The organism is Pseudorhodoferax sp. LjRoot39 (genome assembly GCF_964253035.1).
Classification (GTDB): Bacteria; Pseudomonadota; Gammaproteobacteria; order Burkholderiales; family Burkholderiaceae_C; genus Pseudorhodoferax.
On the sequence record NZ_CAXUQL020000002.1, the window covers coordinates 111,509 to 331,278 of the forward strand.

At 64.7% G+C, this 219,770-nt stretch carries 230 protein-coding genes, 3 pseudogenes and 1 other annotated feature (2 of these 234 running past the window's edge); of the genes and pseudogenes, 116 read left to right on the top strand and 117 right to left on the bottom strand.

Annotated features, from left to right (window positions below; genetic code table 11):
- The 13 genes from ACSQ4M_RS35605 to ACSQ4M_RS35665 form a co-directional block, all read left to right on the top strand.
- Positions 1-222, top strand: the 3' portion of a protein-coding gene (locus ACSQ4M_RS35605) for a hypothetical protein (protein ID WP_436194232.1). 102 nt of this gene lie to the left of the window's left edge; 222 of the gene's 324 nt are visible here — the last part of the coding sequence; the start codon falls outside the window, past its left edge; its stop codon occupies positions 220-222.
- A 1-nt stretch (position 223) separates the two neighbouring features.
- On the top strand, positions 224-1,360 hold the full coding sequence (locus ACSQ4M_RS35610; RefSeq protein ID WP_436194233.1) for a DUF6094 domain-containing protein: 1,137 nt from the start codon (positions 224-226) through the stop codon (positions 1,358-1,360).
- Between the two features lie 2 nt (positions 1,361-1,362).
- Entirely contained in the window at positions 1,363-1,653 is a 291-nt protein-coding gene (locus ACSQ4M_RS35615) for a hypothetical protein (protein WP_436194598.1), read from the top strand.
- 225 nt (positions 1,654-1,878) lie between these two features.
- Positions 1,879-2,613, top strand: coding sequence for a hypothetical protein (locus ACSQ4M_RS35620; protein ID WP_436194234.1), 735 nt, complete (start codon positions 1,879-1,881; stop codon positions 2,611-2,613).
- A 97-nt stretch (positions 2,614-2,710) separates the two neighbouring features.
- Positions 2,711-3,238 (top strand): hypothetical protein, encoded by a 528-nt coding sequence (locus ACSQ4M_RS35625; protein WP_436194235.1) that lies wholly within the window; start codon positions 2,711-2,713, stop codon positions 3,236-3,238.
- 219 nt (positions 3,239-3,457) lie between these two features.
- Positions 3,458-4,519 carry a hypothetical protein gene (locus tag ACSQ4M_RS35630; protein ID WP_436194236.1) on the top strand — a complete coding sequence of 354 codons (1,062 nt, stop codon included), beginning with the start codon at positions 3,458-3,460 and terminating at the stop codon, positions 4,517-4,519.
- 222 nt (positions 4,520-4,741) lie between these two features.
- Complete coding sequence (locus tag ACSQ4M_RS35635; protein WP_436194237.1) at positions 4,742-5,131, top strand: hypothetical protein; 390 nt, start codon at positions 4,742-4,744, stop codon at positions 5,129-5,131.
- The gene (locus ACSQ4M_RS35640; protein ID WP_436194238.1) at positions 5,128-5,388 is read left to right on the top strand and encodes a hypothetical protein; all 261 of its coding nucleotides are present in this window, start codon (positions 5,128-5,130) and stop codon (positions 5,386-5,388) included. The genes ACSQ4M_RS35635 and ACSQ4M_RS35640 overlap by 4 nt, the downstream gene beginning before the upstream one ends.
- A 329-nt stretch (positions 5,389-5,717) precedes the next feature.
- The gene (locus tag ACSQ4M_RS35645; RefSeq protein ID WP_436194239.1) at positions 5,718-6,002 is read left to right on the top strand and encodes a hypothetical protein; all 285 of its coding nucleotides are present in this window, start codon (positions 5,718-5,720) and stop codon (positions 6,000-6,002) included.
- A 327-nt stretch (positions 6,003-6,329) separates the two neighbouring features.
- Positions 6,330-6,722, top strand: a complete 393-nt coding sequence (locus ACSQ4M_RS35650; protein WP_436194240.1) for a hypothetical protein — start codon at positions 6,330-6,332, stop codon at positions 6,720-6,722.
- The gene (locus ACSQ4M_RS35655; RefSeq protein WP_436194241.1) at positions 6,715-6,990 is read left to right on the top strand and encodes a hypothetical protein; all 276 of its coding nucleotides are present in this window, start codon (positions 6,715-6,717) and stop codon (positions 6,988-6,990) included. The genes ACSQ4M_RS35650 and ACSQ4M_RS35655 overlap by 8 nt, the downstream gene beginning before the upstream one ends.
- Positions 6,983-7,603 (top strand): hypothetical protein, encoded by a 621-nt coding sequence (locus tag ACSQ4M_RS35660; RefSeq protein WP_436194242.1) that lies wholly within the window; start codon positions 6,983-6,985, stop codon positions 7,601-7,603. The genes ACSQ4M_RS35655 and ACSQ4M_RS35660 overlap by 8 nt, the downstream gene beginning before the upstream one ends.
- Before the next feature lie 169 nt (positions 7,604-7,772).
- Positions 7,773-10,127, top strand: coding sequence for a DEAD/DEAH box helicase family protein (locus ACSQ4M_RS35665; RefSeq protein WP_436194599.1), 2,355 nt, complete (start codon positions 7,773-7,775; stop codon positions 10,125-10,127).
- Positions 10,128-10,405: 278 nt separating this feature from the next.
- Here the strand turns inward: ACSQ4M_RS35665 and ACSQ4M_RS35670 are convergent, their stop codons facing one another.
- The 7 genes from ACSQ4M_RS35670 to ACSQ4M_RS35700 all read right to left on the bottom strand — a co-directional run bounded on the left by ACSQ4M_RS35670 (position 10,406) and on the right by ACSQ4M_RS35700 (position 17,820).
- On the bottom strand, positions 10,406-11,122 hold the full coding sequence (locus ACSQ4M_RS35670; RefSeq protein ID WP_436194243.1) for a DUF1028 domain-containing protein: 717 nt from the start codon (positions 11,120-11,122) through the stop codon (positions 10,406-10,408).
- A 40-nt stretch (positions 11,123-11,162) separates the two neighbouring features.
- Positions 11,163-12,473: a TRAP transporter large permease gene (locus tag ACSQ4M_RS35675; protein WP_436194244.1), complete on the bottom strand. Its 1,311-nt coding sequence runs from the start codon at positions 12,471-12,473 to the stop codon at positions 11,163-11,165.
- Positions 12,474-12,485: 12 nt separating this feature from the next.
- Complete coding sequence (locus tag ACSQ4M_RS35680) at positions 12,486-13,019, bottom strand: TRAP transporter small permease (RefSeq protein WP_436194245.1); 534 nt, start codon at positions 13,017-13,019, stop codon at positions 12,486-12,488.
- Entirely contained in the window at positions 13,016-14,017 is a 1,002-nt protein-coding gene (locus ACSQ4M_RS35685) for a TRAP transporter substrate-binding protein (protein WP_436194246.1), read from the bottom strand. Before ACSQ4M_RS35685 ends, ACSQ4M_RS35680 begins: the two co-directional genes overlap by 4 nt.
- A gap of 135 nt (positions 14,018-14,152) precedes the next feature.
- Positions 14,153-15,289 carry a M24 family metallopeptidase gene (locus ACSQ4M_RS35690; RefSeq protein WP_436194247.1) on the bottom strand — a complete coding sequence of 379 codons (1,137 nt, stop codon included), beginning with the start codon at positions 15,287-15,289 and terminating at the stop codon, positions 14,153-14,155.
- A 467-nt stretch (positions 15,290-15,756) separates the two neighbouring features.
- Positions 15,757-16,935, bottom strand: a complete 1,179-nt coding sequence (locus ACSQ4M_RS35695; protein ID WP_436190227.1) for an IS91 family transposase — start codon at positions 16,933-16,935, stop codon at positions 15,757-15,759.
- A gap of 9 nt (positions 16,936-16,944) precedes the next feature.
- Positions 16,945-17,820 (bottom strand): tyrosine-type recombinase/integrase, encoded by an 876-nt coding sequence (locus ACSQ4M_RS35700; RefSeq protein WP_436190226.1) that lies wholly within the window; start codon positions 17,818-17,820, stop codon positions 16,945-16,947.
- 203 nt (positions 17,821-18,023) lie between these two features.
- Here ACSQ4M_RS35700 and ACSQ4M_RS35705 point away from each other — a divergent pair, with 203 nt between their 5' ends.
- From ACSQ4M_RS35705 to ACSQ4M_RS35725, 5 genes are all read left to right on the top strand, one after another.
- Positions 18,024-18,938 (top strand): LysR family transcriptional regulator, encoded by a 915-nt coding sequence (locus tag ACSQ4M_RS35705; protein WP_436194248.1) that lies wholly within the window; start codon positions 18,024-18,026, stop codon positions 18,936-18,938.
- A 134-nt stretch (positions 18,939-19,072) separates the two neighbouring features.
- Positions 19,073-19,801, top strand: a complete 729-nt coding sequence (locus ACSQ4M_RS35710) for a DUF1028 domain-containing protein (RefSeq protein WP_436194249.1) — start codon at positions 19,073-19,075, stop codon at positions 19,799-19,801.
- Positions 19,798-20,772 (top strand): Bug family tripartite tricarboxylate transporter substrate binding protein, encoded by a 975-nt coding sequence (locus tag ACSQ4M_RS35715; RefSeq protein ID WP_436194250.1) that lies wholly within the window; start codon positions 19,798-19,800, stop codon positions 20,770-20,772. The genes ACSQ4M_RS35710 and ACSQ4M_RS35715 overlap by 4 nt, the downstream gene beginning before the upstream one ends.
- Before the next feature lie 299 nt (positions 20,773-21,071).
- The gene (locus ACSQ4M_RS35720) at positions 21,072-21,947 is read left to right on the top strand and encodes a tyrosine-type recombinase/integrase (RefSeq protein ID WP_436190226.1); all 876 of its coding nucleotides are present in this window, start codon (positions 21,072-21,074) and stop codon (positions 21,945-21,947) included.
- 9 nt (positions 21,948-21,956) lie between these two features.
- Positions 21,957-23,135 carry an IS91 family transposase gene (locus tag ACSQ4M_RS35725; protein ID WP_436190227.1) on the top strand — a complete coding sequence of 393 codons (1,179 nt, stop codon included), beginning with the start codon at positions 21,957-21,959 and terminating at the stop codon, positions 23,133-23,135.
- Between the two features lie 390 nt (positions 23,136-23,525).
- Here the strand turns inward: ACSQ4M_RS35725 and ligD are convergent, their stop codons facing one another.
- Both ligD and ACSQ4M_RS35735 read right to left on the bottom strand, forming a co-directional pair.
- A complete protein-coding gene (ligD, locus tag ACSQ4M_RS35730) occupies positions 23,526-26,927 on the bottom strand; it encodes a DNA ligase D (protein WP_436194600.1) in 3,402 nt (1,133 codons plus the stop codon).
- Between the two features lie 27 nt (positions 26,928-26,954).
- The gene (locus tag ACSQ4M_RS35735) at positions 26,955-27,260 is read right to left on the bottom strand and encodes a hypothetical protein (protein ID WP_436194251.1); all 306 of its coding nucleotides are present in this window, start codon (positions 27,258-27,260) and stop codon (positions 26,955-26,957) included.
- Between the two features lie 153 nt (positions 27,261-27,413).
- Here ACSQ4M_RS35735 and ACSQ4M_RS35740 point away from each other — a divergent pair, with 153 nt between their 5' ends.
- The 4 genes from ACSQ4M_RS35740 to ACSQ4M_RS35755 all read left to right on the top strand — a co-directional run bounded on the left by ACSQ4M_RS35740 (position 27,414) and on the right by ACSQ4M_RS35755 (position 29,045).
- Positions 27,414-28,328 (top strand): Ku protein, encoded by a 915-nt coding sequence (locus ACSQ4M_RS35740; RefSeq protein WP_436194252.1) that lies wholly within the window; start codon positions 27,414-27,416, stop codon positions 28,326-28,328.
- A 109-nt stretch (positions 28,329-28,437) separates the two neighbouring features.
- Positions 28,438-28,614, top strand: a complete 177-nt coding sequence (locus ACSQ4M_RS35745; protein WP_436194253.1) for a DUF3606 domain-containing protein — start codon at positions 28,438-28,440, stop codon at positions 28,612-28,614.
- Between the two features lie 7 nt (positions 28,615-28,621).
- Positions 28,622-28,837: a hypothetical protein gene (locus tag ACSQ4M_RS35750; RefSeq protein WP_436194254.1), complete on the top strand. Its 216-nt coding sequence runs from the start codon at positions 28,622-28,624 to the stop codon at positions 28,835-28,837.
- A 19-nt stretch (positions 28,838-28,856) separates the two neighbouring features.
- Complete coding sequence (locus ACSQ4M_RS35755) at positions 28,857-29,045, top strand: hypothetical protein (RefSeq protein ID WP_436194255.1); 189 nt, start codon at positions 28,857-28,859, stop codon at positions 29,043-29,045.
- A 23-nt stretch (positions 29,046-29,068) separates the two neighbouring features.
- Here ACSQ4M_RS35755 and ACSQ4M_RS35760 read toward each other — a convergent pair whose 3' ends face one another.
- Positions 29,069-29,872: a tetratricopeptide repeat protein gene (locus ACSQ4M_RS35760; RefSeq protein ID WP_436194256.1), complete on the bottom strand. Its 804-nt coding sequence runs from the start codon at positions 29,870-29,872 to the stop codon at positions 29,069-29,071.
- Between the two features lie 47 nt (positions 29,873-29,919).
- Positions 29,920-30,849 (bottom strand): Ku protein, encoded by a 930-nt coding sequence (locus ACSQ4M_RS35765; protein ID WP_436194257.1) that lies wholly within the window; start codon positions 30,847-30,849, stop codon positions 29,920-29,922.
- A 620-nt stretch (positions 30,850-31,469) separates the two neighbouring features.
- Here ACSQ4M_RS35765 and ACSQ4M_RS35770 point away from each other — a divergent pair.
- From ACSQ4M_RS35770 to ACSQ4M_RS35785, 4 genes are all read left to right on the top strand, one after another.
- Positions 31,470-31,646, top strand: coding sequence for a hypothetical protein (locus tag ACSQ4M_RS35770; protein WP_436194258.1), 177 nt, complete (start codon positions 31,470-31,472; stop codon positions 31,644-31,646).
- A complete protein-coding gene (locus ACSQ4M_RS35775; RefSeq protein ID WP_436194259.1) occupies positions 31,647-31,988 on the top strand; it encodes a hypothetical protein in 342 nt (113 codons plus the stop codon).
- A 67-nt stretch (positions 31,989-32,055) separates the two neighbouring features.
- The gene (locus ACSQ4M_RS35780; RefSeq protein WP_436194260.1) at positions 32,056-33,210 is read left to right on the top strand and encodes a hypothetical protein; all 1,155 of its coding nucleotides are present in this window, start codon (positions 32,056-32,058) and stop codon (positions 33,208-33,210) included.
- Positions 33,207-33,794 (top strand): hypothetical protein, encoded by a 588-nt coding sequence (locus ACSQ4M_RS35785; RefSeq protein ID WP_436194261.1) that lies wholly within the window; start codon positions 33,207-33,209, stop codon positions 33,792-33,794. Before ACSQ4M_RS35780 ends, ACSQ4M_RS35785 begins: the two co-directional genes overlap by 4 nt.
- 150 nt (positions 33,795-33,944) lie before the next feature.
- Here the strand turns inward: ACSQ4M_RS35785 and ACSQ4M_RS35790 are convergent, their stop codons facing one another.
- The 5 genes from ACSQ4M_RS35790 to ACSQ4M_RS35810 all read right to left on the bottom strand — a co-directional run bounded on the left by ACSQ4M_RS35790 (position 33,945) and on the right by ACSQ4M_RS35810 (position 37,212).
- A complete protein-coding gene (locus ACSQ4M_RS35790) occupies positions 33,945-34,892 on the bottom strand; it encodes a succinylglutamate desuccinylase (RefSeq protein ID WP_436194262.1) in 948 nt (315 codons plus the stop codon).
- A 64-nt stretch (positions 34,893-34,956) separates the two neighbouring features.
- Positions 34,957-35,937 carry an arsenic resistance protein gene (locus ACSQ4M_RS35795; RefSeq protein WP_436194263.1) on the bottom strand — a complete coding sequence of 327 codons (981 nt, stop codon included), beginning with the start codon at positions 35,935-35,937 and terminating at the stop codon, positions 34,957-34,959.
- 19 nt (positions 35,938-35,956) lie between these two features.
- Positions 35,957-36,211, bottom strand: coding sequence for a hypothetical protein (locus ACSQ4M_RS35800; protein WP_436194264.1), 255 nt, complete (start codon positions 36,209-36,211; stop codon positions 35,957-35,959).
- 387 nt (positions 36,212-36,598) lie between these two features.
- Positions 36,599-36,829 carry a DMT family transporter gene (locus tag ACSQ4M_RS35805; RefSeq protein WP_436194265.1) on the bottom strand — a complete coding sequence of 77 codons (231 nt, stop codon included), beginning with the start codon at positions 36,827-36,829 and terminating at the stop codon, positions 36,599-36,601.
- A complete protein-coding gene (locus ACSQ4M_RS35810; protein ID WP_436194266.1) occupies positions 36,826-37,212 on the bottom strand; it encodes a winged helix-turn-helix domain-containing protein in 387 nt (128 codons plus the stop codon). Before ACSQ4M_RS35810 ends, ACSQ4M_RS35805 begins: the two co-directional genes overlap by 4 nt.
- Positions 37,213-37,347: 135 nt before the next feature.
- Here ACSQ4M_RS35810 and ACSQ4M_RS35815 point away from each other — a divergent pair, with 135 nt between their 5' ends.
- Entirely contained in the window at positions 37,348-37,755 is a 408-nt protein-coding gene (locus ACSQ4M_RS35815) for a hypothetical protein (RefSeq protein WP_436194267.1), read from the top strand.
- 2 nt (positions 37,756-37,757) lie between these two features.
- Positions 37,758-38,573 (top strand): sulfite exporter TauE/SafE family protein, encoded by an 816-nt coding sequence (locus ACSQ4M_RS35820; protein WP_436194268.1) that lies wholly within the window; start codon positions 37,758-37,760, stop codon positions 38,571-38,573.
- 352 nt (positions 38,574-38,925) lie between these two features.
- Here ACSQ4M_RS35820 and ACSQ4M_RS35825 read toward each other — a convergent pair whose 3' ends face one another.
- On the bottom strand, positions 38,926-41,427 hold the full coding sequence (locus tag ACSQ4M_RS35825) for a heavy metal translocating P-type ATPase (RefSeq protein WP_436194269.1): 2,502 nt from the start codon (positions 41,425-41,427) through the stop codon (positions 38,926-38,928).
- A 137-nt stretch (positions 41,428-41,564) separates the two neighbouring features.
- Between ACSQ4M_RS35825 and cadR (ACSQ4M_RS35830) the strand changes: the two genes are divergently transcribed.
- Positions 41,565-42,017: a Cd(II)/Pb(II)-responsive transcriptional regulator gene (gene cadR / locus ACSQ4M_RS35830; protein WP_436194270.1), complete on the top strand. Its 453-nt coding sequence runs from the start codon at positions 41,565-41,567 to the stop codon at positions 42,015-42,017.
- A 44-nt stretch (positions 42,018-42,061) separates the two neighbouring features.
- Here cadR (ACSQ4M_RS35830) and ACSQ4M_RS35835 read toward each other — a convergent pair whose 3' ends face one another.
- The 13 genes from ACSQ4M_RS35835 to ACSQ4M_RS35895 all read right to left on the bottom strand — a co-directional run bounded on the left by ACSQ4M_RS35835 (position 42,062) and on the right by ACSQ4M_RS35895 (position 55,741).
- Positions 42,062-43,474 (bottom strand): YncE family protein, encoded by a 1,413-nt coding sequence (locus tag ACSQ4M_RS35835; RefSeq protein WP_436194271.1) that lies wholly within the window; start codon positions 43,472-43,474, stop codon positions 42,062-42,064.
- Positions 43,475-43,998: 524 nt separating this feature from the next.
- The gene (locus tag ACSQ4M_RS35840) at positions 43,999-44,340 is read right to left on the bottom strand and encodes a copper-binding protein (RefSeq protein WP_436194272.1); all 342 of its coding nucleotides are present in this window, start codon (positions 44,338-44,340) and stop codon (positions 43,999-44,001) included.
- A 27-nt stretch (positions 44,341-44,367) separates the two neighbouring features.
- On the bottom strand, positions 44,368-47,541 hold the full coding sequence (locus tag ACSQ4M_RS35845; protein ID WP_436194273.1) for an efflux RND transporter permease subunit: 3,174 nt from the start codon (positions 47,539-47,541) through the stop codon (positions 44,368-44,370).
- Entirely contained in the window at positions 47,538-49,049 is a 1,512-nt protein-coding gene (locus ACSQ4M_RS35850; protein WP_436194274.1) for an efflux RND transporter periplasmic adaptor subunit, read from the bottom strand. The genes ACSQ4M_RS35845 and ACSQ4M_RS35850 overlap by 4 nt, the downstream gene beginning before the upstream one ends.
- Complete coding sequence (locus ACSQ4M_RS35855; RefSeq protein ID WP_436194275.1) at positions 49,046-50,278, bottom strand: TolC family protein; 1,233 nt, start codon at positions 50,276-50,278, stop codon at positions 49,046-49,048. The genes ACSQ4M_RS35850 and ACSQ4M_RS35855 overlap by 4 nt, the downstream gene beginning before the upstream one ends.
- A 76-nt stretch (positions 50,279-50,354) precedes the next feature.
- Positions 50,355-50,726 (bottom strand): hypothetical protein, encoded by a 372-nt coding sequence (locus ACSQ4M_RS35860; RefSeq protein ID WP_436194276.1) that lies wholly within the window; start codon positions 50,724-50,726, stop codon positions 50,355-50,357.
- A gap of 82 nt (positions 50,727-50,808) precedes the next feature.
- The gene (locus ACSQ4M_RS35865) at positions 50,809-51,120 is read right to left on the bottom strand and encodes a copper-binding protein (RefSeq protein WP_436194277.1); all 312 of its coding nucleotides are present in this window, start codon (positions 51,118-51,120) and stop codon (positions 50,809-50,811) included.
- Between the two features lie 11 nt (positions 51,121-51,131).
- Positions 51,132-51,590, bottom strand: coding sequence for a DUF411 domain-containing protein (locus ACSQ4M_RS35870; protein ID WP_436194278.1), 459 nt, complete (start codon positions 51,588-51,590; stop codon positions 51,132-51,134).
- Entirely contained in the window at positions 51,587-52,090 is a 504-nt protein-coding gene (locus ACSQ4M_RS35875; protein WP_436194279.1) for a cupredoxin domain-containing protein, read from the bottom strand. The genes ACSQ4M_RS35870 and ACSQ4M_RS35875 overlap by 4 nt, the downstream gene beginning before the upstream one ends.
- Positions 52,091-52,119: 29 nt before the next feature.
- The gene (locus ACSQ4M_RS35880) at positions 52,120-53,490 is read right to left on the bottom strand and encodes a multicopper oxidase family protein (protein WP_436194280.1); all 1,371 of its coding nucleotides are present in this window, start codon (positions 53,488-53,490) and stop codon (positions 52,120-52,122) included.
- Between the two features lie 10 nt (positions 53,491-53,500).
- Positions 53,501-54,898, bottom strand: coding sequence for a TolC family protein (locus tag ACSQ4M_RS35885; RefSeq protein ID WP_436194281.1), 1,398 nt, complete (start codon positions 54,896-54,898; stop codon positions 53,501-53,503).
- Positions 54,895-55,221: a hypothetical protein gene (locus tag ACSQ4M_RS35890; protein ID WP_436194282.1), complete on the bottom strand. Its 327-nt coding sequence runs from the start codon at positions 55,219-55,221 to the stop codon at positions 54,895-54,897. The genes ACSQ4M_RS35885 and ACSQ4M_RS35890 overlap by 4 nt, the downstream gene beginning before the upstream one ends.
- A 97-nt stretch (positions 55,222-55,318) precedes the next feature.
- Positions 55,319-55,741 (bottom strand): hypothetical protein, encoded by a 423-nt coding sequence (locus ACSQ4M_RS35895; protein ID WP_436194283.1) that lies wholly within the window; start codon positions 55,739-55,741, stop codon positions 55,319-55,321.
- A gap of 302 nt (positions 55,742-56,043) precedes the next feature.
- Between ACSQ4M_RS35895 and ACSQ4M_RS35900 the strand changes: the two genes are divergently transcribed.
- The 5 genes from ACSQ4M_RS35900 to ACSQ4M_RS35920 all read left to right on the top strand — a co-directional run bounded on the left by ACSQ4M_RS35900 (position 56,044) and on the right by ACSQ4M_RS35920 (position 61,439).
- Complete coding sequence (locus ACSQ4M_RS35900) at positions 56,044-56,727, top strand: heavy metal response regulator transcription factor (protein WP_436194284.1); 684 nt, start codon at positions 56,044-56,046, stop codon at positions 56,725-56,727.
- A complete protein-coding gene (locus tag ACSQ4M_RS35905) occupies positions 56,724-58,088 on the top strand; it encodes a heavy metal sensor histidine kinase (RefSeq protein ID WP_436194285.1) in 1,365 nt (454 codons plus the stop codon). Before ACSQ4M_RS35900 ends, ACSQ4M_RS35905 begins: the two co-directional genes overlap by 4 nt.
- A gap of 66 nt (positions 58,089-58,154) precedes the next feature.
- Positions 58,155-58,514, top strand: a complete 360-nt coding sequence (locus tag ACSQ4M_RS35910; RefSeq protein WP_436194286.1) for a DUF4148 domain-containing protein — start codon at positions 58,155-58,157, stop codon at positions 58,512-58,514.
- 145 nt (positions 58,515-58,659) lie between these two features.
- The gene (locus tag ACSQ4M_RS35915) at positions 58,660-58,914 is read left to right on the top strand and encodes a heavy-metal-associated domain-containing protein (RefSeq protein WP_436194287.1); all 255 of its coding nucleotides are present in this window, start codon (positions 58,660-58,662) and stop codon (positions 58,912-58,914) included.
- A 185-nt stretch (positions 58,915-59,099) separates the two neighbouring features.
- Positions 59,100-61,439, top strand: coding sequence for a copper-transporting P-type ATPase (locus ACSQ4M_RS35920; protein WP_436194288.1), 2,340 nt, complete (start codon positions 59,100-59,102; stop codon positions 61,437-61,439).
- Between the two features lie 164 nt (positions 61,440-61,603).
- Here the strand turns inward: ACSQ4M_RS35920 and ACSQ4M_RS35925 are convergent, their stop codons facing one another.
- From ACSQ4M_RS35925 to ACSQ4M_RS35980, 12 genes are all read right to left on the bottom strand, one after another.
- Entirely contained in the window at positions 61,604-62,776 is a 1,173-nt protein-coding gene (locus ACSQ4M_RS35925; RefSeq protein WP_436194289.1) for an MFS transporter, read from the bottom strand.
- Positions 62,777-62,790: 14 nt separating this feature from the next.
- Positions 62,791-63,507 (bottom strand): arsenical resistance protein ArsH, encoded by a 717-nt coding sequence (gene arsH, locus ACSQ4M_RS35930; protein ID WP_436194290.1) that lies wholly within the window; start codon positions 63,505-63,507, stop codon positions 62,791-62,793.
- Positions 63,494-63,925 (bottom strand): arsenate reductase (glutaredoxin), encoded by a 432-nt coding sequence (arsC, locus tag ACSQ4M_RS35935; protein WP_436194291.1) that lies wholly within the window; start codon positions 63,923-63,925, stop codon positions 63,494-63,496. The genes arsH (ACSQ4M_RS35930) and arsC (ACSQ4M_RS35935) overlap by 14 nt, the downstream gene beginning before the upstream one ends.
- A 21-nt stretch (positions 63,926-63,946) precedes the next feature.
- A complete protein-coding gene (locus tag ACSQ4M_RS35940; RefSeq protein WP_436194292.1) occupies positions 63,947-65,233 on the bottom strand; it encodes an arsenic transporter in 1,287 nt (428 codons plus the stop codon).
- A 72-nt stretch (positions 65,234-65,305) separates the two neighbouring features.
- Entirely contained in the window at positions 65,306-65,812 is a 507-nt protein-coding gene (locus ACSQ4M_RS35945) for an arsenate reductase ArsC (protein WP_436194293.1), read from the bottom strand.
- 29 nt (positions 65,813-65,841) lie between these two features.
- Positions 65,842-66,312 (bottom strand): ArsI/CadI family heavy metal resistance metalloenzyme, encoded by a 471-nt coding sequence (locus ACSQ4M_RS35950; RefSeq protein ID WP_436194294.1) that lies wholly within the window; start codon positions 66,310-66,312, stop codon positions 65,842-65,844.
- 10 nt (positions 66,313-66,322) lie between these two features.
- Entirely contained in the window at positions 66,323-66,649 is a 327-nt protein-coding gene (locus ACSQ4M_RS35955) for an ArsR/SmtB family transcription factor (RefSeq protein WP_436194295.1), read from the bottom strand.
- Positions 66,650-66,763: 114 nt separating this feature from the next.
- Positions 66,764-67,189, bottom strand: coding sequence for a TetR family transcriptional regulator (locus ACSQ4M_RS35960; protein ID WP_436194296.1), 426 nt, complete (start codon positions 67,187-67,189; stop codon positions 66,764-66,766).
- Positions 67,186-69,054, bottom strand: coding sequence for a hypothetical protein (locus ACSQ4M_RS35965; protein ID WP_436194297.1), 1,869 nt, complete (start codon positions 69,052-69,054; stop codon positions 67,186-67,188). Before ACSQ4M_RS35965 ends, ACSQ4M_RS35960 begins: the two co-directional genes overlap by 4 nt.
- Positions 69,051-70,727, bottom strand: a complete 1,677-nt coding sequence (locus ACSQ4M_RS35970; protein ID WP_436194298.1) for a hypothetical protein — start codon at positions 70,725-70,727, stop codon at positions 69,051-69,053. The genes ACSQ4M_RS35965 and ACSQ4M_RS35970 overlap by 4 nt, the downstream gene beginning before the upstream one ends.
- On the bottom strand, positions 70,720-71,877 hold the full coding sequence (locus ACSQ4M_RS35975; protein ID WP_436194299.1) for a tyrosine-type recombinase/integrase: 1,158 nt from the start codon (positions 71,875-71,877) through the stop codon (positions 70,720-70,722). Before ACSQ4M_RS35975 ends, ACSQ4M_RS35970 begins: the two co-directional genes overlap by 8 nt.
- The gene (locus tag ACSQ4M_RS35980; protein ID WP_436194300.1) at positions 71,877-72,158 is read right to left on the bottom strand and encodes a hypothetical protein; all 282 of its coding nucleotides are present in this window, start codon (positions 72,156-72,158) and stop codon (positions 71,877-71,879) included. Before ACSQ4M_RS35980 ends, ACSQ4M_RS35975 begins: the two co-directional genes overlap by 1 nt.
- Before the next feature lie 61 nt (positions 72,159-72,219).
- Between ACSQ4M_RS35980 and ACSQ4M_RS35985 the strand changes: the two genes are divergently transcribed.
- Positions 72,220-72,702: an SOS response-associated peptidase family protein gene (locus ACSQ4M_RS35985; protein ID WP_436194301.1), complete on the top strand. Its 483-nt coding sequence runs from the start codon at positions 72,220-72,222 to the stop codon at positions 72,700-72,702.
- 30 nt (positions 72,703-72,732) lie between these two features.
- On the opposite strand, the gene ACSQ4M_RS35990 is transcribed toward ACSQ4M_RS35985, so the two are convergent.
- Together ACSQ4M_RS35990 and ACSQ4M_RS35995 are read right to left on the bottom strand one after the other, a co-directional pair.
- Positions 72,733-73,182, bottom strand: a complete 450-nt coding sequence (locus ACSQ4M_RS35990) for an H-NS histone family protein (RefSeq protein WP_436194302.1) — start codon at positions 73,180-73,182, stop codon at positions 72,733-72,735.
- 140 nt (positions 73,183-73,322) lie between these two features.
- Complete coding sequence (locus ACSQ4M_RS35995; protein WP_436194303.1) at positions 73,323-73,670, bottom strand: alpha-ketoglutarate-dependent dioxygenase AlkB; 348 nt, start codon at positions 73,668-73,670, stop codon at positions 73,323-73,325.
- Between the two features lie 339 nt (positions 73,671-74,009).
- On the opposite strand from ACSQ4M_RS35995, the gene imuA reads away from it, so the two are divergent.
- From imuA to ACSQ4M_RS36020, 5 genes and pseudogenes are all read left to right on the top strand, one after another.
- Positions 74,010-74,807, top strand: coding sequence for a translesion DNA synthesis-associated protein ImuA (imuA, locus tag ACSQ4M_RS36000; protein ID WP_436194304.1), 798 nt, complete (start codon positions 74,010-74,012; stop codon positions 74,805-74,807).
- Positions 74,749-76,062: a Y-family DNA polymerase gene (locus ACSQ4M_RS36005; protein ID WP_436194305.1), complete on the top strand. Its 1,314-nt coding sequence runs from the start codon at positions 74,749-74,751 to the stop codon at positions 76,060-76,062. The genes imuA and ACSQ4M_RS36005 overlap by 59 nt, the downstream gene beginning before the upstream one ends.
- A 47-nt stretch (positions 76,063-76,109) precedes the next feature.
- Positions 76,110-78,559 (top strand): annotated as a pseudogene (locus ACSQ4M_RS36010) (error-prone DNA polymerase); the annotation flags it as partial.
- A gap of 46 nt (positions 78,560-78,605) precedes the next feature.
- Positions 78,606-79,831, top strand: a protein-coding gene (locus tag ACSQ4M_RS36015; protein ID WP_157086564.1) for an IS3 family transposase whose coding sequence is annotated in 2 segments (ribosomal slippage) — positions 78,606-78,894 and positions 78,894-79,831 — 1,227 coding nt in all. Because the reading frame shifts where the segments join, the coding sequence is not laid out codon by codon here.
- Positions 78,884-79,000: a sequence feature (AL1L pseudoknot), on the top strand. It overlaps the preceding gene by 117 nt.
- 91 nt (positions 79,832-79,922) lie before the next feature.
- Entirely contained in the window at positions 79,923-80,489 is a 567-nt protein-coding gene (locus ACSQ4M_RS36020) for an OB-fold nucleic acid binding domain-containing protein (protein WP_436194306.1), read from the top strand.
- A 28-nt stretch (positions 80,490-80,517) separates the two neighbouring features.
- Here ACSQ4M_RS36020 and ACSQ4M_RS36025 read toward each other — a convergent pair whose 3' ends face one another.
- From ACSQ4M_RS36025 to ACSQ4M_RS36035, 3 genes are read right to left on the bottom strand one after another with little or no spacing between them, the layout of a single operon-like run.
- The gene (locus ACSQ4M_RS36025) at positions 80,518-81,426 is read right to left on the bottom strand and encodes a hypothetical protein (protein ID WP_436194307.1); all 909 of its coding nucleotides are present in this window, start codon (positions 81,424-81,426) and stop codon (positions 80,518-80,520) included.
- Between the two features lie 12 nt (positions 81,427-81,438).
- Positions 81,439-82,029, bottom strand: coding sequence for a hypothetical protein (locus tag ACSQ4M_RS36030; protein WP_436194308.1), 591 nt, complete (start codon positions 82,027-82,029; stop codon positions 81,439-81,441).
- 25 nt (positions 82,030-82,054) lie between these two features.
- Complete coding sequence (locus tag ACSQ4M_RS36035; protein ID WP_436194309.1) at positions 82,055-82,810, bottom strand: DsbC family protein; 756 nt, start codon at positions 82,808-82,810, stop codon at positions 82,055-82,057.
- Positions 82,811-83,139: 329 nt separating this feature from the next.
- On the opposite strand from ACSQ4M_RS36035, the gene ACSQ4M_RS36040 reads away from it, so the two are divergent.
- Positions 83,140-83,427, top strand: coding sequence for a hypothetical protein (locus ACSQ4M_RS36040; protein ID WP_436194310.1), 288 nt, complete (start codon positions 83,140-83,142; stop codon positions 83,425-83,427).
- 9 nt (positions 83,428-83,436) lie between these two features.
- Here the strand turns inward: ACSQ4M_RS36040 and ACSQ4M_RS36045 are convergent, their stop codons facing one another.
- The 21 genes from ACSQ4M_RS36045 to ACSQ4M_RS36145 form a co-directional block, all read right to left on the bottom strand.
- Complete coding sequence (locus ACSQ4M_RS36045; RefSeq protein ID WP_436194311.1) at positions 83,437-85,080, bottom strand: conjugal transfer protein TraG N-terminal domain-containing protein; 1,644 nt, start codon at positions 85,078-85,080, stop codon at positions 83,437-83,439.
- A 16-nt stretch (positions 85,081-85,096) separates the two neighbouring features.
- Complete coding sequence (locus ACSQ4M_RS36050; RefSeq protein ID WP_436194312.1) at positions 85,097-85,513, bottom strand: hypothetical protein; 417 nt, start codon at positions 85,511-85,513, stop codon at positions 85,097-85,099.
- Complete coding sequence (locus tag ACSQ4M_RS36055) at positions 85,510-86,871, bottom strand: integrating conjugative element protein (RefSeq protein WP_436194313.1); 1,362 nt, start codon at positions 86,869-86,871, stop codon at positions 85,510-85,512. The genes ACSQ4M_RS36050 and ACSQ4M_RS36055 overlap by 4 nt, the downstream gene beginning before the upstream one ends.
- A 38-nt stretch (positions 86,872-86,909) precedes the next feature.
- A complete protein-coding gene (locus tag ACSQ4M_RS36060) occupies positions 86,910-88,337 on the bottom strand; it encodes a TraU family protein (RefSeq protein WP_436194314.1) in 1,428 nt (475 codons plus the stop codon).
- Positions 88,334-88,819 (bottom strand): DUF1525 domain-containing protein, encoded by a 486-nt coding sequence (locus ACSQ4M_RS36065; protein ID WP_436194315.1) that lies wholly within the window; start codon positions 88,817-88,819, stop codon positions 88,334-88,336. The genes ACSQ4M_RS36060 and ACSQ4M_RS36065 overlap by 4 nt, the downstream gene beginning before the upstream one ends.
- A complete protein-coding gene (locus tag ACSQ4M_RS36070) occupies positions 88,812-91,739 on the bottom strand; it encodes a conjugative transfer ATPase (RefSeq protein WP_436194316.1) in 2,928 nt (975 codons plus the stop codon). The genes ACSQ4M_RS36065 and ACSQ4M_RS36070 overlap by 8 nt, the downstream gene beginning before the upstream one ends.
- On the bottom strand, positions 91,736-92,266 hold the full coding sequence (locus ACSQ4M_RS36075; RefSeq protein WP_436194317.1) for a TIGR03751 family conjugal transfer lipoprotein: 531 nt from the start codon (positions 92,264-92,266) through the stop codon (positions 91,736-91,738). The genes ACSQ4M_RS36070 and ACSQ4M_RS36075 overlap by 4 nt, the downstream gene beginning before the upstream one ends.
- Positions 92,253-93,842: a TIGR03752 family integrating conjugative element protein gene (locus ACSQ4M_RS36080; RefSeq protein ID WP_436194318.1), complete on the bottom strand. Its 1,590-nt coding sequence runs from the start codon at positions 93,840-93,842 to the stop codon at positions 92,253-92,255. Before ACSQ4M_RS36080 ends, ACSQ4M_RS36075 begins: the two co-directional genes overlap by 14 nt.
- A gap of 19 nt (positions 93,843-93,861) precedes the next feature.
- A complete protein-coding gene (locus tag ACSQ4M_RS36085) occupies positions 93,862-94,890 on the bottom strand; it encodes a TIGR03749 family integrating conjugative element protein (RefSeq protein WP_436194319.1) in 1,029 nt (342 codons plus the stop codon).
- Positions 94,891-94,899: 9 nt separating this feature from the next.
- Positions 94,900-95,670 carry a PFL_4703 family integrating conjugative element protein gene (locus ACSQ4M_RS36090; RefSeq protein ID WP_436194320.1) on the bottom strand — a complete coding sequence of 257 codons (771 nt, stop codon included), beginning with the start codon at positions 95,668-95,670 and terminating at the stop codon, positions 94,900-94,902.
- Positions 95,667-96,122 carry a TIGR03750 family conjugal transfer protein gene (locus tag ACSQ4M_RS36095; protein WP_436194321.1) on the bottom strand — a complete coding sequence of 152 codons (456 nt, stop codon included), beginning with the start codon at positions 96,120-96,122 and terminating at the stop codon, positions 95,667-95,669. The genes ACSQ4M_RS36090 and ACSQ4M_RS36095 overlap by 4 nt, the downstream gene beginning before the upstream one ends.
- A 7-nt stretch (positions 96,123-96,129) precedes the next feature.
- Complete coding sequence (locus tag ACSQ4M_RS36100; RefSeq protein ID WP_436194322.1) at positions 96,130-96,543, bottom strand: integrating conjugative element membrane protein; 414 nt, start codon at positions 96,541-96,543, stop codon at positions 96,130-96,132.
- A gap of 145 nt (positions 96,544-96,688) precedes the next feature.
- The gene (locus tag ACSQ4M_RS36105; RefSeq protein ID WP_436194323.1) at positions 96,689-96,925 is read right to left on the bottom strand and encodes a DUF3262 family protein; all 237 of its coding nucleotides are present in this window, start codon (positions 96,923-96,925) and stop codon (positions 96,689-96,691) included.
- Between the two features lie 18 nt (positions 96,926-96,943).
- Positions 96,944-97,273: an RAQPRD family integrative conjugative element protein gene (locus ACSQ4M_RS36110; protein WP_436194324.1), complete on the bottom strand. Its 330-nt coding sequence runs from the start codon at positions 97,271-97,273 to the stop codon at positions 96,944-96,946.
- Positions 97,274-97,287: 14 nt separating this feature from the next.
- Positions 97,288-98,061, bottom strand: a complete 774-nt coding sequence (locus tag ACSQ4M_RS36115; RefSeq protein WP_436194325.1) for a TIGR03747 family integrating conjugative element membrane protein — start codon at positions 98,059-98,061, stop codon at positions 97,288-97,290.
- Complete coding sequence (traD, locus tag ACSQ4M_RS36120; RefSeq protein ID WP_436194326.1) at positions 98,058-100,346, bottom strand: type IV conjugative transfer system coupling protein TraD; 2,289 nt, start codon at positions 100,344-100,346, stop codon at positions 98,058-98,060. Before traD ends, ACSQ4M_RS36115 begins: the two co-directional genes overlap by 4 nt.
- The gene (locus tag ACSQ4M_RS36125) at positions 100,343-100,930 is read right to left on the bottom strand and encodes a DUF2859 domain-containing protein (RefSeq protein WP_436194327.1); all 588 of its coding nucleotides are present in this window, start codon (positions 100,928-100,930) and stop codon (positions 100,343-100,345) included. The genes traD and ACSQ4M_RS36125 overlap by 4 nt, the downstream gene beginning before the upstream one ends.
- Positions 100,923-101,672 (bottom strand): transglycosylase SLT domain-containing protein, encoded by a 750-nt coding sequence (locus tag ACSQ4M_RS36130; protein ID WP_436194328.1) that lies wholly within the window; start codon positions 101,670-101,672, stop codon positions 100,923-100,925. Before ACSQ4M_RS36130 ends, ACSQ4M_RS36125 begins: the two co-directional genes overlap by 8 nt.
- A 2-nt stretch (positions 101,673-101,674) precedes the next feature.
- Positions 101,675-102,286, bottom strand: a complete 612-nt coding sequence (locus ACSQ4M_RS36135; protein WP_436194329.1) for a hypothetical protein — start codon at positions 102,284-102,286, stop codon at positions 101,675-101,677.
- A complete protein-coding gene (locus ACSQ4M_RS36140; RefSeq protein ID WP_436194330.1) occupies positions 102,286-103,275 on the bottom strand; it encodes a hypothetical protein in 990 nt (329 codons plus the stop codon). Before ACSQ4M_RS36140 ends, ACSQ4M_RS36135 begins: the two co-directional genes overlap by 1 nt.
- Before the next feature lie 6 nt (positions 103,276-103,281).
- On the bottom strand, positions 103,282-103,809 hold the full coding sequence (locus tag ACSQ4M_RS36145; protein ID WP_436194331.1) for a hypothetical protein: 528 nt from the start codon (positions 103,807-103,809) through the stop codon (positions 103,282-103,284).
- Positions 103,810-104,436: 627 nt separating this feature from the next.
- Here ACSQ4M_RS36145 and ACSQ4M_RS36150 point away from each other — a divergent pair.
- The 26 genes from ACSQ4M_RS36150 (at position 104,437) to ACSQ4M_RS36275 (ending at position 124,674) form a co-directional block, all read left to right on the top strand.
- The gene (locus tag ACSQ4M_RS36150) at positions 104,437-105,024 is read left to right on the top strand and encodes a hypothetical protein (protein ID WP_436194332.1); all 588 of its coding nucleotides are present in this window, start codon (positions 104,437-104,439) and stop codon (positions 105,022-105,024) included.
- Complete coding sequence (mobH, locus tag ACSQ4M_RS36155; RefSeq protein WP_436194333.1) at positions 104,990-107,602, top strand: MobH family relaxase; 2,613 nt, start codon at positions 104,990-104,992, stop codon at positions 107,600-107,602. The genes ACSQ4M_RS36150 and mobH overlap by 35 nt, the downstream gene beginning before the upstream one ends.
- A 277-nt stretch (positions 107,603-107,879) precedes the next feature.
- Positions 107,880-108,791, top strand: a complete 912-nt coding sequence (locus ACSQ4M_RS36160; RefSeq protein ID WP_436194334.1) for a ParA family protein — start codon at positions 107,880-107,882, stop codon at positions 108,789-108,791.
- A 150-nt stretch (positions 108,792-108,941) separates the two neighbouring features.
- Entirely contained in the window at positions 108,942-110,630 is a 1,689-nt protein-coding gene (locus ACSQ4M_RS36165; RefSeq protein ID WP_436194335.1) for a hypothetical protein, read from the top strand.
- A 40-nt stretch (positions 110,631-110,670) separates the two neighbouring features.
- On the top strand, positions 110,671-111,321 hold the full coding sequence (locus tag ACSQ4M_RS36170; RefSeq protein WP_436194336.1) for an STY4526/YPO1902 family pathogenicity island replication protein: 651 nt from the start codon (positions 110,671-110,673) through the stop codon (positions 111,319-111,321).
- A gap of 11 nt (positions 111,322-111,332) precedes the next feature.
- Entirely contained in the window at positions 111,333-111,863 is a 531-nt protein-coding gene (locus ACSQ4M_RS36175; RefSeq protein ID WP_436194337.1) for a hypothetical protein, read from the top strand.
- Between the two features lie 23 nt (positions 111,864-111,886).
- Positions 111,887-113,566, top strand: coding sequence for a hypothetical protein (locus ACSQ4M_RS36180; protein WP_436194338.1), 1,680 nt, complete (start codon positions 111,887-111,889; stop codon positions 113,564-113,566).
- 101 nt (positions 113,567-113,667) lie between these two features.
- The gene (locus tag ACSQ4M_RS36185) at positions 113,668-114,054 is read left to right on the top strand and encodes a hypothetical protein (RefSeq protein ID WP_436194339.1); all 387 of its coding nucleotides are present in this window, start codon (positions 113,668-113,670) and stop codon (positions 114,052-114,054) included.
- 50 nt (positions 114,055-114,104) lie between these two features.
- Positions 114,105-115,301, top strand: coding sequence for a PFL_4669 family integrating conjugative element protein (locus ACSQ4M_RS36190; protein WP_436194340.1), 1,197 nt, complete (start codon positions 114,105-114,107; stop codon positions 115,299-115,301).
- A 69-nt stretch (positions 115,302-115,370) separates the two neighbouring features.
- Positions 115,371-115,880 carry a hypothetical protein gene (locus ACSQ4M_RS36195; protein WP_436194341.1) on the top strand — a complete coding sequence of 170 codons (510 nt, stop codon included), beginning with the start codon at positions 115,371-115,373 and terminating at the stop codon, positions 115,878-115,880.
- A 111-nt stretch (positions 115,881-115,991) separates the two neighbouring features.
- A complete protein-coding gene (locus tag ACSQ4M_RS36200) occupies positions 115,992-116,390 on the top strand; it encodes a single-stranded DNA-binding protein (protein ID WP_436194342.1) in 399 nt (132 codons plus the stop codon).
- Positions 116,391-116,470: 80 nt separating this feature from the next.
- Positions 116,471-116,728, top strand: coding sequence for a hypothetical protein (locus ACSQ4M_RS36205; RefSeq protein ID WP_436194343.1), 258 nt, complete (start codon positions 116,471-116,473; stop codon positions 116,726-116,728).
- 75 nt (positions 116,729-116,803) lie between these two features.
- Positions 116,804-118,768: a DEAD/DEAH box helicase gene (locus tag ACSQ4M_RS36210; RefSeq protein WP_436194344.1), complete on the top strand. Its 1,965-nt coding sequence runs from the start codon at positions 116,804-116,806 to the stop codon at positions 118,766-118,768.
- 362 nt (positions 118,769-119,130) lie between these two features.
- Positions 119,131-119,586, top strand: coding sequence for a hypothetical protein (locus ACSQ4M_RS36215; protein WP_436194345.1), 456 nt, complete (start codon positions 119,131-119,133; stop codon positions 119,584-119,586).
- Between the two features lie 144 nt (positions 119,587-119,730).
- Positions 119,731-120,078, top strand: a complete 348-nt coding sequence (locus ACSQ4M_RS36220; RefSeq protein WP_436194346.1) for a DUF4156 domain-containing protein — start codon at positions 119,731-119,733, stop codon at positions 120,076-120,078.
- A 36-nt stretch (positions 120,079-120,114) separates the two neighbouring features.
- Positions 120,115-120,288 (top strand): hypothetical protein, encoded by a 174-nt coding sequence (locus tag ACSQ4M_RS36225; protein WP_436194347.1) that lies wholly within the window; start codon positions 120,115-120,117, stop codon positions 120,286-120,288.
- 170 nt (positions 120,289-120,458) lie between these two features.
- The gene (locus ACSQ4M_RS36230) at positions 120,459-120,944 is read left to right on the top strand and encodes a hypothetical protein (protein WP_436194348.1); all 486 of its coding nucleotides are present in this window, start codon (positions 120,459-120,461) and stop codon (positions 120,942-120,944) included.
- Between the two features lie 10 nt (positions 120,945-120,954).
- On the top strand, positions 120,955-121,158 hold the full coding sequence (locus ACSQ4M_RS36235; RefSeq protein ID WP_436194349.1) for a hypothetical protein: 204 nt from the start codon (positions 120,955-120,957) through the stop codon (positions 121,156-121,158).
- Positions 121,151-121,501 carry a hypothetical protein gene (locus ACSQ4M_RS36240; RefSeq protein ID WP_436194350.1) on the top strand — a complete coding sequence of 117 codons (351 nt, stop codon included), beginning with the start codon at positions 121,151-121,153 and terminating at the stop codon, positions 121,499-121,501. The genes ACSQ4M_RS36235 and ACSQ4M_RS36240 overlap by 8 nt, the downstream gene beginning before the upstream one ends.
- On the top strand, positions 121,491-121,919 hold the full coding sequence (locus ACSQ4M_RS36245; RefSeq protein ID WP_436194351.1) for a hypothetical protein: 429 nt from the start codon (positions 121,491-121,493) through the stop codon (positions 121,917-121,919). The genes ACSQ4M_RS36240 and ACSQ4M_RS36245 overlap by 11 nt, the downstream gene beginning before the upstream one ends.
- Entirely contained in the window at positions 121,916-122,212 is a 297-nt protein-coding gene (locus ACSQ4M_RS36250) for a hypothetical protein (protein ID WP_436194352.1), read from the top strand. The genes ACSQ4M_RS36245 and ACSQ4M_RS36250 overlap by 4 nt, the downstream gene beginning before the upstream one ends.
- 5 nt (positions 122,213-122,217) lie before the next feature.
- Positions 122,218-122,730 (top strand): hypothetical protein, encoded by a 513-nt coding sequence (locus tag ACSQ4M_RS36255; RefSeq protein ID WP_436194353.1) that lies wholly within the window; start codon positions 122,218-122,220, stop codon positions 122,728-122,730.
- On the top strand, positions 122,727-122,927 hold the full coding sequence (locus tag ACSQ4M_RS36260; RefSeq protein ID WP_436194354.1) for a hypothetical protein: 201 nt from the start codon (positions 122,727-122,729) through the stop codon (positions 122,925-122,927). Before ACSQ4M_RS36255 ends, ACSQ4M_RS36260 begins: the two co-directional genes overlap by 4 nt.
- Entirely contained in the window at positions 122,920-123,297 is a 378-nt protein-coding gene (locus ACSQ4M_RS36265; RefSeq protein WP_436194355.1) for a hypothetical protein, read from the top strand. The genes ACSQ4M_RS36260 and ACSQ4M_RS36265 overlap by 8 nt, the downstream gene beginning before the upstream one ends.
- Positions 123,298-124,059: 762 nt before the next feature.
- Positions 124,060-124,494, top strand: coding sequence for a hypothetical protein (locus ACSQ4M_RS36270; protein ID WP_436194356.1), 435 nt, complete (start codon positions 124,060-124,062; stop codon positions 124,492-124,494).
- A 24-nt stretch (positions 124,495-124,518) separates the two neighbouring features.
- A complete protein-coding gene (locus tag ACSQ4M_RS36275; protein WP_436194357.1) occupies positions 124,519-124,674 on the top strand; it encodes a hypothetical protein in 156 nt (51 codons plus the stop codon).
- Positions 124,675-124,826: 152 nt separating this feature from the next.
- On the opposite strand, the gene ACSQ4M_RS36280 is transcribed toward ACSQ4M_RS36275, so the two are convergent.
- The gene (locus tag ACSQ4M_RS36280; RefSeq protein WP_436194358.1) at positions 124,827-125,417 is read right to left on the bottom strand and encodes a thermonuclease family protein; all 591 of its coding nucleotides are present in this window, start codon (positions 125,415-125,417) and stop codon (positions 124,827-124,829) included.
- Positions 125,418-126,111: 694 nt separating this feature from the next.
- Here ACSQ4M_RS36280 and ACSQ4M_RS36285 point away from each other — a divergent pair.
- Both ACSQ4M_RS36285 and ACSQ4M_RS36290 read left to right on the top strand, forming a co-directional pair.
- Positions 126,112-126,348 (top strand): hypothetical protein, encoded by a 237-nt coding sequence (locus ACSQ4M_RS36285; RefSeq protein ID WP_436194359.1) that lies wholly within the window; start codon positions 126,112-126,114, stop codon positions 126,346-126,348.
- Between the two features lie 23 nt (positions 126,349-126,371).
- Positions 126,372-126,929: a hypothetical protein gene (locus ACSQ4M_RS36290; RefSeq protein ID WP_436194360.1), complete on the top strand. Its 558-nt coding sequence runs from the start codon at positions 126,372-126,374 to the stop codon at positions 126,927-126,929.
- 31 nt (positions 126,930-126,960) lie between these two features.
- On the opposite strand, the gene ACSQ4M_RS36295 is transcribed toward ACSQ4M_RS36290, so the two are convergent.
- The 3 genes from ACSQ4M_RS36295 to ACSQ4M_RS36305 form a co-directional block, all read right to left on the bottom strand.
- Positions 126,961-127,140: a hypothetical protein gene (locus ACSQ4M_RS36295; protein WP_436194361.1), complete on the bottom strand. Its 180-nt coding sequence runs from the start codon at positions 127,138-127,140 to the stop codon at positions 126,961-126,963.
- 2 nt (positions 127,141-127,142) lie between these two features.
- Positions 127,143-127,346, bottom strand: a complete 204-nt coding sequence (locus tag ACSQ4M_RS36300) for a hypothetical protein (RefSeq protein WP_436194362.1) — start codon at positions 127,344-127,346, stop codon at positions 127,143-127,145.
- 446 nt (positions 127,347-127,792) lie between these two features.
- Positions 127,793-128,152, bottom strand: coding sequence for a DUF6283 family protein (locus ACSQ4M_RS36305; RefSeq protein WP_436194363.1), 360 nt, complete (start codon positions 128,150-128,152; stop codon positions 127,793-127,795).
- A 391-nt stretch (positions 128,153-128,543) separates the two neighbouring features.
- Here ACSQ4M_RS36305 and ACSQ4M_RS36310 point away from each other — a divergent pair, with 391 nt between their 5' ends.
- From ACSQ4M_RS36310 to ACSQ4M_RS36320, 3 genes are all read left to right on the top strand, one after another.
- On the top strand, positions 128,544-129,134 hold the full coding sequence (locus tag ACSQ4M_RS36310) for a hypothetical protein (protein WP_436194364.1): 591 nt from the start codon (positions 128,544-128,546) through the stop codon (positions 129,132-129,134).
- Between the two features lie 555 nt (positions 129,135-129,689).
- Complete coding sequence (locus ACSQ4M_RS36315; protein ID WP_436194365.1) at positions 129,690-131,357, top strand: Eco57I restriction-modification methylase domain-containing protein; 1,668 nt, start codon at positions 129,690-129,692, stop codon at positions 131,355-131,357.
- Positions 131,347-132,357: a hypothetical protein gene (locus ACSQ4M_RS36320; RefSeq protein ID WP_436194366.1), complete on the top strand. Its 1,011-nt coding sequence runs from the start codon at positions 131,347-131,349 to the stop codon at positions 132,355-132,357. Before ACSQ4M_RS36315 ends, ACSQ4M_RS36320 begins: the two co-directional genes overlap by 11 nt.
- Before the next feature lie 432 nt (positions 132,358-132,789).
- Here ACSQ4M_RS36320 and ACSQ4M_RS36325 read toward each other — a convergent pair whose 3' ends face one another.
- Positions 132,790-133,356, bottom strand: coding sequence for a hypothetical protein (locus ACSQ4M_RS36325; RefSeq protein ID WP_436194367.1), 567 nt, complete (start codon positions 133,354-133,356; stop codon positions 132,790-132,792).
- Positions 133,349-135,022 (bottom strand): anti-phage dCTP deaminase, encoded by a 1,674-nt coding sequence (locus ACSQ4M_RS36330; RefSeq protein WP_436194368.1) that lies wholly within the window; start codon positions 135,020-135,022, stop codon positions 133,349-133,351. The genes ACSQ4M_RS36325 and ACSQ4M_RS36330 overlap by 8 nt, the downstream gene beginning before the upstream one ends.
- 715 nt (positions 135,023-135,737) lie before the next feature.
- Here ACSQ4M_RS36330 and ACSQ4M_RS36335 point away from each other — a divergent pair.
- The 6 genes from ACSQ4M_RS36335 to ACSQ4M_RS36360 all read left to right on the top strand — a co-directional run bounded on the left by ACSQ4M_RS36335 (position 135,738) and on the right by ACSQ4M_RS36360 (position 142,001).
- Positions 135,738-136,754 carry a hypothetical protein gene (locus tag ACSQ4M_RS36335; protein WP_436194369.1) on the top strand — a complete coding sequence of 339 codons (1,017 nt, stop codon included), beginning with the start codon at positions 135,738-135,740 and terminating at the stop codon, positions 136,752-136,754.
- Positions 136,755-136,957: 203 nt separating this feature from the next.
- Positions 136,958-138,529, top strand: a complete 1,572-nt coding sequence (locus ACSQ4M_RS36340) for a hypothetical protein (RefSeq protein WP_436194370.1) — start codon at positions 136,958-136,960, stop codon at positions 138,527-138,529.
- A complete protein-coding gene (locus ACSQ4M_RS36345; RefSeq protein ID WP_436194371.1) occupies positions 138,426-139,082 on the top strand; it encodes a hypothetical protein in 657 nt (218 codons plus the stop codon). Before ACSQ4M_RS36340 ends, ACSQ4M_RS36345 begins: the two co-directional genes overlap by 104 nt.
- Before the next feature lie 10 nt (positions 139,083-139,092).
- The gene (locus ACSQ4M_RS36350) at positions 139,093-140,094 is read left to right on the top strand and encodes an ATP-binding protein (RefSeq protein ID WP_436194372.1); all 1,002 of its coding nucleotides are present in this window, start codon (positions 139,093-139,095) and stop codon (positions 140,092-140,094) included.
- Positions 140,091-141,479, top strand: a complete 1,389-nt coding sequence (locus tag ACSQ4M_RS36355; RefSeq protein ID WP_436194373.1) for a hypothetical protein — start codon at positions 140,091-140,093, stop codon at positions 141,477-141,479. Before ACSQ4M_RS36350 ends, ACSQ4M_RS36355 begins: the two co-directional genes overlap by 4 nt.
- Before the next feature lie 111 nt (positions 141,480-141,590).
- A complete protein-coding gene (locus ACSQ4M_RS36360; RefSeq protein ID WP_436194374.1) occupies positions 141,591-142,001 on the top strand; it encodes an ArsR/SmtB family transcription factor in 411 nt (136 codons plus the stop codon).
- A 16-nt stretch (positions 142,002-142,017) separates the two neighbouring features.
- Here ACSQ4M_RS36360 and phoB read toward each other — a convergent pair whose 3' ends face one another.
- From phoB to ACSQ4M_RS36395, 7 genes are all read right to left on the bottom strand, one after another.
- On the bottom strand, positions 142,018-142,707 hold the full coding sequence (gene phoB, locus ACSQ4M_RS36365) for a phosphate regulon transcriptional regulator PhoB (protein ID WP_436194375.1): 690 nt from the start codon (positions 142,705-142,707) through the stop codon (positions 142,018-142,020).
- Between the two features lie 13 nt (positions 142,708-142,720).
- Complete coding sequence (gene phoU, locus ACSQ4M_RS36370) at positions 142,721-143,431, bottom strand: phosphate signaling complex protein PhoU (protein WP_436194376.1); 711 nt, start codon at positions 143,429-143,431, stop codon at positions 142,721-142,723.
- Between the two features lie 27 nt (positions 143,432-143,458).
- A complete protein-coding gene (gene pstB / locus ACSQ4M_RS36375) occupies positions 143,459-144,253 on the bottom strand; it encodes a phosphate ABC transporter ATP-binding protein PstB (RefSeq protein ID WP_436194377.1) in 795 nt (264 codons plus the stop codon).
- A 29-nt stretch (positions 144,254-144,282) separates the two neighbouring features.
- Entirely contained in the window at positions 144,283-145,227 is a 945-nt protein-coding gene (pstA, locus tag ACSQ4M_RS36380; protein WP_436194378.1) for a phosphate ABC transporter permease PstA, read from the bottom strand.
- Positions 145,227-146,195, bottom strand: a complete 969-nt coding sequence (gene pstC / locus ACSQ4M_RS36385) for a phosphate ABC transporter permease subunit PstC (RefSeq protein WP_436194379.1) — start codon at positions 146,193-146,195, stop codon at positions 145,227-145,229. The genes pstA and pstC overlap by 1 nt, the downstream gene beginning before the upstream one ends.
- 111 nt (positions 146,196-146,306) lie before the next feature.
- Positions 146,307-147,296, bottom strand: a complete 990-nt coding sequence (locus ACSQ4M_RS36390; RefSeq protein ID WP_436194380.1) for a PstS family phosphate ABC transporter substrate-binding protein — start codon at positions 147,294-147,296, stop codon at positions 146,307-146,309.
- The gene (locus ACSQ4M_RS36395) at positions 147,293-148,186 is read right to left on the bottom strand and encodes a response regulator transcription factor (RefSeq protein WP_436194381.1); all 894 of its coding nucleotides are present in this window, start codon (positions 148,184-148,186) and stop codon (positions 147,293-147,295) included. The genes ACSQ4M_RS36390 and ACSQ4M_RS36395 overlap by 4 nt, the downstream gene beginning before the upstream one ends.
- Positions 148,187-148,396: 210 nt before the next feature.
- Between ACSQ4M_RS36395 and ACSQ4M_RS36400 the strand changes: the two genes are divergently transcribed.
- The 10 genes from ACSQ4M_RS36400 to ACSQ4M_RS36445 all read left to right on the top strand — a co-directional run bounded on the left by ACSQ4M_RS36400 (position 148,397) and on the right by ACSQ4M_RS36445 (position 157,172).
- Positions 148,397-150,622 (top strand): PhoX family protein, encoded by a 2,226-nt coding sequence (locus ACSQ4M_RS36400; protein WP_436194382.1) that lies wholly within the window; start codon positions 148,397-148,399, stop codon positions 150,620-150,622.
- 131 nt (positions 150,623-150,753) lie between these two features.
- Positions 150,754-151,080, top strand: a complete 327-nt coding sequence (locus ACSQ4M_RS36405) for an ArsR/SmtB family transcription factor (protein ID WP_436194383.1) — start codon at positions 150,754-150,756, stop codon at positions 151,078-151,080.
- A gap of 10 nt (positions 151,081-151,090) precedes the next feature.
- The gene (locus ACSQ4M_RS36410) at positions 151,091-151,582 is read left to right on the top strand and encodes an ArsI/CadI family heavy metal resistance metalloenzyme (RefSeq protein ID WP_436194384.1); all 492 of its coding nucleotides are present in this window, start codon (positions 151,091-151,093) and stop codon (positions 151,580-151,582) included.
- A gap of 42 nt (positions 151,583-151,624) precedes the next feature.
- Complete coding sequence (locus tag ACSQ4M_RS36415) at positions 151,625-152,125, top strand: arsenate reductase ArsC (protein ID WP_436194385.1); 501 nt, start codon at positions 151,625-151,627, stop codon at positions 152,123-152,125.
- Position 152,126: 1 nt separating this feature from the next.
- The gene (locus ACSQ4M_RS36420; protein WP_436194386.1) at positions 152,127-152,612 is read left to right on the top strand and encodes an arsenate reductase ArsC; all 486 of its coding nucleotides are present in this window, start codon (positions 152,127-152,129) and stop codon (positions 152,610-152,612) included.
- Positions 152,613-152,689: 77 nt separating this feature from the next.
- Positions 152,690-153,976 carry an arsenic transporter gene (locus tag ACSQ4M_RS36425; protein ID WP_436194387.1) on the top strand — a complete coding sequence of 429 codons (1,287 nt, stop codon included), beginning with the start codon at positions 152,690-152,692 and terminating at the stop codon, positions 153,974-153,976.
- Positions 153,977-154,004: 28 nt separating this feature from the next.
- Complete coding sequence (gene arsC / locus ACSQ4M_RS36430; protein WP_436194388.1) at positions 154,005-154,436, top strand: arsenate reductase (glutaredoxin); 432 nt, start codon at positions 154,005-154,007, stop codon at positions 154,434-154,436.
- On the top strand, positions 154,423-155,139 hold the full coding sequence (arsH, locus tag ACSQ4M_RS36435; protein ID WP_436194290.1) for an arsenical resistance protein ArsH: 717 nt from the start codon (positions 154,423-154,425) through the stop codon (positions 155,137-155,139). Before arsC (ACSQ4M_RS36430) ends, arsH (ACSQ4M_RS36435) begins: the two co-directional genes overlap by 14 nt.
- A gap of 14 nt (positions 155,140-155,153) precedes the next feature.
- Positions 155,154-156,326, top strand: a complete 1,173-nt coding sequence (locus tag ACSQ4M_RS36440) for an MFS transporter (RefSeq protein WP_436194389.1) — start codon at positions 155,154-155,156, stop codon at positions 156,324-156,326.
- Positions 156,327-156,602: 276 nt separating this feature from the next.
- Entirely contained in the window at positions 156,603-157,172 is a 570-nt protein-coding gene (locus ACSQ4M_RS36445; RefSeq protein WP_436194390.1) for a glutaredoxin domain-containing protein, read from the top strand.
- On the opposite strand, the gene ACSQ4M_RS36450 is transcribed toward ACSQ4M_RS36445, so the two are convergent.
- Entirely contained in the window at positions 157,102-158,115 is a 1,014-nt protein-coding gene (locus ACSQ4M_RS36450) for an IS30 family transposase (protein ID WP_436194017.1), read from the bottom strand. The genes ACSQ4M_RS36445 and ACSQ4M_RS36450 overlap by 71 nt on opposite strands.
- On the opposite strand from ACSQ4M_RS36450, the gene ACSQ4M_RS36455 reads away from it, so the two are divergent.
- The 14 genes from ACSQ4M_RS36455 to ACSQ4M_RS36520 all read left to right on the top strand — a co-directional run bounded on the left by ACSQ4M_RS36455 (position 158,059) and on the right by ACSQ4M_RS36520 (position 171,134).
- Positions 158,059-158,487, top strand: coding sequence for a MauE/DoxX family redox-associated membrane protein (locus ACSQ4M_RS36455; protein WP_436194391.1), 429 nt, complete (start codon positions 158,059-158,061; stop codon positions 158,485-158,487). The two genes, ACSQ4M_RS36450 and ACSQ4M_RS36455, sit on opposite strands and share 57 nt — an antisense overlap.
- 195 nt (positions 158,488-158,682) lie before the next feature.
- The gene (locus tag ACSQ4M_RS36460; RefSeq protein WP_436194392.1) at positions 158,683-159,042 is read left to right on the top strand and encodes a hypothetical protein; all 360 of its coding nucleotides are present in this window, start codon (positions 158,683-158,685) and stop codon (positions 159,040-159,042) included.
- Between the two features lie 97 nt (positions 159,043-159,139).
- On the top strand, positions 159,140-159,466 hold the full coding sequence (locus ACSQ4M_RS36465) for a hypothetical protein (protein WP_436194282.1): 327 nt from the start codon (positions 159,140-159,142) through the stop codon (positions 159,464-159,466).
- Positions 159,463-160,860 (top strand): TolC family protein, encoded by a 1,398-nt coding sequence (locus ACSQ4M_RS36470; protein ID WP_436194281.1) that lies wholly within the window; start codon positions 159,463-159,465, stop codon positions 160,858-160,860. Before ACSQ4M_RS36465 ends, ACSQ4M_RS36470 begins: the two co-directional genes overlap by 4 nt.
- 10 nt (positions 160,861-160,870) lie before the next feature.
- Positions 160,871-162,241, top strand: a complete 1,371-nt coding sequence (locus ACSQ4M_RS36475; protein WP_436194280.1) for a multicopper oxidase family protein — start codon at positions 160,871-160,873, stop codon at positions 162,239-162,241.
- A gap of 29 nt (positions 162,242-162,270) precedes the next feature.
- Positions 162,271-162,774: a cupredoxin domain-containing protein gene (locus ACSQ4M_RS36480; RefSeq protein ID WP_436194279.1), complete on the top strand. Its 504-nt coding sequence runs from the start codon at positions 162,271-162,273 to the stop codon at positions 162,772-162,774.
- Positions 162,771-163,229: a DUF411 domain-containing protein gene (locus ACSQ4M_RS36485; protein WP_436194278.1), complete on the top strand. Its 459-nt coding sequence runs from the start codon at positions 162,771-162,773 to the stop codon at positions 163,227-163,229. Before ACSQ4M_RS36480 ends, ACSQ4M_RS36485 begins: the two co-directional genes overlap by 4 nt.
- 11 nt (positions 163,230-163,240) lie before the next feature.
- Positions 163,241-163,552, top strand: coding sequence for a copper-binding protein (locus tag ACSQ4M_RS36490; protein ID WP_436194277.1), 312 nt, complete (start codon positions 163,241-163,243; stop codon positions 163,550-163,552).
- Positions 163,553-163,634: 82 nt separating this feature from the next.
- A complete protein-coding gene (locus ACSQ4M_RS36495) occupies positions 163,635-164,006 on the top strand; it encodes a hypothetical protein (RefSeq protein ID WP_436194276.1) in 372 nt (123 codons plus the stop codon).
- Positions 164,007-164,082: 76 nt separating this feature from the next.
- On the top strand, positions 164,083-165,315 hold the full coding sequence (locus ACSQ4M_RS36500) for a TolC family protein (RefSeq protein WP_436194275.1): 1,233 nt from the start codon (positions 164,083-164,085) through the stop codon (positions 165,313-165,315).
- Positions 165,312-166,823, top strand: coding sequence for an efflux RND transporter periplasmic adaptor subunit (locus ACSQ4M_RS36505; protein ID WP_436194393.1), 1,512 nt, complete (start codon positions 165,312-165,314; stop codon positions 166,821-166,823). Before ACSQ4M_RS36500 ends, ACSQ4M_RS36505 begins: the two co-directional genes overlap by 4 nt.
- A complete protein-coding gene (locus tag ACSQ4M_RS36510; protein WP_436194394.1) occupies positions 166,820-169,993 on the top strand; it encodes an efflux RND transporter permease subunit in 3,174 nt (1,057 codons plus the stop codon). Before ACSQ4M_RS36505 ends, ACSQ4M_RS36510 begins: the two co-directional genes overlap by 4 nt.
- 28 nt (positions 169,994-170,021) lie before the next feature.
- On the top strand, positions 170,022-170,363 hold the full coding sequence (locus tag ACSQ4M_RS36515) for a copper-binding protein (RefSeq protein WP_436194395.1): 342 nt from the start codon (positions 170,022-170,024) through the stop codon (positions 170,361-170,363).
- A 420-nt stretch (positions 170,364-170,783) separates the two neighbouring features.
- Positions 170,784-171,134 (top strand): DUF4148 domain-containing protein, encoded by a 351-nt coding sequence (locus tag ACSQ4M_RS36520; RefSeq protein WP_436194396.1) that lies wholly within the window; start codon positions 170,784-170,786, stop codon positions 171,132-171,134.
- 183 nt (positions 171,135-171,317) lie between these two features.
- Here ACSQ4M_RS36520 and ACSQ4M_RS36525 read toward each other — a convergent pair whose 3' ends face one another.
- On the bottom strand, positions 171,318-172,373 hold the full coding sequence (locus ACSQ4M_RS36525) for a porin (RefSeq protein ID WP_436194397.1): 1,056 nt from the start codon (positions 172,371-172,373) through the stop codon (positions 171,318-171,320).
- A gap of 274 nt (positions 172,374-172,647) precedes the next feature.
- A complete protein-coding gene (locus ACSQ4M_RS36530) occupies positions 172,648-172,857 on the bottom strand; it encodes a hypothetical protein (RefSeq protein ID WP_436194615.1) in 210 nt (69 codons plus the stop codon).
- On the opposite strand from ACSQ4M_RS36530, the gene ACSQ4M_RS36535 reads away from it, so the two are divergent.
- Both ACSQ4M_RS36535 and ACSQ4M_RS36540 read left to right on the top strand, forming a co-directional pair.
- A complete protein-coding gene (locus ACSQ4M_RS36535) occupies positions 172,774-173,037 on the top strand; it encodes a double zinc ribbon domain-containing protein (protein ID WP_436194601.1) in 264 nt (87 codons plus the stop codon). The genes ACSQ4M_RS36530 and ACSQ4M_RS36535 overlap by 84 nt on opposite strands.
- A 35-nt stretch (positions 173,038-173,072) precedes the next feature.
- Positions 173,073-175,559, top strand: a complete 2,487-nt coding sequence (locus tag ACSQ4M_RS36540) for a heavy metal translocating P-type ATPase (RefSeq protein ID WP_436194398.1) — start codon at positions 173,073-173,075, stop codon at positions 175,557-175,559.
- Between the two features lie 28 nt (positions 175,560-175,587).
- Here the strand turns inward: ACSQ4M_RS36540 and ACSQ4M_RS36545 are convergent, their stop codons facing one another.
- The 4 genes from ACSQ4M_RS36545 to ACSQ4M_RS36560 all read right to left on the bottom strand — a co-directional run bounded on the left by ACSQ4M_RS36545 (position 175,588) and on the right by ACSQ4M_RS36560 (position 179,728).
- Positions 175,588-175,980 carry a diacylglycerol kinase gene (locus ACSQ4M_RS36545; protein WP_436194399.1) on the bottom strand — a complete coding sequence of 131 codons (393 nt, stop codon included), beginning with the start codon at positions 175,978-175,980 and terminating at the stop codon, positions 175,588-175,590.
- An 8-nt stretch (positions 175,981-175,988) separates the two neighbouring features.
- Positions 175,989-176,669, bottom strand: a complete 681-nt coding sequence (locus ACSQ4M_RS36550; protein ID WP_436194400.1) for a heavy metal response regulator transcription factor — start codon at positions 176,667-176,669, stop codon at positions 175,989-175,991.
- Positions 176,670-176,726: 57 nt separating this feature from the next.
- The gene (locus ACSQ4M_RS36555; RefSeq protein ID WP_436194401.1) at positions 176,727-178,409 is read right to left on the bottom strand and encodes a phosphoethanolamine transferase; all 1,683 of its coding nucleotides are present in this window, start codon (positions 178,407-178,409) and stop codon (positions 176,727-176,729) included.
- A gap of 263 nt (positions 178,410-178,672) precedes the next feature.
- Complete coding sequence (locus tag ACSQ4M_RS36560; RefSeq protein ID WP_436194402.1) at positions 178,673-179,728, bottom strand: porin; 1,056 nt, start codon at positions 179,726-179,728, stop codon at positions 178,673-178,675.
- Positions 179,729-180,056: 328 nt separating this feature from the next.
- Between ACSQ4M_RS36560 and ACSQ4M_RS36565 the strand changes: the two genes are divergently transcribed.
- Positions 180,057-181,616 carry a hypothetical protein gene (locus ACSQ4M_RS36565; RefSeq protein WP_436194403.1) on the top strand — a complete coding sequence of 520 codons (1,560 nt, stop codon included), beginning with the start codon at positions 180,057-180,059 and terminating at the stop codon, positions 181,614-181,616.
- 49 nt (positions 181,617-181,665) lie between these two features.
- Positions 181,666-182,337, top strand: a complete 672-nt coding sequence (locus ACSQ4M_RS36570) for a winged helix-turn-helix domain-containing protein (RefSeq protein WP_436194404.1) — start codon at positions 181,666-181,668, stop codon at positions 182,335-182,337.
- Positions 182,338-182,426: 89 nt separating this feature from the next.
- Here the strand turns inward: ACSQ4M_RS36570 and ACSQ4M_RS36575 are convergent, their stop codons facing one another.
- The 14 genes from ACSQ4M_RS36575 to ACSQ4M_RS36640 form a co-directional block, all read right to left on the bottom strand.
- On the bottom strand, positions 182,427-182,831 hold the full coding sequence (locus ACSQ4M_RS36575; protein ID WP_436194405.1) for a DUF4148 domain-containing protein: 405 nt from the start codon (positions 182,829-182,831) through the stop codon (positions 182,427-182,429).
- Positions 182,832-182,897: 66 nt separating this feature from the next.
- Complete coding sequence (locus tag ACSQ4M_RS36580) at positions 182,898-184,280, bottom strand: heavy metal sensor histidine kinase (protein WP_436194406.1); 1,383 nt, start codon at positions 184,278-184,280, stop codon at positions 182,898-182,900.
- A complete protein-coding gene (locus ACSQ4M_RS36585; protein ID WP_436194407.1) occupies positions 184,277-184,954 on the bottom strand; it encodes a heavy metal response regulator transcription factor in 678 nt (225 codons plus the stop codon). Before ACSQ4M_RS36585 ends, ACSQ4M_RS36580 begins: the two co-directional genes overlap by 4 nt.
- Positions 184,955-185,231: 277 nt before the next feature.
- Positions 185,232-185,777 (bottom strand): hypothetical protein, encoded by a 546-nt coding sequence (locus ACSQ4M_RS36590; protein WP_436194408.1) that lies wholly within the window; start codon positions 185,775-185,777, stop codon positions 185,232-185,234.
- Positions 185,778-185,859: 82 nt separating this feature from the next.
- Complete coding sequence (locus tag ACSQ4M_RS36595; protein ID WP_436194409.1) at positions 185,860-186,219, bottom strand: DUF4148 domain-containing protein; 360 nt, start codon at positions 186,217-186,219, stop codon at positions 185,860-185,862.
- Between the two features lie 12 nt (positions 186,220-186,231).
- Positions 186,232-186,537: a hypothetical protein gene (locus ACSQ4M_RS36600; protein ID WP_436194410.1), complete on the bottom strand. Its 306-nt coding sequence runs from the start codon at positions 186,535-186,537 to the stop codon at positions 186,232-186,234.
- 304 nt (positions 186,538-186,841) lie between these two features.
- Entirely contained in the window at positions 186,842-187,771 is a 930-nt protein-coding gene (locus ACSQ4M_RS36605; protein WP_436194411.1) for a cation diffusion facilitator family transporter, read from the bottom strand.
- 60 nt (positions 187,772-187,831) lie between these two features.
- A complete protein-coding gene (locus tag ACSQ4M_RS36610) occupies positions 187,832-188,488 on the bottom strand; it encodes a DsbA family protein (protein WP_436194412.1) in 657 nt (218 codons plus the stop codon).
- Positions 188,485-188,901, bottom strand: a complete 417-nt coding sequence (locus ACSQ4M_RS36615) for a disulfide bond formation protein B (protein WP_436194413.1) — start codon at positions 188,899-188,901, stop codon at positions 188,485-188,487. The genes ACSQ4M_RS36610 and ACSQ4M_RS36615 overlap by 4 nt, the downstream gene beginning before the upstream one ends.
- Positions 188,902-188,911: 10 nt before the next feature.
- Entirely contained in the window at positions 188,912-189,331 is a 420-nt protein-coding gene (locus ACSQ4M_RS36620; protein ID WP_436194414.1) for a hypothetical protein, read from the bottom strand.
- Between the two features lie 63 nt (positions 189,332-189,394).
- Complete coding sequence (locus tag ACSQ4M_RS36625) at positions 189,395-192,598, bottom strand: efflux RND transporter permease subunit (RefSeq protein ID WP_436194415.1); 3,204 nt, start codon at positions 192,596-192,598, stop codon at positions 189,395-189,397.
- 12 nt (positions 192,599-192,610) lie between these two features.
- Positions 192,611-194,173 carry an efflux RND transporter periplasmic adaptor subunit gene (locus tag ACSQ4M_RS36630; RefSeq protein ID WP_436194416.1) on the bottom strand — a complete coding sequence of 521 codons (1,563 nt, stop codon included), beginning with the start codon at positions 194,171-194,173 and terminating at the stop codon, positions 192,611-192,613.
- Between the two features lie 9 nt (positions 194,174-194,182).
- A complete protein-coding gene (locus ACSQ4M_RS36635; protein WP_436194417.1) occupies positions 194,183-195,454 on the bottom strand; it encodes a TolC family protein in 1,272 nt (423 codons plus the stop codon).
- A gap of 91 nt (positions 195,455-195,545) precedes the next feature.
- The gene (locus ACSQ4M_RS36640) at positions 195,546-195,917 is read right to left on the bottom strand and encodes a DUF2946 family protein (RefSeq protein ID WP_436194418.1); all 372 of its coding nucleotides are present in this window, start codon (positions 195,915-195,917) and stop codon (positions 195,546-195,548) included.
- Between the two features lie 679 nt (positions 195,918-196,596).
- Between ACSQ4M_RS36640 and ACSQ4M_RS36645 the strand changes: the two genes are divergently transcribed.
- The gene (locus ACSQ4M_RS36645) at positions 196,597-198,009 is read left to right on the top strand and encodes a YncE family protein (RefSeq protein ID WP_436194271.1); all 1,413 of its coding nucleotides are present in this window, start codon (positions 196,597-196,599) and stop codon (positions 198,007-198,009) included.
- Positions 198,010-198,053: 44 nt separating this feature from the next.
- On the opposite strand, the gene cadR (ACSQ4M_RS36650) is transcribed toward ACSQ4M_RS36645, so the two are convergent.
- A complete protein-coding gene (gene cadR / locus ACSQ4M_RS36650; RefSeq protein WP_436194270.1) occupies positions 198,054-198,506 on the bottom strand; it encodes a Cd(II)/Pb(II)-responsive transcriptional regulator in 453 nt (150 codons plus the stop codon).
- Positions 198,507-198,643: 137 nt separating this feature from the next.
- Between cadR (ACSQ4M_RS36650) and ACSQ4M_RS36655 the strand changes: the two genes are divergently transcribed.
- From ACSQ4M_RS36655 to ACSQ4M_RS36675, 5 genes and pseudogenes are all read left to right on the top strand, one after another.
- Positions 198,644-200,626 (top strand): heavy metal translocating P-type ATPase, encoded by a 1,983-nt coding sequence (locus ACSQ4M_RS36655; protein WP_436194419.1) that lies wholly within the window; start codon positions 198,644-198,646, stop codon positions 200,624-200,626.
- A gap of 31 nt (positions 200,627-200,657) precedes the next feature.
- On the top strand, positions 200,658-201,617 hold the full coding sequence (locus tag ACSQ4M_RS36660) for an IS5 family transposase (RefSeq protein WP_436194420.1): 960 nt from the start codon (positions 200,658-200,660) through the stop codon (positions 201,615-201,617).
- A gap of 136 nt (positions 201,618-201,753) precedes the next feature.
- A pseudogene (locus ACSQ4M_RS36665) lies at positions 201,754-202,320 on the top strand (HAD-IC family P-type ATPase); the annotation flags it as partial.
- A 320-nt stretch (positions 202,321-202,640) separates the two neighbouring features.
- The gene (locus ACSQ4M_RS36670; RefSeq protein ID WP_436194421.1) at positions 202,641-203,621 is read left to right on the top strand and encodes an arsenic resistance protein; all 981 of its coding nucleotides are present in this window, start codon (positions 202,641-202,643) and stop codon (positions 203,619-203,621) included.
- A 64-nt stretch (positions 203,622-203,685) separates the two neighbouring features.
- Positions 203,686-204,633 carry a succinylglutamate desuccinylase gene (locus ACSQ4M_RS36675; RefSeq protein ID WP_436194422.1) on the top strand — a complete coding sequence of 316 codons (948 nt, stop codon included), beginning with the start codon at positions 203,686-203,688 and terminating at the stop codon, positions 204,631-204,633.
- 154 nt (positions 204,634-204,787) lie between these two features.
- Here ACSQ4M_RS36675 and ACSQ4M_RS36680 read toward each other — a convergent pair whose 3' ends face one another.
- Positions 204,788-205,087, bottom strand: a complete 300-nt coding sequence (locus ACSQ4M_RS36680; protein ID WP_436194423.1) for a hypothetical protein — start codon at positions 205,085-205,087, stop codon at positions 204,788-204,790.
- 264 nt (positions 205,088-205,351) lie between these two features.
- Here ACSQ4M_RS36680 and ACSQ4M_RS36685 point away from each other — a divergent pair, with 264 nt between their 5' ends.
- Genes ACSQ4M_RS36685 through ACSQ4M_RS36695 form a run of 3 tightly spaced genes read left to right on the top strand, consistent with a single transcriptional unit; the run spans position 205,352 to position 207,101 of the window.
- Entirely contained in the window at positions 205,352-205,990 is a 639-nt protein-coding gene (locus ACSQ4M_RS36685; protein WP_436194424.1) for a thiol:disulfide interchange protein DsbA/DsbL, read from the top strand.
- Positions 205,991-205,998: 8 nt separating this feature from the next.
- Positions 205,999-206,610: a cation transporter gene (locus ACSQ4M_RS36690; protein WP_436194425.1), complete on the top strand. Its 612-nt coding sequence runs from the start codon at positions 205,999-206,001 to the stop codon at positions 206,608-206,610.
- Complete coding sequence (locus ACSQ4M_RS36695; RefSeq protein WP_436194426.1) at positions 206,607-207,101, top strand: TlpA disulfide reductase family protein; 495 nt, start codon at positions 206,607-206,609, stop codon at positions 207,099-207,101. Before ACSQ4M_RS36690 ends, ACSQ4M_RS36695 begins: the two co-directional genes overlap by 4 nt.
- Before the next feature lie 35 nt (positions 207,102-207,136).
- On the opposite strand, the gene ACSQ4M_RS36700 is transcribed toward ACSQ4M_RS36695, so the two are convergent.
- The 13 genes and pseudogenes from ACSQ4M_RS36700 to ACSQ4M_RS36760 form a co-directional block, all read right to left on the bottom strand.
- Complete coding sequence (locus ACSQ4M_RS36700; protein ID WP_436194427.1) at positions 207,137-207,802, bottom strand: DsbA family protein; 666 nt, start codon at positions 207,800-207,802, stop codon at positions 207,137-207,139.
- A complete protein-coding gene (locus ACSQ4M_RS36705; RefSeq protein WP_436194428.1) occupies positions 207,799-208,236 on the bottom strand; it encodes a disulfide bond formation protein B in 438 nt (145 codons plus the stop codon). Before ACSQ4M_RS36705 ends, ACSQ4M_RS36700 begins: the two co-directional genes overlap by 4 nt.
- A 20-nt stretch (positions 208,237-208,256) precedes the next feature.
- Complete coding sequence (locus ACSQ4M_RS36710) at positions 208,257-208,868, bottom strand: TlpA family protein disulfide reductase (RefSeq protein ID WP_436194429.1); 612 nt, start codon at positions 208,866-208,868, stop codon at positions 208,257-208,259.
- Between the two features lie 33 nt (positions 208,869-208,901).
- Positions 208,902-209,369, bottom strand: a complete 468-nt coding sequence (cadR, locus tag ACSQ4M_RS36715; protein WP_436194430.1) for a Cd(II)/Pb(II)-responsive transcriptional regulator — start codon at positions 209,367-209,369, stop codon at positions 208,902-208,904.
- 119 nt (positions 209,370-209,488) lie between these two features.
- The gene (gene lspA, locus ACSQ4M_RS36720) at positions 209,489-209,989 is read right to left on the bottom strand and encodes a signal peptidase II (RefSeq protein ID WP_436194431.1); all 501 of its coding nucleotides are present in this window, start codon (positions 209,987-209,989) and stop codon (positions 209,489-209,491) included.
- On the bottom strand, positions 209,989-211,410 hold the full coding sequence (locus ACSQ4M_RS36725; protein ID WP_436194432.1) for a TRAP transporter large permease: 1,422 nt from the start codon (positions 211,408-211,410) through the stop codon (positions 209,989-209,991). The genes lspA and ACSQ4M_RS36725 overlap by 1 nt, the downstream gene beginning before the upstream one ends.
- Entirely contained in the window at positions 211,407-211,979 is a 573-nt protein-coding gene (locus tag ACSQ4M_RS36730) for a TRAP transporter small permease subunit (RefSeq protein WP_436194433.1), read from the bottom strand. The genes ACSQ4M_RS36725 and ACSQ4M_RS36730 overlap by 4 nt, the downstream gene beginning before the upstream one ends.
- Positions 211,976-212,584, bottom strand: a complete 609-nt coding sequence (locus tag ACSQ4M_RS36735) for a phosphatase PAP2 family protein (protein ID WP_436194434.1) — start codon at positions 212,582-212,584, stop codon at positions 211,976-211,978. Before ACSQ4M_RS36735 ends, ACSQ4M_RS36730 begins: the two co-directional genes overlap by 4 nt.
- A gap of 23 nt (positions 212,585-212,607) precedes the next feature.
- Positions 212,608-215,406, bottom strand: a complete 2,799-nt coding sequence (locus ACSQ4M_RS36740) for a cation-translocating P-type ATPase (protein WP_436194602.1) — start codon at positions 215,404-215,406, stop codon at positions 212,608-212,610.
- Positions 215,407-215,502: 96 nt separating this feature from the next.
- A pseudogene (locus tag ACSQ4M_RS36745) lies at positions 215,503-215,730 on the bottom strand (cation transporter); the annotation flags it as partial.
- A gap of 123 nt (positions 215,731-215,853) precedes the next feature.
- Positions 215,854-216,369 carry an MAPEG family protein gene (locus ACSQ4M_RS36750; protein ID WP_436194435.1) on the bottom strand — a complete coding sequence of 172 codons (516 nt, stop codon included), beginning with the start codon at positions 216,367-216,369 and terminating at the stop codon, positions 215,854-215,856.
- A 50-nt stretch (positions 216,370-216,419) separates the two neighbouring features.
- The gene (gene nadE, locus ACSQ4M_RS36755) at positions 216,420-217,250 is read right to left on the bottom strand and encodes an ammonia-dependent NAD(+) synthetase (protein WP_436194436.1); all 831 of its coding nucleotides are present in this window, start codon (positions 217,248-217,250) and stop codon (positions 216,420-216,422) included.
- Positions 217,247-218,497: a sterol desaturase family protein gene (locus ACSQ4M_RS36760; protein ID WP_436194437.1), complete on the bottom strand. Its 1,251-nt coding sequence runs from the start codon at positions 218,495-218,497 to the stop codon at positions 217,247-217,249. The genes nadE and ACSQ4M_RS36760 overlap by 4 nt, the downstream gene beginning before the upstream one ends.
- A 187-nt stretch (positions 218,498-218,684) precedes the next feature.
- Between ACSQ4M_RS36760 and ACSQ4M_RS36765 the strand changes: the two genes are divergently transcribed.
- Positions 218,685-219,770 carry the 5' portion of a protein-disulfide reductase DsbD family protein gene (locus ACSQ4M_RS36765; protein ID WP_436194438.1) on the top strand. The gene runs 1,053 nt beyond the window's last position, so 1,086 of the gene's 2,139 nt are visible here — the first part of the coding sequence; its start codon is at positions 218,685-218,687; its stop codon lies beyond the right edge, outside the window.

A 219,770-nucleotide genomic window follows, 5' to 3' on the forward strand; every position in this document is an offset into this window, starting at 1 on the left:
GCTGAGCCCGTGCCCGCCATCGGGGACGACGTTCACATCCGCGTCAACAGCATCGGCCCCGCAAAGGTCGTCGGCTACGGCATCCAGGAGGGGTATCTCGGCGTCATGGTCTACCCGCTCGACCCGCCCCAGTGGTGGATCGATCAGAACGTCCAGCCGTCGCCCGACAAGCCAGCGCTTGCCTTCGGTGCAGAAATTCGCTGCATCACGAAGGGAGCATGAGATGGCACTGATGTTCGCGCGCCTGGCGCACAACTTCATCAAGAACGGGTACTACCCGACCGACGAGGTCACTATGCAGCGCATCGTTCAGATGCTGCGCTGCGCCGGCACCGCGTCGCATCGCCTACTCGATCCGTGCTGTGGCGAGGGCGCTGCCCTGGCAGACGTTCGGCACAGCCTGCTGGAAGCGGCGGCTGCGCAGGACCCGGGCGCCAAGATCGCCATCGAGGCCCTCGGCATCGAGTTCGATCAGGAGCGCGCCTGGCACGCCAAGCAGTGCCTCGACCGCGTGATCCATGCTGACTTCCACGACGTGGTGGTCAAGCCCCGGTCGGTCGGCCTGATGTTCTTGAATCCGCCCTATGGCTTCGGTGTTTCGGACAAGGCCAGCGCCAACGCTGGCACGGTGGACGCAGAGAAGGCCGAGCGCCTCGAACGCACGTTCCTGTTCAAGTGCACGCCGCTGCTCACGCAGCACGGTGTTCTGGTGTTCATCGTCCCGCACTACGCGCTGGACGAGCACATGCGGGCACACCTGGCGCGCAACTACCAGAACGTGCAGGCCTTCATGGCTCCCGAGCAGCGCTTCCAGCAGTGCGTGATCGTCGCAACCCGCCGCAAGTCCGGCAACGCCAGCAAGCAGGTGCTGGAGATGCTCGCGCAGGTGCAGACCGGCGAGGGCGTTCAGGAGCTACCGGAGGAATGGGTGTCCGAGCCCTACGTCGTGCCGGCCGTGGTCGATGGCGAGTTCAACTTCCACGCGATGCCCATCGATGCGCCCCAGCTCGGCGACGAGCTGGATCGCTACCGTCAACACCTGCTGTGGGAAGGGTTCGGCGCCCACTTCCAACGCGCGTCGTTCGTCTGCAGGCCCACGCTGCGCGAGATGACGCCGTGGCACCTGGCCCTGTCTCTGGCTGCCGGCCAGGTCACAGGGAGATTCCGCTCGGCGCAGGGGCGCGAGTTCCTCGTCAAGGGCGACACGTTCAAACACAAGCAGCGCACGGTCGCGACCGAAGTGAACGACAAGGGCGAGGCCAGCCAGGTCATCACCATGCTCGACCGCTTCGTGCCGGTCATCAACGCAATCGAGTTCACGCCGGACCACCGGCTGGGCCAGATCGTGAAGGTGGCGTGAGCATGGGCAATGGCCGAGCACCGCTCTTCGCGCTTGGGCGCATCGTGATGACCCAGGGGGTCGACGCGCTCGTCCAGGCGGGCGTGATCGACCCTCCGCTGCTCTACGTCCTGCTGCACGTCGTGGGCGACTGGTCCGAAATGAGCTTTGAGGACCGCAGGCACAACCTGCAGGCCGTCCTGGACGAAGACCGCATCGTGTCCGCGTTCCAGGTTACGGACGCCGTGAAGATCTACGTGATCACCGAAGGGGACCGCAGCGTGACGACGCTGCTTCTTCCTTCGGAATACTGATCCACACACGGGAAGCGACGGCTTCCCGCTGCACCTGATTCCGTCGGACCCGGGTGCAGCGGGAAACCGTCAACTGACTTCAAGCGGTTTCCAGGGCGCGCTCAGCCCTTCGAGCGTGCCGGCCACATGTGGCTGGGCACAACGGCGCTTCGGTGCCTTCTTCATCAACCCGTGCGGGGCTATGCCCCGCAGGGGCAGAGCCTTGCACTTCTCAGGAGTACATCCATGAACGAGAAGACGTCCCCGGACGCACAAGTGCCCTTCGACCCCGCGCTGGTCGCCGCTGCTGTCGCAGCCGCGCGCGATGACAGCAGGGGCATCTGCAAGCTGCGCCGCCATGGCTTGGCGTTCACCTTCGACTTCGAAGGCGAAGAGACCATCCTGGCCGACGACATGCGGCCATTCGTTGAACGCGCATTGGGCGAGGAGTTGGCGGAATGCGCTCTGCCCGGCCTCGAAGGCCAGTTCAACCTGGTGCCGATGTCGCGCGCGATCGCGCTTGGCATCTGCGCCGCCGCCGACATCGGACGTCGCCGGCCCACCGGTCTCACGAACGACGCCAGCGTGCTGGCTCCCAACTGCCGCGGCTGTGTGGCCATCGTCCCGCATGGCACGACCTACTGCTCGGCGTGTGCGATCCCCGCACCCGACCCGAGTCGTCTTCCGATGCGGTCCCGCATGGTCGTGCTGCTTCGCAAGGTGCACACGCTCATCTCGTTGGGTCAACGCTCTGTGCTCAACGACGACGTGGTTCCGCTCGTGCAAGACCTGACGGACGAGGCGGAGAGCCTGGCAAAGGAACTTGAACTTGCCCAGGCCATGGAGGCGGCCCTGACTGGGCTGTCCGACTGCGGCTGGCTCGACAAGGATGCCCGGGAGATCTCGTCGGTGGCCCAAGCCAAGGCCAAGGCGCACGACGTGGTGGACGACATCCTCCTGATGCAGCTCACGCGCGACTAGCACCAGCCGCCCCGGCAACGAGGCATCTTCATCACCTGCACCCCTGGGGTCGTCCATGCCCATGGGGCGGTCGACCCTGCCCACCCCAGAAAAGACCATGACCAAGAACGCTGTTTCCTACAACGACTTTGACAATGCGCAGGCCCTGCGCGAAGGCTGGGGCCTCTTCGACGCCCACGGCGTGCTGGAGATCCAGCGCATCGACGAGCCCGACCTGCCTGATCTTTGCGCCGACAGCCTGCCTCGGTTTCCTACCGATGGCCATGCCGTTCTGCACGTCATCGCTGCCGCGGCGGCGGGTAGTGCCTACCACCAGCAGGCCTGGAGCTTGAACGGCATGTACTCCTCGTCGCACATCGACTTCGGTCCCGACAAGGACTTCAAGTCGCACACCAACGAGCAGTTCGTGGTCGAGCTGATGACCTCGGGTCGCTACGGCGCGCTGGGTCAGATGTTCGTCCTTGATGCCATCGTGCAGCACGCCACCCGTGTCGCGGCCGCCGATCCCAAGGCCATCAACCACCCGTTTGTTCATGGAGCCGCATGGGTCGCTGTTGCCAAGGAGATCGAGGCCAGATGCGCCACTAAGTACGGAGAAGCTGAACCGGTGAGACCGGTCGGCTGACCCAGCTTTCAAACGGGAAGCGACGGCTTCCTCTTCGTCTGGTGACAGGAGAAGCGGGGAACCGTCTACCGATCCAACGCAGTTTCCAGGGCGCGCTCAGCCCCTCTAGCGCGCCGGCCACTCCCGTGGCTGGGCACAGCGGCACTTCTGTGCCTTCCATCCACCCATGCGGGGCTATGCCCTGCAGGGCCGCGCCTTGCACTTTTCAGGAGAAGTTGCATGGTCAACATGGCGATCACCGGCAGTACCACCGACTACACGGTGGGCAGCTTGCTGGTCAACACGCAGTGGGCATCGCTCGTGCAGGACCTAGCAGGCCGTCTGGTCGTCGTGTGCTTCGGCGCCGGCGTCGACTCGACGGCGATGCTGGTCGCACTGCGCGATGCCGAGATCCGGCCGGACGCGATCACGTTCGCGGACACGGGCGGCGAGAAGAGCGCGACCTACGCGCACGTGCTGGCCATGAACGAGGTCCTCACCACATGGGACTGGCCGCTGGTCACCGTTTGCCGTGCCGTGCTCAAGGCATCGACCGGCTACGTCGACCTGTACGGCAACTGCGTTGCGAACGAGACCTTGCCGTCGCTGGCCTTTGGCATGAAGTCCTGCTCGATCCGCTGGAAGCAGCTGCCGCGGGACCAGGTCCTTCGTGGTGTCTCCAAGGGACCGAATGCCAGGCCCGCGCATCCCCTGTGGCTGCGCGCGCAGGCCGAGGGCAGGCGCATCGTCAAGCTGATCGGCTACGACTGCGGTCGCGCCGACATGCGGCGTGCGCGAGCACCGAAGCCCGCAGATGCGGACTTCGACTATGCCTATCCGTTGCAGCGGATCGGTTGGGCCCGGCCCGACTGCGTCCGCGCCGTCGCCAAGGTTCTGGGCGCGCACCTGGTGCCGATGAAGTCCTCGTGCTTCTTCTGCCCGGCGTCCAAGCCCTGGGAACGGTTCTGGCTTGCCGCGAACGAGCCCGAACTATTCGAACGGGCCTTGTACCTCGAGCGCAACGCGCTCACTGGGCGCCACAGCCGTTTTGACACGGTGGAGTTCGGCGCCACATGGGAAGACCTGGTGCGCAATGCGGACTCGTTTCCCAGCACCAAGACCACCGTCGGCCTCGGCTGCTCCTTCGCCTGGAACCACTGGGCACGTGTCAATGGCGTCGTCGATGCCGAGTTCAAGGTGATCCGAGCGCAGCGCAGCCGGTTCGCGCAGCTCGCGGACGAGATGCGCGGCTTCGACAACGCGCTCGACGGGCGCACCGAGCTGGCGGCGATTGCTGGCTGACGTTCTTCAACGAGGGAAGCGACTGCTTCCCCCTGCGCCTGGCGACGAGCGCAGCGGGAAACCGTCAACCGATCGAACGCGGTTTCCAGGACGTGCTCAGCCCTTCGAGCACGTCGGCCACATCCGTGGCTGGGCAAGGTGGCACTTCGGTGCCTTTCTCACCAACCCGCGCGGGGCCATGCCCCGTACGGGCGGAGCCTTGCGCATCTCAGGAGTATTTCCATGAACGAGTTCACAACCGCCATCTGCAAGCGAGACGGCAACTGGCATGCCCAGTCCACGATGATGATCGACGACACGGACCGCGAGTTGTCCATCGTCACCATGAAGCACCACGACGGCGTGGTCCGCACGCGGGCAAGCGTCCATCGGATCGTTGGCACCACGAGGCGCCATGTGCTGGGCTTTGGCATCGGAGGCGACTTTTCGGCGCCGATGATGGCGATGCGCTACCAGCGTGTCACGGAGAAGACTGTCACCACGCAACACGCCACGTGTCTGGCCCAAGCAGAGAGCGTCCTGTTTCAGGTGCGCGACCACTATGCGAAGCAGAAGGCCGCCGCCGAGCCGGTGGAGGCCACCGCCGACGGCGATGCCGAGGTGACCGCTTGAGCGCGGCGACGCGGTTGACGAACGAGGAGTTCGTCGCCGAGCTGATGCAGTTCAGCAACTTCGGTGCGCTGAGCCAGGTGTTCGTCATCGAGGCGATCCGCCGCTATGCCGACAAGGTGGCGGCGGCCCAGCCTTCCGAGGTCGACACGCCCTTCATGAGCGGCCCGGTCTGGATCGGCGTTGCCAAAGAGATCCAGGCCAAGGTGTACCAACAGTACGACGTCGACGCTGACATGGTGGTCCAGAAGCCCGACTAGAACTATCGCTGTCCGGCACGGCGCATCCGCGCGGTGCCGGACAGCGATTCTCTGGACGGCAGCGCGTGTCGATGCCACACTTCGAACCCGAACCCTGATGGGTTCCCACAGCGCCCTGTCGGCCAGGACGCTTCGGGAAACCATCCTTCCATCCACGATGGTTTCAGGCGCGCTCGGCCTTGCAAGCGCGCCGGCTGGAGACAGCCAGGCATTCCTTCATCAACCCTTGTGGGATCACGCATCCCGCATGGGCACGTGACCCGCGCTTCAACCCTCTGGGGACAACCTGTCCCCCGGGGCTCGGTCGTCCCCGCAACCTGGAGACGACCTTGTTTGAATCCCTGAACGACGACCAGCGCAGGCTGTTCCACGCGGCCCTGTCCGACTGGCTGCTTGACGCCGGAGAAGCCGAGTTCGACGCCATCGAAGCCCTGCGCGAAGAGATCGCGCCTGGCGAGGTGTGCTCGATGCTCAGGCTGATCCGGACGTGCTTTGCGCGTCCTGAACTTCAAGCGTGTGTGCCGGCTGCGCTGGTGGCACTGCTGCGAGAACGGAATTTGCTGCGGCCCGCCGCTGCCTTGACCGTGCTCGCAACTGCGGCAGGGCGTCCCTGACGTCCAACTCCTCCAGCAGCACGGACCAGTCCGGCTGCTGCGGGGGAGTGCCTGCCACGAGTTCGAGGTGCGGTTTTCGGTCCATGTGCGCAGTGTCGCACCTGCGGTCGCCCCTGCGCACGGCGACGGCTTCCCCTTGCACCTGGTCACGTCGGATGCAAGGGGAAACCGTCAACCAACCACCAACGGTTTCTCGGGCGCGCTCAGCCCTTCGAGCGCGCCGGCCACATCCGTGGCCGGGCACAACGGCACCCCGGTGCCAACTTCATCAACCCTTGCGGGGCAGTGCCCCGCAAGGGGTGCGCCCGCGCCTTTCAGGAGCGGACCATGCGAATCCAACTCGAAAGCACCAGCTGCGGCTGGTCGGCCGAGACACTCATCGAGCTAGATCAGCAACGCGTGCTGGTCATCCGGACTGCTCGCGCGTCAGGGAACCTGTCCAACCTGGTGACGCGCGCGACGGTTTCGACCCATCTCGAAGACGGAGAACTGATCTACGACATCGGTGGCGATGCTCGCCAGGGCGACTTCGACCAGCTTTTGGCGTCCACGCCATGCATGCAGAACAGCTACCTCACCAAGGAACTCGTGCTCGAACAGCACGACAAGGCGATGGGCACGCTGCCAGATATCCGCACGCGGATCTCGCAGCACTACCGGCACGTCCCACCCTTGGACTGCTCGGCGTGCCGCGAGGAACCGGGAGCACACCATGGCTGAAATTGAACGACTTGCCCAGGAGGTCGTCAATCGGTGGGAGAAGGGGGATCTGGCCGAGGCGGTCAGGGCGCTGTCACAGCACCTTGAATCGTTGAAGTCCGAGCGCCTGGCCTACCGCCACCATATCGCCGCTGCGGAGCAACTCCATTGCGACGATGACGTGCAGGTCGATGACGATGCAACGGTGTCCCCAACGGACGAAGGATGCTGGGTCAGCGCCTGGCTGAAGGTGCGCGACGAAGACGTGCAGGAGCCGGAGCATGGCTGACACCCTGTACCGCGTCCAAGAGTTCCCTGAGGTCTTCGCCGATGCCTGCCTTCGGGACAGCAGCGGAACCATGAAGTTCCTGTCGGTCTACGGCCGGGACGGTTCGCTGATGCAGTTCGAGGCGGCGATGCAGCTGGGCCACAAGGAGGGCGGCGTCAGCCGATTCCACCTGGTGGCCGATGGCGCGCGTCATGCGGTCGACGTTGGCAACGCCAACGGTCTGACCACGTTCTCGGGACGGCTGCCGCGGCAGAACGTGTTCGGCCCGCTGTCGCAGGTGTGGATGTACGACAAGGCATTCACCACGTTGGACCGGCCCAATCGCATCGGGTGGGTGATGCACCGGGCCGTCACCGGGCAGGAGCCGCAGGAGCGCTTGCGCGGCCTGCTGGACCAGGCCTGGGAACTGACCCGTCAGCTGTCTCCGGTCGCGCTGCTCGACGCCTGGCGTCCCGAGCTCCAGGCCTGGTGCATGGAGAAGCTGGCCTACCAGCGCCTCGGTGACGCCCTGTACCCGCCTCTCGGCCAGGTGGACGCCATGCGCGTCAGCATTTCTGACCATTTCCTTCGCTTCGTCAGCGAGCAAGTCCGCCAGAGGGTGATCGTCCTCTAGCCCCACGCCCGCCGGCCTCATCCGCCGGCGGCGCATCCCAAGCTGCGCGCCAGGCCCATCGGGGGTCGGCGCGCATCTCGTTCTTCACTACCTCACCCACAAGGAGAGATCTATGCAAACCACCAACGACCTCGCGGTCATCGACAGGCCCGACGCGGCGGCCGTGGCCATGCCGGACAAGCAGCAGGATGCGGCCATCTCCGCGGAGGCGCTGCAAGAGCAACCCGATGTGACCGAGCGTGCCGACATCATGGATGGCGTCATCAGCGAGACCATCGCCCTGGGCGATTTCATGCGGAGCTTCGGCGCCAGCATGCTGGAGCAGGTCAAGGCGAGGAACCCGCCCGTCTACCAGCCAGCGCTGGACCAGCATTTACCGGTCTGGCAGGCGCGGCAAGCGGTGATGACTTCGTTGCGGCGCAAGCCGTTTCCGGCGCAATCCGAGGCCGTGCAGGCCGTGTGCAAGCTCTTGCTGGACCGTGGCGAACCCGCTGCGGTCCTGAACGCCGAGATGGGTTCGGGCAAGACCATGATGGCGATCTGCGCGGCCGCGGTGATCCAACAGGAGCATCCGCGCACGCTGGTGATCAGCCCGCCCCACTTGGTCTACAAGTGGCGGCGGGAGATCATGGAGACGGTGCCAGGGGCCAAGGTCTGGGTGCTCAACGGTCCCGACACACTGCGCAAGCTGCTGCAGGTGCGCGCGACGCTGGGGTTGAAGAGCAGTCATCCCGAGTTCTACGTGCTCGGCCGTGTGCGCATGCGCATGGGGTTCCATTGGAAGCCGGCTTTCATCACACGCCGCCTTCGGGACGAAGGGCAGACCCATACGGTCGCCTGCTGTCCGCAGTGCATGGCACCGCTCGAACGCATGGACCCGGACGGTCCGCGCGCCTGGCTGTCGGCGGAACTGGCTGCAGCCGTGCTGAGCGACATGCGCATGCGATGCACCGTCAAGGCCTGCAAGAGCCCGCTGTGGACGCTGATCCGGCCCGGCACCGCGAAGCAGTCGCTTCGCGACCTGGTTGGTGCGGCCATGCAGCAGCTGCCCACGATCGGCCCCGTCGCCTCCAAGCGGCTGCTGGACATGTTCGGCGAGTCGCTGCTGAGCTCGATGCTGGAGGACAACGTCTACGAGTTCATCAACCTCATGGACGAGAACGGCGACGTGGTCTTCAGCGACCGCCAGGCGCGCAGGCTGGAGCGGTCCATGGCGAGCTTCGAGTTCTCGATCGGACAAGGTGGCTACCAGGCCACCGAGTTCATCAAGCGCTACCTGCCGAAGAACTACTTCGGCTTGCTGGTCGTCGATGAAGGCCACGAGTACAAGAACGAGGGATCGGCCCAGGGCCAGGCCATGGGCGTACTGGCCAGCCAGTGTCGCAAGACGCTGCTGCTGACCGGTACGCTGATGGGCGGCTACGCCGACGAGCTGTTCCACCTGCTGTGGCGGCTGAATCCCGCCGTGATGGTGGCCGACGGTTTCAAGCCCAGCGAGCGTGGCTCGTTCCACAGTGCCAACATGGCATTCATGCGCGAGCATGGGGTGCTCAAGGAGGTGTACCGGGAAACCGGCGCATCGTCGCATCGCACGGCCAAGGCCAAGAGCCTGACGGTCCGCACCAGCAAGGCGCCGGGCTTCGGCCCTGTCGGCATCCTGCGCTATGTGCTGCCCATCACAGTGTTCCTGAAGCTCCGGGAGATCGACGCGAAGGCGTTGCCTCCCTACGAGGAGGTCTTCGAGCCCGTGGAGATGGAAGAGGCGCAGGGTGCAGCCTACGCGCTCATGGCCTCCACGCTCGTGCGCATCCTCAAACAGGCGCTGGCGTTGAAGGACAGCACCTTGCTGGGCGTCGTGATGAACGTGCTGCTGGCCTGGCCAGACTGCTGCTTCCGGCCGGAAACGGTCCGGCATCCGCGAACGCGCGCATTGCTGCACATGCAGCCTGCAATGTTCGACGACACCACGCTGATGCCCAAGGAGGCCAGGCTGGTGGGAATCTGCAAGCAAGAGAAGGCGGCTGGACGTCGGGTTCTCGCGTACACGATCTATTCGGGTACGCGGGACACGACCGCCAGGCTGCGCAACCTGCTCGAGGTCCGCGGTTTCAAGGTCGCTGTTCTGCGCGCGAGCGTGGACGCGTCCAAGCGCGAGGACTGGGTGGCAGACCAGGTGGAGCGCGGGGTCGATGTCGTGCTGTGCAACCCCGAGCTCGTGAAAACGGGTCTCGATCTGCTGGAGTTTCCGACCATCGTCTTCATGCAGTCTGGCTTCAATGTCTACACCGTCCAGCAAGCCGCAAGGCGCAGCTGGCGGATCGGGCAGCGAAAATCGGTCAAGGTGTACTACCTTGGCTATGCGCTCACCACACAGATGGACTGCCTGCGGCTCATGGGCAAGAAGATCGCGGTGTCGCAGTCGACCTCTGGCGACATGCCGGAATCCGGTCTCGACGTCCTGAACGACTCCCAGGGTGACAGCCTGGAAGTGACGCTGGCGAAGGAACTGCTGGCCGCCGCGTAGGCACGCGGCACACGTGAAGCCCCCATCTCGGTTCGCCGAAGTGGGGGCTCTTTCTCGTTGGACTGCCAATTTCTGGCCCGCGTGACCGTCAAGTCGGAAGCTCGTGGCGAGGCGCATCTGCAACCTGATCGGTGGCAGGTTTGCGCCCAATGCTGCCCGTCGAATGGAGGGCATCATCGTCTGTTTCCAGGCCAGCAGGCGGACGTCCCAGCGCCGCCGCTATGCTCTAGTCGCTTTTTCCGTTTACGTGGCAAGTGGCGCCAGATCGACGTCATTGCTTATGGGCACCAGTAGGTCTGCCCTCCAAACGATTCTTCGAACACCTCCTGTCCCGGTACCCGCTGGGGCGTCAGGTCCCGCGCCCGGTAGTAGTCGGCGTAGGGCTTGTAGCGGGCGTAGAGACGGCGCAGTTCGTCTACTGCGTGGTCCTGCAGGTCCACACGCAGGTTCAGGTCAGTGTGCTCTTCGTGGCCGATGACGATCAGCGCGGCGGAGCGCTCCGGCATGCGCCGGCTGCCGTTGCTCTGGCCGCCCGCGTCGCGGCCTGCTTCCAGCGCCAGGAGGAGCCGGTCGGCCAATGCTCCGTCCGGAGAGGCTTCGAAGGCGGCCAGCATGTCGTCCACCACCGCCGGTCCCAGCAGCACATTGCCCATCGCCACCACCCCGGGTCCGGTACGGTGGCCTTTCCAGTCGCGCGCATCGGCGCCGGTGTGGCACACCGCATGTCCGAACCGGTCCACGACGGCGATCTGGCGGAAACCCGGGAAGGCGTCGTTGCGCAGCAAGGCGTCCAGCACGCCGGGCGCTTCGTAGCCCTGCCGCAGCAGCCGCGTGCCCAGTGCGTTGTTGGCCTGGCGCACCGACGCCTGGCTCATGGTGATGCCGCGGTGGGACACGAGGCCGTCGCAATACTGGCCCACCGCCAGGGTGTAGGTCGAGATCGCGATGCCGAACTGGCCCGTACGCGGGCAACGGGCGATCAAGCTGTAAGTCATCTTTGAGATCCCTTCATGACAAATGGATGGCAAGGCATGGCTAGCGCTCTGGCCCCATGACAAGGTTGGGGAGGACGGTCACGATGCTCGGAAAGACCGTGATCAGGCCGATGCAGACGATGAGGCAGAAGAAGAACGGGATGGCTGCCTTGGCAATGATGTTGCTGTCCTTGCCGGTCATGTTCTGCAGCACGAACAGATTGAAGCCGACCGGGGGCGTCACTTCGGCGATCTCCACCAACAGCACGACGAAGATGCCGAACCAGACCAGGTCAAAGCCCGCCTTCTGGATCATCGGCAGCACCACCGCGGTGGTCAGCACGATCATCGAGATGCCGTCCAGCGCCGTGCCCAGCACGAGGTAGACCAGGACCAGGGCGGCGATCAGTGCATAGGGGGACAGCTGCATGCCATCCACCCAACCGGCCAGCGCGATCGGAACCCCCGTGAAGGCCATCGTCTTGGTCAGGAACGCGGCACCGCCCAGGATGAACATGATCATGCAGCTCGTGCGGGTGGCGCCCACCAGGCCGTCCACGAAGTTGCGCACGGTCAGCGACCGACCCCAGGCCGCGATGGCCAGCGAGCCCACCGCGCCGTAGGCTGCACATTCCGTTGCCGTGGCATAGCCAGCCACCAGCACCCATACGATGAAGACGATCAGCGCCGTACAGGGTATGAGGTTGCCGCTCGCGCGCAGCTTCTGGCCCAGGCTGGTTGGCGGATCTGCGGGCGGCATGCGGTCGGGATGGCGTGTCGACCACCAGCCGATGTAGCCCATGAAGAGCGCCATCAGCAGCAGACCGGGCAGGAAGCCTGCCAGGAAGATCCGGATCACCGACGCATCCGCGGCCACGGCGTACACCACCATGGTGATGGACGGCGGGATCAGGATGCCCAGCGTTCCACTGGTGGCCAGGGCCCCCAGGGCCAGGTTCTCGTCATAGCCGCGCCTTCTGAGTTCCGGCAAGGCGACCTTGGAGATGGTGGCGCAGGTGGCAGCCGAAGAGCCGCTGACCGACCCGAAGATGCCGCAGCCCAGCACCGTCGTGTGCATGAGCCGGCCAGGGATGCGGTTGAGCCACGGCCGCAAGCCTTCGAACATTTCTTCGCTGAGCTTGGTCCGGAAAAGGATCTCACCCATCCAGATGAACAGGGGCAGTGCCGCCAGCTCCCAGGAGGCGTTGCTGTCCCAGAACGCCGAGAACAGGTTCTTCCCTGGTTCAGTGGCTGTGAAGAAGAACTGCCCGACCCAGCCACAGAGGGCGAGCGTCATCGCGATCCACAAGCCGCCCGCAAGCAGCACCAGCATCAGGACGAGCAGCAGCAGGCCGATTCCAAGAGTTTCCATCGCGAAGTGCTTTCAGATGTCGGAGGAGAAGTCGCCGCGCGCATGGCGTTCCTCGACGGCGGCGACATACGTAGGCACACTGCCGCGCAGCACGATGGCCGCCTCGTCGACCACAGCGATCAGGAAGACCCACGCACCCACCACGAAGCTGAGTTGGGGAATCCACAGCGGCCAGGCCAGCATGCCGGTGCCCATTTCGCGGAACTCCCAGCTTTCCCAGGTGAACACGGTGGCCCACCAGGCCAGGTAGCCGATCGCGATGCACGCCACGCACAGGGCCAACACTTCGAGCACGCGCCGAGCCCCTGCCCCCAGCTTGTCGAACACCAGGGTCACCCGGACGAAGTCGCCATGCTTGAACGCATGCGCCATGGGCAGGAACGCGGCTGCGGCGCACAGCCAGGCGACCAGGTCGTTGGCACCACCGGTGGGGATGCCCGCAACCCGCCCCAGGCTCTGGCCGACCATGACGACGCAGATCGCCAGCACGCAGAGCGCGCCCAGGTATCCGCAAGCCCCGTAGACAGCGTTGAGCAGCCGCCTCACTTGCGCACCGCCTGGCTGTCGCTGGCGCGCAGTTGCTGGTACTGCGTCACGATACCTGCCGCATCCGGCCCGGCCTTCTTCTGCCAGTCCTGCAGCAATTGTTGGCCCATGCGCTGCACGTCCGCGCGCAGCGCGGGTGAGGGCTCGGAGACAGTCATGCCCTTCTCGCGCAGGGTCTTCTTCGAAGCCTCGTTCCACTCGTTGCTCAGTCGCCAGCCACGCTCCTCGGCGGCCTGGGCGGCCTTCATCACGGCGTGCTGCTGCTCGGCACCAAGGGCCTGGAAAGCCTTGGCATTCACGAACACAGCGTTCTTGGGCAGGCCGGCCTGCAGGTCGTAGAAATACTTGACCTGTTCGTAGGCGCGGCTGTCCACACCGGTCTGTGTGGACGTCATGAACGCTTCCACCACGCCGGTGGTGAGGGCCTGGCTGAGCTCCGCCGGCTGCACCGTCACGGGCTGCGCCTGCATCAGCTCGCCCATGCGCGTTGTGGCCGGCGAGTAGGCCCGCCACTTGATGCCGCGCATGTCGGCGATGGAGTCGACCGCCCGCTTGCTGTAGATGCCGGAAGCCGGCCACGGCACGCAGTACAGCAGCACGATGCCCTGCTTCTCCAGGTAGGCCTGCAGCACCGGCTTCTGCACCTCGTACAGCTTGCGCGCATCGGCGTAGCTCGTCGCCAGAAACGGCACGCCGTCCACGCCCAGGACCGCGCTTTCGTTCTCGTAGGCGGTCATCAGGATCTCGCCGGCCTGGACCTGGCCGCCCTGCACGGCGCGCTTGATCTCGCTGCCCTTGAACAGGCTGGAGTTGGCATGCAGGGTGATGCGCAACTGTCCCTGCGTCTCCTTCTCGACATCGGCGGCGAATTCGGCCAGGTTGGCCACGTGGAAATTGCTGGTGACGAAGGCCGAGGCCATGTCCCACTTCTTCTGGGCGAACGCCGCAGGGCTGAGGACGAGTGCGGCGAGCACCAGGCCGGTCTTGAGAAAGCGCATGAGTAACTCCTGCAGAAGTCCGATGCGGGCTGGCCGCGCGAGAGACGGGCGTGGTCCGTCCCCCGGGGCGCTGCCCTGGTTGAAAAAGCGGGAATGGATAAGAGGGAGCGGCGCTCGCGCCGCGAGAAAGGCCGGCTACGCCAACGGCAGCGCCTGCCCAAGCACCGGGATCTCGCGCGGCGCCAGGCCATGGGTCAGCAGACGGGTGCCGTCCTCAGTGACGACGACCAGGTCCTCGGTGTGGTACAGGTTGCCGTCCTCGTCCTTGGTGAGCGGCTCGATGTTGATCACCATGCCGGGCACCAGCACCGTGTCCTCGCCGGGACGGATCATGGGACTCTCATGGGCTTCGATGCCGAAGGAGTGCCCGACGAGCGGTAGCGTGCACGGAAGGCCGCGGTCCGCGAATGCCGCGCGGCAGGTCTCGAACACTTCGCCTGCGGTCACGCCAGGCCGCATGGAGGCGATGGTCGTCGCCTGCACCTCGCACAAGGCGCGGTAGACCTCGCGGTGCATTAGGTGGGGTGTCCCGGTGGAATAGGTGCGGGCGACATCGCTCGCATATGCGCCATAGGTGCCACCGATGTCCAGCCGCAGGATCTCGGAGATGCGGGTCGCGTCCGGTGACGGCGCGTTGTGGATCTGCGGCGTGCGCGGCCCCGAGGCGAGGTGGAAATGCTGGACGCCGCTGGCACCCCAGTCGAACATGCGTTTGATGATGCGGTTGGCGATCAGCTGGTCGGTGTCGCCCAGGCGGCTTTCGGCCAGCGCTTCGACGATGGCCCGGTGCGTCTCGCGGGTCGTCTTCTCCAACCAGGCAATCTCCGTGGGAGACTTGATGGCGCGAACCGCGGCGACGGCTTCGGTGGTGTCGATGAACTGGGCCTGGGGCAGCAGGGCTGTGAGGCGAGCAAATGCCGCGACCGGCACGTAGTCCATGTCGAAGCCGATGCTGGCAGAGCCGAGCCCCATCTCCTGCAAAGTGTCCGCCAGCCGGGTGATGGGATCGTCGCGGAATTCGGTGTAGGGCAGTACGTCCGCCATCCAGCCTTCGACGCGGACCAGGGCTTCTTCAATACCGCAGACGATGGCGCGTGACGTGCCGCGCCGGGTCAGGATGGCAAAGGCCTGCCGAGGGCGGATCGTCTTGAGCGTGGTGATGTAGGCGCCGGCCAGGTAGGTGAAGTTCTCCGGGCTCATGCAGACCAGCGCGTCGAGGTTCTTGCGTGCGATCAGCGCTTGCAGCGCTGGCAGGTTGGGGCGAATGTCCATGTCGGATCCGGTGTGTTGCAGCTGTGTGACGCGGCGCATTCTTCGGCGACTGCCGCGGCTGCACAAACTGATTCTGGCGAGGCCAGCGTCGGAAAATCCGATGTCGGCATTTGTTTAGGGTTGTGAGATACCTGCCCGGCAAGCCGCAGGTCGTGGATGAGCCACGACCTGAGGGCAGGTGTCGCACAAGCCTCGAGGGAGGAAACCGCGGATTGCGTCGCTGCGGCAGTTTGCCGCGGCAGGCTATGGGGATTTGAGCAACGCGATGCTGGTCCTGGCGGCCAGGCTGTGGGTCCGCGCATGCCGGATGGCGCCGCCCATGACGGCGCCGCCTGATCGGATGGACCAGCAGCAGCCGGCCAACTGTGGTCCACGATGGTGACGCAGCTGCCACGCGCACGATTGCCCAGCCGGTGCAGGCCACTGGCCGATCAGCGCGTGTTGCGATCCGTGCGTGCCGTCGCTGGTCATGGCGGCGGTGCGCGGATGGCCATGCCGCGCATGAAGACCAGCAAGATGCTCATTGCCTGCCCGCAGTGCCGGCAGATGAAGGTGGCAGCTGGCGGGGCCGACGCAGCAGCGTCACTGTCCGCCGCGAGGGGCGCTGGCGGAGCCTGGAGCAGCTCGCGCGCCAACGCCAGGCTGGCCGTGCGGCAGCCGTTGGCCAGCAACCCGTAGTGACGGATGCGGTGCAGGCCTGCAGGCAGTACGTGTAGCAAGAAGCGGCGCATGAACTCCGCCGGATCCAGCGTCATGGCCTTGTGGCGCGTGCGGCCCTTGGCGCGGTAGTCCTTCCAGCGGAACGTCACGCCGCGCTCGTCCATCGCCAGCAGCCGGCTGTTGGAGATCGCCACCCGGTGGGTGTAGCGCGACAGATAGGCCAGCACGGACTGCGGCCCGGCGAAGGGACGCTTAGCGTAGACCACCCACTCGACCCGGCGCAGCGGTGCCAGCCAGCGCTTGAAGGCCGGTGCGCCGGCAAGGGTGGCCTGCTCGCCGAAGAACTGCAGCTTGCCGCCCGCGTGCAGCCGCCACAGCTCTTCAAGGAAGCGCCTTCGGAACAGGCGCGACAGCACCCGCACCGGCAGGAAGAAGCCAGGCCGGCACGCCACCCAGGTCTTGCCATCGGGGGCCAGCCCACCGCCGGGCACGATGCCGTGCACGTGCGGATGGTGCGTCAGCGCAGAGCCCCAGGTGTGCAGCACCAGTGTCGCCCCGATCCTGGCGCCCAGGTGCTTCGGATCGGCGGCGATGGTCAGCAGCACCTCGGCGGCCAGGTCGAACAGCAGCCCATAGAGCACCGCCTTGTTCTGGTACGCGATGTCCGCCACGGGCGCCGGCAGCGTGAACACCACGTGGTAATACTCCACCGGCAGCAGATCGGCCTGGCGCGCATCGAGCCAGCGCTGTGCCGCCGCGCTCTGGCACTTGGGGCAGTGCCGGTTGCGGCAGGAGTTGTAGGAGACCTGGTCGGTACCGCAGCCTTCGCAGCGCAGCACGTGGCCACCCAGCGCCGCGCTGCGGCACTGTGCGATGGCCGACATGACCTTGAGCTGGCCCAGGCTCAGGTGGCCGCGCTGGGCGGCACGCCAGGCCGGGCCATGCTGGTGGAAGACATCGGCCACCTCCAGGGCTGGCCGTCCCATGGCTGCACCTCAGGACGGCGGCAGCGGCTCCAGCGGGCCGATCACCTCGCGCAGCAGATCGGTGGCCACGTGGGTGTAGATCGCCGTCGTCTCCAGCCGCTTGTGGCCCAGCAGCACCTGGATCACGCGAATGTCCACCTTGCGCTCCAGCAGGTGCGTTGCGAACCCGTGGCGCAGCGTGTGTGTGGAGACGCGCTTGTCGATACCGGCCGCTTCAGCGGCCGCATGAATGGCGCGGTTGAGCTGGCGCGGCGTCAGTGGGTCGGTCGGGTCCATGCCCGGGAACAGCCAGCCACCGGGCCGCATGCGGCCCTGCGCATTGGCGACGCGCCACCAGGTGCGCAGACGCTGCAGCAACACCGGGCTGAGCATCGCGTAGCGGTCCTTGCGGCCCTTGCCTTGCTCCACCCTCAACGTCATGCGCTCGCCATCCACGTCGGTGACCTTCAGGTGGACGACCTCGCTGGCGCGCAGGCCCGCGCCATAGGCAACCGACAGCGCGGCCTGGTGCTTGACGTTGGTGGCCGCGGCGATCAGGCGCGTGGTCTCCTGCACGCTGAGCACCACGGGCACCTTGTGCGGCAGCTTGACCGGATGCATGCGGGCCATCAGGTCCACGCGCTGCAGCGTGACGTCGAAGAAGAAACGCAGGCCGGTCTGCGTGGCGTTCAGCGTCATGGGCGAAGTGCCCGAGTCCACCAGGTGCAGTTGGAAGTTGCGCAGGTCTTCCACGCTGGCCGTGTCCGGCGAGCGGTGCAGGTAAGCGGCCAGCTTGCGCACGGCCCGGATGTAGGCCACCTGCGTGCGTGGATCCAGCTTGCGGATGCGCATGTCTTCGAGCATGCGCTGGCGCAGCGGCGTGACCGCCGGAATGATCGTGTCCATGGTTGCAGCTCCGTCGATGAGCGAGGCGGGATTGCCTCGACATCGACGGTGGCAGCAACGCGGGAATCAAGCGGCCACGCGTCGCGCGGAGCGCCTACCGCGCGAGCGGTTTAGTCCGTTGACCTGTTGCAGGCACCAAGCTTGCATGCGAGCCTCGCTCCGACGGCAACTTCTCTCCCCAGCATCACCTCCTGGACCACGACATGGTGCGTTTCGACATCTCCGACCTGCGAATCTTCGTCAACGTGGTGCAGGCCGGCAGCATCGCGCTGGGTGCAGAGCGGTCGCACCGCGCCGCGGCGTCCATCAGCGCACGCATCAAGGAGATGGAGATCGAGATGGGCACGCCCTTGCTGACCCGTGCGCGCACGGGCGTGGTACCCACCGAGGCCGGCCGCAAGCTGCTGGAGCACGGCTTTCGCCTGCTGAACGAAGTTCAACGCATGAACGACGATATGGCGGAGTACGGCAACCGCGCCAAGAGCTTCATCAAGCTCTACTGCAACACGGTCTCGCTGTACGAATTCCTGCACCAGCCGATCAGCATCTACCTGCGCCGCAATCCCAGCACCACCCTGACCATCGAGGAGGTGGTCAATCACCAGATTCCGCAGGCGGTCGTCGATGGAAGTGCAGACATCGGCGTGGTGGCAGAGCCCGTGGACACCAAAGGGCTGGAGACGATCCCGTTCGCGCTGGACCGCTACGTGGTGATTTCCAGCCGGGAACTCCCACCGCTCGTCGGCCGGCGCTTCGTCGATTTCCTGGACTTCGAGTTCGTCGGCCCCGGCCGCGGCAGCTGGATGCACACCATGCTGCAGCAGCATGCGGCCGACGAAGGCAAGCCGCTGCGCTACAGCGTGCAGCTGCGGAGTTTCTCGATGACCTGCGAGCTGGTGGCCGATGGGGTCGGCATCGGCATCGTCCCGGCATCGGCCGCCGAGCGCATGCAGCAGCGCGTTCCCTTGCGCATCACCGAGTTGGAGGACTCGTGGGCCAAGCTCCCGCTGAAGCTCTGCGTGCGCAGCCGCGACGAACTGTCCAGGCAGTCACGGGCGCTGCTCGACTTCCTGGCCAACCAGGAACATCTGGAGCGACCGAAGCTGCGGTCCGCGTGAGCTGACGCCCCCGCCCCTCCCGGCTCCAGGCCCTTGGTGGCCAGCGGATTTTCCGAGGGGTCGCTCCAGATTTCCTGCTTTTCGCAGCGCAACGGGGCCGGAAGAATCGGGTGCATCAACCCACTTCCCTCGACATGACCTACTCCGTGATCGGCCGCTGCCCCGAGACCCATGAGATCGGCATCGCCATAGCAACCTACTCCTTGGCATGCGGCTCCTTTGCCCAGGGCGCCCATGGCGGCTTCGGCGTTGCCATGACGCAGGCCAACGTGCGCAAAGGAAACGCCCACCTGGCGAACAAGTTGCTCGCGCTCGGCTACTCCAGCCATGGCGTTGTGCAGGCGCTGGTGCAGGATGACCCACACGAAAGCCTTCGCCAGATCGCCGTCATGACCAGAGATGGGCGCGTGGCGGCCCACACAGGAAGCGCCGTTGCCGGATGGGCCGGCCACAAGGTCGGCACCGACCACGTGGTGTTTGGCAACGTCCTCGTCGGCGAACACGTGCTGGACGCGATGGCCGCCGGCTTCTGTGCCGACCCAGGGCGGCCGCTGGTCGAGCGGTTGATCCAGTCGCTGGAGCACGGCCGCGATGCCGGGGGCCAAGGCAGCGGCACCTCCCACATGGCCGAGCGCTCGGCATGCGTGGTCGTGACCGGGCCTCAGAAGCCGCAGGCCCTGTGGGACCTGCGCGTTGACCTGCACGGCACGGCGGTGGAGGAGCTGCGGCGCGTCTACGAGGCCTTCGCCCATTACCAGCGCTACTACGAAGACCGGGATGAAGACCCCAGCCGCTGCCGTTCACAGGCGGCCTGGGAAAAGGACAACCTGACCGAAACGCAACTCGCGGAGTTCCTGAAATGAAGATGACGACATCGATGCTGTCTCTGTGTGCCGCAGCAGGCATCGCCGCCACGACGCTCGTGCCGACCCTGGCCGCTGCCCAGGACTGGCCCAAGGCGCCGGTGCGCATCATCCTGCCGTTCACCCCTGGCGGCGGTGACCAGGTGTTCCGGATCATCGCGCCGCTGCTGCAGGAGAAGTGGAAGCAGCCTGTCGTCATCGAGTACAAGCCCGGCGCCAGCAACATCATTGCCACCGACTACATCGTCAAGTCCAAGCCGGACGGCTACACGATCGGCGTCACCGGGGCGACGGTCGCCAACAACCCCTTGTTCTACAAGACCATCCCCTACACCTACGATGACTTCAGTGGCATCACGCGTGTGGTGAACCTGGAGATGGCCTTGGTCGCCCGCAACGACGCGCCGTTCAACTCGATTCCCGAACTGGTGGCCTATGCGAAGGCAAATCCGGGCCAACTCAATTGGGGCACAGGCGGCCTCGGCGCGACCTACGCGGGGTTCCGGCAGTTCATGTACGCGTCGGGCATCGACATGGTCCACGTGAACTTCCCGGGTTGGTCGCAAGCCCTGTCGGAACTCATGGGCGGGCGCCTGGACCTGGTCATCAACCCGCATGACTCGAGCGTGCAATTCGTCAAGGCCAACCGCATGAAGATGATTGCGTCGTTCGGCCCGAAGCGGATCGCCGGCTTCGAGAAGGTGCCCGCGGTGAACGAGGCGTATCCCGGCGTGGACATCACGCCCTATCTCGCTTTCATCGCGCCGAAGGGAACTCCCGGGCCTGTGCTCCAGAAGATTCACCTGGACACGGCCCAGGTCCTGAACGAACCGGCCGTCAAGCGGCAGCTGGCCGACCTCGGCCTCAATGTCGCCACCACGACGCCCGAAGAGACAGACCGCGCCTTCCGAAGCGAGACCGTCGAGTGGGCGAGGATCGCGCGTCAGATCAAGCTGCCTCCGCCGCAGTGACTGTCCTTCGGCCAAGCGGGGTCATCCGTCGGCCGGTTCTGTTCGGCGCTCGCAATCCACAGGCAGCGCGCGCCAATTTTGCACGTGTGGCGAGTAAGAACTCGAAGGCACAACTCAAGCGTCCGCTTCTGTGTGAACCAGTCGTCGACACCAACCTCGCTCAATGGCGCCTTGTGGCCGACGGACTAAACCGCTCGCGCGGTAGGCGCTCCGCGCGACGCGTGGCCGCTTGATTCCCGCGTTGCTGCCACCGTCGATGTCGAGGCAATCCCGCCTCGCTCATCGACGGAGCTGCAACCATGGACACGATCATTCCGGCGGTCACGCCGCTGCGCCAGCGCATGCTCGAAGACATGCGCATCCGCAAGCTGGATCCACGCACGCAGGTGGCCTACATCCGGGCCGTGCGCAAGCTGGCCGCTTACCTGCACCGCTCGCCGGACACGGCCAGCGTGGAAGACCTGCGCAACTTCCAACTGCACCTGGTGGACTCGGGCACTTCGCCCATGACGCTGAACGCCACGCAGACCGGCCTGCGTTTCTTCTTCGACGTCACGCTGCAGCGCGTGGACCTGATGGCCCGCATGCATCCGGTCAAGCTGCCGCACAAGGTGCCCGTGGTGCTCAGCGTGCAGGAGACCACGCGCCTGATCGCCGCGGCCACCAACGTCAAGCACCAGGCCGCGCTGTCGGTTGCCTATGGCGCGGGCCTGCGCGCCAGCGAGGTCGTCCACCTGAAGGTCACCGACGTGGATGGCGAGCGCATGACGTTGAGGGTGGAGCAAGGCAAGGGCCGCAAGGACCGCTACGCGATGCTCAGCCCGGTGTTGCTGCAGCGTCTGCGCACCTGGTGGCGCGTCGCCAATGCGCAGGGCCGCATGCGGCCCGGTGGCTGGCTGTTCCCGGGCATGGACCCGACCGACCCACTGACGCCGCGCCAGCTCAACCGCGCCATTCATGCGGCCGCTGAAGCGGCCGGTATCGACAAGCGCGTCTCCACACACACGCTGCGCCACGGGTTCGCAACGCACCTGCTGGAGCGCAAGGTGGACATTCGCGTGATCCAGGTGCTGCTGGGCCACAAGCGGCTGGAGACGACGGCGATCTACACCCACGTGGCCACCGATCTGCTGCGCGAGGTGATCGGCCCGCTGGAGCCGCTGCCGCCGTCCTGAGGTGCAGCCATGGGACGGCCAGCCCTGGAGGTGGCCGATGTCTTCCACCAGCATGGCCCGGCCTGGCGTGCCGCCCAGCGCGGCCACCTGAGCCTGGGCCAGCTCAAGGTCATGTCGGCCATCGCACAGTGCCGCAGCGCGGCGCTGGGTGGCCACGTGCTGCGCTGCGAAGGCTGCGGTACCGACCAGGTCTCCTACAACTCCTGCCGCAACCGGCACTGCCCCAAGTGCCAGAGCGCGGCGGCACAGCGCTGGCTCGATGCGCGCCAGGCCGATCTGCTGCCGGTGGAGTATTACCACGTGGTGTTCACGCTGCCGGCGCCCGTGGCGGACATCGCGTACCAGAACAAGGCGGTGCTCTATGGGCTGCTGTTCGACCTGGCCGCCGAGGTGCTGCTGACCATCGCCGCCGATCCGAAGCACCTGGGCGCCAGGATCGGGGCGACACTGGTGCTGCACACCTGGGGCTCTGCGCTGACGCACCATCCGCACGTGCACGGCATCGTGCCCGGCGGTGGGCTGGCCCCCGATGGCAAGACCTGGGTGGCGTGCCGGCCTGGCTTCTTCCTGCCGGTGCGGGTGCTGTCGCGCCTGTTCCGAAGGCGCTTCCTTGAAGAGCTGTGGCGGCTGCACGCGGGCGGCAAGCTGCAGTTCTTCGGCGAGCAGGCCACCCTTGCCGGCGCACCGGCCTTCAAGCGCTGGCTGGCACCGCTGCGCCGGGTCGAGTGGGTGGTCTACGCTAAGCGTCCCTTCGCCGGGCCGCAGTCCGTGCTGGCCTATCTGTCGCGCTACACCCACCGGGTGGCGATCTCCAACAGCCGGCTGCTGGCGATGGACGAGCGCGGCGTGACGTTCCGCTGGAAGGACTACCGCGCCAAGGGCCGCACGCGCCACAAGGCCATGACGCTGGATCCGGCGGAGTTCATGCGCCGCTTCTTGCTACACGTACTGCCTGCAGGCCTGCACCGCATCCGTCACTACGGGTTGCTGGCCAACGGCTGCCGCACGGCCAGCCTGGCGTTGGCGCGCGAGCTGCTCCAGGCTCCGCCAGCGCCCCTCGCGGCGGACAGTGACGCTGCTGCGTCGGCCCCGCCAGCTGCCACCTTCATCTGCCGGCACTGCGGGCAGGCAATGAGCATCTTGCTGGTCTTCATGCGCGGCATGGCCATCCGCGCACCGCCGCCATGACCAGCGACGGCACGCACGGATCGCAACACGCGCTGATCGGCCAGTGGCCTGCACCGGCTGGGCAATCGTGCGCGTGGCAGCTGCGTCACCATCGTGGACCACAGTTGGCCGGCTGCTGCTGGTCCATCCGATCAGGCGGCGCCGTCATGGGCGGCGCCATCCGGCATGCGCGGACCCACAGCCTGGCCGCCAGGACCAGCATCGCGTTGCTCAAATCCCCATAGCCTGCCGCGGCAAACTGCCGCAGCGACGCAATCCGCGGTTTCCTCCCTCGAGGCTTGTGCGACACCTGCCCTCAGGTCGTGGCTCATCCACGACCTGCGGCTTGCCGGGCAGGTATCTCACAACCCTAAACAGGAGCGGGTAATGAGAATGCCTGCACCCCTTGCCTCATCTACTCGCAGCTCCGCCCAGAATCCTCTGTGCCCGCGTGAGCGTCTGCCGGTGCTTCCAGTACGCCGCCCAAGGATCGTCTTTCTGAAAACTCAGGTAGTCGCGCGCCGTGGCGATGGTCCATTGCGCTCCACTCCTGAGCTCGGCCAGCTGCTCCCACGCCACGGGCATCGACACACCCAGGCCAGCGCGCGAGCGCGCGGAGAACGCGGCCGCGGTCGTTGCACCGTGGCCATTGCGCAGGTAGTCCACGAAGAGCTTGCCGACGCGGTTGCGCGGGCCGCTCTTGGCGACGAACCGCGAGGGAATCGTCCGTGCGAGGTGCTTCACCACGGCCTGCGAGAAATCCTTGACCTCGTCGTAGCCCAACCGAGGTGCCAGCGGCACCACCACATGCAGTCCCTTGCCACCGGACGTCTTGAGCCAGCATTGCAGCTCCAGCTGTTCCAGAAATGCGCGCAGGAGGATGGCTGCTTCCTGCACGTGCTGCCACGGCGTGCCTTCGCCAGGGTCTAGGTCGAACACGATGCGGTCGGGCTTGTCGATGGACCGCGCCACGGAGTTCCAGGTGTGGAACTCGATCACGTTCATTTGGGCGCACGCCACCAGGGCCTTTGCGGAAGAGACTTCGAGCAGCTCCGCGTGGCCGGGCCACAGGCGCGCGGGCAAGTTGCGCACATGCGGAATCGATAACTTGTCATCATGCTTCTGGAAGAACAGCTCGCCGGTGACGCCATTCGGCCCGCGCACCAGCGACACCGGCCGGCCCTTCAGGTGTGGCAGCATCCAGTCGGCCACGCTTTCGTAGTAGCGCAACAGGTCGACCTTGCGCAAGCCGGTCGAGGGGTCGATGACGCGCTCGGGGTTGGTGACCTTGATCGCGGTGCTGGCCGGCTTCGCCTGGGCCGGGGCAACGCCGCCCAGCGCCTTCGCGCGTTCGCGCACGATGAGCGCCGCGGGCTTGTCTGTGCGAACGGCCCGGAAGACCGCATGGCGGACCTTCCCGTCGGGCGTCCATTCCCCAAACGCCACCTCGACCACGACGCTGGGTTGGACCCATCGTTCGCTGCCAGCCGCCCGCCGTGACCATCGGCCCGGCTTGGCGTCTTCCGGGGCCACGGCTGGCTTGCCGACCCGCAGCTTGCCGAGCAACGAATTTAGTTCGCGCGCCGTCGTCGAACTCCATCCCGTGCCGACGGAGCCTGCAAAGCGCAACGCCGTCCCCTCGTGGTACCCCAGAAGTAAGCTTCCCACTTCGCCGGCAGCACCGGCGCGGTCGGTGTACCCGACCACGACGAACTCCTGCCGGTGCTGGCACTTGAGCTTGAGCCAGCTCTCCGTTCGGCCTGGCGTGTACTTCGCGTCCGCGCGCTTAACCATGACCCCTTCCATGCCCATCTGGCAAGCGGCCTCCAGCAGTTGGCCTGGCAGGACCTCGAAGGACTGGCTGAATCGGACGATCTCCTCGTCGCGCTCCTCGAAGAGCTGCCGCAGCGCGGCGCGACGGCTGGCCAGCGGCACTTCGCGCAGGTCCATGCCGTCCAGGTAGGGCAGGTCGAAGACGAACATCTCGACATCCTGCGTGCGGCCGTTGTCGATGGCGTTCTGCAGGCGGTTGAAGTCGGGTAGGCCGGCATCGTTGAGCACCACGATCTCGCCGTCCAGCCAGGCGGTGTCCAGACCCAGCGCGGCGATGGCCTGGGCAATGGGCTCGAGCTTGTCGCTCCAGTCGTGGCCATTGCGGGTGAAGAGGCGAACGCTTGCGCGGTCCACTCGGGCAAGCAGGCGGTAGCCGTCGAACTTCGACTCGACGATCCAGTTGCCCTGCGGGACCGACGACACCAGCGTCGCAAGCTGGGGCTGCAGCTTGGCGGGCAACGGCGCACGCCGGGCCAGCTGCATGTCCGCGGAACTCGGTGCCTTCAGCGCCGGTACGCGCACGCGCTTCGGCTCACGCTCTTCGACCAGGCCGAGCGGCTTGGCGTTGACGCTGTCGGGCAGCGCCTTGATGACGTCGTACTCCGTACTGGGCCGGGCCCATGCATCGCCGCGCTTCTTCAGGAGCAGCCACTGGTCCTGTTTCTTCGCGCCCGGCTTGGAGATGCGCACGAGCTCCCACAGACCGGCCAGCTTTTGCCCATGGAGATGGAAGATGAGCTTGCCCTTGACCAGGCCCTCGCGCGCGGCGCCAACCGGCTCCCAGGTGCCCTGGTCCCAGACGATGACTTTGCCGCCACCGTACTCGCCTTTGGGAATGCTGCCTTCGAAGCGGTTGTAGTCGATGGGATGGTCCTCGACATGGATCGCCATCTGCTTGACGGCGGGATCGTACGAGGGCCCCTTGGGCACGGCCCACGACACCATGACGCCGTCCAGCTCCAGGCGCAGGTCGTAGTGCAGGCGGGAGGCCCAGTGCTTCTGGATGATGAAAGCCAGACCTTGCCCGCTGGCCTCTGTGCGTGTCTGGGCCTTGCCGGCAGGCTCGGCCGTCTTGGAGAAGTCGCGCTTGGCGTTGTATCGCGCGAGTGGGGCATTGCCGTCGGGAAGTGGAGCGGACACCTTGCTGGTCTTCGTGCTGGAGCGGACGGGTCGGATGGGCTTCAACGCCGTGCGGGACGCCCGCTTGGCCTTTGCCGGCGTCAGCTCTGCCCAGACCGGAGCGTGGTCGCTGGCATCTTCGCGGCCGCGCTCTTCCCGGTCCACGCCCGCGCGTTGGACCTTCAGTGCGGCGCTCACCAGGATGTGGTCGATCCGCAGCCCAGCGTTGCGCTCCCAGCGCTTGCGCCGGTAGTCCCAGAACGTGAACTGCTTGCCACCTGGATGGGTGGTCTCCAAGGCGTCGATCCATCCCTGCGTCAGCACCGCGGCGAATTGCTCGCGCGGTTCCGGCTGCAGCAATGCGTTGTCGCGCCAGGTGTCCGGCTTGTAGATGTCGGCATCCGTGGGCACCACGTTCCAGTCACCCATCAGCACGACCGGCTGGCCGGAATCCCACAGCGCCTGCGCGCGTAGACGCAGGCGCTCGAACCACGCCAGTTTGACATCGAACTTGGGACCTGGGCAAGGGTTGCCGTTGGGCAGGTACAGGCTGGCGAAGAGGACGCCGTTGATGGCCGCCTCCACGTAGCGGGCCTCCTTGTCCTTCGGATCACCGGGCAGGGAGGTCACGACGGGCAATGGCTCGTGGCCACGCGCGAGCAAGGCTACGCCATTCCAGGCACGCTGGCCGACCACGAGGCTCTGGTAGCCAGCGGCCGCCAGCGCCTTCGCCGGGAAGTCCGCACCTGGCGCCTTCAGCTCCTGCAGCGCGACCACATCGGGCTGGGCACGCTCCAGCCAGTCCAGCAGCACGTCCAGACGCTTGCGCACGTTGTTGATGTTCCAGGTCGCGACGCGCATGGTCTGCAGCAAGCCTCGAGTTGCGGGCTAACGCGCGGGCCCGAATCCGAAGTACGCGCCCTTCGCCGGCGTGGTGCTCGCCGGCCGAGGCGCGGCAGAGGCAGAAGGCGTGTCCGCCTTCTCCTGCCGCGCTCTCGGTCCCAGGTCCAGATCCTGCACCAAGTCCTGCAGTGCCAGCAGCCCCTCGGCCATGGCAAGCTTGTAGCTGCGCACGGGAGACTGCGCCCTGCTCAGCGGCTGCCAGTCTTCACCGGCGCGTTCGGTCAGTACCCAGGTGAACTTCCCGCTGTGAGGCTCTTCAACATGTACGGCGATTTGGCGCAGGGCTGGCATCGGCGTAGGGTATCGCCGCCATCCCGGCTGCGGTGCATGTCGGCTTGCTGCCTGACGGCGGTTGCCTGCGGCGACCTACGTCGCCAAGGTCGGCGCGGCCCACACTGCCTGCTTCCGGGGATCCCCGCCCCGCAGCTCACAGGGAGGCCGCACATGGCAACAGGATCGCGCACGCTCTGGAAGGGTGCCATCACCTTCGGTCTGGTCCACATTCCGGTCGGCCTGCACACGGCATCGACGGAGCAGGGCGTCGACTTCGACTGGCTGGACAAGCGCTCGATGGACCCCGTGGGCTACAAGCGCATCAACAAGCGCACGGGCAAGGAAATCACCAAGGAGAACATCGTCAAGGGCGTGCAGTACGAGGACGGCAAGTACGTCATCGTCAGCCCGGATGAGATCGAGGCGGTGTTTCCGAAGACCACTCAGACCATCGAGATCGAGCGCTTCATTGACGCAGGCGCGATGCCCTTCATCTTCCTGGAGCGTCCGTACTATGTGGCGCCGATCAACAAAAGCGAGAAGGTCTACGCCTTGTTGCGCGAGGCCTTGGTCGACACTGGCAAGATCGCGCTGGCCAAGGTCGTCATCGCCACCAAGCAGCACCTCGCGGCGCTGGTGCCTTCGGGGCCCGCGCTCGTGCTGAACCTGCTGCGCTGGGGCGACGAGGTCAAGACCCTGGATGCATTGGACCTGCCTGCGGCAGGCCGCAAGAACATCAGCGCAGCCGAGATGAAGATGGCCAAGCAGCTGGTCGCCGAGATGTCGGGCGATTGGGACCCTGATGACTTCAAGGACGAGTTCCGGCACCAGGTCATGAAGCTGGTCGACAAGAAGGTCAAGGCGGGCAAGACCGAGACCGTGATCCAGCCAGAGGAGGAAGCGCCGGAGGCCGCGAACGTGGTAGATCTGACAGCCCTGCTGCAGCGCAGCCTCAAGGGCGGACGCAAGCCTGCAGGCAAGGCACCGTCGGCGAGCGCGGCAGCCAAGAAACCTCCCGCGAAGAAGGCAAGCGCGGGCAAGAAGACCACCGCCAAGAAGTCCGCGCCGGCGAAGAAGGCTGCCTGAGCAGGCCGTCCAGGTGGGCCGGCTTCCGGCCGCAGCTTGCCGCGTCGTCCTACGCCGTGGCCGCCGGAACAGGCCACGATGGACCGATCCACAGTTCAAGGAGGCAATCATGGCAGACGACAAGGGCCAGACCGCAGCGGATCGCCAGCGCATCAGCATCGCAGAAGACTACGAGCGGCGCGACTGGGCCAAGAGCCTGGGCACGACGGAGGACAAGCTGAGGGAGGCCGTGCAAGCCGTCGGCAACTCCGCCGACAAGGTGCGTGAGTATCTGCGGAGCCACTAAGACGGCCATGACCGAAAGAACCACCTTCGTCATTCCGGCGGACCGCTTTGCGGCGCTCGTCGCTGCCATCACCCTGTCCGCGCTTCCCGCGGCCGCCCAGGACAAAGGCTCGGCGCCGCAACCCACGGTGGGCGAGACCCAGGCCCCGCGCGAGGACGGCACAACGCGAACGCGCACGCCGCGCGACAACGACCCTGGCAGCATCCTTGGAACCGCCGAGTAGTCACGAAGGGAGACCTGCCATGCTCGACAACTCCACCCTGCTGCGGATGCAGCAGCAGCAACAGCAGCAACCGAACATCCCGCAGCCCAGTCCGGCGCTGTCGCCGCAGCCGAGCCATATCGACCGGCCGCAGAATCCGCTCCCGGGCAATCCTCCGGTGATGCCGCAGTCGACACCTTCAGAGACCGACGCGCTGCCCGGTATTTGAATTCTTGAGAGCAGCCGCGCTGATCAGCGCCCCAGCCCGCGCTCGATGCGCCGGTACGCGCTCCAGTGCCTCAGGGCCCCTTGCACGTCCCCTTCGCGCTGCAGCAGCCTGGCCAGGTTGAAATGGGCATCCCCGAACTGCGGGTCGTGTTGCAGAGCTGACCTGTAGCTGGACACGGCAGCCTGCCGCTGGTCCGTGTCTTCCAGAGCGATGGCGTGGTTGAAATGCAGATACGCATCAGCAACGCCGTTGGCAAGGGCTTGCTCGAAAACGACCACAGCCTCTGCGCAGACGCCGTCCTCGCACAGCATTGCACCGAGCGCGACGTACGCGGGCAGCAGCGTGCTGTCCAGTGCGATGGCCTGGCGGTACGCATCCATTGCCGCTTTACGGTCCTCGGCTCCCAAGGCATCGCCGCGCGCGAGGTGCTCCTGAGCAGCTTGGGCAGCGGGCCGCGAGGCCTCGCGAGCGGGTCCATTCACGACCGCCAAGCTACCGTCGTCGGCCGTCACCATCTCGAAGTCCATCACGAGCTGCCCGGTCGCTGCGTCCCGCGGCAGGCCCGCCTCGCGCACCACCACGTCCGGTCCCTCGGCGGTGAGGCGCAAGCCGGTCAAAGGCAGTGTCGGCGGGAGCGCGTCGCGTAAGTTCGCCAGCGCCTGCAGGATGGTGCGAGGAGGAATGCGGGCCCGGCGCAGGTCGTACGCCGTGCGCAGCAGCACCAAGTCCTGGAAAGAGAACCGCATCTCGTTGCGCGGCCCACGCGCTGGACGGACGAACTCCTGTGCGATGAGCCCGGCCACGGTGTGGCGGGACAGGCCCAGCATGTCCTGGACCCGACGCAGGGTCCACACGCCTGGCGCATGAGCAGATGTCACTTGCGTGCCCGGCTGGGTGAGGCGGCAGGCGGCGCTGCGACAGGTGCTGCGGCCTTGACCGGTCGCTTCACGGCCTTTCGCTCCTTGGCATCGGACAAGGCGGTGACCTTCGACGTCGACGCTCCGGCATCCTTGCCGCTTGGCTTGCGCTTGCCAAGGCTGGCCTGCAGGGCCGCCATGAGGTCGACAACCTGGCCGCCCGCCACGGCATCCTCCGGGTGCGCCGACGCGACGATCTGCTTGCCGGCGATCTTCTTGTCGATGGCCGCCAGCACGCGCTGCTTCTCTTCGTCTTCGAACTGGGTCGGGTCGTAGCTGTCTTCGGCAATCTGGTCGATGAGCTGCAGGGCCAGCTGCAGCTCACTGGGGCTGACATCAGCTCTCTCGATGCCGAGCGCGCTCGGCATGCGCACTTCATCGGCGTAGCGCAGTTGCTGCAGCACTAGGCCGTCCTCCGAAGGCCTGATCTGCACCACGTACTGCTTCGCCTTCCACGCCCACTTGGCCAGAGCGCAGCGGCCGCTCTTGCGCATGGCCGCCATCAGCAGCTGGTACGGCTTGCCGCCGCGCTTGTCGGGCGCGAGAAGGTAGGCTTTGTCGTAATACAGCGGGTCCACGCTCTTCTCGGGGATGAACGCCACGATGTCGACGACGTGGCTGCTGGCTTCCTCAAGCGCCTTCAGCTCGTCCTGGCTGAACAGCACAAAGTGGTCCTTCTCGACCTCATAGCCCTTGATCATCTCCGCGCGGGCCACGACCTTCTGGGTTTTCTCCGAGACGTACTGCTGCTTCAGGCGCGAGCCGTCCTTGGCAAGCATGTTGAAGCGCACGTCCGAGCCAGACTCCGTCGCCGAGTACAGGCGTACGGGGATGTTGACCAAGCCGAAACTGAGCGTGAGCGAGGCGATGGAACGCGCGGTGGCCATGCGGGTCTCCCGAAGCGAGACTACAGCCTACGGCAATGACGCTGTCCTCGGGAATGGCTCGCCGGCTGAGAGTTCGTGGGAATGCGCCTACGTACAGAGCGACGCAGACTCCCGGCGGGGCGCGTCGGCTGACATCTTGACCGATGGAACGCTGACGAGAGCAGAGCGAGGTCTGCGCCCATAGTCGCTCTTTCAACCAGAAGGAGAAGCCATGAGCCGAGCCAAATGGTCGCCGTCGGCACAGGATGCCGCACACCACAACACCGCCGCTGACGCCGAGGGGCCGAACGCAGACGTCAGCCCGGGCGCACACCAAGGCGCGCGCAGCGAGGCATCGTTGCCCGGCACTTCCCCCCGAGATCCCAACCCACCCGCGGACATCGCGCCAGACGGCCCCAGCACGGCGTACGAATACGCCCGAGGCGACCGCGGCGCGGCCGCGACCGAGCACGAAAGGCAAGTCAGGGAATCCGAAGCCGGCCCGTCACGCGACGATACGGCTCGCGGTCGTTAGGCCGTCGTGCTGGACCAGCGCAGGCGCCGCACCGGCTTGGCGTGCAGACGCGAGGCCCGTTTTGTTTGTTGAACCCATGAACAACCCTTGGGCCAAGAAGAACCCCATGCTCAGCATCTGGCTGAGCGCGGCGAACACCGCAGCCGCAAGCGCCAGATCCAGAACCACTGCGGCAACCAAGCGGCAGGTCGCCAGCGTGCAGACCACCGCTGTTCAAAGCATGCTGGATTTCTGGACCGGGAGCACGGTCAAGCCAAAGCCTAAGCGGCGCTCGCGCCGCTGAATGGACCGCAGCATGGTGTCTGCGGCGAAGCAGCAGCCCCTGCGAACGTCTGACGGCCGCTACCTGGTTGTGCGCGGCCGACTTTGGCGTGCCGCCAATCCAGCGTTGCCTGTCGAGCACCGGTTGCAGCTTGTCCATGAACTCATGGACGCCCGGCGCTCTGTTCGCGATGCCCCGGATGATGCCGCGCGGTCTGCGGCGCGGTCCCGGGTCGATGACGCGAAGCGCGCGCTGGGGGAGCGTGGGCCGGTGTGGTGGTTGGACGGAGCACCGGACTACAACCGCCGGCTTGCAAAAAGCACACCCTACGCCAACTGGTATGCCGAGGCCTGCGCTGCGTAAGTGGGGGCCCTTGGCCTTGGTAGGGCAGCGGTTCTAGGGCACTATCCCAGTTCGGGAAAGGGACCACATGGGACGCACAGGTGACCGTTTCGGCAATCGTCGCCATCCATTGTTCGCGCATGCGAAGGAACTCGTGGTCCGGGCCGTCACCGCCGCGGCGGGCAGCGACAACGGCCAGCTCGCCGCACTGCTGGATGCGAAGATGGACACCCTGCAGGCCGAACAGTTTGAAGAGGTCATGGGCCTTGCCTACCTGGAACTTCGGCAGCGCAAAGGTGCGAACGCGGCCATCGAGTACCTGGTGTCGACGACACGGGACGTAAGCGAGTCCTTCGTTCGGGAATCGGATGGTTCGACCATCAGCCTGTTCGGGCTCGTCCTGCAGTTGCCCGCAGCGTCGAGTGCAGCATCGTTGGTACTGTCGCCTGTCGAGGTCGATGCGGCCGTCTCTGCCATGGTCCAACACCGGCTTTTGGCCTCATCGGGCGGGGTTGTGTTGGTGCCGCAGCTGCTCTCCGCCCATCAGGCCAACGCATTGCTCGCGGGCGAGGTGTATGCGCTGACGCGGGCGCTGGCTTGCAACGACGTGGCCGACGTCATCCAGGTGTTCGAGCGCGGCACGCCAGCGACTGCGGCGTCGGGCTCGGAAGGGCACTTCTCGACCCGAGATCAGGTGGTTGTACTTGTCGGCGTCGTCGGCACCGAGGACAGTACCCCCTATCCACTGCCTGCCGAACTGGCCTCGCGCCTCCCGACGACCGACATGCCGGAGCTGCAGCCGGTCGGCTACTCGTTCGCACCCCCCCACGTGCTTGAGGGCCTGCATCGCAAGCTCGCGGCCGTCTGCACTGACCTGTCGCCGGCGCTCGGTCGGGGCGCGCTTCAGGCACTACAGCCGGCCGGCGCGTTCGCGCAAGCCAGCATGCACGCGATGAACCTCGCACGCACGCAAGCCACGCAGGCTCTTCTCGCGAGACTTTCTGAAGAGCACGGCCATGGGCAGGCGGCCAACCTCGCTGTTGGGCGGCCTGTCCCTTCTGGCTCCGACGCCTTCGCGGTCCCGGTGCATCGCCAGGTCGATGGCAAGCAGGTCGGCGTGATTCACTGGCAGCAGGCGCGTTACGAGCCACCGCGCGACGCGCTGCTCCAGCTGCTGACCTTCCTTCAGGAAGTCGGCCTGCTTGTGGATCGAGACCCGCAGCAGGCCGGTCCGCTGCATTGAACGAACGGCAGCTCTGCGCGAACGGGCCTACCACGATGTGCTACTCCGCTCAAATCAAGGCCGACTACAGCCGCTTCGTGCGCGAGTACGGCGCGGTCCTCAGCATCAAGGACTTCGTCGACCTGTTCTGGCGTCGGCTGGCTGACCCGAGCATCGTCGTGCCGCGTGCTGTCGAGTCGGCGTTCACGTCGCCCGAGACCGAGGAGACGCAGGAGATCCGCAGCATGATCGCGCAGCACGCTGCGGCGCACATCGAAGACCTTCGCCTCAAACAAGCCGCGCAGCGCGAGCGGCTGGCCGCAGCCGAGGCAAAGCTGGCCAAGAAGACGACCAAGACTGCCACCGAAGATCGGCGCATCGCGCTCAACAAGATTGCCGCATTCGAGGAGCGGATCGAACACTTCCAGCGCGCCGAGCTCGATGCGCTGGACTCGCGCATCTTCCCCGGGAGCTACGTGCCGGTGATGGTGTGGGAGAACGGCCAGCGCGTGTTCAAGCCCATGCGGTACCGCTGCAGACCATGGAACATGCCCGAGAGCTTCGACACCGAATATCCAGGTTGCTACATCGCTTTTGGAGCGTAGATAACAGTTAGGAGCGGGATTTCCTTACGAAATCAACGCTGTCGACGTACTAACGTTTTTCGCTGTTTCGGTCGAGTCTCCGACCACAGCAAAGGGGCCAAGCCCGGCCAACCTTTGATGGGTCGAAAGTCCCGTTATACCGGGCGGGTGTCAGAGCCTGCTGCTCGTCCTGGCCAGGTAGAACCACTCTGTTCCAAGCGCGGCGTCGGGATTGGGGAACACGATGCACCCGTCGAACGGTGAAACGACCTTCTCGCCGTTGGCGCGCTCGGCGATGACCTGGCCCCGCATCACGGGCTCGAAGCTCGTCCACGGTTGAACGAAGCGGTCGCCAGCATCCTGCCGGTCGATGACCTCGCACAGTTGCAGGCACTCCATGTCCGCGACGGGCAGCGGCTGGTCATCATCGGTCAGCCCCAGGTGCGCCAAGGCGTTGCGGATGGCCCGGTAGGCGACGTGCTCGGCGCTCGGGTCGTCGTGGAAGCCGCATTCCAGCGTCACCCCCCAGCCGCCCACTGAGCGCATGTACTCGGTGGTCCCGATGCCATAGAACGCGTCATCAATGCCAGGCACGCCGGTTGTTTCCTGGCCGCGCCGCCGCGCGACGCCGCCCGCATAGGTAGACAGCCATCCGTCCACGACGCGATGCACGCCCAGGCGCGCGGCCAGGCGTTCTTCCTCGGCCGCGAAGCGGAACGGCTCTATCGCCCCGTCGTTGTTGGGAGGGCCGATGAACACGAACGGCTTGCCACTGCCTCGGAACGAGTGCAGATCGAGCAGCACATCGTGCCGGGCCAGCAGCGGGCACAGCCAGTTGGCAATGTAGTCCTCGTTGTCCGCCGGCGCCGTGGTCGGCCGAAGGCCACGGTTCAGATTCCTGTCGCCGGAACGGGTGCCGCGCGCGTGCGCGAGGGAGTTCGTGATGGGGACCAGCGTCAAACAGCCAGCCGACAGCGCCACAGCACCCCGGTCCAGCTCGCCCATCAGCTTGTGGATGGCCGCAGTGCCGCAGACTTCGTTGCCATGCACTGCGCCGAGAACGAGCAGGCGAACGCCGTCCTTGCGGGATGCGTATTCGACAGACTTGAAATTCACCATGGGGCACGGGCTTGTTGTCATTGGTCTGAAGCCACTGTAGCGCTCAGTGTCCGCCGGCCGTGGACTATGAAGCCCGCCGAACGGCCTTTGCACCCAAGTTGGGGGCCACCTTCACGTAGACCAGTTCACTCACCAGTTCCACCAGCGTCTGCGTCACGATCACGGCGGGCACCCACGGCACCGCACCGGGGATGGCGAGGCCCAGCGGCAGGACCACCAACGAATTGCGCGTGGCTGAGCTGAACGCCACGGCGCGGCCTTGATCTGCAGGCAGCCGGCACATGCGAGCCACACACCAGCCGAGCACCGGGGCCGCGATGGCGAACACCACGTAGACCGCGGCGACCTGGCGAACGGCATCGAGCGCCAGGCCGAGCTGCGGTGCGACGGACGCCAGCACCACGAATAGCACGGCCGCCGTGGCCGGCACCGGCAGCAGCCCGAGCCATCCAACGACGCGCTCACCCGTCGCCGAACGCTCGGCCCAGGCCTGGCACACGGCCGCCAGCGACAGCGGTACCGCGATCAGCCAGATGAAGGCGTGAACGAACGGCTCCCACTGCACGAGGCCTGCGGCTGCATCGCCCATGAACAGGCTCAAGTAGACCGGCAGCAGCACCATCTGTGCGGCCAGCAGCAGCGGCGTGGAGGCCAGCAGCGGCTTCGCGTCGGCCTTGCCGAGATGGGCGAAAGTGACCACGTAGTCAATGCACGGCGTCAGCAACACCAGCAGCACCCCGACCCGCAGCAGCGGGTCTTGCGGCATCCAGGGCAGCAGCACGGCCACCAGCACGGGCACCGCGACGAAATTGGCCAGCAGCAGCGCGCCGAGGAACCGCATGTTCGACAGCGCACGCCGCAGCTCGGTCAGCGGCACCTGCAGGAACGTGACGAACAGCATGAACGCCAACAGCGGGTCGACGGCAGGCGCCATCGCTGTCGATGCTGGCCACTGCCAGGCCACAAGGCCGGCGAGCACCACGGCGGCGAAGTAGACCGCGACCTGGCGGGTTTCGAGAAGGGAGCGCAGGGTTACAAGGGTCATGCGTGCGAGCGGTGTAGCCTCAGTGCGCGTCCAGGTTCCTCGCCTGCAAAGCCAGGTCCAGCAGCTTGCCCTTCTTGCCGTAGTAGCGCGCCAGTCGCCATTCGGTGATGAGTTCGGTGGCCAACTCGAAGTCGGCCAGCTTCAGGGCATAGAGACGTTCCAGCAGGAACGGTGTTTCCGACTCCAGCGAGATGACCAGATCGGCCAGGACCGTCGCGGCCTCGGCGCGCGGGTTCTCTTCGATCAGTTTGCGAGCGTGCTTGAGGGCAGTCATGGCAGTTCCTGAATGCGGGGGAACCGTCCATTGTGCGTGCTGAGGTGGTGCGCCGCAGCAAAAGAATTGGCGCCCGGGTTTCGCTCCGGGCGAGCGGGAAAGGCCTGGTTTCCGGCAGCCCACACTACCTGGTGGACAGGGGGCGATGACGCCCAAGAAGCAGGTTACCGAGGCGATGTGACAACCGGCTGCATTTCCCTCGCATGCGCAGGCCTTGCGTGCATGCGTCACATCGGGCGGTGGGGTTGTTCAGCGCGATGGAGACAGCAGCTTGAGGCCGACGATCCCGGCCAGGATCAGCATGAAGCACATGACGCGCAGCAGGGTGCGATCCTCGCCCAGCATCAGCATGCCGTAGATGGCTGTGCCGACTCCGCCGATGCCGACCTAGACCGCATAGGCCGTGCCAACTGGAATAGTGCGCGTGGCCAGCGACAACAGGTACATGCTCAAGGCGATGAAGACGACACAGAACGCGCTGGGTCCAAGCCTTGTGAAGCCATCGGTAAGGGGCATCGCCGCCGCGTAGAAAATCTCACACACCCCGGCCAGCAGCAGGTACGTCCATCCCATCGGTATCGCTTTCTCATCCGTTGCTGCGCCAGTCGGCGCGGTCACTGCTCGCCGCCCGCCTCGGGCCGGATCAGGGCCAGCAGCTTCGGCACCTGCTTGGCCACCGCGCGCTCGGCGTTGTGCTCGATGGTGCGGTAGATCGTCAGTGTCTTCTTACCCAGCGGCGTGAGCGCGGCTCCGCCGCCGGCAACGCCGCCGCGTTGCGTCGACACCAACGGTTCCACGAAGTCATTGTTCATGGCCCGCACCAGCGACCAGACACGCTGGTAGCTCATGCCCAGGCGCCGGCCGGACTCCGCAAGCGAGCCAGTCTCGGAAATGGCTTGCAGCACGTCGGCCTTGCCGGGGCCGATAGCCACGGCGTGTTTGATCTGGATGCGGAACCTGGTCTTGGCATCCAGCAGTGAGGCGCTGAGTATGGGCTTCATGTCGCGACGATTGTCGCCTTGCCAGCGTAGCAAGAGGCCACCGATATACTTTCTTAGCGATATCGCTCGCGCTACATATCGCTTCGTTGACCACCTCTTCAGCTCTCGCCCTGCTGATTCGTCCGGGCGCCTAGGATGCACAACACTTTTCAAGGAGTGGTCGCGCAGCACGACCTGCAGGCTGGCGTCACGTACCTGTGCTGGGGCGACCTGGCCGTGCGCATGCCCCTGGCCGCACATCTGCAAGTCGGCGCTCCTGTGACCTGGGAGATACCGGCCGATCAGGTCCGCTTACCGTCCAACAGCCAGCGACCCGCGCGCCCCTTGGACTCTCAGTTTGCGGCCACGGTCGTGCGCATCGAGTTGGCTGGCGAGAACATCCAGGCCTTGTGCACCGCGCAGGCGGTGGACGGCTGCAACGTCCTGGTCATTACCGATGCCGGCATCGCGCGTGCCCATGGCGTCGTGCACGGCTCGTCCCTGGTTTTGCGTCTGCGGGGCGAGCACATCCGTGTTCGGCCGGCGGCATCGAAAGAAGTCTGAACATGCACATCTCCCCAACCCCGTTCCGGCTGACCCCCGCCACCTCCATGCAGGTGGCACTCGCAGGCATCGCCATCGGCACGCTGGGGGGCCTCATCGGGCTTGGCGGCGCGGAATTCCGTCTGCCGCTGCTGATCGGCCTGTTCGGCTTCGTCGCGCTGCACGCGGTCATCCTCAACAAGGCCATGAGCCTGGTGGTGGTCGCGGCGGCGCTGGTGTTCCGCACCAAGGCCGTGCCGCTGGACCAGGTGCAGGCCCATTGGCCGATCATCGTGAACCTGCTGGCCGGGAGCCTGCTGGGCGCCTGGCTCGGCGCCGGCTGGGCCACGTGCATGCGGCACCAGACGCTGTACAAGGTCATCGCCGGCCTGCTGCTGCTCATCGCCGTGGCCCTTGTGGCCGAGCATTGGATGCCAGGCCATGGAGAGCCGCTGCTGACGGGCGCAGCGCAGTGGATCGCCGGCCTGGTGGCCGGCTTCGGCATCGGCGTCGTGGCCTCGCTCATGGGCGTGGCCGGCGGCGAACTGCTGATTCCGACCCTGGTGCTTCTCTTCGGCGCGGAAATCAAGCTGGCCGGCAGCTTGTCGCTGGCCGTGAGCCTGCCGACGATGATCGTCGGCTTCATGCGCTACAGCCGCGACAGCAGTTTCGAGGTGCTGGGCCAGAACCTGCGGTTCGTGCTCATCATGGCGGCCGGCTCGCTGGTAGGCGCCGCCATTGGCGGCGTGCTGCTCGGGGTCGTGCCCTCGGCCGTGCTGCTGCCCCTACTGAGCGTGATCCTCGTGATTTCTGCGTTCAAGGTCTGGCGGCACAAGTAAGGGTCACGTTGCCAGCTGTGTCTCTGGCCGGTGTGTACCCCCTCAGTGCGCGCCCAGGATCCTCGCTTGCAAAGCCCGGTCCAGCAGCTTGCCTTTTTGCTGTAGTAGCGCGCCAGTCGCCACTCGCTGATGAGTTCAGTGGCCAGCTCGAAGTCGGCCAGCCTCAGGGGCTCGAGGCGTTCCAGCAGGCAGGGCGTTTCCGACTTCCCCGAGATGACCAAGTAGGCCAGGACGCCTGCACGAAACGGTCGCCCGGTGCTGCTCAGAGTTTGGAATGGGCGACACCACCTCGTCCGCCCCGATCCGCACAAGCCCATGAGCACGGGCCACCTCCGGGGCGTACTCAGGCTGACTAGCGGACGCCTCGCAGCAAGCGCAGCCCGTTGAACACCACGAGCAGACTGGCGCCCATGTCGGCAAAAACTGCCATCCACATCGTCGCGTTCCCGAACACCGCCAACGCAAGGAAGACAGCCTTGAGGCCGAGCGCAAGCACGATGTTTTGCCACAGCACGGCATAGGTCTTTTTGGACAGCCGAATGGTTTCGGGAACCTTGCGCAGGTCATCGTTCATGATGAGCACATCTGCAGCTTCCTTGGCGGTATCCGTACCTGCTGCACCCATCGAGAACCCGACCTCTGCCGCAGCCAGTGAGGGGCTGTCGTTCACGCCGTCGCCAACCATCCCGACCTGATCGTTTGAACCGCGAAGCTCCGCCACGATCTTTTGCTTGTCTTCAGGCAACAGGTTCGCACGCACGTCGTCGATCCCGACCAGCTTGGCAATGGCCTGCGCCGTGGTTGCGTTGTCTCCTGTGAGCATGACCGGCCGCACCCCCAGTGCCTTCAGCTCGGCCACAGCCTGCTTGCTCGATTCCTTAGTGGTGTCAGCAACGGCAAAGAGCGCCAGGGCGCGGTCATCGTCTGCAAGCACGGACAGCGTGCGTCCTTGGGCCTCGTGTTCTTTCATCAGCGCTTCAATCTCAGGCGAGCACAGACCACGTTCATGCAACCACCGATGGTTGCCCAAGATGTACTTGCGTCCATCGAGGGAGCCGTGAACGCCACGGCCCAGTTCCGCACCGAAGTCCTGGACCTCGACTGCCGAGCCTTTCAGGCCAGCGGCGACCGCCCGAGACACCGGATGGTCCGAGCGCTCTGCCAAGCTCAATGCAATGAGACGTGCCCGGTCGTCTGCAACGTCGCTCGCCAGGACACGATGCGCGACCAGTTTGGGCTTGCCCTCCGTGAGCGTGCCCGTCTTGTCCAGACCGAGCACGGTCAGCTTGCGTGCTTGTTCCAGGTAGACGCCGCCCTTGATCAGAATGCCACGCCGAGCCGCTGCGGCCAAGCCACTGACCACAGTCACCGGCGTGGAAATCACGAGGGCGCACGGGCACGCGATCACCAACAACACCAGCGCCTTGTAGACCGCCTCAAGCCACGGCCAGCCGGCAACAAGAGGCATGCCGACAGCTACTGCGACCGCCAGCACGAACACGGCCGGCGTGTAGATCGCCGCGAACTTGTCCACGATGCGCTGCGTGGGCGCGCGCTGGCTCTGGGCCTCTTCGACAGCGTGGATGATGCGTGCCAACACGGTGTCGCTGGCGGGTTTCGTGACTTCAAACTCCAGCGCACCGCTCTGGTTGATGGTGCCGGCAAAGACGTCATCGCCTGGCACTTTGTCCACTGGAATGCTCTCACCGGTGACGGGTGATTGATCAACCGCCCCATGGCCGGAGGTGACACGGCCATCCAAGGCAATTCGTTCACCGGGCTTGACGCGGGCGACCGCGCCAACCGCGATCTCACTGGCCTGAGTCGATACCCATGTTCCATCTGGCTGGCGGATCTCCGCCCGCGATGGCGACAGCGCGAGCAGGCCGGCGATGGCATTGCGGGCGCGCTCGACAGAGCGCGCTTCGATGAGTTCAGCCAAGGAGTACAGCGCCATCACCATCGCCGCCTCTGGCCATTGGCCAATGAGAAAGGCGCCGACGACGGCCGCGCTCATCAACGCGTTGATGTTCAACTGCCCGCGAAGCAACGAAGACAAGCCCTTCTTGAACACCGTCAACCCTGACAACGCGATGGCACCGCCAGCCACAGCCATCCCAGCGACACGCCAGGGCAAGGTGTCAGGAAAAACCAAGTGCAATACTTCGGCCAAGACCGCGACGCCCAGCGCAGCAAGAAGCCGAGCCAACTCGACGCGCTGAGCCTTCGCGGTGTCCTCCGCCGCAGGCGGTGCAGAAAGCTGCTCGGGCGTGAACCCGAGCTTCGCGATAGCTGCGACAACAGCGCCCCAGGTCTGCGCTGGAACATCGACCGACAGCAGACGTGCGGGAAGATCGAACCGCAGTCGTTTGACTTGTGGAAAACCTTCGAGCGCGCGCCGAATCTGGCCTTCTTCCGATGCGCAGTCCATCTCTGGAATGCGCAACATCAGTGCTCCGTCGGATGACGGCGCAGCTTTGGACAACGGCTCTTCCTTGCGCATGGGCGGCGCAAGCGCTATCGGTGCGGCACAGGCTGACCCGCAGCAGTCACCGGCCGCCGCAGGCAACGCGGGTTCGGTGGCGAACCCCAGCTTGTTCACGGCCGCCACGGCCTCGGCCCACGCCGCGTCCGAAGCTTGAAACGTGATCGTGTGCTCCGGCAGATCGACGTTCAATGCCTTGACGCCGGCCAGATTCTCAAGCGCAAGTCGGATCGGCTTCTCTTCGTTCTTGCAACACATATCGGGCACGCGCAGCGTGCGTGCAGGCTGTAGCGCGGCGCAGGTACTGGCGCAGCCGCAGGCCCCATGGGCGGGATCAGTGGGTCGCTGAAGCGTTTCTGACGTAGACATTGGATCTTCCTTTGCCTCCGATTTGAATCCCTGTACCCACTACAGGGTCAAGCCCCTTCTGTCGTCCAAGGTACATGCCTGTCTGGCCTGTCAAATTCTGTAGCAGCTACAGAATTGGTCGCAACGAGGAGTGCAGCATGAAAATCGGCGAACTGGCACGTGCCACGGCCACCCAGATCGAGACGATTCGCTACTACGAGCGCGAAGGCCTGTTGCCGGCCCCGTCACGTACGGCGGGAAATTTCCGGGCGTACGAAGAGGCGCACTTGGAAAGGCTTCAGTTCATCCGCTACTGCCGGACACTGGACATGTCCCTGGGGGAAGTGCGCGCGCTTCTCAACATCAAGGACGACCCTGCGGCCGATTGTGGGGACGTCAATGCACTTTTGGACGAGCACATCGGCCATGTCAGCACCCGCATCGCCGAGCTGCGCTCGCTAGAGCGGCACCTCAAGGAGTTGCGTCGTCGTTGTCAGGACCAGCAAACCTCAAAGCAGTGCGGCATCCTCGCCGGGCTCAGCGAGGCTGCTGGTGAAGCCGGCATCGCAACCGCCGAGGCGCGGCATCTGCGTTCGGTGCATGGCCACTGATCGGCAGCCCACGCACCTGGCCCGGAAGCCTGTCGCCTCGACGGTCAACGCGGGGCAATGCGCGTGATGCGGTCGCCCTGCGGATCGTCGGCGCCCCTGGACTTGTTGATGGCGTAGAAAGTGCCTTTGCCATCGCCGGCCACGTGGTTCGGGAAGGTTCCACCAGGCAGGTTGGCGATGATCTTGCCGTCCACGCTCACGACGGTGACAGTTCCCGCGCCCCTGTTCGACACGTACACCTGACCACGGGCGGAATCCACGGCGACGTTGTGCGTTCCCGCGCCCACGAGCACGTTGTGCAGGGTCTTGCCGGTAGCTGGGTCCACGATCAGAAGGTTGTCGCTGCCTTGTGCAGCCACGAAGAGGCGCCGGGTTTTCGGGTCGTAGGCCACACCGATGGTCGATTGCGCACTGTCCACGACGAAGACTTTTTCGACCCGCCCGCTGGTCGTGTCGATCACGGCCACCTCCGCACTGTTCAGGCTGACGGTGTAGAGCTTGCCGGTCGGTGCATCGAAGGCCAGGCTGAACGGCGAGAACGGCTTGGCGTCCGGCCCTTTCACCGTGGTTTCCAGTTTGATGTCGGGCAGCGGTTGCAGCGTCTTGGTGTCGAACACCTTGATCAACGGGGCGCCGGCGGCAGACGCAAAGGCCTTGCCGCGTGCGGCATCGACCACGACGTCGCGGGAGTGCGCAACACTGCCGACCTCGAACTGCTTGACCAGCGAAAGGTCCGCCTGACGGTACACCGCTACGGTGTCCTGGCGCGTGTTCGTCACCCACAAGGTGTCGTTCGCATCGTCCACTGCAACGCCGTAGACGGCGAACACGCCCGGTGCGCGCTGCTGGCCGGCTTGCTGAGGCACCTCCTTCGGGGTGGCTCGTGCTTCGATGGCAAGAGTCTGAGGATGGACCTTGAGCAGAGCCGACTGCGTGACCGGCGGGCGGCCCACGGCAGAGGTGACATACAACCGGTCGTTGCGTGCGCTGTAGGCGACCTGGTACAGGCCTTGGACAAGCGGCTGGGACGTCACGTTGAACTGCTCTTGGCCGGACAGCGGGACGTTGGGCGATACCTTCAAGGGATGGACGACCGCAGCCACGGGCCGCGTTGCGTTGACGACCACGGGGTGTTGCCCAGGCGGTGCGTCGCCGGGTATTGCGAACTCCGTGCGGAAGTTGCCCTCAGCATCTGCCGTCGCCGGCGCGCCCAATGCGGTCCCCGCATAGGTCAACTGCACCTGCTGGCCAGGCACGAAGCCGCGGCCAGCGATCTTGACCGGGGCGCCAGGGATGACCTGGGGGGTATCGACCACACTGATGCGGCCCTGGAATTTCGCCGCCGGTTCCTGGAACTGAGGGCTGGCAGCACAGGCGCCCAACATTAAAGTCAGCGCGATGAGCGCGCTTGCGGACCATGGGGGGCGGGTGAGGTAGGGTCGATTTGCAGTGTTCATGCGACGTTGAGGGATAGGTACGAAGTCAATAGCGCCGGAGGCTTGCTGGCAAAACCACTAATCCTATGTCAACGCACTGAAGAAGAATCGTTCTCACGACTTGCTGTGAGGCCATGTCGAGGAAAGTAGGAAGCCGGCGGCCAGCACGCCGCACGCATCATTCAGCGTGCGCAAGCTAATTTCTTTCGTCGTTGTGGTCCTGATCAGCCTGATTTTCGTTGGCCTGTCAAAAGGTTCCGGCCGAGCAGATCGCGGATGTCCTCCTCCTCGCTGTGCAGGTGTTGACAGTTAGGTCCAGATCGTCGCAATGCTCACCTTGTCCTATATCACGGCGCTAAAGTGAGGCGCGGCGCTGGTCCTGGCGTGAGATAGAACACATCCGTGCGCGAACAATGCACGAGCAAACGGCTCGATGCCGGCGCACCTATCCGGTCTGCAGGAGATGGCCGGCATCATGAACATGAGCGCCGAGTTGGCGCTTGCTTCCAATGCTTCAAGCGCTGTCCGTGCAAAGAGACGCCGCGCTACTTGACCCGCTTCAACTCGGTCACGGTCGCCTTGCCTTTGAGCATCTCGGCCTGGAACCGAACCTTGTCCCCCACCTTTAGGCCGTTCAGCATCTTCTTGTCCGCCAGATCGAAGCCCATCGTCATGCCGGGCATGCCCAGATTCGGAATGTCACCGTGCTTCAGCACGACGAGGCCTGCCGCGGGATCGAGCTTGAGGATCTCGCCGTCGACCAGCGGCATCGCTGAAGACGAAGAGGCCGTTGTGGGTTTTGTGGGCATCGACATGCCTTGCGCCGAAGCTTGGGCGGCGGCCGCGGTCAGGATGGCAATGGTCAGGATATGGCGTGCTTTCATCATGGGCCTTCGTCAGTTGGCTGATGGGTTTCAGGGCGTCGTCGCCGCGTTGGGCGGTTTGGCCGCGGAGGAGAGCTGGTGCGCATCACCGCGCTTTCGGTGCACCAGGTACCAGACGGCCGGAATCACCAACATGCTCAGCAGCGGTGCCGTGAGCATGCCCCCGACCATCGGCGCGGCGATGCGGGTCATGACTTCCGATCCGGTGCCGGTTCCCAGCAGGATGGGAACCAGGCCCGCCATCACGACGGCGACCGTCATCGCCTTGGGCCGCACCCGCTGCACCGCGCCCTCGCGGATCGCCGCCAGCAGCGTCTCGTCCGAGTCGCGCTGCCCTTGGGCAATGCGGCTTGCATGGGCGTTCTTCAGATAGATGAGCATCACGACACCGAATTCCGCCGCGAGACCGGCCAGCGCGATGAAGCCGACCGCCGTCGCCACCGAAATCGAATGCCCCATTGCCCAGACCAGCCAGAAGCCGCCTACGAGGGAGAACGGCACTGCGGCCATCACGATCGCTGCATCGCTGAACGAGCGGAACAGCACGAACAGCAGCACAAAGATGACCGCCAGGGTCACGGGAACGACCACCTTCAGCCGCTCTGTAGCGCGCTCCAGGTACTCGAACTGACCGGACCAGGAGATGGCGTAGCCGGCTGGCAGCGCCACTTGCGCGGCCACCGATGCCTGCATGTCGGTCACGACCGAGCGCAGGTCTCGTCCACGAACGTCAACGTAGACCCAGCCCGACAGGCGCGCGTTCTCGCTGCGCAGCATGGGCGGCCCTTCCTCAATGGAGATGCGTGCTACGTCCTGCAGCAGCACCGTTTCGCCCCTGCCGGTGACGAACGGTAGCTCGCGCAGGCGCTGCAATGAGTCGCGAACTTCGCGCGGGTAGCGCACATTGATGGGATAGCGCTCGCGGCCCTGGATCACCTCCCCAACGTTGTCGCCGCCGATGGCCGTGGAGACAATGCTCTGCACATCGGCCACGGACAAGCCATGGCGCGCGGCGGCAGCCCGGTCCACGTCCACGTCGATGTAGCGGCCACCTGTCAGCCGTTCGGCGAGCGCAGACGACACACCGGGCACGTTCTTCACCGCCGCCTCGATCTGTGCGGCCAGCCGGTCGATCGTCGCCAGGTCCGCGCCGGCGAGCTTGATGCCCACCGGACTCTTGATGCCGGTGGCCAGCATGTCGATGCGGTTGCGGATCGGCGGCACCCACACGTTGGACAGCCCGGGCACCTTGACGACGCGATCCAGTTCCTCGACCAGCTTGTCGGGCGTCATTCCGGCCCGCCATTGCTCGCGCGGCTTGAACTGGATGGTGGTCTCGAACATCTCCAGCGGTGCGGGGTCAGTCGCCGTGTCCGCACGCCCGGCCTTGCCGAACACACGCTCGACCTCGGGCACGGTCTTGATGAGCCTGTCGGTCTGCTGCAGCAACTCCGATGCCTTGGAAATCGACAGGCCCGGTAGCGCCGAGGGCATGTACAGCAGATCGCCCTCGTCGAGCGACGGCATGAACTCGCCGCCCAGGCGCATGACCGGCACCGCGGTTACTGCAAACACCAGGGCCGCGACCGCCACGGTGAGCTTGGGAAACCGAAGCACCAGTTCCAGGGCGGGACGGTACACGGCGACAAGAAGACGGTTCAGCGGGTTCGCCGCCTCCTTGGGAATGCGGCCGCGAACGAGGTAGCCCATCAGCACCGGGACCAGCGTCACCGACAGGCCAGCCGCAGCGGCCATGGCATAGGTCTTGGTGAAGGCCAGGGGTGCGAACAGCCGGCCTTCCTGTGCTTCGAGCGTGAACACTGGCAGGAACGACAGCGTGATGACCAACAGCGAGAAGAACAACGCCGGCCCCACCTCGACCGAGGCCTGTGCGATGAGTGCCCAGCGCTCGGGCGCCGTCGGCTGCCTTCCATGCTGCTCCTCGAAGTGCTCCAGGTGCTTGTGCGCCGCCTCGACCAGCACCACCGACGCGTCCACCATCGCCCCCAGCGCGATGGCCACGCCAGACAGGCTCAGGATGTTCGCGCTGACACCCTGCCAGTGCATCACGATGAACGCCGTCACGACCCCCACCGGCAGCGTAACAACTGCAACCAGTGCCGAACGCAGGTGAAACAGGAACACCGCGCAGACCAGTGCCACTACGATGAACTCTTCGACGAGCTTGTCGCGCAGGTTCAGGACTGCACGGTCGATGAGCTTGGAACGGTCGTAGGTCTCGATCACCTCGACGCCTTGCGGCAGGCTTGGCTTCAAGGCTTGCAGTCTGGCCTTGACCGCCTCGATGGTCGTCCTTGCGTTCTTCCCCGAGCGCATGACCACGACACCGCCCACCACCTCGCCTTCGCCATCCAGTTCAGCGATGCCGCGGCGCATCTCCGGGCCGATCTGCACGGTCGCCACGTCGCGCAGAAGCACCGGGGTGGTGCCCGGCACCGGCAGCGGGATGGCGCGGAAGTCATCCAGCGACTTCAGAAATCCACGCGAGCGGACCATGTACTCGGCTTCGGCCAGTTCGACGACGGAGCCGCCGGCGGCCTGGTTGGCCTTGCCCAGAGCCTCTATCACCGTGGCTTGCGTGACGCCCAGCGCCCGCATGCGGTCAGGGTCCAGTACCACCTGGTACTGCCGGACCATGCCGCCGATGCTGGCGACTTCGGCCACATCGGGCGCCGTCTTCAGCTCGAATCTCAGAAACCAGTCGTTGAGCGCGCGCAGTTGTCCAAGGTCATTGCGGCCCGTGCGGTCGACGAGCGCGTATTCGTAGACCCAGCCCACGCCGGTGGCGTCCGGGCCGAGCGCGGCCGTGGCCCCTGCAGGCAACCTGCTCTGCACCTGGTTCAGGTACTCCACGACGCGCGACCTGGCCCAGTACGGGTCGGTCTTGTCGTCGAACAGCACGTAGACGAAGGAGTCGCCGAAGAACGAGTAGCCCCGGACTGTCTTCGCCCCAGGCACGCTGAGCATCGTGGTGGTAAGGGGGTAGGTGACCAGGTCTTCGACCACCTGGGGTGGCTTGCCGGGGTACGTCGTGCGCACGATGACCTGGGTGTCCGACAGATCGGGCAAGGCGTCGACAGGCGTTTGCCTGACTGACCAGATGCCCGCTGCCACAAGAAACGCAGTGGCGATGAGCACGAGGAACCGGTTGCCGATCGACCAGCGGATGATGGCCGCGATCACTTGGTGCCTCCGACGCGCTGCATGGACACCAGTTCGTAGCCCATGGAGCCGCCCTGCCTGAACTCGAAGCGAACCGTGTCACCCGGCTTGATGTCGGCAAAGGCCTTGGGGGTGGGTTTGCTGAAGCCCATGGTCATCGCAGGCCACTTCAACGAGGCGATGGGGCCATGGGAGATGGTGATGCCGTCCGCTTCGACGCTCTCTACCTTGCCGTCGCCAACATGCACGTCTGCCGGCGTCGTTGCCGGCGCAGACGCCGACGCTGCAGGCGCAGCGGCATTCGTGGTGATCGAGCCCAGCACGGAGCGCAGCCGCGCTTCGGAATCGATGAGGAATTGGCCGCTGACAACAACTTGATCGCCCTCGGCGAGCCCAGAGACCACCTCGACGGTGTCGCCGAGGTCGGCACCCAACTGGATGTCTCGTGGCTCGAACGCGTCGTTGTCCCTGCGAACTATGGCGACGGCGCGGGTGCCGGTACGGATCACCGCTTCGGCAGGCACGATCAGGCGTGAGGCCGAAGGTCCGGTGACCTGCAGGCGCAGCAGCATCCCCGGGATCAGCCGGCCTCTCGCGTTGTCGACTTCAAAGCGCGCCTGCAGGGTGCGCGTGCTCGCGCTGACCTGCGGCAGGATCTCCTTGAGTTCGCCACCGAAGGTTTGGCTGGCATCGGCCTGGAGCACCGCCTGGACCTTCTGGCCACGCGCGAGGCGTATCGCCTGTGCCTCGGGCACCTCCGCCACCGCCCACACCTTTTCCAGGCCGGCGATGCGGAACAGGGTCGTGCCGGGAGAGACCGCGACGCCCTCGCGCACACCGAGCTCCGCGATCACGCCGCTGACCGGAGCGGTGAGCGTGAAACGCGCCTGCGCCATGCCAGTGGCCTCGCTTTGGCGGATGAGAGTCTCGGGGATGGACAAGGCACGCATGCGTTCGCGCGCGGCTGCCACCAGGTCTTCCGATGCACCGGAGCGTTTGAGCGCAAGCAGTTCGTTCTGCGGTCCCAGCCAATCGGGCGCGAAGAGCGTGGCGAGCGGCTGGCCCTTGCGGACCCGCTCCATGGGCGCGCGCACGGCCAAATGCTCGACGTAGCCAGCCACACGGGTCTGGACCGCGACACTGAGGCGCTCATCAAACTGCACGGCGCCGACCGCATCGAAGGACGACGACACGTCCGCCCGCTGGACCAGCGCGGTGCGCATGCCCAGGTTCTGCCGCACCGTCGGGCTGATTTTCACGCCGGAGTCACCCGCCTCGTCGGCATAGACCGGCACTAGCTGCATGTCCATGAACGGTGACTTGCCTGGCTTGTCGAAGCGCTGGCCCGGCACCATTGGATCGTGCCAGTACAGCACCTTGCGTTCGGCGGCACCTGACGCTGACGCCCCTGGCGTGGCTGCCGTGGTTGCTTCGGCACGGGTATCCGTCTGCCGACCGAGGTAGAAGCCCGCAGCGGCCAGCACGGCGGCACCTAGAAGCGAGAGTGCAATCGACTGAGCGCGCTTCACAGGGCACCTCCCGGCAGGAGCGGTTTGAAGGTCAGCTGTGCCTGGACCTTTGCCAGGTCACGCCGCAGCGAAAGCAGCTTCCTCTGCGCTTCGACCTCGGTATGGCGTGCCTCGAACAGGGCCATCAGGCTCACCTGATTGGAGCGGTAGCCAGCCAAGGCAACACTGGTTCGTTGTCGGGCTGGAGCCACGACGGACGCCTGGTACCGCTCGGCGCGATCGGCGAGTCGCTGGGCGTCGCTGGCCAGCCCGCGGAACTCGGCCGTTGCCACGCGCGAGGCCTCCACCAGATTGGCTTCGGCCTTGTCGACGAGTGCCACCTTGGCAGCAGTGTCGCGGTCCTGTCGCTGGGCAGGCGCGACCGGCAAGGGAATGCTCACACCGACGGACACCATGTCCGAGTAGCCGCTGCGCTGGCCATAGGACACCTCCCATGACCAGTTCGGCTTGCGGTTGGCGGCGGCAACCGTGGCCTCCTGCCTGGCAAGCTGGATGTCCCGTTGTGCGGCGAGAACGGCTGGATGGTTGGCAACGTAGGACTCCTCGCCGATGTTCGACAAGCCAACTGGCGCCGCGAGTTCATCCGGGGAAATACCGACCCAACGCTCCAGCGCCACGCGCGCGCCGCGCTCCTGTTGCAGCACTTCCGCGGTGTCGTCCTCGGCGACCCCGCGGGCGCTGGTCAGAGCCAGAACCTCCTGACTGTTGGCGGCGGCCGACAACAGCCGGCCCTTGGCCGCTTCCAGCTCCTCTTGCACATGGTGCTGGGTCTGGGTTGTCAGCTTGAGAGCTTCGCTTGCGAAATACACGTCCAGGTAGGCCAGCACAGTTTGCATGCGCACTTCGGCGGCCGCTACCTGAACAGACACGCTCTCCCTGCTGGCCATCGCGTCAGCCGCAGCCTGGCGGGCCGCACGCTTGTCGGCCGATACCCATTCCTGGCTGAAGCCGATGCGTTTCATGGTCATCGACTCGCGGGTCGTGCTGAAGCGGTCCCCGCCGGTCACGGGCAGGTTGTCGACGCCCACGCGCAGCGTCGGGTCAGGCAACTGTCCCGCTGCGCGTGCGGTCTCGTTCGCGCTGATGACGCCGGCGCGCGCGGCACGGGCAGCTTCCGATCGCTGCACGGCGAGGACAAGTGCTTGGTCGAGTGTGAGCGGTGAAGCAGCCGCCAGGAACGGAATGATGGCGGCGGCCAGAACGACCGCACGCGGATGGAGAGTGAACATGGAAACTCCGAGGACAAACGAGATCTAGCCGGCGGGCGGATCTGCCGCGCCAGCGCCTGTCGGTCAATCGGAGGCGTCAGACCCGAAGTCGGAGCGTGGAGAGGAAGAGCGGACCTGGAGGTGGGCGTGCCTGTGGTCTGGCTGTCAATGGGACAGACTGTGTTTCACCGGCGAGGAGCTTGAAAGGAAGAACGAGCACCTGCACGGCTATTGACGCGGCCAGGGTAGGCGTCTTCGCCGTATCCGGCGACTGCGGGGCGCTGGCCGAGAACTGAGCACAGAGGGTCGGCTGCTCAGCATCCATGCCCTCGCAGGGCATGCCCGACGCCATCATCTCGGCCATCGCCGCCGCTTCTGCCTGTTGCGGACAGACGTAGTTGGCCAACGCCAGCTGAGAGAACAGCAGCGACAACACCACGAAAAGCGTGGTGGTCAGGCGGGTGGACAAGCGACGGCTCATGAACGGGGGAAGTCTAACGTCAGCGCACATCGGCGCGAACCCGCCACAGCGGGCTGCGCGCCGTGCCGACTCAGTTGGCGACCTGGATCGATGTCACCGTGAAAACGCCATTGACCTTGTCGGCCGTGAATTTGACCTTGTCACCGTCCTTCAGGGAGTCAAGCATCTTGGGCTCTTTCACCCGAAAAACCATGCTCATTCCATCCATACCCAGGTTGGGAATAGGACCATGGCGCAAGGTCACTTTGCCTTGCTCCTTGTCCACCCGGCGTACTTCGCCTTCCACCACCGGGGCGCTGGCGGATGATGGAGTCGACGACTGGGCATGGGCGCCGAGGGTTGTTGCAATGATTGCTGCGGCGAGGATGCGAGAGAACTTCATGATGATTTCCTTCAATGTTTCGTGTAGCGGGCGAAGACGGTTGCACGCCCGCGCTTGTCGATAAGGAGAACGTCGTAGGGGTCTTTGTCGTCGCCCATCTCCATGCCCGGCGACCCAAGAGGCATGCCTGGAACCGCGATTCCAATGGCGCTTGGCTTGAGTGCGAGCAGCTTCTTCACCTCAATTGCAGGCACGTGGCCCTCGACCACATACCTGGTGACGATGCCGGTGTGACAACTGGCGTACTTGTCCGGCAGGCCATGCTTGCGCCGTGCGGTGGAGGTGTCCTCCACTTCGACGACCTTCACCGGAAAGCCTGCCGCCTTCAGGTGATCGACCCAAGCGCCGCAGCACCCGCAGGTCGGGCTCTTGAAGACCTCGACCAGCGGCAGACCGACGGCGGCAAGCGACGGCAAGCACGTTGCCGCAACGCCGACCCCTGCGGCCAGGACGACGTTGCGGCGTTTCACTTGACCGTCACCTTGCCGACCATGCCGGCTTCAAAATGGCCTGGCAGCAGGCAGGCAAACTGGAACTCGCCGGCCTTGGTGAACTGCCACACGATTTCTCCACTTTGACCGGGCTTGACGTGTGCCATGTACGCCTCGTCGTGCTCCATGCCCGGGTTTTTCTTCATCTGCTCGGCGTGCTTTTTCAACTCCTCCGGGGTGCCCAGCACCATCTCGTGCAGAACCTGGCCCTTGTTCGTGGGGACGATCTTGACGGTCTCGCCGCGTTTGACCGTGATGTCCGCCGGTGTGAAACGCATGTTGTCGGACATGTCTACCGTGATGGTGCGGTTCGCCTTCTTCGGGTCGCCCTCCTGGCCAAAGGGCGTGGTCTCGACCTTTGCGGCATTGAATTTTCGAGCCGAGTGGGTCTCGTCGCCATGGGCAAACGACACATTGGTAGTGGCAAGCACGCCGATGGCTGCGATGGCAACGAAGAGGTTCTTGAGTGCGAATTTCATGATGTATGCCTAATGGATGTGAGAAGGGTTCAGTGGCCGGAGTGCGCACCGGATGGCTTGCGCACGTTCATCGTGTTGGCGTCGGCTGCGGGCGCGGGCACGCGTGTTGGTTGCTGTATCTCGCCCTGGAACTCATAGGACACGGTGCCAGACGGGTGCTTGTAGGGTGCAGGCTCCCTGTAGTCCCCGGCTTTGACGTCGTCCCGTACCTTCACGACGCTGAACATGCCGCCCATTTCAATGGGGCCGAACGGCCCGATTCCGGTCATCATGGGAAGCGTGTTGTCAGGGATAGGCATCTCCATGGAGCCCATGTCGGCCATGCCCTTGTCGCCCATCACCATATAGTCCGGCACCAGCTTGGTGATGCGCTCGGCCACGCCCTTATGGTCCACGCCGATCATGTTGGGCACATCGTGGCCCATTGCATTCATCGTGTGGTGGGACTTGTGGCAGTGGATCGCCCAGTCCCCCGCGACAGCGTCGAACTCGAACGCGCGCATCTGGCCGACCGCGATGTCCGTGGTCACTTCCGGCCAACGGGCTGAGGGCGGGACCCAGCCACCATCGGTGCCCGTCACGTAGAAGTGCGGTCCGTGCATGTGGATCGGGTGGTTGGTCATCGTCAGGTTGCCGACGCGCACGCGGACCCGGTCGCCTGTGCGGCACACCAGGCTGTCGATGCCTGGGAATACACGGCTATTCCAGGTCCACATGTTGAAGTCCGTCATCTCGGCGGTCTTCGGAGTGGCGGCGCCGGGCTCGATGTCGTAGGACGCAAGCAGGAACACGAAGTCCCGATCCACCCGCATCTGGCGTTGGTCCTTGGGGTGAATGACGAACATGCCCATCATGCCCATGGCCATCTGCGTCATCTCGTCCGCGTGCGGGTGGTACATGTGCGTGCCGGCGCGCAACAGCGTGAACTCGTAGACGAAGGTCTTGCCCACGGGAATGTGCGGCTGTGTGAGCCCGCCGACACCGTCCATGCCTGAGGGAAGCATGATTCCGTGCCAGTGCACCGTGGTGTGCTCGGGGAGCTTGTTGGTGACGAAAATGCGCACCCGGTCTCCCTCGACCGCTTCAATGGTCGGCCCCGGGCTGGAGCCGTTGTAGCCCCACAGGTTGGCTTTCATGCCAGGCGCGAACTCACGCACCACCGGCTCGGCCACCAGGTGGAACTCCTTGACGCCGTTGTTCATGCGCCAGGGCAAGCTCCACCCGTTGAGCGTGGCCACGGGGTTGTAGGGCCGGCCCGTGCTGGGCATGAGCAACGGTTGCATTGCAGGAGAGGTCTGGTAGACCGCTTCGGGCAACGAAGCGGCACCGACACGGCTGACGGCGGTGACACCCAGCGCGACGGCACCTGCCGTCCTGAAGAAATTTCTACGATTCGACATGTTGGTTCTTTCAGTGGCCAGCGGGCGCGTCCGATGCGGCCTCGGGTGCAGCGCCCACGCTGCTGGCACCGGGTGAGCGCCCAGTCAGAGCGGTTTGAAGATTGGTTTCGGCGACCCAGAAGTCCCGCAGCGCCTGCACGTAGTCCGCCACGCCGCGCACCTGCTCGCGCGAGTCGGCCAGCAGCTCGAAGACACTGATGAGCATGCCGTTGTAGCGCAGCAGGTTTTCTTCCGAGATGCGCTTGCGCAAGGGCACAACCTCGTCCCGGTAGTGCTTTGCTAGGTCAAATGCCGTGCGGTACGCGCCATAGGACTCGCGGACCTCGGATTGCGCATTGACCGCGATTTCCGCGGTACGGTGCACTGCCTGCATGTAGCTCGCTTCGGCGCGGCTCGTGCGCACCGAGCCGAAGTCGAACAGCGGTAGCTCCAACTCGATTTCGAAGCCGTTTGCCCTGGGACTGCCGCTTTCGCTCTTGTTGGTGTAGCCCACCTCGAGCACGTTGATGAAGCGGGTCGCTTTGGTGAGGCCATAGGCACTGGCCGTCGAGGCCGTTGCACGCTTGGCCATCATCACGTCCAGCCGCTTTTCCAACGCGGTGCGCTCAGCGTCCAGCGGTTGCGTCGGCGCCTTCGGCAGATCAGGCAGACGGTCCGGCAGTTTGAAGTTGAGCTGCTCGCCCGACAAGCCCAGCAGTCTGGTCAATCGCTCGCGCTCGGCCAACGACTGCTGCTGCGCCCTGGCCAAGCTGGCCGTCGCATCCGCATAAAAGGCTTGCTCACGCATCTGCGCGAGCTTGTTGAAGTTGCCTGCAAGCACCATGCGCCTGGCCAGCTCGTTCGATGCATCGGCCGCTTCCTTGACCTGGCTGTAGTAGCGCACGAGTTCCTGCGCGGCAACCGCGCCAAAGTACGCTCGACGCGCCTCCGAGGCGACGCCCACGGCCTCGTAGGCGGCCTGGAATTGCGCTTGCTCGAAGTTGCGCTGTTGCACCTCGGTCGCTTTGGGCATCGTCAGCAGGCTCAGGATGTTGAACATCACCGCCCGCTCGATTTCGACCACACCTGAGCCAGACATCCGTCCGAAGCTGAGCAGCGGATTGGCCAAGCGCCCCGCCTGCACCAGATTCGACTCTGCGATGCCGAGCTGGTTGAGGTTGGCCTGCAGTCCGCGGTTGTTCAGCAGTGCCAACTCGACGGCCGTGTCGGCGCTCAGAGGCTGCTTCAGGATGTCGGAGATGCGCGATTTCGCCGCGTTCGCATCCTTCTCGGTGCGCTGCAAGGCGACCGACTGCCCGGTTCGTTCCTTGGTGAGGTCTGCCACCTGCCCCATGCCACCATCCGGCGAGAAGGAAGCACATCCCGCCAGGATGAGTACGGCGCCCGCTGCAACTGTGAGGCGCATCATGGTTTGGCTCCCGGCATCGTGTGGCCTTGATGCCCTTTGGGCATCGGCATCGTGTGCGCAGGCGTCTGGCCCTGCGCGCTCGGAGCCGCAGGGCTGCCGCTGCCGTGCCGCGATCCGCTCGCAGGTACGGCGAGCGCGTCGTTCAGCTCACGCCAGTTTCCTTGCTGGATGTCCGTCCACGGCTTGTAGTCGGAAAACGCGGACTGGTAGGGCAGTGGTGCAGCCGGGGCCCCCGTTGGAGCGGCGGAAGTCTGTTGGGCGAAAACGCCCAGCGGCAGGCTCAGCGCCATGGAAGGCGCGAGCCACGAAAGAATGATTTTCATGAGACGAAGACATCTGAGATACCAACGCGGAGGTCGGCACATGCCCACGCGTTGAATGCGCGAGCGCCATCAGGCCTCTATCGGAGGCCGTGCTGGGTCAGATGCTTCGTGGTGGCCGTTCAAGACCGCCTGGCACAAAGCTCAGAGGCTCGACGGCAAAGAGTGACGATGGCGCAGTCGCTACGCCTGCTGAAGGCAAAAAGACGGCTTGCCCGATGGGCATGGGCGTCAGCGAACAGAACGCGGCGCACATGTTGCACTTGCCCTGGGCAGAGGCAGCGTCGGAGTGGTCGTGCGGTTGCTGGTTGCTTTCCGCATGCGCATGCGCATGGTCGTGCCCGTGCGACGACGAAGATTCATCATGCACCGCATGAGTCTCAGCCACAGGCCCCGACATCAGCATCGCGCCCATGGCCGCCCCGCTGCCGGACGGCGGGCACAGCATGGCAGCAGCCATCGCGCCCCTCATAGGAAGGACGACGCACAGCAGGATCAGCAGCCAGTAGCGAAGATGTGTCAAGGCGGGAAATGCAGTGGACTTGCTTTGCCGACGATGCAAGTTTAGACCGAGTATGCAACGGTTACGCGCGAAGCCTGCGCAGCGTCGCCTTTGCAACGTCCGTCCGCGACCGCCTCGCTCGCAGCGCGAAATGGGCATCGAACACGTAAGCACAGCGCGACAAGCGCATAAAAAATATTACCTCGTCAATCGCTGCAACGCAGCAGCAGCCGAAGTGTAAAAAAGCAAAACGCGTTCGCAACGCGTTTTGGATGACAAATTTGTCATCGAGCGTTGGCTCCCTGCCGCCCCACAATCGTCACATGCAACTGTTGATCGTTGAGGACGAGGTCAAGCTTGCGCTCTACCTACAGAAGGGATTGCGGGAAGAGGGCTTCACCGTGGACGTGGCCAACGACGGCGTCACAGGCCTGGAAGCAGCATCTCAGCATCGGTATGACCTGATCGTGCTTGACGGCATGTTGCCGGGATTGGATGGCCTTGCGGTGCTGGCAGCGCTGCGTCAAAGCCAGTCCACCCCGGTATTGATGTTGACGGCACGAGGCGAGGTCGAGGACCGTGTGCGCGGCCTGCGCAGTGGCGCCGACGACTACTTGGTCAAGCCATTTGCGTTCCCTGAACTCGTTGCGCGCATCCAGGTGCTGCTGCGTCGCGCGTCGCCCCCTCTTGCAGAGGTTACTGTGCTGCGCCTGGCCGATCTGGAAGTTGACCTCATCCGTCGTCGCGTGACACGTGCGGGTCAGCGCGTGGACCTGACCAACAAGGAGTTCAACCTGCTCACCTTGCTGCTGCGTCGCCAGGGGGCGGTCCTGTCACGCACCGAACTGGCCGCACAGGTCTGGGGCATGAACTTCGACAGCGAGACCAATATCGTCGATGTCGCTGTGCGCCGCCTGCGCAACAAGTTGGATCAACCCTTTGAACAGTCTTTGCTGCACACGGTGCGCGGCATGGGATACGTCCTGGAAATCAGGGCAGATGCATGAGTGCCGATGGTCTAGGGTCGCGGCTGTCGCGGTGGCTTGCCCTGCAGTCCATGGTCGGTTTAGGTCTGGTGTGTGGGACGCTGTACCTGGGCTTTGACTGGACCTTGGAGCAACGCCGACACGAGACGTTGGCTCAGAAGGAAGCGGCAGTGCGCGACCTGTTGGCGCAGTCCAGCGAAACACATCGACCTGAGGCGATCCCTCATCTTTTGCAAGACATGCTCGCCGGCCATGGCGATTTGGGCATGCGACTGGTCGATGGCCAAGGCCGCATCGTGTTCTCGCGCTTGCTGCCAGCCGCAGTGACTTCACGCGCGCCGACACACCATTTCCAGTTGAACGTTTCCGGTGCGGCGATGCCATCGCAAGTCACCTTGCAGTTGGACCCGAGTGCTGACCGGGAGCTGCTGAACCGGGTCGCCTGGCTACTGTTTGTCGCGGCGCTTTGCGGCACCTTGGCCATCTCCTTGGGCGGACGGTTGCTGGTGCGCCGGAGCTTGGCGCCGCTGCACCAGTTGGTTGCGCAGACCTCGCAGCTGATGCCATACACCCAAGTTGGAGACCCGCAGTCACACCGTCTGGATGGCCGAGCGCAGCCCGCAGAGCTGCAGCCCCTGATTGCGCAGTTCAATGCCTTGCTGGACAGGTTGTCAGCTTCGTACACGCAGATGGAAGCGTTCAACGCCGACGTGGCCCATGAACTGAACACGCCGTTGGCCACGATGATCAGCGGCAGCCATCTGGCATTGCGTCAGGCTACAAGCAAGGAGGAGTTGCACGAGCTGCTCGGCTCACATCTGGAAGAGCTGAACAGACTCGCCCACATCGTGGCTGACATGTTGTTTCTATCGCGAGCGCAGCGCGGCTCAGGCGCCCGACGCACCGCCATTCCCAGCCTGAACGCGCTTGTTTCAGAGGTTGCAGAGTTTCACGAGGCCGCTCTGGCCGATGCCAACCTCTCGCTTCGGATCGAGGGGGATGCGTCGGCGGCTGTAGACGCGGGTCTTGTGCAACGCGCCGTTTCGAACCTCCTGGGCAATGCGACGCGGCACGCGCGGTCAGGCACAGAGGTTCTGTTGCGAATTCAACCTTTCAGCACGGACGCGACGCAGATCACAGTTGAGAATGTCGGGGACCCTATCGCCCCGGACAACATTTCACGCATCTTTGACCGCTTCTTTCGAGCTGAAGCTGCGCGCTCCCAGGCAGCTCGCCACCATGGTCTCGGCTTGGCCATCGTGGCGGCCATTGCCAAGCTGCATGGCGGCGGCACGGTGGCGCGCTCTCAGGCAGGGCGTACCAGCATAGGGCTGTGGCTGGCCAACATGACGAAAGCGTCATCTGCAGGTTCGGCACCGTGAGCTTTGGGTTTCCAAAATTCGTCTCACCGCGCACTGTTGCGCGGAACATGAATCAAAGGAAACCCTATGTCCCGCCTCAATGCCATCATTATCACGACCGTCGCAGCTCTCGGCTTTGCAAGCCAAGTCCAGGCGCAAACCATGACGCGGGACCAGGTGCGCGCTGAGTATCTCCAGGCTCGCGATCAAGGTCACCTGCCTGCGTACGGCGAAGTGGGCGATACGCAGCAGATGCCTTCCACACGCAGCAACGTGACGCGGGCACAAGTTCTTCAAGAGTTGGCGGCCTCCGGACCGGTGCAGACGGGCGAAGGTGCAGACGCCTCTGTACCGACGCCGATTGGGAGCCAGCGCACCCGGGCTGAAGTGCGCGCCGAAGCCGTGAGGGCGGTGCGCAACGGCACCATTCCGGGCGGGGAGGTTTGATGCTCAGCACGGCGCAGGCGCACAACAACGAGGACGTCTTTTCCCCACGATGGTCTGACGATCTGAACTCTGCTTCAACGACCACTTGACCTTGCCACGGTGTCAAGGCTGAAGATACGGACATCCGAACTTCGCAGGAGTCAGCATGGTTATTTTCGAAGTCAAAGACATGTCCTGTCGTCATTGCGTTCGCGCGATCACCGAGGCCGTCGCTAAGGTCGATAAAAGTGCGGCCGTTCGCGTCGATCTGGCAACTCGCAGGGTTGAAGTGGAGTCTGCCGTATCTGGTGTCGACGAACTGGCTCAGGCCATCAAAGATGCAGGGTACACCCCATTTCTCGCTACTGGCAGCGCCACAAGCGCAGGGTCTCCGCGCGCGTCGTGTTGCGGAGGCAGATAGCGGCCTCTAGCACAGGTGTCGGGTAGGAGCTTTCGTTGTTACGGCGCGCAACCGGTGAGCATTGCGCGACCAAAGCCACTTGGGCACCTTCCGCCCACGCTTCGGCGCCGTCTTGCGCAGCCCCCCCGGCGTGTCCCGGCTGCGCTCGCCCTATTGACGCATTGCGTCGACACCAGGAGGCTTCCATGACCGCGAGCCACTCGACAAAACATTCGCAGGACCATCAGTCCCATCCGCATGGTGCCAACCCCAACGGCCACGAGCATCACGTCAAGCCGGGTGATGCCGTGAGGATGAGCGACGATGCTGCTGGACACGTTGCCAGCCAGCATCAGCACGCGGGGGCGGTGGTGGATGCGGATCATGCACACCACCACCATCACCACAGCGCAGCCAAACCCGCCGTTGTGGAAGGTGAGTACACCTGCCCGATGCATCCCGAGGTAAGGCAGCAAGGCCCAGGGAACTGCCCCATCTGCGGAATGGCACTGGAGCCGGTCGTTGCCACTGGCACCTCCGGGCCAAGCCAGGAGCTGACGGACATGACCCGGCGCCTCTGGGTCGGGGCTATGCTGACTGCACCTGTCTTCGCCCTGGAAATGGGCGGGCATGTCTTCAACATCCACCATCTCGTCGCGCAGCAGACGTCCAACTGGATTCAGTTCATCCTCGCCACGCCAGTCGTGCTGTGGGCTGGATGGCCCTTCTTCGCACGCGCCGTCGCGTCGGTGCGAAATCGCAGCTTGAACATGTTCACGCTGATCGCGTTGGGCACTGGTGCTGCGTGGTTGTACAGCCTCGTGGCGACGCTGCTTCCCTCCGTATTTCCCGCTGACCTGCGCAACCAGGACGGGGCCGTTGCGGTGTACTTCGAAGCCGCGGCAGTCATCACCGTGCTGGTGCTCCTCGGACAAGTTTTGGAACTGCGCGCGCGGGAACAAACCTCCGGGGCCATCAAGGCTTTGCTCGGGCTTGCACCGAAGACAGCCATCAAAGTCCGCGACGATGGAACCGATGAGCCAGTACAGGTGGACGCTATCCAAACTGGCGACCTTCTTCGCGTTCGGCCGGGTGAGAAAGTCCCTGTGGACGGTGAACTTGTCGATGGCAAGGGCAACGTAGACGAGTCGATGGTGACGGGCGAGCCGATGCCTGTTGCCAAGCAGGCCGGCTCCAAGGTCACCGCAGGCACGATGAACCAGACCGGCGGCTTCACCATGCGTGCAGAGAAAGTCGGCGCCGACACGTTGCTGTCGCAAATCGTGCACATGGTCGCCGCGGCCCAGCGCAGTCGAGCGCCAATTCAGCGCATGGCCGACCGAGTGGCTGGCTGGTTCGTGCCCGTTGTGATCGTGGTTGCCGTGCTCACGTTCGCGGCTTGGCTGGTGTGGGGTCCGGCGCCGGCCTTGAGCTATGCCCTGGTCGCGGCCGTGGCCGTATTGATCATTGCCTGTCCGTGCGCCCTGGGTCTTGCAACGCCGATGTCCATCATGGTGGGTGTCGGCAAAGGGGCCCAGCATGGTGCTTTAGTTCGCGACGCCCAGGCCTTAGAGCGGCTGGAGAAAGTAGACACGCTTGTCGTGGACAAAACTGGAACCTTGACGGAGGGGCGCCCCAAGGTCGTTCATGTCGAAGCCATCGCAGGGCTGACGGAAGAAGCCGTGATGCAAAAGCTGGCCAGCGTCGAACGGGCCAGTGAGCATCCGCTGGCCATGGCCATCGTTGCCGATGCACATGACCGCAACATTCGGCTATCCCAGGTCTCGGACTTCGACTCGCCCGTGGGAAAGGGCGTTATAGGAACGGTCGACGGCCAGGCCGTCATTTCTGGCAGCGCGATGTTTCTGAGCGAGCATGGCATCGCGTCCGACGCGCTCGCGCAAGCCGCCGAGAGCCAGCGCAAGAAGGCTGCCACGGTCATTTTCGTGGCGATCAAAGGGCAGCTGGCTGGCTTCGTTGCCATTGCCGATCCCATCAAGGAGACAACGGAGCAGGCGCTCAAGCTGCTGAAGGCCGAAGGGGTGCGCATCGTAATGCTCACTGGCGACGGCAAAACGACGGCCGAGGCGGTGGGCAGGCAGTTGGGGATCGACGAAGTCGTTGCGGATGTGCTGCCTGAAGACAAGGCAAGCGTCGTCAACCGATTCAAGAAGGACGGCCACGTGGTCGCCATGGCTGGGGACGGTGTCAACGACGCGCCAGCGCTCAGCGCTGCTGACGTGGGCATCGCCATGGGAACCGGCACGGATGTCGCCATGGAGAGCGCTGGAGTGACGTTGCTCAAGGGCGACCTCATGGGCATCGTGCGCGCGCGCAAGCTCTCGCGCGCCACCATGCGCAACATCCGAGAGAACCTCTTTCTTTCGTTCGTTTACAACGCGGCTGGGGTACCGGTGGCGGCAGGTGTGCTTTACCCGTTCTTTGGGGTGCTTCTGTCGCCGGTGATTGCCGCGGCCGCCATGGCCCTGTCCTCAGTGAGTGTCATCGCCAACGCGTTGCGCTTGAGGTCGACCAAAGTGGAGTGACGGCATCACCGTTGCGCTGACGGAGCGCTCCACGGACTTCAGGACGGATTTGACGGATGTGAAAGCACGTGTGGCTACACGTTCTCCGCACCCGGCAGCCTCCACTTCGATTCTTTAGCACCTTTGCTCGCTGCCCATAAGCCTGACTTAGCGCCGGGAGTTGTTCAGCGTGCTGTGCTCGGTGCCAAACGCGCCAATGCCAAGCATGCGGCCAGGCCCAAGCCCGCCGAGACCCACAGCGCGCCCACGCCCAGGCGCTCCACGGCCAGGCCGAACAGGAACGGCGCGCCGGCCTGCACGATGCGCGCCGGCACCATCAAGAAGCCCTGCCGCTGGCCGTAGCCCTTCGCGCCGAAGAACAGCAGCGGCAGCGTCCCGATGGCGATGGTCAGGATGCCATTGCCCAGCCCGTGCAGTACCGCGAAGGCCATTGCGGCCGAGCTGCCGAACAGGCCGATGCACAGCGCGCCGAGGGGATGGCCCAGCGTGGCCAGGCGCGCCGACAGCAGCGGGTGCGCTTTGCTCAAGAACGCGAACTCGATCAACCGGCCCGCGACCTGGGCCGGCCCGACCAGCGCCGCGATGCCCACGGCCGCCGCCAGACTGGCCCCCACGCCCAGCAACAGCTTGGGCAGGTGCGCGGCCATGGCCGTGCTGGTGAACCAGGCCACGGCGAAGACGAAGGCCAGCAGGACGGCGGCGCCGCGCTGCTTGGCCGGCGGCAAGGCCGCCTGCTGCTCGGGCTTGCCGCCGGCATCGCCCGATGCCGGCGCGGCGCGCTCGGCCGCCGGCAACATGGCGTTGAGCGGCAATGCCAGACCCAAGTGCAGGCCCGCCCACACCAGGCAGGCCCCACGCCACCCCATGGTGCTCTCCAGCCAGGCCGTGAGCGGCCAGCCCACGGTGCTGGCGAAACCGGCGAACAGGGTGATGCCGGTGATGGTGCGCCGCGCCTGCTGGCCGTGCAGGCGCACGGCCGTGGCGAACGCAGCTTCGTAGAGGCCGCTACCCATCGCCAGGCCCATGACGGCCCAAGCCGCGAAGACGTGCAGCGGCTGCTGGGCCTGGCTCAGCGCGGCCAGGCCGGCCGCGAACACCACATTGCTGGCGATCAGCACTGGCCGCCCGCCTCGCCGGTCGATCAGCCGGCCGGCGAAGGGGCCGATGGCCGCCGACATGAGCAAGGCCACCGAGAATGCGCCGAACACGGCCGAGCTGGAGCTGCCCACGTCGCGCGCGATGGCGTCTGCCAGGATGGCCGGCAGGTAGTACGACGAGGCCCATGCGAGCGTCTGTGCCACGCCCAGCAGTACGGTGGTCGTGGTCCGGCTCTGCACCTGGGCCGCGCCGTTCAGATGCTGCGCAGGTTGACTCGCTTGGACAGCGCCTCGGCGCTCTCGCGCCGCTCGCTGTAGCGGTCCACCAGGTAGCCCGCGCAGTCGCGCGTCAGCAGCGTGAACTTCACCAGTTCTTCCATCACGTCCACCACGCGCTCGTAGTACGGCGAGGGCTTCATGCGGCCGTCTTCCTCGAACTCCGCGAAGGCCTTGGCCACCGACGACTGGTTGGGGATGGTCAGCATGCGCATCCAGCGGCCCAGCACGCGCAGTTGGTTCACCGCGTTGAAGGACTGCGAGCCGCCCGACACTTCCATGACGGCCAGCGTCTTGCCCTGCGTGGGCCGCACCGATCCGACCGACAGGGGTATCCAGTCGATCTGCGACTTCATGATGCCGGTCATGGCCCCGTGCCGCTCGGGCGAGCACCACACCATGCCCTCGGACCACTGCGCCAGGTCGCGCAGCTCTTGCACCTTGGGATGGTCCTCGGGCGCGCCATCGGGCTGCGGCAGGCCGCGCGGATCGAAGATGCGCGGCTCGGCGCCCATGGCCTGCAGCAGCCGCGCCGCTTCCTCGGTGACGAGCCGGCTGTAGGAGCGCTCACGCACGGACCCGTAGAGCAGCAGGATGCGCGGCGGATGGGTCGCGCGCTCGGCTGGCAGCAGCCGCGCCAGGTCGGGCCGGCGGAAGTGGTCGGCGTCGATGTTGGGCAGCTCAGGGCTTTGCAATGCGGGCTCCCTTGTCGTCAATGACGGCCTCGCCGTCTTCCTTGGTGAAGGCACCTTGCTGCGGCTGCGGCAGCAGGTCCAGCACGGCTTCCGAAGGCCGGCACAACCGCGTGCCCAGCGGCGTGACGACGATGGGCCGGTTGATGAGGATGGGTTCCTGCAGCATGAAGTCGATCAACTGCGCGTCTGTCCACGAGGCGCTGTCCAGGCCCAGCGCTTCGTAGGGCGTGCCCTTCTTGCGCAGCAGCTCGCGCGGCGTGATGCCCATGGCCGCGATCAGCCCCTCCAGGGTGGCGCGGTCGGGCGGCGTCTTCAGGTACTCGATGACCTGGGGTTCCTCGCCGCTGTTGCGGATCATCGCCAGCGTGTTGCGCGAGGTACCGCAGGCGGGGTTGTGGTAAATCGTGATGTCGCTCATGGTCGGTTCCTTGTTGGACGTTCAGGCCAGGCTCAAGCGCAGGGCGAGGGCCGCCAGCGTCACCAGCAGCACAGGCAGCGTGAGCACGATGCCCACGCGGAAGTAGTAGCCCCAGGAGATGGTGGTCCCCTTCTTCTGGAGCACGTGCAGCCACAGCAGCGTGGCCAGGCTGCCAATCGGCGTGATCTTGGGACCGAGGTCGCAGCCGATCACGTTGGCGTAGACCATGGCCTCCTTCACCACGCCGCTGGCCTGCGATGCGTCAATGGACAGCGCGCCGATGAGCACCGTGGGCATGTTGTTCATGACCGAGGACAGCAATGCCGTCAGCACGCCCGTGCCGATGGCCGCACCCCAGATGCCACCCTGCGCGAACACATCGAGCAGCGCGGCGATGCGGTCTGTCAGGCCGGCGTTGCGCAGGCCGTAGACCACCAGGTACATGCCCAGCGAGAAGACCACGATCTGCCAGGGCGCGCCGTGCAGCACCTTGCGCGTGCTGATGACGTGGCCGCGGGCCGCCACGGCCAGCAGCACCACGGCGGCCACGGCCGCGACCGCGCTGACCGGCACGCCCAGCGGCTCCAGGCCGAAGAAGCCGACCAGCAGCAGGACCAGCACCACCCAGCCGGCGCGGAAGGTGGCCGGGTCGCGGATCGCCTGGGCCGGCGTCTTGAGCTGGCCCAGGTCGTAACGCGCCGGCACGCCCCGGCCGAAGTACAGCAGCAGCACCAGCAGGCTGGCCAGCACGGCGGCGATGTTGACCGGCACCATCACGGCCGCGTACTGGTTGAAGCCGATGCCGAAGAAGTCGGCCGACACGATGTTGACCAGGTTGGACACGATCAGCGGCAGGCTGGCCGTGTCGGCGATGAAGCCTGCGGCCATGACAAACGCCAGGGTCGCGGCCGGCGAGAAGCCCAGCGCGACCAGCATCGCCATGACGATGGGCGTGAGGATCAGCGCGGCACCGTCGTTGGCGAACAGGGCCGCCACGGCCGCGCCCAGCAGCACGATGAAAGCGAACAGCCGGCGGCCGTTGCCGCCGCCCCAGCGGGCCACATGCAGCGCGGCCCACTCGAAGAAGCCGGCTTCGTCCAGCAGCAGGCTGATGATGATGACCGCCACGAATGTGGCCGTCGCGTTCCAGACGATGCCCCACACCACGGCGATGTCGGCCAGGTGCACGACGCCGAAGACCAGGGCCAGCGCGGCGCCGAGCGATGCGCTCCAGCCGATGCCCAGGCCTCGGGGTTGCCAGATGACCAGCACCAGCGTGAACAGAAAAATCAGGATGGCCGCGAGCATGGCGGGGGCCTTGTTTGGAGGGGGCGGGGAACGCGGCCCGGCAGGGCCGCAGGAGGGGTCAGCCGCGCGCGGTCAGCGCTTGGCCAGGTCGCGTGCGGACTGCTGGATCGAGAGCTTGTCGATGGCGGCGGCGGGCAGGTTGATGAACAGCTCGACGCGCTGCCGGATGGCGTGCAGCGTCTTGCGGAACGCGGCCTGCTTCTCTTCGGCATTGCCCTCCACCTCCGAGGGATCGGCGTAGCCCCAATGCGCAGTGGCGGGGTGGCCCGGCCAGATCGGGCACACCTCGCCGGCCGCGTTGTCGCACACGGTGATGATGAGGTCCATGTGCGGCGCGTCGGGCTTGGCGAACTCGTCCCAGCTCTTGCTGCGCAGGCCTTCGGTGGAGATGCCAACCCGTTGCAGCGCCTCCAGCGCGAGCGGGTTGGGCTGCTGTTTGTCGCGCGGGCTGCTGCCGGCCGAGAAGGCGCGGAAGCGGTCGCCGGCCATGCCGTTCAGCAGGGCTTCGGCCAGGATGCTGCGGGCCGAGTTGTGGGTGCACAGGAACAGGACGTTCAGCGGCTTGGTGGTCGAGGTCATGGGGAGTGGTTGGGGACAGGGGGAATCGGTCAGCAGCAGGCCTTGGCAGGGCCGCAGCAGGATGTGGATGCCGGCACGGCCGCAGGAGCACAGCACGCCGCTGCAGCGGCCTTGGCCGGGGCCGGCTTGCCGAACACCGGCACGTTGCCCAGCGTCTGGAAGTGCTCCCACGGCACGCCCTGCGGGTCGGTGATCCAGTGCTTGTCGCTGCGGGCGTAGCAGCACGTGGTCTGCCCCTCATCGAGCAGCGCCAGGTCGGCCGCTTTGGCGCGGTCCTTGAGGTCGGCCAGCTCGGCCGCCTCGTCCACCTGAAAGCCCAGGTGGTCCACGCCTGGCGCAGCGCCGCGCGTGGAGATGGCGAAGTTCAGGCGCGGGTCTTCCAGCATCCATTTCGCATAGTCGCCCTCGATGCGCGCGGGCTCGGCCGCGAACAGCTTGGAATAGAAGGCGATGCTCTGGTGCAGGTCGGTGACGTGCAGGTGAACGTGGAAGCGCTTCATGGGGAGCCTTTCAACAACGGCAGGAAGCTGCCGCATCGGTGGTCGAGCACGCTGCGCCCTCGCAGCAGTTCTCGGTGAGGTAGGCCAGCAGCTCGTTCATCGTGGTGAACGAGGCCCGATAGATCAGGTTGCGGCCCTGCCGCTCCTGCGTCACCAGGCCGGCATGCGTCAGCTCCTTGAGGTGGAACGAGAGCGTGTTGCCGGCCACGTCCAGATGCTCGGCCAGGGCGCCCGGGGTCAGGCCCTCAGGGCCTGCGACAACCAGGGCGCGGAACAGGCGCAGGCGCAGGGCTTGCGCGAGGGCGGCGAGGGAGCGGACGGCATCGGCTTCTTGCATGAATGAACTATACAACGATTGTTGAATAATTATCCACGGCGGCACAACTGACAGCACTTCCTCAGGGCGACGGTGGGCCGTTCGACTGTGGCGTCGCCGAGGTATCCGCCGCGCCTATCGCGGCTCTTTGCCCGCGCGCCGAGTGTCCAACTGCTGCACGTTCGGCGACGCGACCTGAGCTCGCAGAGAGGCGTTCTCGGCCGCCAGCGTCTCGTTGATCGAGGCAAGCCGCCGCACGTCCAGCTTGAGGCCGGCGACCTCTTCGCGTAGCGCACGTGCCTTGGCGCGTTCGGCCAGCAACGCCGACTGTTTCGCGTCGCGCTGGGTTCGGCTGTCACGCCCTTGCGCTGTCCGGATGGCCTCAGCGATCTGGGGGTAGTGGTTGTAGATCAGCGCGGGGGAGACGCCCACTTCCTCGGCCACCGACGAGATGGTCAGCTTCGTGGATTGGGTTCTGGTTGCGCGACCCCGCTGGATGCGCACGATCGCAAGGCGAAGCTCCTTCTCGCGCTTGTCCGCTGGTTTGCGATCGGACGTCATGCGGCCGCCCCCTCGGAACACCCACGCGCAAGATCGTCTAGAACCTCCTGGCACCGCTGCATGTCCCGTTGAACGAGTCGCTGCCCACCCCGTCCAATGTCGTCGCAGTCCAGCACCTCCTGCAGGTGGTCGTGAAGACCTCGATACACGGGTTCATGCTCCGGCCCGATGACACCGTTATCGCAGTCAGAGCAGCGCGTGCGCTCCAGCTCGTTGCCGACGCACCTGTTGTCCTCGGCCGTGCACCATGCGTGGCCGTTGCTGCGGATCGCCGTGCTCTCAGCCAAGGAACGAACCATCTGTTTGTGGTCCTTGAAGATGGTCACGGCGTGCAAGCCGCGCCAGGCCACGATGTTCCGTCCGTAGCCGCCAGCCAGGGGCGTACCCGGCTTGACCCAGGAAGCCACCACATCTTCCTTGATGCCGTCCAGTTCAAGCTCGATCTCCGCGTACAGGGCTAGCTCTTGGGACGCGTTGAGCGCATACCCCAGTGTCATGTCCATCGACCAGTGCTTGAAGTGCGCACGCAGATATCGAAGGTCGCCAAACTGGCTGCGCGCAGCGTAGTTCGCGAACTTGCGCCGGAAGTGATGGCTCGCGAGGTCCCAATCGATGCCGCAGTCCTTGGCGAACGTCTTCAGGGACATGTTCATGCCCTGAAGCGAGATTGTCCGCACCTGGTTCTCGTTGCCGGGCGCCATGCCCAGGAAAACGGCATCGATGTGCTCCTGCGCTTCTGCAATCTCCGGGTCTAGCGGATTGGCCTGGCGACGCTCTGCGATCTCTGACTCGATGGCCCTGCGAAAGGGTGCCGACCAACGCTCCATCACTGCAAGGGCTGTCACGGCGGCGTGCGGGACCATCCACTCCGTGCGCCCCTCACCGGTCTTGGTCGACTGCGAGCGCATCCACCAGAACGTGTCCGTCTCCCCGTTTCCGATGAATGCCTCAGTGCAGTAGCAGGCGCCGCGCTGCACGAACGCGAGCTCATGGTTCCGACACCCCGAGAGGCTTGCCACGACGATGTAGCACGCCGTGCGAAGGGTGAGAACCGCCTTGTTGAACTCGAACTGGTCTGCCCACCCCCGGCTGCGCACGAAGAAGTATTCGGCTCGTGACCTGCCTTCAGCAGCGTCACGAAGCATCAACAGCTCGTCGCGCACGTCAAGGATCTCGGCAGCCGTCTCTACCCACCGCCAAGCATGCTGGAACAAGCTGGTGAAGACATCGTCAGGCATCAGTGGTGTCTGCCCGGCTGGAGCGGCGATACCGGCTCGGCTGATCCCGGACAAGTGCGTTGCGGATGTGCCTGGCCACGGATGCATCGGCATCGTGTCGCCGGTGTGCTGACTCAGCTCGTGCAACGCCTCCACGACCGCCAATCGATGCACCAAAGAGGCAGGCTTTAGGGCCTGTCCCCGTCGCTTCTGGTTGTCGGCAAGCCGGTGCGCGCGACAGACCTCTACATACAACGAGCACGCAAAGGGCGTTACATCGCGCAGGCGCGTGATCCCGAGCTTGTCGAGATGGGCAAGGAACGGCCTAGCGTCACCCAGGAGCTTCAGCACACCACGCGCTCCCGGCTTCTTCTTGCCCTCTCGACCGCGCTGCATGTAGCGCCAGAGGATCGCCTTCATGGTCGGCCTCCACCGCTCAGCGACAGTTCCAAAGTCAGCGTAGTTGTCCGAGGGCGTCGCGTTCGTCGGCCGACCAGGTAGCAACCACATGGCGTCGCCATAGCGACTGAGCACGACGATGTGCCCGTCGACCTTGCGGGTGGAGATGACCCGGGTGCTGATCTCGTTGGGGACGATGGAATCGGCCGCCAGGGCCGGCAACGGTGCAAGTACGGCTTCCACTGTCATCCTAGCGAGTGCAATGCGTCGATGATGCTGGGACCAGCCCAGAACGGATGCGGATCCCGACGGGCCCGTTGACGGGCGCTGTCCACCTGTTCGCGCTTGAACAGCTTACGATCCAGACCCGCCTGGACCACATCCCGATCGATGAGGCGCGGGATGTGCGCAAGCTGTAGCCGCCAGCGACGTTTGTTCACCCGAGGTCGCTCGCGAAGCACGCGGAAGTAGAACGAGAAGAGCCGCCACAGATCGTCGCCCGTGACCACGTAGTTGCGGCACCGCAGGCAGTTCAGGAAACGTTGGCAGAACTCCCCATCGCGCTTGGGCGCGTACTCGCCACCCTGGCTGTCGGAGCATTGGCCCACGGGTGTCTTCTCTGTGGCGCCAAGCGTGTTGGTCAGAAGCTCCTGCACCAGGACCTGACCCAGGAACCGCCAGTTCTGCTGGGCCTCGTCGCTCGCCCGCAGGTAGTTGCGCATGGTCACCGGGGGCGTATTGCCAGCAGCGGCCGCGGTCGCTGCGACATCGCCGTCCAAGATCTCGACGATGCGATTGACAAAGGTCTTGCGGAGACGGCTGATGTTGACCTGCATGGGCAACCCATCGTCGCCGCGCAGGTCGTAGTCCCTGACCAGCCGTTTGATAGCCTCTTCCAGCATGTTGCTTGTCAGAGCCGAGCCTCGCTGCTCGTTGTCCCTGCGTCGCCGGTACAACCACACGCGACCACGAAGATCCTCCGGGGCCTCCTGTCGCAAGGTGGCAGTGAGCGTGATGTATCGGCGCAGCAGCTGCGCGACTGTCGCCCGCAGCGTGGGCGTCGATTCAACGACACGCCGCAGAGGGCTGGACGCGCGAAGTGCAACGTGGGACGTGTTGTGGCCGCGGCGCTTGTAGACGACCAAGAACTCGATGCCTTCTTTGGGGTGGGCGCGCAAGCATTGCGTGTCCAGCTCCAGCAGCGGCGTGGTGTTTCGGCCGGTATGGAGGGCGACCACCAACAATGCGCAGCCCGCGAGATAGGAGTTCGGTTCGTCGTCGCATTCGAGAAGCGGGCGAACCGCAGATCTCACGGCCAGGGTGAACGCCTTCTTCTCGGCAACCGACAGTGGCCGCGCGCCCTTGCCATCGCGCGTGGAGCCAGGAAAGGGATTCCTCGGAAACGTCGCTTTGTCGCCTCGTTCGACCACGTGCACAAGGCTCCGCCGACCCAACGCGAGCAGCACGGACTTCGCGTAGCTGTAGCAGGTCCGCTGGGAGTCCATCGCCCACCCCTGGTCACGCAGGAAGAGGAGATAGCTGTCGATCATGTCCCGATCGATGTCGCGGAGAACCAAGGTGCGGAGCGCAGCGCTGGCTTGCAAGGTCATGTGGTTCAGGAATGACGTCAGCCCGCCCACGCAATAGCCAACGATCGTGGCGACTTGGAGGTCCGCATCCTGTTTAGCCACGAACCGCTCGATCTGTCTCTGGCACGCGTAGGTGATCGGGTCGATGCCGCAGCCGTACCATCGCGCAAAGTCGAAGCCTCGGCTGTCCGATGGATTCCGCGCGAAATCCACCCGCGAAACGGCGGGGGGCAACGCTGCGGCGTCGACTTCGACGACGCCGTCAGGAGCCCGGACATGCTCCACCTGGGGAACCGTCAAGTCCGTCTTGACGAACACCTTTCGCTTACCCATCGAGGCCATCCGCCAGGTTGTTCAGTTCGTCGTCGTAGCTCAGCACCGCCTCGTCCGCGAGTTCCTTGACGACATGCAGATACTTCATCGTCGTCTCTATCGACGCGTGCCCGAGCTGATGCTGCAGGAACACCAGCGGCTCCATGCGGTGCTGGTCGCGGCTTCGCTGGAGCGAGCTGAGCATCTGCGTCGCGTACGTGTGGCGCAGCAGGTGTGTCCATGCGCGCAGCCCGGCCTTCGCGCCGATGTCGCGGACGATGCGGTCGAGGCTCTTGCCATCTGCCGCGAAAGGCTCGCCTGCTTGGTTCAGAAACAACGCCTTCTGAGGCGTCGAGCTCAGCGAGGAACGCATGCCGCGCAGGTGCACAGCGTAGTGGTTCAGATCCCTCATGAGCCGCCGGCCGATCAGGATCCGCCGGGAGTTGCTTCCTTTGGTCTGCATGCCATTGCCATCCCCGGGGTCCAGGTCGATGGCAATGTTTCGCTTCCTGTTTCCTGCAAGGTCGGGGTCGAACACGTAGGCACGAGGGAACGTTGCGAGTTCATGCTTGCGCAGGCCCGACCCGAGGGCCAAGCGCAGCATCATGCGATGGTGAGGGTTCGCCGCCGCCGACAGAAGCGAGGCGATCTCTGACAGCGTGAGGTACTTCGGCAGGGTCTTCTGGACGCGGGGGAGCACATCGGGTCCATCGCTGCGTCCGCCAGTCGCATCGACATGCGCCAGATAGCTTCCAGAGCGCATCGCCTGGCGTGCTTCGTACGCGAACGGCAACTGAGCAATCCAGCCGCGCTGCTGCGCGAAGGCGTAGAACGCGCACAGGTATCGAAGACGGGTACGGACCGTGGTTCGCCCAAGGCCGGCGGTGTTGAGGCTGTAGTCGCGGTATGCCGCGAGCAGCGTCTTCTCCTCGCCACGGTCCACGTCGGTCCACTGCAGCTCGTGCGCCTGAAGGAAGCTGAAAAAGTCGTACAACGCTCGGCCTGTGGGCTCCCACGACTTGGATGAGCCGATCGAGCCGCGCAACAAGTAGGAGCGCAAGAACTCATTCGCTTCCGCGCAGCGCTCCATGTTGTCCCACAGCAGAATCGGCAAGCCTTCGTAGGGCACGCCGCTGATCACGAGGTCAGCGGTCGAGGACAGCAGCCGCATCAGAGCCCCTTGGCCTGCAGGATGGCCGCCGCGTCCTTGAAGCCGACACGCATCAGGTGCATCACAAGGTCGACAGCACCGCCGCCGCCGTGGTTGGAATGGGTGTCGAGGAATTGCGCTCCCGTGCACAGGAGTTCAAAGTCGATCCCGCCAACGCTCGCGTGCCAGCGTGTGGTGGCGATGTTCTTGCGAGGCTGGAACGCCGCATCCTGCTTGGCGTATTCTGAGATCGATTGCAGAACAGCAGCCGCATCGAGCTCACGCCACCGCGTGAGCGCCAAGTTATCCACAGTCCTTTTTGCCACTCGTCCCTCCCCCGGACCCCCACCGCTGCTCGTCTCTATGAGACTAACATCGTTCCTAACGGAATCCAGGTTCCAGAACAACGCGCGCAGGGACAGCTTGAAGGGCTTCTGGCGCGATCTGTACTGCACGCACCACGGCGTGGTCATCCTGAGCGCCTTCTATGAGCATGTGCCGCGGTACCGGCTTGAGAACCGCCCCCCAACGGAAGCGCCAGGCACGGTGCAGCTGGAGTTCCGGCCCGACCAGCCGCAGGACATGCTGGCGGCCTGCGTGTGGTCTCGCTGGTCCAGGCCCGGTCAGCCCGATCTGGTGTCGTTCGCGATCATCACCGAAGATCCGCCGCCGGAAATCGCTGCCGTGGGCCACGACCGGTGCATCTGCCCCATCCAGCCCGAAGATCTGGACGCCTGGCTGCGGCCATCACGCCAAGAGGTTGACGCGCAGGATGCGATCCTCGACAGGCGTGTGCGTCCGTACTACACGCATGCGGTTGTGCCCCCGGCCGGGCGCACGTCCTAGCAGACGCGCACGCGCTCTGCAGTCGCGCGGCTACGCCTTCTCGGCCAGGTGGGCCCGACGGGCGACGTCCTGAAACTCTCGCAGAGGATCGCCTTGATCTCGACCTGCCGCGTCTTGCACAAGAAAGTCGTCAAGATGGGCACCGGCCGTCAAGGCCTCACGCAGCCAACGCGGACGGGGGCCTCGGCCTGTCCAGGCCTCGCCGGTCGCGGCGTTGCGGTACTTCGTCTCGATGTGCCGCGGCGTCCCCTGCGTGCGTAGCGGCAAGTCGACGTTCGGCGCTCGGAGGACTGCCGGAGCAGGCTCCGCCTTGTGTAGCGCCGATTCGACATCACGCAGCACGGTGGCCGGGCTCACCTGAAACTCGACCGCCAGCTCGGCAATGCGCCTCCTGGCGTTCTCTCGTTCCTGCAGCCAGGTCGTGTGCAGGAGCTGGTCGACCCTGGCCAGTTCAGTCTTCAGTTCATTCAGAGTCGTCATCGCAAAACAGTTTGGTGCAGAGCGGCATTTTCTCAGGCGGCGCGCCAGGTCAGCGCGCGACCTGCCGCCGCATGTGCCAGCGGCGATGCCGAGGCCCGCTGCAGGATGGACAGCGGCACAGCAGCTGCTGTGCATTGGGATCACGACATGGCAGCCACAGGCGTGCGGAAAGTGATGGACCAGCGGCGGCCCTTCACAGGCGGCACGCAGTGCTGCCAGCCCCACCGCGCTGCTCCCTCCATCTTGTAGATCGAGCGCGGCGCAACGGTCAGCTGCACGGCATGGCGCTTGGCTATTTCATCGGGCGGAAAGGGGCGGAACCGCAGCACGGCATCGTTGCCGAGCGAGACGCCGGCAACGACCTCGAAGTCGGGCACATCGCGATGCCAGCCCAGCGGCGTTCCCGGCGCGTACTCGGCCACGAGGACTTGCACCAACTTCTGCGGTGACACGCCCAGCCACGTAGCCACACGGTCACGCAGCGGCACCAGGCGCTGGTCCAGGGCAGGTGCGGCCGCAGCGTGTTCGTCTCGAAATCGTAGCTGCCGCCAAAGCTCATGACCTGGCGACGCGCGAGGTATTCCTTGTACTTCGCAGGGTGCAGCGGCAGCGTCCCGATCACTTCGAGCAGCTGGGCTTCTTCCGTCCGTGACAGGAAGTCGGGCTGGTACCGAAGGCCGGGGATCGCGCCGACGTCCTCGTCGGCAAACAGGTCGTTCTGCATCTTTGCGGATGACGTCGGCTGGCTTGCGGCATCGAATTCAACGCCGCCGACAGACACAGCCTTCTGATCGTGATACTGTATTGATGTACAGTTATTCTAGATCATGGCCGCCGTTCCTGCCTTCAACGTTCCACGCACCGCCAACGATGGCTGTGGGCCGCTGCAGCTCGCACGGCACGTCGCAGAAGCGATCTGGCGTGGCGATGAGCTCGGCCACCAAGTCGTTGAGACCGTGGCGTCGGGATGGACGGCGCTGGATGCGGAGCTGCCGGGTGGCGGCTGGCCGCGCCGTTCGGTCACCGAAGTCCTTGCGGCGCAGCCGTCCGTCAGCGAGTGGCGGCTTCTCACGCCTGCGCTGAGCCAAGTCGTTCAGGTTGGCGGCCAGGTCGTGGTCATCGGCCCGCCCCGACACCCGCACTTGCCTGGCCTGCAGCACATGGGCCTGGACGAGCGCCAATTCATCTGGATCGAAGCCGATGCTCCCGCAGAGCGGCTGTGGACCACCGAGCAGCTCATCAAGTCGAACGCGGCCGGGGCCGTAATCGCCTGGCTGCCGAAAGTCCGATCGGACCAGCTACGGCGGCTGCAGGTGTGCGCGCTCGCGTGTGAAGGGCCGGTGTTTCTCTGCCGCCCCGAGGCTGCACGACATGAAGCGTCCGCGGCGCCGCTGCGCGTCCACGCCGAGCCGGGAGACGACTGGGACCTCTCCGTGCGCATCCTCAAGCGTCGCGGGCCGCCGCACGAGCAGCCCCTGGTGCTGCCATCCATCCCCGGAGGCCTGGCCTCCGTGCTGACGCCGCGCATGCGGCGTTCGACATCTCCTGCTCGTCGCGAGGCCCCCCATGAGCTTGTGGGCAGCCCTGTTGTTGCGCTCCGACCCCAGCACGCCGCCATCGGATGAGCAGCTGCGCGGACTTTCGACATGGGCGCTTCAGTTCTCGCCGCGCGTGGCCATCGTTGAAGACGCAGTGGTGCTCGAGGTGGAGGGGAGCGTGCGTCTGCACGGCGGCCGCCGCGCGCTGCGCGACCGTATCGTTGGACAGGCTGCCGAACTGGACGCACGCCAGGTCGCCTGGGCGCCTACCAGCTTGGGCGCGATCGCTTTCGCACGCGCCGGCAAAGAGAACGGCGTACGTGGTCCGGTGACGGCCATGCTCGATGCGCTGCCGATGGATGTGATCGCAGCCGTGCGGCCGCACCTGACCACGCTGACGCAGCTGGGTTGCCGCATCCTCGGCGATGTGCGCGCCTTGCCGCGTGGCGGCATCAGCCGCCGCTTCGACAAGAGCTTGTTGCTGGCGATGGACCAGGCCTACGGGCTCAGGCCAGAAGCCCATGTCTGGGAAGTGCTGCCGGAGACCTTTCGCGCGCGGCAGGAACTGATGTCGCGCGTGGACACCGCTCCCGCGCTGCTGTTCGGTGCGCGCCGGCTCGTCATCCAGCTGTGCGGTTGGCTCGCGGCCAGGCACTCGGGCACCAGCGCCTTCGTCTTGCGATGGATGCACGACGCCATGCGCCCGCGAGGGGCAGGGGAGGGTGGCGAGCTGACCATTCGCACGGCCTCGGCGATGCGGGACCCGGAGCATTTGTGCCGACTGCTGGCGGAAAACCTGGCCAAGACCAAGCTGGCCGCGCCGGCGGGCGACATCGAGCTGGAAGCCTTGGACGTCCATCCCCTGGAGGAGCTCAGCAAGTCCCTGCTTCCTGATGCCGCCCAGTCGGGCGAGTCGATGACCTTGGTGCTGGAGCGCGTTGCGGCACGCTTGGGTCCGGACAAGGTTCGGCGGCCCGTGCTCGTGGAAGACCATCGCCTGGAGTGGCAGACGCACTGGCAGCCAGCTCCGCTGCCCTTGCCGAAGAAGAGGGCGCGGCGCAGCCGGTTTCCGCAGCCCAACTTCATCCTGCCGACACCGCTGCGCCTGGCCATGCGTGGCGACCAGCCGATGTACCAGGGTGTCCTGCAGCTGCGGGTCGGCCCGCACCGCATCGAAGGCGGCTGGTGGCATCGCATCAAGGACGTGGACGCCGAGACCACGGCCACGGTCGTGCGCGACTACTGGGTCGCGCGCAGCCCTCGGGCCGGCTTCCTGTGGGTCTTCCACGAGCATCTCGGCGGCGATGCAGCAGCCTGGTACCTGCACGGGTCGTTCTCGTGAGCACCGACCAGCGCACCGGCATTCCCGGCTATGCCGAGCTGCGGTGCATGTCCAACTTCAGCTTCCTGAAGAGCGCAAGTTGGCCAGAGGAGCTCGTCGAGCGCGCGCAAAAGCTGGGCTACAGCGCGCTCGCTGTGTGCGACGAGTGCTCCATGGCTGGAGCCGTACGCGCGCACGTCGAAGCCAAGGAGCGGGGCCTGCAGATCATCCACGGCAGCCAGTTCGCGGTCGACTGCGACGCGCCTTTCACGTTCATCGTCCTGGCCTGCAATCTGAAGGGCTACGGGGATCTGTGCGCGTTCATCACGGCCTTGCGAAGGAGTTCGGAGAAGGGCTCTTATCACTTGCGACTGGACGCGATCGACCCCGACGCGCTGCAGGATTGCGTGATCCTGGTCTCGCCGGATCGGAACTCTACGGATGCTCAGTTGGAGACGATCGCGCGCTGGCTGCTGTCGAATTTCATTGGGCGGTGCTGGCTTGCGGTCGAAGCGTACCGCGTGCTCGACGATGAGATGTGGATGCACCGCATGCGCGAAGTCAGCAGGCTGACCGCGATCCCGCTCGTGGCCAGCGGCGACGTGCGCATGCATGTCCGGTCCCGCAAGCCTCTGCACGACGTGATGACCGCCACGCGCGTAGGCCGGCCCCTCACCGAATGCGGCCTGGACCTGGAACTCAATGCCGAGCAGCACATGCGCACGCGCGTGCAGCTCGCCCAACGCTTCGATGACGACCTGCTCGCAGAGACGCTCAACATCGCTGCGCGCTGCACGTTCTCCTTGGATGAGCTGCGCTACCAATACCCCGACGAGGTCGTGCCCGAAGGAGAGACGCCCAGCAGCTACCTGCGGCGGCTCGCGTACGAGGGCGCCGGGCGCCGTTGGCCGCAGGGCATTCCTGCCAAGGTGCAGGCGCAGATCGAGCACGAGCTTGAGCTCATCGCGGACCTTGGCTATGAGCACTACTTTTTGACCGTGGCGGACGTCGTTCGCTATGCCCAGTCCCAAGGCATCCTGTGCCAGGGTCGGGGCAGCGCAGCCAACAGCGTCGTCTGCTATTGCATCGGCGTGACTGAAGTCGACCCGGCCCGCATGTCCGTTCTCTTCGAGAGATTTATCAGCCGAGAGCGCAACGAACCGCCGGACATCGACATCGACTTCGAGCACCAACGGCGCGAAGAAGTCCTGCAGTACGTCTACAACAAGTACAGCCGGGACCGGGCAGCCTTAACCGCGGTGGTCATCAAGTACCGCGCCAAGATGGCGTTCAGGGACGTGGGCCGCGCACTTGGCATTGAGCTTCGTAGCCTCCAAGCCCTCGCCGACAATCTGGCGTGGTGGGACGGCGCCGAGGTGATGGCGCAGCGGGTCAGCGAGTCCGGGCTGGACATGAACGAGCTCGCCGTGCAGCAGCTGATGCAGCTGACGTCGCAGCTCATCGGCATGCCCAGGCACATGTCGCAGCACCCCGGGGGCATGGTGCTGACGAATGGCCCTTTGAAGCGCATCGTGCCCATCGAGAACGCCGCGATGCCGGACAGGACGCTGGTGCAGTGGGACAAGGACGACATCGACGCGCTGGGCCTTCTCAAGGTCGACATCCTCGGGCTCGGCATGCTGTCTGGCATCCGGCGCGCGCTGGAGTTCGTCGGCCAGCGCAAGGGCTTCGCGTTCTCGATGCAGGACATCCCCGCGGAAGACCCGGCGACCTACCGAATGATCTCGCGCGCGGACACCGTGGGCACCTTCCAGGTCGAATCGCGCGCGCAGCGGTCCATGCTGCCGCGTTTGCGGCCGAAGTGCTTTTACGACCTGGTGATCGAGGTCGCCATCGTTCGCCCAGGGCCGATCCAGGGAAACATGGTCCATCCCTACCTCGCGCGAAGGGAGGGCAGGGAGCCGGTCTCGTTTCCGAGCGAAGCGCTCAAGGAGGCCTTGGGTCGCACGCTCGGTGTGCCCATTTTTCAGGAACAGGTCATGCAGGTGGCCGTTTTGGCCGCGGGCTTTACGCCTGGCGAGGCCGATGCGTTGCGCCGTTCGATGGCAGCGTGGCGGCGCAAGGGCGGGCTCCAGCAGTATTACGAGAAGATCGTCACAGGCATGACCGACCGCGGTTACGAAGCGTCGTTCGCTCATCAGATTTTTGAACAGATAAAGGGTTTCAGCGAGTACGGCTTTCCCGAATCGCACGCGGCCTCGTTCGCGCTGATCGTTTACGCGAGCTGTTGGCTGAAATGTCACCACCCTGCAGAGTTCCTGGCCGCGATGCTCAATTCGCAGCCGCTCGGCTTCTACTTGCCATCGCAGCTCGTGCAGGACGCGCAGCGGCATCGCGTTGAAGTGCGCGCCGTGGACGTCATGCGCAGCGACTGGGACTGTGTGCTAAGGATCTTCCCGACGCCCCGGCCGTGCGGCTGGGTTTGCGCCTCATCAGCGGGTTGAAGGAGACCTCGGCGAAGCGCATGGTCCAGGCCCGCAAAGAGCAGCCATTTGAACCGCCCCGTATTTTGAGGAGGCTCCAACTTTTGAGAGGATGGAGCCATGAGGAAGTCAGTGAAGTTTTCGCCCGAGGTACGCGAGCGCGCCGTGCGCATGGTGTTCGAGCACCGCGGTGAGTACGAGTCGCAGTGGGCGGCGGTGGTGTCGATTGCCGGCAAGATCGGCAGCACGCCGCAGACGCTGCTGAACTGGGTGCGCCAACAAGAGCGTGACACGGGCCAGCGCGAGGGCGTGACCACGACGCAGACGCAGCGCATGAAGGAGCTTGAAAGGGAGAACCGCGAGCTGCGCAAGGCCAACGAGATCCTGAAGCTGGCCAGCGCGTTTTTCGCCCAGGCGGAGCTCGACCGCCGGCTGAAGTCGTGAAGGCGTTCATCGACGCGCATCGCGCCGCGCACGGGGTCGAGCCGATCTGCAGGGCACTGCAGGTCGCCCCGTCGGCGTACCGGCGCCATGCGGCCCGCCAGCGCCACCCCGAGCTGCTGTGCGCCCGCGCGAAACGCGATGCGGTGCTGATGCCGCAGATCGAGCGCGTGTGGCAATCGAACCTGCGGGTCTACGGCGCCGACAAGGTCTGGCACCAGTTGCAGCGCGAGGGCGTCACGGTGGCCCGCTGCACCGTGGAACGACTCATGCGCCACATGGGTCTGCGCGGCGTGATGCGTGGCAAGGCCGCACGCACCACGATCAGCGACGCCAAAGCGCCTTGCCCGCTGGACCGGGTCAATCGCCAGTTCAACGCGCAGCGGCCCAACCAGCTTTGGGTGTCGGACTTCACGTACGTGTCCACCTGGCAAGGCTGGCTGTACGTGGCCTTCGTCGTGGACGTGTTTGCGCGGCGCATCGTGGGCTGGCGCACGAGCAGCTCCATGCGGACGGACTTCGTGTTGGGCGCACTGGAGCAGGCGCTGTACGACCGTCGTCCGCAGCGCGAAGATGCCCTTGTGTGCCACTCCGACCGCGGATCGCAGTACGTCAGCATCCGCTACACCGAACGGCTTGCCGAGGCCGGCATCGAGCCCTCCGTGGGCAGCAAGGGCGACTCCTACGACAACGCGCTGGCCGAGACCATCAATGGGCTGTACAAGGCCGAAGTCATCCATCGGCGCAGTGCGTGGAAGACCAAGGAATCGGTAGAGCTGGCGACGCTGCAATGGGTGGCCTGGTTCAACCACCAGCGCCTGCTCGAACCCATCGGGTACGTGCCACCGGCCGAGTTCGAGGCCAACTACTATCGAACTCTTGAGCAGCAGGCCATGTCGGCCTGACTCAAGCCAACGGGCCTCCGCGAATTCCGGGGCGGTTCAATTCGATGATCCGGAGGACTTCGCACGCCGGGCAGGCCTAGAACAACACGAGATGCAACTGCTGGCCGGCGCCGATGCGCTGATGAGCTTGGCCGGCCATCGACGGCAGCAGGTTTGGCAAGCCTCGGCACTGAGGCGGCCGCCCAAGTTGTTGCACGATGCCGCGGTCGACGAAGAATTCCTCGAGCTGCCGGAGGCGCGGGAGGGAGAGGAGGTCGTGCACGACTACAACACGGTCGGCCTGACCTTGCGCAGCCACCCGCTGCTGTTGCTGCGACCAGCGTTGACCAAGCTGAAGCTGTCGCGGGCAGTCGACCTGAAGCGTGTGCCCAACGGCGGCTGGGTCCGGTATGCAGGCATCGTCACTGTGCGGCAGGCGCCCGAGACGGCCAAAGGGGTCGTCTTCGTTTCTCTTGAGGACGAGACCGGCGACGTCCAGGTCATCATCTGGCCATCGCTCAAGGAGAAGCAGCGCGCCGAGATGCTGCGCTCGAAGCTGCTCGCGGTCTATGGGCGGTGGCAACGCAAGGGCGGCGTCGCGAACCTCATTGCCCAGGAGCTCGAGGATCTGTCTTCCATGCTGGGCGAGCTTTCAACGACGTCGCGGGATTTTCACTGACCACCGACTGTCTGGAACGCAGCCCCGATCAGATGAAAGTCAAGATCGCCAGAGCCAGCATGACCACCATCAACACCGACTTGACGTTGAGGATGAGGTTCACCGTGGGCATTCGACCTCTCGCGTACTGCTTCCACAAGCCAGCAGTGCTCGCCATCATCACCATCAGCACGAGCGCGGCCACGATGGCGTAGATGGTGCTCTTCACGTTGCTCATCGTCGTGCCAGAACCCTGCTCGAATCCTTGTTCGAGCGCAGCGGTGATGGACAGGCAGTTGCCGGCGCCGTCGCGCACGCATGGCGGCGTGTAGACCGAAATCGCCGTGCCCGTACCTGCCCCGGTTCCTGGCGTGGTCCCGCCCCCCGTTCCTGGGGTAGTAGGGGTCGTCGTGCCTGCGAGACGGTCCGCCATCGAGCAGATGGTCGTGCCATTTCGATCAGCGAACCCATTGCACCGGCCACTGTCAAGCATGGTCTGGCAGTTGCCGATGCCCAGCTGCACGCACGCGAGGACCAGGTTGCCATCCACCACGCGGCCATCGAAGGTCGCCATTCCGGTGAGAGCACTTGGTGCTGCCGCCCGCAGAGCATCATCGGTCAGCCGCACCCAGGCATTGATCTGCGTCTGCAGATCCGCCGTACGGTACTGTTCGGGCGTCAGCGAGGTGTACGCCCGTATGTTGGTCCGGTTCATCTGCAGCACGCCGTAGCAGCACGAGCCGTTGTAGGCAGTGGTCTCTCCGCTGCTTTCGACACGCACGGCCAGGTTGGCGACAGCGGCCGCGTTGTCGCGCAGCCACTGGCTGGCGGTTGGCGACGCGCGCACCGCAGCTGCGATCTGCTCGGCCGTCACCACCACGGCCCAGGCCACAACCGGCAGAAAAACTGCGGCGAGAAGCCATTGGCGCGCGCTCATTCGCATGGCGTTCGCAAGCATGCGCGCATCCCTCTAGTCGAGGCGCAACGAGCGCGAGCAGCGCGACACCACCTTGCCGTGCTCCAGCGTGCGTAGATGCAGCGTCGGCTTGCGCGCGTCGTAAGCGTACTCAACGTGGTTAGCCGAACGGGGCGCGTCCTGGTCGTCGCCCCACACCATGCAGTAGCCCGAGAAGTCGCGCACGGACGGCTGTCCATTCGTGAGCCTCACCACACGCATGGGACACACCCAGTGGCTGTAGACCTGCTTGGCGCCGTTCGCAGCTTCCCGGCAAGCCTCGTAGCCGGCCCTGCTGTAGATGGAGAACATCAGCTGGGTGCTCGGCGCGACCTCCACGTTGCCGACCAGAACGGCGCTGGGGAATGGCTCGCCGTTGCCCATCGTTCCAGCGCCCGCCAGCTCCTTGGCCCAGAGCTTTTGAAGCACAGCATGGTCTTCGGCGGTCGCAGTCGCGGTGGCCTGGTCGCGAGGGGAGTTGAAGGCTGCCTCGCGCATGGTGGTCCAGGTCAGCGCGCCCTGGGCGTGCGCGGAGCTGGTAGTAGATGCCAGCAGCGTGGCGACAGCTGCCGCGGCCAGGGTGCCGGAAAGGGCTTTGGTTTGCATAGCTGTTCTGTCGATGCGCGGAGCGTCACTTGGCAGGGCGGCCACCCAGGTCCAGTTCCTGCATGAACTGCTCGGGCGGCGTGGCGCCAACCAGGCGCTTGCCGCTGGCCAGCACCACAGTCGGGGTGTTGTTGATCCGATGGCGCTCGCCGAATTTCAGAATCTCGGCCAGGCCTGAGGCGTCGCAGGCCGTGCCCATTGCCTGTGGGCGGGCGCCGTTCATGATGTTGTGCCAGGCGGCCGCGGGGTCCTGCGAGCACCAAGCCGCCCGTGCGAGCACCTCCGACGCCGGGGCAATGACCGGGTACATGAAGCGGTAGATGGTGACATCCTCCAGCTGGTCCACGAATTTGGTGAACACCCGACAGTTGGGGCAGTTCGGGTCTTCGAAGAGAGCCATCTCGCGCGCTCCGTTGCCCTTCACCTCCTTGAGGGCGTACTGCAATGGCAGGCGATCGAACGGAATGGCATGCAGCCGGTCCAGCTCGTTGGCCGTGAGGTCCTGTCGGGTCTGCATGTCCACCATCGAGCCGCCAACGAAGGTGTAGCGGCCTGTCGCGTCGACGTAGAAGATCTCGCCGTCCGAGGTCACCTGGTACAGCCCAGGGACAGGGGTGCTGGTGATCGCATCGATGGGGACCTTGCCTTGGCTGTTCGCCGTGATCGTCGCACGCAGGGCGTCGACCTGACGGGTCGTCAGCGCCTGCGACATGGCAGCAGTCGCGGTTGCCAAGCCGACCGCGAGCGCGATCTGCCGTGGAAGCTGTTGGATGGTTCGCATGATGTTGTTCCGAGGTTTGCTGGCCCGCATAGGACCTCCTGTTGACAGAACTCTAGAGGCCGCCGCGGCGAGGTGCAGCCATCAACTGTGGGCACGTTCACGGCGGTAAACGCTTGACAGCCGTTCTCTTTGCTGCTGGTGGCCGCGAAGGATGTTGAACGCGCCAAGGCGCGCACGGGAGGGATCCCAGGCCTCTCCACTGCGTGCTTTCCTGGCCGGGAGAGCCGGCCGCTCGAAGACCGCGGACGTGACACCCTGTATCAGTGCTGGAGCCGCTTCGCTCTGTCCTGTACAAACGAGGTGTCAACTGCCACAAGAACAAATCCGCCATGACCAGCAAGACCAGCCACACCCCCTATGCACAACGGCTCGCGCGCGAGAGCGTGAAGTTCGGACTACGGGTTGGAGGCACTCTCCTCAAGCACGCCGGACTTGGGCTGGTCGCTGTTCCATTTGCGATTGCAGGCCTTGGTCGCAAAGATGCGGATGAGGCCGGCGAAGACGAAGACATCTTCAACTCCGTCAATTCGAGAGCTGGCCTGATGTACGACGAGTACGACACGCCGCATATGGTCCCGCAGGACGACATTGAGCGGCTTCACAACGGCTTCATCTGAAGCGCTAGGCTACTTTCTCCGCATCGAGGCGAGAGCCTTTCCACCAGTTCTCGCCGAGGACTGGCCGGTTCCGCCCGATGCGGCCGACATTTGGCCTCTGGACACGTTGTCAAGGCCGACTCCCATGCTGTAGCCGATCCAGGCCATCATTCCGCTCCAGAGCAGCGGCAGGCCGATGAACATGGCCATCAGGACCAGGTTCAGGATCATCCGCTTGTAGCCCTGTGCTTCGCCGAGCGTCACCATCTCCTTGAGTTCCGCCCAGAACATGTTGCCCTGCATGCCCGGGTACATCGCCTGGATGATCCGCGCGTCCACCCACTGCGCGACGTACCACATCACCGCCCAGAACTTGACGGTGAAGATGGCCAGGCCGCCCAGCAGCATCACCTTCAGGTCGTAGCCGCTCAGCAGCACGATCAGCGGCAGGAACATGTACAGCCCCATCAGGATCATGGACTGGACCATGGGCAGCGCAGTGACCATGGGCACGAACTCGATGGTTGCGTCCAGCAGCTTCTTGCCCACGCCGAACGTGCTGACCGCCGCTCCAATGCCGCGCACCATGCTGGTCATCGCGTCGTAGTCGTTGCCCATGATGCGCGAGGCATCGACGAACTGCGGGTTGGCCTTCTGCTGGGCCACCATCGCAATGGCATCCGCGGCCTTGTCGGCGCTGCTCCAGTTCATCGCAGCCGTCGCACCCGCGTGCATGCGCTGCCAGATCGAGGCGTGGTTGATCATCCCGTTGCGCACGCCGTTCGTGCCGTCCATCCACCACTCCAGGCAGGTCGGGCGACCCCATTCGGGGTTGACGTAGTCGGCCTCGGGTGTACCGGGCGTGCCGCCCGCGATGTAGTCCGTGTCGCGCGCCATGTCCACGGCGAAGCCAGGGACTGGGTTGTAGGAGCGCATCGACGCATAGAAGCCGGCTTCCGTTCGGAACAGCTGGCTGCCGATCCAGTCGACGTCGGTCGGACCGTAGTCCTCACTCGCCAGGATGGCCAGGCCTGCCGCGCTGAGGGTCGAGCGGTCCATCTGTAGGAAGCGGCTGCGCGCGGGGACGAAGCATTCGCTGTAGAAGCGCTGGATGCTGTGCAGAAGCTGCGGATCTTCGATCGTCGCAGTGCGCGCCATGTCCTCGACCATGCGGACTTCGGAGACGGCGTTGCTCAAGCCGCTGCGCACGCCGCTGCTGATCCCCGAGCTGATCGACATCACGGTGAACCACCATGCCGGAACGTAGTGCAGACCACCGGAGGAGCTCATGCTGCCGTCGATCCCGTCGCGAAGCGCGGTGTCGTAGCTCGACCCCGTGCCCGAGTTCATCGAGGCCGTTTCCGGTGTGGGGTTCTCCGAAGAAGCGGGAGGCGTGTAGCGCAGGTCCACGCTGACCAGCGACGTGAACGGCGTCACGGCGAAGCACGTGATGTACACGAAGAGGGCGATCAGCAGCCGCGTCAGCGCGGCGCTGATGACCGACTCCACACCGCCGACCATGCCCGACTCCTTGGCGTCGCGCCAGACCTTGAACACGATCAGGCCGAAGGGCAGGGCGGTCAGGCCGGTCCCGGTCAGGATCTCTCCGATGATGTTGGCGAAGGCCCAGCCGTACATCGTCGTGAAGATCTCGAGGTAACTGTCCAGGCTCATGGCTGTGCGCTCCTCATTAGCCTTGGAACAGCGATCCGGCCAGCCGGAACATCTCGGCCGGCCCCATGGCCACCAGCGACAGGTAGGTGCCGAGCAGTGCAGCCGCCTTCCAGCGTGCGGCAATCACTTGGACCACTTCGTGCTCCTGGATGACGGCCCTGCGCCGGCACCAGACGACCACGGAAGGCCAGGCAGCAACGATGGCCACGCAGACCAATGTCTGGAACGCCACGCTCGCCAGTTTCCAGCGCCGCACGCGCTCGACCACGCTTTCCAGCTGGGACACTGGCTGCTGCATCAATGCGTACATCAGGGCCGTGCACGCCACGACCACCAACAGGGCAACGATGCCCCAAAGGAGCACGGCGGCGACACGACGCCCCAGCTTGGATGGGGCATCCGTCTCCTTTTGCTTCTGGGCGCCCATCCTCATGGCACCACCCGTCCATCGGTCAGCGGCTTCTTCTCCGCGGCCTTGCCATCCCGTACGCGCGTGCCCTGGCTGTCCCGGTAGAACTGGTCGCCCATGATGGCCAGGGCCGTGTCCGACGTCATCTCCTTGCGGATGCGGTACTCGAACATCAGGTCGTTCACGTACTGGGTCAGCTTGTCGATCTGCACCTGCACGTCCTCCTGCACCTTGCCCGCCTTCGTGGCCTCGGGCAGCGACAGCCCGGTGACGAGCACCGACCTGGCCACGAGCGCCTTGTCGACAACGCGGTGCATGGCCAGCTCGCTGGCCATGCGGCCCACCGCCATGGCCCGGCTGGGGGCCGGCAACTCCCGCAGGGACTCCACCAGCTGCGGGCTGACGCCAAAGCCCGCGGTCCCGAGGTCCTTGACCTTGGCCATGTCCTCGGTACCGGCCACAAGGCCTTGAAGAATGGGGCTGATCGTCGTCAGCTCGGCCTCCAGCTTCGGGCCCAGGCCGGTGGCAGTATCGGTGGTGGTCCCGGTCGGGCACGATGCGTCCTGCGTGCACAGATAGATCTGCTTGTCGCCCAGCACCGACGCGGTCCAGCTCGCCATGTCCTCGGGCGTGCCGAAGGCGCGCACCAGCCGCGAATCGCGGTACGCCGCATGGCTGGTGTAGCCGGTGCTCGGCGGCGTGTCCGTGGGCAGGTTCAACGTCGCCAGGAAGCCCGCAACGGACAGGTCGCGGATCGGCCGGATGGGGGGCGTGTTGATGCCGCCGGCCTGGGTCTTGAGCACCCAGCCGATGCCGCGCTTCTGGCCTTCTTCGCTCTTGTTCAGATCGTACTTGGCCTGGACCACATCGCCGCTGGCCTGGGCCTTGATCTTCCAAAGGTCCCCCTTGGCCATCTTGACCCAGTCTTCGTAGGGGTCCTGGCCGTCCTTGATCATGGCCTCCATCTCTTCGCAGGTCTTGAGCGCGTTCGCCACCATCAAGTCCGCCTTCTGCGAAAAGTTCTGGAACAGCTGGTAGAGCCCAGGCTGCGCGCGCTGAAGGATGTACAACGGCAGCGCCGCAATGCCGGCCTGGACCGCGCCTGTGATCGTGGAGCCCAGGTTGCCCAGGCCGTTCATGACGTTGCTCCACGACAGCCCGATGTCGAACTTGCCACAGGAGTAGTTCGTGCGCAGGTTCACGCCGAAGCCGAGCCGCAGCGAGGTCTGGCCCCGGTTCACGGCGCCCCCCATCGGCGAGCCACCACCAAGCCGGTAGTACAGGGAGGAGTTGGTCACAGGCTGCGCGTGCACCGCCGGCGCGGTGGCGATCGCCAGGGCCGCTGCCACGGCGCCGAAGGCAATGTGGATCGGTCGTTGCATAGGGAGACCAGGTCGAGATGGTTGGATCGGCATGCGCATCACGGCACCGCGAACAGAAAGATGGGAGCCGCTTTCGAGCAGCATTCGTAGCGGTGCCAGAGGTTCCAGACGTAGCCGTTGTTGCCGGAGGTCTTGTAGTCGCCCCACGAGCCCACGCCCAACGAGTCGTTGGCACCGAAGGTCATGCAGCCGGGCTCAGCGATCGGGTGGACGGCCTGCCACTTCGGATCGGCCATCTGCGCGAAGTAGCGGTAGTTGCCGCCCTTGGCGTAGAGCTTCTTGTAGATGTGCGGCTGGGCAGCGCGGCGAACGATCGAGCCGACACGGTTTGCCATCACGGCCGAGGCCTTGCGCGGGTGCGACTGCACCAGCTCGCCCATGCGCGGGTACTCGCCGCCCCAGGTGTTGATGAGGCTGTTGCCCACCTCGTCGATGCCCGGGACCCAGCTGCCCGGGTACAGCAGTTCCAGCGGAATCTTGCCGCGCCAGAACGGGGAATCTAGCTCAGAGTGGTACTGCAGCGACATCATCCCGGAGCCACCGGGACAGATGTATTCGGACAGGCCACGGCCGCCGGCGGTCATGGCGCTGTTGATCATGTCGGACCAGGACTGGTTGCCTGTCCCGCCACCGCCTCCCCCGCCAGTACTGCCGCCCGTCTCGCTGCCACTCTCGCCCGTGGTGCCACCGCCGTCGCCAGTTCCAGAGCCGGTGCCGCCACCCATGTCGCCAGTTGACGACGAGAGCATGCCGCCCAGGCTGCTGATCGAGTCCATGGCCCCGCTCAGCATGCCCGGAATGTTGGCCAGTTCCCCCAGCATGGCGGACGGGTTCATCGCCGTGGCGCGCGCGCCCTCCAGCACGCCGTTGGCGAGGTTGACCGGCACCGACGCCCACATCTGCATGATCCGCGGCAGTTCCTGGCTGGGGAAGTTCATGAGCTCCTGCGCATCCGGGTACTCCCAGGTCGTGACGCCGCCCATGAACGCGCCGACGGGGTTGCCAAACGCGTCCGCGCTCTTGAACGTTGCGATCTCCTGTGCCTCGCGCGCTGTGTCGCCAGAGGAGTCGAGCAACGACCCCATGAAGCTCGATCCGACCCCCGTCATGATCCCGGCGACGGGCACGCCAACGTCGGCCCACGGATGCTGCTCAGGCGCGCCATAGGTGCTGACCACCAAGTCGGGGATGTAGTGCGACACCCTGATCGACGTCTTCACCGAGCAGCCGAAGATCGTGCACTTGAGCCAGAAGCACACACCCGTTACGCGGTAGGCTAGGCAACTTGGTATGGCTGAGACCGTCGCGCCCATGATGGCCGCCGTGTTCGTGCTCGACAGCTGGGCCACCGCCGGGCCGGATGCCAGCGTGAAGAGCGCCGCAGCGGCAGTTGCCACAACCATGGTGCGCGAAGCAGCCGATCTCTCGCGCTGGGTGCGCGCGCTGGACATTGCAGGGATGCTCATGGCCGTCTCGCCCTGGAAGCCTGGTAGTGCTGCAAGGCCACCGCCACGTCGGTCACGCCGTACACCACGGTCCGGTTGTTGATCACCACCGCCGGAATGCGGTCCAGCCGGTAGTAGTTGGCCCGGTTGATGGCGTTTGCGGTCGCGATCGCCGCGGGCGTGACCTCGCGCTTGACGCGCGCCTCGTTGTTCTTGAGCCAGCGCCGTGCTTCAGCCTCGCCGCCGCGCGGGATCATCTGGTCGACCGCCTTGGTGGCGATGTCCAGCTGGTCCATCCGATGGACCGTGATCTGGTAGCCCTGCGGTGCAGGCGGCAGTGCCACCACCATGGCCGAGTTGACGAATACCTCGACCGACCTGACGGGCGCCGCTGTGGACTGGGCAGCAGCAGGCGCTGCCACCGCCGCGGCCAGGGCCGCAGTCAGGATCGTGGCCGCCATGCCGGCGCGCACCGGTGAGGCGTGGGACCAGGAGTCAGACATTGATCCCCCGATTGCGCGAGATCTCGTCGGCGACCAGCATCGCAGCCTGGAGCTCGTCGCAGCCATGCTTCTCCATGAGGCGGCGGCGGTGCGCCTTCTCGTCGCCCTCGGTCATCGCCAGTGCCAGAGGCAGCGCCGGCGGGACGTTCCGAAACAGGAACTGCCCCGACGCCGAGATCATCACGCCCTCGGTGTACTGGTGCTTGGCCTTGCGCGCCGACTCCATCAGCTGCTGCTGCTCGGAGGTCAGGCGACGGAACCGGGTGACCTCGGCGGTCTCCTTCTTGTCCATCGTCAGCAGCATCCAGAACTCGCACATGGAGAGCACGCGCGACATGCTGTCCGGGAAGTCGTCCAGGTTTTGCGTGGCCAGCCAGAACCACATGTTGAGCTTGCGCCACATCTTGGTGCCCTTCGTCACCTTCGGGCCCAGCAGATCGTTCGTGGTGATCAGGTGGGCCTCGTCGGTGAGCATCACCAGCGGGCGGCCTTCCATCTGCTTGGCCTCGCCGCGCGACTGCACGGCGTCGATCAGCGAGGTGTAGGCCACGGCCAGGGCATCGGCGTAGCCGTCGCGGGTCAAGGTGCCCATCTCCACGAGCGTGACGTCGGCATCGGGCCAGTCCTCACCCTCCCGGTTGAAGAGCGTGCCGCGCAGTCCCTGCGTGAAGGCCATCATCGATTGGCCCATGTCCTCAGCACGGTTGCGGCGCGCCTCGGAGAGTGAAGCATCGCCCTGCAGGGCCATCAGTTCGCGAGCGACGTCCTGGACCAGCGGGTGGCGGCGCAGCTCCGTGCGGGCGCGCTGGGCCGCCTTGATGATGGAGCGCGTGATCAGGTAGCGGTCCGCGCGCGACATGCGGTCCTCTTCCTTCTTCTCGCCACCCGTGATCATCATGATGGCCGAGATCAGCATCTCGCCCAGGTAGTCGCGCTTCTCGTCGCCTTCGTCTTCCTCGTCGTCGCTGGCCCGGCCGGCCAGGTCCGCGTCGATGGCAGGCGCTGCCGCGGCAGCCTCGCCGTTCACGACACCGTCGATCGCGCTGTAGGCCGTCATCACGTCCGGGTCGTCCAGCAGCCGGAAGGCATAGACGAAGGGCGGCAGCGACACCTTGGAACTGCCGCTGAGGTTCACGAAGTGGGTGCTCAGGCCCATCGCCTTGCAGTACTGCATGAGCAGCGCGAAGGACTTGCCCGCATCGACGATGACCATCCGCGGCCGGTGGATCGCCATCGTGGACAGGCACAGGTAGTTCAGCGTGGCCGACTTGCCCGCGCCCGTCGGGCCCATCACCAGCATGTGCGCGTTCTTCTTGCGGTCGCGCGGGTCCAGCGGATCCACCCAGACCGGCTCGCCGCCGCGGTTCCAGAACCACATGCCTGGGTGCCCCGTCCCGCGCGCTCGGCCGTACAGCGGCAGCAGGGCCGCGATGTGCGTGGTGAAGGTCAGCCGCGAGCGTCGCATGTTGCGCTCGTCGAACGCCGCGTCGAAGTTGAACGGCAGCGCGCGCATGAACGCATCGAGCGGCACCAGGTCCTGGCGCGACTCGATGAAGCGCAAGCCAGTGGGGACCAGCAGCGCATTGACCGCGGCGACGGCGTTGTCAAGTTCCTGGATGTCCGGTGCCGCCAGGTACAGGGCCACGAACATCGGGAAGAGCTTGTCGCCGACCTGCATGCGCTGCAGCACCCGCTCGCACTCGGAATGGGTCTCCATCGCCGCCGCCGTCTTGGCACGCGAGGCCATGCGGGTGCTCTCGACGTGCCGCTCCACTAGGAATTGGGGCCGGATCGTGATGGTGAACGACAGCATGCTGCCGGGCGGCATCCGGTCGAAGCGCGCGTAGTGCTTGCCACTGCTCTCGAGTTCGGCAGAGAAGTGGCCCACGGACGGCTGGCGATGCAGGTTCTGCAAGGTCAGCACGCGCACGGGATGGCCGTCGAACACGAACAGGCCCTGCTCCTGGTCGCTGTAGGGCTCGGAGAAGTTGAGCAACTCGGCTAGGTCTGCGCCCAGGATCGGAGCGCCGTCCTGTCCCGCGCTCGGCGCATCGCCGGGGTAGGGCGCCTGGCGCAGGAGCGAAGTGGCGTCGGGAGCCCACTTGGTCGCGCGGTTGAAGAACGGCAGCAGCCATTCGTAGAGGTCCTTGCCAGTGCAGCGACGGACCTTGACGCCTGCCTCGCCCAGGGTGGACTCCATGGTCACGGCCAGGGCTTCGAGCTGCTCGTTCGCCGGCCGCGGGTCGTCGATCACCTTCGCGTCGAACCGCTTGTAGATGCAGCAGCGCACGCGGCGGATCTGGCCGCGCCAGGGCTGGTCGGTCACCTCCTGGTCGTGGAACAGGCCGCCCGGTGTCGAGACCTGCTTCAGGTGCGCGCGCATCATCTCCACGAAGGACTGCGTGACCTCGGAGTTGAGCACCTCCTCCTGCCGCTTGGGGTCATGCCGGTGCTGGTGCTTCACGTAGTCGAGCCAGGCATCGCCCAGGTGGTCGATGTTCCGGTCGTCGTTCACAAAGAACTGCACGATCCAGGGCGAGGCCATGGACTCGGGGATGGCCTGCAGCACCTCGGCCACCTTGGAGCAGTACTCGGCCATCTGGGCGTCCGTCTGCGCCTCCGACGGGATGCTGCCGAGCTCGAACATGACGCCCATGGACTGCCCGTCCTTGAGCACGAAGATGCGGTCGGTCGGCCGGTACGCCACGTAGGGCAGGAGGTCCGTGAAGGACGGTGGGCGCAAGGCCATGCGGCGACGCTGGCCGACTGTCCCCTTGTCGCCTCGGTGCTGGCCCTGCGGCGCATCCTTGGATGCCGCCGCGCGCTCATTGGCGGCTTCTGACTGGGCCTTGTCCATGCCAACGGCATCGCGGTCGTTCGGCAGCAGGCGGTGTACGCCCAGGAGGTCGAGCAGGCTCACTTGGTGCTCCCGTCCTTGTTCGCCGCCGGGCGCGGCGGCACCGGGCTGCGCACCAGCTCCGACTCGATCTCACCGGGCAAGGCGTAGAGGTTGGCCTGCTCGTACATCGGGAACACGGTCACGTACCCCGGCACTGGGTACTGCCCGCGCGCCAGGTGCGGAAACACCACCATCACCAGGTCCAGGTTCGGCACCCGCGCGAAGCGGTTGCGCATCGGCTCCAGCGCGGACCAATAGCGCTGCGTGTCGGTGTCGCCGACCTGCACCGGCCGCGGCGCGGACGCGCTGAGCAGCCGGTCGCGCGCAGACGCCCGGTCGGCGGCTGCGCTCTGGCCATCGATCTCGCCCTGGCCACGGTAGACGTCCAGGACGGTGGGGCTGCCCTTCGTGACCGCGTTGATGGGGGATTCGCGCGGGCCGCTGACCGAGCAGCCGGCCAGTAGGCCAGCCAGGACCAGCGCGCCAAAGAACGGGGCGCGGGCAGGCATCGCCGGGCGATGGACGGTGTTCGGATCATTCGAGGCCATGGCGTGCTCCTCTGGAGGTGATGCTGGAAGGGTTCTGGGCGCGGTGCACCAGCAGGCGTGCGTCCGGCACCTTGTCGATGCGGATCTCGGTGTCAAGGTGGATCACCATGCGCTGGCCGGACGGCGTGACGACCGCGTCGAAGCTGTTCTTGAGCCGGGCCAGGAGCCACTTGCTGACCTCGTCCGATGCACCCGCCACCGCCTGGCCCAGCGCGTAGCTACCGACCGATCCGGTGATCGTCGAGCTCGTCGTGCCCAGGCTGGAGTTCTGCGATACCGTGCGCTGGGCATCCGAGAAGGCCTGGCCTGCCACCTCCAGCGTCTTCATGCCCACGATGTCGGTCAGGTAGGCCGGCGCATTGGTCACGAACTTGCCCGAGATACAGGGGTTGCCGTGCAGGTCGCTGATGTAGCCCAGGTCGGTGCTGCTGCCACCGCTGCTCGTGCCCGTGCGGACCGTGCCCTGCGAGCCGCCGCCGCGGCGCGTCGAGACGGTGCGAATCGACCCATCGTTGAAGACGAACGTGAGCGAGCGGACCTTGCCTTCGCTGCACGACAGGGCCATGTCGCCGATGGCGATCCCGGACACGATCATGCCGGCCAGGTCGTCGGGCAGCTCGAAGGCGTTGGCAGCCAAGTTTTCTCGGCCGACCACGGCCTTCCACTGCATCGGGTCGGTCACCCGGCCGTCGATCGGCACGCGGCCGATCAGGCTGGTCATGGACACGACGCCGGCCAGGGTGGCGTTCTCCGGGATGGTGTAGAACGGCACCGTCTGCGGCTTGTCCTGCGCTGCGTGTGCCGCGCGGGCGGCGGTCCCGCCGGGCGTACCGCCAACTTGGCCACCAGCACCTGCCACGCCGTTCAATCGGACGTACTGGGAAGTCGCGACACCGGTGCGCCCCTGGGCAGGGCTCGTGTGCAGCGCATAGCCCATGGGCGGGCGCACCTTGTAGACCACACTCCCATCCGGCACTGGCTCGTTCGGATCGACGCCGTCGCCCGGCCGCGGCGCACCGCCCGCCGCACGCGTGCCGGGTGTGGGGCCCGGGCCTGCGCCCATCTTGGGCGCGGCGATCGGCCGGGGACCGCCGCCGATCTGGTCCGCCATGGTGGACGCACGGTCGAAGGCCTTGGAGAACACGTCCAGAACCCCGGGCTCGGGCTTCGCGGAGGGTGCGATCGTGCCCACAGGGGGAGGAGGCTGTTGCTGGTCCTGGGGCGCCGGCAGGGCGGCCGAGGCCGTTGGACCGTCGACGACCGCCTGGGGTCGGCCACCGGGGCGGTTCCGGTCCTTCTCCATCTCACGGCGCAAGGCCTTGTTCTCTTCGATCAGCTGCGTCGCCGTCTCTCGGAGCTCGCGGTTGCTGGCGACGACGGTGCTCAGCGTCTCCTGCGGGGTGTCGCGGTCGGCGCCCTTGGTTGCCGGCAGCTCTGCCTTGGGCACGCTCTGCATGATGGGACCGGCTGCCGGCTTCTGCGCGCCGCTGGTCATCTGCTTCCAGACGATGGTGCCCACGATGGCGACCGCCACGATGCCGAGCAGGGGGATGAGCTTGTTGCGGGTGATGGCCATGGCGTACGCGTTCCGGGCCTTACTGCAGGCAGGATTCGAAGGAGCGGTCGCAGACCAGGTACACCGCCGTGGTGTCCGTGTCAGACCCGGCGGCGCCGATGCGCCCGTGCTGGGCCGTGGCCGCGACCCAGCGGCCGCGCACCTGTTCCAGCGGGATCTCGATGGGCAGGCTGCTGCGGTTGGTGATCCGGACAGCTGTCACGTAGAGCGGACCGGACTTCCACTGCCCCAGGGGAACCATGTCCGCATTGAGCCCGCGGATCAGCCGCGGCACAGGATCGGTCGCCACGGCGACCTGGTTGACGCCTGGCGTGGCCCACGCCAGGCGGCGCGGTGCGTACAGCTGTCGAGCAGCGTGGCGGGTCAACTGGACCATGTCCGCGCTCGGTGCCTCGTCCTTCTTGGCGTCGTCGCTTGCGGCCGCCGCGCCGGCCTGTGGATCGAGCACGGAGACTTCCAGCTCGGGCAGCTTGTCGCCGGGAGAGGCCACGAAGTCGAAGGGGACCAGCTGGCCGGTGTCGATCAGTTCGGCCACGATGCGGATCGGCGTGAACGGCACGAGCGCGGTGACGTAGGTGGTCGTGCCGATGGTTTCGATGCGCGCCACCTGGTCCATGTCGGTCGGCAAGTTCAGGGCCGCAGGCGCGGGCAGCGTGATCAGGCGCTCCTTGCCCACGGACAGCTGCACGCGCACGGGCTCACGCTGGAACACGGCGCGCTCGACGCCTGCACCTCCCAGTCGGGCCACCCGGCGGACTTCCCCTGCGCCCGCCGTTTGCCGGCGTGCCGCCTGGGCGGCTCTTTGCGCGGGCGCAAGAGAGGCGGGCCTCGCCTGGCCAGCTGCGGCTTGCTCGCTGTTCTGGATCTCTTCGCCGAGGTCGACGCTTGCAGTGCGCTGTTCGCCTGCTGGCTGCGCTTGCACGAGGTCGGGCGGCACACTGTTGAGGCTCAGCTCCTTGAGCTGCTGCGCACCTACAGCCAATGGCAGCATCATCCCCAGTGCGGCCAGCAGGGCTGGCGCGGCCCAGTGTTTCTTCGTCTTCGACATGGCGCGGCCTCAGTTGTTGAGCAGGGTGCCAACCTCGCCCTCGCCCAGCGGCGTGGCGTTCGGCAGGTTCAGGGGCTCCACCGAGGCGGGGATCGGCGGCACGTGGGGCTCCACGGCCTTGGCACCCGGGGCTTGGCGGATCTGGGCCTCGTCCAGCCGCGCGGGGCGCTGGCTGCCGTAGCAGTCGATGGCCATCTGCCAGTGGTTGCGCTGCCGGTCCACGTCGAAGCGCACGACCCGGATCGGGTAGCGGATGAACACGTCCTTGACTGCCTGGCCGCGGTAGGTTTCCTGAACCTGCAGGTCGAGGAACACCGTCCAGCCTTGGCCCGAGTCGTCGGCGACGACGCGGTTGGCCTGGTAGCCCAGGCCCGGAATCTCGCTCATCTGCCTGGTGCGCTGCCGCAGCTCGCCGGCCTTCTGGCGCGTCTGCAGGTCCGAGGTCAGCTGGCTGATGCAGCGCGGTGTGACGTAGTTCTGCACCCGGAAGATCTGGGTGCCGTAGTCGGCTGCCCCGTCCGTGGCCCAGCGGTTGACCTGCTGCCACACGTAGTAGCCGAACGCATACACATTGGCCGAAGGCACCGCGGACTCGCCGTCCGACACCTTTACCGTGCTGGGCGTGCTCACCGCCGGAAGGACATGCACGTTGATGTTCTTGGGCACTTCGCTGGCCTTCCAGACACCCGCGACGCCAAACATCGCCACGATGCCTATCGCCCAACGAAGGTGGGCGTTGTGCCGGCGTTGGGCGGCCAACGCATTGAGGTATTCGCTCATGAAGATGTGGGGTGCGGTGTGGACGGCTGCGCCCGGAGTTCAGACTTAGGCTTGAGCGGGCTGCTCAACGACAGGTGCAGAGAGCGGCCGAGGCTCCAATAGCCTTCGTGTTGTAGGAAGCGGGCGCGCTGCATGCCGCGCTGGACCATCCACAGGTGGATCGCATGGCCGTAGTAGCCATCGGGTCGGTCCCGCTTCATGGCCTGCAGCCGCAACGACGCGAACCACAGGGTGAGGATGGTCGCCACCAACGCGACCAGCAGCAGCTGCCACAGGCCCGTGATGGCGACCAGCAAGCCCATCGCCATGCCATACGCGAGCATCGACGCCAGGCCGATCCAGGTGGCCTCCGTGGAGGTCATCCCGTTGAGGATGGCCGGCTCCACGTTCACACGGTCGGTCAGCGGCACTGCTGCACGCGTGGCGTCGGGCGCGATGGACTCGTCGGTCATGGCGCGATCAGCCCATCGTCGAGATGGCGTAGGTCCCCAGCGCGACGATGATCACGCCGGAGACCATGGCCATGCCGAAGTACTCCTTCATGTCGCTGATCTGGGCGCGGCCCGTGGAATAGTCCTTCCACTTGCCGATCAGGCCCATCATGGCCTGCAGGAAGAACCAGCCGGCGATCACGAGCACCACGATGCCGATGATGGCCTTGAAGATGGCCCCCATCTGGCCAATGATGTCGCCGTTCTGCACCGTGGTGCCGTTGACGCCTTCGGTGGGTGTCACCAGCGTGGGCAGCTCGGCGAAGGCCGGGTGGCATGCCAGTGCCACGAAGGGGACGAGGGCGGCGTGGTGGGCACGTTCGCGGATGCGCGTGCACGCGCGCGCGGTCAGCGCGCCGAGGGATTTCAACCTGCTTGTCATGAGAAGCTCCAAGAACAACCTGCGGGAACGTACGCGCATGCCGGAGAAGACAGTGCGCACAGCAGTACCCGCGCAGGGACCGGGTACCGCGTGACGAAAGGGAAACGGCACGGGCAGAAGGGACGTATGCACGCGGCCATGCGGCTCAGGCCCAGCCCAGGACCGCCACGATCAGGACGACGATCAGCGCGACGCAGAACAGGCTGAGGATGGAATCTGCGGACTCCTGCTCGTTGGTACCGTAGGCCTCCATCACCTTGGCCACCAGCCACATCGCGAAGGCGAGGGCGAGCGCACCGAGGATGGTCGTGATCGCAACCCGCAGGCTCGACGGCAGGTAGCCCGCGCCGGCTGCGAAGCCGCTGGCGATGTTGCTGTTCATGGCCGATGACCGCGCTCGTCACTGCCGGTAGTCCCCGCGCAACGCAGGCACAGGCCGCGGCTGGCGTGGAGCGTCCGCGTGCTGCTGGATGCCCACTTCGATCAGTTGGAGATCGCGCTGCAGCCAGTCGTAGCGGAACTTCACGCGCTGGCCGGTCGGCGCCTTGGCCGCTGCGGCGGCCACGAGCGCCCTGACGTGCGCGATCTCGTCGGCGATGCGCGCGAGGTTCTCGCGCTCGACGTCCTCCTCAATGGCCAGGGCAGCGCTGCAGGCGGACAGCGCGAGCGCGCAGCAGGCCACGCGCAGGGCCGGGCGTGACGGGCGCTGGCCGCCGGGAATCTTGAACATGCGAACCTTCTCTTTCATACGTACTTCTTGAACGCGGCCACGGTCGTGGACAGCGAGGCGGCGACCAGCACCGTGAAGACCAGGACCATGTAGGCCGGGTTGAACCCGCCGAAGGGCCAGGTCAGGTACAGACCGAAGCCACCGGTCAGCGCCCAGTGCGTGTAGCGCTTGGCGTGGTGGTAGATGAAACTGGACTCGCGCCCCCCGCCCCAGCGCCGCAGGTCGCGGCGCACCAGGCCATCGATGGCACCAAGCAGGCAAGCCAGCACGAATGCGGGCATCGCGAAGATGGCGATCGACATGCGCAGCAACACGTCCTGCGCGACGAACATGCTGATCAGCGCGATGCGACTGCCCGTGCGGCTGACCTGCACGGTGGCATTGCGCAGGCCCCGGGCCATGACGTTCCCGGGATTGCCGCCGGTGCCTCTGTCCACGGCCTCGCGCACGTCGGGGCCGTGGTAGCGCAGATACCACCGGAGGATGCCCACCCGGCGGTAGACCGCCTCGACCTCCAGCACGATCTTCCTGGAGAACGCCGCCGTGTCGTCGATGAGCAGGCTGCGCGGCGCGGCCGCGATGTAGGCCACGTCCTGGTCCACGATGCGCTTGGCATGGGCTTCGCCCTCGTCCTTCCAGATCATGTGCATGCCGATGACCTCGATCGCGATGCCGACGAACCAGGAGAACAGGGCCACCATCACGAGGCCCATGCAGATCTCGAACATCAGCAGCACCGGGCCGCGCGTTGGTGGCTTGACCGGGCCGCGGTTGGCTGGAGCGTTCATCCCCGGTGCCCCATCACGTTGCCGAGCACGGCGCCCTGGCTGAGCATGTCGGCGGGTTCATCGCGTGCAGGCGCGGGCTCTGCGTCTTCCTGGTCCAGGCTATCGGCGAGGTCGGTGGCAATGAGACCGGCTGCACCAGCGCCCAGCGGATGCGCGCCGAGCCAGTCGGTTTCCTGTGCCCAGCGCTCGCTGGTGCGGTAGCGGCGCTTCATCTCCTGGGCCACCTTGCGCAAGGACTCCGGCACGAACGGGTCGTTGGTCGAGTCCGCCAGCGGGATGCGGATCTTGTAGCGGCGGTTGCCCTCCAACAGCGCGAAGGCCTGGCCCTGCGGCAGCTCCAGCAGGTCCGCGGCCTCGATCAGCGGCACCTTGGTGGTGGTCACGATGTCGTCGTTGCGGCTCGTGAAGTCCACACCCGTGCCCTGGGCCGCGGTGTCCGTCACACCGGACATCGGGGTCAGGTGCAGGACGTTGACCTGCGGCACCTGCTCGGCCAGCAGGTTGGCCGTGGTCACGCTGCGCACGCGCAGCATCACCAGGTGGTTGAAGTTGTCCAAAATCTGACCGGCCTTGGCCTTGTCGCCGACCTTGGCCTCGATGTCGAACATCGACTGCGTGTAGGCCGTGATCCGGAAGCCCGAGCCGCCCAGCTTGTTGACCATGGGCACGAACTCGGGGCCGGCGATCTCGTTCACTTCGTCGAAGTGGCAGCAGATGGTCGGCAGGACCAGCTTCCCGTCGTCGCGGTGCGGGTCCAGTCCGGTCTTGTAGAGCTTGCCGCCAACGCTGACCAGGTCGGCCAGCATGCTGTTGCCCACGGCCGAGGACACGACGGAGTCGGACAGCGCATCCAGGCCGACGTAGACGATGCCGCCCTGGCGGATCACGCTCATCCAGTCGAAGATGGGTCGCTCATCGTCCGGGTTGAAGTAGTCGGGGCTGATCAGCTCGCCCACGGCGCCGCTGGTGAGCTTCTCCAGGAACGGGCCCAGGCTGGCGATGATCTTCTCGTAGAACGAGCGGTCGTAGCTCACGGCGCCGACCAGGCCGTGCAGCACGTTGTCCGTGATGCGCGACTCCTTGATCCAGTGGATCATGGCCACCACGTCCGCCGTGCGCGTCTGGATGGGACGGTCGACCTGGATCTTCTTGGCCAGGACCTGCGACTCGATGGCTGCGAGCCGCTCCTTGTAGTTGGCGAAGTGGCCTTGGTCCGCCTGCAGGCGGAACACCATGTGCGCGTATTCCATGAACAGGGGCTCGATCCCTGTGACGTCGCGCAGCAGCGTCGTGTAGGTCGGAATGCGGCCGAGCGCGACCTGGGCCTGCGCCACCAGGTTGGTGAACCGCCACGAGAACTCCTTGAACGCGGCCGAGTTGCCGGAGGAGGGCAGGGCGTTGGTGGCCCGGCCGGCCACCTCGGTGATGCGCGCGAAGTTGCCGATGCCGTTGTAGCGGGCCGAGATCTCGGGAAAGCCGAGGTGGAACAGGTAGAACTGGTCCTCGCGGCCGGCGCGGCGCGCTTCCGCGTACATCCGCAGCATCAGCTCCGAGTCGCCCTTGGGGTCGATCACGATCACGACATGGCCGGCGTGGATGTCCTGCGTGGACAGCAGCTCCAGCAGGCGCGTCTTGCCGACCCGCGTGGTGCCCATGACCAGCAGGTGCCCGGCGCGCGCCGTCTGGCGCAGCGCGACGGGGCATTCCTCCAGCGCACCCGTGCCGTGCAGGATGGGCGAGCCGCCCAGGTCCAGGTGCGGGTAGAGCGGGTTCAGCGGGCCGCCCACGGCCGTGGCGAAGCGCATCCACTGGGCTTGGCGCGATAGGGGCAGGCCGGCGTTCTCCGCGGCCGCGATTTCTTTCGCCACGGTGGACATGAGGCTCGTGCCGAGTGCGGAGAGGCGCAGCTCCATCGGCGTCGGCCGCACGAAGGGCTCGGCCTCCTTGCGCTGGGCGTCCAGCTTGCGCTGGGTGTTCTGCTGCGTCCATTCGAAGCCCTGGCCCAGGTAGAGCAGGTCCTTGCCGACCGGCAGGCGAGACGGTGCGACACGCGTGATCCGCGTGAATTTGAGGCCGCGCTGGTAGCGCATGATGCGCAGCGCCTGGCGCAGCCGGTGCGAGCCGAAACCGATGGCCAGCGCCGCGCAGACCAGGCCCAGCAGCGGCGGCATCATCAGCGCCCAGGGTGCGACCAACGCGATCAGGGCAATGGACCATGCGACCGTCGTGCTCCACAGCTCGATCGGCGGGCGCAGGTTGGCTTCCAGGATGGTGTTGCCGCTCACGGCCGGACCTCCGTCATGACCTGCTGGGTCGGCGCAGAGAGCGGCAGGATCTGGCGCGCCACGCCGTCCGTGCCGATCAGCAGCGGGTAGACCCCGGCGCCGGCCTCGCGCAGGCGGGCCTCAAGCCACGGCCCCTCCTGCGGCAGAAATTCGAGGTTGGGCACCACGGCCTGCGCCATGCGGATGTGCTGCGGCGCGAGGGCTTGCACGACCAGGACCTTGGCATGCATGGCGGCCAGCTGGTCCTGGTGCATCAGCAGCCAGGCCAGCGAGTGCCGGTCGATGCCGATCAGCACCATGGGCTGCGTCAACCAACGTGGATCGAGGACCTGGATCTCCTGCGCAAGCGCAGCCTGTCGCAGGCGCGTGAGAATAGGGAAGCGCTGCCCGGGCTTCACGTTCCCTTCGCCATCGGGCTGGGTGTTCACCAGGCCGGTCATGTAGGGTGCAACAGGAACCGACTGGCCGCTGTCGTAGATCTGCTCCAGCGACTGGGTCGCAGTGATGTCGGCGTGGCACGCCACGACATAGGACAGCAACGAGGTCAGGATGACCCGCTGGGCGGTGCGGCGCACTTCAACCACGCGATGCTCCCGCATCCGCATGCTCGCGCGCGATCACATCGAGGCGCTGGCCCTGCGCCGCCAAACGTCTCGTGACCGAGGCGGCGTAGCGCGCCGCGCGCTCGATCCGCTCGAACGTGTCCATGGAACCTGTGTGGTACAGGCCGATGGCGGTGCGCCAGTTCCCAGTGGTGCGCCAGTGGCTCGCGAGGATGGCGGCACCGACATCCAGGTTCGCGTAGGGATCGAGTGCCTGCTCCACGGTGAGAAGCTTGTCGCGGTGCCATCCCCAGTTGACCTGCATCGGACCGCAGTCGACGTTGGTGATGCCCGCGGCGAGGTGCCGACGCATCGCACTGCGTGCCTGGCCGGCATCGAGGTGCCGCTCGCCGCGACCGCGCACGCACAGCGACCATGGGTAGGGCACTGCTGTGCGGCCGAAGTTGATCTGCGACTCTTGCAGCGCGACCGCGTAGAGGAGCCAGGGCTCGATGCCATGGCGATGCGCTGCGTCCACGTACGCTGCTGGCGGTTGGGCCGGCGTGGCAGTTCCTCGCGGTGCTGGCGGGCGGGAGGTTGTCGGCGTTTGAAGCATGGAAGCCGCTGCCTTCGGCAGCAGCAGCCTGGTCTGCTCGCGCGGGTAGATCGTCCAGGCCAGGGCGGGATCGGCATGCGCTCGTCCTACGAGCGCTGCGGCGCCGAGCGCGATGGCACCGCGCAGCACTGCGCGCCGATCAGCAGGGACGTGCGTGTCGCCAGCCATCGTCAACGCGGCTGTCGACCTGGGCCGGTCAGCGCGGATGCGCCGGGTTGCACGAGCGATGGCGCGAAACGCGCACGCGATGAGGTGCCCGTGCTGCCGGGCTCGATGATCTGGGTCCGCGGCACATTGGCCATGTCGGCCGTGCCAGTCGGCGCCGCGACCCGCGCAAGCCCTTCGTAGCCCACCATGGGCGTGCTGCCTGCGAGGCGGGACACGGCTGTCTGGAAGGCGTTGCCGAAGGCGATCGTGCGCTGTACGTCGGCATAGAAGGCCTTGGCGAACATCTCCGCGTAGCGCTGCCGCTCGGCGTCGTTGCGCGCATGGATGCCCAGGGCCTCGATGGGCGAGATGCCGGGCACGGAGAACGCGGCCCGCGGCCCCTGCAGCAGGAGCTTGGCGCGGGCCATCTCCTCGTCCGAGAGGCCCCAGATCTCCGCCTCGATGCGGTCGGTCGTCCCGAGTTGCGTGCTCGCCTGCGTGGCGGCCCGCCCCTGGGTGTTGGCGACCTCGGTCTGCGTGCGGACCTGGGCGTGCAGGACGCTGGTGGAGACCAGGGCAGCCAGGACGATCCAGCGGGCGCGGGTGCGGGTGAGAGCGTGGGTGTGAAGGGCCATCACTCGCCGTCCTGGAGCGTGAGCTTGAACGGCTTGCCGTCCGCCATGAAGGTGGCTTCGCCGCGGGCGCGGCTGGCCTCCAACAGCGAGATGCCGTTGTACGAGTCGCCAGGACGCATCACCCGGGTGCGCTTGTCGCCAGGCTGGCCTGTGCCCACGATCACGGATGGCACACCACCCCAGCTGTCCACTGCGAGAAGGCGGCCGGTAAGCTTTGGCGCGGCGGGCTCGGGCGCCGCGGGGGCGCTGGCCACGGGGCGGGGGGCAGGACGCGCGCGGGGCGCCGAGCGCTGGGCCGTCAGCCTGGCGGCCGTGACGGCGAACGCGGACTGCTGACCCTCCAGACGGGCCAGCTGCTCGCGAAGCTCCTGCACCAAGGCCTCGACGGTCTGCAGGCGCTGCTGGAGCGCGGGATCGGCACCAGCAGTCTCGGGCGGCTGGCCCGCACCACCTGTGTTCGGTTCCGCTTCGGTACCTGTGCGCTGCGGCCGGCCAGCCGGGGGGACCTGACCCAGCACATTGCCGTCCTCAGCAGATACTGGCTGCGCAGCTACCGTCGGCTCCGATGGCAGAGCAGGGCCGGCGGGCTCCACGCGGGGCGCCTCGTCTGCAACGGGCGGAAGGCCCGCTGTCAGTGGCGATTCCGATGCAGCTGCTGCGGCTTTCGGAGTGCCAGCGCTCCGGGTGTACCTGCAGCCGGCGAACGCCAGTGCTGCAACCACCGCGATGCCAAGCAAGAACACCCGGCCACGACTGCCTTGCTGAGCCCCGGGCGCAGTGGCTGCCCGTGGCCCCGACTGGGGGAGCACGTGGCCAGCAGCTGGGCGTGCTCCAGGACTACGGTGGCGACCGCGCTCGTCGGCTTCGTCCTGCTCCAGTTGCTCTCGTTCTTGCGCTTCCTGCTGCGCGCGCAGGACACGTTGGCGATCGTCCTGGCCGTACTGGTCCTGCGCGCCGCCGCGATCGTTGGTGATGCTGTCGTCCTGCATGGCCGTCTACTCGGTGGTGGCTTGCACAGCAGGGCCCTCGGAGGCAAGCGCCTGGGCCTGGTCCAGCGTCGGCTGCACATTGGCGACCGGTTCTGGGGCGGCTGGCTGGGTGAACCAGACGGTGCGCCGGTACCGGTCGCTGTGCCAGTCCCAGGCCGGGCCGGTCAGCGTCTCCAGGACGGCCATGAGTCGGTAGGCGCCGAGCTGCCGCTGCGACTCGGGCAGGGGCAGGGCGAGGAACTCGGCCGCCACACCCGGCTGCTCCATGGCAAGCCGGTAGCCGCTGCGCATCAGGGCGTGCCGCAGGGCATCGCCGACCGTGGTCACGGTCGAGCGAGGAAAGGTCATGGACACCACCACGGCCAGCGGTTCGGCCAGGTCTTCGGGCGGCTGGGCCTGCGCGGAGGTGTAGCGACCGAGCACCAGGGTGTCGGCGCCGCCCTGTTGCTGCTGCGCGAGCAGGCCTTGGGATGCGAGTACGCCAGCGGCCAGGGCCAGGCCGCGCCATCCATTGAAACCATGCCCGATCGCCATGCGAACTCCCGTTGGTAGAAAAGGGCCCGGCCGGTTGGAGCCAGCCGGGCAAAGTGACGCCAAAGCGCCGCCAGTGCATGCAGTGTTCCGAGGCGAGGGGTCGGCCTCAATCGAAAACCCACCGCGACGTTTCCCGCGGTTTCCGCTTGACGGTGGTCATGGACTTCAGTACTCGTGCACGCGCAGCGCGAGACAGCTCGGGTGCGCGAAATGGCAAACGGGCCACGCCGGGGCGGCGTGGCGGACGGGCAATGAAACGGTTACAGGGTTAATGGCCCGATCCAAAGGGCGCACCGACTCCTCGACACTCGTCGTCGGTGCAAAGGGTTTACGGGTAGGGGGAAGGCAACTACGGGCGGATACGGGGCCGCAGGGCCGGGCGCGGGGCGCCCGGCCCTGCGGCAACACGTGGATCGCAACGGCGTCGAGCAAGCCCTGGCGCAGCTTCGAGCCGGCAGCCTCCTCGTCGCTGTGCAGCAGGCCTGTAGGCGGTATCAGAAATGGCCTGCCTGGGCAAGCGAGAAGGTCCACGAACGTTCCAACGGCTCATGCGCGACACGCGCCGCGACCGTGCATAGAGTGCCCCTCGACATGAGCACCCAGCCAACACCGCGATGGGAATCCCAGATGGAGCCACCAGCGCCACTGAAGGACTACCCGCGCTTCGGGCGCGAGCCGCTGGACCATGCGCACGCGCCCTACGCCATCGTGCTGTTGCTGCAGCGGATCGAAGTGCCTGAATGGGCTCCGACCTTGCTGGCCTGGCTGGGCCGCTACGACGGCCTGGAGGAGCACCTGCACCACGAGGATGACCCGGCCTGTTGCACGCGCGACGTCCTGATGCAGCACGCCATGCAGTGCCCCGCGGCTGCATCGGCCGCCCCTCTGTCCCCCGAGCAGAAGCATGCGCGGATCGAGCTGGTCGTGCAGGACCTGCTGCAGCTGTCGTTCGTCCGGGCCGCGGCCTATTGGGGGCAGCTGATGGGCGAGCGCACGACATGGCACCCGCTGGCCCAGCCATGGATGAGCTTCCTGGAGATCGTGCCCAGCACCGAAGAACGCGGCGACCGGGACGAGGGCCTGCACGTGTGGACCCGCGAGAGCGCTGATGCAGCGCAGTTGAAGGCAACCCGTGCACTGCTCATGTCCGGTTCGCCACTGCACCAACAGGTCCACCCGCATGGCCGCAGATACGATGGCAGACCACCCCGCTGATGCAGCGGGCAGGCTCAGGCAGCTGGGCCAGGCGCTGTTCGGCCGTGTTCGCAAGCAGGTGGCCAGCGTTCTGCCGCGTGCGTCCACCGCGTCCCCCGCCACGCCCGCTGCACCAGCCGCAGCCTTGGAACCGGCGGCGGGACCTGCACCGGCTGAACTGGCTGGCAGCACGCCGGGCTGGCTGCGCGTGTGCGATGCCGGCCAGCTGCTCGACGTGGTCCAGGCCGACAAGGCCTTGAAGGAGATCTACCGCAAGACGCGGTTCTCCCACGCGACGTGGGAGCGCGACTGCCTTGTCGCCATCCGGCGCTACGCCGAGTTCGCGCAGCTGCTGCCTGCCTCGGAAGCCCACCACCACGCCCACGCCGGTGGACTGCTGGCTCATACCTTGGAGATGCTGCTGGCCGCGCTGGCATGGCGCAGCGGTCGGATGCTGCCAGAGGGCGCCCCCATCGAACAGATCGACGCGCAGCGCGACGAGTGGACGCTGGTGGTCTTCTACTGCGCGCTGCTGCACGACATCGCCAAGCCCATGACCGACCTGCGCGTGTCCTGGCGCAGCAAGGACATGGCCGATCCGCTGCGCTGGCATCCGACATCGGGCGCCCTGACGCAGGTGACCCAGGGCCGCGCCCGCGTCGAGTACCTGGTCGAGTTCACGCCCAAGGCGCTGCGCGACTACCGCGCGCACTCCAAGCTCGCGATGTTGCTGCTGCCGCACATTGCACCGGCCTCGGCCCTGGCCATCCTGGCGCGCACACCTGCCGCATTCGAGTGCCTCAACCGCTACCTGTCCGGCGAGGACAAGGATTCCCTGGTCGCGCGCATCGTGCGCGAGGCCGACAAGGCGTCCACCCGGCGCGCGCTGCAAAGCGGCAGCCGCGCGCGCTTTGCGAGCGCCTCGGCCGTTCCGCTCGTGGACCTGCTGATGCAGGCAGTGCAGGACCTGCTGCGCCAGGGCACGACCCTGCCGCTCAATCGCACAGGTGCGGCAGGCTGGGTCTTCGACGGTTCCATCTGGTTCGTTGCCAAGCGTCTGGCCGACGCCACGCGCGACTGGATCAAGAAGACCGCCCCGGACGAGGCTGTCCCAGGCGAAGCCAAGAACGACCGGCTGTTCGACACCTGGCAGGAGTACGGATGCATCGTGGCCAGTCCTCAGTCTGGCCAGGCCATCTGGTACGTGACGGTCCATGGCGCAGCGCCCCAACAGTCCGATGTTGGCGACCGGGGCGGGCAGGGCGCGTACACCCACTGCCTCAGCGTGCTGCGGTTCCCGCTGGACAAGGTGTACAGCGACCCCGCACACTACCCCAGCCCCATGCTGGGCCACATCGAGGTGAACGAGAAGCGTGGCGCAGCCTCGGACGCCGTCGATGCCGAAGCTGATGCAACGGGCGATGTGCCCGAGGATGTTGCAGCGACTCGCCTTCCTGATGCAGCGCGGCCAGCGGGTTCGTCTGGTGCAGCGACCGACACGCTGTCCAACCTGGAGCGCGGGGGCAATGCTGGTGCAGATGCACAGGCTGCTCCCACAGCTGCGCCAGATGGTGGCGGGAAGAAGCACGAAGCTGCGCCAGGTGCCAGGCCGGCCGCGGCGAAGGACCTGGTTCGGTCGCCGACCTCGCAAGCCTTTCTCAAGGGCAAGCTTCCAAGCCGCAAGAATCCGCAGGCTGCGTCACCGGCGGACCCGACGCCCGCCGATCCGCCGCCGGCGCGTGCGGCCACAGGTGCCGAGCCGGGCGCTGCGCCTCGCCGCAAGGTGTTCGAGGACTTGGACGACGAGTACCTGCTGAGCCCGGACGAATCTGCGCAGAGCGTGGCGGACCAGGTCCAACGGCATCGCACCGCGCGCGCCGCGGCGCAGCTCGAGCGTGCGCAGATGCAGAGCGGCGCAGCACCGCGAATCGTCAGCGCGCCGCCCGCGCGGCAGACGCTTGCTGCCTCGCACAGGGCGGCACCCGAAGCATCGCCACCGTCGCCGCCTTCGCCACCTCAGGCGCCGAGGAAGCCCGCGTTTGCAGGGTTGATGCTGACTAGCCTTCAGTTGGGTGCGCCACCTTCTGCGTCTGCGGCGCCGTCTGCAGCCCAACAGAGCCGATTCCCAATCGCCGATGAGCCAGCAGGGCCTGCGCCGGTCCTGCTGCCGACGAAGCTGCCGCCGGTGCCGGGGGCACCGGCGCCCAGCATCGCAGCGCCTGGCCCTTTAGCCGCGGCTTTCATGCAATGGGTCCAGGCCTCGCTGGTGGACCGCAGCATCAAGTACAACGAGACCGGGGCCGTGGTGCACTTCGTGCCGCTGGGCATGGCACTGGTATCGCCGCTCATCTTCAAGCTCTACGCCCAGGCCCAGGGTCCAGATGGAGCGCCCGCGGACGAGTTCGCCATGCAGGTGCAGCGCGACCTCATCCGCGCCAATCTGCACGTCGCGGGGCCGAACAGGACCAACATCGTCAGTTTCGAGGTGATCGGCCGCGGTGACACCGTGGTCAGCCGGCTCTCAGCAGTCGTGCTGACAGAACCCGGCCGCTGGGTTCAGCCCGTGCCACCCAGCAACCCGGTTCTGCGCGTGAAATGATCTGTTGCACACATGCATACACATTAGTTGACACAGAATGCATGAATGAAATAAAGTCTCATCGCGGATCAGTGAGGGTATGTGTCCCAAGCGCAACTGGCGCAGGGCGCGGGCTGGCGAAGGCATTGCCGTTCGACTGTCCAGCGACTTTGCATGGTGAGTTCGTGACACGCTGCACGCAGTGCTGGCGGGTTGAACTGCTCGCTTTGTGGACGTCAGAAGCGCTTGGAACAGATACCTTCGTTCAATTTGGAAACCAAATTCGTACGGAGTTTTGATGCTGACGTTCACGGTCGTCGCCTCCAAGGGGGGCGTCGGAAAGACCACCGTTTCGGCGAATCTCGGCGGGCTTCTTCGAGACCTTGGCTATCGCGTCCTGCTGGTGGACGCAGATGTTCAGCCATCGCTCTCCCAATACTTCCCTCTCGCGCGCCAGGCGCCGTTCGGCCTGACCAAGATGGTCACGGATGGCTTTCTGTCGCCCGAGTGCATCTCCACCGTCGAGTTGCCATTCGGCGACTTCCGCAGCCTGCGTGAAACGAGCCGGGCTCCGGCCCTCGACATCGTCCTGTCGGATACCCGCGAGGGTAAGCTGCAGGACTGGCTCGCCCAGCGCCTGGACCGGCTCGTGCGCATTTCCATGGCGCTGAACCAGGAGGTGACCAGGAGCCGGTACGACTTCGCCATCATCGACACGCAGGGGGCCCTGGGGCATCTTCAGGACGCCGCCGTCAATGCGGCCGACATCTTGATCACGCCCGCAACGCCCGACATCGTGTCCACCCGCGAGTTCGCGGCCGGCACCAAGATGTTGATCGATCGGTTCGAGGCGGCATCGAACATGGGCTTCAAGATCCCATCGATGCGCGCGTTCATCAACCGGACGGAGAACACCCGCGACAGCCGGGACATGTCCGGGCTCATCCGCGAGGCCTTTCTCGATCTGCGCGGCCGCGTCAGCGTCGTCGAAACCGCAATCCACAGCGCAGTGGCATTCCGCAAGGCAGCGACCGCGAATGCGCCGGTCCATTGGGTCGATCCGCGCGCTTCCGACGCGATGCATCTGCTGCTCTGGGATCTCGTCCCATCGCTTAAGGGCGTGTACGCGCCGAACCATCGCTACTTCGGTTCGCAGGTCGATCTGCGCAACGGCGCGCTCGAAGAGCCGCAGCCGCTCGTGTCGCAGTGAAGTCGCGGCATGCGTACGCCTGAAACAATGACTGCCGCCCAGCGCGCGGCCAGACTTCGAAACGGAGAGTCCACCACTGCGCCTTCGCCAGGCCCTGGCCACGAACATCGTACGCCGAACAAGCACCTGGACAGGGCGCGTGCCTCGCTGATGTCCTCCGTGCAGCGTCCCAGCGCGAGTGCGAGCCTCGACCCAAACGCCGAGGTGGATGGATCGCTTTCGATCCTGCCGATCGACGACATCGAGCCCTACGACCAGAACCCGCGGGTCGGCGAGAACCCGAAGTACGCCGAGATCCGCGCATCCATGGTCGCCAACGGGATGACCAGCATCATTACCGTGACGCGCCGGCCTGGTGGCCTGAAGTACTTCCCCCACTCCGGCGGGAACACGCGGCTCCATATCGCCAAGGAACTGGCCGCAGCTGGCGACGACCGCTTCGCGCGTCTGCGCGTGATGATCAAGACCTGGACCAGCGAATCTGTCGTGCTCGCGGCGCACCTCGGAGAAAACGAGAACCGTGGCGACACGTCGTTCTGGGAGAAGGCCCTGGGCGTCCATGCCTTCAAGGTGGCCTACGAGAAGGAGAACCCGGGCCGCAGCATGACCGGCGCGGACCTGACCCGCGAGCTCAAGAAGCAGGGAACGGACTTCGGCGTCAGGATGGTTCAGAACTTCCTGTTTGCCGTCGAGGATCTGGCGCCCATTGGACCTTGGCTGCGGGCCAGCGAGGTGAACCTGGCTCTGCGCCCGAGAGTAGGCGAGTACGTCGAGCTGATGCAGCGCTTCCGGCAGGCGCCTGCTGCTGCATCGACACTGAAGACCCAACTGGAAGAAGCGGCTGCGGAAATGCGGAGCACCGAAGCCCGCAACCGTGAGCGCGATGAGTCGGAACGCCGGCCGGTGCTGCTCGACGTCGAACGCGTGCTGTTGCGCATCTCGACATCGCTGGCCGACACGCTGGAGCTTTCGGTCGAGCGGTTTCGGCAGATGAGCTCTGCGCTGGCGCACGATCCGCTCTTGCAGTCGAAGGATCTGCTCTCGCTGCCGGAACCGGAGGCTGCTCGGGCCTCAGGCGCAGCGGCAAAGAGCCAACCGCACCAGGACTCCACGCCGGCGCGAGCTCCAGAGTCCTCGCGCGCCACGGCGCAGCGGCATGGCGATGCGCCAGCCCAGCGCGAGCTTGGCCCCATGGCCGGGATCGTTGGCGGGACCAGCGGCCACGCCGCATCCAGGCCCGCCCCAGCAAATCCCATGGCGTTCGAAGCATCTGCGGCAGCGGACGGCGCCTCGCAGTCGCCAGCGCAGCGCCGTCAGCAGCTGCTCAACGAAGTCGAAGCGGTCATCACCTCGATCAACGGCGTCGTGCCCATCCACGACTTCGTGCTGCGCGTCGCCGAGATGCCGTTCGGCTTCATGGTCGACCTGCCGGTCAGCGCGTCGCACATCGGCGATGCCGACGTCTCCGCATCCGCCGGCATGCGCATCGTAGTGTGGCAGTTCCTGGCGGCGCTCTCCGGCCAGGCCCACGACAGCCATTGGCGTGCGGTGGCGGACCTTCCCTTCATTCGGTCGACGCGCTGGAGCCAGAAGCTCCAGGAGGGTCCCGCGGCGTTCGCGGGCCATCTGGTTGGTCAGTTGCAGGTTGCATGTGCGCCGATGAACCCAGAGCAGACGCTGTTCGACGTCTTCGTGGGCGCGGTCCCACTGTGGACCATGTTCGGCGATGCGCAACTCGGCCCGCTGTCCGTCCGGCTGTTGCAGCTGCGGCGCGCGCTGCAGGAGCTGGAGCCCGAGGCGCATTCAGCCTTGGGCGCGTATCTGAGGTTCGGGGAATAGGGGCCAGGTGGCCCAGGTTGGAAGAGGGATGGACAGGGAAATGATCACGGTCAGGGTCGACGACTCGTTCTTGGTGGGCGCGATGCTCCAGTTCATTGTGGGTGTGATCGACACCGAGCAAGGACTGGATCAGCTGCTGCAGCAGGGATGCTCGGCCGACCTGCTGGACAACCTGCGCCAGCGCAAGGCCAGAGATCTTAGGGAAGTGGCGCCAGGCCTGCGCTCGGTGCAGATCACCATCTCTGCGGCCGACCTCGACGGTGCCCTGCACCGCATCGACCGCGTGCGCCAGGACCAGGAGCTCTTCGAGTACTTCGTGCTCAACGGGGCCAGCCGGGGCATGATCTGCGAGCTCTGGAAGAAGACGCACGAGGAAGTGACCGCGATGCGCAAGACGCTGCTGCCCGATGGCAGCGGCAATCCCGGGCGTGCACCTCTCCCCAAGGATCCGGCCGTGCGTGAGGCGATCCACCGCGCATGGCACGCGCTCGAGGCCGATGCCGAGCTCTCCCAACGCGAGCGGATCTTCCAGCTGCACCAGCAGTTTCCCGACTTCCTGATCGACAGCCTGGTGTCGACGCTCAGCGAGTTCGATGCGCCCGATCGTCCGCGTGCCCGCCGGTCGGGTGCCAAGTCGGCGCCCATCGACGTGTCGCCGCGTGGCCCGTCGAGCCCTTTCGGACTGGCATGAGGGGATCCGCGATGGGATTGCCTCATCTCGCTTCGGCTTCCAACCAGGCGCAGCGCGCCGTCCATGTCGCACCACTTGACGCCGCACAGGACGAGCAGCTGCGCGAGGAAGCGCGCTTCCTGCATTGGTTCGGACAGGACACGGTCTCCTTCAACCGCGGCTACGTGGACATCGCCGGCGGCAACGTGGTCGCGGCCCTTTGGCTTTCCTTCGTGCTGGAGCGGATGCCTCACGAAGTGCGCGCACAACGCGCGGTGATGGATGGCCACCGGTACAGCTTCACCATGACGGGTGCCGAATGCGAGCACTCCACAGGCATCACCCGCGCGCAGCAGGCGAGCTGCAGACGGCACCTCCAGCTGCAAGGCCTGCTGCAAGTGGATGCCCAGCGCGGCAGGACCGTCACGTACACGGTACACCTGGATCAGCTGCGCAGGCGCATGGCGGAACATGCCCAGCCCCTCGTCGCGGCGCTGCGGCAGTCGCCCGTCGCGAGCCCGGCCGCGAGTCCCTTTTCCCCGCGCGCACGACGCGGCCGCTGAGCGTGCCCAGCATTCCCGGCGCCATGGCGCAGTTCGCCGATGCCGATGCGCTGTCGGCACAGCCGCTGCCAATCCAGACGTCGGAGTCGGGTGCATGCGTCGGCGACCTGGTGCTCCAGCATCTGAATGCCCGGGGCTTCGTTCCGTTCCATCCGACCCTCGCACAGCACCTCGGCTACAAGGCGGCGCTGTTCCTCGGCCTGTGTCTGTACTGGACACGCCATGGTGCACGCCTCAACCCGCAGCGCCAAGGCTGGTTCCATCTCTCCGCGCGCGAGATCGAGGAGGCCACGACGCTGTCGAGGCGCGAACAGGACACGGTGCGGGACATGCTGGTGCGCGCAGGCCTGCTCGAACAGCACCTGGCTGGTCGACCTGCAGTCATGCACTTCAAGATCAACCTGCGGCGCCTGGCCAACCGGCTGGAGATCATCGATGGAGGCACCACCACCGTCGACTCGGCATGGGCCTGGTTCGAGAAGAGCGTCAGCTTCTACCGTCCGCTGGGCGACCTGGCTGGCGGCGCGGGTGGCGGCCTCTACCTGTCCTTCGTGCTGCGCAGGCAGCGCCGCGCTGTCCTGGCGCCCGGCGGTGGCAGCGGGCAGGTGCAGATCTGGCCCGAAGAGGTCGAACGCATCCTGTGCCTGACGCCGAAGGTTCAGCGCACCATCCGTGAACGGCTCAAGCGGTCGGGTCTGATCACCGCGACGCCGGCGCCCAGGTCCGGCATCCTGGTGCACGTCAACCTGCATGCCGTCCTCGCCTGTGTTCGCGGACAAGGCATCGTGCCGTTGCCAGCCGCCGGCGGCGCGAAGGTCAGCAAGAGCAGGGCGGTGCGCTCGCGCTCGCGCACCACCGTCGCAGCCCCCACCGGAATGTTGATCCAGCAGCCTGACCTGATGCTCGCCCATCGCGGCGTGGAGCACATCCACGCACCGGGCGTTGCGTCTGCATTCCGGTTCCAACCGATGCAGGCGCTCGTGCTCGGCGAGGGAGTTGCCGGAACTGCGCAACTTCGCATGCCTGCCCAAGCTGGCCTTCCAGCGAGTGATGGCCCGGCGCTCGGTCCCAGCTCCCTCTCTGCGCGCGGTGCCCAAAGCGCCAAGCTTGAAGTCGGCCGACAGAGCCCGAAGCGCCAAACTGGCAGTGCCCAAAACGCCAAACTAGGCCTGCCCAAAGCGCCAAGCTATATACAAACAGGTTTTACAAACACAACAACAACCACCGCGCCGGCGGGCGAACCCGAGCGTGGCGATCACGCCGACGGTCGTCGTGCCGTTTCGATCTCGACTTCGTCGGAGGAGACTCGGACCGCCAGCGGGGCCGAGCTCATCTTCCCGCCGTCGCTCTCGGCCGCAGTCTTGCCGGGCCTTCGCGACGTGCTTGCGCAGGCTCCTGCACACCTTCGGCAGCTCCTGCTGGACGAGCTGCAGGGCCAGCTGCAGATTCCTGCGAAAACCATCCACAACCCCGCTGGGTGGCTGCTGGGTCTCGTGCGCCGCTGCGGTGACGGCGAGGGCCTTGCGCTTGCGAAGCAGGTGGCCGCGGAACGCCAGCAGCGCAACGCTGTGCAGCATCGGCTTGCCGCGGTTCAACCCAAGCCGCGTGCCGAAACGGGTGAGACCCCGGAAGTTCGTCAGGAAGAGCTGCAGAAGCTGATGGCGCTTCGCGGCCAGTTCGCGCGAAAGGCCGGTCGCCAATGAACAGCACCTCCGTACCCGCGCTGGGACAACCTGGCCCACGCAGCACTGAATGCCGCGTGGGTCAGAACGTCCCACCGTATTTCACCTCTGCAGCCCCTCCCATGCAAAACAGCACGCTCTTCATCCATCTCGTCCTGCACCTGCGGCACTACGCAGACGCCGCGGTCCTGTGGGCGGTGCTGAACGAGCATGCCGACGTTCAGGAATACCGGACCACGTCGACGGCCATGGCGAGCTCTGTGCTCGGCGAGACCATCGACCGCAAGACCGTGCAGCGGTCGTTCAAGCGCCTCGAGGACCTCGGCCTGGTCAGCGTTCGGATCCAGAGCAAGACCGCGACGCGCATCAGCGTGCACCGTCAGGCAGTGCTTGAGCTCCTGCGCACACACCTGCGGTCGGACCTCCCCGGCCTTGACACCAATGGTGACTTCCCCTTTCTCCATGCCTGGGCAGAAGACCGCGAGGCCCGGCATCTCGTCGGTGCCTGATCCCGGTATCCACGCCCATCGCTTCCCTCCCCTTTTCCCTAGGAGACCCCATGGCGACTGCCACGAAACCCAAGATCCAACGGCCTCAGGTCGCTGTGCCTGACGCGTCTGTCGCGCCTGCGGTGCCCGGCCCACTCATCGGTGAGCCCCTCGCGGCGGAGTTCCTGACCGAGCCCAACTCGCCGTTCCCGGACGGCTACTCGATTGCCAAGGAACGCGCCTTCCTGGCCAAGGACATCGAGGCCGGCCTGGCCGAGAAGGAGTCCGGCCGGCTCTACGACCGCTACATCGAGCTCCTGGACCGCGAGGACCGGCTGGAGTCCATGCGCCGCCGCTATGAAGACAAGATGGGCGCCGACCACGAGACGACGGCCGAGGAAGTCACCGGAATGCGGCAGATCGGCCGGCTCGTCGACGAGGAGGTCGACCAGCTGCAGGTCCACACCCTGGAGGCCTACCGCCTGTTCCTTGGCCGCCGGCGCGAGCCTGGCACCGAGGCCGCACCCATCATCGGCGGCAAGAAGATGGGCTCCGTCCTGCGCTCGCTGTGGCTCATGACCGGCCGCGACAACCCTTACGCCGATTGGGCGCTGGTGCGGCACGAGCATGCCATGCGGGAAGTGCAGGGCAGGCTGAAGCGGGAGATCGATGCGGCCCAGGCCATCCTGGACAAGCAGCAGCGCCGCGGCCTGTCGCTGTCCATCGTGCGGTCGGAGAACCCCATGGTGCTGAACCTGGGCTTTCGCTCGCCCTACGGCTATGGCGTGGTCCACATGGTCAGCGAGTACGACTGGTTCATCCGCCTGATGAAGACGATGGAGCGCAAGTCGCTGCGCACGGACGACGAGGTTCGCAAGGTCGTTTCCGAGATGAACCGCCTGATCCGTCGCATCTGGAACGAGACGAGCCGCTTCGACCGTTGGCTGGGCCAGGAGGAGATCAAGGACCTGTGCCGCAGCGACTTCGCCGAAGGCGTGCCGGAGGATGCCTCCAAGCGCGCGCAGTTCGCGGTCGAGGTCTTTGGCCCCGTGCCGGCCGACGTGTTCACCTGTGCCATCAAGCCCACGCATTCGCGCCGACACCTGCGAGTCTCGCCGGAAGAGCGCAAGTTCCTGGCGCACATGGGCAGGCAGCTGGCGAAGGCTGAGGCAGCTGCGGCTGATGGCGACGCTGAGGCGCACTCGGCAGCTGGAGCTGCTGGGACAGCCGGGGCGGATGCGGCAGACCGCGCAAGTCCGCAGCACTAGCAGCGCGCGTGCGACTGAGCCAGTGCGTGTCCAGTTCGAAGCTGCGGCAGTTTGGATCGAAAGGCTGATGTGAAAGGCGATGTGGTGGAAACGGCTGCGGCAGTTGCACTCGACCATTCCAGTGTCAACGTGCGGACCTGGGCGGTCGAGGCGATGGGGGCCGAGCCGTGTCAAAGCGGAGTTGACGCAAAGGCCTTTACGGGTAGGGGCGGGCTGAGCGAGCTGCGGCACCAGGTTGACCTGCTGGACCGGATCGAGACCCGCATGTCGGAGTTGAGCACTGCGTCCAAGACGGGCGGCCTGGTCGACGTGTACCTGATGCTGCATCGGCGGGCCAAGACCGGCTATGCGTTTCTGCGGTGGCGCGAGGTCGGCGGCGCCAAGCGCCACCTGTCCTGGGATGCGCTCCAGGACCGGGCCGCGGGCTGGGAGGCCCGCACGCGGCTCTGGCTCACGCAGATGACGGCGCAGGCGCAGCAGCTCAACGACGAACACCTGCAGGTGCGCGACGAGCTTGGCCGCATCCGTAGGCGGGTGATGTCCCGTCCACAGCCGGTGTTTGCGCGGTCGGTTTCATGAGCGGTCGCAGCGGCCAACGGACGATCCGGAGTCTCAGGGACGAGTTTTCTTCCAGCGCGAAGGCGTGGTGCCGCACTCGCGCTGTCCTTCAACAGCACCAAGGAGCAATCCATGCAGAACCTTTTCATCGGCAAGGGCAACCTGGCCGCCTCCCCCGAGGGCAAGTGGATCGATCGGGCCAACAGCAGCGACAAGTTCTACGTCGCCACGATGCGGATCATGTTCGCCCGCTATGGCAGTGACGGCCAGGGTGGCGTCGAGCAGATCGGCGGTTTCTGGCGCGAAGTCGAGATCTACGGCAAGAAGGCCGAGGACTGCGTCGCGCACCTGCGCAAGGGCGCACGCGTCCTGGTGATCGGCGAGGAGCGCGACTTCACGGCCCACGACGATGCCGGCAACGAGGTCCAGGTCATCAAGATCGTGGCCGAGGACGTCGCCTTGCAGCTGACCCGGATCGAGTCGATCAAGTTTGCCGCAGCACGGCAGCGAGAGGAAGAAGTCGAAGCCTGACCGGCAACCTGGCTCAGCCTTCCGAGCCGACCTGCCTTGTGACGTCGAAGCACCGCCAGTGCCGACACAAGGAGGATGAAATGCAGAACGCCAAGACGGGCACCGCAGACGCAGCAACCATAGCGCGCACGGAACCCGGAGCAAGAGAAGACGTGCTGGCCAAGCTGTTACAGCACGGAATGAGAACATTGGAGAGCTTGTCCCAGACCACTGGCTGGGAAGAAGCCGACACGCAGAAGACGCTGCTGTCGCTGATTGCGGCGGGGCGCGCGGATTGCAGGATCCGCGACGGACGCCGGATGTACGCCGGCAGGGAGCCCATGCATGTCCGGGCCTGACGCGCTGGCCGCGTCGCGCGCCGAATGCCGTTGTTGGAGAGCTCCGCACCATCGCTGCCCGTGCGAAGCAAACCCGTGAGATCCGACCCGGCGCCGGCCTTGCTCGCCACGGAGCCGGTCCAGCTGCTGCCGCCGGAGCTGCTGGTCAAGGCCGTTGCCGATGGCAAGCGCATCGGTCTGCAGCTGCTGCATGTTCCTGGACTCAAGAAGCCGTTGGCGACCGCGGGCGGGTGGTGGTGCGCGCCGCGGCGGATGACCATGCTGCGCCAGGCCAGCCCGCAAGCCATCCATGCGGCTCTGCAGGCCGTCTTCCACGGCCAGCACGTGACGCTGTCCGAGGTCCCACGCATGCTCGCAGCAGCGCTGCGCGATCCCCAGGCCGATTACTTCACGCAGCTGCTGGACGTGCAGATCTTCCCGTTGCGCGGCGCCGAGCTCACCCGCGGGCGCTACGCAGTCAGCTTCACCTACGATGCGCCGTGCGTGGCCGCCATGCGGTCGCTGGGCGGCCTCTTCCATGGCCATGCTGCGGCCTGGCAGGTGCAGGCGGACCCGACCCAGGTGCTGGCCAGGCTGCACGAGGTCGCTGGCATCGACCCGCAATTCGTGTTCGTGCACGAGCAGCCGGTGCTGCTGGAGGCGCTCTCGTCATCGTCTGGCGGGCATGTGTCGATCACCGTTCCGGCGAAGGCACCGCCCAAGGGCCTGTCTGGGCAGGCCGCTCCTGAGACCGGCGATGGATTCTTCTCGGCCGAGCTGGACCGCACCACCCAGCTGGCCTACGACAGCCAGGCGCTGGCCGGCCTGGTGTCCGCCGGCACCTTGCGCGACTACCAGGCGGTCGGCGTGCGCCACCTCCTGAGCCAGTCCGGAGCATGCCTGGGCGATGACATGGGCCTGGGCAAGAGCCGGCAGGTCGTGGTGTCCACACGCATGATCGCGGGCACCGCCCGCGTTCTGATCGTCTGCCCCGCCACCTTGCGCCTGAACTGGCAGCGCGAGATCCAGATGATCTTCCCGCGGGCCATCGTCGGCATCGTGGGCGAGGACCGCCACGAGGCGCTGCGTGGCTGCGACTGGGTGGTCGCCAACTACGAGCGCCTGGGCGGCCTCGTGCGCGACCAGTCGCTGGACTTCGCCGTCATGGCGGTGGATGAGGCGCACTACCTCAAGGAATACGACTCGGGGCGCACCCGCAACATGTTCCTGCTGGCGGCGCGCATCCCGCGCCGGTATGCGGTGACTGGAACGCCGTTGCTCAGCCGCGAGGTGGAAATGCACACGCTGCTGCGCATGACCGGCCACCAGCTGGGCAACCTGCCACTCAAGGAGTTCACCAAGGAGTACGCGGGGTCCAGCGAGAAGCGGGCACGGCTGGCCGCGGCGCTCAAGGGCTGGATGCTTCGACGCAGCAAGGACGTGCTGACCGACCTGGGCGAGAAGTCGCGCCAGGTCGTCTACCTCTCGCCGGCGGAAGGGCTGGGCGCCTACCAGGAGATCTGGGACGACATGAGCCTGGGCGCCATGCCCAAGATCGTGAAGCTGCGCCAGGCCCTGGAGGCGATCAAGATCGGCTACCTGGTCGAGATGGCCGAGGGGCTCTCGGCAGGCGACAAGCTCATCATCTTCTGCGAGTACATCCCCACGGTCACGGCCTTGCAGGAAGCCCTGGAGGCCGTTGGTGTGCGCTGCGTGACATTGGTGGGCCAGGACGGGCTCAAGACCCGCCAGCGCGCGATCGACGCGTTCCAGCAGGATGATGGGGTCAAGGTGTTCATCGGCACCACGTCGGCGGCCGGCGTGGGCATCACGCTGACGGCCGCGAACTACGTGGCCTTCGCCAGTCTGCCGTGGACACCCGCCTTGATGCGCCAGGCCGAGGACCGCGCCTACCGCATGGGCCAGAAGCGCAACGTGATCGTGAAGGTGCCGCTCGTGCCCAAGACGATCGACGAGCGGGTTTGGGAACTGCTGGGTAGCAAACGGGAGACCGAGATGGAAGTCGTCGAGGCGGTAAAAGAATCGCTGCAGGGGGCGTGACCATGTGGTGGTTCATGCGGTATGCGTGGAACGTGGCAAGGTTGTGGGTGGCAGGGCATATCTGCTGGCGGACAGCGCTGCATGGGCTTCGGCAGCGGCCTGTCGCGCTAGCTGGCCGCAAGGGCAGCTACGTCGTCGATCCGGATGTCGATTGACCGGGTGCATGCGCCAGTCAGCATTTTTTGCCGTGCCGTTTCTGCTAAATTCCAAGCGTGTTCTGCTCCTCGTGAGCCACTACGTCGCTCAGCCCTTGAAAGCGACACGGCCAGCCTCCCAAGGGCTTGCCAGGGGCACATGTCGTCAACCCACCGGGAAACCTCTTCCCGGTCGGGCAGGTGGTTTCCTTCTTCCCGGAGATCACCATGCAACAGTCCTCGTCCCCGAAGTCGACCACCGGCTTCAGTCCTCGCTCCGTCGATGCGCGGCATCTGCACCAGATGTTCGAACGTGTCGATGACGTCGTGGTCGCTCGCCTTCTTCTGGCGGGCTTCAACGACAACGCTGACTTGGCCAAGGCCTTTCCTGGCGTGCTTCTGCGCGCCCAGGAAACGGTCAAGCGCTCCCACATCCGCTATGCCAAGGCGCGCCGCTATGGCGTGCTGGCCAGGACGTGCGGTGGCATTGCGATCGACCTGGTCTTGACCGTCGTCGATGTCGCCCAGCGCATGGGTCGCGGCTTGGCTTCGTCCGTGCGCGGTCTGCAGCGGCGCGCCGCGTACAAGAAGTCGCTCCGCGACCAGTCGAAGGTCATCCGTCTTTCCGCTGTGCGCGGCGATTCGGTCACCGACGTCGAGCCTCGCGTTCGCGAGGCCGCTTAGGCACCAGGGAAGGGCAGGGTTGGACGCAAGTCCAGCCCTGCGTCCTCCCTCCAAGCCACCACCTGCTGACTGCCTTCACAACAGCGCTTGCCGCCATGCAGCGAGCGTTGCCGTGAACACAGGAATAACCGAAAGAGAGAACCTATGCGCATCCCAACCTTGCTCCTGCCCATCGCTGCCGCCCTCGCCCTGGCCGGCTGCGCAGCCACGTCTGCCACACCGGAGGGGGCCTCGGTCGAACTGGTGACTGCTCGGCCCACGGGCTGCAAGGCCCTGGGCGAGGTCGTCGGCAAGCAGGGCAACGTGTTCAGCGGGGACTTCACGTCCAACGAGAACCTGATGGTCGGCGCACGCAACGACCTGCGCAACAAGGCCGCCGCCATGCGCGGCAACGTGGTGCACGTGCAGAACACGCTCAACGCGACCCACCCCTACAGCTCGGGAGCGGTCAGCACCACGATGGTCGGCACCGTGTTCGCGTGCCCACGATGAAGACGGGGCTGCGCATAGCGGTGCTGCGGCGACAAGGTGCCAGCCGTCGAGGACCCGAGCAATCCGGTCGTCAACGGCGTGGCGATGAAGCGGCAAGAGTTCCTGGAAAAGTACTGCATGAGCCAGGAGCGCGCGGGGCAGACACCTTGCATTTTGGTCCTCCGTGAAGAGCGCAAGAGCTCGACCGTCGGCGAGATGCCGAAGTGGTGACAAGGTAGGCACTGGCCACCGGCGACGGGACGTGCGCCGCCGCCCAATGCCGTTGACCTTGCGGGTGCGGTGCTGGCATACTGACCCGCAATCGGTATCGCGCTTTGGATTACTTTGGATGGTGATGCCGAGAGGTCTTTCACCATCCATGCTCCTCAGGAGAGAAATCCATGAGCCCACAAGCGCAGCCGTCTACTGGTCCTCGGCACCAGAACGTCACCGAATCCCTTCACGCCTTCATCGACGCCGTTCTCGGCGGTGAGCCTTCGTCGCAGGTCTGGGTTGTGGTTGTCCGCAACCAGGGAACCCGCGAAGAGCATGAGCACAGCTACCGGGCTGCATCGCCTGACGAGGCCGAGACCCTGGCCCACCACAGTGCCACCCTGCACGAGCCCACTGGCCATTTCTTCGTGCAGGCACTGCGCGTGCGGCCGCGGCGCGCGCTCTGGGACGTGCGGCTGCAAGGCCGTGCCCAACTGCGCGAAGCACTTCCGTCCGGCATGCCGCTGCTGGTGGGCCGCATCGTAGCCACGGATGAGGTCGAGGCGCGACAGCAGGCATTGGCCGTGTACGGCCGTGGCCGTCTGGGCGATGCCAGCGCCGCCGAGTGGCGGTTCGTCGAGCCCGGGGATCTGTTCGCGGTGGTCCGCAGCTGAGGTAGCCGCTATGGTCATCGATCTGCAGGACTGGCTCGTCGCCTTCCAGGACGCGGAGACCGAGCAGCGCATCAAGATCCCCGTGGAGGCCGGCAATCCGGTCGCAGCCGTCGACGCGGCGATGAGGATTCTGGACGCAAGGCTTCTCGGCCGGCGTGACTGGCTGGTCATGGACTCGTGCGCGTCTCTGAACCACGGAGACACCGATGCGTGAGAAGGCCGACACGAGCGCTCGCAGCAGCCGAGCCGAGGTGCGCAACCCCCTCCTGGCCTTGCCCGAGATTCGGGAAGCGTTCGCCTCGCTGCCCGCCGACAGCCAGACCGCGCTGCGCATCGCCTTGAAGGCCATGAGCGTCAACTTCCGTGCGCGTGGAAACGAGGCGTGGCAGAAGCACAAGCCTCCGATGGCGGCCTACTGGAAAGGCAACGCGGTCTATGCGCGGCACTTGGCGCTTGCCATCCGCCAGAATGGCGGAGCCGATCCAATCGAGCCAACGGGCATCTGCGCTGCGTGCGGGGATGGGCCTGAAGAAGGGAGCCACAAACATGACGCGTGAAGTGCTGACGGACGAGAAGATTGACGCCCTGTGGCGCGAGGCCACGGACATCCACGGTCTCACAACGCGGGACCGCGCGCGCTGGTTCGCGCGACAGGTTGCAGCATTCACATCTGGGCCGGCGCTGGAGCCGGTGGCATGGTGGCTGCAAGGCACCGAGGTCGTCGAGTTCAACCTGGCCGACTACCACGACGGCCCCGAGTGGACGCCTCTTTGCGCTGAGCACGAGTTCGACCGGCAGGCAATGCGGATGCCGCTTTCGCCCGACGACTTGGCCGACAAGTGCGAGGTCTGGCTGCAGTCCGGTGGCGCATCGAATGTCGTTGACGCTTTCGAGGCCGGCTACCGCATGTGCGAGGGCGACCGCGCCGTCGGATCCGCGGCGCCGGAGCAGTCCCATGAGAAAGCCCCAGCATGAGCGACGGCATTTTTCGGCCAACCCAGGAGCCGGCCAGGCTGCTGTACGACGCCTTCCAAGCTGAGTCTCTGCTGCGCAAGGAGCGCGAGGTCGGGATCTGGATCGAGAAAGAACGGCTCGCCGTCTGGACGGCCGCGCGCGACTACGCTCAACAGCACGGCCGGCCAGTCCCGACGCTGGAGCAGATCAAGGCCAAGGAGCAACTGGCTCTCGGTCACACCGACTACGGATCCAAGTGGGCGCTTGGCGTGGCCGAACTGCTGGCCACAGCCCGTGCGCCCCATGCAGGGTAGGGCGTATGCTGATCGCCCACTGTCCGACCGACACCATCCAGGTTTCCGAGGATGCGGCGTCCTGCACGCACGACAGCATCGACACTTTTTTCGGTGATCTGCCGCACGGCGCGACCGCCTGGGTCACCTGCACGCAAGGCCTTCCGCACTTCGATCCCGACTGGGGCCATCAGCTCTTCATCACGCTGACGCTGCGCGGCAGTGATCAGCACGAGGTCGGCGACGCAAAGCTGATCACGCAGGGAATCTCCCAGCCGGCAGTGCGACCGGGCGCGCTCTTCGTCGTGGACCCGTTGGTGCCGCATTGGCTCATCGATTCCGATGCGGCCAGGGAAGGGCGGCGCCCCGAGCGCTGGATCGGGCTGCAATGGGAGGTGCCGCGCAAGAATGCAAAGGAGCGCGCGCGCCAGATCGTCGCCGAGCTCGGAGGCAGATGGTGCTCCCCCACTGATACTCGCTATTCGTCCTGGGCCGGCAAGCCACGCGGCCAGACCATCATCTCTAGAAAATCGCCATGACCAAGAAGGCCATCACCCCCGCCCTGAAGCACGAGGGCTACCTCGTCATCGCCCGCACCGGCCCCATGTTCTTCGGCCTCGACGACTTGGAAGAGGCCACGAAGTACTGCGAACCCGCAGCGAAACCGGTCAAGCTCCTGGCCGACGAAGCCGAGTTGGCAACTCACGAACAGGCGCAAGGCGAAGACGATGCCTGATCAGCCGCCCCTCGCCATCCCGACCATACCGGTCGTGGCATGGTGTGACGATGGAAGCCACGTCGGCGAGGTCCGCGTGGTGCTGGACTCAGCCCGGCGCAACTTTCCGGCAGCAGCCGTCCGCGCATACTCCCAGCCGCTTGTCCGGTTGGAAGACGCCCGCGCCATGGCCGAAGGGCTGGTGCGGGTCGCACTGGAACAGGCGGGGAGGCTCTGCGAGGCCGAGCGCGCCGAACACATGGAGCAGGCCGGCCGCAATGACGGCCGTCAGTCCGATATGGCGTTCGGCTCGGTCGACAGCGCCGAGCGGATCGCCGAGGCGATCCGCGCTCTGGCTTCTCCTTCCACCCCAATCGATAGCAACGTGTGATGACAGAAGGATCGATCCGAGATTGCCCGAGTTGCCACAAGCCGCGCCGAGACAACTCGCCGGCTGGATACGCCTGGCGGCACATCGATGGCCATGGCCTGGTGTGCTGGGCCTGCTGCGACAGGATCCGAGCCGCACATAGCCGATGGCCCGCGATCAACGTTTTGGAGCAGGCCGCCGTGATGGTGGAGGCCGAAGCAGGAAACGTCTATCTGGACCGCAACCACCCCGGGCTGGCCGCAACTCTCCGCGGGTATGCCGTGGCCATTCGCGCACTGCCTGATCCCACGCCGTACCTCGACGTTCAGGCTCAGGCCACTCCCAGCCACGCCGGCTGACGGATCTGCTCGAATCCGGAACCCACCGCTTCAGCCGCACCATCATGTCCACCAACAGGAGCGGACCGCCCAAACGTGAGCCCCAGCCATGCGCGATTTGCGGCTGGGGTCCCGACCGGGCCGTTCATCTGCCTGTCCTAGAGGGCCAGAGCGAGGGGCAGCCGTGGGGCATGTCTACCCCGCGCCATCCTCGGTGACGCCTGCGGTCGCCTGATTTGTCTTCCGAGCGTGTACGATCAACGCGCGTTTGTGGCCCCGTGCCCAACCGCGCCGGATCAGGCTTTGAAATCCGGACGTCGTCCCAGCAAGGGATGGCCAAGCCATTTGTCAAACCCGTGTGGGCGTTCCATCGCCCACTGGGACCGGTGGCATGCTCGCGCACAACTAGGAGCATCGATGCATGTCACAACAACAAGAGTCCGACTTGCAAGCTCTGGCCGCCGAAGCAGCCAGGGCACGCAAGGACCGCGAACAGGGCCTTCTGGCCAAGTACCGCGGGATGCCCATCGAGGGACTGGAGCAACTGGTCGACGATCCGACATCGGCGCTGTCCTCGCAGCAGCGAGACGAGATCCGCAGTTACCTCGTGCTCGGCAAACGCGCGGCCAAGGCCAAGCTGGAACGCCAGGAGCGCATCGGCGACGTCTACGAGAAGTCGGGACTGCCGATGGCCGTCACGGGCTTCTCCGCCTACACCTGGCTGGTCCATTCCATCGGACTGGACGGCACATGGCGAACAGCCCTGGACATTCTGATGTTCATGGCCGCGGTCGGTTTGTGGGTGCTCATGCGGTTGGCCGCCTGGCGGCGCATCAACCGGGCGCGCAGCATGCTGCTCGACTTGGGCAAAGTTGACTAAAATCGCGGGCAGAAGGGAATCACCATGGAAGAAATGAGTCTCGCTCTGCGCGTGGTGCTCGGATTGGCGGTGATGTCGGTCCCAGTCGGATTGGTTGTCCAAGCCGTGTTGGCCCTCAGACGGGCCGACAGGGAAATGGACGAAGTGTCGAAGCAGCTTTGGGGTGATGTTCGCTCCTGAGCAGCGTTGAGATCGTTGATCTCGGGAAAGCCCTGTGCCTCAAGCACAGGGCTTTTTTGTTTGCCGCTCACTCGACTGACCCCCAGCGGGGCAGGGCGCCATCGGCGAACCGAGCCAAACCCAGCTTCCGCCAGTTCCGCCGATGCTTGGTTTCAGGGCCTGGCGCGCCGCCAGTCCCACGGCGGCGTTGGATCGGCGTCGCGCCATAGCCCTGCGCGCCTCGCCCGTGCCTCCTGCTCGGCGAATTCGTACTGCCCGCGCGCCTCGGGCGCTTGTTCCCGTGCATAGGCCCTGTACCACCACGCCATGCCCTGCGTGATCATTGCGAGGCCCGCATCGAGCGTCTTCGGTCCGTTGGTCGCGGCATCGGGCGCCACCCAGACGTTGCACACGCTGCGGCTGTACCGGTCGGTCTTCTGGCAATCCAGCCGGGCCCAACGCTGGAACGTCAGCGTGGCCAGCGCTTGGCGCGCACGCTCACCGTGGGCCTGCCGCTTCTCGGGCGCGTCGATGCCCGACAGCCGCACCTTGACCTGCTGGTAGTTCCCAGGCTCGCCACAACGGGCCGTGAGCGTGTCACCGTCGCTGACCCCTACGACAAGGCATACACGGTCCTGGGCCCACGCCTGGAGGGCTGCGCATGCCAGCACGGCGATGGCCAGGAAACGTTGGCAGGCCTTTGTCGGCGACGCCGCGCTGGTGCTGGCGCTTCCGCCAAATTCGACTTTGTGGTGGAAGCCCATGCCGAGATCCTATGGTCGTCTGCGTTGGACGGGCAAGCGGTGACCCGCAGTTGAGCACCTGACCCACGTCGGTCGCTCGATTGATGCGGCCACTGACGGGGAGCATGTCGCCAGCACCGGCCACGACGATGAGCGCCGCGGACGGAGCGCCCACCAGGGAAGAAGGACGCCGAGCCACACCACTGATTGGCGCCAGGTGCCAGTTGCAAGCGACAAGGCCCAGTTGATGGCCACCGGCAGTCTGCCTCGCAACATCGGCCTCGTGCGCGGTTCGATGAACGACGAGGTGATCTTGCCTCCGAAGTTGCCGCGCTGGGCCGTGCGCACGATGCGCGCCCCAACGCCGTGCATGTTGGCGGGATCAGCCGGGCACGCAACCTGCTTGATGACCTTGCCGCGTTGGGATGATTGACACGGACGGTTCACGTCCATCGTCTATCCTGCGCAGCGCTGGGCTCATCGCCCCCTGTCCACTAGGAAGTGTGGGCTGTAGGAGATCAGGTCTCTCCCGCTCGCCCGGAGCGAAACCCGGGCGCCAATTTCTGCAGAGCGTCGAGCCACTGGATCGGCAGCCCTGCCGTCGCATCAATCTTCAGCGCCAACCGGCATCTGCCCGCATGGTGTGCGCGGAGTTGATGAGCCTTCCCTTCGGTGAGCGCATGTGGCAGCGATCGCGTTGGCAAAATGCCGCCTGATGTCGACCTTCGAGAAGCTCTCCACCGCCGAACTCCAGCAGCTGGCCCAGGCTTGGCGCGAGAAGGCTTTGCGGGGCGTGAAGGAAGCGCGTGGCCAGGCGCACGAGCATGAGGCAGAGCTGCGTCGTCGGTTGGGACAAGGCGTCGGCCTGGCCACGCACGCAAACCTCGATCTGCGACCGCTCGACCAACGCGAGCGGTCGAGCGCACATCGGCCCTGGTGGCGAATTTGGTAGGGGCCCTGCGTCGGCCGCAGTACATGCGTGCATTGCGCCCGTCCGCGATGCCGTGGCTGCGCGCGGTGTGTTGCGCACTTGGAGTTGCGGCGCTCGCATTCAGTGCCGAGGCACAGGTCTACCGCTGCGGCAACACCTACAGCAACGTGCCATGCACCGGAGCCAAGGAGGTGGACACCAGCCCGACATTGAGCTGGGGCCAGGCCAAGGGCGGCACTGAGACCTTGTACCTGTGCCAGGCCTACGGCGGCGGCCAGTTCTGGACCCGCCAGCACTGCCGTCAGCGGGACGCCTTGGTCGAGCGCATGGAGTCGGTGCCAAGCGGCATGCCGTTCGAGCAACAGGTCGAGCTTGGACGCCAGCGCCTCGCGCAGAGCCGTCCTGAGACCGAGGCGCCGTCGCCTACCTCGCGGGGTCAGCCAACACTGGCCGCGGCCCGCGCAGGCCGTTGCAGCTACTTGGATGACCGCGTGCGCCAACTCGATGCCATGGCGCGCGCCGGCGGGCATGCCGGTTACATGGACTGGATCGCCAACGAGCGGAAAAAGACACGCGACGAGCAATTCAGGCTGCGCTGCTGACACCGGGCCAGCAGCTTGAAGCACGGCAAGGTCAAACCATCATGCTGCAGTACACCAGCATCGTCAGCACGATGAAGCCGAAGGGCAGAGCCCTGCGGCCCACTGGATGCGTCCGAACTGCGGCGTGCCAGCGCACGGGGCTCCAGACCCACACGCCCATGACGGACAGCAAAGCCAGGAACGCGACAACCTGCCAGGGAAGCCAGAACATGCTTAGGCCGCGACGGGCTGCTCAGATCGCTCCATGGGCCGTGTCTCGAGACGATGGCTCGCGACGCCGTAGGCAAGGGCAGCGTCGGCGAGTCGCGCCTTCAGGAGCCAGCGGTTCATCTGGCAGTCTTCCATCCATTCGCAGGCGAAGTTGCGGCCATCGAGAAGGGGTGCCTCGGGATTTCGCGCGATACGGATCTGCTGCATGGTGCATCCAAGAGTAACAAGGCGAGCGCCTGTTGGAGTGTGCGGGAAGTCACATCGCGCGGTGGCACTCTGCGGGTCAAGGTGTACGGTCAAGCCATCTGGCCCGAACGCCACCGGGCACGCCCGCGGCATGAACGATCTGTGCCTTCCGCAGAATCAATGCTGTTCTGGGAATCGAGCCCGGGAGCCAGCGCCTCCACCGTCGATACTTCAAGCAAGCGGTTTGGCATCGACGTCCCCTGCACCGCGTCTTCGCAGCCGCCAGGTGAGGGCGAATGCGTCGTCTGCACGCACAAACTAGCGGACCATGCATCCTGGCTGGCTTTGGTGGACGCAATGCGGAAACACCACGGAGTGCCAATCCCGATGGCTCTGCTGAGCTGGGCGTAGACAGGTTGCATCTGGAGGGCAAGCCTTGCGCATGCCCGCGCATGCACGATGCCTCGCTACGCCGCCTCGGTCGGCTTGCCGGGCAGCGTCGCCTCGAAGGACGGATGTTGCTTCCCGCGCAGTCGCAGCTTGTCGATGTTCAAGCAGGAGTCCATACGCAAACGCAGCGCGATGTTGTTGCCGATTCCGAGCTGGTGATTCACCCAACCCACGCAATGTGCATCGTCCGTCTCGTGACAGGCCATTGCGCGCAGCGGTACGCCGGGTACAGGCAACGCACCCGGCACAGCGATTGTGTTGGCAAGTGCCCGATGCTTGGTCTCGCAGTAGCCATCCGGAATGTCGTGAGGATCGACGTCAACTCGCCAAGGGCACTTCTCACACTGAGCGGTGCGCTTGAGTTTCCACGGCCTCATTGCAGTGCACTCCCCGTTATTGAGTAGATGATCTCGACGGCAGTCCCGTAGCTGAAACAGCCGTCGTGCGCAGCGATCTCATGGAGGTCGTGCTCCATATCCCACGCACAGTCCTCGTGATACACGAACCGGTGAAAACCAGAGGTCCCATCGTCGAGGTGACCTTCGATCACGATGCTCTCGCCAGAAATCTTCACGCCGCAATAGCAGCATGCGGTCCCGACTCTGGCACGGCAAATGAGCCTTGAAGTTTCGACAAGATGGACATCGCACATGCGTTCATTGTGGCCGAGCAGGTAGTCGTTGCGTGCCAGCTCACGCCATCGGACACCGCCAACAATCGTGCATTAGCATCTTGTTCTCTCGTCGAGCACATTGAAAGCCATCCAACATGAAACCCGACACGATCGCAAATATCCAGCAAGCAGGCGCATGGCTGCGCGACGCGGCCCAATCGCTGACGGAGGAAGTTTCGATTCGGCAAGCACGTGTGAGCGAAGTGCTCGCCTCTGACCCGTTCAACGCGGCCACCGATGCACACTTCGACGACTGGAAGGCTCTCGCGCGACTGGCGCAGACCGTGACGGCCATGGAGGGCCAGCTGAGGCAGGTCTACCTCGCTGCCATGGGTGTCGGTAGCGACAAGCCTTTTGGACAGGCGCCATTGCTGGCTTCTTCTCCCGCGCCGTCGGCCGAGATCGTCGATGTCGCCGCGCGGAAGGTGAAGCGCAGCCCTCGCCCACGTCAAGCGGAGGCTGCACCAGCGGCCGAGCGCTCGCCGGGCGACTTGAAAGGCAGCGCAGCGAGGGCATACGATTTCATCAAGTCCAGAGTTTCCAACGATGGCGTCACATATGTGGCGCGGCTCGAGATTGCGCACGGCGCCTCCATCCCAGAAGGATCTGTGGGCTTCGCCATCTCGTCGCTCAAGAACAAGGGCCTTATCGAACAAGGCGAGAGAGGCCTCTACCGCCTGGCCTAAGGTCTGCGCGTATCTCCGGATCGGCCCGCACCGTGTGGCAGGAGTCGTCGGAGAGGGCGCCGGCGCGTGCGCAAAGGGAGGGCGGTGGCAACATCGCATTGAGACCGGGCTGGCCCAGGTTGCGGATTGATTGGTGATCGCTGATCCCTGGCGCTCAGCCAGGTGCAGGGACCACCCACGTCGTCTTCGCATCCGCTAGCACGATGGTCAGCGAAGCCTACCCGCGGATGACGCAGAGATGTGCATAGCCGCCGCGCGATAAATCTTCAGCCCATCCAGTGGTCACTCGTGTGCAGCGTTGGTCGTGTGCCGTACGGCATTCGCGACGATGCGCAGCTTAGGCGTGGTCAGCCACGCAAGGCTGGTTGCGGCCAAGGCGGCCGCGGGCGTTCGGGAATCGAAGTAGGGCCCACCTACCGCTCCAGCGCCTCGCATCTTTTTCTCCGAAGGGCAAGGCGCGCGAGAAGTCCAAGACCCGCAAACCCCCCCAGCTGCTTGGCCTGCAGGCCGTCCTGTGCTACGCGGCGCGGAGGCTACCGCAACTAGAATGCGGCCGTGGTTTTACCAAGCTTGATTCATCCCGAAGACACGCCAAAACTGCGCAAGGAGCGCGGGGCATTCTTCACGCCGGACGGGATCACGGAGTTCGTTGCCAAGTGGGCGATCAGATCTGGTTCCGACCGCGTGTTGGAGCCCTCTGCCGGCGACGCTGCATTCCTGGTTGCGGCGGTCGCACGCCTGGCGAAGTTGCTACGCGCCCAAGGGGCCGAACCAGAAGTCGACGGAGTTGAAATTCACGCGCACAGCGCGACTGTCGCCCGCCAGCGTGTTCGTGAAGCCGGTGGTAAGGCGCGGGTGCGTCAGAGGGACTTCTTCGACTTGGCCCCCGAGCCCGTGTACGACGCGGTCATTGGCAACCCACCGTACATCCGCTATCAAAGCTTCTCAGGCGATGCCCGAGCCAAGTCGCGCCAGGCAGCCCTGCGAGGCGGCGTAGCCCTGACGGGGCTCGCGTCGAGCTGGGCTGCGTTTACGGTGCACTCTGCGCTGTTCTTGAAGCGCGGCGGACGCTTGGGCCTCGTATTGCCGGCGGAACTGCTGTCCGTCAACTACGCGGCACCGGTGCGCCAGTTCCTCTTCAAGCGCTTCCGCCAGGTGCAGTTGGTTCTCTTCGCACAGCAGGTCTTCCCGGAGGCCGAGGCGGATGTCGTCCTGTTGCTTGCGGACGGCTTCGACGAAGGCCCGGCCGGGCACGCCGTCATCCGGCAAACGAGGAATGCCGACAGTCTTCCTACTTTGGAGGAAGGCTTGGCGTGGACGCCCGCAGATCCCGCTGGCAAGTGGACGGGCAGCCTCGTGGACGGAGGAGCTCTCGACACGCTGGCCGCGCTCAAGCAGCGCGGCGAGTTTGTGCCGTTGGAATCCTGGGGTGACACGACGCTCGGAATCGTCACTGGCAACAACAAGTACTTCGCGGTCTCGCCAGCGCGCGCCAAGGAGCTCGGCCTCAAGGCCTCGGAGCTGCTGCCGCTTTCGCCACCAGGCAGCTCGCACCTGCGCGGCCTCGCGCTCACATCGCAGCTCCTTGCCGATCTAGGCAAGGATGGGCGATCAAGCCTGCTTTTCTATCCGAGGACCAAGCCATCGAAGGAAGCCGAGGCCTACATCCAGGACGGTCATCGAACCGGCGTGGACACGGCCTACAAGTGCCGAGTGCGCAAGACCTGGTATCGCGTCCCGCTCGTGCGTCCTGCGGACATGCTGCTGACGTGTATGAATGCGGACACGCCGCGGCTGGTCGCTAACGAGGCCGATGCTTACCATCTCAATTCAGTGCACGGCGTCTACTTCAAATACGACGTCCGTGACATCGGCCGAGAGTTGCTCTCGCTTGCGAGCCTGAACTCCGTGACGCTCATGCACGCGGAAATGGTAGGGCGAGCCTATGGTGGCGGCATTTTGAAACTTGAGCCGAAGGAGGCGGATCTTTGGGCCGTCCCTTCGGCCGCACTTGTGCGAGCCCGCGCCAGTGCACTTCGTTCCGCGAGCCCACGAGTTGCGCAGTCGCTGCATGACGGCGATCTGATGGGTGCGGTGGAAATTGTGGATCGTGCTTTGCTCATGGAGGGGCGTACCCTGACCCTAGAGCAGATCAAACGAATGCGGGCAGCTCGCGCGCTGCTGGCGAACAGAAGAGAGGCCAGGTCGAACGGTGGCAACTGAGAGAACCGCCAAGGCGAAGGCGTGGGCCCTTTTTGATCGCATCGTTGAGCGCGCAGCTCCAGGCGGGGAGCACACCACACCCTGGGCGAAAGGCATCGACGGCAAGCGCCAGTACAAGCCAGACTACGAGACGCTGTGTTTGCTTCTCGGCGTGCCCCTTTGGCTGAAGGCGAACACGCAATCTGGCGTTCCGGCCCTTGCGCTCGATGTATGGCTCAGCTACGAATTGCGGCGTGCCGGCTTCGGTACAGACCAAACTTGGCCGCGGCCGCAGCACCCAAGAATTCTTCCTGCGGCAGTGGCCAAGCTGCTCGATGCACTGCCCAGGAAAGAGGCCGCGTCGATCAGAGATCTGATCAGCAAAGAAGGCGCCATCACGGGCGTCACATCGGCAAGCGCCAAGATCCTGGGGAAGAACTACCTCAAGCAGGTCGACGTCATCATCACCGACTGGTCGACTGGCCCTGAGCTTCTGATCTCGACCAAGCGCATGGACTCGTCGTTCGGCAAGAATGCGCCGAACCGCGTCGAGGAGTCCTATGGTGACGCGAAGAATCTGCGCCTCCGGCACCCGCAAGCCGCCCTCGGCTTCGTTTTCGGGCTCAGCGCGAACGCTCTTACCGAGGAGCCAAGCACAGCTGAGTGGCTGTTCGACCTGCTGACCAAGCTTGGCCAGGAAGACGACGCCTACCATGCCACTGGGCTCATCTTGATGGAGTATTCCGGTGGCGGCGTCGTCGAAGATGGCGAAGAGCGGGAAGAGAAGATCCCGGAGGAGCCCGGCGTTGAACCGCAGAATGACGTCGTACCTGACACCGATGGCGACCAGGAGAAGACGATCGCCAGGCTGCCCAAAGTGAATATCCGGTTGGACGCCACGCCCGACGAGCTGAATCCAGGTCGCTTTCTCGCAGCGATGGTCGACCGCGTGCTCGGTACGACGCCCGTGACTATGCATAAGGAAGCGCGCAAACGTCGCGCTGATGCCGCGCAGCTCTGAGGATCCACCGGTTACCGTTGCTTGGACTAGGCCCGAGAAATCGAGCTGCAGCGGTGTCGAGGCCGGAGACGCCTTGCCTCAAAAGGGGCCTTGCATAACTGCAAACCATCAGGACAGAGTCGCCCAACAGCCGGCGCACCTTCATGGCTCGCTTTGACACAGGTCGGTCAAGTTCTGTCCTCCTCCATTGCGCGGCGCTCATCCTGGAATCAGCCGCAGGCCCTTCGGCCGACCGACATAGCGAGTGCTGTGTTGAGTAAGCAGGCCACCCAGGCGTCCAACTTTCCGGCAACCCTATAGTGTGCCACTGGACAGCCAGGCTACATCGCTTCTAAGGCTCCCGAACTAGCACCCGCTCCCAATGTCCGCAAGACTGTTCGCGAATACCTTCGATTCCTGTCCGTTATCTTAGATATTCTCCGCCGTGCGCAACTACATTCTCAACTTTTTGTTGGAATCGACTGCTTGACGCAAAAAGTCCTCGTCAATAATCTTCAGGTCGGCAATATTCAAGAAAACCGATTGAAAATGCCGAATTATATTTAAGTCATCGAAGAGAACAAAAATAGGTGATGCCGCCACCGGAATTGAATCAAGAACGCGCATAAATGCAAGCCAAAGCAGCTGCAAGCTCTCGCTATCCTCGGCGTACGAATCTAGGCCGGCACGCCCAAACACGTCCACATAGCCAATTTCCCTCGCTGAGAGATAGCTAAATGCAGCCGTCCTATTTGACGCGAAAAAATCAAAGCGCGGAGATACGCGCATATCGACCAAGTTACTAGAGCCGAGCGCGTCGAGAGCATCGCCAAGGGAAAGTTCGCGAGAAAACGCCGTAGGATTCAGAAGAAGAAGCTCATGAATTTCGCCGAAATTAAATGATAGCTGCCGAGCAGAAACTTCAGAACTTGATTTCCGGAAGTCACTCACAGCAGAATCTATCAACGAATGCGCGTCGGCACTTCTTCCGCGAGGAAAGGGGATGATATTGTCAGACATGAGCTTTCTCCAGATGCCGCTCCACATCCAAATAACTCAAATGCAACAAACCACGAGCCCATTCCGGCTCGCCGATAGCCATATTCCCAGAGCTATCCTTCAGATCAACATCCTTCATGAATGCTCTGCGATACATGCGAGGCGCGACACCAGTAAATGCGCGCAACAATACCTTGGGGGGTGATTTACGCCCCTTCTGTTCACCATCACTAACGCCAATCTCAATCAACTTCTTAAACTTACTCGGAGAACGCCAATCAATCGCCGATGGCTGCAATGCATCGTCGTGCAGCTCAAAAGCCCTACTTTTGGGATAAGGCTCAATATACTGGACTTCGTCCACACCAGCTGTGACAATGTGTCTGGCGCAATAGTGGCAGGGAAACGTCGTCACATACAACCGCGAGCCAACCGTTGACGCTCCTACACGTGCCGCTGAGAGCAATGCATCCATCTCAGCGTGCACCGCACGGCTGAACTCGATTAGTCTTCCAACTGGTGTTTTCTTGATACTCTTTGCAATCGCTTGCCTGACATCCTCACCAATACCCTCAAGCTGCGGAATGGCATCAATAACCTCGTTTATTATTTCCGTCTGAACTCTGGTATTGCTACAAAATCCGCGATGAACAAAGCATCTATGGTCTTCGTTGGCGTGAGAGTGCTCGTCGTGAGGTGAGTTCCCGTAAACCCCTCCGCTTGGCATCGGAACTTCATTAGTGCCAGTAGCGATAATATTTCCATGCGAATCTGTTAGTGCAGCCCCAACCTGTCTTGAAAGGCATGCGCTTCTCAGCTGCGCCCCCTTTGCGAAAAACATTCCCGTTTCACTGGGCTCCGGCCGGATCAACCGTTCACCCGTCAGGATTTCAAAGAGTCTACTGATTTTGTCGTTGACGACCCAATCCTTATTCGCCTGCGTCTTATTCTTATCAAGAAATCTATCTGGGGTATTGTCAACAAAGAAATCGGCCATCTGAAACGTGTCGGCAACCTTCTGCCCGTACTTCTCGCCGTCATCCTCGTCTCGCTTCATGAATGCAAGGATTTCCTTCTCCGAGGAATCACTGCATTTCCCATGCTGGAGCCGCTCCTGGCGCTTCTGCGCTTCACAAACGACGCCGATCAAGCAGAACGACTCCCGATATACGCCGCGCAACAACTCCACTTCGGCGGGATTCTTCAGAGAGTCGACGATGTAAATCCGAATGGGGGGTTTTACTTCAACTTGCGGCAGCGAAACCACACCAGCAGTCTCTGTTTGCTTCTTGGCAATCGCTTGTTCTCTAAGCCGCTTGATCTCAAGCATAAGCCTCATCGCAACGGAGGAGCGGTCCGCTTTCCTCAGTTCGTCACCAGCATCTTGAAATGTCCGAGACATCTCCAGCCGCTTCATAGAGCCGAGTCGCGCGATCTGATCTGTTGATAGCGCTGCTTTAATCTGCTCGCTTGCCTTGATCTTGAATATCTCAGCGTCTTTGAATTTCGCATACTGACCTGCGAGGCTGGCCAATGCATTCGCTACAAACGTAGTTCCCGAGCCCACTGGGCCCACGACTGCAAACACCCACTCAGTTGCAGAAAGACTATTAAACGTGCCACGCGCTTGAGGGCGAACTGTCTCGTTGGCAGCGGCTTGAGCTAAAACAGCAGAGGGAACGGACACAGACACCCCAATATTATTCTTCGACCGGATAAACCTTCCAGTCAAAACATCATTTCCGCCAAACCTAAACGATGGACCCTATAGCAAGGTACGTATGCGCCCCATGAGCCACGAGGCAGATCGTCCAGTTTGGCGCAACACTCCGCCGCATCGGAGGTGTCTAGCGATGCGAAAAAGTGAATCCTTGGACTATCAAGCAAGAATTGCGCCGCCAAGATCAATCGTGACAAAACAACGACATGCATGGCTGTACAACCTGTAACTGTAAGCTACGCCGACAGCCTGCGTCCTTGGTGTGCCTCACTACGGGCGTATGGATGTTCCGCTCGCGCGTGGGGGGCGGGCCTCCAGGAGATCAGTGTTTCCGCGGCGCCGCCTGGCGGAGACGGTCGGCGATGCATTGCCTGCTGTGCTGCTACGGCGCGACCTGATTGTGCTTACCGAGAGCGGGGAGGTCTGCTCGAGTGCCATGAACTACCAAGCAGATGCATGCAACAAATAGAGTTGCCCGCCGCGCTACAAGTGAAATTACGATGGACTGTTACGACGTACGGCCTTGGTCTCCTAGCACCTCGCTCACACCTGGCGACACGCGACGGCTGGCTGTAGATCGTGCGGCTGGTTACAAGGCGGAAGAGTAATCTGGTGCATCGGATTTTGATCAGCATTAAACCATTAGACTTTAATACTCAGATTTCTCGATCGAGCCCTAAGAATGAAAAACAGTGACCATAATGAACTCCTGAAGGCGGCCTTGCGAGAGTTCAGCTCAAGCGCAGATAGAACTTCTGTGCCGATGACGATGAAGGACTTGTTGCGTGCGGTCAAGCATGACTTGAGCTCCCTCAAGTATCATGTTGCCTCGTCTCCGGAGGAGACGAATACTGTACGTCGAACGGCAATTGTTGCATTAACAGCAATTTGCCTTATTCTTCTTTGGTCCCTAGGGTACAACCGACCTGACTGGGATTGGCTGCACAGAAATCAGATCGAATTATTTTCCATAGGGCTGCTAGCGGGAATTTTGGCAGTTTTGCTGTCAACTGAAGAGCTACCTCTCACAAAAGCGGTCCTAAGCTCTACCTCGTGTCGAATAGTGATTGGATTTTTCTTTGCTTTTATGGTCGCCGTCGCGACGTCAAATGCAAACACCGCTCTCAATTCGATCACCGGTATTGATGCGAGCAACATGCCAATCGCGCGTGCATTTCTTGTTAGCGCCCTCGTCTTGAAATCCGCTTGGCCCGCGCTATTTGCACTTGGACTGGTCGCTGCTGTCCATGCGATTGGACTTGCAAGCTACGTCCGGCGCGTCCTGAGGCGGGAAAAGTCCGTCGGAGAAATACAGTTCGCCTCGATTGCTTTTGTTATTTCCACAACTATTGTAGGCTCGGTGTATGCGGCAGTCCTGTTCAAGGGCTTCCGTGAGGACGTCCTACCGTTTAAGGCTTATTTGCTGGCTAACAAATACGATTTCAATGATCGCGCATTGTGCTTGGAAGGTCTAATTCCAGTAGAACTTGTAGGAAATTCGAAGTTCCTATTTGTTGGCAGCGGCCAAAGCACCGTATTGGTAGCTCCGCAGCCATTCCAGTCCGAGATAGACTACAACTTCTTCTTCAAGGCAAGCCCAGGCCTTCAATATCAATTCACCAAACCAACCGTCTACGAATGCAAGGGAGCGTCAACTACCGACGACCGAGGAAGTCGAAAAATGGAGCCGGTTTCTTGAACAACCAAGAAAGTCGTGTAAGTCCAAGAAACTGTTCCCAGGCAACTTCTCTCAACCCCTTGATTTGATTGACATCCCGAGACGACCGGTTCAGTATTTATGAACTGCGGCGTTTCAGAAATTCGGTCCGCTCCTGACGCGGATCAACAAGTTGTTCCCGACTCGACGCTGCATGTGGCTGGCGGCTTTCGAGGAGATGTGCAGTGGCGAACAAGCCCAACATCCCGGGCAGACACCTTCGCGGGATCACCGATCGTCCAGGTTTCGATCTGGCCGCGTGGCCTGACCTCGACATCGGCGCGCTGAGTCAGCGGGACTTGGCGGAGTACACGCGGCGCCGCAAAAGCGTCGAGTTGTACTTCGCTGGCGAGTCGGCTGCCGTGATCCGCGCCACCTGTGACCTCGGCCTACGTCAAGTCAATCGACTTGTCCGCGAGCGATGCATGGCGATCCATTCGGATGGACGCATTCAAGGCTGGCGAGGTCTGAAAAAAGCCGCTCGACTGTCCGCCTACACCCGGCAGTCACCAGTGAAGCCCAATGAGTCCGGAAGAGGGGCAGCCGGGGCCATGGCGGCGATGCTGCTCACTTATCCTGATTTTGCTGTTCGTCTCGAACGCCAGGTGCTCCACGCGTACCCGGAGGGCCAGTTGGGGGAATCAAAGCGGCCGCGGCGCGCTCTGCATGCATGGTTCCTCAAAGAAGCCCGTAACGAGTGGCCGTTCAGCGTCTTCAGTCAGGGTTACCACGCGCTGACCAAGTGGGCAGACGGGATTTTCGCCAGCAACCCCAGGACCTCAGCCCGGCTGGCAGGCGGCCCTGACGCGCTGCGCAAGCTGCGCGCAGGCGATGGCGTGGAACGTCCGATCGAGCGACCGTTCCAGCGTGTGGAGATGGACGCGCACAAGCTCAACGGCCGATTCTGCGTGCTCATTCCGGACGTCGATGGCGGATGGGTGCCCAGGATCATCCATCGCCTCTGGGTCATCGTTGTGATTGAAGTTGCCACCCGTGCTGTGCTTGGCTTCCTGCTCAGCCTGGGCAAAGAGGTCAGCGCCGTCGATGTGCTGCGGACCTTGAAATGCGCTCTGACCACCTGGCACCGGCCGGAACTGTCGTTCGGCGATCACGCCTACCTTGATGCGGCCAACCTTCCATCAGGGCACCATGAAGCCTACGCCGGGCTGTGTTGGGAGGAACTGAGCGTCGACGGCGCGTTGGCCGAAACCTGTATGACAGTAGAGACCAAACACCAGGCCGCTGTGGGCGGCAGACTGGTCCACCCGAAGAACGGATTCAGCGTGCGTCGCAGCTTGGACGACAGACCGTTTGTCGAAACATTCTTTCGAACGCTGACCACTCGCGCGCTGAACCGCTTGTCCAACAGCACGGGCAGCAAGCCGGATGACAAGGGCGGCCGCGATCCGGACGCTATCGCAGTGGCTTCTGAGTTCCAGCTACCGTATCTGGAAGAGCTGCTCGCATCGCTCATCGCGAACTACAACGCCACGCCGCATTCAAGCTTGGGATACCGCTCCCCGCTCCAGATGCTGGACTTTCTGCATGCCAGGGGCCTGGTGCCGCAGCGCAGGGCGGACACTGCTGTTGGCGCCGACCGAAATTTGAGCCAGTGGCTCACTTTTGCGTCGGCGCCCACAGGACACTGCTTCTGTGGCAGCGCTGCTCAGCTTTCGCAAGCTTTGCCGTGTCCAGGGTGGATTCAAAGAGGGCCGCCAGCCTTTCGTCAACTTTCATCACGCGCGGTATACCGGTGACGAGCTCAATCGGCGGCATGACCTGGTGGGCAAGTCAATCCAAATCGTGAACCAAATCGAGGACGATGCGCGTGTGGTCATGGCTTCGACAAGCGAGGGCGACCCCATCGGGATTCTGCGTGCGTCTCCACCATGGCATCGTTTGCCCCACAGCCTGCAGATCCGCACGGCGATTGCACGCCTTGTCCAAGAGCGACGGTTCGTCATTGCCAATGGTGGGGATGCCATCGTCTCCTTCATGGACTATGTCGAGGCCCTGCCGAAGCGAAAACTGCCAGTCCATCCGACCTATCTCGCCGTGCAGCGCGTCCTGGCGGAACAGGCGCGTGGAGCGGAACATCACGATGAAGATCTACAACTCGCCCGAAACAAACTGACCTGTGTAGAGCAAGCCGCGAGCACGGAGGCCGCGGCTGCTTGCGCTTCTGGACAGGACGTGGAACCGCCTCTCGTGGTTGAGGTCATGGACCGTGCAAAGACGCTGAAGCCCCAGGTTCCTGTGACTGTGACGGCCAAGCGGCTGCCGCCGCTTCGCATGGCAAAGAACGGTTGAGGCCACCGAGATGCGGACGAATCTGCCGCCCCACGTCGATCCTCGGCATCCGGTGAACCGGCAGGACTACGCCGTCTACACCCCTCCTGTTGCCGAGATGGCGAATGTTCTGGGCGACTGGATCGACCAGCAACAGCCGGGTGGCTACATCTACGGTCCCTCGCGTTTCGGCAAATCGCGCGGAGTGAAGTGGCATCTGCGGTCGATCTTGAACGAGCGCTTCGGCATCGACGTGCCGCTGCGCATCTGGGTCCGACCATCGGAAAGTCACGTGAGCGAAAGCCGCTTCTGGAAAAGCTGGCTGGAAGCCACTGGACACCGCTATGTGGACGAGCGGCGCAACGCAGCCGACCGCCTCTCGCTCTTTCGTGACTACCTCATCGCCGCGGCGCTGGAGAGCAAGACCAACTTCGTGATTCTCGTGATCGACGAGGCACATGAGATGACGTTGCGGGAGTGGAAATGGCTGATGAGCCTGCAGAACATGCTGGACTGGCGTGGCTACCGAATGAGCGTCTTCTCGGTCGGGTCGCACCAGATGGACTACCAGTACGACTTGCTCGGACGGGCCTCCTACGCGCACGTCGCCGCGCGGTTCATGGTGGCGCATTGGCCGTTCCCTGGGCTGTCCGACAAGGACGAACTTGAGTTCGTGCTGCTGGGCTATGACTCGGCATCCGAGTGGCCGGCCGGCAGCGGCACATCCTATCTGGCGCACTACGCGCCCGCTTGGTACGAGCGCGGCGAACGCCTGCACCATACCGCCGAGACCTTCTGGCGGGTCCTGGAGGCCCTGTTGCCCGCCGACTATGCCGGCGACATTGCGATTCCGATGCAGCATGTGGCGTGGTCTGTCGAAACCCAGTTGCTTCGACTTGCCGCGGGAGAGGACTGGGAAACTGCCACATCTACGGAGGCGTGGCTGCAAGCGCTCGGGCGGACGCAGTTCTCCGATCACATGCGGCTTGTGTCGGCCGGCGTTCGCCGCAAACGAAAGCAGGAGGGGACATGATTCGCAATGGTGAGACGACGCCGCTGCCGGCAAAGCTGCGCGCGCGCCACGTGACATGGGTTCCAGGCACCGTTCAGCCATATGCCTCGCTCTGGTCGACTGTGCAAAGGTTCATCGTTCTGAACAAGCCCACGTCGGGCCGGTTTACCGACGATTTCGGGGTTCTGCTCGCAAAGCCATCATTTGCCAGGCTGACGCTAGAACCAGAGATGGTCTCGTTCAAACGTCGCGGCTTCTGGCCGCTGAGGTTTTCCCGCGTGCTTCGCGAGCCGCTGCCGCATTTCGCGTTCTCCCGCGTAGGCCAGTTCCCTCGTGGCGTATGGGAACTCTTCGGCGACCGCCTGCGTTGGTGCCCAGCCTGTTGGCTGGACCGCTATCACTCGGTCCTATTTTCCGTTTCCGAGCTGGATCATTGCCCAATTCATGGAATTGAACTTGAGGACCGACTGCCGTGCTCTCATTATGTAGCGCATGGGGAGTTTGGAATATCGTTTAAAAGCCCTGGCCGATGTGTATGCGGCGCGAGCTTTCTGGATGAAGCGGGCGCATCGGAAGTTTTGCCTAGCGAGATAAGAGACGGCGTCATGAAGGACATCGCAGACTGGCTTTGTTGCGCAGGCCAAAAAGTCTGGTTTCGTATTCCAGATCCGCTATCGGCTGTGCCTGCGCGTTTCACGAGGCAGTTGACTGATTGGCAACGGACCCTCAACCTAGGCTTGACACCCGAGTGGTTCCGCAAACCCCAAATATTGAACGAATGGAAGAGCTGGTATCACGAATGCGGTGTCGCAAAAGAACTTGTGCCTTTGAGCGAACCAGGGCCGTTGCGCCATCGTGACGCCTCAGCCATTTTCAAAAGCATCAAACGCCACCTTTTGCGGAACGAGTTCAAACTGATGCGACAGTGGATTACTCGATTTGCGATGTACAGCGATGCTGAATATGTTGTTCATAACATTTCGAGGTCGGAAAAGGCTCGCCTTGCCTGGGGATTCTTGCTGTGGTGGCAGGCATGCACCGGCACTTCCAGTATGCGTGAATGGTTTATTTCCCGTCACTATGAAGACAGCAGAGATCAACGGACCTATCCATTTCTCTCAACTCCTCGCCCGCCGCCGGAGGCGATTACAGAAGCACAAGTATGGGTGGCTGGCTGGATTCAAGTCGCAAGGCTCCAGTTTGTCCTTGCAAACGCGCTGGAGGCGGCAAAGATCGCCGCAATTGAAAAGCGAGCTGTATGGGGGCGAGGGGCAATGGGAAATCACATTGCGCCGAGTTGGAGCGTCGGAAAATCCAATGAAGGTAAGCTTAGTATCTCGATAGACCAACCTCACTTAGGATTTGGACGTGTGAGTAGGCTAGGCACCTCTTTGCCAAAGCCTTAGCAGTTGAAGCGCGAAGACGCAACGTATCATGCCGGTTTTGCAGACGATTTAATACGACGGAGCAATGATTGCGAACGAGTTTTGACCATTCGTTCTTCCTTGTGACCTGATATGGAGTCTTCGCAGACCATCTGTCATGAAATTGACACATCAACCCTGCCCAATTCACCTGCAAACAATGCTCAATGTGATCGCATGATGAAAGAAAAAGAGGTGGTCCGCTCATTGACCGCCCTCGCGCAGGGTATCCGTCTTCAGGTGTTCCGCGCATTGGTCGAATCCGGCCAAGCCGGTATGACGCCATCCATGCTGGCAGACAGACTGTCCATGCCTGCATCGAGCCTGTCCTTTCATCTGAAAGAACTCCTGAATTCTGGCTTGGTCTCGCATGTGCGAGAGCATCGGAATTTGATCTACCGAGCTGAGTACTCGACGATGAACGAATTGCTTGCCTATTTATCCGCCAACTGCTGCGCTGGCGAGTCTTGTTCGTTGGACTCCGCGCAGTTGCGATGTGAGTAACGAAGACGCTTGGTCGTCACGGGCTCTGCGCGCTGAATCGGTAGCCGGCTCCACGTACAGTCTGGATCAGGGTGTGGCAATCAACCAGCTCCAATGACGTGCGTAGCCTCTTGACGTGCACGTCGACGGTGCGCTCTTCGATGTAGACATGATCGCCCCAGCAGCGATCTAGCAAGGCCTGACGGCTGTGCACCCGTTCCGGGTTGCGCATAAAGAACTGCAATAGTCTGAACTCCGTAGGCCCCATCGTGACCTCAGTGTCACCGCAGTGCACGCGACGCGTTGACGCATTGAGGGTTAACTTTCCAACAGTCACCTCCGAATCCAGTAAATCGGGCGACCGTCCTCGAAGCACCGAGCGGATGCGCGCGCGCAGTTCTGCTAGGGAGAATGGCTTGGTCAAGTAATCGTCGGCGCCCACATCCAAGCCTTTGACTCGATCGGCTTCTTCAGCACGCGCACTGATGATGATGATGGGCATCTCGCGCGTTCGGCGCTCATTTCTCCAGGCGCGCGTCAAGCCAATGCCGGTGCCATTCGGGAGCATCCAATCTAGCAAAACCAAGTCAGGAAGCGCGGCATCCACGCTGCTTGAGGCCTCTTCGGCATCGCGTGCAATGCTGATGTCGAAGCCCTCACGCCGCAAGGTCACGGAAATCAACTCAACGATCGCAGGCTCGTCGTCGACGATCAGGATTCTGGCCACAGCGCTGCCGTTACTACTGCTGTGCGATCACCGATTCAACGCTCGGGATCGGGGAATGTCGGACATCTTCACCCTTGACGATGTAGATGACCTGCTCGGCCAGGTTCTTCGCGTGGTCCCCGATCCGTTCAAGAGCCTTCACCACGAACACGAGATCTATGCACGATGAGATGGTGCGAGCATCCTCCATCATGTAGGTGGCCAGCTTGCGCATCAGCCCCTCGAATTCGATATCAATGGCTTGGTCTTGCTTGAGGACATCCAGGCAGGCCGTCACGTCCAAGCGTGCAAAGGCATCGAGGGCCTTGCGCAGCAGTTCCGATGCGAGGCTTCCTTCGTAGGAAATGAAGTTGGCCGGGACACGAACCCTGGCAGTGTCCGATTCCAGGAGGCGGATAACTGTGCGTGCGATGCGTGCAGCTTCATCGCCAATTCGCTCCAGGTTTCCGGTCGACTTGGAGATGGCGATCAACAGCCGCAGGTCGCGCGCGGTGGGCTGTCGGCGCGCGATGATGGAGGAGAGATCCCGGTCGATCTCGATTTCCAGCCCGTTCACGCGCTCCTCGTCCGCTACGACCTGCGCGGCCACTTCCGCGCTGTGCTGGGTCATGGCATAGACGGCCTGGCGAACTTGGAACTCGACAAGGCCGCCCATCTCCATGACGCGGGAGGACACGGCGGTCAGCTCTGAGTCGAACTGAGAAGAGAGGTGTTTGTCGGTCATAGGTTGACAGCGCTGTTGGTGGGTCGATCAGCCGAACCGGCCGGTGATGTAGTCCTCTGTCTCCTTGCGCCTGGGCTTCATGAAGATCTCGTCGGTCTCGCCGAACTCGACCAGATCGCCCAGGTACATGAAGGCCGTGAAGTCGGAAACTCTTGCGGCTTGCTGCATGCTGTGCGTGACGATCAGAACCGAGACCTTGTTCTTGATCTCGCTGATCAGTTCCTCGATGCTGGCGGTCGCGATCGGATCGAGCGCAGACGTCGGCTCATCGAACAAGATGATTTCCGGGTCGGTGGCCAACGCGCGTGCGATGCACAGGCGCTGTTGCTGTCCGCCGGACAGGTTCACCGCCACTTCGCCGAGCCTGTCCTTTACCTCGTTCCACAAGGCACCGCCGCGCAACGCAGCTTCCACCTTGTCATCCAGATAGGAGCGCGATTTCTCACCACGCACGCGCAGGCCATAGGCAACGTTCTCGTAGATGGTTTTGGGGAAAGGGTTGGGCTTTTGGAATACCATGGAAATGCGCATGCGCACTTCGATGGGGTCGACGTTGCGGTGCAGCACGTCGATCTGGTCGGGGTGGAGCTGGATGCTGCCCCCGTACCGATGTCCAGGGTACAGGTCGTGCATCCGGTTGAAGCAACGCAAGAAGGTGGACTTGCCGCACCCGCTGGGACCGATGAGCGCGGTCACCCGGTTCTCGTAGACGGGCATGTTGATGCCCTTGAGCGCTTTGAAGTCGCCGTAATAGAAGTCGAGATCCTTGGCCTGGGCTTTCAGGGCCGGGGGCTGGGCTGGGAGGGTGATGGTGGAGTTCATGGTTGCGAAGGCGAAGCGCTGTTGAGGACTTACCACTTGATGTTCTTGCGCAGGCGGTAGCGCAGCCAGATGGCCAGGCCGTTCATGCCGAGCGTGAGCAGCACCAGCACCAGGCTTGCGGCCGCGGCGTTTTGCTGGAAGGCGGTGTCGGGGCGCGAGGTCCAGTTGAAGATCTGGATCGGCATCACCGTGAAGGGCGAAAACAGCCAGTCGAACAGCCCGGCCGCCGGATCGCCGGTGAATGGCAACGGCGGCAGGAAGGCGATGAAGGTGAGCGCGCCGATGGTCACGATGGGCGCCGTCTCGCCGATGGCTCGCGACAAACCGATGATCACGCCCGTCAGGATGCCTGGTGTGCCATAGGGCAGCAGATGATGGCGGACCACTTGCCACTGCGTGGCGCCGCAGGCGTAGGCGCCTTCGCGGATGTGCTGGGGAATCGCACGCAGAGCCTCGCGCGTCGCGACGATCACGATCGGCAAGATCAACAGACCCAGCGTCAGACCGGCCGACAGGATGCTCTGGCCCAGGCCGAAGGTGTAGACGAACAGGCCCAGAGCCAGCAGCCCGTACACGATGGAAGGGACACCGGCCAGGTTCGTGATGTTGATCTCAATCACATCGGTGAACCAGCTCCGGCGGGCATACTCCTCCAGGTAGATGGCCCCCGCGATGCCGATGGGAACGGCCACCAGCGCCGTCATGAACATGACCAGAATCGACCCAACCCAGGCGGAAAGAATGCCAGCTTGCCCGGCGCGCCGGGAAGGGAAGCTTGTAAAGAACTCGGCGCTGAGCCGCGGGCCGCCGTCGATCACCATGTTGGCGAAGAGTGCGACCAGCGTCATGACGCCCACCATCATGGCGAGGACACCCAGGACGGCGAATACGACGTCCCAGCGCTTGTGGCTGCGGATGATGCTGTGCAGGGACTTGCCGCGCAGCGACGATTCGGAATCAGCAATGGTTTTCATCAGTAGACCTCGCGGTACTTGCGGCGCAGCCAGTAGCCGGCCAGGTTGAAGCACAGCGTGATGACCATCAGCGTCAAGCCCGCGGCAAAGATGGTTTGGTAGCCGATGCTGCCGTGCGGCAGGTCGCCGAGAGCTACCTGCACGATGAAGGCCGTGATCGTGGCCGCCGGCTCCAGCGGATTGAAGCTGAGGTTGGGTTGCATGCCTGCAGCCACGGCGAGGATCATGGTCTCGCCCACTGCGCGCGAGATGCCCAGGATGTAGGCGGATGCGATGCCGGACAACGCTGCGGGCACCACGACCTTGACCGCTGTCTGCAGCCGCGTGCCGCCCATGGCATAGCTGCCTTCGCGAAGGCTCATGGGTACCGATCGCATCGCGTCTTCCGAGAGCGAGGACACGTAGGGGATGATCATGATGCCCATGACGATCCCGGCCGACAGCACGTTGAAGCCCGGCAGCTCGGGGTAGATGCGCTGGATCAGCGGCGTGACGAACAGCAGCGCGAAGTAGCCGTAGATGATGGTGGGAATCCCGCTGAGCATTTCCAGCAGCGGCTTCATGATCTCGCGCGTCTTGTGGCCGGCGAATTCCGACAAATAGATGGCGATGATGGTGCCCAGGGGGATGGCGACCAGCAGCGCGACGGCCGAGCTGGTGAGGGTGCCGGAAAGCAGCACCATGATGCCGAAATGCGCGTCATCGAACAGCGGCGTCCACTGCCTGTCCGTCAGGAACTGCCAGATGGGAACATGCTGAAAGAAGGCGATGGATTCCGACAGGAGCACGTAAACGATGCCCAGGGTCGTGAACACCGACACACAGGCCGCAAGCAACAAGACCAGTTCGATGGCTCGCTCTCGGCGTTTGCGAGAGGCCTTGGCCTTCGCGTATTCGGCCAGCTTGTCAGCCCCGCGCGCCATCGGCTGCGCATCGGCCGCAAGAGTTGGAGACAGTGGGGTGGTCATGTTCCGTGGATCTGTTGTTGTCGGTGGATGGGGAACAGCACGTGCCCGGCTTTTGCGGCCGAGCCGTCCGCGGGACCTGGCCCGCGTAGCGCGCGGCCAGGTCCGCGCGCCTTACAGCTTGGCTTCGCGTGCCAACAGGTCCTCGATGCGCACGCCGACTTCAGCGACTCCACCGAAGACCGTGCCCTTCTTGACCTTGTTCAGATGCTCCAAGCCGACGGTGTAGGCCTTGGGGGGCAGCGGCACGTACTTCACTTCCTTGGCCAGGCGCGCGCCCTCCTTCATGTAGTATTCGGCGAACTCCTTGACCTCGGGGCGCTGCAGCGCCTTGACACTGACGTAGATGAAGATCGGCCGAGACAGCGGCTGGTAGGCGCCGCTCAGCACCGAAGCTTCGGACGGCTCGACAGGCTTCTTGCCGCCTGCGTCGGCCACCGCGACTGCGGTGAGCTTCTTCAGGTTCTCCGCGTAGTAGGCATAGCCCAGGTAGCCGATCGCGTTGACGTCGCTGGCCACGCCTTGGACCGTCACATGGTCGTCTTCGGTGGCCGAGTAGTCGCCGCGGCTGGCCTTGGCCTTGCCGTTGATCGCCTCCGTGAAGTAGTCGAACGTGCCCGAATCGGAGCCCGCGCCGTACAGCTTGACCGGCGCATCGGGCCAGGCCGGATTGACCTGGTTCCAGCGCGTGACTTTGCCCTGGGCAGCCGGCTCCCACAGCTTCTTCAATTCCTCGACGCTCATGGTTTTCAGGAACGTGTTGCGTGGGTTGACGACCACGGTCAAGGCATCGAAGGCGACCGGCAGTTCGATGTACTCGACGCCAGCTGCCTTGCAGTCTTCCATTTCCTTTTGCAGGATCGGCCGCGAGGCGTTCTGCACGTCGGACTCGCCGCGGCAGAATTTCTTGAAGCCGCCGCCAGTTCCCGAGATACCGACAGTGACGCGCACGGAACCCTTCTTGGCCTTCTGAAAGTCCTCGGCGACTCCCTCGGTGACCGGGAACACCGTAGACGAGCCGTCGATCTTCACGACGGACTGGGCATGTGCGCCGATGGTGCAAATTGCGATGGCAAGGGGGGCGAAAAGGTGAAGCGCTTTCATGGGTGATCTCCAGTTGAAGGGGCGGGGGAAACGTGACTTGTCGAGTCTAGGAAGCGGGGTTGACCGTGCCGGGTCCACTTCTTGACAGGGTGTGACCGGCCCATGACCGCAGAGGGGCCAATGGCCTGCAGGAGCTGCGGGTCGTGACCTTTTCGTGAACTCAGCGGCGGAGTCAGCGTCTCTGCGATGCGGTAGCCGTACCCATGCACGGTCCGAATCAGCGCCGCCGCGTCGATCTGCTCGAAGCTGCGTCGCAAGCGGCGGATGCATTGGTCCACGGTCCGCGCATCCACGGCAGCTTCGCCCCACACGCTTTGCAGAATGTCGTCGCGCGACACGACACGGTGCGCATTGCGAACGAGGAACTCCAGTAGCTTCAGCTCCTGCGTGGAAAGTTCGAAGCTGTGCGCCATGCCGCTGGTGCGTATGGTTGCAACGTGGCGATCCAGATCAAGTTCAAGAACGCCGTGACGCAAGGTGTTGGCTGAAGGCGCATTCGCCACAAGCTGTGCGCTGATGTGGGCGAGCAGATCGCTGGGCGTGAACGGCTTGGCAAAGCACAGGCTGGCGCCAAGATTTCGTTCGTCCTCGCCGCAGCCGTCCTGCACGTGGGAGCCGAGCACCACCATGCTGGTGTGGCCCTGTTGAGAAAGCGGGTACAGGCTGTCGAAGCCATCGGAGCGCATTTCATCGGCACCGTCCAGGTCCACCACGATCACGTCGGGGCGTACCTGGGACACCAGGCGCCGGCCGTCGTTCACGGTCGCGACAGCCATGGGAAAAAAGCCTGCGCTTTGGAAATGGTTCGCCACCAAGGCGCGCACCATCGGCTCTTCCATGACGATCAGCACCGACTTCTGGATCATGTGATCGCTACTGGCAACGTGCATCTGCGTGTCCTCCACGAATGGCATCAATTCGACGTTTCTATTTCCGTGGAAGTATGGGATTGAAATAAGTCAGTTTTTTTACAGAGCCCCGGAGTTCATGACGGGCTTTCGCTGCCGTGTCACAAGCGGTCACGGACAGCGCACAACCCGGTAAACGTCATTTCATGGCCTGTTCCTACGCTGGCGGTCTCATAACCGGAGCCCGCAACGATGAACAAGCCTTTCGACCTGCCTCTGTCAGCCCACTTCGACGAGGAGGATTCCAACACTTCGACCAATCCGAATTTCGGATCGGTTTTGAAGGCCCGCCTGAGCCGGCGCGGCATGCTCCGCAGCACCCTGGGCAGCGCGATGACCGCAGCCTTCGGGAGCGTCGCGTTGACGGCGTGTGGCGGCAGCGATGACGACTCCAACCCAGTGCCGCCGACCCAGCCCTCGGAAACCCTGCTGGGCTTCACAGCGGTCGCCAAGACGCTGGCCGACACCGCCACAGTGCCCACGGGTTACACCGCAACCGTGGTCTACGCCACCGGCGACGCGATGTTTGCCGGCGTTTCCGCGTTCAAGAACGATGGCACCGACACGGGCTACGACCGGCGCAGCGGCGACTGCCATGACGGAATGGAGTATTTCGGCCTGTCGGCCTCCGGCGCACCAGATCCGATCAGCAACGACCGCGCGCTGCTGGGCATCAATTTCGAGTACATCACGCCGCAATTCCTGCATGTGAACGGCCCAAGCGCACGGCCGCGGCCTGCCGGCGAGACCGACATCGAGGTCGATTGCCATGGCGTGGGCATCGTTGAAATCAGTAAGACCGCCGGAAAGTTCGCCACCGTCCAGGCCTCGACGTTCAATCGGCGCATCACCGGTGCAACGGAGATCGAAATCACGGGGCCGGCGCGTGCACATGCTGCCTTGGTCACCAAGTTCTCCCCCACTGGCACCCGCACGCGCGGCACGGTCAACAACTGCGGCACGGGCAAGACCCCTTGGGGCACGCTGCTGACGGGCGAAGAGAACTGGGCGGGCTACTTCTATCGCGCTGCCGGTGACAACCAGAAGCGCACGGCCAACGCCAACGTCGCACTGGCCCGCTATGGCCGGTCCGTGACCGATGCCGCCGCGGCTTCCAGCCGGTACGGCTGGGAAACCTCGGGCACGCAAGACAAGTACGCGCGCTGGGACATGAGCGTCAAGGGTGTGTCCGCAGACGGCAGCGATGACTATCGCAACGAGATCAATGGGCAGGGCTACATCGTTGAGATCGACCCGTACCTGGCCACGTCGGTTCTGAAGAAGCGCACGGCCCTGGGTCGCTACGCGCACGAAAGCGCTGCCTTCTCCAAGCCGGTCGCAGGCAAGCCGCTGGCCATCTACATGGGCGACGACGCGCAGAACGAATACGTCTACAAGTTCGTCACATCGGCCACCTGGTCACAGGCCGATGCCACGGCGACAGACCGCGTCGCGGTGGGCGACAAGTACCTGGACCAGGGCAAGCTCTACGTCGCGCGCTTCAATGACGACGGCACCGGCAATTGGATCGAGCTGAGCATGTCGAACCCCGCCATCTCGGGCTATGCAACCTATGCGTTCACGGACAACGGCGATGTGGCGATCCACTCCCGCATTGCAGGCGACGCCGTTGGCGCTACGAAGATGGATCGGCCCGAATGGTGTGGTGTGCATCCCACCAACGGGGAGATCTACTTCACCATGACCAACAACAGCAACCGCCGTGTTGCACCGACCGGCACCCAGACGCAGGTCAACGCGGCCAACCCGCGCGCTTACACGGACATCAAGGGGGTGAGCACCACTCAGCAAGGCAACGTGAACGGGCACATCGTGCGGGTCCGGGAAAACGGCGGCGAGCCTGGCGCGTCCAGCTTCACGTGGGACGTCTACCTGTTCGGCGCCGAATCCACGGCCTCGCCGAGCTTCGTCAACCTCTCCGGCCTGACGGCCGACCAGGACTTCTCCAGCCCTGACGGCCTGGTGTTCAGCCCCAGCACCGGTATCTGTTGGATTCAAACCGACGACGGTGCCTTCACCGACGTCACCAACTGCATGATGCTTGCCGCCGTGCCTGGCGCGCTCGGCGATGGCGAGAAAGTCACATTGAACTACGGGACGACGACGGTGACCACCCCCATGGGCAAGAAGCCGACGCCCAACACCCTCAAGCGCTTCTTCGTCGGCCCGGCCAACAACGAAATCACGGGCTTGTGCGAGACGCCGGACGGCAAGGTAATGTTCATCAACGTCCAGCATCCGGGCGACGACACGGCCGTGACCGACGTGGGCGATCCGGCCAAGTTCACCAGCCACTGGCCGGGCAACAGCGGCTATGGCGCAGGTGGGGCCACCGCGCGTCCCCGTTCGGCGACCGTGATGATCACGAAGAACGACGGGGGGCGCATCGGAACCTGAGCATCCAAATCGTGGAAGACGGCAAACAGTCGTCATTGGAGGGGCCAGTGCCCCTCCTTTTTTCCCTGGAGAAGACCGATGTCAAAGCGGTGGGTCACACAATATTTCTACAGTTGTTGTAATATAGATTTATGGAAGACATCGACGCTGTTCAATCTCTCGCCGCATTGGCCCATGGCATGCGGCTACGGCTATTTCGCGCCCTGGTCGTTGCAGGACCGGCCGGGTTGATTCCGGGAGCGCTGGCCGAGCAACTTGAAGTTGCATCCAACACCCTTTCATTCCACCTGAAGGAGCTGAGCCATGCGGGCTTGGTCACGCAGGAGCGGCAAGGGCGCAACCTGATCTACCGCGCGTCCTTCGAGACGATGAACGAGCTGTTGGCATACCTGACGCAGAACTGCTGCGAAGGGTCTGCCTGCGAGACCACCGAAACGGACGCATGCCGCCGTTGCTGAAAGGAACATGATGAAGCGCTTTCACGTTCACCTGCACGTCACCGACCTGCACCAAAGCATCGCCTTCTATTCCACGCTGTTCGCCGCCGAGCCTGCGCGCATCGAGAGCGACTACGCAAAGTGGATGCTGGAAGACCCGCGCCTGAACTTCGCCATCTCCACGCGCGGCGCGGCGCCTGGCGTAGACCACCTGGGCTTCCAGGTGGACGAAGCGGCCGACCTGGCCGACCTCAAGGACCGCGCCGAAGCGGCCGATCTGGCGCTGCTCGATGAGGGGCAGACGACGTGCTGCTACGCCCGCAGCGACAAGCACTGGATCACGGACCCGCAGGGCGTGGCCTGGGAGCACTTCCAGACGCTGGGCAACGTGCCTGTGTTCGGCAAGGCCGCGCAAGTCGCGCCCCAAACGCCTGCTGGCGGCGCGTGCTGCGCGCCGCGCGCGCCTGCCGCCGTGAAGTCGGCAGCAGCTTGCTGCAGCCCGGTTCAGAAGTCCTGCTGCTGAGCCCAGACCGACTTTCCATTCTCTCTACTGTTCCAGCCTTATATGAATCCGACACAACAACCGCTGAACGTACTGTTCATCTGCACGGGCAACTCCGCGCGCTCCATCCTGGCTGAGTCCATGCTGAGCAAGCTGGGCCGCGAGCGCTTCCGCGCCTTCTCCGCTGGTAGCCAGCCCAAGGGCCGCGTGCACCCAGTTGCCCTGCAGACGCTGCGTCAACTGCATTTCGATGACACGGGCTTCACGAGCAAGAGCTGGGGCGTCTTCGCGGAGCCCGATGCCCCGCAAATGGACTTCGTGATCACCGTGTGCGACCAGGCTGCAGGAGAAGTTTGCCCTGTGTGGCCCGGCCAGCCCATCACGGCCCATTGGGGCGTGGCAGATCCCGCCGCGGTCGAGGGTTCCGAAGAGGCGCAGCATCGTGCGTTCCTGGACACAGCCGTGACGCTCAAGCGTCGGATCGAATTCTTGCTCGCGCTGCCGCTCGCTAAGCTGGAAACGCTGGCCATCCAGCGCGAAGTTCGTGACATCGGGACCCGTTGAGATGACCACCAACATCCTGATCCTTTGCACCCACAACTCGGCACGCAGCGTGCTGTCCGAGGGGATGCTGAACCACTGGGCTGAGCAACAGGGCAGCGACGTGCGCGCGTACAGCGCCGGCAGCATGCCCAGTGGGCGCATCAACCCATTCGCCATCGAAGTGCTGCAAGCCGCTGGCATCGACACGGCCGGCTACCGCAGCAAGAGCTGGGACGAGTTCACAGGCGATTCTGCACCGCGCATGCGCGTGGTCATCACGGTATGCGACAGCGCCGCCAACGAGCCATGTCCCTACTGGCCAGGATCTCCGGTGCAGATCCATTGGGGCTATCCAGACCCATCGAACGCCGGTAGCAACGAGGCTGAGAAGCGCGCCGCATTCGAGTCAACGCGACAAGCCATCGGTGAACGCATGCGGCAGTTGGCCCAGGTGCCATTCGACACGCTGGATGACGCGCAGCTGCGCGCAGCGCTGCAGCGTCTCTGACGCCACCGACCTTCGCTTAATTCTCCGTGGCCAAGCCACGGAGGACGTCTTTCGCTCCCCCATACCAAGAAGCGTCCATGCTGACTGCCGTCCTTATCTTCATCTTCACGCTGGTGCTGGTCATCTGGCAACCCCGAGGCCTGGGCATCGGCTGGAGCGCATCGCTCGGCGCCGTGCTGGCCCTGGTCTTCGGCGTGGTGCACCTGGCCGACATCGCCGTGGTGTGGGGCATCGTCTGGAACGCAACGGCCACGTTCGTGGCCGTCATCATCATCAGCCTGCTGCTGGACGAAGCCGGCTTCTTCGAGTGGGCCGCGCTGCATGTGGCGCGCTGGGGTGGCGGCAACGGCCGCCGGCTGTTCGCCTTCATCGTGCTGCTGGGCGCGGCGGTGGCGGCCCTGTTCGCCAACGACGGTGCGGCGCTGATCCTGACGCCCATCGTCATGGCCATGCTGGTCGCGCTGGGCTTCACGCCGGCGGCGACCTTGGCGTTCGTCATGGCGGCCGGCTTCATCGCCGACACAGCCAGCCTGCCGCTGATCGTGTCCAACCTGGTCAACATCGTGTCGGCCGACTTCTTTGGCATCGGCTTCAACCAGTACGCCGCCGTGATGGTGCCGGTGAACATCGCCGCCGTGCTGGCCAGTCTGCTGGTGCTGCTGCTGTACTTCGGCCGAGGCGTGCCGCAGCACTACAACCTGGGCCAGCTCAAGACGCCGGCCCAGGCCATCCGCGATCCGGCCACGTTCCGGGCCGGCTGGGTGGTGCTGGTCCTGCTGCTGGTCGGCTTCTTTGGCCTGGAGCCGCTGGGCGTGCCGGTCAGCGCGGTCGCGGCCGTGGCCGCCGTGGTGCTGCTGGCCGTCGCGGCCCGCGGCCACGTCATCAGCACGCGCAAGGTGCTGCACGGCGCGCCTTGGCAGATCGTGGTGTTCTCGCTGGGCATGTACCTGGTGGTCTACGGCCTGCGCAATGCTGGTCTGACCGACCGCATCGCCGCGCTGCTCGATGTGTTCGCGCAGGGCGGCATCTGGGGCGCGGCGCTGGGCACGGGCGTGCTCACGGCCTTGCTGTCCTCGGTCATGAACAACATGCCCACGGTGCTCATCGGCGCACTGTCCATCGACGCATCGCAGGCCAGCGGCGTGGTGAAGGAAGCCATGATTTACGCCAACGTGATCGGCTGCGACCTTGGCCCCAAGATCACGCCCATTGGCAGTCTGGCCACGCTGCTGTGGCTGCACGTGCTGCAGAAGAAGGGGACCACCATTGCCTGGGGCTACTACTTCCGCGTGGGCATCGTGCTCACGCTGCCTGTGCTGCTGGTGACGCTGGCGGCTCTGGCCCTGCGCTTGAGCTTGGCTTGACCGCGCCGACCGTCCACAAGGAACCACCATGAGCGAAATCACGATCTATCACAACCCCGCCTGCGGTACCTCGCGCAACACGCTGGCGATGATCCGCAACAGCGGCGAGGAACCCCAGGTCATCGAGTACCTGAAGACGCCGCCCGACCGGGCCACGCTGGAACGGCTGATCGCCGACATGGGCATCACGCCGCGCGAACTGCTGCGCAAGAAGGGCACGCCCTACGAAGCGCTGGGCCTGGACAGCGCCACGTGGACCGACGCGCAGTTGATCGACTTCATGCTGCAGGAACCCATCCTCATCAACCGGCCCATCGTCGTGACCCCGCTCGGCACGCGGCTGTGCCGGCCTTCGGAAGAAGTGCTGGATCTGCTGCCGCAGCCGCAGCAAGGTGCCTTCACCAAGGAAGACGGCGAGGCCGTCATTGACGACAAGGGAGCGCGCATTGCAAAGCCCTGAGCTGCCCAACATCGACGCCGACCACTTCCGCCGGCCCGACTTGGCGCGGCTGCTGCCAGCCGAGCGCGCGACCCATCCGCCGCGAATCCTGCTGCTCTACGGGTCCGTGCGTGAGCGCTCCTACAGCCGGCTCGTGACCGAGGAAGCGGCGCGGCTGCTGCAGGCCATGGGCGCTGAGCCGCGCATCTTCGATCCGCGCGGCCTGCCGCAGCCCGATGGCGCGCCCGAGGACCATCCCAAGGTGCAGGAGCTGCGCGACCTGGCGCAGTGGTCCGAGGGCATGGTGTGGTGCTCGCCCGAGCGGCACGGGGCCATGACCGGCATCATGAAGTCGCAGATCGACTGGATACCCCTGTCGGTCGGATCGGTGCGGCCCACGCAGGGCAAGACGCTGGCCGTCATGGAGGTGTCGGGCGGCTCGCAGTCCTTCAACGCGGTCAACCAACTGCGCGTGCTGGGCCGCTGGATGCGCATGCTGACCATCCCCAACCAGTCGTCGGTGGCCAAGGCATTCGCCGAGTTCGAGGAAGACGGCCGCATGAAGCCCTCGCCCTACTACGAGCGCGTGGTGGACGTGATGGAGGAATTGGTGAAGTTCACGCTGCTGACGCGCGATTGCGCGGGCTACCTGGTGGACCGCTACAGCGAGCGGCGCGAGAGCGCCGAGGCGCTGTCCAAGCGGGTCAACCTGCGCAGCATCTGACCGGCGCGGCCCAGGTGCAAAGCCGGACCACGACCACCGTACTGCTGGGCGTGGCACAGACGCTCGCATGGGCCTCGTCGTACTACCTGCCGGCCATCCTGGCCGATGCCATCGCGCGGGACGTGGGCAGCTCCAGCTCGGCCGTGTTCGGCGCCTTTTCGGTGGCCTTGCTCATGTCGGCGGCCATCGGGCCTTTCGCCGGACGGCTGATCGACCGGCGAGGCGGGCGGCCGGTGCTGATCGCCAGCAACGTGGTGTTCGCGGCTGGCCTGGCCGCACTGAGCCAGGCACAGCAGCCGCTGCACGTCTTCGCGGCCTGGGCCGTCATGGGCCTGGCGATGGGCAGCGGCCTCTACGAAGCCGCGTTCGCCACGGCCGTGCGCCTGCACGGCCAGCAGGCGCGGCGCACCATCACCGGCATCACGTTGTTCGCCGGCTTCGCCAGCACCGTGGGCTGGCCGCTCACGGCCTGGCTGGAGAGCACTATGGGGTGGCGTGGGGCCTGCCTCGTGTGGGCCGGGCTGCACCTGGTCATCGCGTTGCCGCTCAACGCCATGTTGCCGGCGGCCGAGCGCGCCGCGCCGGCATCGGGCGATGCCGGCGGCAAGCCCGAGCAGCAGGCGGCCTTGCCGCCGGCCAAGCAGCGCGGCGCCGCCGTCCTGCTGGCCTTCGTCTTCGCCGTGGCCTGGTTCACCAGCACGGCCATGGCTGCGCACCTGCCCAAGCTGTTGCTGGGCGTTGGGGCCAGCCTGGCGGCGGCCGTGGGCATCGCGGCGCTGGTCGGGCCGGCCCAGGTCGCGGGCCGGTTGATCGAGTTCGCGTTCTTGAGCAAAGCGCACCCGCTGCTGTCGGCGCGCCTGGCCACGCTGGGCCATCCCCTCGGCGCGCTGTGCATCGGCCTGTTCGGCAGCTCGGCCGCAATGGCCTTCGCGGTACTGCACGGGCTGGGCAATGGCATCCTGACCATCGCCATCGGGACGCTGCCGCTGCTGTTCTTCGGCGCGAAGGGCTACGGCCAGCGGCAGGGCTTCTTGATGGTGCCGGCCCGCATCGTGCAGGCCGGCGCGCCGTTCCTGTTCGGCCTGGCCGTGGAGCGCCTGGGCGTGGGCGCGCTGTGGGTGTCGGCGGGGCTCGGGCTGGCTGCATGCCTTGCGCTGACGCGACTGGCTGCAGATCTTCGCCAGTGAAGGCACGCGAGCACCGGCGCTACGGTGGCCCCAAACCAACGAAACCAAGCCAGTCGTCCGCGAAACCTGACCCGCAACAGCGTTAGGTCCTGGACCTTGCCGCTTCAACACATTCCCGCCGTCGATCGAGTCCTCGCATGGTGTGCCACCGGTGCCACAGTGGCCGCGCACCAGCCAAGACGCCAATGCTGCCTACCTCTCAGATGCCTCGTTACTTACAACTTGAACTGGCGAACCGTACGATGGTGGAAGCGTTCTTAATTGCCTGATTCCGCCATGCCGACCTTGACTACCACAGGTGAAGCCAAACGCGCCGTGCTCTACCGAATGGTCATGCCTGAGCACATTTGTCCCTATGGGCTGAAATCGCTGGACTTGCTGAGGCGCCACGGGTATGACGTGGAAGACCGTCACCTGACGACCAAAGAGGAAACGGACAACTTCAAGAAGCAACAAGGCGTGCAGACGACGCCACAAACTTTTATCGAAGGCCGGCGTGTTGGCGGACATGATGACCTGAGGGCGTTCTTCGGTAGCCCGTCCACGTCGAAGAACGCTTTCGCGTATTGGCCGGTGATTGCCATCTTCGGTATGGCTGCTGCGATGGCAGTCAGCCTTAACATTGACAGTACAGGCTCGATGCAAGTGGTCAAGTTGGCAGAGCAATTCGTGGCGATTGCGGTGTGCCTGCTGGCCCTCCAAAAACTGCGCGACGTCGAAAGCTTCTCGACAATGTTTTTGAACGGCGGTTTCAAGACCGAAGCGCAACACGTGGTTATTGAGCGAGAACAGGGGCCTGCTGGGCCATGGCCAGCAAGTGCGCGAACACCGCCAGCGGCGTGTTGAAGCCATGGGTGGCGCGAGGCCTGCCGTTCAAGCTGTCGGCGATGGCATCCAGATCGTCCTGGCTGTGCACGCTCAGATCGGTGCCCTTGGGCAGGTACTGGCGCAGCAGTCCGTTGGTGTTCTCGCAGGTGCCGCGCTGCCAGGGGCTGTGCGGGTCGCAGAAGTACACCCGCACGCCCGTGGCGGCGGCCAGCTGCCGGTGGTAGCTCATCTCCTTGCCTTGGTCGTACGTGAAGCTCTTGCGCATCGGGTCGGCAATCGCGTTGAGCTTGGCCGTGAAGCCGGCCAGCGCCGAGCTGGCCGTGGCGTCGTCCATCTTGGCCAGCAGCACCAGGCGGCTGGAGCGCTCCACCAGAACGCCCACGGAGGACTTGTTGCCTGCGCCTTTGATGAAGTCGCCCTCCCAGTGGCCGGGCATCACGCGGTCCTCGATCTCGGGCGGACGCACGTGGATGCTGACCATCTCGGGGATCTGCCCACGCCGGTCGGTACCACGGCTGCGCGGCAGCCGCGTGCTGCGGCCATGACGCAGGCAGGCGATGAGCTGGCGGCGCAGCTCGCCCCGGGGCAGCGCGTAGATGGCCGTGTAGATGGTTTCGTGGGACACGTGGCGGGCGGGCTCGTTGGGGAACGTGCGCTTGAGCGTAGCGGCGATCTGCTGGGGCGACCACTTCCAGTCCAGCAACGTCATCACCAGGCTCCAGGACAAGCTGTCCGCAGACAGTTTGGCAGCAGGGCGCGCCTGGAGTCGGCGCGCCCGGCAAGCCAGCTGGGCGTGGTGCGAACCGTATGCGGTGTCGGCAGGCGTGTTGCGCCCCAACTCGCGGCTGATGGTCGATGGCGCGCGCCCCAGCATGCGGGCTATCGCCCGTACGCCGCAGTTGCGTTGGAGCAAGCTCGCAATCGTCATGCGGTCTTCGGGCTGGAGCTGGTCATATCGGATCGCGGGTTGCATGTGAACACCTTACTTCAAGGGGTGTTGCACTTCCGATTTGAGGCCGCCAACTATGACCTTTTGGCTCGACGCTGGGTGCGCTACGCCTATCTGTACCCATTCGCCGAAGGGCTGACTGGCATCCTTATGCTGGCGGGGGCGGCGATGTGGTTGTCTGTGCCTGTGGCTTTGTTCATCGGCGGGGTTGGAGCGATTTCGGTCTTCAAGGCGGTGTATGTGGAAAAGCGGGAGCTGAAGTGCGCCTGTGTAGGAGGTGACAGCCAAGTCCCACTCGGCTTCGTTTCACTGACAGAAAACTTGTTGATGGTGGCGATGGCCGTTTGGATGGTTGTCAAGCCAAGCCTGGGCAACGTCAGTTAGCAAGGTAGTTTTGCTTGCCAGGAAGATCAAAATTTGCAATCGTTCATGCTTGACATTGCCACAATGGCAAGGTTTACGATCCAGCCCATTGACTAAACTCAGACGTGACCTGAGACATTCTGACTTGCCGCTGTGAATCGACTTCGCTACTGGCTGCTCATTCTGCTGTGCGTCGTCCTTCCTATGAGGGGCGCGATGGCAGCTGCCATGCTGTGCCCGCCGTCCGGCAGCGGGGCGGCCATGGGCGCGATGCTGATGTCGGGGCCTGTGGCTGAGACTCATGCGGTGCATGATGAATCTTCGTCGTCGCACGGGCACGACCATGCGCATGCGCATGCGGAAAGCAACCAGCAACCGCACGACCACTCCGACGCTGCCTCTGCCCAGGGCAAGTGCAACATGTGCGCCGCGTTCTGTTCGCTGACGCCCATGCCCATCGGGCAAGCCGTCTTTTTGCCTTCAGCAGGCGTAGCGACTGCGCCATCGTCACTCTTTGCCGTCGAGCCTCTGAGCTTTGTGCCAGGCGGTCTTGAACGGCCACCACGAAGCATCTGACCCAGCACGGCCTCCGATAGAGGCCTGATGGCGCTCGCGCATTCAACGCGTGGGCATGTGCCGACCTCCGCGTTGGTATCTCAGATGTCTTCGTCTCATGAAAATCATTCTTTCGTGGCTCGCGCCTTCCATGGCGCTGAGCCTGCCGCTGGGCGTTTTCGCCCAACAGACTTCCGCCGCTCCAACGGGGGCCCCGGCTGCACCACTGCCCTACCAGTCCGCGTTTTCCGACTACAAGCCGTGGACGGACATCCAGCAAGGAAACTGGCGTGAGCTGAACGACGCGCTCGCCGTACCTGCGAGCGGATCGCGGCACGGCAGCGGCAGCCCTGCGGCTCCGAGCGCGCAGGGCCAGACGCCTGCGCACACGATGCCGATGCCCAAAGGGCATCAAGGCCACACGATGCCGGGAGCCAAACCATGATGCGCCTCACAGTTGCAGCGGGCGCCGTACTCATCCTGGCGGGATGTGCTTCCTTCTCGCCGGATGGTGGCATGGGGCAGGTGGCAGACCTCACCAAGGAACGAACCGGGCAGTCGGTCGCCTTGCAGCGCACCGAGAAGGATGCGAACGCGGCGAAATCGCGCATCTCCGACATCCTGAAGCAGCCTCTGAGCGCCGACACGGCCGTCGAGTTGGCACTGCTGAACAACCGCGGACTGCAGGCCAACCTCAACCAGCTCGGCATCGCAGAGTCGAATCTGGTGCAGGCGGGGCGCTTGGCCAATCCGCTGCTCAGCTTCGGACGGATGTCTGGCTCAGGTGTGGTCGAAATCGAGCGGGCGGTGATGTTCAACATCCTGAGCCTGCTGACGATGCCCAAAGCGACCGAGGTGCAACAGCGCAACTTCGAGCAAGCGCAATTCCAGGCCGCCTACGAGGCCGTGGGCGTCGCCTCGGAGGCGCGTCGAGCGTACTTTGGCGCGGTTGCCGCGCAGGAACTCGTGCGCTACTACAGCCAGGTCAAGGAAGCGGCCGATGCATCGAACGAGCTGGCCAGGCGCATGGTGCTTGCAGGCAACTTCAACAAGCTCGCGCAGATGCGTGAGCAAGCCTTTTATGCGGATGCGACGGCCAGCTTGGCCAGGGCGCAGCAGCAGTCGTTGGCCGAGCGCGAGCGATTGACCAGACTGCTGGGCTTGTCGGGCGAGCAGCTCAACTTCAAACTGCCGGACCGTCTGCCTGATCTGCCGAAGGCGCCGACGCAACCGCTGGACGCTGAGCGCACCGCGTTGGAAAAGCGGCTGGACGTGATGATGGCCAAGCGTGCAACGGCCTCGACGGCCAGTGCCTATGGCCTCACCAAAGCGACCCGCTTCATCAACGTGCTCGAGGTGGGCTACACCAACAAGAGCGAAAGCGGCAGTCCCAGGGCAAACGGCTTCGAAATCGAGTTGGAGCTACCGCTGTTCGACTTCGGCTCGGTGCGCACGAGCCGCGCCGAAGCGAGCTACATGCAGGCAGTGCACCGTACCGCGGAAATCGCGGTCAATGCGCAATCCGAGGTCCGCGAGTCCTATGGCGCGTACCGCACGGCATTTGACCTAGCAAAGCACTACCGGGACGAGGTTGTGCCCTTGCGCAAGCGCATCTCGGAAGAAAACCTGCTGCGCTACAACGGCATGCTCATCAGTGTCTTCGAGCTGCTGGCCGACTCGCGCGAGCAGGTGCGCGGCGTGGCGGACTACGTGCAGGCGCTGCGGGACTTCTGGGTCGCCGAAACCAATCTTCAAACCGCTCTGACTGGGCGCTCACCCGGTGCCAGCAGCGTGGGCGCTGCACCCGAGGCCGCATCGGACGCGCCCGCTGGCCACTGAAAGAACCAACATGTCGAATCGTAGAAATTTCTTCAGGACGGCAGGTGCCGTCGCGCTGGGTGTCACCGCCGTCAGCCGTGTCGGTGCCGCTTCGTTGCCCGAAGCGGTCTACCAGACCTCTCCTGCAATGCAACCGTTGCTCATGCCCAGCACGGGCCGGCCCTACAACCCCGTGGCCACGCTCAACGGGTGGAGCTTGCCCTGGCGCATGAACAACGGCGTCAAGGAGTTCCACCTGGTGGCCGAGCCGGTGGTGCGTGAGTTCGCGCCTGGCATGAAAGCCAACCTGTGGGGCTACAACGGCTCCAGCCCGGGGCCGACCATTGAAGCGGTCGAGGGAGACCGGGTGCGCATTTTCGTCACCAACAAGCTCCCCGAGCACACCACGGTGCACTGGCACGGAATCATGCTTCCCTCAGGCATGGACGGTGTCGGCGGGCTCACACAGCCGCACATTCCCGTGGGCAAGACCTTCGTCTACGAGTTCACGCTGTTGCGCGCCGGCACGCACATGTACCACCCGCACGCGGACGAGATGACGCAGATGGCCATGGGCATGATGGGCATGTTCGTCATTCACCCCAAGGACCAACGCCAGATGCGGGTGGATCGGGACTTCGTGTTCCTGCTTGCGTCCTACGACATCGAGCCCGGCGCCGCCACTCCGAAGACCGCCGAGATGACGGACTTCAACATGTGGACCTGGAATAGCCGTGTATTCCCAGGCATCGACAGCCTGGTGTGCCGCACAGGCGACCGGGTCCGCGTGCGCGTCGGCAACCTGACGATGACCAACCACCCGATCCACATGCACGGACCGCACTTCTACGTGACGGGCACCGATGGTGGCTGGGTCCCGCCCTCAGCCCGTTGGCCGGAAGTGACCACGGACATCGCGGTCGGCCAGATGCGCGCGTTCGAGTTCGACGCTGTCGCGGGGGACTGGGCGATCCACTGCCACAAGTCCCACCACACGATGAATGCAATGGGCCACGATGTGCCCAACATGATCGGCGTGGACCATAAGGGCGTGGCCGAGCGCATCACCAAGCTGGTGCCGGACTATATGGTGATGGGCGACAAGGGCATGGCCGACATGGGCTCCATGGAGATGCCTATCCCTGACAACACGCTTCCCATGATGACCGGAATCGGGCCGTTCGGCCCCATTGAAATGGGCGGCATGTTCAGCGTCGTGAAGGTACGGGACGACGTCAAAGCCGGGGACTACAGGGAGCCTGCACCCTACAAGCACCCGTCTGGCACCGTGTCCTATGAGTTCCAGGGCGAGATACAGCAACCAACACGCGTGCCCGCGCCCGCAGCCGACGCCAACACGATGAACGTGCGCAAGCCATCCGGTGCGCACTCCGGCCACTGAACCCTTCTCACATCCATTAGGCATACATCATGAAATTCGCACTCAAGAACCTCTTCGTTGCCATCGCAGCCATCGGCGTGCTTGCCACTACCAATGTGTCGTTTGCCCATGGCGACGAGACCCACTCGGCTCGAAAATTCAATGCCGCAAAGGTCGAGACCACGCCCTTTGGCCAGGAGGGCGACCCGAAGAAGGCGAACCGCACCATCACGGTAGACATGTCCGACAACATGCGTTTCACACCGGCGGACATCACGGTCAAACGCGGCGAGACCGTCAAGATCGTCCCCACGAACAAGGGCCAGGTTCTGCACGAGATGGTGCTGGGCACCCCGGAGGAGTTGAAAAAGCACGCCGAGCAGATGAAGAAAAACCCGGGCATGGAGCACGACGAGGCGTACATGGCACACGTCAAGCCCGGTCAAAGTGGAGAAATCGTGTGGCAGTTCACCAAGGCCGGCGAGTTCCAGTTTGCCTGCCTGCTGCCAGGCCATTTTGAAGCCGGCATGGTCGGCAAGGTGACGGTCAAGTGAAACGCCGCAACGTCGTCCTGGCCGCAGGGGTCGGCGTTGCGGCAACGTGCTTGCCGTCGCTTGCCGCCGTCGGTCTGCCGCTGGTCGAGGTCTTCAAGAGCCCGACCTGCGGGTGCTGCGGCGCTTGGGTCGATCACCTGAAGGCGGCAGGCTTTCCGGTGAAGGTCGTCGAAGTGGAGGACACCTCCACCGCACGGCGCAAGCATGGCCTGCCGGACAAGTACGCCAGTTGTCACACCGGCATCGTCACCAGGTATGTGGTCGAGGGCCACGTGCCTGCAATTGAGGTGAAGAAGCTGCTCGCACTCAAGCCAAGCGCCATTGGAATCGCGGTTCCAGGCATGCCTCTTGGGTCGCCGGGCATGGAGATGGGCGACGACAAAGACCCCTACGACGTTCTCCTTATCGACAAGCGCGGGCGTGCAACCGTCTTCGCCCGCTACACGAAACATTGAAGGAAATCATCATGAAGTTCTCTCGCATCCTCGCCGCAGCAATCATTGCAACAACCCTCGGCGCCCATGCCCAGTCGTCGACTCCATCATCCGCCAGCGCCCCGGTGGTGGAAGGCGAAGTACGCCGGGTGGACAAGGAGCAAGGCAAAGTGACCTTGCGCCATGGTCCTATTCCCAACCTGGGTATGGATGGAATGAGCATGGTTTTTCGGGTGAAAGAGCCCAAGATGCTTGACTCCCTGAAGGACGGTGACAAGGTCAAATTCACGGCCGACAAGGTCAATGGCGTTTTCACGGTGACATCGATCCAGGTCGCCAACTGAGTCGGCACGGCGCGCAGCCCGCTGTGGCGGGTTCGCGCCGATGTGCGCTGACGTTAGACTTCCCCCGTTCATGAGCCGTCGCTTGTCCACCCGCCTGACCACCACGCTTTTCGTGGTGTTGTCGCTGCTGTTCTCTCAGCTGGCGTTGGCCAACTACGTCTGTCCGCAACAGGCAGAAGCGGCGGCGATGGCCGAGATGATGGCGTCGGGCATGCCCTGCGAGGGCATGGATGCTGAGCAGCCGACCCTCTGTGCTCAGTTCTCGGCCAGCGCCCCGCAGTCGCCGGATACGGCGAAGACGCCTACCCTGGCCGCGTCAATAGCCGTGCAGGTGCTCGTTCTTCCTTTCAAGCTCCTCGCCGGTGAAACACAGTCTGTCCCATTGACAGCCAGACCACAGGCACGCCCACCTCCAGGTCCGCTCTTCCTCTCCACGCTCCGACTTCGGGTCTGACGCCTCCGATTGACCGACAGGCGCTGGCGCGGCAGATCCGCCCGCCGGCTAGATCTCGTTTGTCCTCGGAGTTTCCATGTTCACTCTCCATCCGCGTGCGGTCGTTCTGGCCGCCGCCATCATTCCGTTCCTGGCGGCTGCTTCACCGCTCACACTCGACCAAGCACTTGTCCTCGCCGTGCAGCGATCGGAAGCTGCCCGTGCCGCGCGCGCCGGCGTCATCAGCGCGAACGAGACCGCACGCGCAGCGGGACAGTTGCCTGACCCGACGCTGCGCGTGGGCGTCGACAACCTGCCCGTGACCGGCGGGGACCGCTTCAGCACGACCCGCGAGTCGATGACCATGAAACGCATCGGCTTCAGCCAGGAATGGGTATCGGCCGACAAGCGTGCGGCCCGCCAGGCTGCGGCTGACGCGATGGCCAGCAGGGAGAGCGTGTCTGTTCAGGTAGCGGCCGCCGAAGTGCGCATGCAAACTGTGCTGGCCTACCTGGACGTGTATTTCGCAAGCGAAGCTCTCAAGCTGACAACCCAGACCCAGCACCATGTGCAAGAGGAGCTGGAAGCGGCCAAGGGCCGGCTGTTGTCGGCCGCCGCCAACAGTCAGGAGGTTCTGGCTCTGACCAGCGCCCGCGGGGTCGCCGAGGACGACACCGCGGAAGTGCTGCAACAGGAGCGCGGCGCGCGCGTGGCGCTGGAGCGTTGGGTCGGTATTTCCCCGGATGAACTCGCGGCGCCAGTTGGCTTGTCGAACATCGGCGAGGAGTCCTACGTTGCCAACCATCCAGCCGTTCTCGCCGCACAACGGGACATCCAGCTTGCCAGGCAGGAGGCCACGGTTGCCGCCGCCAACCGCAAGCCGAACTGGTCATGGGAGGTGTCCTATGGCCAGCGCAGCGGCTACTCGGACATGGTGTCCGTCGGTGTGAGCATTCCCTTGCCGGTCGCGCCTGCCCAGCGACAGGACCGCGACACTGCTGCCAAGGTGGCACTCGTCGACAAGGCCGAAGCCAATCTGGTGGAGGCCTCGCGCGTGGCAACGGCCGAGTTCCGCGGGCTGGCCAGCGACGCCCAGCGACTCGCCGATCGCGCCGAGCGGTACCAGGCGTCCGTCGTGGCTCCAGCCCGACAACGAACCAGTGTTGCCTTGGCTGGCTACCGCTCCAATCAGGTGAGCCTGATGGCCCTGTTCGAGGCACGCCATACCGAGGTCGAAGCGCAGAGGAAGCTGCTTTCGCTGCGGCGTGACCTGGCAAAGGTCCAGGCACAGCTGACCTTCAAACCGCTCCTGCCGGGAGGTGCCCTGTGAAGCGCGCTCAGTCGATTGCACTCTCGCTTCTAGGTGCCGCCGTGCTGGCCGCTGCGGGCTTCTACCTCGGTCGGCAGACGGATACCCGTGCCGAAGCAACCACGGCAGCCACGCCAGGGGCGTCAGCGTCAGGTGCCGCCGAACGCAAGGTGCTGTACTGGCACGATCCAATGGTGCCGGGCCAGCGCTTCGACAAGCCAGGCAAGTCACCGTTCATGGACATGCAGCTAGTGCCGGTCTATGCCGACGAGGCGGGTGACTCCGGCGTGAAAATCAGCCCGACGGTGCGGCAGAACCTGGGCATGCGCACCGCGCTGGTCCAGCGGGCGGACGTGTCGTCGTCCTTCGATGCGGTCGGCGCCGTGCAGTTTGATGAGCGCCTCAGTGTCGCGGTCCAGACCCGTGTGGCTGGCTACGTCGAGCATTTGGCCGTGCGCGCGCCCATGGAGCGGGTCCGCAAGGGCCAGCCGCTCGCCACGCTCTTCGCGCCCGATTGGCTGGGACCGCAGAACGAACTGCTTGCGCTCAAACGCTCCGGTGCATCGGAAGACCTGGTGGCAGCCGCGCGCGAACGCATGCGTGCCTTGTCCATCCCCGAGACTCTCATCCGCCAAAGCGAGGCCACTGGCATGGCGCAGGCGCGTTTCACGCTCACCGCTCCGGTCAGCGGCGTGATCGCGGAGCTCGGTGTGCGCGAGGGCGTCGCGGTCTCTCCCGGCACGACCCTGTTCCGCATCGCCGGCCTGGAAAAGGTGTGGGCGGTGGCGGAGGTGCCCGAGGCACAGGCGATACGCCTCGCGCGTGGCCAGAAGGTCCAGGCGGTGCTCCAGGCCGATGCCAGCCAAACCTTCGGTGGCGAACTCAAGGAGATCCTGCCGCAGGTCAGCGCGAGCACGCGCACCCTGCAGGCGCGCTTTGAAGTCGACAACGCGAGAGGCCGGCTGATCCCGGGGATGCTGCTGCGCCTGCAGGTCACCGGACCTTCGGCCTCACGCCTGATCGTGCCTGCCGAAGCGGTGATCCGTACCGGCACCCGCGCCGTCGCCATAGTTCGCAGGGACAACGGCGCGTTCGAGCCACGAGACATCCATTTGGGTGCCGACCTCGGCGACACCGTCGAGGTGGTCTCTGGGCTCGCCGAGGGCGATCAAGTTGTTGTCAGCGGCCAATTCCTCATCGATTCCGAAGCGCGGCTGCGCTCCGTGCTGGGCTCGATCACCACGAATGCCGCTGCGCCTGCAGCGTCGGCGTCTGCACCGGCAACGGCGCCGGCAGACGTGCATGTTGGCGACGGCAAGGTGGAGAGCGTCGAAGCGGACGGAATCACCATCTCACATGGCCCGATCGCCTCGTTGAAGTGGCCTGCGATGACCATGGGCTTCAGCAAACCCACCACCAAGGCCTTTGCCGACATCAAGCCGGGTGACACGGTTCGCTTCGAGTTCAGGCAGGGCGGCTCCATGGGCTACGAACTGGTGTCCATGCAGCGCGTCGGGGGCGCCAAGTGATCGCGGCCATCATCCGCTGGTCGATCGGCAACCGGTTTCTCGTGCTCATCGCCACGGCATTCCTTGTGGCGGCGGGGATCTGGTCGGTCAAGCACACGCCTGTTGATGCCTTGCCGGACCTGTCGGACACCCAGGTCATCGTGCGCACGACGTACCCCGGCAAGCCACCCCAGGTGGTCGAAGACCTGGTCACCTACCCGCTTACCACCACGATGCTCAGCGTGCCCGGGGCGAAGACGGTCCGGGGCTACTCGTTCTTCGGCGACTCCTTTGTCTACGTGTTGTTCGACGACAAGACCGACCCGTACTGGGCCAGGTCGCGCGTCGTTGAGTACCTGAACCAGGTGCAGAGCAGGTTGCCAGCAGGGGCCACGGCCGCGCTGGGCCCGGACGCCACCGGCGTGGGCTGGGTCTACGAGTACGCGCTGGTCGACCGCACAGGCCGCAACGACTTGGGACAACTGCGCGCGCTCAACGACTGGTTCTTGAAGTTCGAATTGAAGACGGCGCCCGACGTGGCCGAAGTCGCCAGCATCGGCGGCATGGTTCGGCAGTATCAGGTGGTGTTGGACCCCGACCGCATGCGGGCACTTGGCGTCACGCAAAGCACGGTGATCGAGGCCCTGGGCAAGGCCAACCAGGCCGCCGGAGGCTCCGTCGTCGAACTGGCCGAAGCCGAGTACATGGTCCGCTCGCGCGGCTTTCTGAAGTCGCTGGACGACTTCCGCGCTATCCCGCTGCCGGTGCCGGGCACGACCCCGGTGCTGCTGCGCGACGTGGCGACCGTGCAGATCGGCCCGGAGATGCGCCGCGGCATCGCCGAACTGGATGGCGAAGGCGAGGTGGTGGGCGGTGTCGTAGTCATGCGCTCGGGGAAGAACGCCAGGACGACCATCGAGGCGGTCAAGGCCAGACTGCAAGCCTTGAAGCCAAGCCTGCCGCAAGGCGTCGAGGTGGTCGAGACCTACGACCGTTCCAAACTCATCGACCGTGCTGTCCTGAACCTGCGCGACAAGCTTGTCGAAGAATTCATTGTGGTGGCGCTCGTCTGCGCGGTGTTCCTGTTTCACCTGCGTTCGGCACTGGTTGCGGTCGTCACGCTGCCGGTCGGTGTTCTGACGGCGTTCATCGTGATGTACTGGCAAGGTGTCAGCGCGAACATTCTGAGCCTGTCTGGCGTGGCCATCGCGCTGGGGGCGATGGTGGACGCATCGGTAGTGCTGGTCGAGGCGGCGCACAAGCACCTGGAGCACTTCGAGGAGCAGCATGGAAGGCGGCCGACGGCGCCCGAGCGCTGGGCACTCATCGCACAGGCCTCGGTCGAGGTGGGGCCGGCGTTGTTCTTCTCGCTGTTGGTCATCACGCTGTCGTTCCTGCCAGTGTTCACGCTCGAAGCGCAGGAAGGCCGGCTGTTCGCCCCCCTGGCCTTCACCAAGACCTATGCCATGGCCGCTGCGGCTGGCCTGTCGGTGACGCTGGTCCCGGTGCTGATGGGCTACCTCGTTCGCGGCCGCATTCCCAAGGAGGCGGCGAACCCGCTGAACCGTCTTCTCATCGCCGTGTACCGTCCCGCCCTGGAACTGGTGCTTCGGTTCCCCAAGCTCACCGTGGCGGTCGCGGCCCTGGTGCTTGCAGTCACCGCGGTGCCGGTCATCCGCCTGGGCGGCGAGTTCATGCCGGCGCTCGACGAGGGCGATCTGCTGTACATGCCCTCGGCGCTCCCGGGCCTGTCGATCTCCAAGGCCTCGGAGTTGCTGCAGCAGACCGACAGGCTCATCAAGACCGTGCCCGAGGTCGAACGTGTGTTTGGCAAGGCCGGACGTGCGGACACGGCAACGGACCCCGCACCGCTGGAGATGTTCGAGACGACCATCCAGTTCAAGCCACGTGACCAGTGGCGATCGGGGATGACGCCCGACAAGCTGGTCGAGGAACTGGATCGCGTCGTCAAGGTGCCCGGCCTGTCCAACGTGTGGGTGCCGCCGATCCGCAACCGCATCGACATGCTGGCCACCGGCATCAAGAGTCCGGTGGGCATCAAGCTCGCCGGCGCGGACCTAGCGACGATCGACCGGCTGGCCGCACAGATCGAGGCAGCTGTGAAAAACGTGCCCGGTGTGTCGTCTGCGCTCGCCGAGCGGCTGACAGGTGGCCGCTACATCGACGTGGACGTGGACCGGGCTGCCGCCGCGCGCCATGGCTTGTCCGTGGCAGATGTGCAGAGCATTGTCTCCACGGCCATCGGCGGCGACAACGTTGGGGAGGTGATCCAGGGCCGCGAGCGCTATCCCATCAATGTGCGCTACCCGCGCGAGGTTCGCGACTCATTGCAGCGCCTGCGCGAGCTACCGTTCGTCACCGGCAGGGGCGCAACCGTGCTGCTGCAGGACGTGGCGCGCATCTCCATTGGAGACGGGCCGCCCATGCTGCGCAGCGAGAACGCGCGCCTGTCGGGCTGGGTCTACGTTGACGTTCGCGGACGAGACCTGCGCTCGGTCGTGACCGACATGCAGGCAGCGGTGGCCGCGCAAGTGGCGCTGCCAGCCGGCTACGCCATCTCCTGGTCCGGTCAGTTCGAGTACCTGGAGCGCGCTACCGAGCGGCTGAAGGTGGTCGTTCCCGTGACCCTGGCGGTCATCTTCGTGCTGCTGTTCGTGCTGTTCCGCTCGTTCAGCGATGCAGCGATCGTGATGGCCGCAGTGCCGTTCTCCCTCGTAGGCGGCTTCTGGCTGGTCTGGGCAATGGGGCATTCGATTTCGGTGGCGACGGCGGTCGGCTTCATCGCGCTGGCCGGTCTCGCGGCGGAATTCGGTGTCGTGATGCTCATCTATCTGAAGAACGCCCATGCAAGCCGCGTTGCCCAAGGGCAGCGCGACTCGGACGAGACGCTGCTGGCGGCGATCCGCGAGGGCGCGGTGCAGCGGGTGCGGCCCAAGGCGATGACGGTTGCCGTCGTGATGGCGGGCTTGGTTCCAATCCTGCTGGGAACCGGCACCGGATCGGAGGTCATGACCCGCATCGCCGCGCCGATGGTCGGAGGCATGCTGACAGCACCACTGCTGAGCATGCTGGTGATCCCGGCCGTCTGGTACCTGGTGCACCGCAAGCGCCGTGATGCGCACCAGCTCTCCTCCGCGGCCAACCCGCCCTACGCGCCGACGGCGAACTGAACACCCATCAACCAACTGACGAAGGCCCATGATGAAAGCACGCCATATCCTGACCATTGCCATCCTAACCGCGGCCGCCGCCCAAGCTTCGGCGCAAGGCATGTCGATGCCTACGAAACCCACAACGGCCTCTTCGTCTTCAGCGATGCCGCTGGTCGACGGCGAGGTCCTCAAGCTCGATCCCGCGGCAGGCCTCGTCGTGCTGAAGCACGGTGACATTCCGAATCTGGGCATGCCCGGCATGACGATGGGCTTCGACCTGGCGGACAAGAAGATGCTGAACGGCCTAAAGGTGGGGGACAAGGTTCGGTTCCAGGCCGAGATGCTCAAAGGCAAGGCGACCGTGACCGAGTTGAAGCCGGTCAAGTAGCGCGGAGTCTCTCTGCGCCGGCAGCGCTTGAAGCGTTGGTGAGCAAGCCCCGACTAGGCGCTCATGGCCATGAGGCTGGCCATCTCCCGCGGAACAGACAGGTGCGCCGGGCATCGAGCCGCTTGCTCGTGCATTGGTCGCGCACGGATGTGCCCCATCTCATGCTAGGGACCAGCGCTGCGCCTCTCTTTGGCGCCGTGATCTAGGACGAGGTGAGCGTTGCGACGATCGCGACCTAACTGTCAACGCCTGCACAGCGATGAGGAGGACATACGCGATCGGCTCGGCCGGAACCATTTGACAGGCCACCGCGGATAACCAACTTGTCATCGATTCGAGGTCCTTTTGTCGATCTCGATTCATAAAGTTGACATGTCGACCCATTGGGTTGACCCCTATGTTCAACCCACAGGAGATCCCATGCGATACGTCAAGCCAGCTGCCATCATCGCCGCGTGCCTCTTGGCACCTTTCTCGTCCTTCGCGGCATCGGAGTACCACTTCGTTGGCGGCGAAATCGGGTTCACACGCCATCCCGACCATGCACAAAGCCAGAGGTCTCGGGCCGACGTCGTCGCAGAGTTGGAGGCTGCCCGCAGGGACGGCACGCTCGCGTTGATGCAGCGCTCGCTGCCGTTGCCTGTGAAAGACCTGGGTCAAGCGAAGACCCGAGCGCAAGTTGAGGCAGAGGTGGTTGCAGCCCGCAAGGATGGCACGCTGGATCTGATGCAGCGCAGTCTGCCCATTCCCAATAGAGCAGGCGCACGTTAACTGCTCGCGTTGCGGCAACGAGTGTCGAGGAACCACGCGATCTGACACAGGGATGCACGTACCAGGCTTCGCACTGAAAATTCCCTGGATCTTGCGAGCCAGGGTCAAGGCCCACGATCGTGAGCGCATGGATGCGCAGTCTGCTGCACGGCGGATGCGGATACCGCGCAGCAGACGACGACATTAGAACTGGTGCCGGATGCCGATTGAGTAGCCAGTCGCGCTATCGCCTGCGGAGATCGTTGGGCTGGCCAATGCAGAGGACGAGGTCGCAAATCCCCGCGCCGCGTTGTCTTGGTTGCTCACGCGTGCTGCCATGCCGTATAGGGCAGTACGCTTGGACAACCTGTGCACGTAGCCGATAGCGAGCTTGGTGGTATCAGCTTCCGTCATGTGCTTGGTCCGAAATTGCGTGAATGCGATGCGAAGTTCACCCACTGCGGCTACGGGCGCGAGCACGCCGAGCGTGTAGGCATCGACTCGCCGGCCGGCACCTCGTTCGGTGGCCAGCAGCACCATGGGCTTGAACATGCCGAGGTCGTACGCAGCACCGAGATTGATGGCCTTGTACGTTTCCTTCTGCGTCTCGGTGCCACCCGAGATCTCACCGTAGCCCAGCGCGACATCCAATGGCCCCGCCTTGTAGCCCAGCCGACCCGTGATGGCCTTACCACGGTCGCTGTTTCCCTGGTTGGTTGGGCGTTCGCCAAACGAATATTGCAACTGTCCGTGGACCCCTCCGAAGTCAGGGCTGATGTAGGAGACGATGTTGTTCGCGCGCTTCGGATGGCTTCCCTCGGCCGTGCCTTCGGCGCCTGAGGCGTTGCCCAGCATGTTGTTCAGGCCGTTGCCGCCGACGCCGATGTCGCCAAATGGATCGAAGGCTTCGATGTTCAGGTATGACGCCTGCTTGTCGCGGCCTAATCGCAGCTCGCCAAAAGGGCCTGACAAACTGACAGTAGAACGGCGGTCGAACCGGTAATTGGCTCCGCCGTTGTCCACACCGACGCTACCTTCCAACCAGAATCCGGCCTTCAGGCCGCCGCCGAGGTCTTCAACTCCACGGAAGCCGAGCCGACTACTGGACAGTTCGCCGTTGGACATACCGGTGTTGCTGGATGTTGCGCTGGACAGCCGAGTCATGGAGACATCGAGGACGCCGAACAGGGCCACGTTACTCTGTGCAACGGCGCTTGCGGCGCCGGTCATCACGGCTGCGGCGAAAAGAAGGTGTTTCATGCTGGTTCGTTCGTTGGATCAGGTCAGGCACTCCAGCCCACCTGCACGACGAGGTGATGCTTTCCTGCCGGCCCCTCGGCTTGAGGGGGCCACGAACGATTGGACCCAGCGTCCATGACAGAACGGGGTCGAGAACACCCAGACGCATCAGGGCATCAAGGTCCACCGAGTATCTGGCATCGACATGTCTTCTAGATGACAGAAAAGAAGGAAATCAAAAGCGTTGATAGGCCGTGGTTCTCCGGCCGACGCCGGCCCCTGGATAACGCTTTTGTCATCTACTTGCCAGCGCTTCAGCGATCTCGATTTCTAAAGTCATGACCGTGGATCGTTGCATAGCAGCGACATGATCGACGTAGCCGGCAGGCGGCTGCGCAGTGTCAAAAGAAGGGTGTGCATCATGGGATTTCTGGAACGGCTCCTCGGCGGTCACCGCAGTGGCGAAGGCCACCATGGCTATGACAACAAGCATGGCCGCGGCCACGCACCATCACCGCAAGCGGCAGGTATCGCCTGCCCAAGTTGCCGTGCAGCCAACGCCGCCTCGGCGCGATTCTGTCAACAGTGTGGCGCGTCCTTGGCGCCTGTCGGCTGTGCCGGATGCAGCGCACCGATGCAACCCGGCGCCAAGTTTTGCGCCCAATGCGGGCGCTCGTCCGGCTGACACGCGTTCACCAATCGGATAGAAGTCGACACACCATGACCGACAAAGTACGCCTCGACATTCCCGTCCTGTTGCCGGGCGTACCCGATGCAGATGCCTGCATCGAGCGGCTCGCCAGGGACTTGCAGGCACGTCCCGGCATCGAAGCCGCGCATGTGCGTGCTGCCGAGGACGGCGGCCCTGCGCAGCTGTGCATCCACTACGATCCCGGGCAACTGCCGCTGGCGCGCATTCGCGAGCTGGCGCAGGCGGCGGGCGCGCAGATCACCCAGCGATTCGGCCACGCGCAATGGACACTCGAGGGTATCGGGCATCAGCGGCGCGCCGACACGGTTGCGGAGCGGCTGCGTCAGCTACCGGGTGTGCTTGAGGCGTCGGCGAACGCGACAACAGTCCATGTCGAGTTCGATCGTGAGCGCAGTTCGGAACAGGCCATCCTCGAGGCGCTGTCATCACTGGGAGCCAGGCCGGCGGCGGCCAAGGTCGCTCCGGCTGAACCCGCCCACGGAACACCTGGCCATCGGCATGGTCCGGGTGAGGCGCATGCCAAGGGCGAGCACGGCCATGACCACGAAGGCGGCCTGTTCGGGGGCAACACCGAAATGGTGTTCGCGCTGGTCTGCGGCGCGCTGCTAGGCATCGGCGTGGCTTTCGACAAGTGGTGGGACGGCGCACCCGGCTGGCTGCCGCTGGCCTGCTTCGTAGCCGCCTACTTTTTCGGCGGGTTCTACACGCTGCGGGAGGCCATCGAGAACCTGAAGCTTCGCCGCTTCGAGATCGACACGCTGATGTTGGTGGCCGCGGCGGGTGCCGCGGCGCTCGGCTCCTGGGCCGAGGGCGCTTTGTTGCTGTTCCTGTTCAGCTTAGGCCACGCGCTGGAACACTATGCCATGGGCCGTGCGAAACGGGCCATCGAGGCTCTGGCCGAACTGGCACCAGACACTGCCACCGTACGACGCGACGGCCAGACGTTAGACGTGCCGGTCGAACAACTGCAGGTCGGCGATGTGGTTCTGGTGCGGCCGAATGAGCGCTTGCCGGCCGACGGCTTCGTGGTGGTCGGCACGACAAGCATCAACCAGGCTTCGGTGACCGGCGAGAGCATGCCGGTGGACAAGAAGCCGGTAGACGATGCCGCCACCGCGCGCGCCCGGCCAGAGGCCATCGATGCAACCTCCAGGACGTTCGCGGGCACATTGAACGGCGCCAGCGCAATCGAGATCGAGGTCACGCGCCGCTCGACCGACTCCACGCTGGCCCGCGTCGTCAAGATGGTCAGCGAGGCCGAGACCCGCAAGTCGCCGACACAGCGCTTCACCGACAAGTTCGAACGGATCTTCGTTCCTGCCGTGCTTGCGCTGGCCTTTGTACTGCTGTTTGCCTGGGTCGTGGTCGACGAACCGTTTCGCGACAGCTTCTACAGAGCGATGGCGGTGCTGGTGGCGGCAAGTCCCTGCGCTCTGGCCATCGCCACGCCCAGCGCTGTGTTGTCGGGTATCGCGCGCGCGGCACGTAGCGGCGTGCTGATCAAAGGCGGTGCGCCTCTGGAAGACCTGGGCTCGCTGAACGCCATGGCTTTCGACAAGACCGGCACATTGACCGAAGGTAGACCTCGCATCACCGACATCGTGCCGGCCGATGGTGTCAGCGAGCAGGAATTGCTCCGGGTGGCCGTGGCCGTCGAGTCGCTCAGTGACCACCCGCTGGCTGTTGCCATCGCGCGTGACGGCCGCGAACGCTTGGGCAATGCTGCAGTGGCGCAAGCCAGCGGCTTGGAAAATCTGATCGGCCGCGGGGTCAAGGCGGAACTAGGCGGCGAACAGGTGTGGATAGGCAAGGCCGAAATGTTCGGGACTGACGGTGTCCCTGAGCTTGGTGCTTTCGCCAAGGAGGCGATCGTACAGCTGCGCGAGAATGGGCGAACGACCATGGTCGTGCGTCAGGGCACGCGCGACCTGGGCGCAATCGGTCTGCTGGACACGCCACGTGCGGGCGCACGAGAGGCACTGGATGAGTTGCGCGCGATCGGCATCACCCGCATGATCATGATCTCGGGCGACCACCAGAAGGTTGCCCAGGCCGTTGCGAGCCAGGTCGGTCTGGACGAGGCCTGGGGCGACCTCATGCCCGAGGACAAAGTCGATGCGATTCGCAAGTTGCGCGAGCAAACCAAGGTGGCCATGGTCGGGGATGGCGTCAACGACGCCCCAGCGATGGCCAATGCCACGGTCGGGGTGGCCATGGGGGCAGCCGGCTCGGATGTGGCATTGGAGACGGCCGACGTCGCGTTGATGGCCGACGACTTGCGTCAGTTGCCCTTCGCAGTTGGGCTGAGCCGCCACACCCGTGCGGTGATCCGGCAGAATGTGTTCGTGAGCCTGGGCATCGTGGCGGTGCTGGTGCCGGCCACCATCATGGGTCTGGGGATTGGTGCCGCGGTAGCGGTGCACGAGGGTTCGACGCTGTTGGTGGTGTTCAACGCGTTGCGCCTCCTGGCCTATCGCGGAGCGTCAAAGGGCTGAAATTTGACGCGTCAACCGACGCGAAGCCCTAGGAAATCCTGGCTGCCAGCGCAGTGGCCCAGATGCCACCGCAGAGCAACAGCGTCAACAACACGGCCGCGCTGCCCAGATCCTTGGCGCGCTTGGACAGTGCGTGCCATTGCGGCCCAACACGGTCAATCGTCGACTCGACTGCGGTGTTGAGCAGTTCCACGACCAGGACGGCCACGACGCTGCCCGCCAGAACCGCCACTTCCAGCCAGCTACGGCCTAGCCAGATCGCCAGCGGCAGCATCGGCACGGCTAGCAGGGCTTCCAGACGAAACGCCTTCTCGTTCCACCCAGCGCGCAGGCCGTGTAGCGAATGCTGTAGCGCGAACCACAGCCTCACCAGTCCGCGGCGTTGCTTGTGCGGATTGCGAAAGCCGTTTGCGAGACGCATGGCGCGGTTCAGGTTCTCAATTCCAGCACGTAGCCCATGCCGCGTACCGTGTGCAACAGCTGGTGCTCGAAGGGGTTGTCCAGCTTGCCGCGCAGGCGGAGAACCGCAACCTCGACCACGTTGGTTTCACCGTTGAAGTTCATGCCCCAGATCTGCTCGGCCAGTTCCGTTCGTGACAAGACGGCGCCCTGACGTCGCAGCAGCAGCGTCAGCAGGTTGAGCTCCTTGTTCGTAAGTTCCAGCCGCTTGCCGGCGCGCGTCACCCGTCGGCGCAGAAGATCCACCTCCAAGTCAGCCAACCGCAGGACGCTTCCTTCCATCGAGGTCGACGTCGACCGGCGCAGCAGCGCTTGGATGCGTGCCAGCAACTCGGAAAAAGCGAACGGTTTGACGAGGTAGTCATCGGCCCCACCGCGCAGGCCTTGGACACGGTCCTCGACCTCTGCGCGCGCGGTCAGCATCAGCACCGGCATCTGGCGGTTCTGACGAAGTGCAGCAAGCACGGACAGTCCGTCCAGGCCGGGCAGCATCCAGTCCAGCACGACCAAGTCATGGTCCTGGTGCGTCGCCGCATGCAGGCCGCTCATGCCGTCATGTGCAAGCTCGACCACATAGCCTTCATCCCGCAGTCCGACCTGAAGGGATCTGGCGAGCTTCATTTCGTCTTCGATGATCAGTATCTTTTTCAAGAGTCTCCAGCTCGTTTGTAGATGTGGGACGCTGGCCCCACGTAGGCACAGATGCGGTTACACGGGTTTTCTCGGAGCCTTGGCCAGCTGGCAGCGCGTGAACACGTCCAGGCCCGGTCGATAGGTTGCGGCACGTGTGCCGGTCAGGCCCAAAACCGAGTGGTAGAGGTTGTCGTGGGACAGCTTGTCCTTGAGCCGGGCTAAGCAACTGCTGTCGACTCCCGAGCGTTCCTGCGTGGTGGGCGGCATCCAGGCCAGGAAAGGCACCTCCGTCTGTTCCGAGGGCGCGAAGTCGTAGGGCATGCCATGCAGGAATAGCCCTTTCTCGCCCAGCGACTCGCCGTGATCGGAGACGAACAGCATGACCGGGTCCAAACGGCTGTTCTGCTGCTCCATCAACATGATGGCTTGGTTCAACACGTGGTCGGAGTAGCCAACAGCGTTGTCGTAGGCGTTGACGACATGAGCGGTCTGGCAACGGTCCAACGCGTTGTCCCTGCAGACCGGGCTAAAGCGCTCGAAGTTTGCCGGATAGCGCCGGAAGTAGGCCGGTCCGTGTTGCCCCTTCATATGCAGCACGACCACAGTGTCACGGTCAACCGCTGCCAACCGCTTCTGTAATTGGTCCAGCAACACCTCGTCATGGCAGCCATCGCTGTCGCAGCGACCCGGCGCTGTGGTCTGCGGCACATCGACGACCTGTACGCGATCGCACACGCCCTTGCAGCCGGAGTTGTTGCTCAGCCACCATACGTCAAGGCCCGCGCGCTGGAGCACGTCCAGCAGGCTCTCTCGCCGATACGCCATGCCGTCGTCGTAGCCATCTCGTCCGACGTCAAGGAACATGCAGGGAAGCGACACGGCGGTGGCGGTGCCACACGCGCGCGTCCTGCCGAAGTTGATGAGGTCAGCACGTCCCTCCAGCAGTGGCGTGGTGGGCCTCGCGTAGCCATTGAGCGGCAGATTGGACGCGCGCATCGTTTCCCCGACAACGAGCACCAGGACCATCGGACGCGTGGGCTGCTGTGCACCAGCCAGGCGACTGGCATCCGCCGAGATGCGCTCGATCTCGCGCTGCGGCTTCAACCGCGCCTTTGCATAGCTGTGCGCAGCTGACAGGACGTTGGTCGGCACGAACTGCAGCCGCAGTTCGCGATGGTTGCGAAACAGGGAGGCATAGGCGGCCACGTGAAAGATCTGAATGGTCACACCGACCACGAGCAGCATGGCGACCGTCGCGCCCTTGTCCAGCAACGCGCCGCGCACGCCACGCGCCGTACGCGGCCACCAGCACAACAGCGCGGCAGGTAGGACCCCTAGGCCTAGGACCCACACACCCAGTGGTGCGCTCAACAACTCGCGCACCTCTGCTGGGTCAGTTTCCATGACGTTGGCCAACATCCCGCGGTCAAACGCGATCCCGTAGCGCTGCATGAAGTAGGAAACTGCCGCTGATACGACCAGCAGAATGGCCAGTACCGGCTTGGCAGCGCGACCCCAGGTCAGCAGTTCCAGGCTCAGCCAGACCCAGACCAGAGCAAAGACCGGCAACGTCAGCAACCAGGCTGCGCGCGAAGACTCCCAACCGCCGGTGGCTTGCCACAACGCCATCCAGAAGGGCTGGTTGAGCACCATCAACATCCATAGTGCCGCCGCTAGGTTCTGCACCGGCGCTCGCAGCGAGGGCAGGCCCGGCGCACCGGGTATGCGCTTTGAAATCTGTCGAGATGCTGGAGCCATGGTCCCTTTGCCGCGATTCGCGCTGTGCTGCGCGACGAGGCGGAATTCTGAAAAACCCACCCACCAAAGTGCCAACGCGTAGATGACATGTTTGTCATCAAAGGAAGAAGAACGTGTTATTTCTTGGTCAGTTGAATATCTCGACAAAAGCGCTTTAACTGGATATTCTCGACTGCAAATAAAAAAAGCCGCAGATAACCTCTGCGGCAAAACCTTGAAGAAAAGGGGGCAAGCTGGCCAGAACAGCCAGCCTGGATAGACGATTAGAAGCTGTGCTTGATGCCGACCTCCATGCCCGTAGAACTTCCGCCGGCCGCGAGGCCCGGTGCACCGCCCGACAGGGAGAAGTTGGCGCCGCCCTTGTTGCTCACGCGCGTCGCGGTTCCATAGAGTGCCGTTCGCACCGACAGGTTGTGGACATAACCGATGGCATATTTATTCGCATCACTTCCGTTGAATGCCGACGATCCTTTGCGAGAATCGGTGCGAACGTAGGAAGCGCGGATTTGGTGCGCACCCACCGGAACCGTGACACCAATCAGGAGTTTGTCTTCCGCACCCGCCACCACGCCACCGTAGGTACCGAACGGCAGGTCGTCACGCTGGTAGAACGCCAGCAGGCGAGCCACACCAAAGTTGTAGGCAACGCCCAATCCCAACTGCTTGAACTTGTCGCTCGCGGCGTTGACGTTGGTCGTGCCGTAGGACACCGACACGCTTACGGGGCCGTTCTCGTACGCGATGCGGGCGGCGGCATGGCGGCCGGTGTTGTTCGCGGCGTTCTCGTCCGGTGCGAATGCCAATTCAGCCTGCAGGCCTCCGAAGTTAGGGGTGAAATACTGCACCATGTTGTCGACGCGGTAGTAGGTTGCCGACGTAGGGGCTACGCTGACGATGCGGCTGGTCACATTGGCACCGGCCACGCCGATCACGCCAAAGGGATCGTATTTGTAGGTGTGAGCAGAAGCCGGCGTCAGGTCACGCCCCAGGCGTACCTCACCGAAATTGCCCATCAGGCTGACGGTCGAACGGCGCGCGAACAACTTGCCGTTGGCGTTCATCGTTCCGGTGTCCGCGTTGACATCCGATTCCAGCCAGAAGCCCGCTTTCAGGCCCCCTCCCAGGTCTTCCACGCCGCGAAAGCCGAGGCGACCTGACGACAGGCCGCTGTTGTTCATGCTGATGTTGCTTGGGAGGCCGCTGTTCTTCACGTACCGCATGTTGGCGTCGACGACGCCGAACAGCGTCACGGAAGACTGGGCGCTGGCGCCGACCGAGGCTGCGGCCAGCGTGAGGGCCAGTGCGCGATTGATTTTCATGGGAGGTCCTAGCCTTGAAAGGTGAATCGGATATAGATCGAGATGCCATTGAAGGCATCGAAGCCAATCCTAGGTTTTGCGATTCACCATATTCGCCCGTGATCACGAATGGATGGGGCTTCACGAGTCAAAATGACCAATATGCAGGGCCTGATGTTTCCCGCCGCCAACGTCGCGCGGCATTCCCCGAAACTCTTGCGTGAAAATAACCATAATATCTCTTCCAGATATCCGAAAAGTCATTGGTTCGATTGGAAATTCGAGTGTTGCGTTCGGAGAATCGGCCGCCAGGCGCGGCGTTCCGGTGGACTGCCGTTTTCGAGAAGGAATGCGGCGCTGGCCGCTTGGAAAATCGAACCATATGCGGCGCGAAGATATTCAAACCAGAGTTCTGGCAAAAGCAGGCGATCTCGACGCACGCCTGAAGCTGGGCGAGGCTTACTTGTCTGGTTCGGCGGGAATTGCGCGCAACATTTCCTCAGGCCTGGGCTATTTGCGCCCGGCGCTAACTCAGGCGCCACGCCAGGCGGCTGGTTGCATCGCCCGGTATCTCCAGCTGCAGGAGATCCTGCAGTTCCAACAGCTGCGCGTCCTGGAGCTAGCCGCGGAGCACGACGACGTCGCGCGCATCAAGCTTGCGTGCTGGCGTTTGGTGCGCGCCGAGCGCGAGGACGCGTTGGAGCTTCTGCGACGCTGTGGCGGCCTAGCGGCGCGCCTCCTGCAGTCATGGGGCACGCAGCCCACAATGCCGCGTGCCAGCGAGATGCTGCAGGCTCTTCGCCCGATTCAGCCAATGAACCTGGGCGACGTCGTGGTGCACGAGGCCGGTACAGCGCTGCAGTCCGGGCGGCTCGTACAAGCACTGGCCATGCTGGAGTCCCTTGCGGATACATCGGAACCGGTATCCGCAGCCGCACATGAGCTTGTCGTCGGTGCGGTTCGACGTGCTGAAGAAGGCGGTGTTTCGTTAGGCGGTTTGTCTGTCAGTCTTGTCGAGACATCACTGGACAGTTGCGCCAGCGCGGGGCATCTGTACGCCTCATTCACACTCGGCCGTGCGTTGGCCGGACTGCGTTGCGGCGCTCTGCCATTCGAGCGCCTGGTCGCGGGTACGCAGATGCGCAAGGCGGCAGCCTTGTTGCTACGCGCTGCCGATGGGGGACTGGCGCCCGCCTGGCTGGATTTGTACCGGATCTGTTCCGACTACCGCAACTCCGTGTCCAACCTCTTGATGGCTCGGTTCTGCCTTGAAAAGGCCGCACAGATGGGGATGCCGGAGGCCGAGCGTCGGCTTGGGGCGCTGGAGCTGCGCGAGGCGACGCAGATTGAAGAGATGGAGCGCGCCGTCGCGCTGCTGTTCAGCGCGGCCCGCAAGGACGACGCTCTGGCGCGCACAATGGTGCAGTCCCTGGTGCTACCGGTCGGTGGATCGGAGGACGTCGCACAGGCCGCGATCCGGGATGTGCACCGCACCGCGCCGATGTTGGCCATGCGTCTGCGTCTGGCGCGTTGCTTCGGCTTGACCAAGTTGGAGGCGCTGTCCGTCAATCCTGCCAGCGGTCGCCGACCGTGGGGTTTGGTTGTCGGCAAGAATCCCTTTGTGGTGAAGATGCGGCTCTCTGAGCCGCGCGCCATTCCTGCCGTTTCAGCGCAAGCCCTGCAGTGCCTGGAGCAGGCCGCCGTCATGTTCGGCGCAGGAGATACCGCGGTTGTCGAAGGGTCACCGCGCGCTCGCTCGCTGCAACAGCGCCGGCTTTTCGAGCGCCTAGGCCTGCGCGACGATCTCTTTTTCTCGTCGGCAACGTCGCAGCAGCGCGATGTGATCCGAGTGGGAACCAAATGGGCGCAGCGTCAGCGCGAGACATTGCAACTTGCGTTGGCGGATTGATGAAAGGGCGGATGCTTCCGCCGCGCCCACGAGCGGATGGTGCATGTGCATGAGAGTGCTGGTCGTTGACGATCGGCCCGCGCTGGCACCTGCGCTGTGCGAGGGCTTGCGGCAAAGCGGCATGGCGGTGGATGTAGTCGACTCCGGCATGGAGGCGCGCGACCTTCTGCTGCAGCGCAATTACGGGATTGTGGTGTTCGCATCGCGTCAGCTCGGGGAAGCCGACCTCTCCACGCTGAAAGCCCTACGGGTGTCAACCAACGCGCCGGTCATCGCGGTCATCGCGCAAGACAGCGTGGAAGACCGTGTGCGATGCTTGGACAACGGTGCCGACGACGTGCTCACGCACCCAGTGGCCATCGAGGAGTTCCTTGCACGCATCCAACTGCAAGCTCATCGCACCCGCGATGCACCGCGCGGAGGCCCGCTGGTACTGGCAGATCTTGCACTCGATCTTCCGCGCAAGCGTGCCGAGCGATCTGGACTTAGGTTGGACCTCACACGCAAGGAGTACGCCTTGCTGATGCTGCTGGTCTCACGCTCTGGCGAGATTGTCTCCCGTGCCACGTTGGCCGAGCAGATCTGGGACATGCCTTTCGACCCTACTGCCAACGTAATCGATGTGGCGATACGCCGGCTGCGGCGCAAGCTGGACGACCCGTATCCGGTCAAGCTGCTGCATACGGTGCGCGGGCTGGGCTACGTACTTGAGCAGCGGTGAGACGCATGCGCCGCTCGTCGCCAGGAACGCCGCGCTGACCAGGTCAGCGGCTCCGCCGCGCGGGCGTTCTGATGCGACGGAGCAGGGCTTCAGCGGTGCGTCGCGCGGCTAGCGCCCAGATCCGCGCCCTCGCCGGTCGGCATAGGCCCGTGGATGGCCAAGTCGCGTAGAACCTCTGCGCGCGTGAGCGTACTCGTGCTCGGGCCCACCTGGAACACATCGCCGACCTCTCCTGTCGCCGGCAGTGTCCCCATCGCGCGCGCCTTCAGAAACTCAGCGCGGACTTCGGCGCGCGTCAGAGAGCTGGTGCCTGACGTGACCGGAGGCACGTAACCCACTTCGCCCGTGGGCGGAAGTCGGCCTTCGGCACGGGCTTGCAGATACTCGGCGCGCACCTGCTCGCGCGTGAGGGGTTGGTGGTCCATGGCCTGGGCCTGGCCGACGGCGGCCAACAGGCCGAGGGTGGCGACGAGGACGAAGCGGGTGCGGGACATGAGGTTCCTTTCTTGCGATGGCCTGCGCGGGATGTGCGCATGCCCTGCAGTTTCGGAACCCAGGCCTCAGGATTGGGGACGCTCCGGTGACGGTTTTGTCATGGTCACGCCGTCCGCGATCCACAGGCCGATGCGCGTGCGTCCCGCAGCGGAGTGGGCCAGCGTGCCCCCCTGGTGCATGTGCGCGATGGCTGCAACGATGGACAAACCCAGCCCGTGGTTGCGGTCAGCGTGGCTCCGCGCTGGATCGGCACGGAAGAACCGATCGAAAAGGCGCGGTAGATGTTCAGGCGCGACAGTTTGGCCCTCGTTTTCGACCGCGACCTCGACGCGGCCTGAACCATCCTCGACGATCTGCAAGACCACCATTGAGCCCGGCGTGGCGTGGCGCACAGCGTTGCTCAGCAGGTTGGAGAGCGCCCGCTGCAGCAGCCGTGTATCGGCCTGCACTGCCGCATCACCGTCGATCCTCAGCGAGAGACCAGCTTCCTCCAATGTGGCCTCATGGAACTCGGCGACATCGGCCGCCAGTGCGGCCAAACTGGCAACGGGCTCGCGACGCGCGCCGACGCCACGGTGCGCGCGCGACAGGAAGAGCATGTCAGCGACGATGCGTGCCAGCCGGCCCAACTCCTCGAGATTGGAACCCAGTACCTCTTGGATCTCAGGCAGGCTGCGTGCCTTGCGCAGCGCCAACTCGCTGCTGCTGATCAAGATGGTCAGTGGCGTGTTGAGTTCGTGTGCCACGTCTGCGTTGAAAGCCTCCATTTGCGCATAGGCGGCAGACAGGCGACCCAGCAGCTCGTTGAATTGCGTAATCAAGGGTTGCATTTCGGCCGGCTGTGCCGAGCCGTCGAGCCGTCGTTGCAGGGTATCGGCTTCGAGCCGGCGAGTCTGGGCAACAAGATGGTGCAGCGGCTTCAAGTTCCAACGCACCAGGGCGAATCCGCCGGCGGAGACCATCGCCGCCCCGCCGAAAGCGGCCAGCACGAGTATCCAGCCGATGCGTCGAAGCAGGGCCGTATCGGCACTGGTGTCCAACTCCAAGGACATGCGTACCGGTCCTGCAAAGCCCGGGATCGACAGGTCGACGACGTGTGCATGCGCGCCGGTGCTGCTGATGGCTCCCTGGAGAGGCCGGTCGAATACGGTCTTGCCTTGAGCATCGGACAGTGTCAGGCCGACATCGGCATGCCCGGCCAGCATGGCTTCGAGGAGGTGTGACAGGTCTTGGGGGCGTCGGCCTGTATTCTCCAGCGCGACCTGATCGCGTACCGCCTGCTCTTTCTGTACCAGGGTGGCGTGTTGGCGCTCGCGAAGCGTCCAGTCCATCGCCAGATAGAGCGCTCCGCAGACCAGGCCCAGTCCAGCCATCGATTGCAAGGCGAGCCACAGTGACAACCGGGCGCCGAGGCTGCGCCGCCTTGAGTCTGTCCCGGTGCGTATCACGAGCGCGCCTCGAGCACATAGCCCATGCCACGCACGGTGTGCAGCAGAGCCTGCTCGAACGGCTGGTCGAGCTTGCCGCGCAGGCGACGCACGGCGACCTCAACGACGTTGGTCTCGCTGTCGAAATTCATGCCCCAGATCTGGGCCGCGATTTCGGTACGTGACAAGACGGCACCCTGACGCCGCAGCAACAATGTCAGCAGGCTGAACTCCTTGTTGGTGAGCTCGATCCGCTGCCCGGCCCGCGTGACGCGTCGGCGAATGAGGTCGACCTCCAGGTCGGCCAACCGCAACAGCGCAGTCTCAGTGGACTGCGGCGACGCGCGCCGCAGCAGCACCTGGATACGCGCCACGAGCTCCGAGAAGGCGAATGGTTTGACCAGGTAGTCGTCAGCACCGCCGCGCAGTCCGCGCACGCGGTCCTCGATCTCGCTGCGGGCGGTCAGCATCAACACCGGTGTCTGCTGGCTTTGGCGCAGTGCGGCCAGCACGGCGAGACCATCCAGACCCGGCAGCATGCCATCCAGGAGGATCAGGTCGTAGCGGTGCAGTGACGCCGCTTCCAGACCTGTCACGCCGTCATGTGCCATGTCGACTGCGAAGCCTTCTTCGCGCAAGCCCTTCTGCAGGTACTGGGCCAGTTTGACTTCGTCTTCGATGATCAGGATCTGCATGGTGGAGTTGGCTAGTGCGAGGGTAGGCCCCATTGTCACAAGCTCAGAATGCACATGTGCGGCTGCGGTCGGCACCCCGACGCCCGCACAGGAATGCCGGCTGTGGTGACACCCCACCACATGCTCGGCGAATTCAAGTTGACCCAGTCCGCACCGTCCTGGGGAATAGGCCTCAGCTTGCAACGAGGGGGCCGAGGCGGTAGCTGTCGACACACGAGGCGAGGACAACTCGGACATGTGACGGCAACCACAGCAACAACAGTTCAAGCGCGCAGCTTCAACGTTGCTTTAGGTCCGCAACCAGTCTCGTCTTCCTAGCCCGCTCGCGGATCTCTGCCTGTGGTTCGTTCGCCCATTCGTAGGTGCTGCCCCAAGCCCAGGACGTACCACGCAGTCGAACGAAGCGCAGTTCCCCGGCAGCGCCCTCGACGCGCGTTTCGCGACGTAGCCCTTCGTACGCGAAGGTCAGGTCGTGACGACCTGGCTTGAGCCGCATGCGAACCATCGTGTCTGGCAAAGTTTCGATCGCAGGGCCGCCATCCACATCGAGCTTCAGCACGTTGGCCCCGTCCCCCCAATTCTGCCGCACCACGTAGACCGTCAGGAGCGTGGGGTCTGCTTCGAACAGCTTGGCCTCCGCGTCCGCGGCCAGCGATGGCGCCGGAGCTGTGGTGCAGGGACCCTTGCGGTAGCGGTCGACCTTGCTTTGGTAGCAATGGGGTGCCGCGATGGATGGATCGGGTGCAGGCGGTGTCGCGCACCCAGCCAGGACCCATGCCATGCCAACGACCACCGCTGCGAATGCCAATCTCTGCCGATTCATGTCAGCCTCCTTCAACGAAAAGGCTCAACTTGTCACCAGTGGTCAGGCCTCGGGCGGCACCGTGTCAGTCGACGCCGGCGGCCTACAACTCACCACCGGGCAATGTGCCGGCGCGCATGGCGGCCACGGCTTGCGCCCGCACTTCCGCGCGGGTGGTCGTCGTGCCCGATTTCTGCTTCAGTTCGAACGACGATCCTTCACCAGAGGGGAAGGGACCGTTCACGCGCAGGTCCTGAAGCACCTCTGCCCGCGTCAAGGCACGGCCCGTCGTTGCAGGTTCGGGCCAGCTTCCGGCCTCACCGAAACCAGGAAGCTGTCCTTGGGCCTGGGCTTTGAAGAACTCGGCGCGTACCTGCTCGCGCGTCGGTGACGCAGACTGTGCCTGGGCAGCGACGCCGATCAGCGCCAGGGCCGCGACCATGATGGACTTATTCAACAGCATGATGGTTCTCCCTTAGACCTTGCCACCAACCAGAGTGCCCGTGCGCACGGTGTTGACCGCTTCGGCATGGACCTCAGCGCGGCTGCGCAGACTTCTGGCTTGTTGAGCACCCATATCCGTCCCCTCCGCGGTTGAGACAGGGCCATCGGCTGCGAGGGCCTGCAGTACCTCCGCACGGCTGACCGTGCTCGGCGCGCTGGTGACGGGAGGCACGTAACCGACCTCACCTGTCGCCAAGCTCCAATCACGTGATTGCGCCTGGGCGCTGGCGCCGACCAGCGCGAGAGCGACAAGGACGGCAGCGGATGTGAACTTCATGGTGTTTCCTTTGTTGCGGGTAGCGCGAACTGCGCATGACGCAAGTGTGAAAACCCAAACCTCTGCTTGACGTACCTGTCGATGACATTTGCGTCATCTGCGTTGGCACTGGAACCCTGCGACCAATGCGCGCTTTCCATGCGAAGCTGGACCGCATGGCACCGAGGCGAGCGAGCGATATCTCCGCAAACAGGGGCGGCTGCCGCGGGCGCTACCAAGGCATTTGGTTCGATGGGGCCACTTGCAGTGGCTGGAAAGACCACAGCGAGGTGCGCCGCCGGCGCCCATCTTGCCTATGGGTGGCTCAATGCTCGACGCCCGCAATGCTGCCGGGAGGATCCACCTGCACAGTGACGTGCGAGATAGCATACCGATCGAGAAGACGTGCAGCTACCAACGCCGGCAGCGTCAATGAATCGATACCAGGTGACGGTGTGACATGGATGGTGGCCACCACGCGATCGTCCGTCAGTGTCCAGGCATGGAAATGACCCGCCTCGCCCACCTCCGGCAAGGCTGCAACGTCTGCTTCTGCGGCCTTTGCATCCAGTCCTCGCGGTGTTGCCTGAAGCAAGACTAAGATCGAGTCGGACAAAAGACTCCAGGCTGACCGAACCACTAGGACAGCCACGAGCACCGAGAGGATGGGGTCCAGCAATGTCCAGCCGGTCAGCATGATCCCGATGGCCGCGCCGATGGCTCCGACCGATCCAAGGAGATCGCCCATGACGTGCAACAAGGCACCTTTCAAGTTTCCGTCGCCACGGTTGCCGCGCCACAGTATCCACGCCCCCACCAGATTCACCAGCAGGCCGATGCCCGCGACGGCTAGCATGGGGCCCGCCAGCACTTCCGATGGCGTTCGCAAGCGTGAGATCGCTTCCCACGTGATCCACACCACCAGGAGCAGCAGCGATGCGCCGTTGGCCATGGCAGCCAGGACCCGCACACGGTGGAATCCATAGGTTCGAACCATGTCAGGTGCCCTGCGAGCGACGCGGTAGGCGATCAATGCCAGCAGCAGCGCAGCAGCGTCGGACACCATGTGTCCCGCATCGGCGATTAAGGCGAGCGACCCTGAGAACCATCCTCCGACCGCCTGGACGCCGGCGTACCCAGCGGTCAGCAGAAAGACGAGCCTGATGCGCTTCTCGTTGTCCGAGGAGACCGGTGCAGCATGGGTGTGTGTCCCGTCGGCGTGGTCATGTCCATCATGACCAGCGTGGTTGTTCATGCTTGATCTCCCCCTAGTTCATACATTTCTCGCCAGCGCGCTACCCCATGCCCGCATGGCCTACTTTTTGGCAGCGGCGACCTCTTGCGCAACCAGCGCAGCCAGTTGTTCGGCACCGAAGCTAGGCAAGGGGCGACCGTTGACGAAAAACGTAGGTGTCTTGTTGACACCCAATGCCTTCAGATCTTGCACGTCTTGCTGCAGCACGGCATCGATCGAGGCGGACGCGGCGTCCTGCAGTGCCTTCTGCACATCCAGGCCAGCCAGCTCTGCTGCCTTGTACGCCAACTCGAGGTTCGGATTTCCGTGGTCCGCCCACTGTGGCTGCGCGGCCAGCACACCCTCAAGGACAGGCCAATACTTTCCTTGCTGCTTGGCTGCTTCCAGCAGCTTGACGACCTGATCGGAGCCTTGGTGGAATGGTGCATAACGAATCACCAGCTTGAGGTCCTTGGGATACTGCGTCATCAGTCCTTTGACGATGGGGTAGAAGGCGCGGCATGTCTCGCAGGCGGGATCGAAGAACTCGACAAGCGTGACCGCTGCGTCCGGTGGACCCAGGACTGGCGAATGCGTGCGCACCAGACGCTCGGCATGTTGATTGGCCGCGTTCTCCTGTGAGGTTCGCGCACTGCCTTGGTAGGCCCTCATGCCGAAGAAGAAGGCTGCGCACACGAGCAACAGCAGCCCAGCGACGGTCAGTTTTTTGGTGTTCATGGTCGCGTTTTGCGCAGGTAGATGAGCAACAGGCCAGCGATTGCGACAAACGCCGCAAGTGACAGCCACGGGATCTGGATGCCATTCAGGATCTCCAGCTTCTGGTCGCTGCAAGACGCAGCGGCATCGCAGGGCACCCAACCCCGGGGAATCCATCCGGCGACCAGCATCGTGTGGTAGCTCGCCATGCCAGTACCTGCCAGCGCGAACGGCATGGAGTACACGGCACCCCTGCGGTCTGCGCCATAGCAGGCGATGCCCAACACGACGGCCAACGGGAACATGGCAATGCGCTGGTACCAGCACAACACGCAGGGTGTCATCCCCATGATCTCGCCGATGAACAGCGCCGCTGCCGTACTACCCAGCGCGAGCATCCAGGCCAGCAGCAGCAGCGTCCAGTGGCGATGCATGCGAGAACGATCAGGGCAGGGTAAACCGTGCCGTCAAGGCTGGCTTGGCCTTCAGATGGACTACCACGACCGCCTTGGTGCCGGCCGGCACGGTGAACGCACCCTTGGCCCGCAGCGCGTTGTCCCCAGGTGCCAGCGCGACCTCCTGCTTCTTGGTGCCTGACAGCATCGTCAGCTTGGCAGTCGCGCCTGCCAGGTCCACAGGCTTACCGTGGTCGCTGACATACAGCGCCGCCTCGCCGTCCTTCGCGACGAGTTCGTAGTTGACATCCTTGACCACCGCGACCACGCCTCCATGCAAGGCCTTGGCCTCGTGTGGATGGGCTTCGGCGCCCTTGGCGTCATGTGCGTGCCCCTTGTGGTCATCGGCGGCATGGGCGACGCCTGTGAGAGCAAGTGCCGCAACCGCGGCGGTGATGAGAGTTTTCAAGTTGGTTACTTTCAGGATGCGCCCTCGTCAGAAGGGCCGTGCGAGGGCGATCACGGCGTGCTTCTAGTGAGATGGTTGGGCCGGCACCAGAGGAGCGTGGTGCGCGACGTCCTGCCGCGCCGCTTCCTCTTCTTCCTCGTCTCGCCGGTAGGCCAGCCGATACAGCACCGGCAGTACCAAAAGCGTCAAGGCGGTGGACGACAGGATGCCGCCGATCACCACGGTGGCCAGGGGTCGTTGCACCTCAGCACCTGTGCCGGTGGCGATCGCCATCGGTACGAAACCCAGGGACGCCACCAACGCCGTCATCAGCACTGGCCGTAGGCGGGTCAATGCGCCTTCCCGGATCGCGTGGTCCAGTGTCGCGCCTTCCTCGCGCAGGTTGCGGATGAAGGAAATCATCACCAGCCCGTTGAGTACCGCCACGCCGGACAGCGCGATGAAACCCACCGCCGCCGTGATCGACAGCGGGATGTCGCGCAGCCAGAGCGCCAGGATGCCCCCGGTCAGCGCGAACGGGATGCCCGTGAACACGATCAGGCCATCCTTGAGGTTGCCGAACATGGCGAACAGCAGGGTGAACACCAGCAGCAGGGCCACGGGCACGACGATCTGCAGCCGGCGCGTGGCCGATTGCAAGTTCTCGAACTGCCCGCCCCAGGTGGTCCAGTATCCGCTGGGGATCTTCACCTGCTGCTGCAGCGCGGCGCTGGCTTCGGTCACGAACGAGCCCAGGTCGCGGCCGCGCACGTTGGCGCTGACCACGATGCGGCGCTTGCCGTCTTCGCGGCTGACCTGGTTCGGACCCGGCGCCAGCTCCAGCGTGGCCAACTCGGACAAGGGAATGAAGCTGACACGGCTGGCGCCCGTCGCGCCGGTGGCGGGCAACGCGATGGGCAGGCGCCGGATCGCGTCCAGGTTGCCGCGCACGTTCTCGGGCAGGCGCACGACGATGTCGAAGCGACGGTCACCTTCGAACAGCGTGCCCGCGCCGCGTCCGCCGATGGCGGTGGCGATGGTGTCCTGCACATCCGCGATGTTGATGCCGTAGCGCGTGGCCTTTTCGCGATCGATGTTCACCGTCAGCATGGGCAGCCCGGTGGTCTGCTCCACGTTGACCTCGGCGGCGCCCGGAATGGCGTTGAGCACCGTCTCGATCTCGCGCGCGTTCTTGTTCAGCACGTCCATGTCGTCACCGAACACCTTGACCGCCACGTCGGCCCGCACGCCCGACACGAGTTCGTTGAAGCGCAGCTGGATGGGCTGGGAGAACTCGTAGTTGTTGCCGGGTATCTTGGCCACCACCTCCTGCACCTGCTCGACGATCTGCTGGCGCGTGCGCTTGGGCTCGGGCCACTCGCTCTCGGGCTTGAGCATGACGTAGGCGTCCGAGATGTTGGGCGGCATCGGGTCCGACGCGATCTCGGCTGTTCCGGTCCGCGCAAAGATCCGCTCGATCTCCGGAAACTTGGCTTTCAGCGTGCGTTCCAGTTGCTGCTGCATCTGGACCGACTGCGTCAGGCTGGTGCCCGGGATCCGCAGCGCCTGGATCGCGAAGTCGCCTTCGTTCAGGTTCGGAATGAACTCGCTGCCCAACTTGGAGGCCAGCAGCCCGGACAGCACGATGGCGATGCCCGCGACGGTCAGTACCACGGCCTTGGCCTCGAGGACACGCTCCAGTAAGGGCTTGTACACCTTCTTGGCCCACAGCATCAGGATGTTCTCCTTCTCCGCGACCTTGTTGCCGATGAACAGCGCGACGGCGGCGGGAATGAAGGTCACCGACAGGATCATGGCGCCCAGCAGCGCGATCACCACGGTAAGAGCCATCGGGTGGAACATCTTGCCCTCGACGCCCGTGAGCGCAAAGATCGGCAGGTACACGATCATGATGATGAGCTGCCCGAACAGCAGCGCTCGACGCGCTTCCTGGGACGCGGCGAACACTTCGTGGAAGCGCTCCTTGCGCGTCAGTGGTCGCCCAAACTTGGCCTGCGCATGGGCCAGCCGGCGCACGCAGTTCTCCACGATCACCACGGCGCCATCGACGATGATGCCGAAGTCCAGCGCACCCAGACTCATCAGGTTGGCACTGACCTTCTGGTTCACCATGCCGGTGAAGGTGAACAGCATGGACAGCGGGATCACCATGGCGGTGATCAGCGCGGCGCGCAGGTTGCCCAGGAACAGGAACAGCACCACGATCACCAGCACCGCTCCTTCGAGCAGGTTCTTCTTGACCGTCTCGATGGCCTTGTCCACTAGCACGGTGCGGTCGTAGACGGTGATGGCCTCCACGCCCTCAGGCAGGTTGCGGTTGATCTCCTCCATCTTCTTGGCCACGGCCTGGGAAACGACGCGGCTGTTCTCGCCGATCAGCATGAAGACGGTTCCTAGTACCACCTCGCGCCCGTTGTCGGTAGCCGCACCCGTTCGCAGTTCCTGGCCGATGTCAACCGTGGCTACGTCACGCACCCGCACCGGTGTGGCACCGGCGTGGGAAAGGATGACGTTGCGCAGATCCTCCACGCCGCGGGCCTGGCCCGGCGCGCGGATCAGGTACTGCTCGCCCCGTCGCTCGATGTATCCGGCGCCGACGTTGGTGTTGTTGCGCTCCAGTGCTGTGACGAGATCGCCCATGGACAGGCCGTAGGCCGACAGCCGCTCCGGGTTCGGCGCGATCTGGTACTGCTTCTCGTAACCGCCGATCGAGTTGATCTCGGTGACACCAGGAACATTGCGGAGCTGCGGCTTGATGATCCAGTCTTGGATCTCGCGCAGGTCGGTCGAGGTGTACGGCGTGCCGTCGGGCTTCTTCGCGCCGTCCTTGGCTTCGACCGTCCACAGGTAGATCTCGCCCAGGCCGGTCGAGATCGGCCCGACCATAGGGTGGACGCCCTCCGGCATTTCGCCGACGGCGGACTGAAGCCGTTCGTTGACGAGTTGCCGTGCGAAGTAGACATCGGTACCGTCCTTGAAGATCACGGTGACCTGCGACAGCCCGTAGCGCGACAGCGAACGGGTCTGCAGCAGCCCGGGCAGTCCCGACATGACCGTCTCGATCGGGAACGTCACGCGCTGCTCGGCCTCCAGCGGCGAGTAGCCCGGCGCGCCCGTGTTAATCTGAACCTGGACGTTGGTGATGTCCGGGACAGCGTCGATGGGCAGCTTCTGGTAGTTGTAGACCCCGAGCCCTGCCATGGCCAGCACGGCCAGCAGAACCAGCCATCGCTGTTCGATGGCGAAGCGGATGATGCGTTCAAACATGGGTGGGCGACCTCAATGGGTGTGCGTCGCCGAGCTCTTGCCCTGCTCCGACTTGACGACGAAGCTGCCGGCCGCGGCGACGGAAGCGCCGGGCTTGAGTCCGCTCAGGATCTCCACGCGCTTGCCGTCGGTGCGGCCGGTCTGCACCGGTTGCGGCACGAAGCCGCCAGGCACCTTCAGGAACACGACGGGTTTGTCGTCCAACGTCTGCAGCGCGGACGATGCCACCGTGACCGCGGACGGCTTTTCGGCCGCCAGCACTTCCACCGTGACGAACAATCCCGGGCGCCAGGCGCCCTGCGGATTGGGCAGGACCACGCGCGCCGGTGCGGTGCGAGTCTGCTCGCCGATCAGCGAGCCGACGTAGGCCACCGTGCCGTTGGCCACCGCATCGGAGGCGCCGGCGCGCACGACGACGCGCTCGCCGACGCGGACCTGTGCCAGATCACGCGCGGCGACGCTGAGCTCGGCCCAGACGCTCGACAGGTCGGACAGAGTGAACACGCTGGCGTCCTCCTTGACGGCTTCGCCAAGCGCGATGTGCTTCTCGACCACCATGCCATCAAAAGGCGCGCGCAGTTCCAGACGCCCCAGCGCTCCGCCGCTCGTGGACGCACCCAGGGTCTGGAGCTTCTGCGTGGCGTTGGCGACCGTGATTTCCGCTTCACGCAGGGCTTGCCGCGCCTGCAGCACGTCCTGCTCGGGCGAGATCTTCTGCTGCCACAGGCTTTGCTCGCGCTCGTAGGTCGTTTGCGCCAGTTCGCGCCGCCGCTGTGCGGCTTGCAGTTCGGAGCGTGTCTCCGACACGGCTGCGCTGGAGATCACGGCCAGAACCTGTCCCTTCTTGACCTGCTGGCCCAGGTTGGCCTGTACGCTCTCGACCACGCCGGCCACCCGCGGCACGATGTGCGCCGTGCGGTCTTCGTTGAATTTGATCTCGCCCGGAAACTGCAGCGCACTGCGGATGGTGGCCGGCACGCTGGTGTCCAAGGAGATGCTGGCCGCCTGGATCTGGGCGTCCGTCATGTTGACCTTGCCCTCTTGCTGGGAAAACGAGAACAGGTAGGGTTCCTTGGGCGTCTGCACGGCGACGGAGGCGTCGAAGATGTGCGGTTCGGGGACGGTCTGCGCACTGGTCAACACCTGGCCTGCGGGCCGCAGCGTGACCTCCTGCTCGTCGCCGTTCGGCCGGGTGAGCGTCACCGCCACCTCGGTGCCGGTGAGCGGCATCGGTTGCTTCTTGTCGTACAGCCAGGACTTGAATCGGGGCTCACCGCCTTCCTCAACCAGCAGCAGCTCCAGGCCGAAGTCTCCTTCGGTGAACAACTGTCCGCCGTTCGGCCCTTTGGGCATGGCGTCTTCCGCATGTCCGCCGGCTTCTTCCGCGTGGCCGTGCCCGTCGTCCTTGCCGGATTTGGCACCTTCTTCATGGCCGTGGCTGTCGCCAGCCGGCTTCGTGCCTCCGCTGCGCAGGATCAACGCGCCGAGGATGGCGCCGAAAATCAGGAGCAGAACGATGATGATCAGTTGTTTGCGGCCGGGCTTGCCGGACGCCGATGGCGATGCGTTGGACATGGTCTGGCCTCAGGGAATGGAAACGGAGACGCCCAGCAGGCGGTCAAGGTCGGTGGCGGCGCGGTGCGCTTCGGCGACCGAGCGCAGGTATTGCGCGCGCGCTTGGAGAAGACTGCGCTGCGCGTCCAGGGCTTCGAGGTAGTCGAACTTGCCCAGTTCGAAGCCTTTGCTGGCGGCATCGAAGGCGCTCTGGGCGCCAGGCAGGATCTCCGCTTGCACGGCCGCTACTTCGGCCGATGCCGTGGCCTGGCGCTCGCGCGCCACGGCGACATCAGCTCGCAGACGCAACTCGATGGCCCGCGCCTCGTCTTCTGCCTTGTCCTGGCGTCGCAGAGCCTCAAAGATGGCACCGCGGTTGGTGTCGAAGACCGGCAGCGGGATGGAGATACCGATCACGGCCTGGTTGCGCCCTTGGTCCTGCGCGCGCTTGATGCCGGCATTGACGGTGATGTCCGGTACGCGTTTGGCGCTCTCCAGGTCCGCCAGTGCAGCAAGGCGCCGCACTTCCAGCCTCGCCTGTCGCAACGCGGGCGCATCAGCGATGCGCTGCTCCAGTGCCTCCTGCGGCAAGAGAGCCGGCAGCGTCAAGGCATTGCCGTCCAAAGCGGAAACCGCCGAAGCCTGCGCCATCAGCGACCGCAGTTCCTGCAAGCTGTTCTGCAACTCGCCTTGCGCCTGGATCAGTTCGAGCCGCACGTTCGCCTCCGCGACTTTTGCCCGGGTCTCCTCGACGGGAGAGACCTTGCCGGATATCACGCGTTTGCTGCCGGTCTGGGTACCTGTCCGGGCCAAGTCCAGGGAAGCTTGCGCCAGTCGAACACGCTCTTGCGCGATCAGAGAGGTGAAGAAAGCTGCCGTGACGTTGGCGCGCAACTCGGCCTGCTTGGCGTCCAGCTGTGCACGTGCCAGTTCGGTTGCGCGGTCGGCCGCGGCGATGCGGGCGCCGCGCTTGCCACCCAGTTCGAATGGCTGGCTCCACATCACAGTGGTGGTTCGGGTGTCTCGCCGCAGGTCTTCCACCTCGACGCTCAGCGACGGATTCTGGTAGGCCGCCGCCTGAGTGCGTGCACCTTCGGTCGCCTCGATCTCACGCCGTGCCGCGGAGAGATCGGGATGGTTTTGCAAGGCCGTCTGCACTGCAGCAGCCAGCGTCAGCGGCGGCGCGGAGCTAGCTTGCGCGACTGAAACAGGCGCGGCGCTGGTGCCTACGGATTGGGCGAGCACGCTCGCGCTCGCGAAAGCCGTCAGCGCAAACGCCAGCGGCACAGAAAACCTGCACATCGAATTCTCCAGTCAAAGGGAAGGACAAGGGAATCCGGCGCGCGTCGTCAGAGCAAGATGTGGCCTGAAAAAGAGTCGAACACGCGCCGGGTCAGTTGGCGCGCGTCCATTTGGGGCGTTCGATGTCGGGCTCGTTGCGGTAGCTGTAGAGGTCCCGCGGAGGGGCTCCCAATGCTGCAGCCTGAGCAGGCGTGCCAACGCTCACCGAGGCAAACGGCAGTTGGGCAATGTTGGCGTGGCAGTAGCTGCAGTCGGCGTGAAGCTGGGCCGGAGCATTGTCTGAGGCCTCCTCTGGAGCCCCTGCCTGCTGATCGGCCGAATCGGTCGCCGCATGTTGATGGGCATGGTGCCCAACATGAAAGGAAGCAGGCGCCGCCTCGTGCTGGCAATAGACGGCCGCAGCTGACCAGGCGAGCTGGACTGGCAGCATGAAACCGATGAAAAGCAGCAACCAACGCGTCACGGTGCGCGATCTTATCGGGTCAGAGTGACAGGAGTTGCCATGTGTACGCAGACATGACTAGCTTCGGTCATCGCCGCGCTTCTAGGGTTGGTTCGTTCATTGATCGGGGCAAGTCGGCCGTCTGGGTACGGGCAGTCTATTCGGCGAATCCAACCGTTCATGTGCTTGAAGATTGCATTTTTGTCATCTTCATGGGCCTCCGACAGCACACACAGACACGTCGTGTATCGATGTTCCCGTGGATTCTGAGCACGTTGCTCACACCACGCGGCAAGCACACGTCCCTTACGGGATGAAACATCCAGCGCACGCTACCCCAAGTCAATTTACATATCGTGCAGAACAGCTTGCTTCGGCAACGCGGCAACATGTGTTGCAAGCACATTCGCCATTGCATCATCCCGTCAACCAGCACGCAACGGTCGTTGTAGCCCGCCGACATCTCGCCATCGACTGGCCAAGGAAGATCAGGCTGCTCCAGAACACGACGACAACAGAAATTCGCTTGCGCACCCAAAATGATGTGTATGGCGCGCAGGCCGCCTGCTTCCTACTTTCGTCGACATGGCCTCACAGCAAGTCGTGAGAACGATTCTTCTTCAGTGCGTTGACATAGGATTAGTGGTTTTGCCAGCAAGCCTCCGGCGCTATTGACTTCGTACCTATCCCTCAACGTCGCATGAACACTGCAAATCGACCCTACCTCACCCGCCCCCCATGGTCCGCAAGCGCGCTCATCGCGCTGACTTTAATGTTGGGCGCCTGTGCTGCCAGCCCTCAGTTCCAGGAACCGGCGGCGAAATTCCAGGGCCGCATCAGTGTGGTCGATACCCCCCAGGTCATCCCTGGCGCCCCGGTCAAGATCGCTGGCCGCGGCTTCGTGCCTGGCCAGCAGGTGCAGTTGACCTATGCGGGGACCGCATTGGGCGCGCCGGCGACGGCAGATGCTGAGGGCAACTTCCGCACGGAGTTCGCAATACCCGGCGACGCACCGCCTGGGCAACACCCCGTGGTCGTCAACGCAACGCGGCCCGTGGCTGCGGTCGTCCATCCCTTGAAGGTATCGCCCAACGTCCCGCTGTCCGGCCAAGAGCAGTTCAACGTGACGTCCCAGCCGCTTGTCCAAGGCCTGTACCAGGTCGCCTACAGCGCACGCAACGACCGGTTGTATGTCACCTCTGCCGTGGGCCGCCCGCCGGTCACGCAGTCGGCTCTGCTCAAGGTCCATCCTCAGACTCTTGCCATCGAAGCACGAGCCACCCCGAAGGAGGTGCCTCAGCAAGCCGGCCAGCAGCGCGCACCGGGCGTGTTCGCCGTCTACGGCGTTGCAGTGGACGATGCGAACGACACCTTGTGGGTGACGAACACGCGCCAGGACACCGTAGCGGTGTACCGTCAGGCGGACCTTTCGCTGGTCAAGCAGTTCGAGGTCGGCAGTGTTGCGCACTCCCGCGACGTCGTGGTCGATGCCGCACGCGGCAAGGCCTTTGCGTCTGCCGCCGGCGCCCCGTTGATCAAGGTGTTCGACACCAAGACGCTGCAACCGCTGCCCGACATCAAACTGGAAACCACGGTGAAAGGGCCGGACGCCAAGCCGTTCTCGCCGTTCAGCCTGGCCTTCGATGCACCGACCGGCAAGCTCTACACCGTCAGCCTGAACAGTGCGGAGGTGGCCGTGATCGACACGACCAGCGGGCGGGTCGAAAAAGTCTTCGTCGTGGACAGTGCGCAATCGACCATCGGTGTGGCCTACGACCCGAAAACCCGGCGCCTCTTCGTGGCTGCACAAGGCAGCGACAACCTTCTGATCGTGGACCCAGCTACCGGCAAGACCCTGCACAACGTGCTCGTGGGCGCGGGAACGCACAACGTCGCCGTGGATTCCGCCCGTGGTCAGGTGTACGTGTCGAACAGGGGCGCGGGAACTGTCACCGTCGTGAGCGTGGACGGCAAGATCATCGCCAACCTGCCTGGTGGAACCTTCCCGAACCACGTGGCCGGCGATGGCAAAGGCACTTTCTACGCCATCAACAAGTCCAGGGGCGCCGACGATCCGCAGGGCGACCGCATCACGCGCATTGCCCCGCGTTGACCGTCGAGGCGACAGGCTTCCGGGCCAGGTGCGTGGGCTGCCGATCAGTGGCCATGCACCGAACGCAGATGCCGCGCCTCGGCGGTTGCGATGCCGGCTTCACCAGCAGCCTCGCTGAGCCCGGCGAGGATGCCGCACTGCTTTGAGGTTTGCTGGTCCTGACAACGACGACGCAACTCCTTGAGGTGCCGCTCTAGCGAGCGCAGCTCGGCGATGCGGGTGCTGACATGGCCGATGTGCTCGTCCAAAAGTGCATTGACGTCCCCACAATCGGCCGCAGGGTCGTCCTTGATGTTGAGAAGCGCGCGCACTTCCCCCAGGGACATGTCCAGTGTCCGGCAGTAGCGGATGAACTGAAGCCTTTCCAAGTGCGCCTCTTCGTACGCCCGGAAATTTCCCGCCGTACGTGACGGGGCCGGCAACAGGCCTTCGCGCTCGTAGTAGCGAATCGTCTCGATCTGGGTGGCCGTGGCACGTGCCAGTTCGCCGATTTTCATGCTGCACTCCTCGTTGCGACCAATTCTGTAGCTGCTACAGAATTTGACAGGCCAGACAGGCATGTACCTTGGACGACAGAAGGGGCTTGACCCTGTAGTGGGTACAGGGATTCAAATCGGAGGCAAAGGAAGATCCAATGTCTACGTCAGAAACGCTTCAGCGACCCACTGATCCCGCCCATGGGGCCTGCGGCTGCGCCAGTACCTGCGCCGCGCTACAGCCTGCACGCACGCTGCGCGTGCCCGATATGTGTTGCAAGAACGAAGAGAAGCCGATCCGACTTGCGCTTGAGAATCTGGCCGGCGTCAAGGCATTGAACGTCGATCTGCCGGAGCACACGATCACGTTTCAAGCTTCGGACGCGGCGTGGGCCGAGGCCGTGGCGGCCGTGAACAAGCTGGGGTTCGCCACCGAACCCGCGTTGCCTGCGGCGGCCGGTGACTGCTGCGGGTCAGCCTGTGCCGCACCGATAGCGCTTGCGCCGCCCATGCGCAAGGAAGAGCCGTTGTCCAAAGCTGCGCCGTCATCCGACGGAGCACTGATGTTGCGCATTCCAGAGATGGACTGCGCATCGGAAGAAGGCCAGATTCGGCGCGCGCTCGAAGGTTTTCCACAAGTCAAACGACTGCGGTTCGATCTTCCCGCACGTCTGCTGTCGGTCGATGTTCCAGCGCAGACCTGGGGCGCTGTTGTCGCAGCTATCGCGAAGCTCGGGTTCACGCCCGAGCAGCTTTCTGCACCGCCTGCGGCGGAGGACACCGCGAAGGCTCAGCGCGTCGAGTTGGCTCGGCTTCTTGCTGCGCTGGGCGTCGCGGTCTTGGCCGAAGTATTGCACTTGGTTTTTCCTGACACCTTGCCCTGGCGTGTCGCTGGGATGGCTGTGGCTGGCGGTGCCATCGCGTTGTCAGGGTTGACGGTGTTCAAGAAGGGCTTGTCTTCGTTGCTTCGCGGGCAGTTGAACATCAACGCGTTGATGAGCGCGGCCGTCGTCGGCGCCTTTCTCATTGGCCAATGGCCAGAGGCGGCGATGGTGATGGCGCTGTACTCCTTGGCTGAACTCATCGAAGCGCGCTCTGTCGAGCGCGCCCGCAATGCCATCGCCGGCCTGCTCGCGCTGTCGCCATCGCGGGCGGAGATCCGCCAGCCAGATGGAACATGGGTATCGACTCAGGCCAGTGAGATCGCGGTTGGCGCGGTCGCCCGCGTCAAGCCCGGTGAACGAATTGCCTTGGATGGCCGTGTCACCTCCGGCCATGGGGCGGTTGATCAATCACCCGTCACCGGTGAGAGCATTCCAGTGGACAAAGTGCCAGGCGATGACGTCTTTGCCGGCACCATCAACCAGAGCGGTGCGCTGGAGTTTGAAGTCACGAAACCCGCCAGCGACACCGTGTTGGCACGCATCATCCACGCTGTCGAAGAGGCCCAGAGCCAGCGCGCGCCCACGCAGCGCATCGTGGACAAGTTCGCGGCGATCTACACGCCGGCCGTGTTCGTGCTGGCGGTCGCAGTAGCTGTCGGCATGCCTCTTGTTGCCGGCTGGCCGTGGCTTGAGGCGGTCTACAAGGCGCTGGTGTTGTTGGTGATCGCGTGCCCGTGCGCCCTCGTGATTTCCACGCCGGTGACTGTGGTCAGTGGCTTGGCCGCAGCGGCTCGGCGTGGCATTCTGATCAAGGGCGGCGTCTACCTGGAACAAGCACGCAAGCTGACCGTGCTCGGTCTGGACAAGACGGGCACGCTCACGGAGGGCAAGCCCAAACTGGTCGCGCATCGTGTCCTGGCGAGCGACGTTGCAGACGACCGGGCACGTCTCATTGCATTGAGCTTGGCAGAGCGCTCGGACCATCCGGTGTCTCGGGCGGTCGCCGCTGGCCTGAAAGGCTCGGCAGTCGAGGTCCAGGACTTCGGTGCGGAACTGGGCCGTGGCGTTCACGGCTCCCTCGATGGACGCAAGTACATCTTGGGCAACCATCGGTGGTTGCATGAACGTGGTCTGTGCTCGCCTGAGATCGAAGCGCTGATGAAAGAACACGAGGCCCAAGGACGCACGCTGTCCGTGCTTGCAGACGATGACCGCGCCCTAGGGAAGGTCTGCGTAAATGGCGCCTCGATGTGCTGATTGGTACGAGTGCGCGAAGACAATCGACACCATGAAGCAAGCCGACCTGGGCCTGAATCTGACGACCAAACGCACACGCAAACGCGAGTTCCTGGCAGAGATGGAGCGTGTGGTGCCGTGGGCAGCCTTGGTGGCCTTGATCACGCCGTACGCGCCGGAGGGCAAACGCGGTCGCCCGCCGTTTGCCGTGGAGACGATGCTGCGCATCCACTTCATGCAGCAATGGTTCACGCTGAGCGATCCGGCCATGGAAGAGTCGCTGCACGACGTACCGCTGTTCCGCGAGTTCGCAGGCCTGAACTGGGACACCGCGCTGCCCGACGAGACCACGATCCTGCGGTTCCGCCGGCTGTTGGAAGAGCACAAGCTTGCCCCGCAGATCCTGGCACTGGTCAACGAATTGCTGGGTGCCAAGGGCTTGATGCTGCGTGCCGGCACCGTGGTGGACGCCACGCTGATCGCTGCGCCCAGCTCGACCAAGAACGCCTCGGGCGGACGCGACCCACAGATGAAGCAGAGCAAGAAGGGCAACCAGTGGTACTTCGGCATGAAGGCCCACATCGGCGTGGATGCGAACTCGGGCCTGGTGCACACGGTGCGCGGCACAGCGGGCAGTGTCAACGACGTGACCGAGGCCAACACGCTGCTGCACGGCCAGGAGAGCGACGCTTGGGGTGATGCTGGCTACCAGGGGGCCAGCAAGCGAGCTGACGCTCGGGACGGCGTGCGCTGGAATATCGCCATGCGCCCGGGCAAGCGCAAGCTGTTGGACAAGACCCATCTGATCGATGACCTGACCGATCAGCTTGAGCGCCTCAAGGCCAGCATCCGGGCCAAGGTCGAGCACCCGTTCCGCGTGATCAAGCGCCAGTTCGGCCACGTCAAGGTGCGCTACCGGGGGCTGCTCAAGAACACCGCGCAGTTGCACACCCTGTTCGCACTGTCCAACCTGTGGATGGTGCGGCGAACTTTGATCGGCGTGCAGGCATGAGTGCGCCTGTAGTGGGCCAAACGGTCTGCCAGCAGTTCGAAAGCGCCCGAAGATTGGTCGCAACGCGGTCCGATATTTCGAATCGACGCGAGCGGGTGGCATCAGCACATCGGCAAGCGGTTAAAGCAGAGCTTCCCTAGCGCTCTTTGCCGTTGCCGACACCACCAAGGAATCGAGCAAGCAGGCCGTGGCCGAGCTGAAGGCACTGGGGGTGCGGCCGGTCATGCTCACAGGAGACAACGCAACCACGGCGCAGGCCATTGCCAAGCTGGTCGGCATCGACGACGTGCGCGCGAACCTGTTGCCTGAGGACAAGCAAAAGATCGTGGCGGAGCTTCGCGGTTCAAACGATCAGGTCGGGATGGTTGGCGACGGCGTGAACGACAGTCCCTCACTGGCTGCGGCAGAGGTCGGCTTTTCGATGGGTGCAGCAGGTACGGATACCGCCAAGGAAGCTGCAGATGTGCTCATCATGAACGATGACCTGCGCAAGGTTCCCGAAACCATTCGGCTGTCCAAAAAGACCTATGCCGTGCTGTGGCAAAACATCGTGCTTGCGCTCGGCCTCAAGGCGGTCTTCCTTGCGTTGGCGGTGTTCGGGAACGCGACGATGTGGATGGCAGTTTTTGCCGACATGGGCGCCAGTCTGCTCGTGGTGTTCAACGGGCTGCGCTTGCTGCGAGGCGTTCGCCAGTCAGCCTGAGCACGCCCCGGAGGTGGCCAGTGCTCATGGGCTTGTGCGGATCGGGGCGGACGAGGTGGTTTCGCCCATGCGAAACTCTGAGCAGCACCGGGTGACCGTTTCGTGCAGGCGTCCTGGCCTACCTGGTCATCTCGGGGGAGTCGGAAACGCCCTTCCTGCTGGAACGCCGCGAGCCCCTGAGGCTGGCCGACTTCGAGCTGGCCACTGAACTCATCAGCGAGTGGCGACTGGCGCGCTACTACGGCAAAAATGCAAGCTGCTGGACCTGGCTTTGCAGGCGAGGAACCTGGACGCACACTGAGGCTACACCGCTCGCACGCATGACCCTTGTATCCCTGCGCTCCCTTCTCGAAGCCCGCCAGGTCGCGATCTACTTCGCCGCCGTGGCGCTCGCCGGACTTGTGGCCTGGCAGTGGCCGGCATCGACAGCGATGGCGCCTGCCGTCAATCCGCTGTTGGCGTTCATGCTGTTCGTCACGTTCCTGCAGGTGCCGCTGACCGAGCTGCGGCGTGCGCTGTCGAACGTGCGGTTCCTCGGCGTGCTGCTGCTGGCCAATTTCGTCGCGGTGCCAGTGCTGGTGGCCGTGCTGCTGCCCTGGGTGCCGCAAGACCCGCTGCTGCGGGTCGGGGTGCTGCTGGTGTTGCTGACGCCGTGCATCGACTACGTGGTGACCTTCGCTCATCTGGGCAAGGCCGACGCGAAGCCGCTGCTGGCCTCCACACCGCTGCTGCTGGCTGCACAGATGGTGCTGCTGCCGGTCTATCTGAGCCTGTTCATGGGCGATGCAGCCGCAGGCCTCGTGCAGTGGGAGCCGTTCGTTCACGCCTTCATCTGGCTGATCGCGGTACCGCTGTCGCTGGCGGCCGTGTGCCAGGCCTGGGCCGCGCGTTTGGCGACGGGTGAGCGCGTCGTTGGATGGCTCGGGCTGCTGCCGGTGCCGGCCACGGCGGCCGTGCTATTCGTGGTGGTGGCGTCCGTCGCACCGCAGCTCGGCCTGGCGCTCGATGCCGTTCGCCAGGTCGCCGCGGTCTACGTGGTGTTCGCCATCGCGGCCCCGGTGCTCGGCTGGTGTGTGGCTCGCATGTGCCGGCTGCCTGCAGACCAAGGCCGCGCCGTGGCGTTCAGCTCAGCCACGCGCAATTCGTTGGTGGTCCTGCCGCTGGGCCTCGCCATCCCCGGTGCGGTGCCGTGGGTGCCCGCCGTGATCGTGACGCAGACGCTGGTGGAACTGGTCAGTGAACTGGTCTACGTGAAGGTGGCCCCCAACTTGGGCGCAAAGGCCGTTCGGCAGGCTTCATAGTCCACGTCCGGCGGACACTGAGCGCTACAGTGGCTTCAGACCAATGACAACAAGCCCGTGCCCCATGGTGAATTTCAAGTCTGTCGAATACGCATCCCGCAAGGACGGCGTTCGCCTGCTCGTTCTCGGCGCGGTGCATGGCAACGAAGTCTGCGGCACTGCGGCCATCCACAAGCTGATGGGCGAGCTGGACCGGGGCGCTGTGGCGCTGTCGGCCGGCTGTTTGACGCTAGTCCCCATCACGAACTCCCTCGCGCACGCGCGCGGCACCCGGTCCGGCGACAGGAACCTGAACCGTGGCCTACGGCCCACCACGGCGCCGGCAGACAACGAGGACCACATTGCAAACTGGCTGTGCCCGCTGCTGGCCCGGCACGATGTGCTGCTCGATCTGCACTCGTTTCGAGGTAATGGCAAGCCGTTCGTGTTCATCGGCCCGCCCAACAACGACGGGGCGATTGAGCCGTTCCGCTTCGCGGCCGAAGAAGAAGGCCTGGCCGCGCGCCTGGGCGAGCATCGCGTCGTAGACGGATGGCTGTCCACCTACGCGGGCGGCGTCGCGCGGCGGCGCGGCCAAGCAACAACCGGCGCACCTGGCATCGACGACGCGCTCTATGGCATCGGGACCACCGAGTACATGCGCTCTGTTGGCGGCTGGGGGATGACGCTGGAGTGCGGCTTCCATGACGACCCGAGCGCCGAGCACGTCGCCTACCGGGCCATCCGCAACGCCTTGGCGCACCTTCGGCTGACCGACGAGGACCAGCCCCAGCCCGTCGCGAACATGGAGTGCCTGCAACTGTGCGAGGTCATCGACCGACAGGATGCCGGCGACCGCTTCGTTCAACCGTGGACAAGCTTCGAGCCCGTGATGCAGGGCCAGGTGATCGCCGAGCGTGCCAACGGTGAGAAGGTCGTTTCACCGTTCGACGGGTGCATTGTGTTTCCCAATTCCGATGCAGCCCTCGGGACGGAGTGGTTCTACCTGGGCAGGACGAGCAGCAGGCTCTGACATCCGCCTGGTACAACCTGATTCTCGACCCATCAACGCCGTCTTGCCGGGCTCGACACCTCTGCTGTGGTCGGAAACTCGACCGGAAAAGCGAAAAAGCGTTAGTACGGCGACAGCGTTGATTTCGCGTGGAAATTCCGCTGCTAACTGTTAGCTACGCTCTAAAAGCGTTATCGCAGCCCGGCCGTTCCTCATCGAAGGAGGCCGGCACGCCTGCGGGCCGGCAGTGGTAGCGCATGGGCACGGTGACCGGCTGACCGTCCTGCACGATCACGACAGGTGCGTAGGTGCCCGGGTAGATGCGCGCACCGCTTCCCTCGACCTCGCCGGCCATGGCCTTGCGGTAGCTGTCGATCTTCTTGAGCGCGATCCGCTGACTTTCGGCCGCTGTCTTCGTCGGCTTCACGGCCAGCTTGCGTTCCGCTTCCGCAAGGCGTTTGCGTTGCTCGAACATGGCTTGTTGCAGCCGGGTGGCCTCGGCCTCCCGGTGCCGGCGGACCAGCTCGGCAATGGCCTGTTCCTCGACCGTGGTGCCAGCCAGGAAGGGGTGATCTCAGTTTCGCTGCAGGATTTCCCGGTTCGAATGTCGGGAAGCCCCTAGCATCGATCTATTGACTGCCAGACGCATGGCGCTGGCTTGACTCTCTACCGGCTTCAGGGTTTCAAATCTGCAGCCTCCGGCTGTAGGCCGCCGTGCAAGACAATATCCAGTATCGCCATGACCACTCGCCGCCACTTTTCCGCTATCGCCTTGACTTCACTTGCCGGCGGGCCTCTTGCCGCCTTTGCTCAGGAAAAGCCGCTGGAAGGCAAACACTATGTGACCCTTTCGACGCGCCAACCCACCCGCGATGTCAAGAAGGTCGAAGTCCTGGAATTCTTTGCTTACAGTTGTTCGCACTGCCACGCCTTCGAACCTGCACTTGATGCCTGGCAGAAACGGCTGCCTCCCGACGTCCTGTTCCGTCGCATTCCCGTGGCGTTCCGCGACGACCTGGTGATCCACCAGAAGCTGTACTTCGCCATTGAAGCGCTGGGTCTGGTCGAGCGCCTGCATGCCAAGGTCTTCCTGGCGATTCATTCGGACCGTCATCGCCTCGGTACCGCCGAAGAGATCGGCGCTTTCGTCGCCAAGAATGGCGTGGAGTCTGCCCGCTTTGTCGAAACAATGAACTCGTTCAGTGTCGCGGGGAAGGCCAAGCAAGCAACGCAATTGACCGCCGGCTACAACATCGAAGGCACACCCTCTCTTGGAGTTGACGGCCGTTGGCTGACGTCCGGCTCGCTGGCCGGGTCCAACGCAAGCTCGCTTGCGGTCGCCGACTACCTTGTCGGGCTGGCGAAGAAGTTCGGTTGACGACTGGCATGGACGATGACGACGGCCTGGAGGGCCTTGATCAGAGCAACGCGAGAGACCGGGGCATCCTGCGTGCGGTCCTCGCGATCAACCTGGCCCAGAGTGCTTTGGGCTTCGGCGTCGGGACATGGGCATCGTCCACTGCGCTCATCGGCGCCGCGCTGGACAACCTCGCCGACGCGTCCGTCTATGCCGTGGGCATCTACGCGGTCGGCCGTTCGGTTCGCGCCAAGGTCGCTGCGGCGCGCTTGTCCGGCTGGCTGCTGATCGGTCTGTCGGTGATGCTGCTGGTGGAAGTCATCCGGCGCTTTCTGGGGGCCGAAGAGCCAGTCGGGCCGGCGATGATGGTCATGGCCGGCGTGAACGCTGGCATCAACGTCTTCTGCCTGCGCCTGCTGCGCCGCCATCGGGGCCAGGACGTGAACTTCAAGGCCTCATCGATCTTCACGACCAACGACTCGATCGTGAACCTGGCGATCCTCATGGCGGGCATCCTGGTCATGTGGTTCGGCTCCAACCTTCCCGACCTGATCCTGGGCGTCATCGTGGCCGGCATCGCGGCCAACGGCGGCCGGGAGATTCTTGAGGAAGCCTCCAAAGCGGCAGCCAAGGGCCCATGAAGAAGGTGCACATTCTGATCGGCGCGATGGCTTTGGGGCTGTCGCTCGCCGTCTACTTGAGCCTCGGTTCCTCGACGGCGCCACAGTCGACGTTTGTACTGCTCGACGGAAGCTCGAAAAAGACGTCGGATTTCGTGGGCAAGGTCGCGCTGGTCAATTTCTGGGCGACCAGCTGCACCACTTGCGTGGCTGAGATGCCGATGATTGTCCGAACCCACGAGAAGTACGCGCCGCGCGGCTACGAGACGGTCGCGATCGCCATGAGCTACGACCCTCCGGCCTACGTGGTGAACTTCGCCCAGACACGAAAGCTGCCCTTCCTGGTCGCCATCGACAACACCGGCACTGTGGCAAAGGCGTGGGGCGACGTGAACGTGACGCCTACGACCTACCTTGTGAACAAGCGCGGAGAGATCGTGAAGCGCTACGTCGGCCAGCCCGATTTCGCCGAGCTTCACAAGCTGATCGAAAAACTCCTGGCCGAAAGCTGAAAGGACTTGGGGCCGTGCACAAGCGCAGAGCCGGCCTAATTGGCGCCAGCGCCGTAAGCGAGAGCGACTTCGTCTTCGACCAACGCCTTCAGTTGCTGATGGCCGAAGTCCTTCAACGGCCGGCCATTCACGAAGAAGCCCGGCGTGCGGGTGACGTTCAGTGCCGCAGCATCCGCAAGGTCCTGCTCAATGTTGGCGATGACCTGAGGGGAGGCGGCATCGTCGCGAGCCTTGATCATGTTCAGGCCTGTGCCGTCGACGATGGACCAGATCAGGTCGGGCCGGGGGTTGTGGTCAGCGCCCCAGGTCGATTGGTGTCTCAGCAATGCCTGTGTCACTGGCCAGAACATGCCTTGCAGCCGGGCGGCTTCCATCGCCTGCACGGCTTTGTCCGCGCCGGCGTGAAACGGCGCATACCGCATGACCAGCTGGACCCTTCCTTGTTGCGAGTCGACGAGATTCTTCACCAGGGGATAGAACGCACGACAGGTTTCGCACGCCGGGTCAAAGAACTCGACGATGCGTACCTTGGCATCAGCAGGGCCGTAGGTGGGCGAGTGCGGCCGATTGAACACCGAGTTGGGCTGGCGCGCGAGTTCGGCGAGCTTCCGGGCTTCCATGCGGTTGTACGCGACAGCCGCGACGGCGAAGACCAGAAGCAGCAGGATGGCCGGCACGGCCATGAGACGTTGTCTGTTCATTGGGGCGACTTCCTCGTTGCCGCGACGAGCAGCACAAGGATCAGGCTAAAGGCGAGCAGCGACATGAGGGGAATGGTCAGGAAGCCCGCCAGTTCCAGCTTCACGTCCGCGCAGGACAGGCCCCTGCCGCATGGCTGCATGCCTTTCGGGACAAAGCCCGTGTAGAGCAGGAAGTGGTAAAGCGCGATGAGCGTTCCGGCGCCGGCAAGGGGCAAGGCGTACCTGACGCTGTAGAGGTCCTGCTTATACAGCCCAATGGCCAGGATGGGAACGAGTGGAAACATGGCGATCCGCTGGTACCAGCACAGCACGCAGGGTTCCAGCCCCATGACTTCACTGAAAAACAGGCTGCCCACGCTCGAGGCGAGGCTGGCGAGCCAGCAGACGAGCAGGAGCGTCCATTGCCGGCGCGGCATGGCGTGGTCGTGGCGCATGGCATCGGGGTAAGCGGCGATCAGGTTGGCTCCTTGGTGATACTGTCAATGAGATTCAGGGCCGCAGGACCGTCCCAGGCCGCAGGTCCCACCGTGCGGCCGATCTCGCGACCCTTTGCGTCAATCAGCAATGTCGTCGGGACCGAGACCAGACCCAATGTACGAAGCGCGCCACCTTGATGGTCGGTGTAGCCGCGCAGCGTTTGCGCCTGGATAGCGCGCAGAAACGCCTGGCTCTTTTCCGGCGAGTCCAGCGAGAGGGCAACGACCTCGAACGTGGCGCTGCGGCGTTTGGCATTGAGGCGGTCCAGGGAGGGCATTTCCTCGCGGCACGGCGGACACCACGTCGCCCAGAGATTGAGCAGCACCATGCGACCGTGAAAGTCCTTCAGGCTGACCAACCGACCCTTCTCATCGTTGAAGGCCAGATGAGGGAGCTCTCGGGGTTGAGCCCAGCGGACGAACTTCGCGCCGTCCAGGTCGGCGGTGGTGTTTGCGCCGGAGGCGCTTGGCGCCTCGCTGACGGCCGGTGCCGGCTCCTGCGGCTTTTGCGCTTGTCGAAGAAGGAGCCCCAGCGCTGCCGATCCGATCACCAGCGCGGCCACCAATGCGATCTGGCTGCTTCTACGCATGCTCCTTGCTACCGATAGCCATGACGATCAGCTCTAGGCGCGAATCGAGCGCGGCGGCCGCCGTCCGGTCGCGGCATGCACGCCACCTCCATGAACCGCTCCCGGTTTCTGATGCTTCACCTTCTTCAGGCCGTCTAAAATTCCACACTCGGCCGCCACGCCGTCGCATTGCTCGCGCAGCGCCTTCAGCTCCTGCTGCAGGTGCCTGAGTTCGCGGATGCGCCGGGCCACATGCTCGATGTGTTCGTCCAGCACGTCGTTGATGGCGTGGCAGTTGTCGCGCGGTGCGTCCTGGAAGCGCAGCAGGGCGCGGATCTCATCGAGCGTCATGTCGAGTGAGCGGCAATGCCGGATGAAAGCCAGGCGCTCCAGGTGTTCCGCCTCATAGAGCCTGTAATTCCCCTCGGTTCGAGGCGGCTCGCGCAGCAGGCCTTCACGCTCGTAGAAGCGGATGGTTTCCGCCTGGGTCTCGGTGATTTTTGCGAGTTCGCCGATCTTCATGCACAACCCCGTCGATGAAACGCCATTGTGCCCCGACAGCCTTGTAGCAGCTTTAAGCTTCATTAATTCCCTTGCGCCAGACGGTATTGATCGTCCGAATCAGGTAGAACCCTTTCGCATCAGACGTCGTTTGAAGAGGAAGGTTTCGCGCTGCCCTGTCCGAGAAACGACGCCGCGATCAGAGCGGCGGCCCCTGCCGTGATCGCCATGTCGGCGATGTTGAACGCCGGCCAGTGCCTTCCGCCCAGGTGGAAGTCGAGGTAGTCGACCACCTGCCCGCGCACCGCCCGGTCGAAGGCGTTGCCGAGGGCGCCTCCCAGGATCAGGCTGTAGGCCAAGGCTTCGAGGCGCCTCACCGGCTTGGACAGCATCCATGCCAGCCAGATCGATGCAGCGAGCGCGATGGCCAGGAAGAACCAGCGCTGCCAGCCCCCGGCGCCGGCCAGGAAACTGAAGGCCGCACCCGGATTCAGTGCATGGACCAGGTTGAAGAACGGCGTCACTTCATGCGACCAGCCCAGCGGTGTGGTCGTGGCGATGGAGCTCTTGGCGGCCTGGTCGGCCGCCAGTACGACGAACGCGAAGGAATACCAGTGGGCTCTGCGGTTGGGATAGTTCATTACTTCATTTCAGGTTCGGGTACTTCGATGCTGGGCGCGGCGCTCGGCGCGTCCTCATGGGTCCGCAACGCCTTCTCCACTTCCTCATCGGAAATACGTTGCTGCGTCTGCTCGGTGCTCGCCAGTCCAGGAAAGGCCACCAGGATCGCGACCATCAGCATCTGGATGATCAGGAACGGAATCGCCCCCATGTAGATTTGCGAAGTCCGGACGCTAGCCGGCGCCACGCTGCGCAGGTTGTACAGCGCGATGCCGAACGGCGGGTGCATGAACGAGGTCTGCAGGATGACGGCGATCATCACGGTGAGCCACACCATGTCCACGCCCAGCTTGCGCGCCACGGGCGCGATCAACGGCACGACGATGAAGGCGATCTCGAAGAAGTCCAGGAAGAAGCCCAGCACGAAGATGCCCACGCTGATGAAGATCAGGAAGGGGAGCTGCCCCTCCGGCAGGTGGCTGAACAGGCTTTCGATCCAGACCTGGCCGTCGAAGCCGCGAAAAACCAGTGTGAAGAACGAGGCGCCCAGTAGCAGGAAGATCACGCTCGAGCAGAGCACTCCGGTGCTGGTGAGTGCCTGAGACAGCCGGCCATCTGCCAGCTTGCGTTTGGCGGCGCCGATCAGCAGCGCGCCGCACACACCGATGGCCCCTCCTTCGGTGGGAGTGGCCACCCCGAAGTAGATCGACGCCAGGATGGTGAGGATGAGCCCAAGGGGCACGCCCGCGGCGGCGGCTGCCTGCATCCAGACCCGGCCGCGCGAATGGTCCGCCGGCGGCAAGATGGCCGGGGCCAGCCGCGGGTAGGCCATCGCCGCGGCGAACACAAACAGCAGGTACAGGCCCACCAGAATGGCGCTGGGCAGCAAGGCGGCGTGAAAGATGTCGATCAGCGGAACCTCGACCTGTTCGGCCAGGACGATCAACACCAGGCTAGGCGGCAGCATCTGCGCCAGCGTGCCCGCGGCCGCGATGGAGCCCGTCGCGAGCCGCGCGTCGTAGCCGGCCTTGAGCATGGCCGGCAACGCGATCAGGCCCATGGCGATGACCGAAGCGGACACGAAACCCGTGATGGCGGAGAGCACGGCACCGACGATGATTGTGGCGTACAGCAGGCCTCCAGGCAGCCGGCCGAACAGGCGTCCCAGTGCCACCAGCATGTCTTCGGCTACACCGGTGCGCTCCAGGATCAGTCCCATGAGTACGAACAGGGGCACGGCCAGAAAGTTGTCGCTGTTGAATACGCCCTGCTCCCGCAGCGGCATCGCCAGCAGGAACGCCGCGTGGAATTGCCCGACAACGACACCCAGCACCCCGAATGCTGCGGCCACCGCCGCGAGCGAAAAGGCCACGGGAAACCCGGCTAGGAGGATCACCACCAGCGTGGTGAACATCAACGGTGCCAGCAGGTCGGGCGTCATGCGAAGCCGCGCCTGTCGGCGTGCTCGGCCGCGCGCGGCCGTGGCGCCGCTCCGGCCAGGAACGCGATGCAGCGCACAGCCTCCGCCAGGCCCTGCGCCGCAAGCGTCAGGAAGCCGAGCGGGATCATCCCTTTCATGATCCAGGCGGGAAACTGGCTCAGGCTTTCGCGGCTGGCGCGGGTCTCGCCGGTGACGTAGGACGTCACGAATTCCGGCCACGTGACCCAGACGGCAGCTAGGCACAGCGGCAGCAGCACTACTGCGATCCCCACCAGGTCCAGCCACGCCATCCCACGGGGCCCGAGATGCCCGGAGAACACGTCGATGCGCACGTGCTCGTCGCGTTTAAGGGTGTACGCGGCCATCAGCAGCACGGCCGCTGCGAAGAAGTGCGGCTGCACGTCGTACATCGAGGACGACGCCACACCGAAGAACTTGCGGCTGATTGCATTGCCCGCGATCAGCAATGCGTTGGCCAGCAAGCCCCAGCGTACGACCAGTGCGACTTGCCGGTTGACGCGGTCGATGTGATCAGCGCCGCGCAGGGCGAAGGCAAAGCCGGCATTCATCGCGCTGCTCCACCGGCCAGCGGAATACGCGGCGCGACCCGCCGGGCGAGAGGCCCAGCCGCCGCCACGCACACCCAACCCAGAACGAAGCCAGCCAGCACGTCGGCTGGGAAATGCGCCCCCAGCGCAATGCGCGACCAGCCCACACCCACCGCGAACACGAGCAGAGCGAATCTTGCAGGCCAGTTCAGAAGCGGCCAAAGCGCTGCGGCCAGCACCGCGACATAGGTGGAATGCCCGCTAGGCAGCGTGTAGTGGCTGTCGGGGGTACCCACGACGCGGAACACGCGGTCGCCCAGCGCGTTCCAAGGCCGGGGAAAGGCGAACGCCATCTTGGCCACGGCACCGGACGTCATCGCCAGCGCGAGGCCGACCAAGAATCTGCCGAGGGTCAGCCTGGCCGCCGCAAGCTCTTTGCCGGACAAGCTGCGGCACGTGAGCCAGAGCGTCGCGGCGGCGGCGGGTGCGCCCCAATAGCTGCCCAGCCAGGTCAGCGCCTCGGGTAGCCAGATCAGGCCATCGGGCAAGGCGCTGTTGATAGACAGGAAGATGTCCGCGTTGGCGCCGCCCCAGTCGTACAGCCAATGTCGCAGCCAGTCTCCCACGGATGGCGCAGCTTGCATGCGGCTCAAGCAGTCCTGGCCTTGAGCAGCCGCAGGCCGTTGAACACCACCAGCAGGCTCGCCCCCATGTCGGCGAACACGGCCATCCACAAGGTGGCCATTCCCACGAGCGCAAGCACCATAAAGACCGCTTTGATGCCCAGCGCCACCACGATGTTCTGCTTCAGGATCGCGCCCGTTTTGCGGCTGAGCCGGATGAACTCCGGAACCTTGCGCAGGTCGTCGTCCATCAGGGCAACGTCAGCCGTTTCGATCGCGGTGTCGGTGCCGGCGGCGCCCATGGCAAATCCGATGCTGGACTTCGCCAACGCGGGCGCGTCATTGATGCCGTCGCCGACCATGCCAACGGTGCCGTGGGCCGCCAGTTCGGCCTCCACGGCTTTCAGCTTGTCCTCGGGCAAGAGACTTCCGCGCGCGTCGTCGATTCCCACGCGCTTCGCGATCACGTTCGCGGTTTGCTGGTTGTCGCCGGTCAGCATCACGGTGCGCACACCCAACTCATGCAGCTCGCCGATCGCCTGCCGGCTGGTCTCTCGCACCGTGTCCGCAACGCCGATTACCGCCAAGGCCGCCGATGGGGTGGCGATCGCGATCGCGGTCTTGCCTTCGGCCTCGAGCTTCTTCAGGGCGGCCTCGGTCGCCTCATTGCTGATCCCCAGTTCCTGCAGCAGCCGGTGGTTGCCCAGGTAGTACCACTGGCCGGCGATGCGGCCCTTGACGCCGCGCCCGGTGATCGCCTCGAAATCGTCGACTTCGCCCAGGCCCTCGCCGCGCTTTTCTTTCCAATGGGTGGCAACCGCGCCCGAGACTGGGTGGTCGGAGCGCGTCGCCAGGCTCGCGGCCAGCTGCAAGGCATCGCCGGCCTCGGATCCGAGGGACACAACATCGGTCACCACAGGCTTGCCCTGGGTGATCGTGCCGGTCTTGTCCAGGGCCAATGCCTTGAGCAGTCGGCCTTGCTCGAGGTAGGCGCCCCCCTTGATCAGGATGCCGCGACGCGCGGCGGCGGCCAGGCCGCTCACCACCGTCACCGGCGTGGAGATGACCAGGGCACAGGGGCAGGCGATCACCAGGAGGACCAAGGCCTTGTAGATCCAATCCATCCAGGCTGCGCCGAAAAACAGCGGCGGCACCAGCATGACGGCCAGCGCCACGGCAAAAACTGCGGGTGTGTAGATGCGGGCGAACTGGTCGACGAAGCGCTGGGTCGGCGCGCGGCTGCCCTGCGCCTCCTCCACGGCCTTGATGATGCGGGCCAGCGTCGAATGCGTGGCCTTGGCCGTAACCTTGTAGACGAACGAGCCGGTCTCGTTGATGGTCCCCGCGAAAACCGTGTCGCCCACGGCCTTGGCCACGGGGATGCTCTCACCGGTGATCGGCGCCTGATTGACCGCGGACTGGCCGCTTTCCAGCACCCCGTCCAGGGGGATGCGCTCGCCGGGGCGGATGCGCACTAGCTGACCGACCGTTACGGTCTCGGCCGGCACTTCCTGCCAGTTGCCATCGGGCTGCTGGACGGTTGCCTTCTCGGGCGCCATCGCGAGCAGCCCGCGAATCGCGTTGCGCGCGCGGTCCAGGGACAGCACTTCGATGACTTCGGCCAGCGCGAACAGGAACATCACCATGGCGGCCTCGGGCCACTGGCCGATCAGGATCGCACCCGTCACGGCAATGGACATGAGGGCATTCATGTTCAGGATGCCGCTCTTGAGAGCGAGCCAGCCTTTCTTGTAGGTGGGCCAGCCGCCCGTGGCGATCGACACTAGCGCCAGCGCAATGACCGGCCAGGCCTTGTCGTTGCCGGTGCTGAAGGCGATCGCTTCGGCCACCCCGGCACTCACGCCGGCCACGGCCATCAGGGCCCACTGCCGCCGGCTCACTGATGGTTTGGGCGCTTCCTCCAGCTCGCTCGAAGGAGCGGTGTCGGGCACGGCCTTCATGCCGATCGAGTGCAGCGCAGCCTCGACGTCCGCGGCGGCCACCGTGTGGGCCACGATCAGCTTGCGCTGGATCAGGTTGAAATCAAGTTCCTGCACGCCGGGCATGTGCTGCAGCTTGTCGCGGATCAGCGCTTCTTCGGTCGGGCAGTCCATGTTCTCAATGCGGTACACGCTTTGCCAAGCGCCGCCGGCTGCGGCAGCCGCGGGCTCAGATGGAGGAAGGCCGATGTCCTTGAGCGCGCGAACAATGGGTTCGGTGGACGGCAAGGTGTGATTCACGGTCAGCTTGCGCTGCATCAGGTTGAAGTCCAGGCCTGCCACCCCGGGCAAATTGCCCAGACGCTTGCGGATCAGGCCCTCTTCGGTTGGGCAATCCATCTTTTCGATGCGGAACGTGTCGGTTCGCGCGGCTGCGGCGGGAGCCGCGACTCCCTGTGCTGCCGGTTCCGCGCGCAGCGTGGGTGCGGCTGACTCGTCGCGTGGCGGCATCCCCAGTTCCGTGAGCGCTTGAACGATCGCGCTGGTGTTTTCCAAGCGGTGGGAGACGGTCAAGCTGCGCTTAGGTAGGTCAAACTCCAGGCTCTCGACACCTGCCATGGTGGCGAAGCGTTCGCGCACCTGCCGCTCCTCGTTCACGCAGTCCATGTTGGGGACGCGGAATGTTGAGCGAGTCGCAGGGTGCTCGGCGGGAGGCACCGCCGCCGGCATGCCGATCGATGCGAGCGCGTCCGTGATCGGTACGACGTCCGGCAACCGGTGATGGACAGTCAGCACGCGCTGTTTGAGGTCGAATTCCAGCTCGCCAATGCCTTCGAGCTGGGCGAATCGTTCGCGAATCTGCGCCACTTCGTTGCGGCAGTCCATCTTGGGCACCTGAAACCGATCGGTGCGCGTGGCGCGTCCTTGGGGCACGGGAGGCAAGCCCAATTCGGCCAAGGCCGTCGTCACCGGTTCCAGGTCCTGCAGCCGGTGGGTCACGGTGAGGTTGTGCTGCGCCAAGTCGAATCCGAGCGACTCCACACCGGCGATTTGCCCCAGGCGCGCGCGAATCTGGCGCTCCTCACTCGGACAGTCCATCTTCTCGATGTAGAAGACCGTGTTCGTGACGGGCTGGGCGCGGCCGACCAGGGGTTCCTTCGCGAGGGATTCGCATGCGGCCGTGCCGCACGAGGCGTTGTTCGAGGTCATGGCTTTACTCCGTTTTTCTCAATGCCTTGAAGATACACCTTCAAGTCGCTACAGGGTCAAGCCCTATCTGCAACGCCCCGCACTGCTGAGCCAGGCGTGAGGACTTGGTCCGCCGCCTTCGCGTCAGCCGAAGACGACGCGTAGCGACATGAGAACGAGCGAGGCAAGAAAGGCCAACAGGCCGGGAATGACGGTCGTCACCACGCCGAACGCGCGCGCCGCGGCGCCGCGTGGATAGCCCCGGTAGAAAGAGACCCGGCCAGCGCCGAACAGGAAGGTCGCCGCGACGACCAGCGCCAAGGCATCGCCACTCGCCAGCGTACTGAAGACGATGTGGGAACCAATCGCGATCACCGCCTGCTCGAGCGTGTTCTGAAGAAAGGCGATTTTGATCCGGATGGTTTCCGAAGGAGTGCCGAAGGCGGAGCCCGCGATGTCCTGCATCGACTGCCTGCGGGCGTGCGACACCAAACCCACGCCCACCAGTACCCAGAACAGGACAAACAGATCCACTCGCAACGTGAAAATTAGCGCTCCGATTGCATCACGCGGAAAGTCAATCAACGATGGCAAAAGGAAGTAGCTCGCCACAAGCACGCCGATGCAAAACGCCGTGCCCTTGGCGGCGGCAACGCGCACGCCTGCGACTTCGCGTCGAAGCTCTGCAGGCCTGGAGTCCATCGTGTCTATCACCCGGCCGATGGGACGGCAGGAAGAGCCCGCTTGTGCGCTGTGCGCCTGTACGTGTCCAGGATGATTCTTTCCGACGCGCCATCGACCTGATGACCCTCCAGGAAATCGTCGATGGCTTGATAGGTCACACCGAGCGCAGCTTCATCCGCGCGCTGCGGTCGCAGGGTCTCGAGGTCGGCGGTCGGCGTCTTCGAGACCAGCATGGCATCCGCGCCCAAGGTGTGGGCCAGCGCCCTGACCCGGCGCTTGGTCAATCCCGACAACGGCGCCAGGTCGCAGCCGCCATCGCCGAACTTGGTGAAGAAGCCCATCAGGGCTTCGGCTGCATGGTCTGTTCCGACCACCAGTCCCGAGGTGGCCCCCGCAACGGCGTACTGGGCGATCATGCGCTGGCGTGCCTTGATGTTGCCCAGCACGAAGTCCTCGTGCCACTCGTCCTTGAGCTGCATGCCCGCCGCCTTCGTCCGCTCGAGCATCGCGTCGGAAGCCGGCCGGATGTCCACCGTCAAGGCTTCGTCGGCATCGATGAAGGCGAGCGCGCGCTGCGCGTCGACCTCGTCTGCCTGGGCGCCATAGGGCAGGCGCATGGCGATGAAACGAATCTGGGAGCCCTCGGTCCTGAGCGCTTCGACGGCGAGCTGGCACAGGCGGCCAGTCACCGTGGAGTCGACTCCGCCGCTGATCCCCAGCACCAGCGTGTGCGCCTGCGCCGACTTCGCGTAGCTTGCCAGGAAGCCGACCCGGCGGGCGATCTCCGCATCGGGGTTGAAAACCGATGCCACGCCCAACTCGGCGGCGATGCGCGCCTGTTCCTCGGAAATCGTCATCTGCTGGCCTCGCGACGTTGCAATGTCATCGGATCCAACTCGGTTGGCCAGCCCCCAGTATCGAGCAGGCCGACCCGCCGCGTGCCCACGTTGTAGGGCGGCATGCGGCCGGTGAAGTGGGCCAAGGGGGTGAGTATCAGCCGCAAGGCCTGCGCGCCGCACTCAGCCCTATTGACGGTGCGCCAAGCCAGGCCGAGCATTTGCCAATGGCTGAGCAGGTGCAGCCGCAGGTACGGCTGGCCGATGATGTGAGCCAGTTCGTGCGCGCGCCACGCGGCCGGCAAGTCCCAGGCGTGTCCCTGGGTTCGCGCGATCGCGCTCTCCCTCCTGAAAGCGATTCTGGCCGCCTCGAATTGTTCTTCGCGGACCCGCACAGCCCCGGAGTCCTGCTGCGTCAGCGGATAGCGCAGTTGCGCTGCGTAGCGCACCGGGAAGGCTCGATCGGACAAGCCGACGTCGGCGGGCCCCAGGGTCTGGCGCGGAAGCTTGAAGGTGCCGAACGCATGGTCCCAGACCATCCAGAACTCCCCGAAGTTGACCTGCGCGTCCTCGTACTCGCGCTTGTGGTGCCAGCGGTGGACTTCCGCCGCGCCCACCAGGTAGCGAAGCGGACCCACGCGGTAGTCCAGGTTCGAATGCTGAAAGGCCAGGTGCACCGCCAGAACGCCCAGCCATGCGCCCACCGCCAGCGACGGCGCGCCCAACAGCACAACGATCAGCAGGCCCGGCCCGGCCATCATCATGGCGTGGAGCGGGTGCCGGCGCTCGCCATTGAGCCAGTACAGGCGCTCCGAGCTGTGATGGATCGCATGGAACTTCCACATCCAGGCGTAGCGATGGCTAAGCCAATGCACGGAGTACAGGCTCAGGTCCAGCACCAGGCCCACCAGCAGCGCTTGCGCAAGCAGCGGCCAGCCGGTGGGCCAGATGCTGTCGGGGAGCCACTGCGAGGGCAGCAGAGCGATGAGCCCGTGCACGCTCAGGAGGATCGCCAGGTTCACCACCGCATGGGCAGCATCGCAGGCGGCGTCGCGATGGTCGCGCAGCCACTCGCGGTGAAACGGAAGTCGACGCTCCAGCAGCGCCACCGCCAGCAGCGCAGCCGCGACAATGAGAGGGACCGTGGGGAAGTACGGCAGGCTGTCGCCCACCAGAACCAACAGAACAAATGCCGTCGCACCGAGGATGGCGGGGTAGCTGGCATAGCGGATGGCGAGCTGGGAAAATGAAGGGCTTGTCGCGGTCATGTCTGGGACCCGTAGTGAACGGCAGCCCAATTGGGAACCTTATAGCCGCTTCAGAGTCAACTGCGGGCTCGGTATCCCGTTGCCCTGCGGGGATTGGCCTCCTGGTCGCCCGGCAAGGACTATATTTCGCCGGGCCAGACCCGATGGCAGCAATTTTTGACCGGGGTGGGGGACGTCTATAGCGCCCATGCCCGAATACCCGATGAGCAGAAAATCCCTTCTCCTTACTTTTGCGCTCCTGGGCGTGGCCGCTTGCTCTGCGCTGGCCCAGACCGGCGGCAAAAGCGTGGTCGTCACGGAACGGGCGAGAGCGGAGCTGATGGCGCACGCCCCTGAAGGCGTCGAGCCGGGCAAGCCGGTCTGGCTAGGGCTGCAGCTGGCGCACAAGCCCGAATGGCACACGTATTGGAAGAACTCGGGTGATTCGGGCTTGCCAACGCAGCTGCAATGGAGCCTGCCCGCAGGCGTGGTGGCCGGCGAGATCGCCTGGCCGGTGCCGAAAAAATTCCCCATCGGCTCGCTGGCCAACTACGGCTACCACAACACGGTCTTGCTGCCGGTCCCGCTCACCATCACCCCGGACTTCAAACCCTCGCTGACCGGCGATTTGCCTATCAAGCTGAAGGCCCAGTGGCTGATCTGCCGACAGGAATGCGTCCCCGAAGAAGGCGAGTTTCTGCTGAAGGTACCTGTTCGCAGCGCCGTTGCTTTGCATAGTGCAGCCTTTGAGACGGCGTTCGCTGCCCAGCCCAAACCGATTCAGGGTGAAAGCAGCGTCACCCTCGAGGGGAACTCCCTCAAGGTGAGCGTGGCGGGCCTGCCGGCAGCGTTGAGAGGCAAGGAACTGCAGTTCTTCCCCGAAACCAATGAAGTCATCGAGACGGCCGCCCAGTGGACGCAGGCCTGGACCGGCGGTATCTGGACTGCGCGTGTGCCGGTCTCGCCGCAACGCAGCCAAAGCCCGGCCGTGATGCCCATCGTCCTGGCCTTGGGGGAACAGGGTTGGCGAACCGAAGCCAAAGTCCTCGGTGCGTGGCCTAAGGTCGCCGCGCAGGCGGGGATGTCACCTGCTCTGGAGGCTGCGCTTCGCGCCAACGAACTCAGCGCAGCGGCTCCGACCGGTTCGATCACGTTCGCGGCCGCGCTCCTGGGCGCCTTGCTGGGAGGCTTGATCCTCAACCTGATGCCCTGCGTGTTTCCAGTGCTGGCGATCAAGGTGGTGGGTTTCACACGCCATGCCGATGATCGGCGGGCGCACCGGCTGAGTGGGCTG

What these genes read in the sequence shown, in the direction of transcription:
- ACSQ4M_RS35780 (WP_436194260.1), top strand. Translation starts at nt 32,056, where the DNA reads ATGGGACGCACAGGTGACCGTTTCGGCAATCGTCGCCATCCATTGTTC.
- ACSQ4M_RS36100 (WP_436194322.1), bottom strand. Translation starts at nt 96,543, where the DNA reads ATGACAAGCAGGTTGAAATCCCTCGGCGCGCTGACCGCGCGCGCGTGC.
- ACSQ4M_RS36165 (WP_436194335.1), top strand. Translation starts at nt 108,942, where the DNA reads ATGTCCTCCGTGCAGCGTCCCAGCGCGAGTGCGAGCCTCGACCCAAAC.
- ACSQ4M_RS35765 (WP_436194257.1), bottom strand. Translation starts at nt 30,849, where the DNA reads ATGGCCACCGCGCGTTCCATCGCCTCGCTCACGCTCAGTTTCGGCTTG.
- imuA (WP_436194304.1), top strand. Translation starts at nt 74,010, where the DNA reads ATGGCCGCCGTTCCTGCCTTCAACGTTCCACGCACCGCCAACGATGGC.
- cadR (WP_436194270.1), top strand. Translation starts at nt 41,565, where the DNA reads ATGAAAATCGGCGAACTGGCACGTGCCACGGCCACCCAGATCGAGACG.
- ACSQ4M_RS36185 (WP_436194339.1), top strand. Translation starts at nt 113,668, where the DNA reads ATGCAAAACAGCACGCTCTTCATCCATCTCGTCCTGCACCTGCGGCAC.
- ACSQ4M_RS36555 (WP_436194401.1), bottom strand. Translation starts at nt 178,409, where the DNA reads ATGGCTCCAGCATCTCGACAGATTTCAAAGCGCATACCCGGTGCGCCG.
- ACSQ4M_RS35630 (WP_436194236.1), top strand. Translation starts at nt 3,458, where the DNA reads ATGGTCAACATGGCGATCACCGGCAGTACCACCGACTACACGGTGGGC.
- ACSQ4M_RS36280 (WP_436194358.1), bottom strand. Translation starts at nt 125,417, where the DNA reads ATGGGCTTCCACCACAAAGTCGAATTTGGCGGAAGCGCCAGCACCAGC.
- ACSQ4M_RS36595 (WP_436194409.1), bottom strand. Translation starts at nt 186,219, where the DNA reads ATGCTGTTGAATAAGTCCATCATGGTCGCGGCCCTGGCGCTGATCGGC.
- ACSQ4M_RS35720 (WP_436190226.1), top strand. Translation starts at nt 21,072, where the DNA reads ATGGACACGATCATTCCGGCGGTCACGCCGCTGCGCCAGCGCATGCTC.
- ACSQ4M_RS35865 (WP_436194277.1), bottom strand. Translation starts at nt 51,120, where the DNA reads ATGAAGTTCTCTCGCATCCTCGCCGCAGCAATCATTGCAACAACCCTC.
- lspA (WP_436194431.1), bottom strand. Translation starts at nt 209,989, where the DNA reads ATGAACTATCCCAACCGCAGAGCCCACTGGTATTCCTTCGCGTTCGTC.
- ACSQ4M_RS36295 (WP_436194361.1), bottom strand. Translation starts at nt 127,140, where the DNA reads ATGTTCTGGCTTCCCTGGCAGGTTGTCGCGTTCCTGGCTTTGCTGTCC.
- ACSQ4M_RS35890 (WP_436194282.1), bottom strand. Translation starts at nt 55,221, where the DNA reads ATGAAAATCATTCTTTCGTGGCTCGCGCCTTCCATGGCGCTGAGCCTG.
- ACSQ4M_RS36475 (WP_436194280.1), top strand. Translation starts at nt 160,871, where the DNA reads ATGTCGAATCGTAGAAATTTCTTCAGGACGGCAGGTGCCGTCGCGCTG.
- ACSQ4M_RS36115 (WP_436194325.1), bottom strand. Translation starts at nt 98,061, where the DNA reads ATGAACGCTCCAGCCAACCGCGGCCCGGTCAAGCCACCAACGCGCGGC.
- ACSQ4M_RS35705 (WP_436194248.1), top strand. Translation starts at nt 18,024, where the DNA reads ATGGTGCGTTTCGACATCTCCGACCTGCGAATCTTCGTCAACGTGGTG.
- ACSQ4M_RS36025 (WP_436194307.1), bottom strand. Translation starts at nt 81,426, where the DNA reads ATGCTTGCGAACGCCATGCGAATGAGCGCGCGCCAATGGCTTCTCGCC.
- ACSQ4M_RS35610 (WP_436194233.1), top strand. Translation starts at nt 224, where the DNA reads ATGGCACTGATGTTCGCGCGCCTGGCGCACAACTTCATCAAGAACGGG.
- pstA (WP_436194378.1), bottom strand. Translation starts at nt 145,227, where the DNA reads ATGAAAACCATTGCTGATTCCGAATCGTCGCTGCGCGGCAAGTCCCTG.
- ACSQ4M_RS35655 (WP_436194241.1), top strand. Translation starts at nt 6,715, where the DNA reads ATGGCTGAAATTGAACGACTTGCCCAGGAGGTCGTCAATCGGTGGGAG.
- ACSQ4M_RS35635 (WP_436194237.1), top strand. Translation starts at nt 4,742, where the DNA reads ATGAACGAGTTCACAACCGCCATCTGCAAGCGAGACGGCAACTGGCAT.
- ACSQ4M_RS36470 (WP_436194281.1), top strand. Translation starts at nt 159,463, where the DNA reads ATGATGCGCCTCACAGTTGCAGCGGGCGCCGTACTCATCCTGGCGGGA.
- ACSQ4M_RS35820 (WP_436194268.1), top strand. Translation starts at nt 37,758, where the DNA reads ATGCACATCTCCCCAACCCCGTTCCGGCTGACCCCCGCCACCTCCATG.
- pstB (WP_436194377.1), bottom strand. Translation starts at nt 144,253, where the DNA reads ATGAACTCCACCATCACCCTCCCAGCCCAGCCCCCGGCCCTGAAAGCC.
- ACSQ4M_RS35920 (WP_436194288.1), top strand. Translation starts at nt 59,100, where the DNA reads ATGACCGCGAGCCACTCGACAAAACATTCGCAGGACCATCAGTCCCAT.
- ACSQ4M_RS36545 (WP_436194399.1), bottom strand. Translation starts at nt 175,980, where the DNA reads ATGCGTCTCGCAAACGGCTTTCGCAATCCGCACAAGCAACGCCGCGGA.
- ACSQ4M_RS36700 (WP_436194427.1), bottom strand. Translation starts at nt 207,802, where the DNA reads ATGAACAGACAACGTCTCATGGCCGTGCCGGCCATCCTGCTGCTTCTG.
- phoU (WP_436194376.1), bottom strand. Translation starts at nt 143,431, where the DNA reads ATGACCGACAAACACCTCTCTTCTCAGTTCGACTCAGAGCTGACCGCC.
- ACSQ4M_RS36675 (WP_436194422.1), top strand. Translation starts at nt 203,686, where the DNA reads ATGGTGAATTTCAAGTCTGTCGAATACGCATCCCGCAAGGACGGCGTT.
- ACSQ4M_RS36035 (WP_436194309.1), bottom strand. Translation starts at nt 82,810, where the DNA reads ATGCGAACCATCCAACAGCTTCCACGGCAGATCGCGCTCGCGGTCGGC.
- ACSQ4M_RS36245 (WP_436194351.1), top strand. Translation starts at nt 121,491, where the DNA reads ATGACGCGTGAAGTGCTGACGGACGAGAAGATTGACGCCCTGTGGCGC.
- ACSQ4M_RS36310 (WP_436194364.1), top strand. Translation starts at nt 128,544, where the DNA reads ATGAAACCCGACACGATCGCAAATATCCAGCAAGCAGGCGCATGGCTG.
- ACSQ4M_RS36520 (WP_436194396.1), top strand. Translation starts at nt 170,784, where the DNA reads ATGCGATACGTCAAGCCAGCTGCCATCATCGCCGCGTGCCTCTTGGCA.
- ACSQ4M_RS36360 (WP_436194374.1), top strand. Translation starts at nt 141,591, where the DNA reads ATGGAGTCTTCGCAGACCATCTGTCATGAAATTGACACATCAACCCTG.
- ACSQ4M_RS36045 (WP_436194311.1), bottom strand. Translation starts at nt 85,080, where the DNA reads ATGAGCCTGGACAGTTACCTCGAGATCTTCACGACGATGTACGGCTGG.
- ACSQ4M_RS36500 (WP_436194275.1), top strand. Translation starts at nt 164,083, where the DNA reads ATGTTCACTCTCCATCCGCGTGCGGTCGTTCTGGCCGCCGCCATCATT.
- ACSQ4M_RS35910 (WP_436194286.1), top strand. Translation starts at nt 58,155, where the DNA reads ATGTCCCGCCTCAATGCCATCATTATCACGACCGTCGCAGCTCTCGGC.
- ACSQ4M_RS36305 (WP_436194363.1), bottom strand. Translation starts at nt 128,152, where the DNA reads ATGAGGCCGTGGAAACTCAAGCGCACCGCTCAGTGTGAGAAGTGCCCT.
- nadE (WP_436194436.1), bottom strand. Translation starts at nt 217,250, where the DNA reads ATGACGATTTCCGAGGAACAGGCGCGCATCGCCGCCGAGTTGGGCGTG.
- ACSQ4M_RS35690 (WP_436194247.1), bottom strand. Translation starts at nt 15,289, where the DNA reads ATGGACATTCGCCCCAACCTGCCAGCGCTGCAAGCGCTGATCGCACGC.
- ACSQ4M_RS35685 (WP_436194246.1), bottom strand. Translation starts at nt 14,017, where the DNA reads ATGCGCTTTCTCAAGACCGGCCTGGTGCTCGCCGCACTCGTCCTCAGC.
- ACSQ4M_RS35790 (WP_436194262.1), bottom strand. Translation starts at nt 34,892, where the DNA reads ATGGTGAATTTCAAGTCTGTCGAATACGCATCCCGCAAGGACGGCGTT.
- ACSQ4M_RS35810 (WP_436194266.1), bottom strand. Translation starts at nt 37,212, where the DNA reads ATGAAGCCCATACTCAGCGCCTCACTGCTGGATGCCAAGACCAGGTTC.
- ACSQ4M_RS36415 (WP_436194385.1), top strand. Translation starts at nt 151,625, where the DNA reads ATGAATCCGACACAACAACCGCTGAACGTACTGTTCATCTGCACGGGC.
- ACSQ4M_RS35940 (WP_436194292.1), bottom strand. Translation starts at nt 65,233, where the DNA reads ATGCTCGCGGCCATCCTGATTTTTCTGTTCACGCTGGTGCTGGTCATC.
- ACSQ4M_RS36705 (WP_436194428.1), bottom strand. Translation starts at nt 208,236, where the DNA reads ATGCGCCACGACCACGCCATGCCGCGCCGGCAATGGACGCTCCTGCTC.
- ACSQ4M_RS35740 (WP_436194252.1), top strand. Translation starts at nt 27,414, where the DNA reads ATGGCAACAGGATCGCGCACGCTCTGGAAGGGTGCCATCACCTTCGGT.
- ACSQ4M_RS36445 (WP_436194390.1), top strand. Translation starts at nt 156,603, where the DNA reads ATGCCGACCTTGACTACCACAGGTGAAGCCAAACGCGCCGTGCTCTAC.
- ACSQ4M_RS36490 (WP_436194277.1), top strand. Translation starts at nt 163,241, where the DNA reads ATGAAGTTCTCTCGCATCCTCGCCGCAGCAATCATTGCAACAACCCTC.
- ACSQ4M_RS36145 (WP_436194331.1), bottom strand. Translation starts at nt 103,809, where the DNA reads ATGGCGATCGGGCATGGTTTCAATGGATGGCGCGGCCTGGCCCTGGCC.
- ACSQ4M_RS36515 (WP_436194395.1), top strand. Translation starts at nt 170,022, where the DNA reads ATGATGAAAGCACGCCATATCCTGACCATTGCCATCCTAACCGCGGCC.
- ACSQ4M_RS35880 (WP_436194280.1), bottom strand. Translation starts at nt 53,490, where the DNA reads ATGTCGAATCGTAGAAATTTCTTCAGGACGGCAGGTGCCGTCGCGCTG.
- ACSQ4M_RS36690 (WP_436194425.1), top strand. Translation starts at nt 205,999, where the DNA reads ATGGACGATGACGACGGCCTGGAGGGCCTTGATCAGAGCAACGCGAGA.
- ACSQ4M_RS35975 (WP_436194299.1), bottom strand. Translation starts at nt 71,877, where the DNA reads ATGCGGCTGCTGTCCTCGACCGCTGACCTCGTGATCAGCGGCGTGCCC.
- ACSQ4M_RS35710 (WP_436194249.1), top strand. Translation starts at nt 19,073, where the DNA reads ATGACCTACTCCGTGATCGGCCGCTGCCCCGAGACCCATGAGATCGGC.
- ACSQ4M_RS35955 (WP_436194295.1), bottom strand. Translation starts at nt 66,649, where the DNA reads ATGCAAGAAGCCGATGCCGTCCGCTCCCTCGCCGCCCTCGCGCAAGCC.
- ACSQ4M_RS36660 (WP_436194420.1), top strand. Translation starts at nt 200,658, where the DNA reads ATGAAGCAAGCCGACCTGGGCCTGAATCTGACGACCAAACGCACACGC.
- ACSQ4M_RS35985 (WP_436194301.1), top strand. Translation starts at nt 72,220, where the DNA reads ATGAGACTAACATCGTTCCTAACGGAATCCAGGTTCCAGAACAACGCG.
- ACSQ4M_RS35905 (WP_436194285.1), top strand. Translation starts at nt 56,724, where the DNA reads ATGAGTGCCGATGGTCTAGGGTCGCGGCTGTCGCGGTGGCTTGCCCTG.
- ACSQ4M_RS36235 (WP_436194349.1), top strand. Translation starts at nt 120,955, where the DNA reads ATGGTCATCGATCTGCAGGACTGGCTCGTCGCCTTCCAGGACGCGGAG.
- ACSQ4M_RS36410 (WP_436194384.1), top strand. Translation starts at nt 151,091, where the DNA reads ATGAAGCGCTTTCACGTTCACCTGCACGTCACCGACCTGCACCAAAGC.
- ACSQ4M_RS36005 (WP_436194305.1), top strand. Translation starts at nt 74,749, where the DNA reads ATGAGCTTGTGGGCAGCCCTGTTGTTGCGCTCCGACCCCAGCACGCCG.
- ACSQ4M_RS36255 (WP_436194353.1), top strand. Translation starts at nt 122,218, where the DNA reads ATGCTGATCGCCCACTGTCCGACCGACACCATCCAGGTTTCCGAGGAT.
- ACSQ4M_RS35770 (WP_436194258.1), top strand. Translation starts at nt 31,470, where the DNA reads ATGCTCAGCATCTGGCTGAGCGCGGCGAACACCGCAGCCGCAAGCGCC.
- ACSQ4M_RS36350 (WP_436194372.1), top strand. Translation starts at nt 139,093, where the DNA reads ATGCGGACGAATCTGCCGCCCCACGTCGATCCTCGGCATCCGGTGAAC.
- ACSQ4M_RS36760 (WP_436194437.1), bottom strand. Translation starts at nt 218,497, where the DNA reads ATGACCGCGACAAGCCCTTCATTTTCCCAGCTCGCCATCCGCTATGCC.
- arsC (WP_436194388.1), top strand. Translation starts at nt 154,005, where the DNA reads ATGAGCGAAATCACGATCTATCACAACCCCGCCTGCGGTACCTCGCGC.
- ACSQ4M_RS36535 (WP_436194601.1), top strand. Translation starts at nt 172,774, where the DNA reads ATGGGATTTCTGGAACGGCTCCTCGGCGGTCACCGCAGTGGCGAAGGC.
- ligD (WP_436194600.1), bottom strand. Translation starts at nt 26,927, where the DNA reads ATGCGCGTCGCGACCTGGAACATCAACAACGTGCGCAAGCGTCTGGAC.
- ACSQ4M_RS36205 (WP_436194343.1), top strand. Translation starts at nt 116,471, where the DNA reads ATGCAGAACGCCAAGACGGGCACCGCAGACGCAGCAACCATAGCGCGC.
- ACSQ4M_RS36040 (WP_436194310.1), top strand. Translation starts at nt 83,140, where the DNA reads ATGACCAGCAAGACCAGCCACACCCCCTATGCACAACGGCTCGCGCGC.
- ACSQ4M_RS36420 (WP_436194386.1), top strand. Translation starts at nt 152,127, where the DNA reads ATGACCACCAACATCCTGATCCTTTGCACCCACAACTCGGCACGCAGC.
- ACSQ4M_RS36090 (WP_436194320.1), bottom strand. Translation starts at nt 95,670, where the DNA reads ATGAGCGAATACCTCAATGCGTTGGCCGCCCAACGCCGGCACAACGCC.
- ACSQ4M_RS36325 (WP_436194367.1), bottom strand. Translation starts at nt 133,356, where the DNA reads ATGTCTGACAATATCATCCCCTTTCCTCGCGGAAGAAGTGCCGACGCG.
- ACSQ4M_RS36080 (WP_436194318.1), bottom strand. Translation starts at nt 93,842, where the DNA reads ATGGCCATCACCCGCAACAAGCTCATCCCCCTGCTCGGCATCGTGGCG.
- ACSQ4M_RS35840 (WP_436194272.1), bottom strand. Translation starts at nt 44,340, where the DNA reads ATGATGAAAGCACGCCATATCCTGACCATTGCCATCCTGACCGCGGCC.
- ACSQ4M_RS36395 (WP_436194381.1), bottom strand. Translation starts at nt 148,186, where the DNA reads ATGCACGTTGCCAGTAGCGATCACATGATCCAGAAGTCGGTGCTGATC.
- ACSQ4M_RS35900 (WP_436194284.1), top strand. Translation starts at nt 56,044, where the DNA reads ATGCAACTGTTGATCGTTGAGGACGAGGTCAAGCTTGCGCTCTACCTA.
- ACSQ4M_RS36600 (WP_436194410.1), bottom strand. Translation starts at nt 186,537, where the DNA reads ATGAAGTTCACATCCGCTGCCGTCCTTGTCGCTCTCGCGCTGGTCGGC.
- pstC (WP_436194379.1), bottom strand. Translation starts at nt 146,195, where the DNA reads ATGACCACCCCACTGTCTCCAACTCTTGCGGCCGATGCGCAGCCGATG.
- ACSQ4M_RS35670 (WP_436194243.1), bottom strand. Translation starts at nt 11,122, where the DNA reads ATGACTTACAGCTTGATCGCCCGTTGCCCGCGTACGGGCCAGTTCGGC.
- ACSQ4M_RS36200 (WP_436194342.1), top strand. Translation starts at nt 115,992, where the DNA reads ATGCAGAACCTTTTCATCGGCAAGGGCAACCTGGCCGCCTCCCCCGAG.
- mobH (WP_436194333.1), top strand. Translation starts at nt 104,990, where the DNA reads ATGGCCGCAGATACGATGGCAGACCACCCCGCTGATGCAGCGGGCAGG.
- ACSQ4M_RS36710 (WP_436194429.1), bottom strand. Translation starts at nt 208,868, where the DNA reads ATGCGTAGAAGCAGCCAGATCGCATTGGTGGCCGCGCTGGTGATCGGA.
- ACSQ4M_RS36565 (WP_436194403.1), top strand. Translation starts at nt 180,057, where the DNA reads ATGCGGCGCTGGCCGCTTGGAAAATCGAACCATATGCGGCGCGAAGAT.
- ACSQ4M_RS35725 (WP_436190227.1), top strand. Translation starts at nt 21,957, where the DNA reads ATGGGACGGCCAGCCCTGGAGGTGGCCGATGTCTTCCACCAGCATGGC.
- ACSQ4M_RS36670 (WP_436194421.1), top strand. Translation starts at nt 202,641, where the DNA reads ATGACCCTTGTATCCCTGCGCTCCCTTCTCGAAGCCCGCCAGGTCGCG.
- ACSQ4M_RS36160 (WP_436194334.1), top strand. Translation starts at nt 107,880, where the DNA reads ATGCTGACGTTCACGGTCGTCGCCTCCAAGGGGGGCGTCGGAAAGACC.
- ACSQ4M_RS36570 (WP_436194404.1), top strand. Translation starts at nt 181,666, where the DNA reads ATGAGAGTGCTGGTCGTTGACGATCGGCCCGCGCTGGCACCTGCGCTG.
- ACSQ4M_RS36685 (WP_436194424.1), top strand. Translation starts at nt 205,352, where the DNA reads ATGACCACTCGCCGCCACTTTTCCGCTATCGCCTTGACTTCACTTGCC.
- ACSQ4M_RS35665 (WP_436194599.1), top strand. Translation starts at nt 7,773, where the DNA reads ATGCCGGACAAGCAGCAGGATGCGGCCATCTCCGCGGAGGCGCTGCAA.
- ACSQ4M_RS36220 (WP_436194346.1), top strand. Translation starts at nt 119,731, where the DNA reads ATGCGCATCCCAACCTTGCTCCTGCCCATCGCTGCCGCCCTCGCCCTG.
- ACSQ4M_RS35760 (WP_436194256.1), bottom strand. Translation starts at nt 29,872, where the DNA reads ATGCTGGGCCTGTCCCGCCACACCGTGGCCGGGCTCATCGCACAGGAG.
- ACSQ4M_RS35650 (WP_436194240.1), top strand. Translation starts at nt 6,330, where the DNA reads ATGCGAATCCAACTCGAAAGCACCAGCTGCGGCTGGTCGGCCGAGACA.
- ACSQ4M_RS36215 (WP_436194345.1), top strand. Translation starts at nt 119,131, where the DNA reads ATGCAACAGTCCTCGTCCCCGAAGTCGACCACCGGCTTCAGTCCTCGC.
- ACSQ4M_RS35625 (WP_436194235.1), top strand. Translation starts at nt 2,711, where the DNA reads ATGACCAAGAACGCTGTTTCCTACAACGACTTTGACAATGCGCAGGCC.
- ACSQ4M_RS36285 (WP_436194359.1), top strand. Translation starts at nt 126,112, where the DNA reads ATGTCGACCTTCGAGAAGCTCTCCACCGCCGAACTCCAGCAGCTGGCC.
- ACSQ4M_RS35715 (WP_436194250.1), top strand. Translation starts at nt 19,798, where the DNA reads ATGAAGATGACGACATCGATGCTGTCTCTGTGTGCCGCAGCAGGCATC.
- ACSQ4M_RS36250 (WP_436194352.1), top strand. Translation starts at nt 121,916, where the DNA reads ATGAGCGACGGCATTTTTCGGCCAACCCAGGAGCCGGCCAGGCTGCTG.
- ACSQ4M_RS36465 (WP_436194282.1), top strand. Translation starts at nt 159,140, where the DNA reads ATGAAAATCATTCTTTCGTGGCTCGCGCCTTCCATGGCGCTGAGCCTG.
- ACSQ4M_RS36730 (WP_436194433.1), bottom strand. Translation starts at nt 211,979, where the DNA reads ATGAATGCCGGCTTTGCCTTCGCCCTGCGCGGCGCTGATCACATCGAC.
- ACSQ4M_RS35825 (WP_436194269.1), bottom strand. Translation starts at nt 41,427, where the DNA reads ATGTCTACGTCAGAAACGCTTCAGCGACCCACTGATCCCGCCCATGGG.
- ACSQ4M_RS36105 (WP_436194323.1), bottom strand. Translation starts at nt 96,925, where the DNA reads ATGAACAGCAACATCGCCAGCGGCTTCGCAGCCGGCGCGGGCTACCTG.
- ACSQ4M_RS36190 (WP_436194340.1), top strand. Translation starts at nt 114,105, where the DNA reads ATGGCGACTGCCACGAAACCCAAGATCCAACGGCCTCAGGTCGCTGTG.
- ACSQ4M_RS35815 (WP_436194267.1), top strand. Translation starts at nt 37,348, where the DNA reads ATGCACAACACTTTTCAAGGAGTGGTCGCGCAGCACGACCTGCAGGCT.
- ACSQ4M_RS35775 (WP_436194259.1), top strand. Translation starts at nt 31,647, where the DNA reads ATGGACCGCAGCATGGTGTCTGCGGCGAAGCAGCAGCCCCTGCGAACG.
- ACSQ4M_RS36605 (WP_436194411.1), bottom strand. Translation starts at nt 187,771, where the DNA reads ATGAACAACCACGCTGGTCATGATGGACATGACCACGCCGACGGGACA.
- ACSQ4M_RS36135 (WP_436194329.1), bottom strand. Translation starts at nt 102,286, where the DNA reads ATGGCCCTTCACACCCACGCTCTCACCCGCACCCGCGCCCGCTGGATC.
- ACSQ4M_RS36150 (WP_436194332.1), top strand. Translation starts at nt 104,437, where the DNA reads ATGGAGCCACCAGCGCCACTGAAGGACTACCCGCGCTTCGGGCGCGAG.
- ACSQ4M_RS35700 (WP_436190226.1), bottom strand. Translation starts at nt 17,820, where the DNA reads ATGGACACGATCATTCCGGCGGTCACGCCGCTGCGCCAGCGCATGCTC.
- ACSQ4M_RS35755 (WP_436194255.1), top strand. Translation starts at nt 28,857, where the DNA reads ATGCTCGACAACTCCACCCTGCTGCGGATGCAGCAGCAGCAACAGCAG.
- ACSQ4M_RS36695 (WP_436194426.1), top strand. Translation starts at nt 206,607, where the DNA reads ATGAAGAAGGTGCACATTCTGATCGGCGCGATGGCTTTGGGGCTGTCG.
- ACSQ4M_RS36065 (WP_436194315.1), bottom strand. Translation starts at nt 88,819, where the DNA reads ATGTCTGACTCCTGGTCCCACGCCTCACCGGTGCGCGCCGGCATGGCG.
- ACSQ4M_RS36265 (WP_436194355.1), top strand. Translation starts at nt 122,920, where the DNA reads ATGCCTGATCAGCCGCCCCTCGCCATCCCGACCATACCGGTCGTGGCA.
- ACSQ4M_RS36335 (WP_436194369.1), top strand. Translation starts at nt 135,738, where the DNA reads ATGAAAAACAGTGACCATAATGAACTCCTGAAGGCGGCCTTGCGAGAG.
- ACSQ4M_RS36175 (WP_436194337.1), top strand. Translation starts at nt 111,333, where the DNA reads ATGGGATTGCCTCATCTCGCTTCGGCTTCCAACCAGGCGCAGCGCGCC.
- ACSQ4M_RS36355 (WP_436194373.1), top strand. Translation starts at nt 140,091, where the DNA reads ATGATTCGCAATGGTGAGACGACGCCGCTGCCGGCAAAGCTGCGCGCG.
- ACSQ4M_RS35965 (WP_436194297.1), bottom strand. Translation starts at nt 69,054, where the DNA reads ATGACAGTGGAAGCCGTACTTGCACCGTTGCCGGCCCTGGCGGCCGAT.
- ACSQ4M_RS35990 (WP_436194302.1), bottom strand. Translation starts at nt 73,182, where the DNA reads ATGACGACTCTGAATGAACTGAAGACTGAACTGGCCAGGGTCGACCAG.
- ACSQ4M_RS35795 (WP_436194263.1), bottom strand. Translation starts at nt 35,937, where the DNA reads ATGACCCTTGTAACCCTGCGCTCCCTTCTCGAAACCCGCCAGGTCGCG.
- ACSQ4M_RS36725 (WP_436194432.1), bottom strand. Translation starts at nt 211,410, where the DNA reads ATGACGCCCGACCTGCTGGCACCGTTGATGTTCACCACGCTGGTGGTG.
- ACSQ4M_RS36400 (WP_436194382.1), top strand. Translation starts at nt 148,397, where the DNA reads ATGAACAAGCCTTTCGACCTGCCTCTGTCAGCCCACTTCGACGAGGAG.
- cadR (WP_436194270.1), bottom strand. Translation starts at nt 198,506, where the DNA reads ATGAAAATCGGCGAACTGGCACGTGCCACGGCCACCCAGATCGAGACG.
- ACSQ4M_RS35675 (WP_436194244.1), bottom strand. Translation starts at nt 12,473, where the DNA reads ATGGAAACTCTTGGAATCGGCCTGCTGCTGCTCGTCCTGATGCTGGTG.
- ACSQ4M_RS36740 (WP_436194602.1), bottom strand. Translation starts at nt 215,406, where the DNA reads ATGGACTGCCGCAACGAAGTGGCGCAGATTCGCGAACGATTCGCCCAG.
- ACSQ4M_RS36290 (WP_436194360.1), top strand. Translation starts at nt 126,372, where the DNA reads ATGCGTGCATTGCGCCCGTCCGCGATGCCGTGGCTGCGCGCGGTGTGT.
- ACSQ4M_RS35800 (WP_436194264.1), bottom strand. Translation starts at nt 36,211, where the DNA reads ATGACTGCCCTCAAGCACGCTCGCAAACTGATCGAAGAGAACCCGCGC.
- ACSQ4M_RS35835 (WP_436194271.1), bottom strand. Translation starts at nt 43,474, where the DNA reads ATGAACACTGCAAATCGACCCTACCTCACCCGCCCCCCATGGTCCGCA.
- ACSQ4M_RS36260 (WP_436194354.1), top strand. Translation starts at nt 122,727, where the DNA reads ATGACCAAGAAGGCCATCACCCCCGCCCTGAAGCACGAGGGCTACCTC.
- ACSQ4M_RS35695 (WP_436190227.1), bottom strand. Translation starts at nt 16,935, where the DNA reads ATGGGACGGCCAGCCCTGGAGGTGGCCGATGTCTTCCACCAGCATGGC.
- ACSQ4M_RS36655 (WP_436194419.1), top strand. Translation starts at nt 198,644, where the DNA reads ATGTCTACGTCAGAAACGCTTCAGCGACCCACTGATCCCGCCCATGGG.
- ACSQ4M_RS36050 (WP_436194312.1), bottom strand. Translation starts at nt 85,513, where the DNA reads ATGAGGATGGGCGCCCAGAAGCAAAAGGAGACGGATGCCCCATCCAAG.
- ACSQ4M_RS36425 (WP_436194387.1), top strand. Translation starts at nt 152,690, where the DNA reads ATGCTGACTGCCGTCCTTATCTTCATCTTCACGCTGGTGCTGGTCATC.
- ACSQ4M_RS35915 (WP_436194287.1), top strand. Translation starts at nt 58,660, where the DNA reads ATGGTTATTTTCGAAGTCAAAGACATGTCCTGTCGTCATTGCGTTCGC.
- ACSQ4M_RS35745 (WP_436194253.1), top strand. Translation starts at nt 28,438, where the DNA reads ATGGCAGACGACAAGGGCCAGACCGCAGCGGATCGCCAGCGCATCAGC.
- ACSQ4M_RS35970 (WP_436194298.1), bottom strand. Translation starts at nt 70,727, where the DNA reads ATGGGTAAGCGAAAGGTGTTCGTCAAGACGGACTTGACGGTTCCCCAG.
- ACSQ4M_RS36405 (WP_436194383.1), top strand. Translation starts at nt 150,754, where the DNA reads ATGGAAGACATCGACGCTGTTCAATCTCTCGCCGCATTGGCCCATGGC.
- ACSQ4M_RS36635 (WP_436194417.1), bottom strand. Translation starts at nt 195,454, where the DNA reads ATGTGCAGGTTTTCTGTGCCGCTGGCGTTTGCGCTGACGGCTTTCGCG.
- ACSQ4M_RS35620 (WP_436194234.1), top strand. Translation starts at nt 1,879, where the DNA reads ATGAACGAGAAGACGTCCCCGGACGCACAAGTGCCCTTCGACCCCGCG.
- ACSQ4M_RS36575 (WP_436194405.1), bottom strand. Translation starts at nt 182,831, where the DNA reads ATGTCCCGCACCCGCTTCGTCCTCGTCGCCACCCTCGGCCTGTTGGCC.
- ACSQ4M_RS36095 (WP_436194321.1), bottom strand. Translation starts at nt 96,122, where the DNA reads ATGACCGACGAGTCCATCGCGCCCGACGCCACGCGTGCAGCAGTGCCG.
- ACSQ4M_RS35735 (WP_436194251.1), bottom strand. Translation starts at nt 27,260, where the DNA reads ATGCCAGCCCTGCGCCAAATCGCCGTACATGTTGAAGAGCCTCACAGC.
- ACSQ4M_RS36625 (WP_436194415.1), bottom strand. Translation starts at nt 192,598, where the DNA reads ATGTTTGAACGCATCATCCGCTTCGCCATCGAACAGCGATGGCTGGTT.
- ACSQ4M_RS36680 (WP_436194423.1), bottom strand. Translation starts at nt 205,087, where the DNA reads ATGTTCGAGCAACGCAAACGCCTTGCGGAAGCGGAACGCAAGCTGGCC.
- ACSQ4M_RS36480 (WP_436194279.1), top strand. Translation starts at nt 162,271, where the DNA reads ATGAAATTCGCACTCAAGAACCTCTTCGTTGCCATCGCAGCCATCGGC.
- cadR (WP_436194430.1), bottom strand. Translation starts at nt 209,369, where the DNA reads ATGAAGATCGGCGAACTCGCAAAAATCACCGAGACCCAGGCGGAAACC.
- ACSQ4M_RS35660 (WP_436194242.1), top strand. Translation starts at nt 6,983, where the DNA reads ATGGCTGACACCCTGTACCGCGTCCAAGAGTTCCCTGAGGTCTTCGCC.
- ACSQ4M_RS35960 (WP_436194296.1), bottom strand. Translation starts at nt 67,189, where the DNA reads ATGACGTCCGATCGCAAACCAGCGGACAAGCGCGAGAAGGAGCTTCGC.
- ACSQ4M_RS36630 (WP_436194416.1), bottom strand. Translation starts at nt 194,173, where the DNA reads ATGTCCAACGCATCGCCATCGGCGTCCGGCAAGCCCGGCCGCAAACAA.
- ACSQ4M_RS36180 (WP_436194338.1), top strand. Translation starts at nt 111,887, where the DNA reads ATGGCGCAGTTCGCCGATGCCGATGCGCTGTCGGCACAGCCGCTGCCA.
- ACSQ4M_RS36525 (WP_436194397.1), bottom strand. Translation starts at nt 172,373, where the DNA reads ATGAAACACCTTCTTTTCGCCGCAGCCGTGATGACCGGCGCCGCAAGC.
- ACSQ4M_RS36460 (WP_436194392.1), top strand. Translation starts at nt 158,683, where the DNA reads ATGGCAGCTGCCATGCTGTGCCCGCCGTCCGGCAGCGGGGCGGCCATG.
- arsC (WP_436194291.1), bottom strand. Translation starts at nt 63,925, where the DNA reads ATGAGCGACATCACGATTTACCACAACCCCGCCTGCGGTACCTCGCGC.
- ACSQ4M_RS36240 (WP_436194350.1), top strand. Translation starts at nt 121,151, where the DNA reads ATGCGTGAGAAGGCCGACACGAGCGCTCGCAGCAGCCGAGCCGAGGTG.
- ACSQ4M_RS36055 (WP_436194313.1), bottom strand. Translation starts at nt 86,871, where the DNA reads ATGCAACGACCGATCCACATTGCCTTCGGCGCCGTGGCAGCGGCCCTG.
- ACSQ4M_RS36560 (WP_436194402.1), bottom strand. Translation starts at nt 179,728, where the DNA reads ATGAAAATCAATCGCGCACTGGCCCTCACGCTGGCCGCAGCCTCGGTC.
- ACSQ4M_RS35855 (WP_436194275.1), bottom strand. Translation starts at nt 50,278, where the DNA reads ATGTTCACTCTCCATCCGCGTGCGGTCGTTCTGGCCGCCGCCATCATT.
- ACSQ4M_RS35885 (WP_436194281.1), bottom strand. Translation starts at nt 54,898, where the DNA reads ATGATGCGCCTCACAGTTGCAGCGGGCGCCGTACTCATCCTGGCGGGA.
- ACSQ4M_RS36060 (WP_436194314.1), bottom strand. Translation starts at nt 88,337, where the DNA reads ATGAGCATCCCTGCAATGTCCAGCGCGCGCACCCAGCGCGAGAGATCG.
- ACSQ4M_RS36140 (WP_436194330.1), bottom strand. Translation starts at nt 103,275, where the DNA reads ATGCAGGACGACAGCATCACCAACGATCGCGGCGGCGCGCAGGACCAG.
- ACSQ4M_RS36275 (WP_436194357.1), top strand. Translation starts at nt 124,519, where the DNA reads ATGGAAGAAATGAGTCTCGCTCTGCGCGTGGTGCTCGGATTGGCGGTG.
- ACSQ4M_RS36585 (WP_436194407.1), bottom strand. Translation starts at nt 184,954, where the DNA reads ATGCAGATCCTGATCATCGAAGACGAAGTCAAACTGGCCCAGTACCTG.
- ACSQ4M_RS36590 (WP_436194408.1), bottom strand. Translation starts at nt 185,777, where the DNA reads ATGAATCGGCAGAGATTGGCATTCGCAGCGGTGGTCGTTGGCATGGCA.
- ACSQ4M_RS36390 (WP_436194380.1), bottom strand. Translation starts at nt 147,296, where the DNA reads ATGAAAGCGCTTCACCTTTTCGCCCCCCTTGCCATCGCAATTTGCACC.
- ACSQ4M_RS36615 (WP_436194413.1), bottom strand. Translation starts at nt 188,901, where the DNA reads ATGCATCGCCACTGGACGCTGCTGCTGCTGGCCTGGATGCTCGCGCTG.
- ACSQ4M_RS35875 (WP_436194279.1), bottom strand. Translation starts at nt 52,090, where the DNA reads ATGAAATTCGCACTCAAGAACCTCTTCGTTGCCATCGCAGCCATCGGC.
- ACSQ4M_RS36110 (WP_436194324.1), bottom strand. Translation starts at nt 97,273, where the DNA reads ATGTTCAAGATTCCCGGCGGCCAGCGCCCGTCACGCCCGGCCCTGCGC.
- ACSQ4M_RS36075 (WP_436194317.1), bottom strand. Translation starts at nt 92,266, where the DNA reads ATGGCCTCGAATGATCCGAACACCGTCCATCGCCCGGCGATGCCTGCC.
- ACSQ4M_RS36170 (WP_436194336.1), top strand. Translation starts at nt 110,671, where the DNA reads ATGATCACGGTCAGGGTCGACGACTCGTTCTTGGTGGGCGCGATGCTC.
- ACSQ4M_RS36085 (WP_436194319.1), bottom strand. Translation starts at nt 94,890, where the DNA reads ATGTCGAAGACGAAGAAACACTGGGCCGCGCCAGCCCTGCTGGCCGCA.
- ACSQ4M_RS36610 (WP_436194412.1), bottom strand. Translation starts at nt 188,488, where the DNA reads ATGAACACCAAAAAACTGACCGTCGCTGGGCTGCTGTTGCTCGTGTGC.
- ACSQ4M_RS36230 (WP_436194348.1), top strand. Translation starts at nt 120,459, where the DNA reads ATGAGCCCACAAGCGCAGCCGTCTACTGGTCCTCGGCACCAGAACGTC.
- ACSQ4M_RS36030 (WP_436194308.1), bottom strand. Translation starts at nt 82,029, where the DNA reads ATGCAAACCAAAGCCCTTTCCGGCACCCTGGCCGCGGCAGCTGTCGCC.
- ACSQ4M_RS36300 (WP_436194362.1), bottom strand. Translation starts at nt 127,346, where the DNA reads ATGCAGCAGATCCGTATCGCGCGAAATCCCGAGGCACCCCTTCTCGAT.
- ACSQ4M_RS35950 (WP_436194294.1), bottom strand. Translation starts at nt 66,312, where the DNA reads ATGAAGCGCTTCCACGTTCACCTGCACGTCACCGACCTGCACCAGAGC.
- ACSQ4M_RS35750 (WP_436194254.1), top strand. Translation starts at nt 28,622, where the DNA reads ATGACCGAAAGAACCACCTTCGTCATTCCGGCGGACCGCTTTGCGGCG.
- ACSQ4M_RS36020 (WP_436194306.1), top strand. Translation starts at nt 79,923, where the DNA reads ATGCAACTGCTGGCCGGCGCCGATGCGCTGATGAGCTTGGCCGGCCAT.
- ACSQ4M_RS36540 (WP_436194398.1), top strand. Translation starts at nt 173,073, where the DNA reads ATGACCGACAAAGTACGCCTCGACATTCCCGTCCTGTTGCCGGGCGTA.
- ACSQ4M_RS35945 (WP_436194293.1), bottom strand. Translation starts at nt 65,812, where the DNA reads ATGACCTCGACCACCAAGCCGCTGAACGTCCTGTTCCTGTGCACCCAC.
- ACSQ4M_RS35615 (WP_436194598.1), top strand. Translation starts at nt 1,363, where the DNA reads ATGGGCAATGGCCGAGCACCGCTCTTCGCGCTTGGGCGCATCGTGATG.
- ACSQ4M_RS36645 (WP_436194271.1), top strand. Translation starts at nt 196,597, where the DNA reads ATGAACACTGCAAATCGACCCTACCTCACCCGCCCCCCATGGTCCGCA.
- ACSQ4M_RS36130 (WP_436194328.1), bottom strand. Translation starts at nt 101,672, where the DNA reads ATGGCTGGCGACACGCACGTCCCTGCTGATCGGCGCGCAGTGCTGCGC.